This is a genomic window from Methylobacterium sp. Leaf106 (genome assembly GCF_001422895.1).
GTDB classification, from domain to species: Bacteria; Pseudomonadota; Alphaproteobacteria; order Rhizobiales; family Beijerinckiaceae; genus Methylobacterium; species Methylobacterium bullatum.
The window spans coordinates 114,041-339,340 of the sequence record NZ_LMNB01000023.1; the positions used below are offsets into that span (position 1 = coordinate 114,041).

Sequence of the window (225,300 nt, forward strand, 5' to 3'; positions counted from 1 at the left end):
ACGTGGCCGTGAGACGTTCGTTAACAACAGATTAACGAGACGAGCGGCGGCCATGCGGATCGCGATTTCGAAGTTCCACGATGCGGTGCACGCCCTCAAGCGCGGCATCGGTGGTTTGGGTCTGCTCTCCGGCCTGGCGGTCGCGTCCCTCGCCGCCATGCCGAACCTCGCCTCCGCTCAGACCCTGGCCTCGCTCCCCAGCGTGGCGAGCACCATCTCCACCACCGGTGCCGCCCGCCCGATCAGCGCCTGGGTCACCTTCTGCGAGACCTACGCCTCCGAATGCGCGGTGAATGTCTCGGAGCCCGCGACGATCAGCCTGACGCCGGGCGTCTGGAACACCATCGTCTCGGTGAACCGCCGCGTGAACAAGTCTATCCGTGCCGTCACCGACATGGACCAGCTCGGCATGGCCGACCGCTGGGATCTGGCCGAATCCGGTGCCGGCGATTGCGAGGATTTCCAGCTCCTGAAGCGCAAGCTCCTCGCCGAGGCCGGCCTGCCGCGCCGGGCCATGCGGATGACGGTGGTCATCGACGAGAAGGGGGAGGGGCATGCCGTCCTCACCCTGATCACCGACCGGGGCGACCTCATCCTCGACAACAAGACCAACAGCGTGCTGCCCTGGCGCCAGACCGGCTACACGTTCATCAAACGCGAAAGCCAGAATGCCATGGCCTGGGTGTCCCTCGGCCGTGCCGCGTCGCCGGTGACCACCGCCAACCGATAGGAGCGGGATTCGCTGGGACGAGCCGTCCCGGAGGGGGATCGCATCAAAGGCGATACATTAGCGACTTGTTAAGCGCGTGCGGGTGAGGGTTGCCGGGTTCGGGAATCCCTCGCCATGACGAAGCTGAGCCGCTCGCCCGCAGCCTTGCTGCTGGCCTCCATCCTGCCCCTGTGCTGCACGGCCCCCGCCTCGGCCCTGAATTCCGACGTCGGTGCCCTGCACGCCTCCTGGCGCGGATGCCTGCATCGGAATTTCGACTTGCAGGCACTCGTGACGAGCCGGACACTGGCGGTCGAGTCGGCCGTGAAATCCTGCCGTGCCAGCGAAGCGGCTTATCTCGCCGCCCTGTCGACGTCCCCCCTGGTGGATGACGAGGACGTATCCCGGGTCCGTCCGGCCCTGATCCAGCGCGCCAAGGGCTGGCTTCTCCAGAAGGCGAGCGGCACGCGCCCGCTCTGACGCTTCGTCAGGCCGCCCTGGGACCCCGCCTGCCTTCGACCCGCCCGCCCATGACCAGGGCGGCCAGCGCCTCGGCGGTCATGGCCCGGCCGTAGAGATAGCCCTGGCCCTCGCGGCAGCCCATGATGCGCAGCATCGTGTCCTGCTCGATCGTCTCGATTCCCTCCGCGATGACATCCAGGCCGAAGCTCTGAGCCATGCCGAGCACGGCCCGGACGATCTCCGCGTCGTGCCGATCCGTGAGGATGTCCCGCACGAAGCCGCGGTCGATCTTCAAGCGCGTCAGCGGGAAACGCTTGAGCGAACTCAGCGAGGCATAGCCCGTGCCGAAATCGTCGAAGGCGATGGAGACGCCGTGCCGATGGAGCTCGCGCAACGGGTCCAGCAGGAAATCGTCGGTCTGAAGGGCGATCCGCTCCGTCACCTCGATTTCGAGCAGGCTCGGCGGCAAGGCGTGGCGTTCCAGGGCGCCGATCACCTCGCGAGCCAGCCGTCCCGTCCTGAGATGAGCCCCGAACAGGTTCACGGCGACCCGCAAGGGAGGCAGGCCGAGGGCGCGCCAGAGCGCGGATTGCCGGCAGGCATCGTCGACGATCCATCGGCCGATGGAGGCGGCGAGGGGATGGGCTTCGAGGGCGTCGATGAAGGCGGCCGGCAAGAGCAGGCCGCGGGTGGGATGCTGCCACCTCAGCAGGGCCTCGGCACCGATGACCTGTCCCGAATCCAGCTCGACCTGCGGCTGGTAGTGCAGCACCAGTTCGGCACGCTCCACCGCTCGGGTCAGCTCGTCGTGGAGCGTCCGCCGGGCGACCACCGCATTGCGCATGGATTGTTCGAACAGGCGAAAGCAGCGCCGCCCGTCACGCTTGGCCTGGTAGAGGGCCAGATCCGCATCGGCGATCAGCTCGTCCCGGACGGTTCCCGGCCCGCCTATCGCCGCGCCGATGCTGAGACCCACATGGAAGACGTGCCCTGCCACCGGGAACGGGGTCTGGAACGCCTCCAGGATCTGCGCGGCCAGGGCCCCCGCATCGAGCGGGCTGCCCCGCCCCGGCAGGAGCAGCGCGAATTCGTCCCCGCCGAACCGGGCCACCGTGATCTGGGCGGTGACCCAGGACGACAGCCGAACCGCCACGGCCTGGAGCAGCACGTCCCCGACGGCGTGGCCCAGGCTGTCGTTGACCTCCTTGAAGCCGTCGAGATCGAGCAGCATCACCGTGGCGTACCGGTCCGTCGCGAGGCTGGCGTCCAGGCGCTCGTCGAAGAGGGCGCGGTTGGTGAGGCCGGTCAGCTTGTCGTGGTGGGCGAGTTGAACCAGCTTGGCGTCGCGGGCGCGCCACTCGCTGATGTCGCGGATGACGGCGCCCATCCCGATCCCGTCGGGTCCCTGCCAGATCGACATCGAGAACTCGACCGGGAACGTGCGACCGTCGCGGTGCAGCGCTGTCAGTTCGATGGTGCGGCCGGCGAGGTGTGACGCGCCCCCGGAGACGATCCGGCGAAGCCCCGCTTTGTGGGCGGCGCGGAGCGGCTCGGGAATGATGATCTCGGCGGGCCGGCCGACCATCCCGCCCGCGCCATGGCCGAACAAGGCCTCGGCCGAGGGATTGCAGAAAGTGATCGTGCCCGTCCCATCCACCACGAGCAGGGCATATTCGGCGGCCTGAGCGAAGCCGATCGCCGCCGCGTTGGCCAGCTGCGCCCGTCGAATCTCCAGCCGGTCCATGACGAGGCCGGCGAAAGCGGCGAGCTTCGACCGCTCGGCATCGTCGAAACCGTCGCGCGGCTTCGTGTCGAGAACGCAGAGCGAGCCGATGCAATGCCCCTCGGCCGTGATCAGAGGCGCGCCGGCATGGAACCTGACGCCCGGCAGGTCGCGGAAGACGAGCCCCTCGTCGTCCGCGTTCACCACCACGATCCCGGACTGCGTGAGGACGCGCTCGCAGGGCAGGCCGTGTCGCGGCAGCCGGTGAAGATCGACGCCGATCCGGGCCACGAGCCAGGAGACCTCGTCGTCCACGAGGCAAACCCAGGCCATCGGCATGGCGAGGCTCGCCGCCGTCACCGCGACGATGCGTTCGAGGCCGGCATCCGGGACGGCGCCGATCACGTGGCAGGAGCGCAGAGCGGTCAGACGCTCGGCGTCGTCCGTGGGGCCCGTTCGATCGTCGGTTCCGGCGGGTGCCGATGGTGAAGGAATCATGGAATCGGCACCGAACATGAGCGGTTTCGATGGGGATACTCTGTCAAATGCTAACAGACCGTGCCGCAAGGGCTCGCAGGTATCGATGTCGTTGGTGTGTTCGAGATACCGCTTTCATGGGGCGAAGGCAGGACGATCGGCCGTCTTCGGAAGAACAGGTCAACAATCCTGACGGATATTGCGGAACCTCTTGAGAGGCGGTCGACGATACCTCAAACATCAGATCTGGCCATGGTTCCGCCCATGGGCCGACTTGAGGCGACATTGGTCACGTGCGTCGGTTTTTGGACCGATTGACGTCTGGGGCAATGCTGCGCGAGGATCAATCAAATATCCGAAATCCTATTAAAATCTCTTAACCATGTCGAAAAATCACCGCAAACCAAACCTTTGATAGTGGCTTGATGTATATCTATCGTTCCATCAGATTTCGATCCGGCGGAGGTCAATCATGGCGCATTCGATCTACGTGAGGAAGATCGGCGAGGGCTGCGAGAGTTCCTGGAAGACTCTGGCCCATGCCATCCAGACCCGGAGCGAGGCGGTCATGCTCGCTCGGAGACTGGCATCGTCCTATCCGGAGTCGGGTGCGGATCCCTTCAAGCGGGTGTTCTGGTTCCGCGACCGGACCGGGCTGCACGAGATCCGGGCCTCCCCCGAAAGCTAATTCCGGATCGCTCTTCCTGTGCGGTGAGAGCTTGAAACGGGAGGGGGGCGGCGGTATCGCCGGGCGGCCGGTGCATCGAGCCACGGCGTCAGGAGATCGCCGCGCCATGACCGAGATCCGTCCGCGTCGCAGCGTCCTTGCCATGCCCGGCTCCAATCCACGGGTCCTCGAGAAGGCGCGCGGCCTGCCCACCGACGTCGTGATGATCGATCTGGAGGATGGCGTCGCCCCCGAAATGAAGGCGGAGGGACGGGACGCCGTCGCCGCCACGGTGGCTTCCCGGCCCTACGGGCGGCGCGAGGTCGTGGTCCGTATCAATGGCCTCGACACGCCATGGGGGGAGGCCGATCTCGCGCGCATCGCCCCTGCCGGGCCGGACGCGATCGTGATCCCGAAGGTCTCCGGACCCGATGCCCTCGTGGCGGTCGGCTCGCGCCTGCGCCGCCTCGGCGCGCCGGACCATACCCGCGTCTGGGCGATGATCGAGACGCCGCTGGCGATCCTCCACATCGCCGAGATCGCCAGCGCCGCCCGCGACGTGGATACGCGCCTGTCGTGCCTGCTCGTCGGGCCGAACGACCTCGCCAAGTCCAGCCGGGTCCGGCTCGGAATGCCGGGCCGTCCGGCCCTGATGCCGTGGCTGATGAACGTGGTCATGGCAGCCCGAGCTTACGAGGTCGACGTCATCGACGGCATCTACAATGCCTTTCGCGATGAGAGCGGGTTCAGGGCCGAGTGCGAGCAGGGCCGCGACTGCGGCTTCGACGGCAAGATGCTGATCCATCCCGGCCAGATCGCCACCGCCAACGAGCTGTTCGGTCCCTCGGAGGCCGAGATCGAGGAGGCGCGGGCGATCATCGCCGTCTTCGCCGAGCCGGAGAACCGGACGCGCGGGGCCATCGCCTTTCGTGGCCGGATGATCGAGCGGCTCCATGCCGTGGAGGCGTCCCGGATCGTCGCCCTCGCCGACGCCATCGCGGCACGGGCGGCGTGAGCGGCGCACCTCCGACTGTTCCCCCGGCGGTCGACCTGCGAATCCGCGACCCGCGATTGCGGGAATGGGGCTTTCCGCGCTGGGGCTCGGCGGCGGCGGCGGGACTCGACCTCCATGCCTGCCTCGACGAGCCCGTGACCCTGGCGCCGCAGGCTCCCGCAATCCTGATCCCGGCGGGGTTCAGTGTGCTGATCCGGGATCCGGACTGGTGCGGCCTCGTCTTCCCGCGCTCCGGCCTCGGTCACCGCGAAGGGCTGGTGCTGGGCAACGGGACCGGCGTCATCGACGCGGATTACGAGGGGCCGCTCATGATCTCGGCCTGGAACCGCAACGCCGACCCGGCCGCGACGATCGTCATCCGCCCCGGCGAGAGGATCGCGCAACTGGTCTTCACCCGCGTGACGCGGCCGGCCTTCACCATCGTCGACGCCTCTGATCTCGACGAACCCGGCCCGCAATCCGGGCGCGGGCAGGGCGGCTTCGGATCGACGGGCCGGCACTAGCCGCGACACGGCGGGCGCACCGCGCCCGACCATGCTGAGCGATCCGTGTACGCCATAACCCTCTGAAGCCGCCGAAATGTGGACCACGGGGGCGTACCGGGGCAAGACACGACCGTCGGCGGCGTGTCCAACCACCGACTGGCTGTGAACTCAGCCATCGACCAAGGCCAGTGCGTTAGCCGTATAGCGGCCGCCGCTGATCGCGTCCTTCGGCATCGACCGCGCGATCGCAGAAGCGTCTTCGCTGGACAGCGTCACCGCCACTGCGGCCGCGTTCTCTTCGAGGTGCCTGATTTTGCGTGCGCCGGGAATGGGCACGATGAAATCGCCCTGATGCAGAATCCACGCGAGCGCGAGTTGCGCGGGCGTAATGCCCTTCTCGGTGGCCATCGTTTCGAGGACATGGAGCAGCGGCCGGTTCGCGGAAAGATTCGCCGCCTCGAACCGCGGCAGCGTGCGACGAAAATCATCCGCGCCTAGGCTCTCGCGGTCCCGGATGGACCCGGTCAGCAGGCCGCGTCCGAGCGGGCTGTAGGGGACGAAGCCGATGCCGAGTTCCCGGCAGGTCGGCAAGACCTCCGCTTCGGGCTCCCGGCTCCACAGCGAGTATTCACTCTGCACCGCCGCGATGGGATGCACGGCGTGCGCACGCCGAATGGTGGCAGCGCTGGCTTCCGACAATCCGAGCGCCCGCACCTTGCCGGCCCGCACGAGATCCGCCATGGCGCCGACGGTTTCCTCGATGGGCACGGCGGGGTCGACGCGGTGCTGATAGAAGAGATCGATCACGTTGACGCCGAGGCGCTTCAACGAGGCCTCGCAGACGGCGCGGACATGCTCCGGCCGGCTGTCGAGGCCGATCATCCGCTCCGTCCCGCTCCCCTGGTCGCTGATCTTGAAGCCGAACTTGGTGGCGATCACGACGCGCTCGCGCATCCCCTTGATCGCCCGGCCGACGAGTTCCTCGTTTTCGTAAGGACCGTACACCTCCGCCGTGTCGAGGAAGGTGACGCCGAGTTCGATGGCCCGGTGAAGGGTGCGGATCGAATCGGCTTCGGGCTGCCCGCCATAGGCGAAGCTCATTCCCATGCAGCCCAGGCCCAAGGCCGACACGGCCAGATCCGGTCCAAGATGACGATCGTCCATGGCATCGCTCCTTGTTGAACAGGGCCACGAATTAGCGGTTGCCGGATTGATCGATAAGCTGCGACAGTTTCAACGACCTGTTCTACGATGTTCATCAATGAAGCGGGCCGACCTTCCAGCGCTGTCGATTTTCGCTACGGTTGCCAGGCATGGCAGCTTCCGGGGAGCCGCTCGGGCGGAGGGGATATCGGTCTCGGCGATCAGCCACGCGGTTCGCGGGTTGGAAGAGAGCCTCGGCTTTCGGCTGCTGGACCGCACGACCCGCAGCGTCGCTCCGACGGAAGCCGGTCGCCGTCTTCTCGAAGGCTTGGCCCCGGCGCTCGCCTCGATCGCCGACGCCGTGGAAGTCGCGGGTGAAACCGGCCATCAATTGACGGGCACGATCCGGCTGTCGGTGCCACGCTCGGCGGCCGAACTCGTTCTGTTGCCGCTGGTGCTCGCCTTCACACGTCACCATCCCGGCGCGGCGGTGGACATGCTGGTCGAGGACGGGCTGACCGACATCGTTGCCGGAGGCTTCGATGCCGGCGTGCGGTTCGGCGAGAGCCTTGAGCAGGATATGATCGCTGTCCCGATCGGTCCTCGTCAGCGCGCGGCGGTGGTGGGGGCGTCCGCCTATTTCAAAACGCATCCGATCCCGACGACACCGCACGATCTGGCCGATCATGTCGGTATCCGTCGGCGTTTCGCGAGCGGGGCCCTCTACGACTGGGAGTTCGAGAAGAACGGCGCGACGATGGCGGTCGCGATGCAGGGGCCGATCACGTTGAACGATGACGGATTGATCGTCGATGCGGCCTTGGCGGGCGCGGGCCTCGCTTACGCGTTCGAAGGACAGGTGCTGGCCAACATCAAGTCCGGAGCGTTGGTGCGCGTGTTGGAGGACTGGTGCGATCCCTTCTCCGGCTTCTTTCTCTACTATCCCAGCCGCAAGCTGATGCGGCCCGTGATGCGAGCCTTCATCGATTGCATCCGTAATTCACCTCGGTGACGGGCAGTGTGCCGGCCGGCCATCGGTGGCTCTTGCGTACCCATCGCGCGCAATACCGCGCCACGGCGGAGAGTCGACACGGCGGGCCGACGGCGAAGTCAGAGAACTGAGGCCCGCTCCTCAGCCGCAATTTCCGTTTATGAGCCTTGTGTCCGGCCTGCCGGCGATGGACCTTGCATCCATCGCGGTCTGGCCCAATTGCGTCCCGTCTTCCGGATCGTCCGGCAGTCGCCGCGGCTTTCGATGGTCGGGAGAGACCGTGTCCTGATGCCTGCCATGCCCGCATCCGTAGAAACGGCTTCGGCCCTCATCGCCATCGTCTGCGCCTCCGCGCCCGTCCATCTCGTCCTGAATCTCCGAAGCCTCGATTGCGCCATCCGGCTCGTCACCGGGGCGAAGGCCGCCGCGAGCGACGAGCTGTTTCACCCGGCCGATCTCATCATCGTGATGCACGATCCCCATAGCGGGATCGATGGTCCGACCGTGATCCGGGACCTGCGCGGTCACGATGGACATGCCCGCACGGCGGTCCTGTTGCTCGGGGCCTCTTCCGCCCTGCGGCGGTCGGGGATCGAGGCAGGTGCCACCGACGTGATGACCGGTCCCATCGATCCCCTCGATCTGCAGATCCGCGTCTGCAACCTGCTCGAACTCGCCCTGGCGCGTCAGGTTCTCCACCGGCAATCGGTCGCGATGTGCCGCGACGTGGACCGGGCGGGCGCCGAGGCGGCCTCGCGGGAGCGGGAGATCATCCGCCGCCTGATGCTGGCCGCCGAGTTCCGCGACGATCAGGCGGGGGATCACCTCACGCGGGTCGCCGGCTGCGCCATCGCCATCGCCGAAGGGCTCGGCCTGTCGGAGGGGGATGCGAACGACATCGCCCTGGCCTCGACGATGCACGACATCGGCAAGATCAGCATCCCCGACAGCATCCTGATGAAGCCGGGGCCTCTCAGCGACAGTGAGCGCGAGGAGATGAAGCACCACGCGATCCGCGGCTATCGCATGCTCTACGACAGCCCCTCGCATCTGCTGCAGCTCGCCTCCGACATCGCCCTGACCCATCACGAGCGCTGGGATGGCGGCGGCTATCCGCAGGGATTGAGCACGACTCAGATCCCGCTCGCGGGCCGCATCGTCGCCGTCGCCGACGTGTTCGACGCCCTGATCTCCGAGCGGGTCTACAAGAAGGCCTGGACCCCGGAGGCCGCGCGCCGGCATCTCGAAGAGCATGCCGGCACCCATTTCGACCCGGATTGCGTGGCCGCCTTCGTGGCCCGCTGGGACGACATCCTCGGGCTGGTGGAAAGCAACCCGCCGGAATCCGCCACCGTGTGAGCCGCCTGGAGGGTCAGGCGTCGGCGACGCCGGCCTCGTCCTGTGCCTGGAGCACGTCCGGCCGGGGCATGGAGATGATGTTATAGCCGGAATCGACGAAATGGACCTCGCCGGTGACGCCGCCGGACAGGTCCGAGAGCAGATAGACGGCCGACCCGCCGACCTCTTCCAGCGTTACCGTGCGCCGTAGGGGGGCGTGGGCGCGCTGGTGATTGAACATCAGGCGCGCATCGGCGATGCCGGCGCCGGCCAGGGTCCGCATCGGGCCCGCCGAGAGGGCGTTGACGCGGATTCCCTCCGGGCCGAGATCGCCGGCGAGATAGCGCACGGACGCTTCCAGTGCGGCCTTGGCGACGCCCATGACGTTGTAGTTCGGCATGATCCGGGTCGAGCCGCCATAGGTGAGCGTCAGCATCGAACCGCCACGTCGCATGCGCTTGGCCGCCCGCTGCGCGATCTCCGTGAAGGAGAAGCACGAGATCACCATCGTCCGCGAGAAGTTCTCGCGGCTGGTCACGTCGACATAGCGGCCTTTGAGCTGCGCCTTGTCCGAGAAGCCGATGGCGTGGACGACGAAATCGATCCCGTCGGTGAAGCGCTCGTCGAGGGCGGCGAACAGCGCGTCCACGCTGGCGATGTCCTCCACGTCGCAGGGGATGACGATGTCGGAGCCGAGGGAGGCGGCGAGCGGCTTGACGCGCCGCCCGAGGGCGTCCCCCTGATAGGTGAACGCGAGTTCCGCGCCGTGGTCATGCAGGGACTTGGCGATGCCCCAGGCGATGGAATGATCGTTGGCGACCCCAAGAATCAGGCCGCGCTTGCCTGCCATCAAACCCGTCATACGTGTCCCCGCATCCATCACGCCGAAGTGTCAGACAGTTCCGGCCATTGCGAGGACGCTTAGCGCGTGCATCGACGAACTGTCCAATCCGGCATCGAACGGATGAGCGAGCAACCGTTCAGGTGGGGCACGCTCAGAAAGACAAGTGGCGATCAGAAATACCCGCGCGTCTCGTCCAGGGCCGTATCGACGAGCGCCTGTTTGGCCCGGATGCAGGCTGTGGCCACGATACCGAGGCCTGCGAGAGTGCTCAGGGAAATCAGGATCATCACCATCGTGGACTTTCGGCTTCATTCAGGAAACGCGATGTCGAATCCGCGGTTCCGCAAAAAGAAGCCGGCGTCACGCCAGCAAAGCCGAAGTCAATCTTCGAAAGCTTGGCCGTTCAGGCGTCGATATGCTTGAGGACGAGGGTGGAATTGGTTCCGCCGAAGCCGAAGGAATTCGACACGACATGGCCGAGTTGGACGTTGTCGCGGCGCTGCCGGAGGATCGGCATGTCGGCGAAGGCCGGATCGATCTCGTCGATATGCGCGCTCTCGCAGATGAACCCGTTCTGCATCATGAGAAGGGAATAGATCGCCTCGTGTACGCCGGTGGCGCCGAGGGAATGCCCGGTGAGCGACTTGGTGCCCGAGATCGGCGGACAATCGTCGCCGCGGCCGAAAACTTCACGGATCGCCTCGATCTCCTTGAGATCGCCCACCGGCGTCGCGGTGGCGTGGGGGTTGATGTAGTCGATCCGGGCGCCCTTCAGCCCTTCCATCGCCTGCTTCATGCAGCGCACGGCGCCTTCACCGGAGGGGGCGACCATGTCGTGGCCGTCCGAGGTGGCGCCGTAGCCGGCGAGCTCGCCGTAGATCCGCGCGCCGCGCGCCTTGGCATGCTCCAGCTCCTCGAGGACGAGGACGCCGGCGCCGCCCGCGATGACGAACCCGTCGCGGTTGACGTCATAGGCGCGCGAGGCCCGGGCGGGGGTATCGTTGTAGCGCGAGGACATCGCTCCCATCGCGTCGAACAGGACGGAAAGCGTCCAGTCCAGATCCTCGCAGCCGCCGGCGAAGATGATGTCCTGGCGCCCGCTCTGGATCACCTCGCCGGCATTGCCGATGCAGTGGTTGGACGTGGCGCAGGCCGACGAGATCGAATAGTTCACGCCCTTGATCTTGAAGAAGGTCGCCAGCGTCGCCGAAGCCGTCGAGCACATCGCCTTCGGGACGGCGAAGGGGCCGACGCGCTTGGGTCCTTTCTCGCGGGCGAGATTGGCGGATTCGACGATCGCCTTCGTCGAAGGGCCGCCGGACCCCATGATGATCCCGGTGCGGTCGTTCGAGACGTCACCCGCCTCGAGGCCGGCATCGCGGATCGCCTGATCCATGGCGATGTGGTTCCAGGCGGTGCCGCCGCCGTGGAAGCGCATGGCGCGCCGGTCGACGAGGCCCTCGGGGTCGACGCTCGGGCGTCCCTCGACCTGGCTGCGGAAGCCGAGTTCGGCATAGGAGGCCGAGTGGCCGATGCCCGACTTGGCCTCGCGCAGGGAGGCAAGGACTTCCTGGGTGTTGTTGCCGATGGACGAGACGATGCCCATCCCGGTGATCACGACACGCCGCATGGAAACGCTCTTCTCTTTCGCCGAAGCGCCGTCGCACCGACGCGTGTCAGGTAGGATGATGCCGGCGCAATCTCAACCACCGGCGGGCCGGAGGGCTAGCCTTGTGCCTGGAACAGGGCAACCCTCAGATCCTTAGCGTCATAGATCCGGGCGCCGTCCGCTTCCAGCCAGCCATCGGCGATGCCGAGGACGAGCTTGCCCTGGCGCACGCGCTTGATGTCGATGCCGTAGACGACCTTGCGCACGGTCGGCAGCACCTGGTCACTGAACTTCACCTCGCCGACGCCGAGCGCCCGGCCCCGGCCCGGCGCGCCGAGCCAGCCGAGATGAAAGCCCACGAGCTGCCAGAGCGCGTCGAGGCCGAGGCAGCCCGGCATCACCGGATCGTTCTTGAAATGGCAGCCGAAGAACCAGAGGTCCGGCCGCACGTCGAATTCCGCCAGGACGTGGCCCTTGCCGTAGGCGCCGCCCTCGGTCCCGATCGAGGTGATGCGGTCGAACATCAGCATCGGCGGTAGGGGGAGCTGCGCGTTGCCGGCGCCGAACAGTTCGCCACGGCCGCAGGCCAGCAACTCCTCATGGGAGTAGTGGGAGGCGCGGGGAACGGTCTGTTCTGAGCCGGCGGCGGCGGGCGATTCGGAATCGGAAGACATGATCGGTGTGTCGGTCCTTGGTGGAGGGCGCGTTCGAAACGCCGGACATCGCCCACGAACGCCGGAACGGTCGTGGCCATCGCGGGTCCACGACATCGTCCGAACCCGCGAGCGGCGCTTCGTTAACACACCGCCTGAGCGGCACAAAACACCACGTCTCCATATGAGGCGAAGGACGCGCCGCGAAGTTGGTCGCAAGGCTGGTTGTCTGCCTGTTGAATGGAATGACTTTAAACAAGCCGCATGTTCACACTGCGTAGCTACTCAGCACCGGCTTGGGTTGCGACGAGGGGGGAGGTTCGTATAGAGTTGTCTTGTATTTTGTTGGTTCCGTGAGATGTCAGTACCGCCGATGTCCAATCCGCTGCCGCTGCAGGCCATGCTGAACGCACGTGGCGCTTCCCTCGATATCGCTTCGGTCGCGGGGCGCCGGGGATGCCCCCTGTCCGACCTGCGCGACCGTCTGCGCCGCTCCGGCCTCCGTCCGACCCGTCAGCGCCTGTCGCTCGGCTGGCTGCTGTTCGGGCGTGGCGACCGCCACCTGACGGCGGAAATGCTCTACGACGAGGCCATGCGCGCCAAGGTGCCGGTCTCGCTCGCCACGGTCTACAACACCCTGCACCAGTTCACCGAGGCCGGGCTTCTGCGCCAGCTGGCCCTCGACGGGTCCAAGGCCTATTTCGACACCAACCCGAGCGAGCACCACCACTTCTTCCTCGAAGACGAGGGGCAGGTTCTGGACATGCCCGATTGCGGCATCACCGTCGATTCGCTGCCCGATGCCCCCGAGGGCATGGAAATCGCCGGCGTCGAGGTCATCGTCCGCCTGCGTCGCCGGCACGGTGCGCGCCAGTCCTGAGAGAGGCTTCTTTCGCTTCTCACTCCATGAAAAAGGCCCGGCTGAGCCGGGCCTTTTTCGTGAGGCGCTACCGATGCTGCCGGACTCGGAGCGACTCAGGACACTCCCGATCACGGTCGGTTCTCGCTCCGAGCGCGACGGCGCAGCGGGAACTTGTGGGAGACACTCAGTCGATCTTCTCGTTCGGGTAGACGCCCCAGAGCCGGTCCTGGCGGATGTACCCGTCCACGTCGCCGCTCCTCTGAGGGAGCGCGACGATCACCCGGCACCAGCTTCCGGTGCAGCTCTTTACGCTACCGATGACGCCGGGCTGGAGCTTGGCCTCCACGCCCGACCCCTCTTCCGCCCGTGAATGAAGCGGGATCGCGGCGTCGCCGCCCCTGGCCGCCATGACGATGGACGTGCGCCGGCCGGAGAGGAGGGAGTGGAGCACCCAGCCTTCGGTCCCCTCGGAATCGCGGATGCGCCGCCAGGTCTCGAACTCGGCGACGATCTCGATGGGCAGGCCGGCCCGCTGGAACACCCAGAGCGTGCGGTGGTCCTTCGACGGACCCTCGCGCAGGTTGACCCGATCGGTCTTGAGGCTCGCATAGCGTGGCAGGGGCAGGCCCGTGGCCGGGCCGCGATTCGCGTCCGACGCGCCTCCCGCCGCCGGGGCGGCCAGCGCCGGGGAGAGGGGCGCCACGAGGGAGGCGGCCGCCGTCAGGCACGTAAAGAACAGAAGTCCAGGCAGGCGCGTCATCGGTCTTCCCAAAGGTTCACGATCGTCATGGCCACGATCGCCATCGTCAATCCTCGTCTAGCGATCCCTCGCGCGCGATGTTTCGGGCGCGGGGGCACGTTGTGTTCCGTGCCCTCTCTGGTAGAGAAGCCTCAAGAACCGGCAGCCGAGGCGTCGGGGCTATGGGACCTGTCTGGCCGATGCGTGGTTAATGCCGGGTCAAGCCTCGGCATGAACCGTCGCTCCCGGCAGCGGCCGGCCTGGCAGAAACGTTCGCGGAGGGTGCATGTCGTCGTTGAAGCGCAAGCCACTCGTTGTGGTCACGCGTCGCCTCCCCGAGGTGGTCGAGGCGCGCATGCGCGAGTTGTTCGATATCCGCCTCAATCCCGACGACGCCCCGATGGGCAGCGAGGCGCTGGCCGCCGCGTTGCGCGAGGCCGACGTGCTCGTTCCCACCGTCACCGACAGGATCGATTCCGGTCTCCTCGCCCAGGCCGGGCCGAACCTTCGCCTGATCGCGAATTTCGGCAACGGCGTCGACCACATCGACGTGGCGGGGGCCCTGGAGCGAGGCATCACCGTCACCAACACCCCCGGCGTCCTCACCGAGGACACCGCCGACATGACCATGGCCTTGATCCTCGCCGTGGCCCGCCGCGTGGCGGAGGGGGCGCGCATCATCCCGGACGACAATTGGGACGCGGGCTGGTCCCCCACCTGGATGCTCGGCCGCCGCATCACCGGCAAGCGCCTGGGCATCGTCGGCATGGGCCGGATCGGCCAGGCGCTGGCGCGCCGAGCCAAGGCGTTCGGCCTGCAGATCCACTATCACAACCGGCGCAAGGTGCCGGTGCAGATCGAGCGCGAGCTCGACGCGACCTATTGGGAATCCCTCGACCAGATGCTGGCGCGGGTGGACATCGCGTCGGTGAATTGCCCGCACACCCCGGCGACCTATCACCTGCTCTCGGCCCGCCGCCTCAAGCTGCTCAAGCCGGAGGCGATCGTCGTGAACACGGCTCGCGGTGAAGTGATCGACGAGAACGCCCTCGCGCGCCTGATCGAGGCGGGCGAGATTTCGGCGGCCGGCCTCGACGTGTTCGAACAGGAACCGGCCGTGAGCCCCCGCCTCGTCAAGCTCGCCCGGTCCGGCAAGGTCGTTCTCCTGCCGCATATGGGGTCGGCCACCCACGAGAGCCGCACCGATATGGGCGAGAAGGTCATCATCAACATCAAGACCTTCATGGACGGACACCGCCCGCCGGACCGGATCCTGCCGAGCATGCTCTGACGGCCGGCAGCCGGCCCCGGGGGGCTAGATTCCGGCGCCGGGCGCGGGTGCGGTTTGCACGGTGCTTGCAGGGCGGTCGATCTATGTGCACTCGCATACCGAGGCCGTAGGAACGGCGTCATGTTCGATACGTTGACCGGCGCCGATAGGGATCGTCGGTTGTCGCGTATCGGGTAGAGTGGGAGCAAAATGGCCGCGGAGACAAAGTCGACCGAGGCGAGCATCGCAGAGGCCGTCCCGTGTGACGAGTTTCGTCGCTTCGCGGATTTCGTGCCCCTGATGATGTGGCGCTCCGACATCGAAGGGGCGGCGGTCCATCACAACGAGTGCTGGCTCGATTTCACCGGCCGGAGCCGCGAAGACGAACTCGGCCATGGCTGGCGGCGTGGCCTGCACCCGGACGATTTCGACCGTCATGCCGCCCTGGTCCAGGAAGCCTTCGCCTCGCGCAGTCCCTACTCCATCGAGTTTCGCCTGCGCCGTCACGACGGTGCCTACCGCTGGCTCCTGAACAACGCCCGTCCCCTCACCGAGAACGGCACGTTTCAGGGTTATCTCGGCTCGTGCTTCGACATCACGGACCGCAAGCGGGCCGAGGAGCATGCCGAGCATGCCCTCGTGGAGAAGGAGGCCCTTCTCGCCGAGGTTTATCACCGGGTGCGCAACAACCTGCAGGTAATGGTGAGCCTGATCGGTCTCTACGGCCGCGCCGCGCCGCCGCCGTGCCGCGGGAGCTTCGAGGCGCTCGGCCAGCGTGTTCGTGCCATCGCCCTCGTTCAGCAGCATCTGCACGAAGCGCCGCACATCGCCTCCATCGACCTGCGCGATTACCTTCACCGGCTCGCCTCCGGCCTCGGCCAGTTGCGGCGGGCGGGCCGCATCAGCGTGGCGGTGGGCGGCAGCGGCACGAGCCTCGTGGAACCGCGCACCGCCAACGCCCTCGGCATGATCGTGGCCGAAGTCGTGGCCGAATGCCTCGACGCCACCGCCGATTCCGTCTCCTGCACGATCGCGATCACCATCGACGCCCAGGCCGGCGCGCCGGTCCGTCTCACCATCGTGTCGGGCGGCGATCAGCCCGGGGCCCATGCCACGGACGTGCCCAATCTCGGTCCTCGGCTGGTGGCGGCCTATGCCGCTCAGGCCGAAATCGCCGTTCGCGGCACCGGCACGCAGGCCGATCCGATGGAACTGCAGCTGCCCGAAGCCCTGGTGCATCCGTCGGAGTAGCGGACATGGACGCTCGCCGGACGGCGGGCCGCTCCCTATATCGATGGGGCGAGGAAGTGCCGTCGCTTCGCTCGATCGTCGCCGAGAGTTCAGCCTGACACCATGCTTCCACCCATCGCAACGATCATCGACAATTTCGAAATCCTCGACGACGGGCCGGACCAGCTCGAGTACCTGATGGAACTCGGCCGTGCCCTGCCGCCCTTTCCGGACGAATTGCTCACCGAGCAGAACCGGGTCCATGGCTGCGAAAGCCAGGTTTGGGTCGATTCGAATGTCGATCATTCGCAGTCGCCGCCGCGCCTTCACCTGCGCGGGACCAGCGATTCCTTCATCACCAAGGGGCTGATCGCCCTGGTGATGGCCCTGCACGACGGGAAGACGCCGACCGAGATCGCGGATGTCGACGTCTTCCAGGTCTTCAAGCAGATCGGCCTCGGCGCTCACCTGACGTCGAAGCGTTCCAACGGGGTCCGGGCCATGGCCGAGCGCATCCATCGGGACGCGGCGCGGCTCGCGGCCTGAAACAGGGTCCGAGCCTCAGGCCCGCTCGCGCCACTGGCGCAGGCGCGACCGGCTCGGACCCACCGCCTCCCGTTCCAGCCCGTAATGCTCGGCGAGCCGCGCCAAGGCGATGCGGATGACGACCTTGGCCGAGCGTGCCGGCCAGCGGCGCTCCGCCTCGATCGTCTCCAGGCCTTTCACGAAACCGCACAGGTCGATCAGCAATCCGGACAGGTCGCTCCCAACCGCTGACAGGGCCGCGCGGACGCGCTGTCGGGCCGCCAGCATGGCATCCGACCCGGCCGAGGGATCGCGGGGGGCGCCGCCATCGACTTTGACCCCGCTCCAGTCCGACCCCAAGCGCGGCATCAGCGCCCCCATGGTCATGTCGCGGCGCAGCCGCTCGCCCGCCTCGAAACAGGCGGCGTCGATCAAGGGGCTTCCATCGCGATCGCGGCGCCGTGCCATCCAGGCGAGGGGACTTTCCGAGGCGTCGCGGACAGGCCGGGTCGGCTCACCTTTGCCTTCGAGGTCGAGATGCTGGGCGAGGTAGGGCGTGTCCCGGCCGGCCCGGTCTCGCCGAAGCCTCGCCCGCCCGGCGGCGCTGATGGTGAGCCGGGCGCGCCGTCCCGCCGCCTGTTCGGCGAGATCGCAAGAGAGGAGAGCCTGTCCCGCCTGCGCGCCATAGCGTCCGCTGCTCACGGAGATCCCATCACCTCCGCTTCGCACGATGATCTCGCCCTCCGTCAGCGGATCGGGCAGGGCATAGGCTCCCTCTTCGTCGAGGGCCGCGAGGAGCCGGGCCGCATCGCGACCGAGTTCCGCCTGAGCGCGCGCCGGCATGGATCGCCGACCCATGCCGTGGATCGCCGCATTCGGGGTCTTGTTCATGATATGTTCCCTGGCGTAAAGATGCGGCAATCGCCGCGGCACCAGGGATGTTATAAGAAATTAGTCCTAACGCAAGTCTCAATCACGAGGTCGACGACGACGGGGGGACCGGGCGGCGAGAGTTCGCCAGCGCCCGGCCCCGCTTCGCTTACGCGGCTTCGTCGTAGGTCCCGTTGCGGGTCTGGCCGAGGCCGATGGCCTTGGCGAGGTCCGAACGCGCCTTGGCGTAGTTCGGAGCGACCATCGGATAATCCGAGGGGAGGCCCCACTTCGCGCGATATTGTTCCGGACTCATGTCGTACTTCGCGCGCAGGTGGCGCTTGAGCGATTTGAATACGCGCCCGTCTTCGAGACAAATGATGTGATCGGCTGTCACCGACTTCTTCACGGGGACGGCGGGCTGCTGCGGCGCAGAAGCGACCTTGGCCTCGGCCTCACCGCTCGCGACCTGGGTCAGCGAGGTATGGACGCGGGTAATGAGCTGCGCGAGCTCGCCGACCGGCACCGGGTTGTTGCTCACATAGGCCGAGACGATATCGACCGTCAGTTCCACGAAGTCGGCCGAATTCTCAATGTCGCTCATTGTTTAAACAGTTCCTTTAAGCACGATTTAGCACGATGCCGGACGAGGTCTTTTGAGTATGCAGGCGATGGTCCAAGGGACAGTTTGGCAATCCATAGCTGGACTCTCGGCATCGTGGCTTCATCCAGTGGCGCTCTACGATGGTGGGCGACGATAACCGCCATTTCGCCCATTTAATATATTCACATTGATCTCGCAAGACGGGAGTCAGTCATGATGGGTCGCCGAATCAACGGTTCTGAACGATATTTCAATTTAATGTGAGTTCGCATCGACGCAGGCTAAGTCGACGCGCTGTCAACGAGGCCTCTCAAGGATAGAGAACCAGTTGCATCCATGATGCCAAAGCCTGTCGTCGGTCGAGCCGTCCGGCACCGCGCCGAAAAGACTTCCCTCTCGACCTTGCCCATGGCCTCCGGCTGGGACACATGCAGGCATGGAAGGCGACCGGTGAACGGATCGGTCGCCGCTACGCTATTCAGCCGACGGTGGTTGGCAACCTTACAGGTCTATCCATGGACGATCTTTTCCACTTGGAAAGCAAGCCACCCGTCGCCGAGGTGCGCCCGCACACATTCACCGTGCATGGCCGAGCAATTTCCGACAATTATTCTTGGCTGAAGGCCGAGAACTGGCGCGACGTGCTCAAGGATCCCGCTGCCCTCCCGGCCGATATCCGGGCATATCTCGATGCCGAGAACGCCTATACCGAAGCGGCGCTCGGCGATCTGGTTTCTTTACGCAAGACTTTGGTCGCGGAGATGCGCGGGCGCATTCGCGAAGACGATAGCGGTGTGCCCGAGCCGGACGGCGCCTTCGCCTATTATACCCGCCATCGCGAGGGCGGGCAGCATCCCCTCGTCTGCCGCCGTCCGCGCACGGTGGTGGTGATCCCCGGACAGGGGGCCGAGACGGCCGGGACGGGCGGTCCGGAAGAGGGCGAGGAGATTCTTCTCGACGGTGACGAGGAGGGCAAGGGATTGCCCTTCTTCGAACTCGCCGCGGCGGTTCACGCGGACGATCACACCCGCCTCGCCTGGAGCGCCGACTCCAAGGGGTCCGAGCTCCACACCATCCGTGTCCGCGACCTCGGCACCGGGCAGGATCTCCCGGATGGTATAGAGGCGACCACCGGCGAGGTGGTCTGGTCCGCCGACGGGCTGTCGTTCCACTATGTGGCCGTGGACGAGAACCATCGTCCCGCCCGCGTCATGCATCACGTGTTGGGCACAGAGCAGGCCGCCGATACGTTGCTCTACGAAGAGCGAGATTCCGGATTCTTCGTCCATATCGAGACGACGCAATCGCGCGATTACCTTGCCATCACGGCGAGCGACCATGAAACCTCCGAAGTGCATCTCCTCGACCGCAAGTCGCCGGACGCAACCCTGCTATGCGTTCAGCCGCGGGAGCCGCTGCTGATCTACTCCGTGGAGAATTGGGGGAACCACCTTTTCATCCTGACCAATGCGGACGGGGCGGAAGACTTCAAGATCGTCACCACCCGCATCGGCGCGTCGGGCCGCGCCCATTGGAACGACCTCATCCCGCACCGGCGCGGCGTGATGATCCGCCACCAGCACGTCATCGCCCAGCACCTCGTGCGCCTCGAGATCGAGAATGCGCGGCCCCGTATCGTCGTCCGCGACACGCAGGGCAACGAGCACGTGGTGGCCTTCGCCGAGGAGGCTTATTCCCTCGGCCTCCAGCCGGGGCACGAGTTCGAGACGGCGGTGATCCGGTTCACCTACTCGTCGATGACGACGCCGGCCGAGACCTACGATTACGATTGCACGACCCGCGCGCGGCAGTTGCGCAAGCGCCAGACGATCCCGAGCGGGCACGATGCCGCCGCCTATGTGACACGCCGGATCTTCGCCACGGCCCCGGACGGGGAGAGCGTGCCGATCTCGCTCCTCCACCGCCGCGACCACGTCCTCGACGGCTCGGCTCCGCTGCTGCTCTATGGCTACGGGTCCTACGGCACGATGATGCCGGCCGCGTTCCGCACCAACCTGCTGTCGCTGGTGGATCGCGGCTTCGTCTACGCCATCGCCCATGTCCGCGGCGGCACCGAGAAGGGCTGGCACTGGTACATGGACGGCAAGCGGGGCAAGAAGCCCAACACCTTCACCGATTTCGTCGCCTGCGGCCGTGCCCTGGCGGAGGCCGGATACACCACGCCCGGCCGCATCGTCGCCCATGGCGGGTCGGCCGGCGGGATGCTCATGGGGGCGGTGGCCAACCTTGCGCCGGAGCTCTTCGCGGGGATCGTCGCCGACGTGCCCTTCGTCGACGTGCTCAACACCATGCTCGACGGCGACCTGCCCCTGACGCCGCCGGAATGGCCGGAATGGGGAAATCCGGGCGCGAGTGAAGAGGATTTCGAGACCATTCTGTCATACTCGCCCTACGACAACGTCTCGGCCCAGAACTACCCGGCGATCCTCGCGCTCGGCGGCCTCACCGACCCGCGCGTGACCTATTGGGAGCCGGCGAAATGGGTGGCGCGGCTGCGCGCCACGATGACCGGCGGCGGCCCGGTCCTCATGCGGATCAACATGGAAGCCGGCCATGGCGGGGCGGCGGGACGATTCGACCGGCTGGAGGAGGTGGCCTTGATCTATGCCTTCGCCCTGCGGGCAGTGGGCCGGGCCGGAGCCGGCGAGGGGCCGCAATCGTGACGGCCTTCGCCCGCACCGCAACCGCCGCCGCGTGTCTGCTGGCGACCTTAGGCCCGGGCGCGGCGGCGGACAGGGCGGTGTCCCTCGAGGTCCCCCCCGATCTCGCCAAGGATCTGCCGGCGATGCCGCGGATCGCCAACCCCGTCGACGACGCGGAACGGCGGATCAACGCCGCCGTGCAGCGCCTCGACGGAGCGGTGCGGAAAGCCGCCGCCGAGTGTCTGGCGGAGGGAGGCAAACATGCCGATTACGGCCGGCACATCGAGGTGACCATGCGGGGTCCCCGCTTCCTCAGCTACACGATGACGGACAGCGCCTTCTGCGGCGGCGCACATCCCAATACCGGCACCTCGGCGATCGTCTACGACCTCGTCTCCGGTGCTCCCGTCGATTGGACCGCGCTGCTTCCGCCCGCCCTCACCGGCAAGGTGGCGCTCCAGACCGAGATGGATGGAAGCAGGATGGTGTCCCTGTCCTCCAAGCGGCTCTTCGACCTCTACCTCAAGGCTTATCGCCCCAGGACCGGCCAGGCGAAGGCGGATGCCGATGACGACGAGTGCCGCGAGGCGGTCGCCATGCCGAATGGCGACGGGCCTCCGGCCATGACCGTCTGGCCCGATGCGAAGGCGGGCGGCCTCGCGGTGCAGTTCGACCTCGCCCACGTGGTCCAGGCCTGCGCCGACGTGGTGGTCGTTCCGGTGGCGACCCTGACGGCCGAGGGTGCCAATCCGGTGCTCACCGATGCGATCACCGCCGCCCGGGCCGCGCGGCCGGCTCCCTGATCGTCTTGACGCCTCGAAGCCGGTCGTCATCAGGGCTGCGGCGCGGTCGGATCGACGGCCCGGCCTGGAACCTCCAGCACCGGCAGCCCGTCGGCGGCACGGCGCGCGGCATCCTCCAGGCTCGGTGCCAGGGCGCGGATGCGCGCCTGACGAGCGGCTTCCTCGGCGGCCGCCTTCTCCGCTGCCGCTTTCTCGGCCGCGGCTTTCTCCGCCGCGGCCTTGTCGGCCGCCGCCTTGATGGCCGCGGCGCGGGCCCTGTCCATCTCGATCCGTGCGCGACGCCGCTGGCGCTCGATCTGATCCGCCTCGAACAGCTCGATCTTGTCGAGCTCGCGCTGGAGGACCACGGCGGCGAGGCCGTTGGTCAGCGGGCCGGCATCGACGCTGCGCTCGGGTTTGCTGAGCGGGCCGGAATAGGCGAGCTGCACCGCCGGAACCCCGCCCGTCCAGCCCTTCGGCGATCCGCCTCCCGTCAATGTCCCGCGCGCATCGAACCGTCCGGTATTCAGGTCGATGGCGAGGGTGCCGGCCCAGCGCGGTCCACCGAGATCGAAGGCGAGGGGGGCCGCGCGGAGCGACCCGCCGGAGAGGGTCGCGGGCGCCTTCACGGTCCCCTTCACCGCCATCGGCGCGGCCGCGAGTTCCTCGGCGACGAGGGACTGGAGCCGTCCGTCCCGAAGCGGATCGTCCTCTGCGAGGGCTTTCACCAGGGCGCGCTCGATCCCGCCCGGATCGCCGCCGGGCAGCACGAGATCGGTCAGGGCGATATCGCCGCTGCCGCCGAGATTGTTCGCCATGTTCACGACGCTCTGGCCCGAGGCACCGAACCGCAGGGTCGCGCTGGCGCGGCCGGAGATCGGCCCCGGACCGACGAGATCGGCGATGGAAGCGTCGCTCAGGCTCCCTTCCCCGGTGAGCGCCGCCGCTCCGCCCTGCCGGGACAGCGTGACGGTCCCCATGAGACGGCCTCCGGCGAGGCGGCCGCTGAGGTCGCGGATCGAGAGGACGCCGTTGTCGAGACGGGCACCGAAGGCCGCGCCCTCTGCGGTGAAGCGTCGGCCGAGTTCGAGCGCGTCCACCCGCACGTCGAGGTCGATGGGCGGCCGGTCCGCGGTCGGGGCCCCGAACCGGGCGCCGTCCCCGGCCTCTTGCTTCTTACCCTCCGGGGGAATCACCAGGGCCGCGGCGAGCCAGGGCAACGACAGCCGCCCCAGCGCCACGCTGCCGAAGATGTCGCCCGCCGGCGACCGGTTGACGTTGGCGAGGATCGTGGCCCCGGCGATCCGCCCGGCCACATCCGCATGGGCATCCCACCCCGCCCGCGACAACCCCACCAGCAAGTCCGCCGGTAGCGGCGAGGGCAGGGCGGAGGTGCTGCCGGCGAGGAGGAGGAAGGGCGCGATGTCGGGTGTCTTGACCTGGATCTCGCCGGCCTCCGGCGGGGCCTGCCCCGGACCGGGCACGACCGGCTTCACCGTCGAGAGGGTGAGGTCGGCGATGGTGCCTGAGATGTCGAGGCCGAGGGGCGGGACCGCGCCATCGGCTCCGGCCTGTCCGCGTGTCCCGGTGATGCGCAGGGCGGCGGGCTTGCGCAGGGCCACCATGTCCTCGCGTTCGAACCAGCGCCCGGCGAGCGGGGTGGTCAATCCAAGGGAGAGGCTGTCGATGCGGCCGCCCCGCGACAGCAGGTCGAGGTCAAGGCTGCCGCCCGCCGCGGTCCCGTCGGCGCTGGTGCGCAGGGTGTCGGCGTCCCCGGCCTCGCGCTCCAGGGTCACGGCGAGGTCGAGGGCACCGGCCCGGAGGAAGCCGGGGATCATCCGGGCCTCGGCGATCCAGGTCCTGTCGAGGAGGGCGATGAGGGGGGCGGCCACCGGCGCCCACATCCGGCCGGCGATGCGGCCGGACCCGTCAGGGGCGATGCGGCCGGAGAGCTTGGCGTTGGCGCCGGCCACATCCGTGACGTCGAGGCTGCCGACATTGAGGCTCGCCCCGTCCGATTGGATGCTCGCGGCGATGGTCCCATTGCCCGAACGCGCCCCGGCCGGCCCGTAGCGCACGTCCCGCGCCTGGATCGTCAGACCGATATCGTGGTCGTGGAGGCCGGACAGGGCACTGCCGAAGGAGGGCAGGGCCGCGATGTCGACGCCCTGCGCCGAGAGCTGCGCGTCGAAGCGGCCGCGCCCGCCCGCCTCCGCCTGGGTGTAGCGGGCGTTGCCGGTGATCCGCGCCTCGCCGAGGGAGAGCCGCAGGTTGCGCAGCGACAGCGACGGGCTCGCCGTCGAGAGGTCCGCGGATGCCTGGATCGGGCGCCCGTCCATCACCGCGACGGCCGGGCCGCCGAGGCCGAACTTGCGCAGGTACCGTCCGAACCCGTCCGACGCGGCGGCGTCAAGGGAAACGTTGCCCGTGAACCGGAGGGCAGGCTGCGTATCGAGCTCACCGGAGGCGGTGAGGGCGGCCTCGCCCGGTGCCGTCACCGAGAAGCGCCGGAGGGCGAGCCCCCCCGTCCGGTCGAACGTGCCGGAGAGTTGAAGCTTCGTCCAATCGTCGAGACCGAGGGCGACGCTCTCGATGCCGAGATCGAGATCGACCATCATCGGCAACTCGGAATTCGCGCGCGGCATCCCGCGCGCCAGGAGGGCCTGTCCTCCCGTGGAGATCAGGAAGGCGTCGAGGTCCAGGCGGCGCGTCTCCAGGGTCAGTGCCGCCCTCCAGGCCCGCAGGTCGATCCGCCCGGTGCCGGCGAGGCGCATGGCCTGACCGCCGGGATCGATCTCGGCCTTCACGTCGGAGAAGCGCACGATGGGGCCGCGGGCCTTGAACGTCCCGCCCAGCGAGAACGGCAGGTAGGCGCCCGCGACCTGGACCGGCGGCCCCACCACGACCCGTGCCGTGCCTTCCGCCTTCGGGATCATCGCCCGCGGGGCGTCCCCGGTCGCCTCCGGCTCGCCCGCCATCGGGTCGAGGCGGATGCGGGCATCGGCCTCGAAACGCGGATGGGTGTCGCCGCCGCCCGAAATCTTCACCGCGACGCTGCCGTCCTCCGCGGGCTCGCCGGTGGCGACCCGGAAGGCGACCGCGCCGCTCATCCCCTCGATCCGCCAGGGTCCGAGCAGCCGGGGCGCGGAGAGATGCACCGTCTCGGCCCGGACCTGATCGGTGCGGCCGCTCTGCGGCACGAGGGTCGTCAGCACGACCTGCCCGATCGTCAGGTCCTCGATGGCCAAGTCTTGGTCGGCGAGGGTCCGGTAGAGGTCAGCGGGCAGGCGGATCGCGTCGTCGTCGCGGATCGGAAGCTTGATCTCGGCCCGGCCGATCCGCGTCTCGGTGAAGCGGATGTCTCCCGTCAGCAGCGGCGTGAGGCCGATCTCGGCCCCGACGGACTGGAGGTCGAGGGCCGGCTTGTCGGCCTGTCCGCCTATACGGAGCCGATCGACGCTTAATCGCGGCGAGGGCAGAAGCCTGATGCCGATCCGTCCTTCGGTCCGTGCCTCGAGGCCGAGGGATCGTCCGATCGCCCGGTCCACCAGCGTGCGGTAGCTTTCCCAGGCCACGAAGGGCGGGACCGCGAGGGCCGCGACGAGGATCAGGATGACGGCGCCCGCCAGCGCGGTCAGGATGTCTCGCACCGTCTTGGTTTCCGCCTCGATCCGGCCCGGTCTCGGAGCCTGCCATGGGGCGGTCACGTGGTCTCAACCGGACGTCATGCCCGGTTCGTGCCCCCACCCCATGCGGCATAGCACACCGATCCCTGATGCGCGCCAGGGGCGAACCCCGCGGTCAACAGGTGCCGGTCTTCACGCTCGACCGGTCCGATCAGCGGCGCGGGGCGATGCCGGGGCCGATCGGCGCCGGACGGGTGATCTCGTTGCGCTGCATCTGCATGCGGATCTGGTTGTTCTCGAACTGCTGCTGGTGCCGGACGCCGCGAATCTCACTCTGTCTGGAAAGACGGTCGTTGGTCTCGTTCAGCGACCGCGTGCCGGGGGACTGGGCCATGGCCGGAGACAAGGCGAGGCCGCCTGCCAGGGCCGCGAGGGAGAGGACGGACAAGGAACTCGTGCGCATGGTGGAGCCTTCTGTGATGACGGCCGGGATATGGTGAGACGACGCCCGACATGAAGCCGGAGTTCCGTATTCCGGCCGAGGGCGGGGCGGCCCCGTTGTCCCGACCCTCGACGCCGTTCGCGTTTTGGTCCAGGGAGGCAGCATGAAACAGCATCCCGACGCAGCGGCGGCGTCCGTGCCGGCGCCGGCCTCCGGCGTGGCGGCCGAGGCCGCGCAGAGCTCCATCGCCGCCCGCGCCATGGCCTCCCTCAGGCCGCAGGGCTCGCCCTATCTCGAAGGGCTGAACCCCGAGCAGCGCCGCGCCGTCGAGACGACGGAAGGGCCGGTCCTCGTCCTCGCGGGCGCGGGTACCGGCAAGACGCGGGTGCTCACCACGCGAATCGCCCATCTGGTCTCGACCGGTAAGGCGCGGCCTTTCGACATCCTGTCGGTGACCTTCACCAACAAGGCCGCCCGCGAGATGAAGCACCGCATCGGTTCCCTCATCGGCCCGGCCGGCGAGGGGATGCCCTGGCTCGGCACGTTCCATTCCATCGGCACCAAGATCCTGCGCCGGCACGCCGAGATGGTGGGGCTGAAATCCGACTTCACGATCCTGGGGATGGACGACCAGCTTCGCCTGATGAAGCAGGTCATCGTCGACCAGAACATCGACGAGAAGCGCTGGCCCGCCCGCGCCCTGTCCTCGGCCATCGACGGGTGGAAGAACCGCGGGCTCCTGCCCGAGCAGGTACCCCCCGGCGAAGCGAGCGCCTTTGCGTTCGGCAAGGGCGGCTCCCTCTACACCGCCTATCAGGCCCGGCTCCTGACCCTGAACGCCGCCGATTTCGGCGATCTCCTGCTGCTCTGCCTGAAGCTGTGGCGCGAGAACCCGGACGTGCTGGCCAATTACCAGCAGCGCTTCCGCTACATCCTTGTGGACGAGTACCAGGACACCAACGTCGCCCAGTATCTCTGGCTGCGACTTCTGGCGCAGGGCCACCGCAACGTCGCCTGCGTCGGCGACGACGACCAGTCGATCTATGGCTGGCGCGGGGCGGAAGTCGACAACATCCTGCGCTTCGAGCACGATTTCCCCGGCGCCGTGGTGGTCAGGCTGGAGCGCAACTACCGCTCCACCGGCCACATCCTCGCCGCCGCCTCGGGGCTCATCGCCAGGAACGAGGGCCGCCTCGGCAAGACCCTGCGCACCGAGGACGTGGCCGGCGAGAAGGTGACGGTATCGGGCGCCTGGGATTCGGAGGAAGAGGCGCGCCAGCTCGGCGAATCCATCGAGAGCCTGCAGGCCAGGCAGCATCCGCTCTCCGAGATCGCCGTGCTGGTGCGCATCTCGGCCCAGATGCGCGAGATCGAGGACCGGTTCGTCCAGCTCGGCCTGCCGTATCGCGTCATCGGCGGCCCGCGCTTCTACGAGCGCGCCGAGATCCGCGATGCCCTGGCCTATCTGCGCGTCACCATGAACCCGGCCGACGACCTCGCCTTCGAGCGAATCTTCAACACACCGAAGCGCGGCCTGGGCGATGCCACCCTGCAGATCCTGCACGGTTATTCCCGCTCGCAGCGCGTGCCGCTGCTCCAGGCGGCGCGCAGCCTGATCGAGACCGACGAGCTGAAGCCCCGCGCCCGCTCCGGCGTCCGCGCCCTGGTGGAGAGTTTTTCGCGGTGGGCGCGGATGGTCGGCACCCAGCCCCATTCCGAGGTGGCCCAGACCGTTCTGGAGGAATCCGGCTACACCGAGATGTGGCAGAAGGACAAATCCGCCGATGCCGCTGGGCGTCTCGAAAACCTCAAGGAGTTCGTGCGCTCCATGGAGGAATTCCCCGACATGGCGGCCTTCCTCGAACACGTCTCCCTGGTGATGGAGGCGAGCGAGCAGGAGGGGGCGGACCGGGTCTCGCTGATGACGCTGCATGCCGCCAAGGGGCTCGAATTCGACACGGTGTTCCTGCCCGGCTGGGAGGACGGCCTGTTCCCGAACCAGAGGGCGCTCGACGAGAGCGGCCGGGCCGGGCTCGAGGAGGAGCGCCGCCTCGCCCATGTGGGCCTGACCCGCGCGCGCAAGCGCGCCAAGCTGTCCTTTGCCGTCAACCGGCGCATCCACGGCCTGTGGTCCTCCACGGTGCCGAGCCGCTTCATCGACGAGTTGCCCGCCGACGCCGTCGACGTGGTCGACGCCCCCGCGCATTTCTCCGCCGGTGCCTCGCGCTTCGACCGGAACCCGGCGCCGTTCGGCTCGTCCTACGGGACGCCGGGCTGGCAGCGGGCGCAGGCCAACACCGCGGGAAACCAAGGGTTCGGAGGCGGGGGTGGGCAAGGTTTCGGAAGATCGTCCTCGCCCGGCCGGAGCAACGGCGGACCGCGCCAGATCGAAGGCGAGCTCGTGGCGAAGTCGACGGGTGCGCCGTCCGCGTTTTCGGATGGTATGCGAGTCTTCCACACCAAGTTCGGCCCCGGCAATGTGGCGGCCGTCGACGGCAACAAGCTGACGGTTGACTTCGATAAGGCCGGCCGCAAGATGGTTCTCGACAGCTTCATCCAGCCAGGGTGAAGCACCCCGCCGGCCGCATGCGACACGTCGTGCGGACCCGGCCGGTTTCGCCCCTCGTGAAGGGCCGTGGTCGAGATGGATGCTTCGTCGTTCCACCATCTCACCTGTCGAAAACTGAAACTCTCCCTCATCTGCGCGTTTCCGAAGCGAAACTCCGACACACGTCCAGGATTTCGTGCCGTCATGCCCCTGTCGCCACCGGAGCGGCATGGTGTGTGCGTGGGTGATTCGTGGCTTGCCGCACCGGGAGCCCGTCACTCATAGGCCAAGTCGTCCACAGGTCGTGGGTCGACATCTGGAACTAAAAGACCTGCCGTCGAATTCTTTCGTTAACGATTGTCAGAGATAGTGTAACAAATATTATCGAGGGCAGGGCGCGTAGGCAGTTCGAAGATCAGTTGAACCCTAGTTGGCAAGTCCAGTTGGAGTGTTGATCGATGAAAAGACGGCGCACACGACTTGAGCTGGTAGAAGACCGCCCGGTGCGGCTGCACCGCACCCGGTTCGACGACGAGCGTAACTTAGGCCCTATCCAGCCTCTCACCGTCCGACAGGCCGAGTACCTGGATGCCCTCGCCGTCAGCAAGCAGGTCATCGTCCTCGGACCGGCCGGCACCGGCAAGACCTACATCGCCGGAACCCGCGCCGCGGATCAGCTCCGCCAGCGCCGCATCGCCAAGGTCATCATCACCCGTCCCAACGTGCCATCGGGCCGCTCGCTGGGCTTCTTTCCCGGCAGCTTGGAGGAAAAGATCGCGCCCTGGGTCACGCCGCTGACCGAGACCATGAAGGAGCGCATGGGCGACGCCGCCTACGAGATCGCCATGAAGACCGGCGACATCGAGGTGGTCCCTTTCGAGGTGATGCGCGGACGCACCTTCAAGAACTGCCTCGTGATCCTGGATGAGGCGCAGAACACCACCACCGCCGAGATCAAGATGTTCCTGACCCGCATCGGCGACGATTGCCAGGTCATCATCAACGGCGACGTGTCCCAGACCGACCTGCGCGAGACGTCGGGCCTCAGGACCGTGATCCACCTCGTGAAAAGCCGCATGATGCAGGTTCCCATCGTCGAATTCACCCTCGACGACATCGTCCGTTCGGGCATCTGCGCCGAATGGGTTCGGGCTTTCGAGGAAACGAAACTCTGACTTGAGTGTTATCAGCGGCGGGTCGAACCGGACCCGCCGCACGTCTCGGCGTGCGGCAATCATCTCTCCGGCGCGAGCGGGGGAGATTAATCCGAGCGCCGCGCTCGGGTGAAAGAGAACGGAAACGCCCGATGAAAAAATTGATCTTCGCGCTTGCCATGGTCGGAAGCCTCGGCGCTGGCGCCCTCGCGACAAGCGCTTCGGCCGCTCCCGGCGCCCCGATGGGCGTGACGTCCTCCGAGACCGTCACCCCCGTGCGCATGCACCGTGGGGAGCACCGGATGCATCGCCGCATGCACCGTCGTCACCACATGCGCATGCACCGCAACCACATGCGTCACCGGATGATGCATCACCGTCGCATGCACCGCATGTGATCGCAGCAGCGATCCGAACGACGAAAGGGCCCTGAGGGGCCCTTTTTCTTGGCCCATCGAATTTCCTGATTCACCGAATCGGACGATCTCGCCGCTCGCGGCCCGTCCCCCGCTGGGTCTCGCAAGACCCTTCGCTGGCCCTGCGGGCCTCCGGGGAGGGGGCGTTGGCGTGAGGACGGCGGGAGAGTTCGATCCCGGCTCCGTTCCCCGGGGAGTGGGGCGCTAGCGGAACCCGATCCGGGATCCCGCCGATAAAGTTGCGACGCGTCTATTTCGCCAAAGCGAGCCTCAGAGCTTCGGCGTCGCCTTCGCGGTACCATCCTTCACCAAACCGTCCTTGGCCGTGGCTTCCTTGGCGGGAACGGCCTTGGCCGCAGGCGGCTTTCCGGCCTTGGCGGGCTCGGCCGCCACCTTGGCCTTCTGCCCGACGGCGCCGGTCACCGTCGGCACCGTGATCGCATGGGCGGTATGGGTGGCCTTGCCGGATTTCGGCGCCGGCTGGATCGTTTCCGGGGCAGCGGCGGCGGCCGGGATCGTGGCGGCGTCGGCTGCAGGGGTCGGCGAGGCCTTGCCGGTGAGGAGACTGCCCAGAACCTTCGTGTAAGAGGGCGAATCCACATCTGCATCGGCCACCATGATGCGCGCTGGCGTCGCGGGCTTCAGCGGTTCGGGTGCCGCGTTCGTCTTGGCGACGACGCTGCCGGGCTTGGTCTTGTCGGAACCCGCCTTGAGGGCCGCCGCGGCGGCCTTGGTCGGGATCGGAGCCTCGGCGGCGGCCAGCATCACCGGACGTCCCTTGGCATCCACCTCGACCTCGCGCTCGCCGGCAGCCAGGCTCTCGGGCCGGCTCACTTCGCCGAGATGGTGGCGGGCGTATTCCTTGGGGTCGTAGGGCGCCTCCGGCTCGTCCTTCTTCGTCAGGTTGGCGAAGGCCAAGGTCGAGGCGGGAGCCTGGGGACGGAAGACCGGGTTCTGGCCGCCGTCGTCATAGACGACCCTGGTCGCCGGCGTGCCCTTGGCGACGAGTTCGGCGATGTCGTGGTTGTCCTTCGCCCGCTTCTCGGCGACGAGCGTGTCCACCTTCGGCGAACACGAGCCGGCGGCCACGTCCTGGCCGCCGAAGACGTAGCGCGTGCCGCAGACGTTCACGCGCGGCTCCTCGCGCAGGGCCTCGAAATAATCCGAGCCTTCCTTCAGGTTCTTCCAGAACGGCGCGTTCGGGTCGTTGCGATACTTGGCGAAGTTCTGCGCCGTCATCCGGAACGGATAGGACTGGAACTGGAACGCGCGCTGCCCGCCGGCGAAGGAATCGCGTGCCAGGGCGTAGAGCTCACCCATGGACTCGTCGGTCATGGCGAAACAGCCCGAGGACGAGCACGTGCCGTGCACCATGATGTAATTGCCCGTCCGGCCGTTGGCCCGGTCGTAATTGTTTGGGTAGCCGGTATCGAAGGAGAGGTAATAGGACGAGTTCGGGTTCATCTGCCCCGGCGTCACCGTGTAGAATCCCTCGGGGGCCTGCCGGTCGCCCTGCTTGGTCTTGGGGCCGAGCTGGCCCGACCAGCGGCAGATCGGGAAGGTCTTGAGGAGCGCGTACTGGCCGTTCGTGCCGCGCTTCCACACCTCCATCTCCGCTTCCTTCTTGTAGGCGCGGATCAGGATGGGGTCGTTGGCGGACATGCCCTTCTGGGCCATCAGCGCCAGGGTCTTGGCCGGGACGGGCGTGAGGGCGCGCAACGGCACGCCGCCGCCCATCGAGCCATCCTGGCAGGCGGTGAGGGAGAGAGCGAGCGCAACGACACCGGCAGCCGTAGCCAAGCGTAGAGCCAGCGGGCGCAAAGCCATGGGGAACCCCGTCCTCATACATGCGCTCGCGGGATCTCGCCCGTCGAACGCCACTCCCCAACCCAATAGCGTCGTTAAACTTACCCGGTTGTTACCGCAAGAAGACGCAAATGGCCGGCGTGGCGAGATGTGGATTTCGGTGGCTTCCTCAGTGTGGGCAACACCTTGCCGCAATCGGTCGGTCGGCCTCGATGTTCGGGGACGCCGGCTGGACGGCAATCGACTTGATTCCGCTGGTATTTCCGGTCGCAGCGCGGAGCGCGTGGAGACATGCCGCCTGAAGCGGCGAGCTCCAAATGGGCAGAAGAGGCGGGGTTTAACAAAACCCTTCTCGGTTCCTTGAGGCTTGTGCGCCAAAACGACGCATAGGGGCCAGTCTACAGTTTGCGGCCGATATCGAGGAACTTCCCCGCCCGGCGGTCGCGAATCTCGTCGGGGCTCAGGCCGTCGAATTCGGCTAGCGCCTTGGCCACGGCCTTGCCCGTGTTGGTGATCGCCGCGTCGCGGCCGCGATGAGCGCCGCCGGTGGCCTCCGGGATGATGCCGTCGATGATCCCGAGACGCAGGAGATCCTGGGCCGTGATCTTCATGGCGGTGGCCGCATCCGCCGCCCGGCCCTGATCGCGCCAGAGGATCGAGGCCGCACCCTCCGGCGAGATCACGCCGTAGATCGCGTGCTCCAGCATGAGGACGCGGTTGGCGGTGGCGAGCGCGATGGCGCCGCCCGAACCGCCTTCGCCGATGACCACGGCGACGTTGGGCACGCCGAGTCCGAGGCAGGTTTCGGTGGAGCGGGCAATGGCCTCGGCCTGGCCGCGCTCTTCCGCTTCGATGCCGGGAAAGGCACCGGCCGTATCGACGAAGGCGAGGACGGGAAGGCCGAACCGGTCGGCCATCTCCATCAGCCGCACCGCCTTGCGGTAGCCTTCTGGCTTGGCCATTCCGAAATTGTGGCGCAGGCGGCTCTCGGTGGTGGAGCCTTTCTCCTGGCCGAGCACGCAGACGGCGCGGCCCTCGAAGCGGCCGAAGCCGGCGACGATGGCCTGGTCCTCTCCGTAATGGCGGTCACCGGCCAGGGGCGTGAACTCGGTGATCAGGCCGGCGCAGTAGTCGATGAAGTGCGGGCGCTGCGGATGGCGCGCCACCTGCGTCTTCTGCCAGGGCGTCAGGGTGGCGTAGATATCGGAGAGGGCGGACGCCGCCTTGGCTTCCAGGCGGCCGACCTCCTCGCTGATGGAGACTGCGCCGTCGCGGGAGGCCAGGGTCCTAAGCTCCTCCAGCTTGGATTCGAGCTCGGCCACCGGCTTCTCGAAATCGAGATAGGAGCGCGTCACCGACATCGGTCAGAGATCCTTATTCGTCGCCGTCGGCGCGCCGTCGGGCCGTGCCGGGCATGACGGCGGCGGGAGGCGTTCGGGGCGGGCGGGAAAAGCCGCGGTTGGCCCGGCGGTGTTGGCGAAGGAACACCGCCTGTCAACCATCCCGCCCTCCCGAACCGTCTTCGCACTGCGGGAAGATGGTCATCGGTTCGGCCTTGGGTCATGGTGCCGTCATCGTTCGACGTCCACCTTGCTTCACCGGTGAACGGCGTCGAGGGACGTCCGTGAGAGGTCCGCGCCCGTGACAGAGTTTTCCAGCGGCGAGTCCCATGTCCTCGTGCTTCAGGGAGGCGGAGCCCTCGGCTCCTATCAGGCCGGCATCTACGAGACCCTGGCCGCGGAGGCCATCGCGCCCGATTGGGTGGCAGGCATCTCCATCGGCGCCATCAACGCGGCCCTGATCGCCGGCAACCCGCCCGAGCGCCGCGTGGAGCGGCTGAGGGCGTTCTGGGAGCAGGTCTCCTCCGGGGTAATGGGCTCGCCCTGGTTCCCCGGTGAGCAGGCGCGGGCGGCCTTCAACGAGGCCAGCGCCAATTGGATCGCCACCGTGGGCGTGCCCGGTTTCTTCAAGCCGCGCTTTCCTCCGGCCACCTTCTACCCACCCGGCGCGCCGGAAGCGCTGAGCTACTACGACACCGCTCCGCTGAAGGCGACGCTGGAGCGGCTCGTGGATTTCGACCTCATCAACGAGGGCCGGACCCGGCTCAGCATCGGCGCCGTGAACGTGCGCACCGGCAACTTCGTCTATTTCGACAACCGCTGCGACCGGATCACGGCCGAGCACATCATGGCCTCTGGCGCGCTGCCGCCGGGCTTTCCGCCGGTGACCATCGACGGCGAGCAGTATTGGGACGGCGGCATCGTCTCGAACACGCCGTTGCAGTACATCCTCGACGAGGAGCGCACCCGCGACCTCGTGGTCTATCAGGTCGACCTGTTCGCGGCGCGCGGGCCGATGCCGCGCACGCTGATCGAATCGGCGGAGCGCGAGAAGGACATCCGCTTCTCGAGCCGCACCCGGCTCAACACCGACAAGAACCTCGAAGCCCGCCGGGCGAAGGCCGCGTTCCGGCGGCTGGCCGAAAAGCTGCCTCCCGAGCTGATGAGCGACGAGGACGTCAACTACCTGCGCCAGGTCACCCACGCCAACTTCACCACGGTGATGCAGCTGATCTACCGGCGGAAGGCCTATGAGGGGAACTCGAAGGATTACGAGTTCTCCCGCGCCACCATGCTCGAACATTGGGCGGCGGGTGCCGGCGACATGCGCCGCTCTCTGCGCTCCCCCGCCTGGTGCGACCGGGTGCACGACGAAACCGGCGTCGCCGTGTTCGACCTGACGCGGGACGCCCGCGACTGACCCTGCCCTGATTTTCTACACGGGAGCCCCACGCCATGACCCGCGACGAGATCCTGCACGTCCCCTCGATGCCCGCCTTCAGCCCGAGCTATCCGCGCGGGCCGTATCGCTTTCTCAGGCGCGAATACCTCATCATCACCTACGAGACCGATGCGGAGGCCCTGCGCCGGGCGCTGCCGGAGCCCCTGGAGCCGCACCCGGAGAACCTCGTCTATTACGAGTGGATGAAGATGCCGGATTCCTCCGGCTTCGGCGATTACGAGGAGAGCGGCTCGGGCGCCATCGCCACCTATAACGGCGAGGCCTGCAACTTCTCGATCCAGATGTATCTCGACGACGAGCCGCCGATCACCGCCGGCCGCGAGATCTGGGGCTTCCCGAAGAAATGGGGCGTGCCCCGCCTCAAGGTCACGAAGGACACCCTCACCGGCACGCTCCATTACGACGAGGAGCGGGTGGCGATGGGCACCATGACCTACAAGCACAAGAGCCTGGAGAAGGAGCTCGATACGGTGAAGGCCGGTCTCGGCCGCCTCAACGTCAACCTCAAGCTCCTCCCCGACGTCACCGGCGCGCCGAAAGTGGCCCAGCTCGTGGGCTATCGCCTGGAGGACATCACCGTCCACGGCGCCTGGGACGGCGAGGCCCGTCTCGACCTGATCCCGCACGTGAACTGCCGGGTCGCCGACCTGCCGGTGAAGCGCATCGTCGGGGGTCGGCACATGATCGTCGACTTCACCTTGCCCTACGGGCAGGTGCTGCACGACTATCTCGCCTGATCGCTCAGTTGACCCGAGAGGCTTCCATGATCCTGACATCCAAAACCGCCGTCGTCACGGGGTCCACCAGCGGCATCGGCCTCGCCTATGCCCGCGCCTTCGCCAAGGAAGGCGCCAACGTCGTCATCAACGGCTTCGGCAAGCCCGAGGACATCGAGAAGGAGCGCGCCGGGATCGAGGCCGATTTCGGCGTGAAGGCGGCCTATTCCCCGGCCGACCTGACCAAGCCCGGCGAGATCGAGGGATTGATCCGCCTTGGCGAAGAGACGTTCGGCTCCGTCGACGTGCTCGTGAACAATGCCGGCGTCCAGTTCGTCTCGCCGATCGAGGATTTCCCGCCGGAGAAGTGGGAGCAGATCATCGCCCTCAACCTGTCCTCGGCCTTCTACACGATGCGCTACGCCATCCCCGGCATGAAGGCGCGCAAATGGGGCCGGATCATCAACACCGCCTCGGCCCATTCGCTGGTCGCCTCGCCGTTCAAGTCGGCCTACGTCTCGGCCAAGCACGGCATCGCGGGCCTCACCAAGACCGCCGCCCTCGAACTCGCCACCCACGGCATCACCGTGAACTGTATCTCGCCGGGCTACGTCTGGACGCCTCTGGTCGAGGCGCAGATCCCCGACACGATGAAGGCGCGGGGCCTGACCAAGGAGCAGGTCATGAACGACGTGCTGCTGGCGGCCCAGCCCACCAAGCAGTTCGTGACGGTGGAGCAGGTGGCGGCCCTCGCCGTCTTCCTGTGCGGCGACGGCGCCAGCCAGATCACCGGCGCCAACATCCCCATGGATGGCGGCTGGACCGCGCAGTAGCCGACACAGAAAGCCCTGCCTCGCCGGAGGGCGAGGCAGGGCGATCGACAGGCGATGGGCCGTGAAGGCTCAGCGGCGGCCGTGCAGCAGCAGGGCGAGGCCGTAGCCGACGGCTCCCGCGATCACCAGGGCGATGAGGGGGTTTTCCTCGACGCGGCTCTCCACGGCGCGGGCGCCGTCGCGGACATAGGATCCGCCGCGATCGTAGGCCTCGCCGGCGTAATCCGAAACGTTGCCGGCGACATCGCGCAGGGTGTCCTTGGCCTGGCCGTAGACCTCCTGGGCGCGGCCTTCCGCCTCGCGGTAGCGGCCTTCCGCCGAATTGCGCGACGATCCTACGGCATCGCCGATGGCGCTCTGTGCGCGGCCGCCGAGGTCCTTGGCCGCTCCGACGACCCGATCCGTATCAACCATTGGTCTGCTCCTTCAGAATCGACAACGCGTCATCGGCGCTTCCAAGGCGGCGCCCGCATCCGATGGTCACAGAACGTGCGAACCGGCCAAGCGCACCATCGCACGACAACTTTCTTGAGCGAGCGGTTTACGGTGCGTGTCGCTCCCGGGCTTCGATGAGCAGCAGACGCCCCACCTCGGCCACCGCCCTGGGAAGGACCGCCAGGGGATCGCGCCGTTTTCGCGCGGGCGACGCGGATCGCCGCCATGCCGCCCGGACGGGTGGGATGTGGAGGAAAATGACCGGGCAGGGCTCGGCCAGCGCTTGGAAGTAGCTGGCATTGCAAAGGTAGCGGCCGGCATTCCGGGACGGGATCGCCGAAATCCCGTGCCGTTTCAGGCAGACCAAGGTGCGGGCCGCGATGGGGGCTTCGCGCTGCGCCGGTCCCTGACGGTCAAACCGCAGGGTGGTCGGAATCCGCCCCGATGCGTCGGGAAACAGCCGGCTTGCCCGGTTGAGGGCGCGAGCCTCGACGCGAACCCGTTTGGCGCGGCCGGCGACGCCGATCATCAGCACGGCGGCCGGGCTCTCGGCGAGGGCCGGCTTCAACGACTCGGAAAGAGCCGCATAGGCGGTGCGCAGGATCAGCGTGCGCACCGGGACCCCCGCGATGCCATGCCGGCCGAGATGCCCGACCTGCCGGGCGAGCGTCTCGCTCGGGTTGCGCGGCATGCCGGGGAAGGGGCCGAAGCCGGTGACGAGGAGATGCCTCCGCGTCACAGCCCGATCAGGGTCGCGATGGCCTCCGCGCCGGCGGCCGGGGAGGATTCGCCCCGCGCCACTCCGGCTTCCGCCTCCGCCGTCTGCTTGCGCACCTCGGGCGAGCCGACGAGGCGCTGGTGCAGGCGCTCGTGGACGAGGGCCCACATCCACTTCACGTCCTGCGCCCGGCGCTTCTTCGCGATCTCGCCGGTGGCGGTGAGCTTGTTGCGGTGGTCGACCACCTTGTCCCATAGCGCGTCGAGGCGCTTGTTGTTGAGCCCGGAGATCGTGACGACGGGGGGCGTCCAGCTCGAACTCGGTGCGCTGAGGATGTGGAGCGCGGCCCGGTATTCACCGGCCGCCGCATTGGCCCGTCGCTCGCCCTCGCCGTCGTCGGCCTTGTTCACCGCGATCATGTCGGCGAGTTCGAGGATGCCTTTCTTGATGCCTTGCAACTCGTCGCCGGCGCCGGGCAGCATCAGCACCAGGAAGAAGTCGGTGAGGTCGGCCACCGCCGTCTCCGACTGGCCGACGCCCACCGTCTCCACCAGGATGACGTCGAACCCCGCCGCCTCGCAGAGGAGCATGGTCTCGCGGGTCTTGGCAGCCACGCCCCCCAGCGTTCCCGAGGAGGGGGAGGGGCGGATGAAGGCGTTGGGATCGAGCGCCAGCTGCGCCATCCGGGTCTTGTCGCCGAGGATCGACCCGCCGGTGCGGCTGGAAGAGGGGTCCACCGCCAGCACCGCAACCTTGTGCCCGGCGGCGGTGAGGTTGGCGCCGAGATTGTCGATGGTGGTGGATTTGCCGACACCCGGCACCCCGGTGATGCCGACGCGGATCGCGGTGCCGGTCTGCGGCAGCACCGCATCGATGAGGTCGCGCGCCGCCGCCCGGTGATCGGCCCGTTTCGATTCGGCCAGGGTGATCGCCCGCGCCAGAGCCGCACGGTCGCCCGCGAGCAGCCGCTCGCGCAGGGAATCGAGATCGAGGGAAGGAGGAAGAGCCATGAACCCCTTCATGCCGGGCCGGCCCGGTTTCGTCGAGGGGGCGCGTGTCGTCGCACCGGGGTCCCTGGCACGGGAGTACCTGTAGCAACCGGGCCACGGACCGGGCTCTGCCCGCAATTCACATCGCCCCCCGCCACGCCCGCGCCCTGCCATGGTCACGATCGTCGCCGACAGGGTAGGACGAGAGAGCCGGGACCGAGCGCCGGGCCATCACGGGGCCGTCGACACGCCATGATCCGAAACCGCATGCCGGGAGCACCATCGCAGACCCGCCGCTCGCTCATCCGCGGCGCCGCCCTTCTGGGCGTCGCCGGCCTCACGCCGGGCCTCGCCGGCTGCGTCACCGACGGGCTCGTCACCGGGGGCACCGGCCCCGAGCGGCAATCGAACCTCGACGTCAGCCCGATCCTGCTGGTGGCGACCACCCGCAAGCCCGTGGGCAGCCCGCCCAAGAGCCCGTATTTCAGCTCCGAGCGCGGGCGCGGTCTGAGCTTTGCCGAAGTCCGTCTCTCGGCCCCCGATCGCTCGCTCATCGGCAAGGTCTCCTCCGTGGTCAGCGGGGACTGGGCGGTGACGGCGGTGCCGCAGGTCGAGACCGGACCTGGCGCGGCGGCGGCCTTCACCCAGGCCGCCTTCGGGCGAGACGTGCTGATCTACGTCCACGGCTACCGCGAGAGCTTCGCTTCCGCGGCGGTGAGTGCGGCGCGCCTGTCGGACGGCATCCGTTTCCGTGGCGCCTCGGCCCTGTTCACCTGGCCGTCCGCCGCCGCCACCTTCGATTACGGCTACGACCGCGAGAGCGCCCTATGGTCGCGCGATGCGTTCGAGGATCTCCTCAAGGCGCTGGCGGGCTCGCCCTCCGGCGGGCGCATCAACATCGTCGCCCATTCCATGGGGACGCTGCTGACCCTGGAGACCATCCGCATGCTGCGCGCCGAGGCCGGCGAGGCGGCGATGGCACGCATCGGCGCCATCGTCCTCGCCGCGCCCGACATCGACATCGACCTGTTCACCGGGGCGGTGGAGCGGATGGGGCCGGACGTGTCGAAGATCACCGTGATCTCGTCCACCAAGGACCGGGCGCTGGAACTCTCCGGTGCCATCGCGGGCGGCGTCGTGCGTGCGGGCGCAGCCGACCGCGAGCGCCTCGAGGCCCTCGGGGTCCGCGTGGCGGATGCCTCGGATTACGGCGGCGGCCTGATCAACCACGACCTGTTCCTGTCGAATCCTGAGGTCCAGGGCGTGGTCAAGCGCGCCATCGGCCGGGCGGCGGGCGGCGCCTGAACGTTGCACCGCAAGAAGACTCAGCTGGAGGACGTGGCTTGAGGTCTTGGCCTCGGCCCCGTTCGCCCCTACACGGGCGGCTGTCGGGCTGACGATTCCCACGCCGACGCGGCCGCCTCCCGGCGCGCCCAGAATGAGGATTGTGCGATGTTCACACTCGATATCGATGGCGTGGCCATCGCGGTCATCAACGGGACCGAGGAAACCGCTCGCGACCTGTTCACCTGCGACGGCTTCAAGGAAGACATCCAGGCGATGAAGAGCGACGGCAAGGTGCTGTGGAACGGCACCTCCGAGCTCAAGATCCGCCCCGCCACCGAGGACGAGATCGAGATCTTCGAGGATGCCCTCGCCGAGGACGATTCGGAGGAGGACGCCCCGTTCGAGCCCGACATGCGCCACGCCAAGAGCGCCGAAGAGCCCGACGAGGACGAGGATGAAGACGGCGAGGACGACGCCGACATCGTGTTCCTCGTAGATATCGACGAGGATGCCGGCCTCGATTCGTAAGGCCTGATCCCTCAGGACCATCTGCCACCGACCGCCTCGCCCGGACACGGGCGGGGCCTTGTATCGCGATCCCCTCTGCCAGCCGTTGACGGCGGCTCCTGCGAGCTATTCCTGAGCCTCTGGGGCATCCGCCGGGATAGGGCAAGGTCTTGAGAACACGGCATGGGCGCGATGCCTGCCACGAGTCTCGGCACAGAGCGAGGACCGCATGACTTTCCGCTTCGAACACCTTCATCTTCGCAGCCAGGACGCCGTGGCGGCCGCCGGTTTCTACGCGGAGACCTTCGGCGCCCGCGAGATCGCCCGCGAGGGTGCGCCGTCCGTGACGCGCGTCGTCCTCGACCTGTCGGGGCTCACCCTCTTCATCGAGCACGCGCCCGAGGCCGGCCCCGCCGCCAAGCCGCCGAACCGGGGCATCGAGCATATCGGCCTGGCCGTCGACGACCTAGAGAGTACGGTCGCCGATCTGAAGCGCCGCGGTGTCGCTTTCGTCATCGACATCACCGACGTCCGCCCCGGGCTTCGCACCGCGTTTCTCGACGGACCGGACGGAGTCCGGATCGAGCTGTTGCAGCGCGGTTGATCCGGTCAGTTCGCGGCCGGTCGCGCCGCCTTCTGCGGGATCAGGCCTGGCGGCACCGGGGCGTTGCCCGGAGCCTTCGCCGGAGCGGCGGGCGCCGCCTTCTTCGGTGTGATGGAGCCCGTCATGACCGCGTCCCGCATCGGCACCGCCGGCGAATCGATGCCGTAGATGTCGTCGCGGAAATGCGCGCGGCCGTCCGGGGTGGCGTAGCCGGTGAGATAGACGAAGGTGACCGGGATCTGTTTCGGCAGCTTGATATCGAGCCGCTCGTTGGTGGCGATATTGGCCTCGATTTCCATCGGTCCCCAGGTCGAGCCGGGGCCGCTCGGGCCGGGAGTGCCCTCCAGAAGCCAGCCCGCCAGCTCCTTCACCTGGGCCACCCGCACACAGCCATGCGAGTGGAAGCGCACCTCGCGGGCGAACAGCGATTTCGACGGCGTGTCGTGCATGTACACGGCTTGCTTGTTCGGCATGTCGATGCGGACCTGCCCCAGCGAGTTGTCGAGGCCGGAATCCTGGCGCAGCGTGTAGTTCGCGGCCTTCTCGCCGGCCCAGTCGATGGTCGTCGGATCGACCTCGACGCCGCCGGGGCCGAGGATGCGGATCCGCTCGCGGGCGAGATAGCCCGGGTCTTTCCGCATCTTGGGGATGATCTCCTTCTTGATGATGGAGACCGGCAGGGTCCAAGTCGGGTTGAGGTTCACGTCGGTGATGCGCGCCTCGATCCGCGGCGTCGCCTTGTCGGGCTTGCCGACCACGGCCACGTAGCGGCGCACCACGACGCCGTTCTCCACGGCCTCCACGGCGGCCGACGGGATGTTCACCACCACGTACCGGTCGCCATAGGGGAAGTTGGAGCCGATCTGCCGCGCGGCCGAGGCCGAGAGCTGGCGCTGGCGGGTCGCCGCCGGCACGTTGAGGGCGGTCACCGTCTGGCGGCCGACCATGCCGGTCTCGGGCAGTCCGTGGCGCGCCTGGAACGCCTTCACCGCCGAGACGAGGATGGGGTCGAGCACGTCGGAGCTCGGCACGCCGGCCGGCAGGTCGCCGGTGAGCACGAGGTGCTGGCGAAGTGCTGGAATGTTCGGGTCGCGGGCACCCGGCTTGATCGTCAGGTCGGCGGGCAGGGTCCCCCAGCCGCCGGCATCGACGATGGCCTGATAGCGCTCGGCCATGCGGAACGTGTCGAGGAAGGTCGAGGGCGCCAGGGTCGGGACGGGGTCGTCCGAGACCCGCGCCACCACGAGGGGGGGCAGTTCGCGGGATTTCTTCGGCGCCGCCGGTGCCGGCTCCGCGCCTTGCGCCAGCGGGGCCGCATTCGCCGGCGCCGCCTGGTCGGGCTTCGGGGCGGTGTCGGGTCTCGGGCCGGCCTCGGCCTTGGGAGCAGGCTTGGCGGCAGCCGGCGGCGCCTCCGGAAGAGCCGGAGCCGGTTCGGCCCCAGCGCCGGTCAGGCACAGCATCAGCGCCAGCGGCGACAGGCCGGCACTCAGGATCGACGGGAACACGACGCAACGCGACGACACAGGCAGCCCTCGTGAGCAGACAGAGCCGGATCATGCGGGCGGGATGGTTACCAAGTTCCTCCGCCTCCCTGCCGGGCGGCCCTGACAAAACGGGACACCCCGCCCTACCTCCCGGCCAACCCGAACCGCCAAGGAGGCCGTGCCATGATCCATCATCCCGCGATCCGGAAAGGCGGCACGGCCGTCGTGACGGGAGCCGCGAGCGGCATCGGGCTCGCCGCCGCCAGGCGGTTCGCCGCCTCCGGCATGAGGGTCCTCCTCGCCGACCTGCCCGGCGAGGCGCTGGAGACGGCGCGCGCGGAGATCGCGGCGACCGGCGCCGACGTGCTGGCCCGTCCCACCGATGTCGGCCGCCGCGAGGACATGGAGGCTCTGCGCCAGGCGGCGGGCGATGCGCCCGCCCTCGTCATGCTCAATGCCGGGATCGAGGCCGGCGGTCGCCTGTTCTCCGACGACGCGACCTGGCGGCGCATCCTCGACACCAACCTCTGGGGCGTCGTCAACGGTATCCAGGCCTTCGTTCCGGGGATGATCGAAGCGGGCGAGCCCGGCGCGGTCATCGTCACCGGCTCGAAACAGGGGATCACCACGCCGCCGGGCAACACGCCCTACAACGTCTCGAAAGCCGGGGTGAAGGTGGTCGCGGAGGCCCTCGCGCATGACTTGCGCGGGCGGGAGGGCGCGCCGGTCAGCGCCCACCTGCTGATCCCCGGCTTCGTCTTTACCGGCCTGACGAAGGCGCGCGGCGTGGCCGAGAAACCCGAGGGCGCCTGGACACCGGAGGAGACGGTGGAACTCATGATCGAGGCGATGGGCCGGGGCGACTTCTACATCCTCTGCCCCGACAACGAGACCACTCGCGAGCAGGACGAGCGCCGCATCGCCTGGGCGGCGGGGGACGTGATCGAGAACCGGCCCGCGCTCTCACGCTGGCATCCGGACTTTGCCGAGGCGTTCAAGGACTTTCTCGCTTCCCGATGAAGGGCGGTCCCCGGAGCCCGCCGGGGCGATGCGGCCGCCCCGTCACGACAGTTCCTTCAGGGCCAGGATGGAGGGGGCGAAGAAATACTCGCCGCCTTCCATCCGGACGAAGCTCCTGAGGTTGAAATCCGGCCTGTTCGCCTCCACCAGCGAGAACGGAGCCGCGCCCTTGAAGGGACGGTCGACAGAGGCCGATTGGCCGATGATCGGATCGATGCCGCTGGCCGGCTGGGAGAAGTCGTCCGCGTTGCACCAGCTCCGTTGGACGAACTCGAACTGGTCGTCGATCGAGGTGACGTAGCATTTGAACAGTAACCCGCGGGACAGCCGGACCTTGCTGTCTTCGTCGGGGGTGCCGGCGTTGTCGATCGCGCCCGAGACGCCGGACAATGCCTCGGCCTCGGTGACTTCCGGCCCGAAAGAGATGCCCCGGCGCATCATGCGGTGGCTCTGCGTGAACGCTTCGGCTCTGCCGATGGCCTTCTCGTCGGGTTCGAGTTCGTGCCGGACATCGTCGCGCGGATAGGCCTTGCGGATATGAGCGGCCCACGGGCAGACGACGCCCTCTCGATCCTCGCCGAATTCGAAATCATTGGCGCGCGGCGTGTTGTCCCCGACGCTGCGGTCGTCACCTCTCGGCGCGTTGATCATGGCCGCACCGCTCTTCCAGCGCCCCACCATCTGGGCGCCGAGGAGGTCGGGATCGGCCAGGTCCGCTCCAGCCGGGATCGCCGCGGAAGCCGTCTTCACCGAGGCGTTGAATTCCGGAACAAACTGGGCGAGGCGCCGAATGACAAGATAGGCCCCGTGGTTCATGAAAGGGATCGGCGGTTCGGCGACCGGGCCTTTCACCTCGAACCGCGGGGCGTTCGAATTTTGTCCGGGGAAGCCGAACACGAACTCGCCCGGCCACAGGAGATCTTGGCCCAGGGCGGCCTGATTATCCTTGCCGCCCTCGGCCGTCGGATGGAACGGGGTGTCGTGGCCGATCCGGCCCCGGAGGCCCGGTTGAGAGACGCCGTCCGCGTATCCGAAATGTTCGTGACCCACTACCGGCTCCGGTCGCACCTGACCGACCTCCTCATGGAGCAGGCTCCATCCGTTCTCGGCTGGCGGGACCAGCCTCAGGGACATGACGTCGACGACTTCGGCGTGCGAAGCGCCGGTGACGATGAAGACACCGTGGAGATCGGGGTCTGGATTCAGTGCCGTCCACTCGGACGACGGCGGGTCTTGCAGGATCGCCTGGCGACTCGCCATCCCCTCCCTGAAGGCATCCGCTCCGGTCATCGTCGCGGCATCCTCCACATCGAGCCTGTCCAGACCCGCGAAGGTGAAGGCGAGGTTCAGTCCGGGCGTCGGGACGAGCTGTGCGTTGATGAGCTTCTGGGCCGCGATTTTGGCCCGATCGTCTATGCAATCCTGCATGCTCGTGATGTGCAGGGACTTGAGGAATGCCTTGAACGCTGCCGGGTCGGTGATCGTGAAGAACATCAGGTGCTCGTGGCGCTTGGGCAAACCGGCGAGGATGTCGCCCTGGATGGCGTCGAGCGGGAACAACGGCTCGTCTGCGATATCGCGGGCCATGTGGTCGTCCCTCCGGAATGGTCACACGGACCCGTTCACGCGGGTCCCGTTGCGTGTTTGCAGGTTTAAAAAGTGGTTATCTACAGTTGCTGTGGCATAATATTTGAGCCGTATCCGGCATTTAATACAAGCTGATGGACTTTTGGAAATGAATTGATCTCTCGGCATCTGCGAGTCGCCGGGGATAGATCACGCTTCGGGATTCGTCCCGATCGGAAGTCCTGGCAGGATTTGCCACTGAAATGCTGTGTCTTCCGCTAACACGTCTATACTTCGCTCTGGTCGAAATCGAAAGGACGAATTGGTATGATGATAGATCGCGGGGTGACCCAAAGGTGTTACACTTGGAACCGGACCGTCACCGCTTGAGCACGACGGGGGGGCGGTCTGGCGATACGCTGGAGTGAAAGCTGCCGGCGGAAGGAGCGCGGTTTTCGACTGAAAATGTCGTCGCAGGACTGGTTCGTTCCCGTCCATGATTCCCGTGTGCGTAGACTCACTGGGCATCTCGCGCCGTCCCGGGTAATGCTCGGTTCCCGGCTTCGGCCGACCCGGCGGAGGGCGCTTCCGAGCAGGAGGCGGGCGCCAGGCGAGTGATGCAATTACCCGGCAGCCCTGCTGGCGGCGCTCTTGCTTGCAGGGTATGGCATCGCCACGATCGCGGGGCCGGATTGCCGGGGCCGCTGGGCCCAAGATCGGCCCGTTTCAACCGGCGCTGACAAACCCGGGAGTAGCCCTTTGGCCACCATCATCCCCGTCGCCTCCTTCGATTGCGTCGTGTTCGGCGCCACCGGCGATCTGACCACCCGCAAGCTGCTGCCGGCCCTGTATTACCGTTACAAGGACGGGCAGATTCCCGGCACCAGCCGCATCATCGGCGCGTCCCGCTCCGAGATGAGCGTCGAGGCGTTCCGCGAGCGGGCGCGCGACGCGCTCAAGCGCTTCGTCCCGGCCCGCGACCTCGACGAGGACAAGCTTGCCGCCTTCCTCGACCATCTCGACTACGTGGCGGTGGACGGGGCCGGCGACGACGGCTGGGAGGATCTCGCCGCCAAGCTCGCCGAACGGCCGGACCAGGTGCGGCCCTATTATCTCGCCACCTCGCCGGATCTCTACGGCTCGATCTGCCGTAACCTTTCGGCCCACGGGCTCATCGGTGAGAAGTCGCGGGTCGTGCTGGAGAAGCCCATCGGCAAGGATCTGAAATCGGCCCGCGCCATCAACGATGCGGTCGGCGAGGTCTTCCCCGAAGAGCAGATCTTCCGCATCGACCATTACCTCGGCAAGGAGACGGTGCAGAACCTGCTTGCCCTGCGCTTTGCCAACACCATCTTCGAGCGCCTGTGGACGGCGGACGTGATCGACCACGTCCAGATCACGGTGGGCGAGACGGTGGGGGTCGAGGGCCGTGCCGGTTACTACGACACGTCGGGGGCGCTCCGCGACATGGTGCAGAATCACCTGCTCCAGCTTCTCTGCCTGATGGCGATGGAAAGCCCGCTCACCCTCGACGCCAATTCGGTGCGGGACGAGAAGCTGAAGGTGCTGCGCGCCTTGAAGCCTATCACGCCCCACGACGTCCAGGCCGTCACAGTGCGCGGCCAGTATGCGGCGGGCGCCGTGGACGGCAAACCGGTTCAGGGCTACCGCGCCGATCTCGGCGGCGAGACGGAGAGCCGCACGGAGACCTTCGTCGCCCTCAAGCTCGAAGTTCAGTCCTGGCGCTGGGCCGGGGTGCCCTTCTACATCCGCACCGGGAAACGCCTGCCCCAGAAGCTCTCCGAGATCGTGGTGCAGTTCCGCGCCTCTCCCTTCTCGATCTTCCCGGCCGAATCCTTCGGGCGCGAGCCCAACCGCCTCGTCATCCGACTCCAGCCGGAGGAGGGGATCAAGCTCGAAGTGATGACCAAGGACCCGGGACCGGGCGGCATGCGCCTGCGGCCGACCAACCTCGACATCTCCTTCGAGGAGACGTTCAAGCAGCGCTATCCCGATGCCTACGAGCGCTTGCTGATGGACGTGGTGCGCGGCAACGCCACCCTGTTCATGCGCCGCGACGAGGTGGAGGTGGCCTGGGCCTGGGCCGATTCGCTGCTGAAGGCCTGGGCGGACCGGCCCGAGCCGCCCCGCGCCTATCCGGCCGGAAGCTGGGGCCCAACCGCCGCCATCGCCCTGATCGAGCGGGACGGACGGACCTGGCACGAGGAAATGCACTGATCGGCGGGGGGCGTCGTCTCAGGTGCTAAGTTATTTGTAAGACCGGAATAAAAACAACTAATCGGGCGCTCCCTCGACAGGCCGATGCCCGACGCCTAAACCTCGGGAGAGTATCCACCCTCCAACGACAAGACCTACGCCCCCATGGAAAAGCTGGACTCGGCGGTCGGGATCAATCGCCGCTACCTCCACGACGAAGTCGTGGACCGGATGCGGGATCTCATCCAGTCGGGGGAACTCGAGCCACGGGCGCGGGTGAACGAGAGCGAGCTCACCGAGCGGTTCGGCATCTCGCGCACGCCCCTGCGCGAGGCGATCAAGATCCTCGCCACGGAAGGGCTGCTCGAACTGCTGCCCAACCGCGGGGCGCGGGTGGCCAGCCTGTCCCAGGTCGAGATCGAGGAAATGATCGAGGTCATCGCCGGCCTCGAGGCGACCGCGGCCGATCTCGCCTGCCGCACCATCGGCGACGAGGAGGTCGCGGAGATCGAGCGGGCTCACCACGCCATGGTGAAGGCCTGGAAGGACGGCGAGGAGGCCACGTATTTCCGGCTCAATCGCACGATCCACGACGCGATCATGGCTGCGAGCCGCAATTCTGTGCTGGGCAGCATCTACGCCAGCCTGTCGGGCCGCATCCAGCGCTCGCGCTATGCCGTTCACCAGACCGCCGAGCAATGGAGCCGTGCCGTCTCCGAGCACGAACGGATGATCGAACTCCTCCACGCCCGGAACGGTCCTGCGCTGGCGACGCTCATGCGCGACCATATCCGCTCCAAGACCCCGGTCATCGCCGAGAACTTCGGCGCGGGGACCTGAAGGGCCGACCCGACGACGGGACCCGGACTCAGGCCCCCGATTTGGTTCGGGACGTCGACGGGCAGGGCCGTCTCAGGCCGCGCGGATCGTGGCCAGGAAGCGCCCCACTTCCGCGTTGAGATACTCCGATTCCCGGGAGAGTTCGGAGGCGGAGGCCAGCACCTGAGAGGCTGCGGCGCCCGTCTCCTCGGCGGCGCCCGCCACGCCCGCGATGTTGGTCGTCACCTCCCCGGTCCCCTCGGCGGCCTGGTTGATGTTGCGCACGATCTCCTGGGTCGCCGCCCCCTGCTCCTCCACTGCCGCCGCGATCGACGTGGCGACGGAACTGATCTCGCGGATGCGGGCGGTGATCGTTTCGATCGCCGTGACGGCTTGGCCGGTGGAGCCCTGGATCCGGCCGATCTGGCTGCCGATCTCGTCCGTGGCCCGCGCGGTCTGGTTGGCGAGTTCCTTCACCTCGGCCGCCACGACGGCAAAGCCCCGGCCCGCCTCGCCGGCACGGGCCGCCTCGATGGTGGCGTTGAGGGCGAGGAGGTTGGTTTGGCCAGCGATGGTGGCGATCATCGCGACGACGTCGCCGATCTTCGCCGCGGCGTCGCTCAGATCCCTCATCTGCGCGCCCGTCCGCGTCGCATCCTCCACCGCCTGGTGCGCCAGATTGGTGGAGCCGTCCACTTGACGGCCGATCTCCATGACGGACGAACCGAGTTCCTCCGCCGCTGCCGCCACCATGGTGACGTTGGTGCCCGCCTGTTCGGCCGCCGCCGCTACGGCGACGGATTGGTGCGCCGTCTCCGTGGCGGTGCCGGACATGCCCTGGGAGGTCGAACGCAATTGCGTCGCCGCCGCCGAGACCCGGGTCAGGATATCGCCGACCGCATTCTCGAAACCGTCGGCCAAGGCCAGGGCGGCGGACCTGCGCTGGGCTTCCGCCCCGGCACGGGCCAGGGTGGCCTCACTCTCCAGGGCACGGGTACGGACCAGATTGTCCCGGAAGGTGTCCAGGGTCGCGGCCATGGCGCCGATCTCGTCCCGCCGTCCGGTGCCGGAGATGGTGACCTCGGTATCGCCGGAGGCCAGACGGCGCATGGCGGCCGTCACCCGCTCGATGGGACGCGACACCCCGAAGAAGGCGAAGGCCATGGCGGCCAGCGCCATGACGACGGCCGCGACCAGCATGATCTGCGTGGTGAAGACCGCCTGCGCCTGTTCCTCGCGCGCGGCCGCGCTGGCTGCCGCTCCGGCCCGGCCGTTGAATTCGACGAGCCTGCGTCCGGCCGCGGTCGCGGCGAGGTACTCGGCGTTCATCGGACCACGAAAACGCTCGGTGATCGCCGCGCGCTGGGAGGGATCGATCTTGCTCAGGCCATTCCAGCCGTCGAGCATGATCTGCCACTTCGCACCGAACTCATCGAACAGCGCCTGCTCCTCGGGCGAACCGATGAGGGGACGATAGGCGTTCCTGTTCTTCTCGACGCTCTGGATCATCTCGCCGGCATTCTTGACGCTCAGGGCACGCTCGGCCTCGTCCTCCGCCATGAGGTAGCGGAACTGCCAGAGGCGGGTGCGCATCACCAGCGCGTTCAGAGCGTGGGCCGCATCGACCGAGGGCAGCGCATTCGAGGCCAGCAACTCGATCCGGCCACCGATGGCATCGAGCTTCCGCAGAGCAACCACGCCCTGCACCGTGGTAATGATGGCGAGCGCGGTGAACAGGCCGATGAGCGTCGTCTTGATGGAGAGGCGCATGAAACGATCCGGGGAACGAGCGAATTTATGCAAAATCGCCGTAACCATGATGGCTAATTCCTAACGAAAGTTTGGTCTCCGCCCGAAAGCTTGCTGGCGATATCTCACTCTTGTCGGCCGGCCGGTTTCACGCCGCGTCGCTGATCGAGCGCAGATTGGCGACGAGATCGGAGAACCTGTCCCCTTGGACGATGACATGGGCGCGCAGCCGGTCCGACGCCGCGATCTCGTCGCCGGCGACGATGGCGGCGACGATGGCCTCGTGTTCGGCCAGGGATTGCCCCAGCCGGTGACGCGCTCTCAGCTGCATCCGCCGGAACGGGGTCAGGCGCCGGTGGAGAAGCCGCGCCTGCTCGCACAGGAAGTCGTTGCGGCAGGCGCGGTAGATCACCGTGTGGAAGACGTAATTCTCCTGGTAGTAGGTCTCGGGGTCCTCTTCGGCCGCCGCCGCCGCGCAGGCGGCGAGCGCCTGTTTCAAGGCGGTCTCGTCGGCCGCGATCAGCCGGCGGGCGGCGAGCCGGCCGCACGAGGCCTCGATCTCGGCCATCGTCTCGAACATCGCGACGAGCAATTCCGGATCGGGCGCGCTGACGATGGCGCCCCGGCGCGGCTTGATCTCCACGAGGCCGGTCATCGCCAGCTGCAGCAACGCCTCGCGGATCGGCGTGCGCGAGACGCCGAAGCGCTCGGCCAGCTCGGTCTCGTCGAGGCGGGAGCCGATGGCCAGCCGACCATCCACGATCTCCGTCTCGATCGTCTGCCTGAGGCTGAGCGATCGGGTCATGGCGTTCCCGTCCCTATAGGTCATGAAATTCGCTGCGATCCATTATTCAATGTCGTTGACAAAATATACAAGACATAGTTCGTTGGTATATCGAATGCGCGTTGCAGTATAAATGTTGCGCCGCAAAACAGCGAGACCACAAAGGTCCGCCCGGGAGAGACGCCATGACGTTGACACGCCGCGCCCTCGTCGCATCCGGCCTCGCCGCCCCCGCTATCCTGTCGATGGGGCTGAAGGCCAAGGCGGCGACGACCCTGAAAATCTCGCACCAGTTCCCCGGCGGTACCATCGACGAGGGCGACTTCCGCGACCGCATGTGCCGCAAGTTCGCCGCTCTCCTGGCCGAGCGCTCGAAGGGCGCGCTGGAGGTGCAGGTCTATCCTGGCTCGTCGCTGATGAAGACGAACGCCCAGTTCGGCGCCATGCGCAAGGGTGCCCTCGATATGAGCCTCTACCCGTCGCCCTATGCGGGCGGCGAGGTTGCGGAGATGAATATCGGCCTGATGCCGGCGCTCGTGAGTTCCTACGAGCAGGCCGTCGCCTGGAAGAAGGCGCCGGTCGGCCGGAAGATCACCGAGATCCTCGATTCGAAGGGCATCCTCCTCGTCTCCTGGGTCTGGCAATCGGGCGGCGTCGCCAGCCGCGAGCGTCCCCTCTACGCTCCGGCGGACGCCAAGGGCCTCAAGGTCCGTGGCGGCTCGCGCGAGATGGACCTGATGATGAAGCAGGCGGGTGCTGCAACCCTGTCGATCCCGTCGAGCGAATCCTACGCCGCCATGCAGACCGGCGCCTGCGATGCGGTGATCACCTCGTCCACCAGCCTGATCTCGTTCCGCCTGGAAGAATTGTCGAAATCCCTGACGTCCGGCCGCGAGCGCTCCTACTGGTTCATGCTCGAGCCGATCATGATGTCGAAGATCGCCTTCGAGCGTCTGCCCAAGGACCAGCAGGATCTCATCATGGCGATCGGCGCCGAACTCGAACCCTTCGGCCAGGCCGGTGCCAAGGCGGACGACACAAAGGTCGAGGAGATCTTCACCAAGGCCGGAGCCAAGGTCCAGAACCTCGACGAGAAGACGCTGGGCCAGTGGCGCGACATCGCCCGTGAGACCGCCTGGAAGGACTTCGCGGGCAAGTCGGCCAGCTGCGCCGAGCTCCTCAAGCTGGCGGAGCAGGTGTCGTGAGCCACGCCTTCGACGCGGCCTCGGCCGCTTCAGAGACCGCCGCGGCCGCGCCCGAGCCCCGGATCCCCGGGATTCTCGGGCATCTCGACAGGGGGATGAAGGCCATCAACCGGGTGATCATGCTGCTCGGCGGCATCGCCCTGGTCTGCGCCTGCCTCGTGCTCAGCTACAGCGTGGTCGTGCGCTACGCTTTGCACGAGCCCACCGATTGGCAGGACGAGATGGCGGTGTTCCTCATCGTGGGGGCCACCTTCTTCTCCGCCGCCGCCGTGCAGGCCAAGCGCGGCCACGTGGCGATCGAGGCCCTGAGCGGCCTGCTCTCGCCCCGCGTGAACCGGGCCCGCCTGCTGATGGCCGACATCATCAGCATCGTGTTCGTCACCTTCTTCGCCTGGAAGAGCTGGACGCTGCTGCACGAGGCCTGGGTCGACGGGCAGGTCTCGCAATCCTCCTGGGGGCCGCCCCTGTGGATTCCCTACGCGCTCATGGCGATCGGCATGAGCTTCCTCGGCCTGCAATTCCTGCTGCAGATCGTCGAGGCGCTCACCTACGGCCCGCGCGCGGCGGGCTGGGCCAACCCGAAGGTCGGCCTCGGTGCCGATCTCAACAAGACTCCTCTGAAGACGGGCAACCACCCATGAGCGTCGCGGCCATCGGCTTCCTCTATGCGGGCGCGACGCTCAGCGCGATGCTCGCCGGTATCCCCATCGCCTTCGCCCTGGGCTTCGTCGCCCTGGCCTTCATGTTCTTCTTCATGCCCGGCGCCTCCCTCGATACGGTGGCGCAGAACGTCTACGAGGAAATGGCCTCCATAACCCTGCTGTCGATCCCGCTCTTCATCCTGAAGGGCGCGGCCATCGGCCGGTCCAAGGCGGGGCAGGACCTCTACTCGGCCATGCATGCCTGGATGCACAAGATCCCGGGCGGCCTCGGCATCGCCAACGTCTTCGCCTGCGCGCTGTTCGCCGCCATGGCGGGGTCTTCGCCCGCCACCTGCTCGGCCATCGGCTCGGCGGGCATTCCGGAGATGAGGAAGCGCGGCTACTCGCCGGGTTTCGCCGCCGGCATCATCGCGGCGGGCGGAACCCTCGGCATCCTGCTGCCGCCCTCCATCACCATGATCCTCTACGCGGTCGCCGCCGAGCAGTCGCTGGGCCGTCTGTTCCTCGCCGGCATCGGGCCGGGCCTGCTGCTGGTCGGTCTGTTCGCCGCCTGGTCGGTCTATCGCTTCCGCTCGGAATACGCCGCCGCGAAAGACGCCTACGAGCGCCACGGCACCGCCTCGGCGATCCTGGCCGAGGACACCTACAGCATGCGCCAGCGCTTCTCGACGCTGCCGCGCGTGCTGCCCTTCGTGATCTTGCTCACCGGCGTGATGGTGGCACTCTATGGCGGCTACGCTACGCCCTCGGAGACGGCCGGCCTCGGCGGCCTTCTGGCGCTCGGCCTCATCGCGGTCATCTACGGCGTCTGGCGCCCAAAAGACGTGACCCCGATCCTCGCGGCGACCCTGCGGGAATCCACCATGCTGATGCTCATCATCGGCATGTCGCTGCTCTACGCCTACGTGATGAGCTACCTGCACATCTCCCAATCGGCGGCGGCCGCCATCGTGGCGATGCAGCTGTCCAAGTGGGTACTGCTGGTGACGATCCTCGGCCTCGTGATCCTGCTCGGCTTCTTCCTGCCGCCGGTCTCGATCATCCTGATGACGGCGCCGATCATCCTACCACCGTTGAAGGCCGCCGGGTTCGACCTCGTCTGGTTCGGCGTGGTGATGACCATCACCATGGAGATGGGGCTCATCCACCCGCCGGTGGGCCTCAACATCTTCGTCATCAAGAACATCGCCCCCGACATCCCGCTGAAGGACATCATCTGGGGCACGCTGCCCTTCGTGATCCTGATGGCCGTGGCGATCCTGATCCTCTGCCTCGTCCCCGGCATCGCCATGTGGCTGCCGAACTGGCTCCTGCCTTCGACGCGGTGACGGAGACAACCACACGGCCCTCTTCCACACGGCCCCCTTCCCCTGCCCATCCCAGGGGAAGGGGGCCGTGCCGTACGCCAAGAGTTGAGGCGGCGAAACCGGCGTGCCGTCAGAGCCGCTCGGCCACGAAGGCCTCCGCCTCCGGCGAGGTCTCCGTCGATTCGGTGCGCAGCAGGCCGATGACCTCGGCGGCGTCCTTGGCCACGAGGTAGTTCAGCTCCAGCCCCTCGCGGATGAAGCCCTGGTCGCGCATGTGATCCAGGAGGGTCAGCAGCGGCGTCCAGAAATCGGCGATCGAGAGCAGCAGGATCGGCTTCTTGTGCTGGCCGAGCTGCGCCCATGTGAGCTGCTCCACGAGTTCTTCCAGGGTACCGATGCCGCCGGGCAAAGCGACGAAGGCGTCGGACCGCTCGAACATCAGCCGCTTGCGGGTATGCATGTCGCCGACGACGATGGTCTCCTGGATGGCGTCCAGCATCCGCTCGCGCGATTTCAGGAAGTCCGGGATGATGCCGGTGACATGGCCGCCGGCATCGAGCACCGCCTGAGCCACCGTGCCCATCAGCCCCACATTGCCGCCGCCATAGACGAGGCCGAGCCCGGCTTCCGCCAGGGAGCGGCCAAGCGCCGCCGCGGCCTCGGCGAAGACCGGGTCGCCCCCGAAGCCCGAGCCGCAATAGACGCAGACGTTTTTCACCGGGGCCATGCCGAGCCTCCCCCGATGAGGGGCAGGGAGGCGCCATCCAGGGGCCAAACTGCTGATTTCGTGAATGATCCCGCCTTTCGGGGGGAAGCGCGATTTGGTGTTGAGATCATGTCGGCTAGTATGTCGCCATCAATCGACGTTTTGTCGACAGCCAGAGTCGAAACCCGACGATGTTATCTGCCGCAAAGTCGAGGGATTTGAAGAGCGGGGGTGCCATGACGGCGCAGTGGCGGCGAGGCCTGATTCTCGCGGGCGGCGGCCTGCTGGCCGGATTCGCCCTGGTCGTCGTGCTGTTCGGCACCGGCGAGATGTTCAAGCTCGCGCAGGGCGACAAGCAGCCCGTCGCCGCGGCGACGTCGCCTCGGACGAAGGAGACCAGCACGCCCGAATCGCGGGCGGCGGAATCTCCCGCCGCTCCCGGCTCGCCGGTGACGCCTCCGGCGCGCCGCGATGAGGGGGCTTCGACGACGCCGGGAAAGTCGTCGGCGGGGGGAAGAGGCGCCACCGGGCAGACGGGCAACCCGCCCGCCGCGCAGGATCAGGCGCAGGCTCCGACCTTCGACATCATCCGCGTCGAGCCGACGGGCGAGACCGTGATCGCCGGTCGCGGAACCCCCAACACCACCGTCGAGATGCTGCGCGACAACCACCCGATTGCCCGTGCGCTCATCGACCCGTCCGGCCAGTTTGCCATCGTCCCGCCTGCGCTCCCCGCCGGTAGCAGCGAGATCACCCTGAGTTCGATCGGGGCCGACGGCCAGGGTCGGCAGGCGCGGGAGACCGTCATGGTGGTGGTCTCCGCCGACCGTACCACCAAGCCCCTCATCGCCCTGACGTCCCCCGACAAACCCACCGTCGTCCTGTCGCAGCCGGATCGTCCGGTGGATGCGGCCTCGGCCAAGGTGGCCGGCGGCGGTCCGAAGGGCGCCGGTGCGGACAAGTCCGGCGGCACGGCCAGGGCCCCGGGCGATCCAACTCAGGCGAATGGCGCGGTTGCCGCCAAGCCTGAAGCGGCCGGTCCCGACTCGTCCGGCGCGCCGAAGCCGGATGCCGTGCCGGTGAAGGTCGTCAGTGTCGATGCGGAGGAGGGCGGACGCCTCTTCGTCACCGGGCAGGCGCCGGCCGGTGCCACCGTCCGCCTCTACATCAACGACGCCCAGATCGCGCCCGGCAGCGTCGGCGCCGACGGGCGGGTCTCGTTCACGATCGGGCGCGGGGTCGCCCCCGGCGATTACCGGATCCGCATCGATCAGGTGGATCCCGTCTCGGGCAAGGTGAAGAACCGGTCCGAAGTCGCCTTCTCCATGCCGCATGCGGCAAAGCCCGTGGTCGGTCCGGTACAGGACGCGCCGCCGACTCTCGCGGCCAAGCCTTCGCCGAGCGCCGCGCCGGCGGCGAGGCTGCATGCCAAATCCTCGCCGGTTCTTGCCTCGTCCCTCGGTCGCCCGATCCAGGGGGCACCCCAGAATGCCTCGCCGAGCGCGCCGGCCTCTGCCATGACGATGGGCCGGTCGCAGCCGAGCCCGACAACGGACGAAGCCGGCGCGAGAGCGGTGTCGGCCCTGGCGATCCAGCCCTCGTCCGCGCCTCAAAGCGTGTTCGTGCCGGAGATCAACACCGCCCGGATCACCCGCGGCGACAGCCTCTGGGAGATCAGCCGGCGCGTCTACGGCAGGGGGACCCGATACACGGTGATCTTCGACGCCAACCAGCCGCAGATCCGCAACCCCGACCTGATCTATCCCGGCCAGATCTTCGTCGTCCCGTCCGAGAGCGCCTCCACGCTGCCGCAGGACAAGCGACGCAGCTGAGCCGCGACCGCGCATCCTGCATCCCGGCCCTGCACCGCCGGGCGACTGTCTGGAACGGTTCGAGGGACTATATCGGGGGCTGAATTCGACCGCTCCCGGTCCCGCTGCCCGAGTTTGCCTGAATGAGCACCGATCCCACCTCCGCGGCGGGCGGCGGCACGACGCCGCCCGAGCGCCCCGGCCTGTTCGCCACCTATCGGCGCCTGTGGCCCTATCTCTGGCCCCATACCCGGCCGGACCTGCAGCGGCGCGTCTTCCTCGCCTTCGGCCTCCTCCTGGTCGCCAAGTTCGTGACGATGCTGACGCCCTTCACCTTCAAATGGGCGACCGACGCCCTCGTGGCGGCGGTGGGGGACAAGGACGGACTCGGCGCCACGCTCCCCACGGGCCTGTTCGCGGCACCGATGCTGATGATCGGGCTCTACGGCCTGTCGCGGGTGATCATGGCCGTGCTCACCCAGGTGCGCGACGGACTCTTCGCCAAGGTGGCGATGCATGCGGTGCGCCGCCTCGCGCTCCAGACCTTCGAGCACATGCACCGGCTCTCCCTGCGCTTCCACCTGGAGCGCAAGACCGGCGGCCTCACCCGCGTGCTGGAGCGCGGGCGCGGCGGCATCGAGGAACTCTCTCGCCTGATGGTGCTGACGCTGGTCCCCACCATCGTCGAGTTCCTCCTCGTCATCGGCGTCCTCGCCTACGAGTTCGACTGGCTCTATTCGTTCGTCGTCTTCGTCATGGTGGCGGCCTATCTCGCCTTCACATGGAAGGCGACGCAATGGCGGATCGAGATCCGCCGGCGGATGAACAACTCGGATACCGACGCCAACTCCAAGGCCGTCGATTCCCTGCTGAATTTCGAGACGGTGAAGTATTTCGGCGCCGAACGGCGCGAGGCCGAGCGCTACGACGGCTCCATGGCCAAATACGAGAAGGCCTCGACCCAGACCTACGTCTCGCTCGCCGTGCTCAATGCCGGCCAGGCCCTGATCTTCACCATCGGTATGACGGTGGTGATGTGGCTCGCCGCGCGGGACATCATGGCCGGCCGCACGACGCTCGGCGGGTTCGTCCTCGTCAACACGATGCTGGTGCAGCTCTCCATGCCGCTCAACTTCATGGGCATGATCTACCGCGAGATCAAACAGGCGCTCATCGACATCGACGACATGTTCCAGATCCTGCATCGCAACCCCGAGATCGCCGACAGGCCGGGCGCGAAACCCCTCGCCGTGTCGGACGGCGTGGTCCGGTTCGAAGATGTCCGCTTCGCCTACGACCCGGCACGACCGATCCTGCGCGGCGTCAGCTTCGAAGTGCCGGCCGGGCGGACCATCGCCATCGTCGGTCCCTCGGGGGCCGGCAAATCGACCCTGTCGCGGCTTCTGTTCCGGTTCTACGAGCCGCAATCCGGCCGCATCCTCATCGACGGGCAGGACATCGCCGGGGTCGAACAGGGCAGCCTTCGGGCCGCCATCGGCATGGTCCCGCAGGACACCGTCCTGTTCAACGACACGATCGGTTACAACATCCGCTACGGTCAATGGGACGCGAGCGACGGGGAGGTCCGCGAGGCCGCTCGTCTCGCCCAGATCGACCGCTTCGTCTCCTCCCTGCCGGAGGGCTACGATACGCCGGTGGGCGAGCGCGGGCTGAAGCTGTCGGGCGGCGAGAAACAGCGCGTCGCCATTGCGCGCACGATCCTCAAAGGGCCGCCGATCCTGGTCCTCGACGAGGCGACCTCGGCCCTCGATTCCTTCACCGAGCGCGAGATCCAGGACGCGCTCGACAAGGTGAGCCGTGGCCGCACCACCCTCGTCATCGCCCACCGCCTGTCGACGGTGGTCAATGCGGACGAGATCATCGTCCTCGACCGGGGTGTGATCGTCGAGCGCGGCGACCATCAGAGCCTGCTCGATCTCGGCGGTGTCTATGCCTCCCTGTGGAGCCGTCAGCGCGAGGCCGACGAGGCCCGCGAGATTCTCAAGAGGGCGGAGGAGCGGCGGGCCGAGGAGGAAGTGTCACCCTCCGATGTGCAGGCCAATCCTCAACCGATGAGGCCTGTCGTTCCGGAGCCGATGCCCGCCGAATAGGGCATCGGCAATAGGGCATCGGCAAGGGGACATGGCCATGCGCGATCATGGGTGGTCGTATCCACGATGCGATGACTGTTCAGGAGGGGGCGCGGTAAGAAACTCTATTGACCAGTATTTCATGCCGGCGTGTGCCGCTCATTAACTACCTGAGCCGAATGGTCTTGACCGGCATGGTCGCTACGATATTTTACGTGAAATATTACGTAAAAGGCGCGGCAACATGGTGCTTCCCGAAGATATCCGCGACACGCTCAAGAGCGTCGCGGCTCTGGCCGAAGTGGTCGACAGTCTCGGAGAAGACGACAACCTGTTCGACAGAGGCCTGGACTCGTTCGGTTCGGTCCAGCTGATGCTCGCGCTCGAAGAACGCTACAACATCGAGTTCCCCGACAACCTCCTCAACCGGCGCTCCTTCTCCACCATCCGCATCATCGGCGAGACGGTGAGCAAGCTGACCGTTTCGGCAGCCGCATGACCGACATCGCCATCCGCGCCAAGCGGGTCGCTTCTGTCGCTGCCCTCCATGCCGACGACGTCGACCGTCAGGCCCGCTTTCCCGCCGAGGCGGTGACGGCTCTCAAGGCGGAGCGCCTGATCGGGATGCAGATCCCCATGCAGTTCGGCGGCGAAAGCGCGAGCCTGTCGCAGATCGCCGAGGTCTGCTTCACCCTGTCCCAGGCCTGTTCCGCTGCGGCGATGGTCTTCGCCATGCACCAGATCAAGGTCGCGAGCCTCGTCTCGCACGGCCTCGACAGCGAGTGGCATTGCACCCTGATGGAAAGGGTGGCGCGCGATCAGCTCCTCTTCGCCTCGGCCACCACCGAGGGCGGCATCGGCGGCGACCTGCGCAACAGCCTCTGCGCGGTCGAGACGGCGGGCGACGTGTTCCATTTCGCCAAGGACGCCACCGTCATCTCCTATGGTGCCCATGCCGACGTGATCCTCGCCACCGGTCGCCGTCATCCGGAGGCGGCCTCGTCGGATCAGGTCCTCGTGGCCTTGATGAAGGGACAGATGTCCCTGGAGCGCACGAGCACCTGGGATACGCTCGGCATGCGCGGCACCTGCAGCGACGGGTTCAAGCTGGAAGCCCGCGACGTGCCGGTGGCGCAGATCCTGCCCAAGCCCTTCGCCGAGATCGCGGCGCAATCCATGCTCGCCTGGTCGCACCTGCTCTGGAGCAGCGTCTGGTTCGGCATCGCCAGCCATGCCCTCGACAGGGCCAGGGCCTATGTCCAGGGCGAAGCCCGGCGTCGGCCGGGCCAGGTTCCGCCCGGCGCCCTGCGTTTGGCCGAAGCCGCCAACGAACTCCAGGCCATGAAGGCGACGGTGATCGCCGCCCTCAAGCGCTACGAGGCGGCGCAGGGCGACGCCGACGAACTCGGCTCAATCGGGTTCGCCGTCATGCTCAACAACGTCAAGACGACGATCTCCGACAAGGCGGTCGACATCGTCCAGCGCGCGCTGGGGATCGTCGGGCTCTCCGGCTACAAGAACGGCACTCCCTTCAGCCTCGGCCGGCAACTCCGCGACGTGCTGTCGGCGCCGCTGATGATCAACAACGACCGCATCCTCGCCAATACCGCAAACCTCCTGCTCGTGCAGAAGGGCGGGGCGCAGCTTCTGAGCGCATGATGGACCAGCTTCCCGCCCGCGATCCCGTGTCCGGGCCGCGCTCCCTGCTGGACCGGCTCTTCGACCAGGGCCTCCTCATTCGCACCGGCGTCGATGGGCTCTATGGGCGCAGCGGCGAGTTCGAGAGCGTGGTGGAGGCCGTGGACCGGATCGCCACCCGGCTCGGCGCCAGCGACGGGGCCGAATCCCTGCGCTTTCCGCCCGGCATGAGCCGGCCGGCCTTCGAGCGTAGCGGCTATCTCAAGGGGTTTCCGAACCTCGCCGGCACCATCCACTGCTTCTGCGGAAACGACGCCGACCATGCCCGGCTGCTGGCCTGTATCGAGGCCGGCACCGACTGGACCGGCGGCCAGGCCGCCAGCGAGATCGTGCTGACGCCCGCCGCCTGCTACCCGCTCTACCCGGTGGCCGCCGCGCGCGGGGCGCTGCCCGAAGGCGGGCTGCTGTTCGACCTGCAATCCTACTGCTTCCGCCACGAGCCCTCGCTGGAGCCGACGCGGATGCAGATGTTCCGCATGCGCGAATACGTGCGCATGGGCAGTCCCGATCAGGTTCTCGCCTTCCGCGAGCTCTGGCTGGAGCGCGGCACCGCGATGATGCGCGAACTCGGCCTACCGATCGCGGTGGACCCGGCCAACGATCCGTTCTTCGGCCGCGCCGGGCGCATGCTCGCCAACAACCAGCGCGCCCAGGGGCTGAAATTCGAGCTGAACGTGCCGGTCAACAGCGAGGACAAGCCCACCGCCTGCCTCAGTTTCAACTACCACCAGGACCATTTCGGCACGATCTGGGATATCCGGCAGGCCGATGGCGAGGTGGCGCACACCGCCTGCGTCGGGTTCGGGCTGGAGAGGATCACCCTGGCGCTGCTCCGCCATCACGGCCTCGACATCGAGGCGTGGCCGGACGTCGTGCGCGACCGGCTCTGGGGCTAGAAGGTGTCCGCCACCGCCCTCCGCGAAGAGGCTTCGGACCCGTCGCCATCCGCCTCCCATGCCCTTCATGGCTCCGACCGGATCTGGCCGGAGACGAACTGCTACGTCGATCTCTGGATCGAGCTGCTGCACGGCCGGGGGCTCGTGCCGGAAGCCATGCTCGGCTTCACCCTGCGGCAGGATTTCGAAGGCGACCAGTTCACCTTCTTCAAGCCTCCGCCCGGCGACATCGAACGGCTCTACGGATTGTCGATCCAGGAACTCGCGATCTTCGAGAGCCTGGAGGCGCATGTCGGCGTGCAGGTCGCGCGCGGATGCCCGGTCCTCGTGGAAGTGGACGCGATCCACCTGCCCGACACAGTCGGCACTACCTATGGCCGCGAGCATGGCAAGACCACGATCGGGATCCTCGGCCTCGACGCGGGCGAGCGCACGCTCGACTACCTCCACAATGCCGGCCGCTTCCGTCTGCAGGGCGCCGATTACGACGGCATCTTCACCGCCGGAATCCTTTTCCCCTATGCCGAGTTCGTGAAGCCGGTCGGCCCGCCGCTCACGCCGGACGACCTGCCGCGTGCCGCCCTCGACCTGCTGCGCCATCACCGGCGCTTCGCGCCACGGACCAATCCGATCCTCGCTTTCCGGGATGCCCTGGCGGAGCGGGCGGAGGTGCTGGTGCAGAACCCGCTCAGCGTCTTCCACGGCTACGCCTTCAACACGACTCGCCAGGTCGGAGCCAATTTCGAGCTTCTCGGCAGCCATCTCGCCTGGCTCGACAGCCATGGCGTTGCCGACATGGCTTCCGGCTCGGAACTGGCGCAAAAGCTCGCGGCGGAAGCCAAGGCCTTCCAGTTCCAGCTGGCGCGCGCCTTCGGCCGGCGTAACGCCGCGGGTCTCTGCCAACGCCTCGACGGGCTGGCTAGAACCTACGATGCGGTCTTTGCCGCCCTCGACCGCGCGCTGTCCTGAGAGGCATCGCGGTGGCGCGTATCCTCGCCGTCGACGGCGTGCCGGCCCTCAACGTCGAGGGACCTTGGCACCTGGTGGTGACGCCGTCGAACGCCTGCGCGACACCCCGCGACCTGCCGGGCGAGGGATGGATCGCGGCCCGCGTGCCCGGCACGGCGGCGGCCTCCTTGCGCGAGGACGGGCTCTGGTCCGAGGCGGCACCGACGCCGCTCCACGAGTCCGATGTCTGGTATCGGGCCACTCTCTCCGGCACCGGCCGCGAGCGACTGCGCTTCGAGGGGCTGGCGACACTCAGTGAGATCTGGATCGACGGGGTGCTCGCTGGTACCGGCCGCTCGATGTTCCTGGCCCGGGAGGTCGAGGTGGATCTCTCGGGCGAGACCGAGATTGCCCTCTGCTTCCGCTCGCTTTCTGCCGACTTGGCGCGCCCGCACAAGCGTGGCCGCTGGCGACCGCTCCTGGCGGCGCCGGGCTCGCTGCGCCATGTCCGCACCAGCCTGCTCGGCTTCATGCCGGGCTGGTGCCCGTCCATCGACAGCGTCGGCCCCTATCGCGCCGTTACGCGCAAAGTTCTTCGCGGGGGCGACGTGGATATCGCGTCCGTCGATCTGCGCACGGCCCTCGATGGCGGGACGGGACGCCTCACCGTGCGGATCGAACTCGACGGCGTGGCGGAGGGACCGGCGTTCCTGATCTGCGACGGCCGCGAAGTCGCCCTTCGTCAGGTCGCCCCCGGAGGGTTCGAGGGCGAACTCCTGTTGCCGGACATCGCCCCGTGGTGGCCCCACACCCATGGCGAGCCGAGGCTTCACGCGGTTGAAGTTCTTGTCGCGGGCAGGCGCATCGATCTCGGCCGCGTCGGCTTCCGCACCATCGCCCTGACCCGCCCGTTCGAGGAGGGGTTGAGCCTCGCGATCAATGGCGTGCCGGTTTACTGCCGCGGCGCCTGCTGGACGCCGCCCGACCTCGTCGGTCTGCCCACCGACCGCAACACCTGTCGGCCCCTTCTCGAACTGGCGCGGGAGGCCGGCATGAACATGCTGCGCGTGCCGGGCATCACGCTCTATGAAGCTTCGGCTTTCCACGATCTCTGCGACGAACTCGGCATCCTGGTCTGGCAGGATCTGATGCTGGCTAATTTCGATTATCCGACCGACGATCCCGCCTTCCGCGAAATCCTCGTCGAGGAGATCACGCAGTTCCTCGACCGCACGCAGACCTCGCCCTCGCTCTGCGTGCTGTCGGGCGGAAGCGAGGTCTGGCAGCAGGCGGCGATGCTCGGTTTCCCGCGCACGGTCTGGGCCGGCAGCTTCGTCACGGAGGCGCTTCCCGATCTGGTGGCCAAGACCAGGCCCGACCTCGTCGTGGTGCCCAACTCCCCCTCGGGCGGCGATCTACCCTTCTCCACCTCCGCCGGGGTGACGCATTATTACGGCGTCGGCGCCTATCGCCGTCCGTTCGAGGATGCCCGCCGGGCCGAGGTCGGGTTCGCCTCCGAATGCCTCGCCTTCGCCAACGTGCCGGACGCCGCGACCCTCGCCGAATGCGACCTCACCGATCTCGCGTCACCCCGCTGGATGGCGGGAATCCCCCGCGACCGGGGGGCGGATTGGGATTTCGAGGGCGTGCGCGACCATTACGTGGCGACGCTGTTCGGTACCGATCCCGAACGGCTCCGCCGGGAGAATCCCGAGCGCTACCTCGCGCTCGGCCGCGCGGCGAGCGGCGCGTGCATGGAGGCGGTGTTCGCGGAATGGCGCCGGGCGCGCTCGCCCAATGCCGGCGGGCTCGTCTGGTTTTTCCGCGATCTCGCGCCGGGGGCGGGATGGGGCCTCGTCGACTGCCTCGGGCGTCCGAAACCCGCCTGGTACGCCCTCAAGCGCGCGTTCAGGCCTGTGCAGGTCACCCTGTCCGACGAAGGCTTGAACGGACTCCATGTCCATGTCCACAACGAGACGGCGCAGCGGCTCGATGCGACCCTCCGCCTCGCCTTCACCGATGCGGGCGGCCGGGTGGTCGTCGGGGCCGAGCGGGTGATCGAGGTCGGCCCGCGCGGCTCCGCCTCATGGTCCTCGGCGGACCTGCTGGGGCGCTTCTTCGACGCCACCCATGCCTATCGGTTCGGGCCGCCGGCCCATAGCCTCGGCCATGCGAGCCTCACCGAAACGGGCACCGGCGCGGTGATCGCCGAAGCGTTTCACTACCCGCAGGGGCGGGATTCCGAACCGCGTGATCTCGGTCTCGGCGCCGAACTCATCGCCGATGAATCCGGCTGGGCGCTCCGGATCGCCACCGGACTGCATGCCCTCGATGTCCAGATCGAGACCACGCTCGGACGGCCGTTGGACAATGGTTTCTCCCTCGCGCCGGCGGCGAGCCGTCTCGTGCCGCTTCTCGGCACTTCGGAGACAGCGCCCGAGCCGGCGGGACGCATCAGCGCCATCAATGGCATCGAGGTCGTGAGGTTCGGTCCGGATGGCGTTTGAGACAGTCCCTGTCGGGAGCGATGCCGCCGTGTCGCCCCTGCCGCTGAGCCCCGTCGCCTTCGACGGTCTGTTCGGCTGGTTCAGCCCGGGGATCTCGCGCCGGGGTGTCGTCCTGTGCGCCACCCACGGCTACGAGCAGCTTTCGGCGCATCGCCCCTGGCGGGCGCTCGCCGAGGGGATCGCCGCCACCGGCTGCGCCACCCTGAGCTTCGACTATCCCGGAACGGGCGATTCCTCCGACGCGGATGCCGGCAGCGTCGAGGGCCGGGTGCGGGCGATCCGCCGGGCGATCCGCCATCTCCGCGACGAGGCGGGGGTGGAGGAGATCGTCCTCGTCGGCCTGCGCCTCGGTGGAACCCTCGCGGCCCTGGCGGCGGAGGGGGAGCACGTCGACCGGCTCGTCCTGCTGGCGCCCTTCGCGACCGGGCGCGCCTATCTGCGCGAAATGAAGATGCAGTCGCGCACCATCGGGCGCCTGCCGGACGGATCGCCACTGCCGCAGGAGGAGGGCTGCCTCACCGTGGGCGGATTCCATCTCGGTCCCGCTCTCGCCGCCGAACTCTCCGTCATCGACCTCACCAAGGCCGAGCGGGCACCGGCTCCCGACATCCTGCTCGTCGGGGCTGAGGCCGGCGGGCTCGGCCCCCGTTACGCGGCGCTGGGGGCGCGGGTGACGACGCGGCCCTTTCCCGGCCTCGCCGCCCTCGTCGCCAACCCGCTCTATGCCGAGACGCCGTACGAGGTGTTCTCGGCGGTGATCGCTTCCGTCGCCGAAGGGGCGCAGCCCCGTCCCGTCCCGGCCGCCGCGCTCCCGCCGCTCCCAGCCGATCCGATCCGGGGGGACGGCTGGTGGGAGGAGCCCTCGCGGTTCGGCCCGTCTCTGTTCGGCATCCTCTGCCATCCGCGCGACGTGGAAGCGGCGCGGCCGATGGTGCTCTTCGTCAATGCGGGCACCAACGTGCATTCCGGCTGGGGGCGGCAGACGACCACGCTCGCGCGACGTCTCGCCGGCCAGGGCTTTCCGTCCCTGCGCATGGACCTGCGCGGCATCGGCGACAGTCCGAACCGACCGGGCGGTGCGTCTCCCCTCTACAGCCTCGACGCGCTCGACGATGTCCGCGCCGCCCTCGACCGTCTTGAGACCGTTCGATCTGGTCCGATCGTCATCGTGGGCGCCTGCAGCGGGGCCTATCTCGCCTTCCGGGCCGTCTGCCGCGAGGAGAGGCTGAAGGGCGGGGTGCTGGTCAACCCCTATTGCTTCGACTGGAACCCGGCGGACGACGTGGATAGCGTCATCCGCAACGTGTTCCGGAACGCCTCGACCTATGCCGGCCTGCTGAAGCAGGGAGTCGCATGGCGACGCCTCGCGCGCGGCGAGATCCGCGTCGGCGCCATTGCGCGGGCGATCACCCGGGCCGCCATCGGGCGGGTGGGTAAGCGGCTCGCCCTCCTGCTCCGGCCCCGCCCTGCCGGCGGAAGCGTGGCGCAGCGCATCGCCGCCCTGCGCCGGCGCGGTGCCCATCTCGAACTCGTCTACAGCGCGGGCGATCGCGGCCTCGCCGCCCTGCACGAGGCGCTCGGCCGCTCCCCCGCGAGGATGGCCCGCCGCCTCGGCGGCCCGGTGACGATCATCGAGGGGGCGGATCACGACCTCAGCCCGGCCGCGGCGCAGGCGCGGATGACCGAGGTGCTCGAGCGGCTGCTCGCGCGCCTGCGCTGAAGCCCGTATCGCCGCGTCCCTCCGCGACGGGTATGATCGCCGGAGCCAACGGAGCCTCCGCGTGACCTTGCCCGATCCGACGCACTCCCCCGCGATCCGCGACCGCGCCCGCGGCGCTTTCCTCGGCCTCGCGATCGGCGACGCCCTCGGCGCCACCCTGGAATTCAGCCGCCGGGATACGCTTCCGCATCACACCGAGATGACCGGCGGCGGCCCGTTCGATCTTGAGGCCGGTCAATGGACCGACGATACCAGCATGGCTCTGGCGCTTGCCGAGAGCCTGCTTCAGGCCGGACCTTTCGACCCTCACGACCTCGCCACCCGTTTCGTCGCGTGGTGGAAACAGGGCGCCTATTCCTGCACCGACGCCTGTTTCGACATCGGCCTGACGACGCGGGACGCCCTGGCCCGGTTCGTCGAGACCGCCCGAGCCGAGTCCGGCTCCACCGATCCGGACACCGCCGGCAACGGCTCTCTGATGCGGCTCGCCCCCGTCGCCCTCGTCACTCTGCGCGATCCCCGCGAGGCCGAACGGATCGCCGAGGCGCAGAGCCGGACCACCCACGGCGCGCAGGAGGCCGTCGAGGCCTGCACCTATTTCGTCCAGCTCCTCCGTGGTGCGATTCTCGGCGAGGCGGATAGTCTGCGTCCGCGCACCGTCGGCGGCTCTGCCACATCGGCCATCGGGGCGATCGCCCGTGGCTCATGGCGCGGGAAGACACGGGCCGGGATCCGTTCGTCCGGCTACGTGATCCACACGCTGGAGGCGGCCCTCTGGGCGGTCGGCAGCACCGAGACCTTCGAGGACGCGCTGATCCTGGCCGTCAATCTGGGCGAGGACGCCGATACGGTCGGCGCCGTCACCGGCCAGCTCGCGGGCGCCCTCTACGGCGCCTCGGCGATCCCCGAACGCTGGCTCCGGCCCCTGGCCTGGCGCGAGCGGATCGTCGATCTCGCCGACGCCCTGGTGGCGAAAGCCTGATCCCGGGCGCATCGCGCGTTGCCGTCATGATCCGCGTATGAAACACACCCCTGTGGACGCTCGCGCGAGGGCCGACCGGATCGTCCCCGTTTCGAGGGTGTGAATGACCGCAGCGCCAACGGCCTTCTCGACCACGCGGCTCATCGTGATCCTGGCCGTGGCCGGCTTTGCCAGTACCTTCGCCGGGCGCGCCATCGAGCCCCTCGTCGGCGTCCTCGCCCGCGATCTGCGCAGCGATCCGCATACGGTGGCGCTTCTCTCGACGGCCTTCGCGCTGCCCTACGCCCTGATCCAGCCGATTCTCGGGCCGGTGGGGGATTCGCTGGGCAAGGAACGGGTCATCGCCGTCTGTCTCGGCATCCTCACTTTGGCACTCGCCGGATGCGCGCTCTCGGCGGATCTCACGGTGCTGTTCGGGCTGCGCGTGCTCGCGGGCGCGGCGGCGGGCGGCGTCATCCCGCTGGCGCTGGCTCTCATGGGCGACAGGATCCCGCTGGAGCGCCGACAGGTCGCCATCGGCCGGTTCCTCGTCGCCGTCATCCTGGGACAATTGTCCGGCTCGACCTTCGCCGGGTTGATCGAGGCCGATGTCGGCTGGAAGGGCGTCTTCGCCATCACGGCAGCCATCGCGGCACTCGGCTGCGCGGCGGCGATCCTCGGCTTCGAATGGGCGGCCGGCGCGGCACCCAAGCGCTTCGCGTTGGGCGAGGCGGTGGCGCGCTACCGCACCATCGTCGCCATTCCCCGTGCGCGGGTGCTGTTCGCCGCCGTGTTCATCGAGGCGATCGCGGTGTTCGGCATCTTTCCCCATCTCGCGCCGCTCATCGAGGCACGCGGGGAGGGCGGCCCGCGCGAGGCCGGACTGGCGCTGGCGGGCTTCGCCGCCGGTGGTTTGCTCTACTCGGCCTTCGTCGCCCTCCTCCTGCGTTTCCTCGGGATGCGCCGGATGCTGGTCGGCGGAGGCGCCATCTGCGCCGGCGCCCTCCTCGTCATCGGCAGCGCGGGAAGCTGGCAGGTGGATTGCGCGGCCCTCGTGGCGCTGGGCCTCGGCTTCTACATGCTCCACAACACCTTTCAGGTTCAGGTCACCGAAGTGGCGCCCACGGCCCGCGCCTCGGCCGTCTCCCTCCACGCCTTCTCGTTCTTCTGCGGACAGGCTCTGGGCGTGGCGATCCTCGGCGCGGCGCTTCAAGGCCTCGGCCAGTTCACCGCGCTCGCACTCTGCGCCCTCGTGATCCTGGGTGTCGGCACTCTCACCGGGAAGCTGCTCTCGCGGTAGGATCACGCGCCCGTCGTCGGGGGAGGCCGCCTACGTCTCCGGGAGCCCGGCATACCACTCGGCATAGGTCGTGTTCGCGGCCATGCGGCGGTTCTGGTCGGGGGCGCCGTCCGTCCACCAGACGGGGCCGCGTTCGCCCAGACCGTGCTTGGCGGCGTCGACCGCCGCGCGGGCGCGCTTCATGTCGGCCTCGTCGCCCGAGCGCTTGGCCTCCTTCACCCCGCGCCGGGCATCCATCAGCGCCTTGACCAGATGCTCCCGCTTCACTTCGCTCAAGTTCGGATCGGTGCGCCGCCAGAGCCGTCCCTTGACGACGATGTAGCGGCCGTCGGGGGTATCCAGCGCTGGCATCCGGTCTCCGTTCCCTCATCGACGCCCATCGGCACGGCAACGCGCGGGCGGGTGCCGGCGTGCCGCGTCAGCGGTGCAGGATCGGCGTGCAGACGAAGCGTCCGCTGCCCGGCAGGGGGACGATGGCGACGTCGATGCCGTAGAGGAGGCGCAGGGTCTCGGGCGTGACGGCCTCCTCCGGTCTGCCGAGTGCCAGGAGCCGGCCCTCGTGCAGGAGTGCGACCGTGTCGCAAAGGAAGGCGTGATCCGGGTCGTGGGTCGAGAGAACGATGCCCATGCCGCGTTCCTTGAGGCGCCGCACCTGGTCGAGGACGCGGGCCTGATTGCCGAAATCGAGGCTGGCGGTGGGCTCGTCCATGACGAGGAAGCGGGGTTCTCCCGCCAGCGCCCTGGCGATGAGGACGAGCTGGCGCTCGCCTCCGCTGATCTCCGTGTAACGCCGCTCGGACAGATGCCGGATGCCGAGGATGGCGAGCGCCTCGAGGGCGATCGCCTCGTCCGCCCTGCCGGGGGCGGCGAAGGCACCGAGCCGGCTCGCCCGGCCCATCAGCACCACGTCCTGCACGCGGAACGGAAAGAAGGCGGCATGTGCCTGGGGCACGTAGGCGACGCTGCGCGCGAACCGCGCCCGCGACCAGGTCGTCACATCCTGACCGTCGAGGGTGATCCGCCCGGCTTTCGCGGGGAGCAGGCCGAGGAGGGTCTTGAACAGGGTGGTCTTGCCGCCTCCATTCGGACCCAGAAGGCCGAGCACCTCGCCCGCCTTCAAGGTGAAGCCGATGCCCTCGCCGAGGGTCTTGGCGGCGTAGCCGAAGGCGAGGTTCTGGACCTCCAGGCTCAAGCCCAGCCCCCCTTCGCGGTGGCCAGGAGCCAGAGGAAGAACGGTGCGCCGATGAGCGCGGTGAGGATGCCCAGCGGTACCTCTATGGGCGCGACGGTGCGGGCGACGAGATCCACCGCGAGGAGATAGCCCGCCCCCATCAGCAGGGAGGCCGGCAGCAGGCGGCGGAAGTCCGGGCCGACGATCAGCCGCGCCACGTGCGGGATGATGAGGCCGATCCAGCCGATCACGCCGGTGACCGAGACGGCGGCGGCGGTCACCAGCGTCGCTGCGGCGATGAACAAAGGGCGCAGCGAACGTGTCTCCACACCCAGCGCACGGGCCTCCTCCTCGCCGAGACTCATGAGGTTCATCCGCCAGGCGAACAGAACGAGCGGCAGCAGGCCGAGCACCATGGCCGGCAGAATCGCGCCGACATCGCCGAGGCTGACGGAGGCGAGGCTGCCGAGCAGCCAGAAGGTGATGGCGGGCAGCTGGTTGTAGGGGTCGGCCAGCACCTTCAGCAGTGAGATCGCTGAGCCGAGGACGGCCCCGATGGCGACGCCGGCCAGCACCAGGGTGAGCACCGGATCGTGCCGCCGCACCGCGAGGCCCACCGCATAGACCGCGCCCACGGCGAGCATTCCCCCCGCAAAGGCGAGGAGCTGGATCGCGCCGACGGGGAGCGAGAGGAAGATGCCGAGGACGGCACCGAGGCTCGCGCCGGCCGAGACCCCGAGGATGTCGGGCGAGACCAGGGGGTTGCGAAACAGGCCCTGGTAGGTCGAGCCCGACGCGGCGAGGGCCGCGCCGACGACGAGGCTCGCCGCCACGCGCGGCAGGCGCACCTGCAGCACGACGATCTGCGCGGTCGGATCGATGGAGGAGGATAGCCCAAGCAGCTTCGCCCAGAGGATGTGGGCGACGTCGGTCACGGGTACGGAGTACTTGCCCGTTGCCAGGGAGACGAGAACGAGGAGCAGCAGCGCGAGAAGCGGGAGCACGCCCGCCACGGCGAGGCGCAAGGCAGGCCGGGCGGCGAGGGAGGAGGCTGTCACGGGCGTGCGGCCCCTGCATCCTTCAGCAGGGTTTCCAACTGCGCCGCGTCGAGGTCCACATGGTAGAAGCGCCTGTAGAAATCGCGCGTGATGCCCTCCATCGGCTCGGGGAACAGGTCCGGATACAGCCGGGCCGCGAGCCAGCGCAGGCCGATCAGGCGGTTGATCCCCGGTGGGGAGTCGAACCAGCCGAAGGGCAGGCGCGGTGTCTGGTAGACCCGGCCGGCCCGCACGGCCCGCAGCGTGCTCCAGAGCGGATCGGTGGATATGGCCCTGTGGAAGGCGGGATCGAGGGTGACGATGGCGTCGGGATCCCAGGCAAGAACCTGTTCCGGCGAGATCGTGGTGAGTCCCGCTGCGCCCCCGCCCTCGGCGACGTTGCGGGCACCGGCCAAGTCGAGGATCTCGGTATTGATCGAGCCCGAAACCCCCGTCTCCAATCCGCGTGGCCCGCGAGCGTAGTAGACGCGCGGCCGCCGGTCGGCGGGGACCGAGGCGATCCGGCCCTTCACCTCGGCGATCATCGCCTCCGCATGGGTAGCGAGATCGCCGGCGCGCTCCGGGACGCCGATGAGTTCCCCGAGCTTGGCATAGGTCTCGGACGTGCGGTCGATGGCGCCGTCGAGGAGAATGTACGGAATGCCCGTCTGGGCCTGAACCCGGTCGGCGAGGGAGACATAGGTCGGCGCCGTGCTGCCCACGTCGATGATGAGATCCGGCTTCAGGGTCAGCACGGCCTCGACATTGGCGGTGTTGCCCTTGCCCGTCAGCCGGCCGTAGGCGGGCAGGTCACGCGTCTCCGGCGTCAGGAAGCCGGCCTCGTCGGGGGAGGGGGCGCGGACCCAGCCGATCATGGTCTCTGGGGCCAGGGTGTAGAGCAGGACCGAGGCCGGCGGACCGGCGGCGAGGATGCGGCGCGCACGCTCCGGCACCTCCACCGTTCGCCCGGCCGCATCGACGAACGGGCGGGCAAAAGCCGCATCCACGGAGAGGGCGAGGCCCGCCAGAGTTATCGCGACCGCCACGAGCGCCTGCAAAGCACGGGACGGAACGTGGTTCCGGGCGGTGGCCGGTGGGATGAAGCGAAGGATCATGGCCTGGATCGTATCATGGCGACGGGCGCGGCGCTCCGTGGCGCACGCGCCCGGAACCGAGGCCGCCGTACCCTCTCGTTTGTCATCCGCAGGGGGCTGCTATACAGCCCCGGCCTACCGATCCGCCCGGCGGAGGTGGAGGCTTCGGGACCTGCCGACGTGATGGTCGGCCATCCTCCCGGTCCGTCATGGATCTGTCACCGCCGGCGGCGAGAGACGGTTGGTCGAGACGCCTGATCGAGGCGGCCGAGGAGAGAGCCTGATGAAGATCGCGATGATCGGCGCGGGGTATGTCGGCCTGGTCTCCGGTGCGTGCTTCGCCGATTTCGGCCACACGGTCTGTTGCGTCGACAACGATCCGGCCAAGATCGAAGCGCTCGAGCAGGGGCGCATCCCGATCTTCGAACCGGGCCTCAACACGCTGGTGGCCGACAATGTCCGCCAGAACCGCCTGACCTTCACCACCGACCTGACGAGCGCGGTGGCCGCCGCCGACACGGTGTTCATCGCGGTGGGCACGCCGTCCCGGCGGGGCGACGGCTTCGCCGATCTCTCCTACGTCTATGCGGCGGCGCGCGACATCGCCGCCGCGCTCACCGGCTATACGGTGGTGGTAACCAAATCCACCGTTCCCGTCGGCACCGGCGACGAGGTCGAGCGCATCATCCGCGAAGTGCGGCCCGATGCGGATTTCGCCGTGGTGTCGAACCCCGAATTCCTGCGCGAAGGCGCGGCGATCGGCGATTTCAAGCGGCCCGACCGCATCGTCATCGGGGCCGACGACGCCCGCGCGGCCAACGTGATGAACGAGGTCTACCGCCCGCTCTATCTCAACCAGGCGCCGATCCTCGTCACCGGCCGGCGCACGGCCGAACTGACGAAATACGCCGCCAACGCGTTCCTCGCCACCAAGATCACCTTCATCAACGAGATCGCCGATCTCTGCGAGCAGGTCGGCGCCAATGTGCAGGAGGTCGCCCGCGGCATCGGCCTCGACAACCGCATCGGCTCGAAGTTCCTTCATGCCGGGCCGGGCTATGGCGGCTCCTGCTTCCCGAAGGATACCTTGGCGCTGGTGAAGACCGCCCAGGATTGCGGCACGCCGATCCGGCTGGTGGAGGCGGTGGTCGCCGTCAATGACCAGCGCAAGCGGGCCATGGCGCGCAAGATCGTCACCGCCTGCGGCGGCTCGGTGCGGGGCAAGACCATCGCGCTGCTGGGCCTCACCTTCAAGCCGAATACCGACGACATGCGCGACGCGCCGTCCCTCTCCATCGTCGCTGGCCTGCAGGATGCCGGCGCCCGCATCCGCGCGCACGACCCGGAGGGGATGGAGGGCGCGAAGCACCTGATGCCGGACATCGCCTATGCCGACGACCCCTATTCCTGCGCCGAAGGGGCGGACGCCCTCGTCATCGTCACCGAGTGGAACGCCTTCCGCGCCCTCGACTGGGCGTTGCTCGCCGAGAGCATGGCCGTCCGGGTGGTGGTGGACCTGCGCAACGTCTACCGGGGCGAGGACGTGGCTCGCCACGGCTTCCACTATGTCGGCATCGGCGTTCCGACGCCGGAGGCGTGAGCCTCCCGCGGGATCAGAGGATGAAGTCGCTCGCCTGAAGATCGCCGACGATGGTCTTCAGCAGGATCTGGAAATCCGCCCGCCCGTTCCCGTCGACATCGCCTTCGAGGAAGGTGGAGCTTCCGGACACCCGCATATGCAGGTCCCCGGCTCGGGCGAGGGCGGCATTGCCGATGAAGGTGAAGCTCTGGTCGCCCTCGGCACCGGTCACTGCCTGGATCGCGGAGAGGTCGATCCGGTCCTGGCCCGAAGCAAAATCCGTGATCGTGTCGTAGGTCTTGCCGATGGGGCTGTCCGAGATGGCCTGGAAAGCGAAAGTGTCGTTACCGACGCCGCCCGTGAGCGTATCCTTCCCCGCGCCGCCGACGAGAATGTCGCCGCCTCCACCACCTTTCAGCTTGTTCGCCGCATCGTTGCCGAGGAGCACGTTGTCGAGCGTGTTGCCGGTACCGTTGATGGCTGCGCTCCCCGTCAGGGTCAGGTTCTCGATGAATTGCTTGCCGAGGGAGAACGAGATGGAGGCCTCGACGCGGTCTGTGCCCGCCATCGGCCGCTCGAACACGCGGTCCCCGGCATCGTCGACGATGTAGACGTCGTCGCCACCTTTGCCCGTCAGTGAATCCGCCCCGGCATAGCCGTCGAGGAGATCGGCAGCGTTCGATCCGGTGATGGTGTCGTCCCCGGACAGGATCGCGGCGCGAACGCTCGCGGCATCCTGCTCGCGATAGATGAGGGCCTGCTCGGCCGTGATCTCCAGACCCTGGATCTCCAGCAGCGGAGTGTCGCCGAGATGCAGGGAGATGCCGTTCGTCACGCCGGTGACGGGGTAGGGGCCGGCCTCGTAGGAGAAACCGGACCCGACGATGTCGAAGAAGATGTCCTCGCTCAGCGAGGCGCGAAAACCCGTCTCGACCTGATGGGAAGTGCTGACCTGATCGTCATATGAATAGATGGCGCTCGTATGCGTATCCAAGGGCAGCGAGGATTTGATCGTTACCACGCACGCACTCTCCATCACCGTGTTCGCCCGCTCCCCAAGAGGAGCGGGCGGTGTCGATGATGTGATTGCAACCGAAACCTGAGAAAGGCTTAAGGCCGAGCATCCGCCCTGTGGGCGGAGCCGTCGGACGCCGCAGGATGATGCTGCAGTTCATCCCCAACGGTACGCCGTCTCCGAGCCTTGCCCAGAGCCGGCGTGTCTCACGCCGCCGCGTCGATGGCGGTGGAGGCCCGGCGCACCTTGCGGTCCATGCCGTCGAGGAAGGCGTGGGCGTCTTCCTTGCGCTCGAAGACGTGCGGGGCGAGGCCACGATTGTTCAGCGCTTCTTCCATCTTGAGGCGCAGGAAGGCGCTCGTCGCGTAGCGCGTGGTGGTGAGGTAATAGTTCGCCGACAGGTATTGGATCATGCTGGCGTAATCGTCGTACAGGTTCTCGTTGATGCGGAATCCGTCATGGTTGACCACCGAATTGACCCGCTGGCCGGCCTTCTTGCAGGCATCGACCAGAACCTTGCGCAGGTCGTCGATGTCGCTCTTGATGCGGGCGTGCCAGCCTTCGAGGTTGAGGAAGAGGATGTTGCGCTCGGCGTCGTAGCTGACCCGTTCCGGCAGGTTGAGGTTGAGGAGATCCGAGAGCAACTCCATCGGCTCGTCCCGGAACAGTCGGGCATCCATCTGCGCCGGGTGCTTGATGATCGGCGTGAAGCCCATATGGGGCAGGATATCGCGCTCGATATCGATGCCGGGCGCCACCTCAATGAGTTCGAGCCCTTCGTCGGTGAGCTGGAAGACACAACGCTCGGTGACGTAGATCACCGGCTGCGAGCGCTTCTGTGCGTAGGGGCCGCTGAAGGTGATCTGCTCCACCTGCGGCAGGAACTTCTGCGAGCGCCCCTCGGTGACGATCTTGAGCTTGCCGTCCTCGATCGTGGTCTCCAGGCCGCCCACGGTGAAGGTGCCGGCGAAGACCACGCTCCGCGCGTTCTGGCTGATGTTGATGAAGCCGCCGCAACCGTTGAGCTTGCCGCCGAACGCGCTGGTGTTGACGTTGCCGTGCTGGTCGCACTCGGCCATGCCGAGGCAGGTCATGTCGAGGCCGCCGCCATCGTAGAAGTCGAACATCTGGTTCTGGTCGATGACGCAATCGGCATTCGTCGCCGCGCCGAAGCTCGACCCGGACGCGAGCACGCCGCCCACGGCGCCGGCTTCCGTGGTGAGGGTGATGTAGGGCGTCACCTTCTCCTCGTTGGCCACCGCCGAGATGCCCTCGGGGGCGCCGACGCCGAGATTGACCACGCCGTTCGGCGGCAATTCGAAGGCCGCGCGGCGGGCGATGATCTTGCGGGCGTCGAGCTTCATCTTCTTCATGCCGCTCACCGGCACGCGGATCTGGCCGGCGAGCGCCGCATCGTGCTGCACGCCGTAATTCATGCGGTGCATCTCGGGCTCGGCCAGCACCACGCAATCCACCAGGATGCCCGGCACCCGCACGTCCTTGGGCAGCAGGAAGCCGTCATCGACGATGCGCTCCACCTGCGCGATGACGATGCCGCCATTGTTGCGCGCCGCCATGGCCTGGGCCAGGCAGTCGAGGGTGAGCGCCTCCTTCTCGAAGGAGATGTTGCCGGCCGGGTCCGCCGAGGTACCGCGGATGAAGGCGACGTCGATCTTGGTGGCGGTGTAGAACAGCCACTCCTCGCCATCGACCTCCACGAGCTTGACGATCTCGTCCGTCGTCACCTCGTTCACGCGGGCGCCGCCATGGCGCGGATCGACATAGGTGTGCAGGCCCACTTTGGAGAAGAGGCCGGGCTGGCCGGCGGCGCAGGCGCGGTAGAGCTGCGAGATCACGCCCTGGGGCAGGTTGTAGCCGACGATCTTGTTGTCCTGGGCCGCCTTGGCCACCTTCGGCATGCGGCCGAAATTGGCGGCGATGACGCGCTTCAGCAGGCCCTCATGGTGGAGGCGGCCGGTGCCGAGGCCTTTGCTGTCGCCGGCGCCGGCGGTCATGATCAGGGTGAGGCCGCGCGGGGCGCCCGTGTCGACGAAGCGCTTCTCCAGGGCGGCATGAAGCGCCTCCGGGATGCAGCTCTGGACGAACCCCGTGGTGGTGACGACGTCGTCGTGCCGGATGAGGGCGATCGCCTCCTCGGCCGTGATCACCTTATTTTTCTTCATCGACCGGTCTATCCTCGGAGCGCCTCCCCCGTCCCGTCCCTAACACAAGTGATATCTTGCATAGTGTCGGGAGTGCGGAAGTCTTGTTTGGCGCCCATAGCGTAAAGATACGGTCCAGTTTCCGCAAGGGGCCGGTCTAGGGGTAGTAGCGGTGCGAATGTCTTGTTGCACTGCAGCGGATTGGTTGGTTCTCGCCTCCCGATATCCGGCCTTTCCGGCGGTTCGCGAGGATTCTGCGCAATTGTCCGCTCTTGGTTGAGCGGCACGAAGACTTTTGCGGTGCGGGAACGTCGACAATATTCAACATTCTGCGTTCCACCGCTGCCGAGCGCTCCGTGCCGATCTTCATTTCCAGTGTTCCGACCACGCGGCGAGATCCAGCGCGGTGCGCCGTGGATCGATGGTGTTCATGGCGGGCAGACCTCGTGAAAGTCGTCCATCGGTCTTGCATCCTGGAACCAGCGACGCTCGAAAGGACTGAGCGAGGGACGCGTCGGCTTGCCGGTGCGAGCCTGCTCGGACTGTCGTGTCGTCGAACGCGCGGTGACGCGGGCTCGTCCGGGCGGTCCTTTCGCGCGGCCCTCGATCCCATCAACGGAACCTCGAACCACCATGATCGTCCGTTCGCGTCCAAACCTGATGGCGGTGCTGTTCACGCTTCAGGGCTCGATCCTGCCGAGGGTGGCGCTGAAGGTGAGTTTCATCACCGCGGCTGCCATTGCAGTCGTCGCGGTGGAGCGGGCATGGCCTCATCCCTTCCCGATGAGTGCCGGCATAGGCCCCTTCACGCTGGTCGGGCTGGCGCTCTCGATCTTTCTGAGTTTCCGCAACGGGGCCTGCTACGACCGTTGGTGGGAGGCGCGCAAAGCCTGGGGAACGCTGATCCTCGAAGCGCGCTCCTTTGCCCGCCTCCTGGCCGCGCTCCTGCCCGAGGAGCAGCATCGCGCCCTTCGCGCGCGGACGCTGAGGCGCGTCATGGCCTTCGCCCTCGCCCTGCACGCGCAAATGCGCCGAGGCGACGAGGCCGCGGCCGCCATGCCGTGGCTCCCCGAGGCGGAGGCGGCGGATCTGCACGCCCGGCCCAGTCCGGCCGAGGCGGTGCTCGTCCACCAATTGGCCGATCTCGGGCGGGCCCGGAGCGAGGGCGCCGTCTCCGACATCCTGTTCGGCCTCGTGGAGCAGAAGATCGCCGCCCTCGGCCAGGTTCAGATCGTCTGCGAGCGCATCCAGAGCACACCGCTCCCCTTCGCCTACACCCTGCTCCTGTACCGCACGGCCTGGATCTACTGTCTGCTCCTGCCCTTCGGGCTCGCGGGCACCCTGGGCTGGGTGACGCCGCTCGTGACGGCGCTCGTCGCCTATACCTTCTTCGGCCTCGATGCCCTGGGGGACGAGCTGGAGGATCCCTTCGGCACCGAACCCAACGATTTGCCTCTCGATGCCCTCGTCCGCGTGGTGGAGGGGATCGTCCGCGACGCACTCGGTGAGCCCGCGCCGCCGCCCCTCGCGCCGGAGGGTTTCCTCCTGCGCTGAGGCGATGGTCGGGGCGATCCGCTCAGTATTCCCAGAAGATCCGCTGCAGCTCCTTGGTGTCCTGCGTCTTGGTCAGGGCGACGGCGGCGAGGATCTTGGCCTTCTGCGGGTTGAGGTCGTGGGCGACGACCCAATCGTACTTGTCGTCCGGCTGCTCGGCATTGCGCAGGACGAAGCCGTCGCCGACGCGGGACGAACGGATGATCTGCACCCCCTTCGAGCGGATGTCCTTCAGGGTGTCGACGAGGTAGCCGGCCACCGAGCCGTTGCCGGTGCCGGCATGGATGATGGCCTTCGCGCCGCCGGCCACGGCCGAGGTGTAGGGTTCGGGGTGCATGTTGCCCGAGCCGTAGACGATGGCGACGTCCGGCAGGGAGTCGATCGTCTCGATGTCGAACTCGGAGGTCGTGCCGTGGCGCTTCACCGGCGCGCGGAACCAGTAGGTCTTGCCCTCCACCACCATGCCGAGCGGCCCCCACTGGCTGAAAAAGGCGGAGGGCTTGATGTTCACGCGCTTGGTGCTGTCGCGTCCGGCCTGGATCTCGTCGTTCATGGTGAGGAGCACGCCCTTGGCGCGGGAATCCTTCGCGCCGGCGACCACCACGGCGTCGAGGAGATTGAGGGCGCCGTCCGCCGAGATCGCGGTGGAGGGGCGCATGGAAGCGACCATGACGATGGGCTTGTCGGTCTTCACGACGAGGTCGAGGAAATAGGCGGTCTCCTCCACGGTGTCGGTGCCATGGGTGATGACCACCCCATCGACGTCGTCGCGTTTGACCAGGGCCGAGACCTGCTTGGCGAGCTGGATCAACTGGGCGTTGGTGAAGCTCTCCGACGCGATCTGGAAGGCCTGCTCTCCGCGCACCTCGGCGATCTGGGCGATGGCGGGCACGGCGGCGATGAGCTTGTCCACCGGGACCTTGGCCGCCTGGTAGGTGGCGCTGTTGGCGGCATCCGCACCGGCGCCGGCGATGGTGCCGCCGGTGGCCACGATGACGACACGGGGCTTGGCTGCCGCCGCCGGCGCCGTGGCCTCACCCGGTTTGGCCGGAGCCGGGCCTTCGAGCGCCGAACCCGAGACCGGTGCCAGGGGCAGGCCGAGGCCGAAGGCCAGGGCGATGGCCATCGGAAGAGCGCGGGAGCGGGAGGCTGAAGGGGCGAGCTGCATCGTGGTATCCTGTCACGGGCTTGATCCCCGCATTGTGGCCGCTCCCTCCGCCGAGGCACAGGCCAAAAAGGGGGCGGTCACAGGCTGTTCGTGCATCAATCCGCCCCGTTCGTAACAGCGAGGGTGCGCTTGGGCCGGCTGCGTCGCGCGGCTCGCGCGATCGCGTGGCATCCCGTCCATGGCCGCCATCGGGTATGGATGCGGCCTGTGGTCCGGTAAATGCTTGCAATCGGAACGAAATGACGAGACTTTCGGACGTTGGCAGCCCCTCGTCCGGCTCCGCGTCCGATGCCCCGGGCGCGGAGCCGGACGCGAGGAACCGAGGTCGCCGGTCGTGCGTCGTCTCGTCTGGATCTGGGGATCGATCGCGTGGTGTATATGGTCGATGCTCCAGAGCAGCAGGTGAGTTCCACCACGGACCCGCTGCTGCTCGACAATCAGCTCTGCTACGCGCTCTACGCCGCCGCGCATCGGATCACCCGGTCGTACCGGCCCATGCTGGAGCGGATGGGGCTGACCTATCCGCAATATCTGGTTCTCCTCGTCCTGTGGGAGACCGATGGCGTGACGGTGTCGGATATCGGTCGCCGTCTGAGGCTCGATTCCGGCACGCTGACGCCGGTTCTGAAACGGCTCGAGACGGCCGGTTTCCTGATCCGCAACCGACGGCGGAGTGACGAGCGCGAGGTCGAGATCCAACTGACCGAGCATGGCCGTGACCTTCGCGCCGAGGCCCGCCTCGTGCGGGAATCCGTGATGTGCCAGCTCAACATGTCGGAGCCGGAGGTCCAGGCCATGCGTGCCGACCTCAATGCCCTGATCGAGAACCTCAGCGCCGCCGGCTGAACACCGCCTTGCATCGCCGTGCCGAGGGTCATTCCGCCGGTGCCGGCTGAGTTCGCGGTGTCACACGCGTGTCGTAGGAACGCGGATTTTCTACGCTGGAGGCACGGGAAGCCGTTTTAGTTTGCCGGATAAATTTTGCCTTGAGGGCAATCTTCTTTTTCCGGTAGAGCCAACCCGTGTCCGACACGTCCAAGCCAGCCTCGGCTGTTCCACACCTGCGGGCCCGTCCTAGCGGGACAGACAAGGGGCTTCCGATGATCCGGAGTTCGATGGTCTTCGTACCGATCGCTCATGCTGCGAAAGCGCCCGTCTCGTCGCGGATGCGTACAGTGCCCCGTCACGAGCCTCACTGTCGGCCTCGGCCCGTCGAACCCGGACGGCGGCTGGGCGTTCACCTGCCATGAGTTCAATCCAATTGGAGAGTGAGGCGGAGCCTCGACGCCAAGTCGGTGCCTTGCCGTTCCGGCGCCTTCCGGATGGCGGGTTCAAGATCCTCCTCATCACCTCACGCGAGAGCCGCCGGTGGGTGATCCCGAAAGGCTGGCCGATGAAGGGCCGCAAGCCGTTCGAGGCCGCCGCCCGGGAAGCCTATGAGGAGGCCGGTCTCCTGGGCGAGATCGGCAAGAGGCCGCTCGGCTTCTATCTCTACGAGAAACGCCTGAAGAGCCGCGATTTCGTCCTCTGCCAGGTCAAGGTGTTCCCCCTGGAAGTGCGCAAGCAGCTCAAGCACTGGCCGGAGCGGAACGAGCGCGAGGACCGCTGGTTCTCTCCCTCCGACGCGGCGGAAGCCGTCGCCGAATCCGGTCTGGCGGGCATCATACGAGCCGCCTGCAAGAGGGAAACCGGGCTGCTCGTTTCAAACGGATTGCTCAAAGGTGGCGAGAAGTGATTGCCAAGCCGCGTTTGATCCGCTAACTCCCCGCTCGTCCCGACACGTCGCGACGATCGGCTGCTGTAGCTCAGTGGTAGAGCACCTCATTGGTAATGAGGAGGTCGACAGTTCAATCCTGTCCAGCAGCACCATTTTCTCTGATCACATCATTGATTTGTCTGATGGTGTCCCGATGGTCACGGGACGTGTCGGTCGAGTGCTCAGACATGGCTGGGCACCTTCCTTTCCTTCCCATTTTAGATTCACCCGTATCGCCATGAGGCGGATGTGGTGGCGATTGCCTTGACGCTGTCGCGGCCGAGGCGATAGGGCTACGCCCCGTCTCGGCAGCCGGCCTGCGAAACCAAGGCTCGAGCGCGGGGCACACGTGTGCGGCGGTGTCGCCGATTTCTCGGCATGGCGGCGTCCGACACGGGAGCGGCAGCGCGAACGGTCGGGGAAGCGATCCGCGGCGCGGCGCCCCAGATCGATCGAGAGGGTTTCATCGTGAGCTTTGAGCCGGACCACAAGGCATTGGCGATTCCCGGCCCCGACGTTTCCGACGAGCGACCTTCGGCGGACGCGGAGTCCATCATCGCAGCCCTGGAGAAGGCGGCCGTTTCAGCCTCCGAGTCCCCACCGTCGCTCAAGATGGTGGATATGGCCAAGCGTCTCGTCGTCGAGCTGCGGGTAGCCTGTCGGGGGCGACCCGACGCCAGGCCGATGATCCTGCGCGGCCGCGCCGCCCTCAAGAAGGTTGAGGCTGCGTACCGGCCCGACGGGGCGGATGTGACCGAGGATGCGGTCTCCGCCGACGAGCGCCGCGCCGCGAAGGCCGAGGCGGCCCGCCGTCGCGTAGCCGAGCGCGAGGAGGTGTTCGCGCAGAATGCCGACCGCATGCGCAAGATCGTGGGTGCGTTGACGGCCGCCGCGAAGACCGAGGATCCAGGCCGCTTCACGGTCCAGGCCGGCCTGTGTCAGCAGATATGGGACGAGATCGGCCCCGCGGGCCCGGAAGGGCCCGCCCTGCTCAAAGCCTATCGCAAGGCGACGGCGTTGTTCTGGGCCAAGGCCGGTGTGCCCGAGCCCGGCAAGGCCGAAGACGCGTGACGGTCTCCGGCCCCGGCCGGCTTCGAATGTGCCGTGCCCCGGGACGCAGACGAGACGTCCCGGGGCTTCGTGGCTACGTACGGCGGATCAGGGTACCCGCGCCGTGGTCGGTGAAGAGCTCGAGCAACACCGCGTGGCTGACCTTGCCGTCGAGGATGACCACGGCCTCGACACCCTGTTCCAGCGCGTAGATGCAGGTCTCGATCTTCGGGATCATCCCGCCCGTGATGGTGCCGTCGGCGATGAGGCGGCGGCAATCCTCGAGGGTCAGGTCGGTGATCAGCTTCTTGTCCTTGTCGAGCACGCCCGGCACGTCGGTGAGCAGCAACAGGCGTTTGGCCCGCAGCGCCCCGGCGATCGCTCCGGCGAACGTATCGGCATTGACGTTGTAGGTCTGGCCGTCCGCCCCGAACGCGACCGGGGCGAGGACCGGAATCAACTCGGCTTTCAGCACCGCATCGAGGACGCCGCGTTCCACGTGCTCGGGCTCGCCCACGAGGCCGAGATCGATCTCCTGCTCGGTCTGGCTCTCCGGGTCGAGGACGGTACGCGTCGCCTTGCGGGCGCGGACCATGTTGCCGTCCTTGCCGCAGAGACCGATGGCGCGGCCGCCCTCGGCCGAGATCCAGCCGACGATCTGTTTGTTGATCGAGCCGGCGAGCACCATCTCGACCACCTCTACGGTGGCCTCGTCGGTGACGCGCAGGCCGCCCCGGAATTCGGATTCGATCCCGAGTCGGCCGAGCATCCGTCCGATCTGCGGGCCGCCGCCATGGACGACGATGGGCTTCAGGCCGGATTGCTCGAGGAGGACGATGTCCTCGGCGAAATCCTCCGCCGCCGCGCGGTCGCCCATGGCGTGGCCGCCATACTTGATGACGACGATTTCCTGGTCGTAGCGCTGCATGTGTGGGAGCGCCTGGACCAGGACTTCCGCGCGGACATGCACGTTCGGGAGGGCGTCTTTTGCCAGAGATTCTTTCATCGTGAGGCACTGTCCTCGCTACGGCGCCGGATCGGGATGCGCGACGACGCGCTTCTAGCGCAGCGATGTCGCACTGCGAAGCGCCATAGCCGCCAAAGCTCGGAAAAATGGTCCCGTTGTGAAAGGCGGATCGGTGGTGAGAACGGTCGGCACCAAGGGGGAGGGTATAACCATGCGTTAACCATGTCCTGTGATCCTTTGGACGATTGCACAGGACGCTTCCTCCGATGCTCGCCGCGGATCCCACCCTCGCCCGTCCGACCCTCACCGGCCTTCGGAATCTGACTGCCGCCCTCGCCCAGATCGGGAAGGACACCGCCTCTCCCGCAGAAGTCTGGCGCAGACTGACCGACAGCTACGTCGTCGATCTCGATGCCGTCGCCAGCATCCTGCCCCGCGCCGAGCCCGAGCCGACCTGGCTCGTGCCCCGTAACGAGGATCGCCTCGTCACCGGCCGATCGCGGGCCGGCAAGGTGTCGCTTCGCGCGTGAATCCGAAGTCTTCGCGCCGCGCATGAGAGCCATGTCCGGCCCGGATCGAGGCTACCTTACGACAGGTTTGGCATCTGTCATGCTAGACCAAGTCCAATGAAAAACGACGAGGAACGCTCAGGCAACAATCACGCGGCCGCTCGACGCCTGAGCAACACCGCGGACCTTATTCGCCGAACCGAAAAAGGGGTCCGTCATGTCCGAATTGTTAGCCGTCGCCCTCGTTTGCTCCAGCATGATCGCGGTGCAGGATTGCTCCCGCACCACCGCCCTCGACGTCATCGTGTCTCCCGCGCACACGCCGATGGAATGCATGATCCATGGCCAGACCATGGCTGCTTCCACTTGGAGCGATGATGGTGAGAAGCGCTACGTGAGGGTGACCTGCGAGCGCCGCCATGCCGATCTTCGCGGCCTGCGCCGGGCGGGCTACGCCGCAGCTATCGTCCTCGTCCCGCGTCACGCGATCTGAGCGATCCCGCATCGGGGAACGCGACGGACGATCAGGGCCCGCAGGCCTCGCGACTCTCCGAGGCAGGTTTCGCAGACGTGGCCGCCGCGCTTCTGCGATACAAACCTGTTTAGCGCCTCACGCCTCGATCCGGAGCGTCTCGCCCCGTTCGAGGCGGCCCCCATGGAGCACCTCCGCGTAGACCCCGCAATCGGCATGGCCGAGACGCGTGGAGAGCGTCCGGGGGATCGCGAGGTCACGGATGCCGGTCGCCGGATCGACATTCGTCGCCGCACAGCGCTCCGTCCGCTTCGAGATCCGCAGGCGCACGCCTCCCGCCGTGGCGAGAATGCGCCCGACGAGGTCGAGTTCGGCGAAGGGGGGAAGGCCGGTGAGGTGAAGGTTCGCGCGGAAGCGCAACGGATCGACGGGCGCGCCCACCATGTCCTGCGTCGCCGCGACGCTGGCGAGGTTGAGGAGCGAGACGAAGCCGCGTGCTGAATCGGTGAAGCGGAAGCCGTCCGGTGCGGCGAGCAGCCTCGGCGGCCCGCGCAGGGAGTCCGCGAATTCGGCACGGAAGAACGCTTCCACCGCCTCGCGCCCTTCCGGCGTCGAGAGGTCGGCCTCGACCACGAGGCCGTCGCCCTGGCGGATCGTCAGCACCGACGTTTCGTCGTCGTAGCGCGTAATGAGGCGGGCCAGGGCCTCGTTGCGCATCAGCATCAGGAACTTGATCTTGGGCTGATGCTTCGGCGCGGCCGGATCGAAGCCGGACGGCCCGTTCTCGATGGCGAACAGCCGGTCGCCCGGAAAATAGCGTCCCGCTTCCAGCGTCACTTGCTCCAGCTCCTCGGGCGAGAGCCCCTTCACGGGGTAGCGGTGGAGCGCTTCGAGGCGCAGTTCGGGAAGGCTGGTCGGCGTCGCGGTCATGCCGTCAGCCTCGCCCGAAGCCATACTCGCACGCAAGTCCGTGATCGGGTCTTGTGGTGCTCATTTGCAACACTACATCGTGAGCAATCGGCGGCCCTCGCGGCGCCGAGGCTTCCCGGACCATCCGGTCGGGAAGCGACGTCTCGACGGGGCCGCGCCGCTTGGCGGGCGGTGGATCGTCGGCACGGGGGAGAGGACAGACATGAATTTCGAGATCTATACCGAACGCGCCCGCGGCTTCGTCCAGGCCGCGCAATCCCTGGCCCTTCGCGAAGGCCATCCGCAATTGCAGCCCGGCCACTTGCTCAAGGTGCTCCTGGACGATCCAGAGGGGCTCTGCGCCGGTTTGATCGACCGCGCCGGCGGGCAGTCCCGCGTGGCCCTCGCCCAGGTCGAGCAATGGCTGGCCAAGCAGCCCAAGGTCTCCGGCAACTCGGCGCAGCCCCAGGCGACGCGCGAACTCGTGCGCCTGTTTGACACCGCCGAGAAGGCCGCCCAGAAGGCGGGCGATTCCTACGTCACCGTGGAGCGCCTGCTGCTCGCCCTCGCCGTGGAGAAGGACACCGAGTCCGGCCGTGCGCTCGCCGCCGCCGGCGTCACCGCCGCGTCGCTGAACGCCGCCATCAACGCGCTCCGCAAGGGCCGTACGGCCGACAACGCCACGGCCGAGAACGCCTACGACGCCCTGAAGAAATACGCCCGCGACCTCACCGAGGCCGCCCGGGAGGGCAAGCTCGACCCGGTGATCGGCCGTGACGAGGAGATCCGCCGCACCATCCAGGTCCTGTCCCGGCGCACCAAGAACAACCCGGTGCTGATCGGCGAACCCGGCGTCGGCAAGACCGCCATCGTCGAGGGGCTGGCCTTGCGCATCGTCGATGGCGACGTGCCGGAGAGCCTGAAGGACAAGAGTCTGCTGGCCCTCGACATGGGCGCGCTGATCGCCGGCGCAAAGTATCGCGGCGAGTTCGAGGAGCGGCTGAAGGGCGTGCTGTCGGAAGTCACTTCGGCCGCCGGCGGCATCATCCTGTTCATCGACGAGATGCACACGCTCGTAGGGGCCGGCAAGGCGGACGGGGCGATGGACGCTTCCAACCTGCTCAAGCCCGCTCTGGCGCGCGGCGAGCTGCATTGCGTCGGCGCGACCACCATCGACGAATACCGCAAGCACGTGGAGAAGGACGCGGCCCTCGCTCGCCGCTTCCAGCCCGTCTTCGTGTCCGAGCCCACCGTCGAGGACACGGTCTCGATCCTGCGCGGCATCAAGGAGAAGTACGAGCAGCACCACGGCGTCCGTATTCAGGACGCCGCCCTCGTGGCGGCCGCGACCCTGTCGAACCGCTACATCACCGACCGCTTCCTGCCGGACAAGGCCATCGACCTGATGGACGAGGCCGGCTCGCGCCTGCGCATGCAGGTCGATTCGAAGCCGGAGGAGCTCGACAACATCGACCGCGAGGTGGTGCGCCTCAAGATCGAGGGCGAGGCCCTGAAGAAGGAGACCGATTCCGCCTCCCGCGACCGTCTGGTGCGGCTGGAGAAGGAACTGGCCGATCTCGAAGAGCAGTCGGCCGCGATTACCTCCCGCTGGAAGGCCGAGAAGGACAAGTTGGGTGCCGCAGCCGAACTCAAGAAGAAGCTCGACGAGGCGCGCAACGAACTCGCCTCGGCCCAGCGCCAGGGCCAGTACCAGCGCGCGGGCGAACTCGCCTACGGCGTGATCCCTGGGTTGGAGCGGGAGCTCGCCGAGAACGAGGCGGCCGCCGAAACCGCCGTCGCCCGCGACGGTATGGTGGAGGAGGCGGTGACGCCGGCCCATATCGCCGGTGTCGTCTCGCGCTGGACCGGCGTGCCCGTGGACAAGATGCTGGAAGGCGAGCGCGAGAAGCTGCTCGCCATGGAAGCGGCGCTCGGGCAGCGTGTCGTCGGCCAGCGCGAAGCCGTGGAAGCCGTGGCCACCGCCGTGCGGCGTGCCCGTGCCGGCCTGCAGGACCCGAACCGGCCGATCGGCTCGTTCATGTTCCTCGGGCCGACGGGCGTCGGCAAGACCGAGCTGACCAAGGCGCTCGCCGGGTTCCTGTTCGACGACGACACCGCCCTCGTGCGGATCGACATGTCGGAATACATGGAGAAGCACTCCGTGGCCCGGCTCATCGGCGCGCCTCCGGGCTATGTCGGCTACGAGGAGGGCGGAGCGCTCACGGAAGCCGTGCGGCGCCGGCCCTATCAGGTCGTGCTGTTCGACGAGATCGAGAAGGCGCATCCGGACGTGTTCAACGTCCTGCTGCAGGTTCTCGATGACGGGCGACTCACGGACGGGCAGGGGCGGACGGTGGATTTTCGCAATACGCTCCTGATCATGACCTCGAATCTCGGCTCCGAATATCTGGTGGCGCAGACGGAGGGGCAGGAGACGGACGAGGTCCGCGAGGAGGTGATGGGCGTGGTCCGCCATCACTTCAGGCCGGAATTCCTCAACCGGATCGACGAGATCATCCTGTTCCACCGTCTCCGGCGGTCGGAGATGGGGGCGATCGTCGATATCCAGCTCAAGCGGCTGCAGACCCTCCTCGACGAGCGCAAGATCGCCCTCGACGTGGAGCCCAATGCCCGCGACTGGCTCGCCGACAAGGGCTACGACCCGGCCTACGGGGCGCGTCCGCTCAAGCGCGTGATCCAGAAGGCGGTGCAGGATCGGCTGGCCGAGCAGCTGCTCGCGGGCCGCATCCATGACGGCGAGGCGGTGCCGGTCCGGCTCGGTCCGTCCGGCCTGATGATCGGCGACGATCCCGGCCTGCCGGAGCGGCGCCCGGCGAGCGTCACGCTGAACTGAGGCGCGGCCTGTCTCACGGCCCCGGCGGGATCGTCCCGCCGGGGGGCACCGCCGTCTTCAAGCTATTTCGAGAGAACGGAGCGCCCGGCGTGGTATGCGAGGCGTCGATCAGCGACCCGAGCCGCGCAGCGTCATTGTCACCCGCTGTTCGAGCAGGTTCCACCGCGCTGAGAACCCGCTCGCCACGCAGCCCCCATAGGTCTGGCCCACGAAGAAGCCCTGCGCTGCCCGGTTTCGGCAATCGAGCACGGGCGGCAGAGCCAGAACGACGAGGACGGCGCCGGCAATCGCCGCCACGCTGGCCAGGATGCCGAACAGCCACGCCAGTTGCGAGCCGTAGGCCTTCCTCCCACCGTCATCACGGTCGGACCCGGTCCCGTCGGTCAAATCGCGGGACATCGCATCCGCCCGGGGGCGGCGGTCGCGGATGATCTCCACGGGGGATTGGCTCGCCGGCTTCGTCACGCCTCGTGTTCCTCAAGAATTGCCGATGCGATCTAAGCGTGCAGTGTTGAAGGAAGATTGAAGGGGTGGCGTGCCGGTCGCCTTTGCTTGGTGACAAGCCAAAACGCCGGGCTTGAGCCTGCTCCATGTTTGGGCAACATGCACGGCGTCGGCCTGGTGGACCAGGCCGGATCACGGCGGGATTTCAGATGTCGGCACCTAGTCCAGAATCCCGCGATCCGATTCCGTCCAAACCGGGAACCGGCCGCCCCGTTGGCGAAGTCGCCACCGATGGTGCCCTGTCCCGCCTCGGCATCCGCTTCACCGTCTGGGCCGAGCGCTGGTTTCCCGACGCGTTCATCTTCGTAGCCATCGCGGTGGTCATCGTGGCCCTCGGGGCGCTGGCCAATGGCGCTCCCGCGATGACGGTGGCCAAGAGCTTCGGCGACGGATTCTGGAGCCTGATCCCCTTCACCATGCAGATGGCCTTCGTCACCATCGGCGGCTACGTGGTGGCGACGGCGCCGCCGGTTCAGCGGCTGATCGACCGGCTCGCCCTCGTGCCGAAGACCGGCCGGGGTGCGGTCGGCTTCGTGGCGGCGGCGACGATGCTGTCGTCGTTCCTGAGCTGGGGCCTCAGCCTGATCTTCGGCGGCCTTCTCGCCCGCGCGCTCGCCCGCCGTACCGAACTCCGCATGGACTACCGGGCCGCGGGGGCGGCCGCCTATCTCGGCCTCGGCGCCACCTGGGCCATGGGCCTCAGCTCATCGGCCGCGCAGTTGCAGGCCAATCCCAAAAGCCTGCCGCCGAGCCTCCTGCCGATCACCGGCGTGATTCCGTTCAGCGAGACGATCTTCCTCTGGCAGTCGATGCTGATCGCCCTGATCCTCTTCGTGATCTCGATCGTCATCGCCTACGTGTCGGCGCCCCAGCCCGCCACCGCCGTGACGGCCGACGACCTCGGCCTCGACGTCTCGCGCGACAAGCCGGACGAGTCCCGGCCGCAGCAGCCTTCGGAATGGCTGGAGCATTCGCCGATCCTGACCCTGCTTCTCGTCATCATCGCCGGCGGCTGGCTCTACCAGGAATTCGCGCGCCAATCCTGGATCACAGCGATCTCCAACCTCAACACCTACAACCTGCTCTTCCTCACCCTCGGCCTGCTGCTGCATTGGCGGCCGCGGAACTTCCTCGCCTCCGTCGCCAAAGCGGTGCCGGCCACCGCCGGCGTGCTGATCCAGTTCCCCCTCTACGCGGCGATCAGCGCCATGCTGACCAATGCGAAGAACGCGGGTGGTACCTCGGTCTCGGACGTGATCACCCACGCGTTCGTGGCCCTGAACACCACGGGCAGCTTCCCGATCTCCATGGGTGTCTATTCGGCGGTGCTCGGCTTCTTCGTGCCGTCCGGCGGCGGCAAGTGGCTGCTGGAAGCGCCCTACGTCATGCAGGCGGCCAACGAGCTGCAGGTCCATCTCGGCTGGGCGGTGATGATCTACAACGCCGCCGAGGCGTTGCCGAACCTGATCAACCCGTTCTGGATGCTGCCGCTTCTCGGCATCCTCGGCCTCAAGGCCCGCGACATCGTCGGGTTCAGCTTCCTACAGCTCATCATCCACCTGCCGGTGGTGCTGTTCCTGCTCTGGGCGCTGGCCTTCACGCTGACCTACCACCCGCCGGTCATGCCGTAGGGGGCGGCCTCTTTTTTTGGGGGGCTGACCCGACTACGTGACGCGAGCCCGCCGATCGTCCTGATCAGACATTCCGATCCGCCGCATGGGACAAGGTTCGGGCTTTCAGGGGCGCCCCTGCGGCGGACCGCCCATGGCGATCACGCCGGCATCGGCGAGGCCCCGGGCCTCGTCGGCGCCAGAGGCCACGAGCGAGAAGCTGATGGGCCGCAGCGGACCGCTGTCGTGGCCGGTTTCGCCCTCGGACCAGGAACTGACGGATATCGGCGTGAACGCATCCGCCATACCGCTGCTCGTCAGACCCTCGGCGCGGGCGCGCGCATCGACGCGTTGCAGGAAGCCATCGCTCGGTACGCCAAGGCGCACCGGCCGGGTGTCAGGCTCGGCCTGCCAGATCGTACGGATGAGGCAATGCCGGCCGTTCCCGTCCTGGCCCCAGGATGCCACGTAGCGCGGCGACAAAAGCTCCACGGCCTTCTCCCGGTCCGGCGCACGGCTCGGGATGGTGTCGATCGCCTCCCGCGAGGCGGGCCGCGTCGCGAGCCCCTGGAACGGCATGCGGCCGTGGCGGATGTAGCCGAGGCAATCCTCGAAGATGATCCGCATCACCAGCGGCTCGTTCTCCTCGATCGGCGCGGCGCTGGCGGGCAAGGCCGCGAGGCAGGCGGCGAGCAGAATCCAGGGTTTGCGCAAACGATCCTCCCTTCGGATTGGGCCGGGGGAGCGTACACCATCGTTCCTGCAGGCCGAGAGTCAGCGTTCGGAACGCCGTGTCGGGATCAGTGCGACCAGTGCGGCCAGGAGCCAGCCGGCCATCAGGATGACGCCGCCGGCCGGGGCGGCCATGGGAAAGAGCGGAATGCCGTGCATCGCCCGTAAGGACAGATCGCCGGAGAACAGAGCGAGCCCCATCACCAAGGCGGCGGCGGCGACTCGGGTCGTGAGGCGATGAGTCATCCCGGTTGCGGTCAGGGCCACCAGAGCGATGATGGCGGGCGCGTGGAACAGCAGGAATTGCGCCGCCGTCTTCAGGCTGTCGGTGCCAGGAATATGGGCTGCCGCCGCGCTCGCGGCGACGCCCAGCAGGCCGGCGAGAGCGCCGAGTGCGAGAAGGGCGCGGTCGAAGCCGGTCATGCACCGCGCTCGGACAGGAGACGGGCAACGCTGGCGCGCAGTTCGGGCACGCCACGATCGTCGCGGCTCGATGTGAGCAGGATTTCGGGGTAGGCCGCCGGGCGTTTGGCGATGGCCGAGCGGATGCCGGCGATGCGCGCCTCGATCTCTGCCTTCTTCAGGGCATCGCCCTTGGTCAGGACGATCTGGTAGCTCACGGCGGCCTTGTCGAGCCCGTCGAGCACGTCGGTATCGATGCTCTTCAGCCCGTGGCGGGAATCGATCAGCATGAAGACGCGGGCGAGGTTGGCGCGGCCCTTCAGGTAATCGTGGATCAAGTCGGTCCAGGCCTCGACCTTGGTCTTCTCCACGGCGGCGTAGCCATAGCCCGGCATGTCCACCAGGGTCAGGCGCCCGCCGATATCGAAGAAGTTGAGCTGCTGCGTCCGCCCCGGTGTGTGCGACGTCCGCGCCAGGGTGTTGCGGCCGGTCAGTGCGTTGACGAGGCTCGATTTGCCGACGTTCGAGCGGCCGGCGAAGGCGATCTCGACGCCCTTCATCGGCGGCAGGGCGGCGACGGTGGGCGCGGAGGACAGGAAGTCGGCCACGCCCGCGAACAGCAGACGGCCGGATTCGAGGAGGGCCGCGTCGGCTTCGGCTTGGGACATGGATGGGTTCCGGATCGTGGGCGGCGCATCCGCCAGCGTGAGGCGCCGACACGCGGGAAACAGGAAGGTCCTCCCCGTCGCGAAACGGAGAGGACCCGTGATCGAGTCGTCGTTGCGGAGCGGTGTCCAGCCCCGGAGCGGGTCAGCTCTTTGCGACCGCACCCTTGTCGGCGGGCTTCTTCTTGAACATCCCGCCGAGGTTGTCCCACAACTCCACCTTCACGCCGTTGCGGCGCATGATGACGTATTGCTGGATCACCGAAAGGGTGTTGTTCCAGGCCCAGTAGATCACCAGACCGGCCGGGAACGAGCCGAGCATGAAGGTGAACACGATGGGCATGAAGGTGAAGATCTGCGCCTGGACCGGGTCCGGCGGCGCGGGGTTCATCTTCATCTGGATGAACATCGTGATGCCCATCACGATCGGCCAGATGCCGAGATGGATGAAGTCCGGGGCGGCGAAGGGCAGGAGCCCGAACAGGTTCAGGATGTTGGTCGGATCGGGAGCGGCGAGATCCTGGATCCAGCCGAAGAACGGCGCGTGCCGCATCTCGATGGTGATGAACAGGACCTTGTAGAGCGCGAAGAAGACCGGGATCTGGATCAGCACCGGCCAGCAGCCGGCGACGGGGTTGATCTTCTCCTTCTTGTACAGCTCCATCATCGCCTGTTGCTGCTTCATCTTGTCGTCGCCGTAGCGCTCGCGGATCGAGGCCATCTCCGGCTGCACGGCCTTCATCTTGGCCATGGACTGGTACGACTTGTTGGCGATCGGCAGGAACAGCAGCTTGAGGCAGAAGGTCACCACCAGGATCGACACGCCGAAATTGCCGAACAGATGGAAGAAGAAGTCCAGCGCGCGGAACATCGGCTTGGTGATGAAGTGGAACCAGCCCCAGTCGATCATCAGATCGAACTGCTTGATGCCGAGATCCTTCTGGTAGTTGTTGATCGTGTTGACTTCCTTGGCGCCGGCGAAGAGCTGCTGGGTCGCCGTCACGGTGGTGCCCGGCGCGACGTTGCGGCCGTCGCCGCGCACGCTGGCCTGATAGACCTTGGTGGCGCCGTCGGTGCGCTCGGTGAAACTGCCGGTATAGGGCGTGGCCTGATCGGGGATGGTGGCCGCCGCCCAGTACTTGTCGGTGATGCCGACGAAGCCGCCGGTCACGTTCGCCCAGGCCTTGCCCTTGGTGCTGGCATTGCCGAGCACCGGCTCCTTGGCGACGTGATCGTAGGTGTATTCCTGCAGGCCGTCGGCGCCGACCACGCCGATCATGCCCTCGTGCAGCACGTAATAGCCCTGCGTCGTCGGCTTGCCCCAGCGCGAGACCAGCCCGTAGGGATACAAGGTGACGGCGTTCGCGCCCTTGTTCTCGACTTCGTCGCGGATCGTGAACATGAACTTGTCGTCCACCGCGATGACGCGGCGGAACACGAGGCCGGCGCCGTTGTCGTAGGTCAGCGTCAGGGGCTTGGTCGGCGTCAGCACGGTCTCGTCGGCGGTCCACACCGTGTCACCGGTGGGGAGGGGGCCGGTATTCTGCCCGACCCAGCCGAACTCGGCGTAATAGGGATTGGCGCTGCCGGTGGGCGAGAGCAGCACGATGCGCGGGCTCTTGTCGTCCACGGTCTCGTGGTAGCCCTTGAGCGAGACGTCGTCGACGCGGCCGCCCTTGAGGGCGATCGAACCGGCGAGCGCCGGGGTATCGATGGTCACGCGCGGCGAGCGGGCGAGCGCCGCCTCACGGCTTTCCGCCGGCGTCTGCGCATTCGGCAGGGTGCCCGGCACGGGGGCCGAAGGGCCGCCTTCCGCCGGGCTCGCCGACGGCGCGCCGTTGGGATTGGCCGCCTGCTGCGCCGCCTTGCTCTGGAGCGCGGCCTGACGCTGCTCCTCCACGCGCGGGGCGGCGATGAAATAGTTCCAACCGAGCAGCACCGCCAGCGACAAGGCGATCGCGACGATCATGTTCGTCTTGTCATTACCCATCGAGAGATCCGTCGCGTGTGTTCGGAGGAGGGGAGGGAAGGCAAGCGTCGCCCGAGGCAGGGGGCATCGTCCCCGCCTCGTTTCGCGCGGGCGAGCGCGCCGACGTCAGGGCGAGTGATGCTGTTTTGGAGGATGCGATTCCATCGGAGCCCGAGCCGGGCTTGCCCGCATCGGGCTTTCCGGACCTGCGCCGGCCCCGCGAGGAGGGTGCCGATTCGCGACCCTTGGTCCCGCCGGGCTTGATCACCGCGCCGACGGAGCGGCGCAGGTCGGCGATCAGCGTCTCGAACGGGGCGTGGAGCGCCGGACGTCTCGCGATGAGAACGATGTCCGCAGAGGTATCGGGAAGATCCGCCGAGGCACGGGCCACGGCATCGCGCAGCCGGCGGCGAATCCGGTTGCGCTCGGTGGCATGACCGACGCGCTTCGTGATCGTGAAGCCGATTCGCAGCCCCCCGATCGGAGCGGCATCGGCGAGTTGCGTCCCGGACGCCGCATCGCGCAGCCGCCCCTGGGCGCTCATGAGCTCAGTATGGAACCGTCGCCCCCCCGCAGCAGCGAGGAAGTCCGGTCGCCGCTTGAGCCGTCCGATCGTCGACACTGCCGGTTCGATCCTGCGGCCTAGGGGCGAGGTCATGGTCTGAGCGGGGCTGGCCTCGGCGTTCCGTGCCGCCGAAGGCACGGATGCCTTAGGCCGAGAGCTTCTTGCGGCCGTGCGAACGACGGGCTGCGATGACCTTGCGGCCGCCGGCCGTGGCCATACGGGCGCGGAAACCGTGGCGGCGCTTACGCACGAGCTTGCTGGGCTGATAAGTTCTCTTCATGGCGCGATCTCCGATGGCCGAGGATCGATCCGGCTGGCTGCAGGAGCCCCACCGACATCTTCACTCGCCCTGAAATGTGTCTGCAAGCGCGAAGAGCGCCCACGTGGGGCGCGGCGACGCGATGGCGCGGCTTATGACGGAGAGGGGGGGCGAAGTCAATTCTGGCGCGGGCATTTCCCATCGCGCCCGCCGCCGTCCGAGCGGGGTCGGCGTTAGCCGTGCATTAACCTTTTCGGCTTATGAAGGAATCATCTCCGGTTTTCCGGATGTGGGGCAGGTTTCGATCTGCCGTTGTTTTGATGCCTCTGTCGACTTCACCAAAGCCGCCCCTCCCGGGCGGCTTTTTTTTCGTCCTCGCTCATGCGCATGCCCGGCGCCGTGCGACTCCGCTCGTTTGGCACGATGTCCGCTTGTTAACGTTAACCCCCGGTCAACGGCGCGGGGCGGCGCGTTCGGCGCTAGTGTTGCGCCTCTGGTCGCGAACGCACTGATCGTGTCCCAGGTCGGGACACAACGGTCCGAGAGCGGCACAGGAGGCAGGATGAACGAGTTCAACGTCACCTTTCGCGACGAGCGCGACTGGGTCAGCTTCGGTGACACCTACGTGAACTCGGAGGCCTTCCGGGTTCTGTTCCGCGAGGGCATGACCATGGTCGAGGAGGCGGCGGCCTATCTCGATGGAGATGGGCGCGAGGAATCCCGCCTCCTGTCGCGCGACAGTACCCTGTCCTATGCCAGCGAGAGCATGCGTCTGACCACGCGGCTGATGCAGATCGCCTCCTGGCTGCTGGTGCAGCGCGCCGTGTCGGAGGGTGAGATCACCCCCGCCCAAGCGCTTCAGGAGAAGACCCGCGTCCGCCTCGCGACGCCGGAGGCCTTCCGCGCCGAGACGTTCGGCGCGCTCCCGGCCCGTCTTCAGGACCTCACCATCCGCTCGCGCCGACTCCATGCCCGCATCCTGCATCTCGACGGGCTCATCTCCGACGACCACCCGACCCCGATCGTCCGCGAGAGCCCCGTCGCCGCCCAGCAGGGCCTGCTGCGCAGCGCCTTCGGCGTGGCGCATTGAGACCTGCGCTTTAAGATGTGGCGCGTCGAGGCCCGGCGTGGCCTCGATGCCTGGAAACGCGAAAGGGCGGCGCCTCGTCGGCGCCGCCCTTTCGCGTTTCGAAAACCCTCCGACGCCACCAGCCGGTCGCGTCGGTCAGTCCGCAGAGATCACTTCTTGCCGAAGGAGAGGGCGCCGAAACGCGAATTGAACCGCGAGACGCGACCGCCGCGGTCGAGCATCTTCTGCTCACCACCGGTCCAGGCCGGGTGCGTGTTCGGATCGATGTCGAGGTTGAGGGTGTCGCCCTCCTTGCCGTAGGTCGACCGGGTCATGTAGTCGGACCCATCGGTCATCACGACCTTGATGAAATGGTAGTCGGGATGCTCGGTACCCTTGGCCTTGTCGGCCGCACTCTTTGCCATGACGAAATCCTTGAATAGCCACGCCGACCGGCCCGCCTGGCGGCCCGCGGCCTTAGATCACGCGCAATCGGATGAAGGCGGGCCTATACCCCACGTGCTTCCTCCGAACAAGCGTCCGGGCGCGGGAGATCGCCCGGGCGCGTATTTTCTTGAGACGATGACGAGGCAAGATGGCTCGCGGGCGTAACAAAATTTCCGGCGGCGATGGCCGCGGCAAGGCACCCCTCGGGTCGCTGAAGCCGCTGATTCCGTTCGCACTGGTCTATCGCGGCCGCATCCTGGCGGCGTTCCTGTCGCTGCTGGCGGCTTCCGGCGCGACTCTGGTCGTGCCCATCGCGCTCCGGCGGGTGATCGATCACGGCTTCTCGCCGGAGGGCCACAGCGTCATCGACGCCTATTTCATGGCGCTGATCGGCGTGGTGTCGGTCCTCGCCCTGTCGAGCGCGGCGCGGTACTACACCGTGGTGACCCTGGGCGAGCGCGTGGTCGCGGACCTGCGCAGCGCGGTCTTCGCCCGCCTCACCATCCTCGATCCGGCCTTCTTCGACCGCTCGCAATCGGGCGAGATCGTCTCGCGGCTCACCGCCGATGCGACGCAGGTGAAGGCGGTCTTCGGAGTCTCGATCTCCATTCTCCTGCGCAACGCCTTCCTGTTCGTCGGCGCGGTGGCGATGATGGTCATCACCAGCCCGAAGCTGTCGATCCTGGTGCTGGTGGCGATTCCCCTCATCGTGTTCCCGCTCATCCTGTCCGGGCGCGGCGTGCGGCGGCGTTCCCGCGCGGCGCAGGACCGGCTGGCCGATGCCTCGGCCTATGCGGCCGAAGCCATCGGGGCGATTCGCACCATGCAGGCCTTCGGCATGGGACGCGCCACGGCGGAGCATTTCGGGCAGGCCTCCGAGAATGCGTATTCCGCCGCGCGCAATTCGGTGCAGGCCCGCGCCCTCCTCACCGGGGTGGCGATCTTCCTGATCTCGGCCAGCGTCGTCGGGGTGATGTGGTACGGCGCGCAAGGGGTGCTGGCCGGCACGATGACGGCGGGCCAGCTCTCGCAATTCGTGCTCTACGCGGTGTTCGGCGCCAGCGCGCTGGGCCAGCTTTCCGAGGTCTACGGCGAGCTCGCCCAGGCGGCCGGCGCCGCCGAGCGCCTCGGCGAGATCCTGGCCGCCGAGCCGGCGATCCAGGCGCCTGCCGATCCGTTGCCGCTGCCGGTGCCGCCGCGCGGCGAGGTGGCGTTCGAGCAGGTGCGCCTCACCTATCCGACCCGGCCCGAGCACCCTTCGCTGGACGGGATCAGCTTCCAGGTGGCGCATGGCGAGCGCGTCGCTCTCGTCGGCCCCTCGGGCGCCGGCAAGACCACGGTGCTGCAGGCGCTGCTGCGCTTCTACGATCCGCAATCGGGGGTGGTCCGCGTCGACGGGGTCGACATCACCGCCGTCGATCCGGATTCGCTGCGCGAGCGCATGTCCCTGGTCCCGCAGGACCCCACCGTGTTCTCCGGCTCGGTGATGGACAACATCCGCTACGGCCGGCCCCTCGCCAGCGAGGCCGAGATCCATCGCGCCGCCGAACTCGCCCATGCGGACGGGTTCATCCGCGCCCTGCCGCAGGGCTACCACACCCAGGTCGGCGAGCGCGGCGTCACCTTGTCCGGCGGTCAGCGCCAGCGCGTCGCCATCGCCCGCGCCATCCTCAAGGACGCGCCGATCCTGCTCCTCGACGAGGCGACCTCGGCGCTGGACGCCGAGAGCGAGCGCGCGGTGCAGACCGCGTTGGATACCCTCATGCGCGGGCGCACCACCCTGGTCATCGCCCATCGGCTGGCCACCATTCGGGCCGCCGACCGCATCCTCGTCCTCGATGGCGGCAGGATTGTCGAGACCGGAACGCATGAGAGCCTGCTTGCGCAGGGAGCGCTCTACGCTCAGCTCGCCGCGCTCCAGTTCACCGACGCGCTGGACGAAACCGCCCGCGGCAAGGAGCCGAGGCCGAAGCGCCTGGCGCTCCCGGCCGAATAGGCAAAGGCGGGGGAGGGGGCCTGTGACCCGAAAGGCCCTCTTCCACAGGCAATTGCGCCGGACGTGGTAATGGTAATGGACCGTGAACCGCGACTCGGGATGGGTTGAGTCATGGCGCGCATCCTCAAAGATCCCGGTTTCGTCCACCTCCACGTCCACTCGTCCTTCTCGCTCCTAGAAGGGGCACTGAAGGTCGCCGACATCGTCAAGGCGGCGGCCGCCGACCGGCAGCCGGCCCTGGCGCTAACCGACACCAACAACCTGTTCGGGGCGCTGGAATTCTCCGAGAAGGCCGCCGGAACGGGCATTCAGCCCATCGCCGGCATGCAGCTCTCCGTGGCCTTCGAGGCGCCGGACCCGATGGCGCGGCTGTCGCAGATCGTCACCTCCAACGTCGTGGTGCTGGCCCAGAGCGAGGCCGGCTACGGCAACCTCCTGCGTCTCGCGAGCCGCGCCTATTTCGACGGCCCCCTGGGGGATGCGCCCCGGCTCACCGTGGAAGCCCTGGCGGAGAATGCGGGCGGCCTCATCGCGCTCACCGGCGGCACCGCCGGCCCCCTCGACACAGCCCTGCGCGGCGGACGCGTCGAACTCGCCGCCGCCCGCCTCGAGCAGCTGAAGGGAGCGTTCGGCGAGGACCGGCTCTACGTGGAGATCCTGCGCCACGGACTCGACGACGAGCGCATGGTCGAGCGCGAATTGCTGAGGCTCGCCGATTCCAGCGGCCTCTCGATCGTGGCCACCAACGAGCCGTTCTTCGCCAAGCCCGACGATTACGACGCCCACGACGCGCTGCTCGCCATCGCCGAGGGACGCCTCGTCTCGGACGAACGCCGCCGCAAGCTCACCCCGCGCCACGGCTTCAAGACCCGGGCCGAGATGGCCAAGCTGTTCCACGACCTGCCGGATGCCCTGTCCGCCACCGTGGAGATCGCCATGCGCTGCGCCTATCGCGTGCGCACTCGCAAGCCGATCCTGCCCAATTTCGGCGTCGTCGCCGCCCTCGATGCGCTCCCGGTGGAGACGGTCTCGCCGGATGTCGCGGCGGAGATCGCCCTCGACGAGCCGTCCGAGCTCCGCCGTCAGGCCGAGGCCGGCCTCGAACTGCGTCTGGCCCAGCACGGCCCCTGCGAGGGCATGACCGAACAGGTCTATCGCGATCGTCTCGCCTTCGAGCTCGACGTCATCGTGAAGATGAAGTTCCCCGGCTACTTCCTCATCGTGTCGGACTTCATCAAATGGGCCAAGGACCACGACATCCCGGTGGGGCCGGGCCGTGGTTCGGGTGCCGGCTCGCTAGTGGCCTACGCGCTCCTCATCACCGATCTCGATCCGCTGCGGTTCGGCCTGCTGTTCGAGCGCTTCCTCAACCCCGAACGCGTCTCGATGCCGGATTTCGACATCGACTTCTGCGTCGACGGCCGTGAGCGCGTGATCCAGTACGTGCAGGAACGCTACGGCCACGAGCAGGTCGCGCAGATCATCACCTTCGGTACGCTGCAGGCGCGCGGTGTGCTGCGCGACGTCGGCCGCGTGCTGGAGATGCCCTACGGGCAGGTCGACAAGCTGACGAAGCTGGTGCCGCAGAACCCGGCCAACCCCGTCACCCTGGTCCAGGCCATCGAGGGGGAGCCGAAGCTCCAGGCGGCGATGGAGGAGGAGCCCGTCGTCGCGCGCCTCATGCAGATCGCCAAGAAGCTCGAGGGCCTGCACCGCCACGCCTCGACCCACGCGGCGGGCGTGGTCATCGGCGACCGGCCGTTGGAACAGCTCGTACCGCTCTACCGCGACCCGAAGACCGGGATGCGGGTGACCCAGTTCAACATGAAATGGGTCGAGGCGGCGGGCCTCGTGAAGTTCGACTTCCTCGGCCTCAAGACCCTGACCATGCTGCGCTGCTGCACCGACCTCCTGGCGCAGCGCGGCATCATCGTCGATCTCGCCTCGCTGCCGCTGGACGATCCCAAGACCTACGCGCCGATGAAGCGCGGCGAGACGGTGGGCGTGTTCCAGGTGGAATCCGCCGGCATGCGCAAGGCGCTGGTCGAGATGCAGGCCGACCGGTTCGAGGACATCATCGCCCTCGTGGCGCTCTACCGCCCCGGCCCCATGGCCAACATCCCGGTCTATTGCGAGCGCAAGCTCGGCCGCGATGCCGGCAACGAGGCGAGCTGGTACCCGCACGAGAAGCTGGAGCCGATCCTCAAGGAGACCTTCGGCATCATCGTCTACCAGGAGCAGGTGATGGAGGTGGCCAAGCTTCTGGCCGGCTACTCGCTCGGCGACGCCGACATGCTCCGCCGCGCCATGGGCAAGAAGATCAAGGCCGAGATGGACGCCCAGCGCGACCGTTTCGTGAAGGGCTCCGTCGCGGGCGGGCTCACAGAGGCGAAGGCCAACGAGATCTTCGACTTGCTCGCCAAGTTCGCCGATTACGGCTTCAACAAGTCACACGCCGCCGCCTACGCCCTGCTGACCTACCAGACCGCCTATCTCAAGGCGAACTACCCGGTGGAGTTCCTGGCCGCCGCGATGCAGCTCGACATCGACGTCACCGACAAGCTCGCCGAGTTCCGCCAGGACGCCCAGCGCCTCGGCATCCCGGTGGACCCGCCCTCGATCAACACATCGGGCGTCAATTTCGAGGTCCATGACGGGCGGATCGGCTATGCGCTCGCCGCGATCAAGGGCGTGGGCCGGGCCGCCGTCGAGGCCGTGGTGGAGGCGCGCGGCGACACGCCGTTCAAGGATCTCGCCTGCCTCGCACGCCGGCTCAACCCGCGCCTCATCAACAAGCGTACCCTGGAGAACCTCGTGGCGGCCGGCGCCATGGATTGCATCGAGATCGACAGGGCGCGGGCCTGCGCCGCCGTCGAGCCGATGATGAAGCTGGCGCAAGGGGCGGCGGAGGCGGCCAATACGGGCATCGTTGACATGTTCGGCGGCATCGCGTCGGCCGACGTGACCCTGCGCGTGCCCGCCTACGAGCCCTGGCCCATGGCCGAGAAGCTGAAGAAGGAATACGAGGCCATCGGCTTCTTCCTCTCCGGCCATCCCCTCGACGAATATGCCGGCCTGCTGGAGAAACTCCGCGTCCAGAGCTGGGCCGAGTTCTGCCGCTCGGTCCGCGCCGGCACGTCCAGCGTCGGCAAGGTCGCCGCCTCCGTCCTCGACCGGTCTGAGCGCCGCACCAAGTCCGGCAACAAGCTCGGCATCGTCACCCTCTCGGACCAGACCGGGCATTTCGAGGCGATCATCTTCCAGGAGGGCCTCGGCCAGTACCGCGAGATCCTGGAGCCGGGCCGTCCCCTCGTGCTGCAGATCCAGGCCAATCTCGAAGGCGAGGACGTGCGCGCGCGCATCGTCACCGCCGAGCCCCTCGACGAGGCGGTGGCCCGGTACCAGAAGGGCATGCGCGTCTATCTCCGCGACGAGCGCCCCATCGTCAGCGTCCAGCAGCGCCTGCAGGTGCGCGGCGAGGGCGAGGTCTCGCTGATCCTCCTCCTCGACGGTGGTGACCGGGAGGTCGAGGTCAAGCTCCCCGGCCGCTATCAGGCGACGCCGCAGATCGCGGGTGCCCTCCGCGCTGTGCCCGGTGTGGTGCAGGTCGAAGTGAACTGACGGGTTCAGCCTCCCGAGGGGAGGGGCCCGTCGAACGTCTCGCGCGCCGTCTCCACCGTCGCGAGGTTCTGCTCGGCCCAGATCCACACGCCGCAGAAGGCGGCGCCGAGGCTCTGGCCGAGTTCCGTCAGCCGGTACTCGACCTTGGGCGGCACCACCGGATGCACGGTGCGGATCACCAACCCGTCCCGCTCCATGTGGCGCAGCGTCTGGGTCAGCATCTTCTGGCTGATCGTGCCGATCGCTCGGCTCAGTTCGGTGAAGCGAAGCTCGCCCTTTTCCTCCAGGATTTCGAGGATCAGCATCGTCCATTTGTCGGCGACGCGGCCGATGAGGTCGTGGACCAGAGCCTCGACGCGCGGATCCGCATCGGCGGGTGGGTGCGGAGCCGGCATCTCACGCTCTCCTTTTGGTGAGTACAAATCTTTTTGGTGCCTTCTACCCATCGGAGAGTAGGCGCGGCATCTGTTTGGGACAATCAGGAGGGATGTCCCATGAAGACGAGCGGCAACACCATTCTCATCACCGGCGGCGCATCGGGGATCGGCCGAGAACTGGCGGAGCGGTTCCAGGCCCGGGGCAACACGGTAATCATCGCCGGCCGCCGCCGCGATCGGCTCGATGCGGTCACGGAGGCCAATCCCGGCATGGTCGGCTATGTCCTCGATGTGGAGGACAAGGCCGGGATCGACGCCTTCGCGGCGACGGTGATCGCCGAGCATCCCGACCTGAATGTCCTGATCAACAATGCCGGGATCATGCAGTTCGAGGATCTCACCCGGTCCCGCGATCTCGCGGATGCCGAGGCGATGGTGACCACCAACCTGCTGGGGCCGATCCGCCTCACCAACGCGCTGATCGATCACCTCGCGGCCCGGCCGGACGCGGCGGTCATCAACGTCTCATCGGGCCTCGCCTTCGTGCCGCTGGTCTCGACACCGACCTATTCTGCGACGAAGGCAGCGATCCATTCCTATACGATCAGCCTGCGGGACGCCCTGAAGGGCAGGGTCGAGGTCATCGAACTCGTGCCACCCGCCGTGCAGACGGAACTCACACCCGGCCAGTCGACGCGGGAGGGTTACCTGCCCCTCGGCGACTTTATGGACGAGGTGATGACGCTCTTCGCGACGCAGCCGACTCCGCCGGAAATCCTGGTGGAACGCGTGGGATTCCTGCGCTTCGCGGACAGCGAGAAGCGGTTCGACCAAGCCTTGGCTGCCGTGAACGACTTCGCCGACAAGGCGCGCGCGGAGCAGCACTGACGCTCCGTAGCGGCCATGCGCGCCGGCGTGCCGGTCGGACAGACGCGGCGGGAAACATCTGTCGCGTAACCGCGTCTTAATTAGACCTTCAGCATGGTCGAGATCAGGCTGGACCCGGTGCTTGCCCGACAAGTCCCGGCATGACGCGAACTGGCGTCGCGGTTCGGTGGCACGCTTCGATGACGAGAACTCTCTTGCGCCTGTCGGTCTTCGTCATCCTCGCGATCCTGGTCTTCGTGACGCTGTCGCCGATCGGGCTCCGGCCGGTCGTCGCCTCGGCGAATGTCGAGCGGATGAGCGCCTACGCCCTGTTCGGCTTCCTGTTGATCCTGGCCTATCCCAAGCGCTGGTATCTCGGGCTCGTGACCGGAATGGCGGTGGCCGGCATCCTCGAATTCGGCCAGGAATTGTCGCCGACCCGCCATGCCCGGATGTCCGATTTCCTGGTCAAGGCGGTCGCCGCGGCGTTCGGCAGCCTCGTCGCTTACCTCGCCCTGGCCGCCTATGCCCGGTTCGAGCGGCCTTCGGCCTCGCGCTGACACAAGTGCCTGACGTGGATATCTCCGACGATCCCGGTTTTTACGCGCTCCTGACCGGGAGTTTCCACCGTGCCGTCGGCCGGCCGCTGGTGCCGGAGCCGGGGCGCGATGCGGCCTGGCTCGATGCCGACGCCCCCTTCGCGGTTCTCGCCCATGACGGAGGGGAGGACCCGCGTTTCATCTATGCGAACCTGACCGCCCTGCGCGTCTTCGGCTACGAGAAGACCGAGCTCATCGGCCTGCCCTCCCGCTTCTCGGCCGAGGCCCCGGAGCGGGCCGAGCGGCAGCGCCTCCTCGACGCGGTCACCCGCCACGGGTTCGTCGACAACTATGCCGGCATCCGCATCCGCAAGGACGGAACCCGCTTCCCGATCCGAGACGCCATCGTCTGGCAGCTCGTGGACGAGGCCGGCCTGTTCCACGGTCAGGCCGCGACCTTTTCCGTCTGAGCGGGGTCGCCGCTGTCGACGCGGGAAGGCGTGACGATTTTCCTCTTCCACCCCACGACCTCATCCTGAGGCGCCGCGTAGCGGCCTCGAAGGAGGGATCCAGAACCCGCTGTGCGAACTGGACGTCTCCTTGGAGGACTTCGCTGTGCGTCGGCACTTCAGGATGAGGTGGCGGGTGGGATCGCGATCGCATCGCTATCCTCGCCGAGTGTCATTAGGGCGGCATTGCCGCCTGCCGCTGCGGTGTTGGTGCTGACGCTGCGCTCCCGGAGCAGCCATTCGAGGGAGTAATCCTCGACTCCCTTCTCCAATCCGTCCGGCGACACGGCGAGGACCGGGATGATGGCGCCCGGCAGGGCGGCGGCTCTCCGCGCCGCCGTGAGGGTCGCCTCCGCTCCGCCCTCCACCAGGATCGCCGCGCAGCCCATGGCGTCCGGCCCATCGGCGATGTCGATCGTACCCCGGACCGCACGGGGCAGGAGGTCGAGCATGGGTCGCAGGCCGGCGGGCGGGACGAGGCGGATCGTGTTGCCGGTGGCGAGGCATGCCGCGATCTGTGCGAACAGCCCGGTCTCGCTGGCCGGCAGGCACAGGACCGTGCCGCGCGGATGCAGGCTGTAGCGGTTGCTCTCGCCCACCGGGCCGGGCAGGGCGATGTCGAGCCCGAGGAGGCTCCGTTCGGCATAGGCGTCGCAGCGCGCCGCCTCCCTCTCCCTGCCCGCCGCGGACAGGGCGTCGCGCAGGGACGCCAGCGCCTCGGGCATCGCGGCGGGGCGCCGGACGAGGCCGGTCTCCACGGGCGCCGAGGACAGGAGGCGGCGGAGGTAGAGCGGGCCGCCGGCCTTCGGCCCGGTCCCCGACAGGCCCTCGCCGCCGAAGGGCTGCACGCCGACCACGGCCCCGATGAGGTTGCGGTTGACGTAGAGGTTGCCGGCCCGGACCCGGTCCAGGAGGCGCGCGACGGTGGCGCCGATCCGGCTGTGCACGCCGAAGGTCAGGCCGTAGCCGGTCTCGTCGATGGCGGCGGCGAGCCCGTCGAGATCGTCGCGCCGGTAGCGCAGGATGTGGAGGATCGGCCCGAAGACCTCGCCGGGGAGGTCGTCCAGCCTGTCGATGGCGATGAGGCTCGGCGGGACGAAATGGCCCGCCGCGCAGGAGGCGGGCAGCGGGAGCCGGTCTACGGCATGGCCGCGCTCCCGCATCCGCGCCACATGCGCCTCGATCCTTTGTTGCGCTGCCTCGCTAATGACCGGCCCGATATCGGTGGCGAGTTGGTCGGGATTGCCGATGGTGAGCTCGGCCATCGCCCCCTTCAGCATCGTGAGGATGCGCTCGGCGATCTCGTCCTGCAGGCAGAGCACGCGGAGCGCCGAGCAGCGCTGGCCGGCCGAATCGAAGGCCGACACCAGCACATCGGCCACCACCTGCTCCGGCGGGGCGGAGGAATCCACCACGAGGGCGTTCTGGCCGCCGGTTTCCGCGACGAACGGGATCGGTCGCCCCAGAGGGCCGAGGCGTCCGGCCAATTCGGTCTGTATCCCTTTGGCGACGTCGGTCGATCCGGTGAACAGGACACCGTCGATGCGCGGATCGGCCACGATGCGGGCGCCGACCCGCCCCTCTCCCAGCAGCAGGCCGAGCACGCCCTCCGGAATTCCGGCCTCGATCAGGATCTCCACCGCGAGCCCCGCCACCAGGGGCGTTTCGCCGGCGGGCTTGGCGAGGACCGCGTTGCCCGCCGCGAGGGCCGCCGCGACCTGCCCGATGAAGATGGCGAGGGGGAAGTTCCACGGGCTGATACAGGCGACCACGCCCAGGGGGACATGGGTCGCGGCTTTGAAGCCCGCCGCCTGCGCCCCGTAATAGCGCAGGAAATCCACCGCCTCGCGGATCTCGGCTGCGGCGTTGGCGAGGGACTTGCCCGCCTCCCGCACCAGCAGCCCGAGGAACGCGTCGCGCCGTGTCTCGATCAGGCCGGCCGCATCGGCCAGGATCTCGGCCCGCCGGGACGGCGCCGTCGCGGCCCAGCCAAGAGCCGCCGAGGCGGCCCGTGCGATGGCGGCATCGACGCATCCGTCATCCGCCTCCACCACGTATCCGACGACATCGTCTCGGTCCGCCGGGTTGAGCACGGCCCGCCTCGCGCCTTCTGTCCCCTCCGACGGAACGGGTCGGCAGAGGAAGGGCGTCGCCGCGCCGCGCGGCAGGGCCTCGCCGAGGGACGCGAGCACGTCCTCGTCGGTGAGATCGAGACCGCGCGAATTGGGCCGGCTCCCGGCGAAAAGGTCGCGCGGCAGGGGGATTCCCGGATGCCCCGAGCCGGGTGGCGAGACCCGGCGCGCCCGCTCCACCGGGTCGGCGACGAGGTCGTCCACCGCGACGGCGGGGTCGGCGATGCGGTTGACGAAGGAGGAATTCGCGCCGTTCTCGAGCAAGCGCCGGACGAGATAGGCGAGCAGGGTCTCGTGCGTGCCCACCGGGGCGTAGATCCGGCACGGACGGTTCAGGATCGATCCGCCGACCACCTCCTCGTAGAGCGTCTCGCCCATGCCGTGCAGGCACTGGAACTCGTAGTCGCCCGGCCGGAAGTCCGGCCCCGCCATGGCGACGATGTCGGCCAGCGTGCGGGCGTTGTGGGTGGCGAATTGCGGGAACACCGCGTCACCGGCCATCAGCAGCCTGCGCGCGCAGGCGAGATACGACACGTCGGTATGCACCTTCCGGGTGAAGACCGGGAAGCCGTCGAGGCCGTCGACCTGGGCGCGCTTGATCTCCGAATCCCAATACGCGCCTTTGACCAGGCGCACCATGAGGCGGTGCCCGCTCCGTCGCGCGAGGTCGACGACGTGATCCACCACCGGGAGCGCACGCTTCTGGTAGGCCTGGACGACGAAGCCGAGCCCGTCCCAGCCGGCCAGACGCTCGTCCATCGCCATGGCTTCGAGGAGGTCGAGGGAGAGATCGAGGCGGTCGGCCTCCTCGGCGTCGATGTTGAAGCCGATGTCGTGACGGCTCGCCGCGAGGGCGAGGTCCGCCAATCGCGGCAGCAACTCGGCCATCACCCGCCCGCGCTGAGCTCGCTCATAGCGTGGATGCAGGGCCGAGAGCTTGACGGATATGCCCGGCCCGGCGAGTGGTCCGCGCCCACCCGATGCCGCGCCGATCGCCGCGATGGCGCCGGCATAATCCTCGGCGTACCGGGCGGCATCCCCGGCATTCATCGCCGCCTCGCCGAGCATGTCGTAGGAGTAGGTAAAGCCCATGGCCTCCCTGCGTCGGCCGTTGCGCAACGCCTCGGCGATGCTGCGGCCGGTGACGAACTGGCCGCCGAGCATGCGCATGGCGAGATCGACGCCTTTTCGGATGGCGGGTTCGCCCGCGCGCCGCACCACCCGTGTCAGTGCCGCCGCGAGGCCGGGCTCGTCCGGCGCGCCCACGACCCGTCCCGTCAGGACCAAGCCCCATGTGGCCGCGCCGGCAAAGAGGGAGGTGGCATGGCCGAGATGCGACCACCAATCGCCGCGCCCGATCTTGTCGCGGATCAACGCGTCCCGGCTCGCCGCATCCGGAATGCGCAAAAGCGCTTCGGCGAGACACATCAGGGCGACCCCCTCCGCGCTCGACAGGCTGAACTCGCGCATCAGCTGCTCGACGGGGGCACGCGAGCCCTTGGCGCGAAGGGTGGTGACGAGGTGTCTCGCCAGATTCATCGCGGCCGCGTTTCCGTCCGGGTTCCGGCGCGCGGCGGCCATCAGGGGGGCGAGGCACTCGGATTCGGAAAGACGATGGGCGGCCCGGATGGCGGCCCGGAGCGTGCCACTCGGTGCCGAAGGCCCCGCGAGGTCGGCGAAGGGCGCCCTTGGACCAGGCGGGATCGGCGCTGCGGAGGGGAGGGAGGGACCATTGCTCACGGGTCGAGGCCCTCCCGCCGCTGCGCCCCGTGCGGCCGCCGGTTCCGGGCGGCGATCTTGCGGGGATGGATGCTTCGGACGTCGCCGCCGCATCGGCCCCGTTGCACCCGGTGGAATCGGGACTATCCCGCGCCTGCAAGCAAAAGCGATGCTCGGCGGGGCGGTTCCGTCAACGCGCCGCGAGGCGGGGTTCCTTCTCCTGCCGGTGGCCAGCTTCCAGGCGCTCGGCGACGAGGCGCTGCAGCCGCCAGAGATGGTCGTCGAGAATGCCGGCCTCGGCGCAGGCCTGCGCCGTGCGAAAGAGGTATTCCGCGCTCGGGCCGAGATGCCCCGCGCCGGTGGCGATCCGGTCGGCGATCTCTTCCTCGGTGAGGCGGCCGGTGTAGCGGTCGCTGGCGCGGTTGACGACGAAGGTCAGGGCGGTGACCGGGCCGGTGCCCGTCTCCACCGTGACCCAGCGTCCCTCATAGCCGCCGCCGCGCATCTCGCGGCGCCACACCGGCATCAGGGTCGCGGCCGGGTCGATGCCCTCCAGTCTGAAAGCGGTTCCCCGGCAGATGCCGCCCCGGTCGAGGGCGAGGACGAGTCCCGGCCGCTCGCGGCTCCCGCGAAAGCGCCGCTGCAACAGGCAGAAGCGCCGGTGATAGCCCCGCACCGTGCCGGTGCGCCGCTCGGCCACGGCGAATTCCGGCTGCCAGATCAGCGAGCCGTAGCCGAACACCCAGAGCCCGTTCCCCTGCCTCGGCCTGCCACGGAGCATCCGGTCGAGGCCGGGCGCGAGATCGCGATCGGTGAGGAGATGCAGGGCGCTCGCATCGTCGGCGACGGGAATCGGATGGGCGCGGGCGATGAGATCGAGGGTGAGCGAGAGCGGACGATGCGGCATGGACCGTATCGGAGCATCACCGGTCGGTCCGGGCAAGCCGTTCGAACGATCGACGTCCTCAACCCTTCGCGTTCCCCAGCGCCTCCAGCTCCTTGAACGGCTCCGTCTTGTGGCCCTCGCAGACCTCCTCGGCATCTTCGAGGATGCTGAGCTTGCCGGCCTCCTCGCGGATGACGGCCTTGGCCTTCTCGCCCTTGAGGAAGCGGCGGCCCATCATCCGGGCGGACACGCAATAGAGGGTGCGGCCGTCATCCTCGAACGGTCCGGCGATGCGGCTGTGCTCGAACCGGACCGGGATCACCGAGATCGAGCCGAAACCGCTCTGGCGCAGGGCCAGGGCGGCCACCCGCTCGCGCATGGTGAAGCTCGCGCCGGGCGCGGGCGCCGGATCGGGCCGCCCGCACCCGGTGAGCGCGATGGCGACGAGGCCAAGCCATGCGCCGCCAGCGCGGCGGGAGATTGCACGGTCCGTGCGGGCGCGCGGTAAGACGGTCATGGTCGTCGGGTCTCGAACCAGGGGAGCACGAGGCATAGCGTCGAACACGCCCTGCGGGAATGCTGATGCCGATGCAATCCACGCCCTCGAGTGGACGGACCGGCCCGTTTCCAACGCACGGTCCGCGCTCTAAGGAGGGGGCATGCAATGGACCGACGACGGCGTGGTGCTGGGGCTGCGCAGGCAAGGCGAGACCGGCGTCGTCCTCGAAGTGATGACCCTGGACCACGGCCGCCATCTCGGCCTCGTCCATGGCGGGCGCTCGCGGCGGATGCAGCCGGTGCTGCAGACCGGCAATCACGTCCGGCTGACATGGCGGGCGCGCCTCGACGAGAGCCTGGGGGCCTTCGCGGTGGAGCCCCTCGAATCCGCCGCCGCGCGGCTCATGGGCTCCGGCCTCGCCCTTTACGGCGTGACCCACATGGCCGCGCTCCTGCGCCTCCTGCCCGAGCGCGATCCCCATCCCGCCGTCTACGAGGCGGCCCGCATCCTCGTCGCCCATCTCGACGACCGGGTGATCGCGCCGCTCCTGATGGTGCGGTTCGAACTCGCGATCCTGTCCGAGCTCGGCTTCGGACTCGACCTCAGCGCCTGCGCCGCCACGGGGGGCAACGACGCGCTGATCTACGTCTCGCCGAGGACCGGGCGGGCCGTCAGCGCCTCGGCCGGGGAGCCCTTCCGGGACAGGTTGCTGGCGCTGCCGGGCTTCCTTCTCGACCGGGAGGGCGGCCGGACCGGCTTCATGCCGCCCGACGAGCGGGATGTAGCCAATGGGTTTACCTTGACGGGGTATTTCCTCGACCAGCACGTCTGGGGGCCGCGCGCCATCGCGCCTCCGGCGGAGCGGGCGCGATTCGTTGCGTTGGGGACGCAGAGCGCCTAAGTCACGTTCGCGTTATGTTCTGATTTGGGCCATGTCCGGCCCGGGAGTTCGTCATGGGCCAGCCCTTCGATCCGCCATCGGGATCCGACGGCATCGAGAGCGTCGAGCTGAAGTCGGCGCTGGAAGAGCGCTACCTCGCCTATGCGCTCTCCACCATCATGAACCGGGCGCTGCCGGACGCCCGCGACGGGCTCAAGCCCGTCCATCGCCGCATCCTCTACGGCATGCGGCTGCTCCGGCTCGACCCGAACACCGCCTTCAAGAAATGCGCGAAGATCGTCGGCGACGTGATGGGCGATTTCCATCCCCACGGCGACCAGGCGATCTACGACGCGCTGGTGCGTCTCAGCCAGGACTTCGCGCAGCGCTATCCGCTGGTGGATGGCCAGGGCAATTTCGGCAACATCGACGGCGATGGCCCCGCCGCATACCGCTACACCGAGGCGCGGCTGACGGAGGTCGCCCGCCTCCTGCTCGACGGGATCGACGAAGACACGGTCGATTTCCGGCCCTCCTACAATGGCGAGAAGGACGAGCCCATCGTCCTGCCGGCGGCCTTCCCGAACCTGCTCGCCAACGGCTCCCAGGGCATCGCGGTGGGCATGGCCACCTCGATCCCGCCGCACAACGCGGCCGAACTCTGCGACGCGGCGCTCTACCTCATCGGCCATCGCGAGGCGACCTCGGCCCAGCTCCTCACCTTCGTGAAGGGGCCGGATTTCCCAACCGGCGGCATTCTCATCGACAGTGCCGAGTCGATCGCCGAGGCCTACCGCACCGGGCGCGGCGGTTTTCGTGTGCGGGCGCGCTGGGCGAAGGAGGATACGGGGCGCGGCACCTGGAACATCGTCGTCACCGAGATCCCCTACGGCATTCCCAAGGCCCGGCTCATCGAGAAGCTGGCCGAGCTGCTGCAGGAGAAGAAGCTGCCGCTGCTGGCCGATGTGCGTGACGAATCGGCCGAGGACGTCCGTGTCGTGCTGGAGCCGCGCTCGCGCAGCGTCGACCCGGTGATCCTGATGGAATCGGTGTTCCGGCTCACCGAGCTCGAAGCCCGCATCCCCCTCAACATGAACGTCCTGGTGGGCGGTCTCGTCCCGCGCGTGATCGGGCTGGCCGAGGCCCTGCGCGAATGGCTCGACCATCGCCGCGTCGTGCTCCAGCGCCGCTCGCGCCACCGCCTCGCGCAGATCGAGCGCCGCCTCGAAATCCTCGGCGGTCTCCTCATCGTCTATCTCGATCTCGACGAGGTGATCCGCATCATCCGCGAGGAGGACGAACCGAAACCGTCCCTGATGAAGCGGTTCGAACTCACCGAACTCCAGGCCAACGCCATCCTCGACACCCGCCTGCGCTCGTTGCGCAAGCTGGAGGAGATGGAACTCAAGCGCGAACTCGATACGCTGACCAAGGAGAAGGACGGGCTCGAAGAGCTCCTCAGCTCCGAGAAGATGCAATGGTCGGACATCACCAAGCAGATCCGCGCCGTGAAGAAGGCCTTCGGGCCCGAGACCAAGCTCGGTGCCCGCCGCACCACCCTGGAGAACCCGCCCGATACCGCCGGGATCGACTTCACTTCCGCCATGGTGGAGCGCGAGCCGATCACCGTCATCGTCTCGGCCAAGGGCTGGATCCGCGCCCTCAAAGGGCATGTCGCCGATCTGTCGGGCGTCGCCTTCAAGGGCGACGACGCCCTCAAGATCTCGTTCCTCAGCGAGACCACGGCCAAGATCCTGGTGCTCGCCTCCAATGGCAAGGTGTTCACCCTTGAAGCGGCGAAGCTTCCGGGCGGGCGCGGCTTCGGTGATCCGATCCGATTGATGGTGGATTTCGACGACGGCGCCGAGATCGTCGCCGCCCTGCCGTATCAGCCGGGCGGCAAGCTCCTGATCGCAGGCTCGGATGGGCGCGGCTTCCTCGCCCCCGCCGACGCGCTGGTGGCCAATACCCGCAAGGGCAAGGGCATCATGGGGCTCGACGAGCCGGCCCAGGCCATGCTGCTCGTGCCTGCCGGCGGCGGCGATCATGTCGCCGTCTGCAGCGCAGACCGGTTGCTACTGGTCTTCCCGCTCTCGGAAATGCCGGAACTGTCGCGCGGCAAGGGCGTGCGCCTGCAGCGCTGCCGCCAGAGCACGCTCACCGACGCCCACGTCTTCACCCTGGCCGAGGGCCTGCCCTGGCGCGACAGCGCCGGTCAGGAGCGGCTCGCCAACGCGGCACTGCTGGAGAAGTGGATGGGCCACCGGGCCGAGGCCGGCACGCTGATGACCCGGAGCTTCCCGAAATTCGAGCGGTTCGGGAAGTAGATGCTGAACATACCATCGCGGCTTGATCCGCGCTGGTGCTGCGACGATGTTTATCGGGTAGTCGCGTGATGAAGGAGTAATCGGATGGCCGACGCCGTAAGCCCGCTGACGCCCGATCTCGAAGAGCAGCTCGGCGGCATTCGGCGAGCGCGCGAAGCGAGTGAGAAATTCGTTGCCGAGCAGAAGAAACTCACGGCTGAAGCATTGAAGCTGGATCGCGACCGCATGTTCGCGCCCTGGCAGATCGCGTTGTCCGGCATGGCTGCCGGAGCAGCGTTCTTTGGCGCTGGCGCTGCCTTCGTGAAGATCCTCGGTCCCTAGCGGACAGACAAGATATCCGACAGCGCTCTCGCTCAGCGGCGGCGGAACTGGCCGCGGATCGGCGGGCGCGGACCGGAGGAGCGCTCGTCCTTGTGACGGAACACGAGGCGGCCCTTCTCGAGATCGTACGGTGACATCTCGACGGTGACACGGTCGCCGGCCAGAGTCTTGATGCGGTTCTTCTTCATCTTGCCGGCCGTGTAGGCCACGATCTCGTGGCCCTGGTCGAGCTGCACGCGATAGCGTGCGTCCGGCAGGATCTCGATCACGAGACCGTCGAACTGCATCAACTCTTCTTTCGCCATCCACACTCTCCAGCCGGAACGCCAGAACGGGGCATTCCGGGACACCAAAAACATAGCCGTTCGGCAAAACGCTGCGGGCGGCGGGTCCGATCCCATCGGATGCGCAACACCGGCGAGCGTCGGCACGACATAATGTTCGCGCGTCCCGTAAGCAAGCTTTTACCGCCTGGAACGCTATCGCGTCGACAGAAAATCACATGCTGTCCTGGTCCCTCGACAGTGTCGCGGGGGACTCAACTGCCCGATTCGGCAGGCTCGTGCCGGACGACGACAAGGAGACCTCATCGCCGTCCGCCCGCGCGACTGCGCGGTGGCGGGTGTTCGCCGAACGCGCCGAGGACGACCATAGGTCGTGATCGGCGCCGCTTGGTATCGAGCCGCATCCGTGGCGAGTACGGCTTTCCCGAGCCGGCGGCGATACGCCGGCCCCTTGCATCAGGGCGTCACGGCGTTGCCGGCGTAGTCGATGCGGCCGTCCGGCGTCTTCCTCCAGACCTGCAGCACGTAGCCGGGTGCCTTGGACTGGCCGTTGGCATCGAACGCGATCTCGCCGATGGCGGTCTTGAGCGGCGCACCGCCGTGCAGGACATCCGCCACCTTGCGGCCCTCGCTCGACTTCGCCTGCTCCACGGCCTGTCTGAGGATCTCCACCGCCGCATAGCCCTGCGCCGCCACCATGTCGGCCTCCGGCGTCCTCGGCCTGGCCGCCACGCCCTTGGATTCGGGCAGCTTTCGCGGCTCCGGCAGAAGGGTCATCACCGTCCCCTCGGCGCCCAGGCCGGCCCCCGTGGCGAAGTCCTTGTCGAGGAGCCCGTCGCTGCCGACGAGGGGTATGGCGAGACCCGCCTCGCGCAGGGAGCGGATCAGCTGGCCGGCTTCCGGCGCGAGGCCGCCGAAATAGACGACCTCGACCTGCGCGCGTTTCAGGCGCGCGACGAGGGACGACAGGTCCCTGTCGCCGCGGTTGAGGCTCTCGAAAGCCGTCTCGGCCTGCCCGTTCGCCTTGAGGATGCGGGCGACGTCGTCCACCAATCCGCGCCCGAACGTGCTCTTGTCGTGAACGAAGCCGATCCGCCGCCCGCGGAAACGTGCGAGGAGATAGGTGGCCGCGATCGGCCCCTGCTCGGCGTCACTGCCGCCGATACGGAAGACGTTCCAGGCCCCGCGCGTGGTCAGGGCAGGCCAGGCGATGCCGGGCGTCACCGCGATGATTCCCGCGTCCTCGTAGATCGGCAGGACCGACGCCGCCACGGTGGCGTTGAACGGCCCGACGACGAGGGGGACCCGATCGGCGATGAACTTGCGCGCGACCGCGAGCCCCTGCTTGCCGTCGCCGGCATCGTCGGCCACCACGAGGGCGAGCTTGAGCCCTTTTGGGCCGGCTGCGCGGTTGAGATCCGCCACTGCCTGTTCGGCTCCCGCCCGGAGCCCCTGTCCGAAGGCGGCATCCGGCCCGGTGAGAGGGAGCGAGAGGCCGATCCGGACCGGTGCCTGGGCCGGACTCTGTGCGGCGGCGCCGGATGCGACGAAGGCCAGCGCGGCGAAGAACGGTGCGGCGGCCGCGGGTAAGATGCGTCTCATGGTGCGAGGTCCGGATGGTCGGCACGAGGCCGATCCAGCCTCTTTAGCGCAGCCTGGCGCAATTGGCGCGGCCCGATCGAGATGGTCCGTCCTTCCACGGGGCGATCCAGTGGGCGATGCCTGTGTGCCGGTCGGCACGCTTCGGGGACCGGGGATGGCACTGGCTTCGCTTGCGCATTGCACCGAGGGTGCCGGAGCCTATCTCCCCGAGGCGGCGTTGCGTGAGTGCCGTCATGCCCTGGACGCGCAGCGCGCGGAGTGTCCCATGCTCTCCACCGAAACAGACATCCTCCACGCGGCCGAGGCGTGGCGCCGTAGCGGGCGGGGCGTGGCGCTCGCCACCGTGGTCGAGACCTGGGGCTCCGCGCCTCGCCCGGTGGGCAGCCACCTCGTCGTCGACGAGGGTGGCAACTTCCTCGGTTCGGTCTCGGGCGGCTGCGTCGAGGGGGCGGTCATCACGGAAGCGCTGGACGCCATCGCCGACGGACGACCCCGGGTGATCGAGTTCGGCGTCGCCGATGAGACCGCCTGGCGGGTCGGTCTCTCCTGCGGCGGGCGCATCCGCGTCTTCGTCGAACGCATCGACTGAAGCGGCGCCATGAAGCTCGATTCCCTCCATGCCCTCAACGTCGAGCGTGCCGCGCGCCGCGCCGCGATGCTCGTCACCGACCTCGACGACGGCAGCCAGCGCGTGGTCCGCGAGGCAGAGATCCCGGCCGACCCCCTGGCCGACATCCTGGCGCGACGCCTCGCCTCCGGAAAGAGCGGCCTCGTCGAGGTGGAGGGGCGGCAGTTCTTCCTCACCGTGCAGGTGCCCGCCGTACGGCTCGTGCTGATCGGGGCGGTGCATATCAGCCAGGCGCTCTGCCCGATGGCGACGGCGGTCGACCTGTCCGTGAGCGTCATCGACCCGCGGACCGCCTTCGCCACGCCCGAGCGCTTTCCGGAGGTTCCCCTCCTGCCCCTCTGGCCCGACGAGGCCCTGGCCGGTCCCGTGCCGCCCCTCGACCGCTATTGCGCCGTCGCGGCCCTGACCCACGATCCGAAGATCGACGATCCCGCGCTGATCGCGGCCCTGAGGGCCGAATGTTTCTATGTGGGCGCCCTCGGCTCGCGGAAGACCCATGCCGCACGGGTCGAACGCCTGTCGCAGGCCGGGCTCTCGCCCGAGCAGATCGCGCGGATCGAGGCGCCGATCGGCCTCGACATCGGCGCCGTGAGCCCGGCCGAGATCGCGGTCTCCATCTTGGCGCAGATCGTGTCCGCCCTGCGCGGCGGCGGTCCGCGTGCCGTCAGAGGCGGAGGCCCCGCGTGAAGTTCGGTTCGGTCGCGATCACGCGGGCCGCGGGGCTCATCGCCGCCCATACCCTGCGGGCCGATGACGTGATCGTCCGCAAGGGGCGGCCGATCCAGGGCGACGACGCGCGTCGTCTCGCCGAGGCCGGCCTCGACAGCGTGGTGGCGGTGACCCTGGAGACGGGCGATGTCGGCGAGGACGAGGCCGCCGCCCGTCTCGCCGCTCGGGTGGCGGGGTCGGGTCTTTCCACCGGCCCCGCCTTCACCGGGCGCTGCAACCTCCAGGCGGAGGTGGCGGGCATTCTGATGATCGACCGTCCTGTCGTCGACGCGGTGAACGCGGTGGACGAGGCCATCACGCTCGCGACCCTGCCGCCGTTCCGACCGGTGAGTCCGGGCGAGATGGTGGCGACGGTGAAGATCATTCCCTATGCGGTGTCCGGCTCCGCCCTCGACCGCGCCTGCGGGATCGCGACGCCGGCGCCCCTCACGGTCATGCCCTATCGCCGCTTCCGGGTGGGTGTCGTCTCCACCCTGCTGCCGGGGCTCAAGGAGGCCACCGTCGCCAAGACCCTCCGCAACCTGGAACGCCGGCTCGGGCCGACCGGGGCGGGGATCGCCTCCGACCTTCGGGTCTCGCACGAGGCCGGTGCGGTGGCGACCGCCATCCGCGAGGCCATCGACCGCGACGGATGCGATCTCGTCGTGGTGTTCGGCGCCTCGGCCATCGCCGACCGGCGCGACGTCATCCCCGCCGGCATCGAGGCGGCGGGCGGGGAGGTGGAGCATTTCGGCATGCCCGTCGATCCCGGCAACCTGCTCCTCGTCGGCCGTCGCGGCGAGGTTCCGGTGATCGGCGCTCCGGGCTGCGCGCGCTCGCCCGCCGAGAATGGGTTCGACTGGGTTCTCCATCGCCTGCTCGCCGGCCTCGTGGTGAGCCGCGCCGACATCGTCGGGCTCGGCGTCGGTGGCCTGCTCATGGAGATCGTGTCCCGGCCCCAGCCGAGATCGGGGCGACAGGGTCCGTCGGAAGAAAGCACGCCGGAGGATGCCTGACGCCGTCGGCATCGTCCTCCTCGCCGCCGGACGGGGAACGCGCTTCGGTTCGGCCGCGAAGATGCTCGCACTCCTCGATGGCCGGCCGCTCGTCCGCCACGCGGCCGAGATTGCGATCGCGGCGAATCTCGGTCCCGTGGCGGTGATTCTCGGCTCGCATGGCGCTGCGGTCCGGCAGGCGCTGGCGGGCCTCGACCTGCGGATCGTCGACAACCCGGCCCATGCAGAAGGTCTGTCCACCTCCCTGCGATGCGGGCTCGACGCCTTGCCGGAGACCGCCCGCATCATCGTGATGCTCGGGGACATGCCGCGTATCCGACCCAGCCACCTCGCGTCCCTGGTCGAGGCCTTCCTGGCCGCCGACCCGGCGCCGGCCGCCATCGTCCCGGTCCATCGCGGATCGCGCGGAAACCCGGTTCTCCTCAATCGCGCGCTCCTCGCGTCCGATCTGGCGTCGCTCACCGGGGATCAGGGCGCCGGCCGGATCCTGGCAGCGCGGACGGATGTCGTGGAACTGGAGATGGATGCGGCCGTCGCCCTCGATATCGATACGCAGGCCGCCCTGATCGCTGCCGCCCGCGCCTGATCAGGAGGCCTTGTGATCAGGAGGCCTTGTGATCAGGAGGCCTTGCCCGGCCGCTTCGCCTCGTTCCGGCACCGGTCGGAGCAGTAGCGGACCTCGTCCCAGACCCGTTCCCATTTCTTGCGCCAAGCGAAGGGCTTGCCGCAGGTGGCGCAGACCTTGGTGGGCAGATCCGCCTTCTTGCGCATGCGCGGCATGGGAGGCTTGTCCTACCGCCCGAGTTGCCCGGCATCCGCCACGGCGACCGGGCTCCAGCGGGTGATCTGGATGAAGCCGTCGCGAGCGGCGACGACGATGTGGCGGCGGTAGCGGTGGACGATCGTTCCCGGCGAGTGGCGGTGCGGCTCGCGCCAGCCTTCCGCCGCCGCGACGAAGACACGGTTGTCGCCCAACTGTACGATGGTCTCGATGGTGCCGAAGGCCCGCATGCGCCGCAGAATCGCCTCCACGTCCGTGCGGAAATCGAGGGTCCTGTCCGCATCCGTCACGCGGGGCCAGTAGGAGCCTTCGCCCTGGGGCTGGGCCGCCCGCCAGCGAGTCGGCAGGTCGCGCGCGATCGGTCCCGAGGCCAGCCGCCGGGCTGCGATCTGGCATTTGGCGAGCAGGGTCTCGTGGGTCTCCTGCGGCGCCATGGCGAACGTCTCCTGCGCGAGGATGTCACCCGTGTCGAACCCCTCCTCGGCCAGCACGTGCGCGGTCACGCCCCAGTCGGCGCGTGCGTCGGTGATCGCCTTGAACAGGGGGTAGGGGCCGCGCCCGACCGGCAGGGGCGAGGGATGGAAGTTCAGGGCGTAGCCGGCCCGGTTGCGCCAGCCCCGGATGAGCCAGGGGTAACCGGCCACCACGAGAGCCCAGTCCGTCCCGTGGATCTGCGCCAGGGCGTCGAGATCCGCGAGCTTGATCCGCGAGAGCTGCATCGGGATGCGGTGACGGCGGCTCTGGGCCACGACCGCCTCGTTGTGGTCGTAGAGCCCATCGCAGGGCCGGGTGAACAGCTTGATCGGCGTCCATCCGGCATCCACCAGCGCTTCGAACACGCCGCCGAGGAAATCGATGCCGGCGAAGGCAAACTTCATGAAGAACCCCGGGAGCGGATGCGCGGCGTGCGACTCTACGGATGGTGCCCTGCGGGCTCCACGGTCGCGCCGTCCGCCTTACCTAACCGATCCGGCACGGAATGGGAGCGGTCATGAATCGGGTTGTGATCTACGGCGGAACCGGCGGTATCGGCATGGCCACGGCGCGGGCCCTGCGCAAGCGCGGGATCCCGCTGCATCTCGCGGCGCGCGATGCCGGGCGGCTCGAGGAAGTCGCCGCCGACCTCGGTGAGACCACCTTCACCGCAGGCGACGTCACGGACCCCGCCCATTTCGCGATCGTCACGCAGGAGGCGGGCGACACCCTGGCCGGGCTCGTCTACGCGGTCGGCACCATCAACCTGAAGCCGCTGGCGAAGCTGACCGCCGACGACGTGGTGATGGATTTCAAGCTCAACGCGCTTGGCGCTCTCCTGGCCCTCCAGGCCGCGGCGCCGGCGCTCAAGGCGAGGGCGGGCGAGGCGGGGGCGGGCGTCGTCCTGTTCTCCACCGTGGCGGTGGCGCAGGGATTTGCTGCCCACGCCTCCGTCGCCATGGCAAAGGGCGCCGTGGAAGGACTCGCACTGTCCCTCGCCGCCGAGCTCAGCCCTCATATTCGGATCAACGTGGTCGCGCCCTCGCTGACGCGCACGCCGCTCGCCGCTGCCATCACCGGCAACGAGACGCTGGCGTCGGGAATCGCGTCCATGCACGCACTCCAGCGGCTCGGCACACCCGAGGATATAGGCGCGCTGGCCGCCTTCCTCGTCTCGGCGGAAGCCGGCTGGATCACCGGGCAGGTCATCGGCGCGGATGGCGGCCGCTCGACGCTGCGGACGAAGGGGTGACGTCGCTGCGCACCCTCCGCTTCGTCCTCGGCGACCAGCTTCACCGACGCGTCTCCTCCCTCACCGATCTCGACCCGCAATCCGACGTCGTGCTCATGGTCGAGGTGCGGGAGGAGGCCACCTATGTCCGCCACCACAAGCAGAAGATCGCCTACCTGTTCGCCGCCATGCGCCATTTCGCGGCCGATCTGGAGGCCGAAGGTGTCACTGTCGACTACGTGCGCCTCGACGCGCCGGGCAATACCGGCTCGTTCACCGGCGAACTCCGGCGAGCGGTCGAGCGGCACGAGCCCGACAAGATTGTCGTCACCGAGCCCGGCGAGTGGCGCGTCTGGGAGATGATGCAGGGGTGGCGCGATGACCTGCCGGCGCCCGTGGACATACGCGACGACAACCGCTTTCTCTACCCGCGCGCGGATTTCGCGCGCTGGGCCGAGGGGCGGCACGCCTTGCGGATGGAGACGTTCTATCGCGGCATGAGGAAGCGTACCGGCCTGCTGATGAAGGACGGCGAGCCGGTGGGCGGCCAGTGGAACTTCGATCACGACAACCGCAAGAAGCTGCCGCGCGGGCACCGCTCCCCGGAACGCCCCGGCTTCGTGCCCGACGCGATCACGTCGGAAGTCATCGCTCTGGTATCAGACCGTTTCGCCGACCATTTCGGCGATCTCGACGCATTCCGCTGGCCGGTGACCCGCGCCGACGCCCTCACCGCCCTGAAGCATTTCCTGGACGAGTGCCTGCCGCATTTCGGCGATTACCAGGATGCGATGAAGACGGGCGCCCCCTTCCTCTACCATGCTCTTCTCTCACCGGCGCTCAATGCGGGCCTGCTCACGGCGGAGGAGGTCTGCCGGGCGGCTGCCCGCGCCTATGACGAAGGGGCGGCGCCGCTCAACTGCGTCGAGGGCTTCATCCGCCAGATCCTCGGATGGCGCGAATACGTCCGGGGACTCTACTGGGCCAGGATGCCGGCCTATGCCGAGACCAACGCTCTCGCCGCCAAGCGCGACCTGCCGTGGTTCTACTGGTCGGGCGAGACGCGCATGAACTGCCTCGCGCAATGCGTCGCCGATACGCGGGCCCATGCCTATGCCCATCACATCCAGCGGCTGATGGTGACGGGCAATTTCGCTCTGCTGGCCGGGCTCGAACCGGCTCAGGTGGAGGAATGGTATCTCGTCGTCTATGCCGACGCCTACGAATGGGTGGAGTTGCCCAACGTCCACGGTATGGTCCTGTGGGCGGATGGCGGCGTCATGGGCTCGAAACCGTATGCGGCCTCGGGCGCATACATCAACCGCATGTCGGATTATTGCCGGGGCTGCACCTACGACGTCGCTGCCAAGTCCGGCGAGAGTGCCTGCCCGTTCAACTACCTTTACTGGAACTTCCTCATCGAGAATGCGGATCGTCTGGCGGGGAACCCGAGGATGGCCATGCCCTATCGTACCCTCGACGGATTGGGCGAGCGGCGAAGGGAGGAGATCACGACGGACACGGCCCGCTTCCTGGCCGGCGCGGAGATGCGTTCCGCCCCGTCCTGAATCTCACCAGGGCTGCCAGACACTGAGGGTGACGTAGGGGCTTCCCCCGCCACCGGTTTCGGTCTGGTAGCCAAGCGAGGCGCGGAAGCTCACGTCGCCGATGCGAAAGTCGGTGACGTGGACGCCGATCCCGAGCTTGGAATAGCCGGTCCCGTCCGCGTAGAGCGCAGCCTCCGGGCCGAGATAGGCACCGAGCACGTCGTAACCCCAGGCAAGGCGGCCCCAGGCGCTCTGGCGCGTCGAGCCGAGGATCGCGGTGGCGGTGAGGAGGGATTCCGCTGTCGGCCGCGCCCAGACTTCCCCGTGCAGTCTGATGCCGTAGCGGTCGGGCAGCACCATTGTGCCGAGGATACTCTGCTCCACCTCGATGCTTCCCTCAGGCCCTGCGAAAGCGGCGACGACGCCCCAATCGTGGAACCATTGGTATCCGGCGAGCACTGCTCCGAGCGCCGTCAGGCGCGTCTGACTCGTGGCGATGCCCCGTATCGAGGGACCACGCTCGACCCTCGCTCCCGCTCCCCCGCTTGCGAGGATGGCGAAACCGTCCCGATCGCGCCCGTCGAACGTGATCTTCGTGCCCACCGTGATGAAGGAGGATGCTCCGGCATCGAGGCTGCCGAAGATCAATGCCGAGATCGAGCCTCCTTCCGATTGAGCCGGGTTCGAGACGAGGCCACAGCAGAGTGTGGCACAGCACATGAGTATCGGCCGGGCCGAAGTCAGTGACCGTTTCGTCGACCTGGCCGATCGTCCCACGTCCCTTCTCGCTCCGTCTCACCGCAGGGCAAGTGTACGGCATCCTATGAGAAGTTGCGCTGATTCACCAATAATCGACTGTGGGTCGTACGCGTAGACCGCCCAAGCCTATCCTTGAGAAGGCGCCGTTTCCATTTTGTTCTATTTGATAAAACTTCAGGATGTATTCATCCGATCTGAAGTTGTGCGGTGTCAGTGGTCGATCTACCGGTGTGTTCGGACCGTGTCGGGACGGGAGGACCCGCGATGCCGCATGGAGGTGAAAGCTGATTCGGTTGGCGTCGGGCGGGGACTAGGATAGAGCCCGCGACAGGACCGTCGCCAAAGGCCGAGTTTTCTTGTCACCAGCTGCTCGAACGTCCGAAGTTCTCACGGTGCTCGCGGCACAGGAGACGGATCGCTTGACCATCGGCGACATCGTCGCGGTGCTGAAGGACCGTGCCTTCGCCCTGCTCATCGTCATCCTCGGCCTGCCGAATTGCCTGCCGATGCCGCCGCCGATCCCCCTGGTCTGCGGCCTGCTACTGTTGCTCGTGGCCGTTCAGATCACGGCGGGGATGTCGGCGCCTTGGCTGCCCCGCGTTCTCCTGAGCCGCTCCATTGCCCGGAGCGACGTGGAGCGTGCCGCCAAGCGCGCGGTGCCGCTGCTTCGGCGGCTGGAGCGCTGGTCGCGTCCGCGCATGAGCCTGTTCGAGACCGGCCTCGGCATGCGGACGGTGGGGCTGATCCTCCTCACCCTGTCGCTCGCCCTCGTGGTGGCGGCGCCCCTGGTCGGGCAGATCCCCCTCGGTCTGGCGATCTGCCTCGTCGGCCTCGGCCTCGTCGAGCGGGATGGGCTGCTCGTCGTCATGGGGCTCGGCGTCGGTGCCGTCGGCGTGCTCCTGAACGCCGGCTTCGTCTACGCCATCGTCTCGGGCCTCATGAGCCTCTTCAGCGTGTAGTTTCAGCCTTCGAGGTGGCGCGGCTTGAACAGGCGCCAGACGAGGCCGCCCCTCGGTCCGAACAGGAGCGAGAGGAGGTAGAGGCTTCCCGCCGCCAGGACGATCGCAGGCCCCGTGGGCAGGTCGGCGCGGTACGAGGCGGTCAGTCCGGCAAAGCTCGACACCATCGCCACCACCATCGCCGTGGGGATCAGGCCCGACAGGTCGGCGGCCCAGAACCGCGCGGTGATCGCCGGCAGCAGCATCAGCCCCACCGCGAGCAGCGTCCCGAGGGCCTGGAAGCCGCCCACGAGGTTCATCACCACGAGGCCGAGGAAGGCGTAATGCACCGGCCCGCCGGCACGGCTGACCGTGCGCAGGAACAGCGGGTCGACACATTCCATGACGAGGGGGCGGTAGAGCGCGGCAAGGGCGAATAGCGTCACCGTGGCGATCCCGCCGAGGAGCATGAGCGCCGGATCGTCGAGGGCCAGAACCGTGCCGAACAGGATGTGCAGGAGATCGATCTGCGAGCCGCGCAAGGAGACGAGCAGCACGCCGGCGGCGAGAGAGATCAGGTAGAAGGCGGCGAGACTCGCATCCTCCTTGATCGAGGTCGTGCGGGTGACGATGCCGGCGAGCAGCGCCACGAACAGGCCGGCGGCGAGCCCACCGATGGTCATCGCCGGCAGCGATAGGCCGGCGACGAGGAAACCGACCGCGGCGCCCGGCAGGATCGCATGGCTCATGGCGTCGCTCATCAGGCTCATGCGCCGCAGCATGAGGAAGACCCCCACCGGCGGGGCCGAGAGCGAGAGGGCGAAGCAGCCGGCCAGCGCCCGGCGCATGAAGCCGAACTCGATGAAGGGGCCGAACAGGAGATCGATCACGCGGCGTGTCCGTCGTCGTGACGATGATCGTGCGCGTGACCATGGGGATGGTCGTGATCGTGGCGATGCAGGTCCCCGCCATCGGCAGGGGGCGGTGCATGATGATGGCCCTCGCCCCGCCCGCAGATGGCGGCATCCTCGTCCCAGGCTTCGGACAAGGCCTGGGCGCGTGCGAGATTCTCCCGGGTCAGCACCGTCTCCGTGGCGCCCCAGGCCACCGGCTCGCGGGCCAGCAGGAGCGTGGTCGGAAAATGCGCCTTGACCTGATGCAGGTCGTGAAGCGCGGCGACGATGGTGCGGCCCTCCGCATGCCATCCGCGGATCAGGCCGATCAGATCGGCGGTGGTGCGTCCGTCGATCCCGGTGAACGGTTCGTCGAGGAGGATGATGCGGGCGTCCTGGACGATCAGCCGCGCGAACAGGGCGCGCTGGAACTGACCTCCGGACAGGGTGCCGATCAGCCGATCCTCGAAGCCGAGGAGGCCCACGGCGGAGAGGGCGCTGACCAGCGTCCGGCGGTCGGGGAGGGCGCTGCGCCAGAAGCCGAGGCGGCGCCATCGTCCCATCGCCACGAGGTCGAGGACGCTCAGGGGAAAGCTGCGGTCGATCTCGCCGGCCTGGGGCAGGTAGGCGATGGAATCGGTTCCGCCGGGCCGGTCGATCCGGCCGTCGAGGCAGCGGATCTCTCCGATAATCCCCTTGAGCAGAGTCGATTTGCCGGCGCCGTTGGGGCCGACCAGGGCCATCAGGGCTCCGGCGGGGATGGTACCGTCGAGATGGTGCACGGCGGGATGGCGGTCGTAGCCGAGCGTCAATCCGCGCAAGGCGATGGCGCCGGGCTGAACGGGGGCGTCCCCCATGAGGGCGTGTGTCATCGTTATCCCATGGCCCAGAGGATCGCCCCCCAGACCAGCCCGGACAGGATCGCGGCGATGATCAGCCGCGAGGCGGCGCCGGCCTGGAACAGGGAGCGACGGGGGGGCGGTTTGATCTGGGGAGGACGCGTCACAGCGGTTCGGGTACCAGGAAGGGGCGGAATTGTCCGAACGGGAGCGGCGAACTATCTCTGGTACTGATACACTGTAACATCGCATCAGTTCAACGTGCCGGACCACATCGACCGGCGATCAGGGGAGGATGGCGTGCACGACCATAGTGCCGTCCACGATCACGGCGCCTGCTGTGGCAATGCCACGGATGCGCTGGCGCGAGCGGAGCGTCTCTGCGCCGAGCGTGACCTGCAGTTCACGCGGCTGCGGCGGGACGTCCTCGAAGCGGTGGCGTCCGAGGCGAAGCCGCTCGGCGCCTACGACATCGCGGAGCGGCTGAGCGGTCAAGGTCGCCGGGTCGCCGCCGTCTCGGTCTACCGCGCCCTCGACTTTCTTACCGAGAACGGTCTCGTCCATCGCATCGCCAGCCGCAACGCCTTCGTCTCCTGCGGGCACCAGCACGGCGACGGGGCCGGCCTCGTCTTCCTGATCTGCCGGACATGCGGCAGCATCGACGAGACGACCTCACCGGAGGTGGACGACCAGCTCGACAGGGCCTTGGCGAAAGCCGGGTTCAAGCCGTCGAGCCGGATCCTCGAAGTGGAGGGCGAATGCGGCGCCTGCCTCGGCCACGAACCGAACCCCTGAGCGACACGGTGCGCGAGGTTCAGCGCGCGTTGCGATAGGCCCGCCGTGAGGCGATGGTCTGGATCATGATCTGGATGTCGAGCCAGACCGACCAATTGTCGATGTAGTGCAGGTCGTGGTTCACACGCCGCTCCATGTCGAGATCGGTCAGGGTCTCGCCGCGTAGGCCGTTCACCTGTGCCCAGCCGGTGATGCCGGGCATCACGTTGTGGCGGCGGGCATAGAGTGCGATCCGCCGTTCGAAGCTGCGGTCGTGAGCAAGGGCATGGGGGCGCGGACCGACCAGGGACATCTCCCCCATCAGGACATTGATGAGCTGGGGTAATTCATCGAGGTTCGTCCGGCGAAGGATGGCGCCGATCCGGGTGATCCGTGAATCGTTGCGGGTCGCCTGTCGGAAGACGGCGTTCTGCTCGGTCTTCATGCTGCGGAACTTGAACACGCCGAAGGCCTGCTGGTTGAAGCCGTACCGGCGCTGGCGGAAGAAGACCGGCCCGGGGCTGTCGAGCTTGATCAGCAGGGCGATGGACGCCAGGAGCGGCGCGAGCAGCACCAGCGCGATGGCGGACAGGACGACATCGAGGCCGCGCTTCAGGGCGATCTCGCTGAAGGTGAGCGGCCGGCGGCCGATATTGATGCCCGACAGCCGTCCCACCCGCGCGAGCTTGAGATCGGGAAATCGGTCCATGACCGAGCCGGGACGAAGATGGAGCGCGGCCGGGACGCGCAGGAACGCGTCGACGCAGCGCTCGATATCCGCCGCATCCGTCCAGGGGACCAGGATGAAGACGTCGTCCGGCCGCAGGAACCGCACCACCGACACCGCGAGGTCGAGGTCTTCCGACATCTGTGCCTGCCGCACCGACGCGTCCTCCCGCGGGTCCACACGACGCAGATAGCTGGTCCCGATGACCCGGAGATTCAGGGCCTGCGCGTCGTTGTTGGCGTGGAAGCTGGCAATGTCCTCTTCGAAACCGACGAGGTGGATCCGACTGATCGATGGCGAGGCGGGGCTCGTCGTCCGCCGGACGAGGCCCAGAATGACGAGACGGGACAGGTACAGGGCCGGCAAGCCCGCGAGGAAGAAGCCGATCGCCACCGCGCGCGAGAAGTCGTTCGTGGTCTTGGTGGCGAAGCCGACGACGAGCACGATTCCCCAAGCGGCGAGCCAGAGACTCGCCATGCGGCGGCGGTGAACGCCGCGGGTCAGCTGCGTCTCGATATTGTACTCCTCCCGGACGAGGTTGGTCAGGAGGACGAAGACGGCCACGAGGCCCGCCAGCTGGAAACTCCCGGTCATGCCCGTGGCGATCTGCTGGTCGAAGGCGAACTCGTAATAAATCGCCTCCACGAGGTAGGCGGTGACGATGATCGCAGCGAGGTCGGAGACGGCCAGAGCCGTGGACAGCCCGAAGCGGATCGCTCCGCGCCACCGCCGCGGAAGGACGGCCGCCCACGCGTCGCGTCGCGTGTCGCGCGCGGCTGGCAAGGTCTGGTAGATTTCGGGAAGACGTTGCTGGAACATCTGGGACGCTGTGTGCCGGGGTGAGACTTAGTTTGTGCCATAATGGGACATTGTCCCATCCGGCCATCGTCATGTCTGCCCAGGGCGCAAACCTCGGACCCGCCGGTGCCGCCCAAATCTCTCCTTCATGCTGTCCGAAAGCTTGACTGGCCGTTATGGCGAAGGGCCTGGGGCCGTTCCGTGGTCTACTGGGGGAGCTTTCATGCCGCGCGTGACGCTTTCAGGAACACATCACCGGTACAACGCCGTCGCGGCGGTAGAAGACGGCGGCACATGGCGGATGTTCCTGCCATTTCCGGACGGATCGATCCGTGACGCGGCGTTCGTCGGCCCGGACCGCCTCGTCTGCCTGTCCGCCGATGGGGAGATCTGCCTCATCGACTGGCGGCTCGACAGGGAGATCGCTCGGCAACCAGCCGGGACGGATCGCCCCCGCCACATCTTCGTGCCGGCCGATTCCGGATGGATCGTCCTGTACGACGGCAAGCGGCCCCTCGACGAGGAGCGCTACCTCCATTCCCTTCAGGTTCGGCGCGCGACGGACCTCACTGTCGTCGCGGACGGAAACGGTCTGCAATGGACGGCCGGCCAAACCGTAGGCCTATTGGCGGGCGGCGGTGAATTTGTCCCCGACCCTGGCGAGCCGACCGCCCTCACGATCCAGGATGACGTGTTTCGGGATCCGGGCGGCCAGCTGGCGTTCGTCGGCTTCGAATGCGGTGCGCCGGGATCGCGGTATGGGCTGTACCGACTGGATCCCTCCACGGGAACGGTGCGCTGCGAACTGCTGCCGGATGCGGCGAAACCGTGGTGGTTCAGCCCGAGCGGTCGCTACGCCGTGACGCCCTTGTCCGCTTTGCCGGCGGTCCATGACGGCTCCGCCGCGTCACCGCCGCATCGGGATGCGGTCGCGGATGGAAGGCGCCGAGTGAGCCAGGCCCTCGAACTCTGGACGACCACGCCTCTCGGCCTGGCACGGACCATCGTGGCGCGCATGACGCCCGAGCCCCCCTTGGCGATCCGAAACGTGGTGTGGGAGCCGGCCGAGACGGCGTTCTGGGTCCAGTACGGCCATTTCTGGGATAAGCGGGCGGAGTTTCAGCGCGTCGGCCTGGACGGCTCGCTCTCGCCCGTTTTCCATTTCGAACGCTTTCACGGAACCAAGGTCCTGGCCGATATCGCCGACGTGACGCATGCCGAGCATGTGGAGATCCAGGCCTCGCCGGATGCCGTTCGCATCCAGCGCGCCTGGTGTGCGAGCGACCTTCCGGTCCGGTCGATCTCGCAGGGCGAAGACGGCTTCCGGGCTTCGGTCTGGTCGGGCCCGAAAGAGGCGGCGGTCCGGCGCTTCCTGGCCCGGTCGAGCCGCCGCCATGTGGTGATCGTCGAGGCGTTGTCACAGGCGGCCGTCGCCGAGGGCCTGCGTCGTCTCACCCACGACATCCGCGAGCGACTGGCCGACCTGCTGCAGACCGATGTCCTGGAACTGTCCTTCGTGGTCGGCGGCCGGACGATGACGGAATCGGCCTTCTTCGCACGCGTTTCACGCGACAGTATCGCGGTCGCTCCGATGCTACGGGAACTCCTGACGACCTATCTGGAAGTGCATCCGAGCGCCGTCGAAGCCAAGGGCTTGTATCGTCAGATCTGGGGACCGAAGGAGAGCCACGGTGCGCTCGCCGCTGCCATGCAGGCCCTGCTGCGCCTCGACCCGGACGCGCACGACGTGTTTCGCGGCTATCTCGCCAGGCGTGACGGCGAGCACGAGACCTACACCACCGACGTGATGATGAAGACATACATCGCCGAAACCGGCTGGCGCGACCGAGCCATGATCGGCTTCGGCATATACTTCGCGTTGATCCGGCACCGGGACGGTCTCATCAACCTGAACGGCGGTTTCCTGGAGGAGTACGGCCTCCTCGACGCCGTCGAACCGATGATGAGCCCCGAGGAGTTCGCTGAGGCAATGCTGGATGAACTCGACAGGTTCGTGGAGATCCCGGATATCGACTCCCGCTTTGGATGGAACGACCTGTATCTCGGGCTCATCGGCGGCCTCCCCGACACGGCGTTCGGCCGGCGGGTGGTCGCTGCGCTCGCAGCGCGGCGCGGCGACGTCATCGTGGCCGTTCGAGACTGAGCGAGGCAGAGGGCGGCCGCCCTCGAAGCGTGGTGGCATCCCCATCGGACGGTGAGGGGTGAGGATGCCGCCGGATAGCGAGGTCGATCAGGCCACCGCTTCGGGATGCCGCTCCGCCGACGGGACTTCCTGTGTCTTGCTCAAGGTCTGGATCGGCTCGAACCCCTCGAATTGCGGATGGCCGAGGTAGAGAGGTTTCGTCGTCGGTGCGCGGCTATGTGCCTTGCGGAACTGCTCCGACCGGGTCCAGGCCTCGAACGCCGCTTTGGAGGCCCAGACAGTGTGCGAGGCATACAGCACATGATCCTCGTAGCTCGGGCCGCGAAGCAACTGAAACTCGACGAAGCCCTCCATCTCGCCGAGTTGGCTGTCCCGCCCGAGCCAGACCTGCTCGAATTCTGTCGTTGCGTCCGGAACAACTTTGAATCGATTCATGGCGATGAACATGAAGCACCTTCGTACAAAAGGCCGGGAGCGGGGGCGGCCGGCGATCCGCGCTGCATTTTAAACCGCAATATCCCGATTGGAAAATGATGGGAAAAGCCGCACAATCCCTTATTAAAATAGCGCTATTTCTGTCACAAGGGTTCTGGATACAAGAATGTTTCCCTCACGTCGTTGTGGAGCCGGTATCCGGCCTTCCTCGGTTTGCGACGGCAAGTTCGTGGTGACTCTTGCCATCCTTGCCCGGTTTGTGGTCAAGCTGGTTTCGCGTTCCTCGGACCCAGGGGATCGCTCCCGGTTCCTTGGTGGTTTCTGGAAATTCCTTCTCCCTCCGGTGGAGGGCCGTGGAGACTACGGGTTCACTTTCTTTTAACTTCCGACCGTACCGAATGCGGCGTATTAAAGTTGCCGCATCGGTTGCGGAGACCAGCAAAACCGGCCGAGACCGTATTAAGCACTGAAACGAGTGATGATGCCCAAGCAAACTACCGATGTCGACCGCCTGGTTGGGTTGCGGATCACGGCCCTGCGCAAGGCTCGTGGCCTTAGTCAGACTGCCCTCGGGACCGCCGTCGGTGTGACCTTCCAGCAGGTCCAGAAATACGAGAAGGGGCAGAATCGCGTTGGTGCTGGCCGGCTCCGAGAGATTTCCCGTCTCTTGGAAGTGCCTGTCTCGGCGTTCTTCGAGGAGGACGACGCGGGAGGAACACAATCTGAGGTGTTCGGCTTCTTGAGCGCACACGGCGCGATCGAACTGCTCCAGGCCTACGCCCTGATCGAGGACGACCAACTCCGGCGGGACGTTTTGGCGATCGTGCGAACTGCGGCAAAGATGGGAAAGCGCTCAGAGACTCCTGCGGCCGTTTGATCGAATTTCAGTCATCCGATAAGATGGAAGAAACTGCCTGACACACGGCCGCATCGGTGGCCTGCCATGCCTAACGGAACTCCTTCAGCGTCGGTCACCACCGCGAGGGCGACATCCTCGGCGGGAGGCGGCGTCAGTTCGCTGGCATAATGGAACTCGTGGCCGACGAGGCGCGATCCGCCCTGCCCGAGGGGGCCATCGCCGATGAGCGTCGCGATGCGGTAGCCGAGATGCAGGCGGCGCACCTTGTAGGAGGTCGCAACCGGGAGCAGGCCCGCCATCGCATGCGTGACGCCCGCCGCGTCTTCCAGCCCGAGACCGAGAGCCATGTAGCCGCCGCACTCGCCATGGACGGGATTGTGTTCGGCAAAGCTCCGGAGGCCGTTCAGGAACCGGCCCGCCGCTGCGAGTTTCCCGGCATGAAGCTCGGGATATCCGCCCGGTAGCCAGCAGGCGTCGCAGTCCTCCGGGGGCGGCTCGTCGGCGAGGGGTGAGAAGGCGACCAGTTCGGCGCCCGCCGCGCGCCAGCCCGCTTCCATATGTGGATAGAGGAACGAGAAGGCCTCATCCGAAGCGATGGCGATGCGCTGCCCCGGGGGAGGAGGCAGGGCGGTATCCGACACGTCCGGCAGGCGTCCCGATGCGGCCGCGAGGATGGCGTCGAGGTCGAGACCGGCCTCCGCCAGATCGGCGAGGCGGTCGAGCCGCGCGGTGAGATCGCCCGTCTCGCGAGCCTGGACCAGACCGAGATGACGCTCGGGCAGGGAGAGGGTCGCGTCGCGCATGAGCACTCCCAGAACCGGGATGCCGACCCGCGCGAGACCGGCTTCGACCAGACGCCGATGGCGGGCGCTGGCGACCTTGTTCAGGATCACCCCGGCGATGCGGATACGAGGATCGTAGCGGGCGCAGCCGAGTGCCACGGCGGCGGCCGATTGGGCGGCACCCGAGACGTCCACGACGAGGAGCACGGGCCAGCCGTAGCGGGCGGCGATGTCGGCATTGGCGCCGGTCCGGCCCTCGCTGGCGACGATGCCGTCGAACAGGCCCATGGAGCCCTCGGCGATGACGATATCAGCGCCATGGCCCGCCATCGCCGCCACCGAATCGAGCATGGCATCCGGCATGGCGAAGCTGTCGAGATTGACGCTGGGATAGCCCGTGGCGGCCTGGTGGAAGGCCGGGTCGATATAGTCCGGCCCGCATTTGGCACCACGCACGGCAAGGCCGCGCCGGGCGAGCGCCCGCATCAGCGCCAGCGTCACGGTGGTCTTGCCGGAACTCGACCGTGGAGCGGCGACGAGAAGGCCGGGCGGATGCGATCGGTCCGTCATCGTCATGACTCGATTCCGGGGGCCGGCTGCCCCGTGGGGCGGAAGCGGCGGTCATAATCGGTGGAGTAGAGCGCGCTTTCGCGGAACTCGCTGGCCGCGAGGGCCGGGCCGACGAGGATCAGCGCCGTCCTCTCCAGACCGGCGGCGCGCACATCCTCCGCGATGGTGGCGAGGGTGCCTGAGATGACGCGCTCGTCCGGCCAGGTGGCGCGGAACACCACGGCGGCGGCGCAATCCGCTCCATAGAAAGGTACAAGCTCGGTCACCACGGTCTCGATCACGTGGATGGAGAGGTGCAGGGCCAGGGTCGCGCCGGTGGCGGCGAAGGCTTGGAGCGTTTCGCGTTCCGGCATTGCACTGGCCCGGCCCGAGGTCCGGGTGAGGACCACGGACTGGGCTAGGCCCGGCACGGTGAGTTCGCGCCGGAGCAGGGCGGCGGCGGCGGCGAAGGAGGGCACGCCCGGGGTCACCGTGTAGGGAATGCCGAGCCCGTCGAGGCGGCGGGTCTGCTCGGCCAGCGCGCTCCAGATCGAGAGGTCGCCGGAATGCAGCCGCGCCACGTCCTGCCCGGCCTCGTGCGCGGCGACGATCTCGGCCACGATCACGTCGAGGTCGAGGGGAGCGGTGTCGACGATGCGGGCGTCGGACGGGCACCAGGACAGGATCTCCGGCGCCACCAGCGAGCCGGCGTAGAGGCAGACGGGGCAGCGCGCGATGAGATCGCGCCCGCGGATCGTGATGAGGTCGGCCGCACCGGGGCCGGCGCCGATGAAATGTACGGTCATCCCGCCTGAGTGGCGAAATACGCGGGAAGCGCAAGGGCGCATGTCACCGCTGGTGACGCGATACGCGGCAGAATGAGGGTTCCGCCATCGCCGGCCATGGCCAGCGCGGCGGCTTCCGCCACCGATCCGACCCCCCGGCTCGCTTCGATCCGGCCCGAGCGGGTCGTTACGCGCGCGTCGACGGCGATCATCTCGGCGGGGGACATTCCGATGGGCACGAGGCCGAACGCGGCGGCGGCTTCGACGATGGACGGCTCATTCGCGCGGTCCTCGGCGGTGGCGATCGCGCCGAGCCGCTCCGGCTCATGGCCGTTTTCGGCAAGCGCGCGGTGGATCAAAGCGACGATCTCGTCGGGCATGGCCCCATGCCGGAAGCCGATGCCGGCGACGATGAGACGGGTTATCCACGTATCTCGAGGGGCCAGATCATCGTCAGACAAGTCGCAGGCCCCTCCTCCCCTTTGTGGGGAGGAGCCGGAGGTGGGGGTGGTGTCGGATAAGGTGCGCCCTGTTCGGAGCCACCCCCACCCCTGACCCCTCTCCACAAGGGGGAGGGGAAGCGCGTCGGGCACCGCCAAGCCGCCCGTCACCGCTTCGTCCAGACCCATTGCGTCACCGGCATTGCGGCGCGCCAGCCGTGGAGATGGCCGACCGGGTCGGCATGGGCCACCGACAGTCGCTTCAGCTGCCCGCCGAGACGGGCGAAGGCGCCAAGCAGAACCGCCTCGCCCTCCAGGGTGACGACGTTGGCGACCAGCCGGCCCCCCGGCTCAAGGGCGTCGAGGGCACGGTCGAGCACGCCAGGCCGCGCAACTCCGCCGCCGATGAAGATCGCGTCCGGACGCTCGAGGCCTTCCAGGGCGGCGGGCGCCTCGCCCTCCACGACGCGCAGATCCGGTACACCGAGGCGGGCGGCGTTGCGGGCGATCCGCGAAGCACGGGCCGGGTTCGCCTCGATGGCCAACGAGCGCAGGCTGGGATGGCGCAGCATCCATTCGATGGAGATCGAGCCGGCTCCGGCGCCGATGTCCCAGAGGCGCTGGCCGGCGCGGGGGCGCAGGGCGGCGAGGGTCACGGCGCGAATATCGGCCTTGGTGAGCTGGCCGTCATTCTCGAACCAGGTATCGTCGAGGCCAGGGCTCAGGCTGACGACGCGAGCATCTGCATCGGCGACGACCTCCACCGCCAGGGTGTTGAGCGGATCGATCCCGGTGAGGGAGAACGCATCGGCCCTTGCTTCGAGCCGGCGCTCGCGCGGGCCACCCATGGCCTCGAGGACGACGAGGCGAGAGGCACCGAAACCGCGTTCCGTGAGCAGGGCGGCGACGGCCTCCGGCGTCGTCTCGTCCCAGGTCAGGGTGAAGAGCCGGGCGCCGGGCTGGAGGTGGGGTACGATCCGCTCCAGCGCCCGCCCGTGCAGGGTGAGGCAGGTGGTCTCGGCGAGCGGCCAGCCGAGCCGTGTCGCCGCTAGGCTGAATGCCGAGAGGTGGGGGAACACGCACATCTCGGCCGCCGGCAGCAGCCGCGCGATCTCGGCGCCGATTCCGTAATGGAACGGGTCGCCGGTGGCGAGGATGCTGGTCGGGCGTCCGCGCCGGGCGAGGAGGCCGGGATAAGCGTCGGAGATCGGGCGCGGCCAGACCCGCGTCTCGGCCCTCAACGGTCCTCCGAGGGCGAAATGGCGGGCTCCGCCATAGACCACCTCCGCCCCGTCGAGGGCGGCTGTGGCGGCGGGGCTCAGGCCCGCGCGCCCGTCCTCTCCGATCCCAACGATGGTAAGCCAGGGGGCGGTGCTCGACACGGGGGCGGCGCTCATGGACAAGGTTGCCGGATAGGGAGAGGGCGACGATGCGAGTTCTGATCCTCGGCGGCACCACCGAGGCGAGCGCTCTTGCGAAGGGGCTCGATCCGCGGATCGACGCCACCTTGTCGCTGGCCGGCCGCACCAGCGCACCGAAGCGCGAGCCGGTACGCACCCGAATCGGTGGCTTCGGCGGAGCTGAGGGCCTCGCCGCCTGGATCGCCGAGAATCGGATCGACGTGGTGATCGACGCCACGCACCCGTTCGCGGCACGGATCGGCCGCAACGCGGCGCTTGCCTGCGAGCGGACCGGTGTGGCGCTCCTCGCCATCCGCCGCCCGGCCTGGGAGCGGAGGCAGGGAGATCGCTGGACCGAGGTCGAGACCATGTCGGAGGCCGTCCTCGCCCTCGGCGAGACGCCCCGGCGGGTGTTCCTGACGATTGGCCGCCTCGAAGTCGGCGCCTTCGCGACTGCCCCGCAGCACGATTACATCGTCCGCGCCATCGAGCCGATCGGCGACGCCCTGCCGGTGCCACGCCTCACCGAGATCGCCGCACGCGGTCCCTTCGGTGAGGCCGCCGAGATGACGTTCCTCGCCGAGCGGCGGATCGACATTCTGGTCACCAAGAATTCCGGCGGCCCCGCCACCTACGGCAAGATCGCCGCAGCCCGCGCGCTCGGTCTGCCGGTGGTGATCGTGCGCCCGCCCGATAAGCCGGATGTCGACAGCGTGCCGGATGCCGAGGGCGCGTTGGCGTGGCTGCGCGCACGTGAGGGCTAAACCGGGATGCGCGCGCATTCCCCTCCCCCCTTTGCGGGGGAGGGTGGCCCGCGAAGCGGGTCGGGAGAGGGGAGCGCCATCTCCGGAGAGGTCGCCCCCTCTCCCGCCTGCTCCGCAGGCACCCTCCCCCGCAGGGGGGGGAGGGTTCGAAACGATCCGACCGTCCACCCTCACGCCGGCACGCTGCGCGGGGTGTAGACGAAGGGTGTCGCGTCACCGCGCGGGATCAGCCGGGTGGCGGATGCACCGATGATGACCATCGTGGCCATGTCCGCCTTGGTCTCACGCGCCTGCGCCAGGGTGAGGATCCGGATCGCCTCGTCCGGGCGGGAGACCGCGCGGGCGAAGATGACCGGCGTCTCCGGTGCGCGGTGTTCGGCGGCGAGACCGAGCGCGGCCCCGAGCTGCCAGGGTCGGGCCGACGAGATCGGGTTGTAGAGCGAGATCACCAAATCGGCCCGCAGCACCGCCTCCAGCCGGGCGGTGATGACCTCCCAGGGCTTGAGATTGTCCGAGAGGGACATCGCGCAGAAATCGCCGCCGAGCGGCGCGCCGAGGCGGGCGGCGGCCGCCAGCATCGCCGTGATGCCGGGCTCGACCGTGATGGAGAGGTGACGCCATTCCGGATCGCCGGTCTCCACGGCCTCGAAGATCGCCGCCGCCATGGCGAAGACCCCCGGATCGCCGCCGGACACCACCGCGACCCGGCGGCCGGAAGCGGCGAGCCGGAGCGCATGGCCGGCGCGGTCGATCTCGACGCGGTTGTCGGTGGCGTGTTTCGTCAGCCCCGGACGATCGGGCACGCGGGCGACGTAGGGGATGTAGCCGATGAGGTCCTGCGCCTGCGCCAGGGCCTCGCTCGCCGCCTGGGTGAGGAGACGCGGATCGCCCGGCCCGAGGCCAACGACCGTGACGGAGCCGGTCACGGGCGGCGCCCCTCGCCGGGCACCAGGACCATCGAGAAGTAGGGGGCGTCGTCGTCCGGCTTCTCGGCCAGCGCGATCACCTTCTCGCCGGCCATGGTGCCGCGTTCCACATAGACCGCGCGGTCGAGGAGGCCGGTCTCGGCCAGGGCGCGGCGCACCTTCGGCAGGTGGCGGCCGAGCTTCATGATGACGGCGGCGTCTGTGATGCGCAGGCGCTCCACCAGGGCGTCATGGCCCAGCGTCGCCGGCAGGATCGTCAGCACGTCGTCGCCCCAGGTGATCGGGGTTCCGGCCCTGGTCCAGCAGCCCGACATGCCGGTCACGCCGGGCACCACCTCTACCGGGAAACGGTCCTTCAGGCGGCGCCACAGATGCATGAACGAGCCGTAGAAGAACGGATCGCCCTCCGACAGGATCGCCACGTCCCGCCCGGCCCCGAGATGGTCGGCGATCCGCGTCGCCGCATCGTCGTAGAAGGACGCGAGGGCGGAGACGTACTCGCCATGCTCGGGGGGAAGCTCGGTGGTGTAGGGATAGACCAGCGGCATCTCGCGGGCCGGGTCGCGCATCACCGCGTCGGCGATGGTGCGGGAATTGCCGCGCCGGCCCTTCTTGCAGAAATGCACCAGAACCGGAGCCTCGGCCAGGAGCTTCATGGCGCGAACGGTGAGATAATCCGGGTCGCCCGGCCCCATGCCGACGCCGTAGAGCGTGCCAGTGGTGACCTGTCGCGGGATCTCGGTGACGTCCGCCGGCTCGGCGGGGGGAAGCCGCTCGCTCGAATCCATCATTCGATCTCGTTGGCGAGGGCGTTGATTGCGGAGGCGGTCATGGCGCTGCCGCCTCGCCGGCCGTGGACGACGATGAAGGGCACCCGACCGTCGCGGGCAAGGGCCTCCTTCGATTCGGCGGCCCCCACGAAACCGACGGGGATCCCGATGACCGCTGCCGGCGGGGCGACGCCTTCATCGAGCAGTTCGAGCAGCCGGAACAGGGCGGTCGGGGCGTTGCCGACGGCGACGATGCTGCCGGGAAGATGCTCGCGCCAGAGTTCCATGGCGGCGGCCGTGCGGGTCGTGTTCATCTCGGCGGCGAGGCCGGGCACGCGCGGGTCGGTGAGGGTGCAGATCACCCGGTTGTCGGCGGGAAGACGCGAGCGGGTGACACCGTCGGCGACCATGCGCACATCGCACAGGATCGGTGCCCCGGCCTTGAGCGCGGCCTCGCCGCTGGTGGCGAAATCCTCGGAGGCTTCCACGTCCTTGGGCAGGTCGGTCATGCCGCAGGCATGGATCATCCGCACGACGACGCGTTCGGCGGTGCCGGAAAAGCGGGCGAGGTCGGCCTCGGCGCGGATCATGGCGAAGGAGCGGGCGTAGATCGCCTGTCCGTCGCGCAGATAGTCGAGGCGCGAACTCATGGGGATGTCCTGAAAGCGTGGGCGAGGGGTTCGGGATAGGCCGGATCGGCCCTCCTTACGCGCTCCAGCGCCGCGTCGAAAGTGAGGAGGGCCGCCGGCAACGCATCGGGCCGGCCGTCGAGGACGATGCCGTAGAGGCCGTCTTTTCCGACCAGGGTTAGCGAGGCGGCGGCGGGATGGGCGCAGCCCTTGGCGCAGCCCGACACATGGGCCGACAGCCCTCGCGCCGAAAAGGCCTCGAAGGCGTCGGCCAGTCGCGCCGCGTCGACAAGCGTCGTCGTCGAGCCGGAAGCGCAGGCTGGCGCTCCCGGACAGGCGGCAACCGCCCGCCTCGGATCGTCCGGCTCCGTCAAGAAGCCTGCCGCCGCGAGGATGGGTCGCACCGCCTCCGCCGCCGCCGCGTTGGGGGCAACAAGCAGAAACCCCCTCGTCGGCGAGAGCCGCAGTGGTGCCATCCCGAGATTTTCGGTCGCCTCGGCGAGGGAATCCAGGGCGTCCGCCGTGCAGCGGCCGAAGGGTGCGTCGACCAGGATGGCGATGGGCGACGCTTCGCTTGGGGGGGATGCGTGCTGCCCGCGAGCGGTGGGAAGACGTGAGTTCAGGGCAAGTAGGCCAGGACGCGGGAGCGATGCGACGGTCGGGGCCGTTGCAGGGCGCAGGCCGAGACCGAGCGCCAGGCCGCCTCTGTCTGCGGAGGATAGATCCCGCATCCGGCGTTGCCCGCTCTCCGCGAGCCGGCGCAGGGCGGCGTCGAGGACAGAATGCACGTCGTCGGCCGGGACATCCCACCAGCCCGCGTCGCCTGCGAGTTGCAACGCCAAGCCCTCCGCCGTGGCGACGAGGTGGCAATCGGGCTGAGCGGCGCCGAGGCAGGTGCCGTGCTCTGCCGCCTCGACGGCGACCAGTGCCTTGGGGGGCAGGCCCGGGATCGCCAGCCCGATCGCCTCGATCGCCCCGGCCAGGGTCGGAATGTCGATGGGCGTCGCTTCGAGGCCGGCGAGCGGCGCGGTCAGGGTGAGCCGCTGCGGCCCGCCGTCGCCACGCACGTCGTTGAGCGCAACTGCGCCGAGAGCCTCCGCGAGGCCGCAGCGGGTTGCCTCGGTGACGCCCCGGATCTGCAAATTGGCTCGCGCCGTCACGTCGATATGGCCGTTGCCGAAGCGGCGCGCGCCTTCCGCCACCGCGCGCGCCTGCGCCGGCGTAAGGATGCCCAGTGGTGGATGCACGCGGGCAAGCAGCCCGTCTCCCGTCGGCATCGGCCGGGCGAGGCTCGGGCACCAGCCCCGGCGCGCGGGCTCCGGCGAGACGCGGCGCGGCGCGCTCATTCGGCCGCCTCCGGCATCAGCTCGTCGGCGGCCATGGCGTTGCGGCGGGTGGTCCAGAGACCGCGCCGGCGCGCTTCGTCGAACCGTTCGAGGATAGCGCGGGCGGCATCGGGATTGGCCGCGCGCAGGGCATCGAACGTATCGAGATCGGCGATCATCGCGCCGTAGAGTAGGTCGAGATCGGCGTCGGAGATGGCGTCCGTGGCGGCGGCGAGGACGAACACCGCGTCGATCCCCTGTGCCAGTTCTTGGGCGCCGCGATAGCCGTGGCGCAACTGCGCCGCGATCCAGCGCGGGCTCGCGAGCTTGGCGCGGATGAGGCGCGCCGCATCCTCGCGGGCGGTACGCGCCTTGGGCTTTTCCGGATCGGCTACGTTGAGGCTGTAGAGCGCGGGAGCCCTCCCGCCGAGCGCGGCGGCGGCGGAGAACCCGCCCATGGCATCGACCGCGGCGTCGCCGTCGAGGAGGTCCCGTTCGGCCACGTCGAAGGCGTGGACATAGGCGTCGGCCTGCGCGACGCGGGCGGCAAAGCCGGCATCGGCCATGTCCTCGGTCCCGCCATAGGCGTGCGAGGTGGCGTCGAGATAGGCTCGGCCGAGATCGTCGCGGCTCTGCCATTGTCCGTCGAGGGCGAGTTCGCCGGCACCGGCGCCGTAGCGGCCTGGTGCTGCGCCGTAGACACGGGCGGGGGCCTCGCCCCGGCGGCGCGCGGCGGCGAGCGGGTTCTCGTCGTCTTCCTCTTCGCGCTCGGCGACGGCAGATGCCGCGCGGGCGAGGAGAGAGAGGGTCTCGGGAAAGGTATCGCGGAACGCGCCCGAGACACGCAGGGTCACGTCGATGCGCGGCCGGTCGAGAAGGGCGAGCGGCAACACCTCGAAACCGGTGACGCGGGTGGAGGCGTGGTCCCAGGTCGGGCGCACGCCCATGAGTGCCAGGGCATGCGCCACGTCCTCGCCGCCGGTGCGGAGGGTCGGCGAGGCCCAGAGATCCATGACGATGCGGGCCGGGTAGTCGCCCTCGTCCTGCAGGTAGCGCCGGACCACCGCATCGGCGGCTTTCGCGCCGAGCAGCGTGGCGGCCCGCGTCGGCAGGCTGCGTGGATCCAGCGTGGTGAGGTTGCGCCCCGTGGGCATCACGTCGGTCCGACCGCGCGAGGGCGAGCCGGCGGGGCCGGGGGGAACGAAGCGTCCGTCGAGGGCCGCCAGCAGCCCCTCGCGCTCGGCGGACGCGCAGGCTTTCACAGGGGCCGGCGCGTCGTCCGGTGCCGATCCGAACACGTGGAGTCCGTCGCGGGTGGTCACCTCGCCGAGGTCGCACAGATGCGCGTCGAGGGCGGTGAGCGCGTCGGCCATGGGCGTGTCGGCGTCGATCCCGGCGCCGGACAGAAGACCGGCATCGGCCGCATCGTCGAGGATCGCGCGGGCGATGATCTCGGCCCGCCGCGGATCGAGCACGCTGGCCGAGGAGTATTCCTCCACGAGTTCGCGCAGCCGCGCGGCCTCGGGGGTCAGGCCGGCGCATTCGGTCTGGGGCGTCAGGTGGCCGAGCGCGATGCCACCGAGCCGACGCTTCACGGGGGCCGCCTCGCCGGGATCGTCGACGATGAAGGGGTAGATCACGGGCAGATGCCCGATCGCCCGCGCCGGCCAGCAGGCCGGCGACAGGGCCACCGCCTTGCCGGGCAACCATTCGGTGGTGCCGTGGGTGCCGAGGTGGACCAGGGCGTCGAACCCCTCCCGCAATCCGAGATGGAAGGCGAGGTAGGCATGGGTCGGCGGCTCGTCGGGGTCGTGATAGCCGGCCTTGCGGTCGGCCGCCCGGCCACGGTCGGGCTGAAGAAAGACGGCGAGACGTCCTCTCATCCAACCAATGACCTCATCCTGAGGTGCCGCATCAGCGGCCTCGAAGGAGGCTTCCAGATCTCTCTGAGGCAACTGGAAGCCTCCTTCGAGGCCGGCGCTGCGCTCCGGCACCTCAGGATGAGGTCGTGGGGGGGGAGCAATAGTGGCCACGACCATCGGGAAGCGGAACGCCCCATCGACACAGACCGGGTCGGCCTCCGGCTCGCCCCAGCGTCGATCGAGCGTGTCCCGCTCGTCCGGTGACAGTGTGAAGAGCCAGTCGCGATAGGCCGCGAGCGGCACCGCGAAGGTCGGAGCCTCCTTCGTCAGCGCGTGCATCAGAGCGTCCGGCTCCGGCAGGTGGCCCACCGCATAGCCGGCCCGCCGCAGCGTCTCCGTAATGATTCCCGCGCTCGCCGGCGTGTCGAGCCCGACGGCGAAGCCGGCCCGGCCGCCACGGGCAGGGTAGTCGGACAGGACCAGGGCGAGGCGACGCGTTGCGCGCGGCCGGTGTTTCAGCGCCACCCAGGCCGATGCGCGGTCGGCCAAGGCGGCGATGCCAGCCGGGAAGGGCATGGCCCGGCGCTCGCTGAACCCGTCGAGTTCCGGCCCGTCCTCCTTGAACGAGATCGGGAAACCGGAGAGCCGGCCGTCGAATTCGGGAAGCGCCACCTGCATGGCGAGGTCGGCGGCGTTCATGCCCCGCGCCGAAGCCTCCCAGGCCTCCCGTGAGGCCCCGATCGTGTAGGCTTGAAGGATGGGCGCGTCGGCGCCATCGAGGACGAAGCCGTCATCCTCCCGCGCCGAGAAGGCCGTTGCCGCGATGACGATGTCCGGGCTTCGTGCGGCCAGAGCTTCCCGCACGGCATCGAGGGCGAGCGCGTCCTTGAGGCTTGCGACCGCGAGGGTGGCGGCACCGATGCCGCGCTCACCGAGGGCTGCGATGAGGTCGGCCACGGGCCGGGTGTCGCCGCCGAGCACCGCCGACCGATAGACCAGGATGAGGGCGAGGGGGCGGTTCTTCCCGGCTGCGGCGAGGGCGGTCTCGTGTGCGACCGGTCCGCAACCCGGGCACCAGGCGAAGCCGCGCGGCAGGGCGACAGGCGGCAGCGCGTCGACCGCGTGCCCGATCTCCAGGGAGAGGCGCCGGATCATCCGGCGCAGGTTGTCGGACCCGCCCGCGCGGCAATAGCCCTCGAGTGTCTCCACCAGTTCGGGAGCCACCGTCGAGAAGGCGGTGAGGCGGGGATCGGGCTTGTCGCAGCCCGGAATGACGGCGAGCTTCACGCCGTTCGCGCGAGCCGCGGCGGCGGCGCGCTCGACGCCGTAGCGCCAGTAATCGAGGCCACCGAGGCAGCGGATGACCACGACTTTCGACCGCGCGATGACGTTGTCCACGAAGAGATCGACGGACATCGGATGGCGCAGCCGCGCCAGCTTGGCGAGGCGGAGCGTCGGGACGTCGCTCGCCGACGAGTCCCGTGCCGCCGCCTCCCGCTCGGCCGCATGCGCGCCGGCCATGCCGGAGAGATCCGAATCCGTGAAGGACAGGAACACGATGTCGCCGGGCGCCTGGCCCAGATCGATGGCGGCTTCGCCTTCGTCGAGGGAGACCGTGTCGATTCGGATCAGATGCATGGGCGGCGCGCCGTCATGGCTGTGCCCTGGAGGACGTCCGCTCGGTCATGGCGCTTCGGCGGCCGCGCCGGCGCCACAGCGCGCGAAGGAGAAGCACGCCGATCAGCACCAGCGGCAGCCAGGGCAGGCCGGCGACGACGAAGCGCAAGGCCGATCCGGCGCTCGCGCCGAAGGTCTGGCCCGCCTGATCCCAGGCTTCCTCCACGGGGGCGAGGGGCCCGGCGCGCGCCTCGTCGGAGCGCAGGGCGACGGAGACGAGCTCCGTGTCGACGCGTTGGCTCAGGCCGCGCTGCTTGGCATCGGCTTCCTCGATCTGCGACTGAACCTGCGCCAATTCCTGCGCGATGCGGATCAGATCCTCCACGCGCGGGTCGGGCCGTGCGGCGATCGCATCGAGCCGGGCGCGATAGGCGGTGAGCTGGGCCAAGCGCCGGCCCCCATCCTCAATGGCGTCCGTCAGGTCGTCGGCACGCGTCGACTGGCTCCGGAGCACGACGTCGCCCGTCGCCTCGCCGGGCAGGGGCGACGTGACGAAGGCCATGAAGGGAGCGACGGATTCATGCGGCAGTCGGACCTGGACCTGCGCCTGCGGACGGCCCGCAGGCCTCCGGCCATCGTCGATGGATGCAGCGACGAGGACGCATTTCAGGGCCGCCTCGTTCAGGCAGCGGTCGCGGGCCGCCTCGAAATGCGCGTTCACCCGCTGGGGCGGCAATCCGATGGTCAGCTCGTGGGTATAGGCGAGCTTCGCATCGCCCGTCTGGGCGAGAGGGCGAGCCACCGGAGAAAGGCGTGCCATCGCCCGGCTGTCCGAGGCCTGAAACTCCGGTTTGGGCGGACGTGAATCCGAGCACCCACCGATCGCCGCGAGAGCCGCCAGGCCGGACGCGACCACGAGGCCGCGGCACCCGCGCGCCGGGATCCGTCGGGCGGTCAACGCGCTCACCCCGCCAGGGCGGCTGCCACCGCCCCCTGGTCGAAACCCTTCAGCCCGATGACCACGAGCCGGCCGTCGCGGTTCTCGCTCGCCCGCCAGGGGCGGTCGTAATGATGGGCGATGCGGGCGCCGACGCCCTGGACCACGAGGCGCATCGGCTTGCCGGTGACCTCGGCGAAGCCCTTGATCCGCAGGACGCCGCTGGTCTCAGCGGCGCGGGCGACGCGGGCGGCCAGATCCTCGGCGCTCGCCGTGGCAGGCACGGCAATGGCCACGGAGTCGAAATCGTCGTGATCGTGATCCTCGCCCTCGCCGTGATGGGAGGGGCGGGCGTCGAGATCGTCCTCGGCGGCGGCGCCGAGACCGAGGATCACGCGCGGATCGAGGCGGCCATGCTCGGACTCGACCATCTTCACCGCGCGCGGCAGCTGGCGCTCCACCTCGGCGCGGACCTTGGCCTTTCCGGCCTCGTCGAGGAGGTCGGCCTTGTTCATGACCACGAGATCGGCGCAGAGGAGCTGGTCCTCGAACACCTCTTCCAGCGGGTTGTCGTGATCGACGCTGGCATCGTCGGCGCGCTGGGCGGCGAGGGCCGCCGGATCGTCGGCGAAGAAGCCGGCCGCCACGGCCGGTCCGTCGATCACCGCGATCACCCCGTCCACGGTCACCCGCGAGCGGATCGCCGGCCAGTGGAAGGCCTGGACCAGGGGCTTTGGCAGAGCGAGGCCGGACGTCTCGATGAGGATGTGCTCGGGCGGGTCGGCCCGGTCGAGCAGCTTGTTCAGGGCCGGCACGAAATCGTCCGCCACGGTGCAGCAGATGCAGCCATTGGCCAGTTCCACGATGTCCTCGTCCTGGCAACCCTCGATGCCGCAGGCGGCCAGGAACGATCCGTCGAAACCGATATCGCCGAACTCGTTGACGATGATGGCGAGCCGACGACCGCCGGCATTCTCCACGAGGTGACGCACCAGGGTCGTCTTGCCGGCTCCGAGGAAGCCGGTGACGATGGTGCAGGGGATCTTCTCGACGATGCTCATTCGGCGGCGTCCGAAATTCTGTCCGCGCGCGGCGGAGGAAACGGGGGAATGCGGGCGACGACGCCTTTGCGGAACGCTTCCGGCCGTGCCTTCCAGGGCACGATGCCGTCGGGCGTCTCCGCGTACAGGCCGATGCCCGCGAGGATGGTTCTGGCCGATTCGACCGGGTCGAGATCGCCGTAGACGTAGGTCCAGCGGCCTTCGGACGCCACGGCGACCGTGCAGGGTCGCTTGCAGACCGAGAGGCAATCCACGCTCTCGACGGCGATGCCCTCGATCGCTGCTTCCGTCACCACTTCGCGCAGTGCCGAGACGAGGCGGGCCCCGGCGCGGGGCTCGGACGTGTCGCCGGCCGTGCGACAGGTGGCGCAGACGTAGAGTACGACCGCGCTGCCGGCCGGGATGTCCTCGTCAGGCATGCGACGTCGCCGGGTTCTTGCGCCCGACGCTGTTCCAGGCCCAGCCGAAGGCGAGGCCGATCACCGCCCAGAACACGAAGGCGATGCCCAGCGACCGAGCGGCGAATTGGGCCGCGTAGCCCGGGGGCAGGGCGGAGGCGGCGTGACTCGTCTCCGGAGCGCCTGCCAGATGCGGTGCGACGAGGAGCACGATCCCTCCGGCGATGGCGATGGGGGAGCGGCGGATCGCGATGAGGTAGAGCCCCATGGCGGTGGCGGCCGCAGTCATGATCCACCAGAACTGGCGTTCGGCGAGCGGAGCTGCCTCCATGCCGGGCAATTCCGGCGGCAGGCCGAGGGCCGGGGCGAGAGCCACGGCGAGGAACCCCGCGACGGCGAAGCGCAGGCCGGTTTCCGGGCTCGGCTCCCGCCCGCAGGCGATGAGAGCCGCGCCCAGCAACAGGGCATAGCCGACGCCGCCGACGAGGGTGGCGAGGGCGGTGAAGACCATACGGGGCAGGCCGGGCCCGGGCTGCCAGGCCGGTGCGACCTCGCCGCCTTCGACACCGTCCGTCTTGCCGCCATGGTCGTGGCCCGAATGGACGGGCACGATGAGGGAGGCCGGCGAGGCGCCGCGCGGCATCCACTGCGCGGCCGGCGCAGTGGCTTCGCCGCTCTCGTAACGCTCGGCCGCGATGATCAGTGGCGAGGTGAGGGCGAACTGCAAGCCCGTGGCGACGACAGCCGCCAGGAAGCCGGCGACCAGGGCCGCCGACACGAGTCGGATCATCATGGAATCAGGTCCTGACTGAGCGCGTGGCGGTCAGTGGCAGGGGAAATTCTGGGCGTGCCGGAAATCGTGGGCCGCGTTGTGCAGCGCCATCGCCGGGGCGAAGCCGGCCATGAAGACGAGCCCGAGGCCGAGGAAGGCGGCCATGAGCACCGCGCCGAGACGCTCGTTGCTGCGGGTGCCGGTGAGGACGAGGGTGTTGGTGGTCATCGTGTCAGGTCTCCGGCCGCCCCGCCGGCGGCGTTCGAGGATCGAGCGGGAGGACGATTAGGTCCCCTTCGGAAGGCAGGTCTCCTGGCTCGCGGGTCATCCGGTCCTGCCGCCTTCCCGGATCGCTCCGGTGGCCGATGGCAGGCCCGTCTCCGCTCACAGTTGCGGGGGCAGCTGCGGTTTCAGGCGCGAGCCCTCACCGCATTCCCTTTTCACCCCGTCGCCGGGGCACCGTCCGAACCTCGCTTCTACGCGCTCGCGCGACCGCTGACAACGCGCCGCCAAAGCGTTTTACCGGCTTTGACGGGGCAGGGCGGTTTCGCGCTAAAGGGAGCCATGCGGCAGCCTTCCCCAAGAATGACACTGGTCCTCGGCGGCGCGCGCTCGGGCAAGAGCCTGCACGCCGAGCGCCTGATCGAAGCCTGCCCCGCGCCGTGGCTCTATCTCGCCACCGCGCAGGCCTGGGACGACGAGATGCGCGAGCGCGTCGCCCTTCACCGGTCGCGCCGCTCGCCCGATTGGATCACGCGGGACGTGCCGATCGACCTGGCCGAGGCCGTCGCTGCGGCGACCGGGCCGGTGCTGGTCGATTGCCTGACCCTGTGGCTCACCAACCTGATCCTGTCCGAGGCCGATACCGAGGCGGCGAGCGCCGCGCTGATCGAGGCCTGCGGCAGTGCGCCTGGCCCGGTGGTGCTGGTGGGCAACGAGGTCGGGCTCGGTATCGTGCCGGACAACGCGCTGGCCCGCCGCTTCCGCGACGCGGCCGGGCGCCTGCACCAGCGCCTCGCCGCACGGGCCGACCATGTGGTGTTCATGGTGGCGGGACTGCCGATGATCGTGAAACCCCAACCCGGAGCAGCCGCATGAGCGAGTCAGACACGAACGATCCGGAGGCCGAACGGCATCGCGAGAAGATGGAGAAGCGCAAGGCCGTCCAGGACGCCGAGGTCGCGGCCAAGACGATCGAGAAGGGCCTTCTCATCGTCAATACCGGCCCCGGCAAGGGCAAGACCACGGCCGGGCTCGGCCTCCTCCTGCGCGCCTTGGGCCATGGCTGGCGGGTCGGCGTGGTCCAGTTCATCAAGGGCGCCTGGGACACCGGCGAGAAGCACGCGCTGAAGGCTTTCGGCGACCAGATCGAATGGCATACGCTCGGCGAGGGCTTCACCTGGGAGACCCAGGACAAAGCCCGCGACATCGCGGCGGCCGAGCATGCCTGGGCCAAGGCCGAGGAATTGATGGCCGACCCGACCATCCGCCTCGTCCTCCTCGACGAGCTCAACATCGCCTTGCGCTACGATTACCTGCCCATCGACGCCGTGGTGGCGGCCTTCCGGGCGCGCCGGCCCGATCTCCACGTCATCGTCACCGGGCGCAACGCCAAGCCGGCCCTCATCGAGGCCGCCGACCTCGTCACCGAGATGGGCAGCGTGAAGCACCATTTCGCCGCCGGGGTGAAGGCGCAGGAGGGGATCGAGTTCTGACTACTGGGCGCGGTCAGGCCCCAGCGCCGACCGGCTGGTTCTCGTGGAGGACGAGCTTCAGCGTGGCGACGAAATCCTCCAGGGCGGTGCGATCGAGGTCGCGCTGCAAGGCCCCGTGGGCGACGGCGTTGCGCAGGTTCGCGATGGGACGAAGACGATCCGCCTCGTCCGGCGTCACGATGCCTTCGCCCGCGAGCTGCTCGATCAGCCGTGCGGGCGATTGAGAGTGTGACAGGCGGTTCGGAATCAAGGCCCGCCCGATGGCTTCGAAGGTCGACCAGCCTAGCAGCAGAGCCGCTTCCATCTGGCCGGCCGCGATGAGGGCCTCGACCTTCGTAATCGTGCGGTCGATGATGTCTGGCGTCACGCCGTCGATGGCGGGCACGCCGCCGCCGGAGCGGGCGTAGTAGATCCGAAGCTCCCAATCGGTGACACCGAGGAACCGGTCAGCGACCCTTTCCCGGCTTCCGGATCGCGTGCCATCCCGTACGATTTCGATCGCCAGATTCTTTGGTTTGCCAAGCGCGATGGCGTCTGGAATGTAGTCGCCCATGAAGGAGGGCAGAAGCTGGCGTGAAGGGTGAGTATAGACCTCGTAGCCGGCATCCGTAAGTGCCGGGATGATGAGGTCGAGGACCGGCCGTTCTGATTCCATGCCGCTCATGCCAGTTCCTCGAAGGGATCGTCCGAAAGCCTTACGTATAGGATCGGCTTCTGTGCCGACAGAGCCGCCGCCAGGACTGGGCTCGGCTGCGTGAAAGAAAAAACCCGCTGCGGTTCGAACTTCTGGATGACTACCCGTTCGATCTGGGAATCATCCATGTAGATATGCTGGTTGAGGGTATCGAGAACCAGTTTGACGATATTGTCCACGTCGCCCTGCACGGGGCCGACCGGGAAGTAGAACAGCGTCACGGCGAGTTTGCCCTCGCAGGCGAAGTGGTTCTCGGGCAAAGAGCCGTCGCTTGCTGCCCGGACCTTCTGCTTCCACTGCGATTTGGAACTCGGTCGGGCCGATTGGAACGAGACCGGTGTGCCGCTGACGAGGAACTCGATGGGAAAGATGAGCTCCACGAGAGATCACCTGGCGTCGCGGGCTTCGGTCCCGCAACTTATGCACGGCTTCGTCAACGTGTATAGTATGATTGTAAATCGCCCTTGGGTTGTGTCTCGTCGCTGCTTCCGGCGCTGCCTCGTTCCTCTCACGATTCTTCTGTCCGGTGCCGGTGCGGCATCCGCCCAATCCGTCACGTCCTGGCCGGACACCTATCTCGGCCGGGTCGAGGCGCTGGCGGTGATGGAGGGGCTGAATGCGCGGCTCCTGGCGGGCCGCAGCGCCACCGCGACGCTCGAAGGCTGGTGCTCCGAGCACGGCATGGCGACGGACCCGCGGCTCACGGCGACCCTCCTGCGCGATGTGGACAAGCCCGCCTCGGAAGAGACGCGCCGCCGCCTTGCCGCCGGACCCGACACCGTCCTGAAATACCGCCGCGTCCGGCTCGCCTGCGGCGACCACGTCCTGTCGGAGGCCGACAATTGGTATGTGCCGGAGCGGCTGACCCCGGAGATGAACCGCCTGCTCGAGACCACGGACACGCCGTTCGGCAGGGCGGTCCAGGCGTTGGGCACCACCCGCCAGACCATCGGGGCGGACCGTCTCTGGCAGCCCTTGCCGCCCGGTTGGGATCAGGCGGTCCCGCCGGATTCCGCCTGCGCGCCGCTCGCGATTCCGGACCGGCTGTTCAGCCATCGCGCCGTGCTGTTCACGGCCGAGCGGGTGCCGTTCTCGGAAGTGGTCGAGACCTACGCCTCCGCCATCCTCGATTTCCGCCGGGCCGTGCGGCCTGCCGATCCCGCCTGCGGCGCCGGCCCGCCGTCGCGGCCCTGACGCGGCCGTGCTAGGGCTCGCCGACGCCCCTCGGCACACCGGACGAGACCCGATCGCATGACCGCCCGCGCCTTCATGATCCAGGGCACCGGCTCGGATGTCGGCAAGTCGCTGATCGTGGCCGGCCTGTGCCGCGCCTTCACGCGGCGAGGCCTCGCCGTGCGGCCGTTCAAGCCGCAGAACATGTCCAACAACGCCGCCGTTACCGCCGATGGCGGCGAGATCGGTCGGGCTCAGGCGCTGCAGGCGCGGGCCTGCGGGGTGTCGCCCTCCATCCACATGAACCCGGTCCTGCTGAAGCCCCAGAGCGAGACCGGCTCCCAGGTGGTGGTGCAGGGACGGATGGTCGGCACCGCGAAGGCCCGAGACTATCAGGCCTGGAAGCCGCGCCTGCTGGCTTCCGTGCTGGAGAGTTTTTCACACTTGAAGGCTCAGGCCGATCTCGTGATCGTGGAGGGCGCCGGTTCGGCCTCCGAGGTGAATCTGCGGCGCGGCGACATCGCCAATATGGGTTTCGCGCGGGCCGCCGACACGCCGGTGATCCTGCTCGGCGATATCGACCGGGGCGGCGTCATCGCCAGTCTCGTCGGCACCAAGGCTGTGATCGACGCGGCGGATGCGGCCATGATCGCCGGATTTCTCGTCAACCGCTTTCGCGGCGATCCCAGCCTGTTCGCCGACGGCATGGACATCGTCGCCGCGGCGACCGGCTGGCCCGCCCTTGGGCTCGTGCCGCATTTCCCCGAGGCCGCGCGCCTGCCCGCCGAGGACATGCTCGGTCTCGCGGGTTCCGCGGCCACCGCCCGCACGCGGGTTCGCGTCGCGGTGCCGGTCCTGCCGCGCATCGCCAATTTCGACGACCTCGACCCGCTGCGGGCGGAGCCGGAGGTGGAGGTGGTGCTGGTCAGGCCCGGCGAGGCGATTCCGGGCGACGTCGCCCTGGTCCTACTGCCGGGCTCGAAGACCACGATCGACGATCTCGACGCCCTGCGCCGCGAGGGCTGGGACGTGGATATCCGCGCCCATATCCGGCGCGGTGGTCATGTGCTCGGGCTCTGCGGCGGCTACCAGATGATGGGCCGGACGTTGAGCGACCCGCACGGGATCGAGGGCGAGCCGCGCAGCGTTGCCGGGCTCGGCCTGCTCGACGTCGATACGGTGATGACGCCGCTGAAGCGGCTCGAAGCGGTGAGCGGCCGGACGCTGGCCGACGATCTGCCGTTCAACGGCTACGAGATGCATGTGGGCGACACGGCCGGTCCGGACACGGTGACGCCGCTGCTGCGCTTCGCCGACGGGCGGGCGGACGGCGCCGTCTCTGCCGACGGGCGGGTCAGCGGCACCTATGTCCACGGCCTCTTCTCCGACGACCGGCAGCGGGCCGCCTGGCTCGCGCGCCTCGGTGCGGCGTCTGACGGCCATTCCTACGAAAGCGGGGTCGAGCGCGTCCTTGACGAATTGGCGCGACACATCGAGGCCCATGTCGATTGCGACCGCCTGCTGGCGCTGGCGCGTTAGCGGTTTTGCGGCGTAGGCTCGCCCCGTAAGACCCCCGTTCGAGGGGCGAGCCTCGAGGAAACCGACGATGACGCCGCCCCCGCAGGTCGATGCGCGCCTCGCGCACGATACGGTCAGAACCGTCACGCTGCGGCTGATGCCGCTCCTTGGGCTGATGTACCTGATCGCCTATATCGACCGGCAGAACATCTCCTATGCCAAGCTCCAGATGGTCGGCGACCTATCCTTGAGTGAGACCGCCTATGGGCTCGGGGCGTCGCTGTTCTTCCTTGGCTATTTCCTGTTCGAGGTTCCCGCGAACGTCATCCTAGAGCGGGTCGGCGCGCGGCGCTGGTTTGCCCGGATCATGCTGACCTGGGGCGTGATCACGATCCTGCTCGGCTTCACCCAGAACACGGCGATGTTCTACATCCTGCGCTTCCTCCTCGGTGTGGCGGAGGCGGGGTTCTTCCCCGGCGTGCTGTTCGCGCTCACCCTGTGGTTTCCGCAATCGCACCGGGCCCGTATGATCGGCTGGTTCATGATCGCGAGCGCGCTCGCCAACGCGGTCGGCGCGGCCATCGGCGGCGCCCTCCTCGATCTCGACGGTCTCCTCGGCCTCAAGGGATGGCAATGGGTCTTCGTGGCGACGGGTATTCCGGCCCTGATCCTCGCCGTGGTGGTCCTGCGTATCCTGCCCGACGGGCCGGAACAGGCGCCGTGGCTGTCTCGCGAGGGGCGCGACTGGTTGGCCCGCACCCTTGCCTTCGAGCGCGAAACCGGGGGACAGGTGGAGCACGGAAACCCCTTTGCCGCGCTCCTCGACCGACGGGTCTGGATGCTGGCCTCGGTCTACATCGCCTTCCCCCTGGCGGCCTATGGCTTGAGCTACTGGCTACCCACCGTGGTCCGGAGCTTCGAGGTGTCGAACACCGTGAACGGCTTCATCAACATCATCCCCTGGCTGATCACGGCCGTCGCCCTGTGGTGGGTGCCGCGCCGGGCGGCCCGCTCGGGCGACCAGGTCTGGCACGTGGTGGTGCCGGGCCTCGTCGCAGCGCTCGCATTGGTGCTCAGCGTGGTGCTGCCGGGGGCGGTGCTGAAATTCGCCTGCCTCTGCGTGGCGGCGGCGGGGGTGTTCTCGGCCCAGCCTGTGTTCTGGTCCCTGCCCGCCACTTTCCTGAAGGGGGCGAGCGCCGCCGCCGGCATCGCCGCCATCAACTCGGTCGGCAATCTCGGCGGCTTCATCTCCCAGAATGCCGTGCCCTTCATCCGCGACCGCACCGGCAGCGACCTCGTCCCCATGTTCTTCCTGGCCGCCTGCCTCGCATGCGGCTCGAGCCTGATGTTCCTGGTGCTGTCCGCCCTGCGCCGGGACGCGGCGCGCCGGGGCGACGTCATCGCGCCGCGTCCGGCCTGACCCCTCAGGGCAGTGTGTATTCGAGCGGCCCGCCATCCTTGACGCTGTCGAACATGACGAGGATGCGCTTGTCGCCCAGCACCGCGACACCTTCCGCCTTGGCGCCCTTTTCCGCCCCGGTGAGACGTCCGATCGGCTCGAGCTTGGCGTTGACGGACGCGCCGGCTGCGAACAGGCTGTAGGGCACGTCGGTTTGTCCTTGAGCCGGCCCGGTGAGGACGAGGAGCCGCCCGTCGGGCAGTATGGCGAGATCGCGGATCCCGGCCCCGCGGCCGACGGAGAGCGGGATCACCTGCGGGGCCGCCTTGAGCGGCTCGTGCCCCTGCGCGAACAGAGCTCCCACATCCGCCTCGACGACGAAGGTCTTGCCGTCATGGGACGGCGCGCGCAGCCCGGCGAACAGCCGCGTCCCGTCGACGGCGACCCCCTCGATGTTGAGGCCGTTGGGCGTCGCGTCGCCGTCATCGGTCTGGAGATCCTGCGTGTAGTAGGCGCTGACCGTCTCCGCCAGTCCGAGCGCATCACCCAGGCGGTAGGTGGTCTCCACCGCATCCGGTCCCGCCGGTTCGCCGTTCGCGTCGACCCGGATGCGCGCCAGCACGAAGGTGGAGAGCTTGAACTTCGCCTTGCCGCGCGAGCAACCGTGCGAGCCGACCACGTAAAAGTAGGGAGCCGCATAGGCCACGCCTTCGCCGTCGAGATCGTCGAACTTGCCCTCTCCGCCGGAGCATCCGTTCTTCGAGGGCGGGGTTCCCAGCGTGTTCGGGCTCGGTCCCCCGCCGACCAGGTCGATATCGGCGCCCGGCGTGATCGTATGCCCCTCGATGGTGATGAACTGCGCGCCGGTATTCTCGTCGTTGACCACGAGGCAGCGGCGCTTGCCGTCCTTCTGCGGCATGCAGGCGATGCCGCTGATGTCTTTGGCGGGTTTGCCGTTTTTGCCGTTCAGACCGGACGTCATCGTGTAGGGCGGGTCCACCGGAACGAGGTCTCGCATGACGCCTCCCGCCGCGAGAGCCGGCGCGGCGGCTCCGTGGAAAAGCAGGATCGCCAGAAGACCAGTCCGTATCATTGCCCGCCCGCCCATAGGAATGTGAGTGATCTCAATTATATCAAAACAACCTTGAGTATAGATGCGCTGAGGACGATACATCCGAAAAGTATCGCGCAGGCGATGCGGTACAAGGCCAGCGCCCGTTCCACATCGCGCGGACCCGCCTCCGCCCGGCCATTGCCCATCCAGGCATCGTCCACGATATCGGCGCCGTACATGCGCGGCCCCGCCAGCCTCAGACCAAGCGCGCCCGCCATCGCCGCCTCGGGCCAGCCGGCATTGGGCGAGCGGTGACGGCCCGCATCGCGCCGGACGGCGTGGAACGCCCCCGCCGCCGAAGCTCCGGGATGGAGGAGGCACGCCGCTACGATCAACCCCGCCGAGAGCCGCGAGGCCGGGAGGTTCACGAGATCGTCGAGGCGGGCCGAGGCCCAGCCATAGGCCTCGTGTCGGGGCGTGCGGTGGCCGATCATGCTGTCGGCGGTGTTGATCGCCTTGTAGAGCGCCCCTCCCGGTAGGCCGCCGATCCCGATCCAGAATGCCGGGGCCACGATGCCGTCGGAGAAGTTCTCCGACAGGCTCTCGATGGCGGCGCGGCAGATGCCGGCTTCGTCGAGGCTCTCCGGGTTGCGCCCGACGATCATCGAGACCTCGCGCCGCCCGCCCGCCAGCCCTTCGGTGCGTAGGCCCCTGGCGACGCGGGCCACATGGTCGTGGAGGCTGCGTTGTGCCGGCAGACTCGCGCAGGCGAGGCCGAGGAGCAGCATGGCCGGGATTTGACCCGCAGCGGCGGCGAGCGCCGTTCCGGCGATGGACACCGCCGCGACCGTTCCCAGGAGGATGAGGAGACCGAGGATCCCCGCCGCGCGCCGCCGTCTCCCGCTGCCCGTATTGAGCGTCCGGTCGAGCCGGCCGATCAGGCGGCCGATCCAGGTGACAGGATGGCCCAGCGCCTTGTAGAGCCGGTCCGGATAGCCCGCCGCCGCCTCGATGGCGAGGGCGAGACCCAGCACCACGAGCGTGTCCGGCGGATGGGCGAGGGCGGTCCAGGTCATCTGTTCGGGAATGGGGTTCGGTGCGGCAGGGTGATGGAAGAGCAATGAGCGGGACGGAGGAGGCGAGCGGGCGTGGCGGGCCCATCGCCCATGGGGGCGATCTCGATGCCGCCCAGGCGCTGTTCCCGCATGCCGAGCGGCCCTGGATCGACCTCTCCACCGGGATCAATCCGGTCCCGTATCCCTGTCCGCCGTTGGAGGCCAGCGCGTTCCGGCGACTTCCCTCCCGCGCCGACCTGAACGCCCTGTGCGCCGCCGCCGCCCATGCCTACGGCGTCGCCGATCCGGCCCGAGTCGCGGCGGCGCCCGGCACGCAGATTCTCATCGAGACGCTGCCGCGCCTCAGGCCGCATTCGCGCGTGGCCGTCATCGGTCCCACCTATGGCGAGCACGAGGCGGCGTGGCTCCGGGGCGGACATGCCGTGACGTGGGTGCCCGATCCGGCCCAGGCCGAGGGGGCGGACGTCGTCGTCGTCGTCAACCCGAACAATCCCGATGGCCGGACCTGGGAAGCGGGCCGTCTCCTCGATCTGGCGGGACGGATCGCCGGGCGCGGAGGCTGGCTCGTCGTCGACGAGGCCTTCATCGACCTCGAAGCGGTGGAGTCCCTCGCACCGCGAGCGAGCTCCGGCCTGGTGGTGCTACGCTCCTTCGGCAAGACCTATGGCCTTGCCGGCATCCGTCTCGGCTTCGCCCTTGCCGAGCCGGCGCTCGCCCTGCGGATCGGCGCGGCGCTCGGACCCTGGGCGGTGCCGGGACCGGCGCTCGCCATCGGCCGGGCGGCGCTGTCCGATGGCGCCTGGCTGCGGGAGGCGGCCATCGATCGTCACGCCGACGCGCTGCGCCTCGACCGGCTGCTCGCCTGCCGGGGAGGGCGCATCGTCGGCGGCACGTGCCTGTTCCGCACGGCTGCGTTCGACGACGCGCCAAGTCTTTTCCGGCGCCTCGGCGAGGCCGGGATCTATGTCCGCCGGTTCGAGGCCAACCCGCACTGGCTGCGCTTCGGCCTGCCGGCCGACAAGGGCGAATGGTGCCGCCTGTCCCGCGTCCTCAAACCCGCCTGATCAAGCGGGCTTCGTCCGCGACCGGTCGAAGATCGCCACGAGGAGCCCCCCGCCCGAGAGCAGGGCGCCCACTGCGCAGACGCCCGGCCACCCCGCCATCAGGAACGCCTGCGAGCCGGCGAAGGCCCCCAGCGCCCCGAATACGAACATCACCGTGAACAGCACAGTGTTGACCCGGCCCCTCGCTCCGGGAACGAGGGCGTAGGCTCGGGTCTGATTGGCGATGAGCGCGCCGTTGAGGCCGATATCGATGAGCAGAACGCCGACGGCCACCGCCACCAGCGAGACCTCCCCCCCGAGCCAGAGGACGAGGAATGACGCGAGGACGAGAGCGGCGCCGGTGACGACCACCGGTCGGGCGCCCTTCCGGTCGGTATAGCGTCCGGAGAGCGGGGCGACGAAGGCGCCGCAGACCCCGATCACGCCGAACAGGCCGGCGCCGGCGGCGGTGAGATCGAAGGGCGGGGCCTCGACCAGGAGGGCCAGGGTGGCCCAGAACGCATTGAAGCTCGCGAAAAGAAGGCCCTGCGAGAGGCTGGCATTGCGCAGGATGGGCTGCGTCTTCACGAGATGCAGGATCGACAGCATCAGCGCGCGGTAGCGCAGCGGTTTGGTCTGCTTCGTCTTCGGTAGCGTCGCGGCCGCCACGGCGGCGATGACCAGGGCCACGACAGCGGCGGCGAAGAACACCGCGCGCCAACCGAAATGCGCGCCCACGAAGCCGCTCACCGTCCGGGCGAGGAGGATGCCGGTGAGCAGGCCCGTCATCACTTGGCCCACCATCCGGCCGCGGCTCTCGTCCGGCGCGAGCTCGGCCGCGAAGGGGACCGCCTGCTGAGCGGCCGAGGACAAAAAACCGATGAGGAGACAGGCGACCGTCAGGAAGGCGAGGGTCGGCGCGAGGGCGGCACCCAGAAGCGCCACGCTCAGGCCCAGCAATTGCGCCACGATGAGGGTCCGCCTCGGCCAGGCATCCCCGAGGGGCACGAGGCCGAGAATGCCGAGCCCGTAGCCCACGAGGCACGCGGTGGGAACGAGGAGGGCGGCACGCTCACCGAACTCGCTCACCAGAACCGCGAGGAGGGGCTGGTTGTAGTAGATGTTGGCGACGGCGCCCCCGGCGATCAGGGTCAGGCCGAAGCGCGCCCTGGCGGTGAAGCCGTGGCCGGAACCGGTGCCGGGCTGCATGCTCAGGCTCGCACCGGAGCGGCGCCGTCCGCCGTGCCAAGCCGATGGAAAAGCGATGAATTGTTCGTCATCCGGTGGGGCGGGTCCGTGAGCGACGGGATGGGTGTGCCTCCGGTTAGGGGCGCCAGCGCGCGGGGGCAACCCGTGGGCGCGCGAAATGGTCCCACGTCAGAGAGCGGGCCGCGACGGGCCACACCTTCCATCGGATGCGTCGATCCCCATATACGAATCGTTACCGGATAAAGACGTGGCGCGCCTCTGTGGCGAAGTCCCGCTTGGCAGGAGCCAAGTCGTTCTGTCACACTCCCGACCGTCGAGACGAGTCGGTCTTCAAGTCCAGGGGACAACACCGCGTATCGACAACGGAGTTTGGAATGCCGAATTACCGAGTCAGCTTCGCCAAGCAAATTCTCGGCGTGCCGTTCACGATCGGATGTGTCGAGATTTCACGGGCGCGTGATCCTCGCCGGGCTCAACGCGCGGCGGAACTTCGTTTCGCGCGCCAACATGGCGTCGAGGATTGGCGCGAGCGGGCCGATCGTGTTGCCATTGAGGCCGCTCAAGCCTGACACGACAGGTGGTCCGACCCGAAAGTGAGTACAGGACTTCGGGAAGACGGTTCTTGGGTCGTCGCTTCGTTTCCCCAACCCGCAGCGGCTGCGGCATGGTTCCGCGGTCAAAGCCCTGGCCCTCGGTCAGTCTGCGACATAGACTGGAGCTTGCACGTGTGTTCGGCGGGTTCGGCATCTCGCGGAACTTGCGACAGGGGCAAGGAGCAGGCGGCGAGCCATGGCGGCGATCTCGTTTTTCGGCGACCTGCTTCAGACCATCAGCGACCGTGGTCGCGATCTCATCGGAATCGGCCGCGGCGACCTCGCCTCCAAGGCCAATGCGCAAGAGCTCATCAAACTCTGCGAGGATCTGATCTCCCGGCGCGGCGAGGCGTCGGGCGTTGCGCTCGCCCGCCTGATCCTCGAACGCTACGCCAGCCTCGCGCGTGCCGAACGGCTCGTCTTCCTGCAGGGTATCGCCACCGTCTTCGGCGCCGATCACGAGGCGGTGGACGATGCCATCGCCGCCTATCGTCGAGACCCGACGCGCGCCGCCCTCGGCGTGCTCCACGAGGCGGCCGAGCCGCGCAGCCAGGAACTCATCCGCCGGCTCAACCTCGCCCGCAACGGCACCCTCGCCCTGGTGCGGATGCGGGAGGACCTGTTCGTCCTGCGAAAGGACCTGCGCGGGAACGAGGCCGATCCCGACCTCGTCGATGCCGTCGACAGCCTCGACAGCGATTTCGAGCACCTGTTCGCCTCGTGGTTCAACCGGGGGTTCCTGGTGCTGCGCCACATCGACTGGACCACCCCCGCCCATATTCTCGAGAAGATCATCCGCTACGAGGCGGTGCATGAGATCGCTGGCTGGGACGAGCTGCGCCGACGCATCGAACCCACTGACCGGCGCTGCTTCGCCTTCTTCCATCCCGCCTTGCAGGACGAGCCGCTGATCTTCGTGGAAGTGGCGCTCACGGACGGCATCGCGCCGGCCATCGCGCCGATCCTCGCGCATGGGCGCGAGCCCCTGCCCACCCGGGCCGCCACCACCGCGATCTTCTACTCGATCTCGAACTGTCAGAAGGGGCTTGCCGGCGTCACCTTCGGCAATTTCCTGATCAAGCAGGTGGTGGAGGATCTCGCCCGCGAGATCCCGAGCCTCAAGACCTTCGTGACCCTGTCGCCGGTGCCCGGCTTCTCCGCCTGGCTCGATCGTGAGCGCCGCTCCGATTCGCCGCAGGGCCTGACCCGGGACGACGTCGAGGCTCTGCGGGCCATCGACGAGCCGGGCTGGCACGCCGACAAGGGCAAGTCCGATGCGGTGAAGAAGGTGATGATCCCCGCCGCCGCCGCCTATTTCTTGCGGGCCAAGAACGAGCGAGGCAAGCCCCTCGACCCCGTGGCGCGGTTCCATCTCGGCAACGGAGCCCGCCTGGAGCGGCTCAACTTCCTCGGTGACGTCTCGCCCAAGGGGCTCGGCCAGTCGCGCGGGCTGATGGTCAATTACCTCTACGATCTCTCGGCCATCGAGAAGAACCACGAGACCTATGCCAATCTCGGCACCGTGGCGGCATCGAGCAGCGTGAGCCGCGAACTCAGGACCAACCTGCCGCCGATTCGCGCCGTGGCGTTGGCCGAGGCTTGATTTCGAGGCGTCGTCCGGCCACGGCTGTCCGTTCGATAACGGCTGGACGACGTCATGCGTAACCATCTCTTCGATCTCATCCGGGCGAGCCTGCCCGCCGATCCCGCCTCGCGGACTTTCATCGAGACCGGCGACGGCGCACGGATCACCTATGCGAACATGCTCGACCGCTCGGCTGCCTATGCCTCCGCCCTCAAGGCGCTCGGGGTGAAGACCGGTGACCGCGTCGCCGTCCAGGTCGAGAAGAGCGCCGAGGTGGTGTTTCTCTATCTCGGCGCCGTTCGCGCCGGCGCCGTCTTCCTGCCGCTCAACACCGCCTATACGGCCCCCGAGATCGCGTATTTCCTCTCGGATGCCGAGCCGGCCCTGTTCGTCTGCGACCCCGCCCGTGTCGCCGCTCTCGAACCGGTCGCCGTTGAGGCGAAGGTGCCCGCCCTGCGTACCCTCGACGGGGCGGGGCGCGGTAGCATGGCCGAGGCGGCTGACGCGGCCGGCACCGCTTTCACGGATGTGGAACGCGGCCCCGACGATCTCGCGGCGATCCTCTACACCTCGGGCACCACCGGGCGCTCCAAGGGCGCCATGCTCAGCCACGACAATCTCGCCTCCAACGCCGTGACCTTGGTGAAGGCCTGGGGCTTCACCGCCGACGACGTGCTGATCCATGCCCTGCCGGTGTTCCACACCCACGGCCTGTTCGTGGCCACCAACATCGTGCTGCTCGCCGGGGCCACGGCGATCTTCCTGCCGAAATTCGACCCGAAGCAGGTGCTCGCCCTGATGGGCCGGGCGACCTCGATGATGGGGGTTCCGACTTTCTACACGCGCCTCCTCAAGGAGCCGGGCCTGACCCCCGAAGCGGCGGCGACGATCCGCCTGTTCGTCTCCGGCTCGGCCCCGCTCCTCGCCGAGACGCACCGGGACTGGCAGGCCCGCACCGGCCACGCCATCCTCGAACGCTACGGCATGACCGAGACCAACATGAACACCTCGAACCCCTATGACGGCGAGCGCATCGCCGGCACGGTGGGCCTGCCCCTGCCGGGCGTCTCGCTCAGGGTGGTCGATCCCGAGACGGGACGGGCCTTGCCCGCCGATACGGTGGGGATGATCGAGGTGAAGGGGCCGAACGTGTTCCAGGGCTATTGGCGCATGCCCGAGAAGACGGCCTCCGAATTCAAGACGGACGGGTTCTTCATCACCGGCGATCTCGGCAAGGTCGACGAGCGCGGCTACGTCCACATCGTCGGGCGCGGCAAGGATCTCATCATCACCGGCGGCTACAACGTCTATCCGAAGGAGGTCGAGAACGAGATCGATGCGCTTCCAGGCGTCGTCGAATCCGCCGTGATCGGCCTCTCCCATGCGGATTTCGGCGAGGGCGTCACGGCCATCGTCGTCGCTCGTCCGGACGCGCCGGGGGAGCAGGAGATCCTCCGTATCCTCGAAGGGCGTCTCGCCCGGTTCAAATGCCCCAAGCGCGTCCTCTTCGCCGACGAATTGCCGCGCAATGCCATGGGCAAAGTGCAGAAGAACCTGCTGCGCGAGGCGCATGCTGATCTCTATCGCCGCTGAAGGGTAAGACGGCGGAACGCTTTGGCGGGCCGGCGGTTCTCGTCATCGAACGGCCAAGCTCGCGCCGTCTCCGTACCGGTTGCCGTCATGCCCTCGTCTCAGCCTCACCGTCCCGAGCCCACGGGGCCGGGCTCCACCCATTCCGTGGTCTGGACTCTGGCGATGGGGGCGGCGCTCGTAGCCCTGTCGCTGGGGCCGCGGTCGCGCCGCGCCAGACGTCAGGCTGAACCACCTCAGCCGCGACGCGACGAAGGCGCCCGCTCGCATAGTGGGCGCAGCGCCGAATGGGTCGCGGCAACACAGGTCCATCGCGGCCGTGCCGCAGACAGCCCGACCGAGATCACTCGCGCCGGTTGGAAGGACATCGCCGTCCGCGTCTACCTGGAATTCAACAAGGACCGCGTGCTCGCGGTGGCCGCCGGCGTGACGTTCTTCACCCTGCTGTCGCTGTTCCCCGCCATCGCCGCCCTGGTCTCCTGCTACGGTCTCGTTGCCGATGTCGGCGCCATCAACGAGCACCTCTCCAGCATGCAGGGCGTGCTGCCCTCCAGCGCCATCGACATCATCGGCGAGCAGGTGAAGCGGATCGCCGCCAAGGACAACGGCACGCTGGGCCTGACGTTCTTCTCCAGCCTCGTCCTGTCGCTCTGGAGTGCGAACGCCGCCATGAAAGCGATGTTCGATGCTCTGAACGTGGTCTACGAGGAAGACGAGAAGCGCTCCTTCGTGATGTTGAACCTGCGCTCCCTGACCTTCACCGTTGGGGCGCTCCTCTTCACCATCCTCGCGCTCACCAGTATCGTCGTACTGCCGGTGATCTTCAACTTCTTCGGGTTCGGGCAGGGGGCGAGGCTGATCGCCCTGCTGCGCTGGCCCTTCCTCCTTGTCGTCCTCCTCGGCGGCCTCTCGCTGCTCTACCGCTATGGCCCGAGCCGCGAGCGACCGCGCTGGCGCTGGGTCGGCACGGGTGGCGCTGTGGCGGGCATCCTCTGGCTCGCCGCCTCGATCCTGTTCTCGTGGTATGTCGGCAGCTTCGGCAATTACAACGAGACCTACGGTTCGCTCGGCGCCGCCATCGGCTTCATGACCTGGATTTGGATCTCGACGACGATCGTGCTCCTCGGTGCCGAGATCAATGCCGAGATGGAGCATCAGACGGCTCGGGACACGACGACGGGACCGGAGAAGCCCATGGGCGACCGTGAGGCACGGATGGCGGACACGATCGGCGCGGCCGCGTGACAGGGTGCGGTACGGCCTCGGGAGTCCTATTTCTCCAGCATATCCCAAAGAACCGGAGGCCATCATGAGCGAGACCCAGGCAGGCACCGTCCAGCGCAGCGAGGACGAGTGGCGCGAGATCCTGACGCCGGACCAGTACCGTGTCCTGCGCGAGCACGGCACGGAGCGGGCGGGCACGAGCTGCCTCAATGCCGAGAAGCGCCCCGGCACGTTCCACTGCGCCGGCTGCGATGCCCCGTTATTCGAGAACACCACGAAATTTGAATCCGGCACCGGTTGGCCGAGCTTCTTCGATCCCATCGACGGCGCGGTGGAGACGACGACCGACCGGAGCCACTGGATGGTGAGGACCGAAGTGCACTGCGCCCACTGCAAAGGTCATCTCGGCCACGTCTTCGATGATGGCCCGGCGCCGACGGGGCTGCGCTATTGCATGAACGGCATTTCACTGCGGTTCGAGCCGAATGCGTGAGCTCATTGGTATAAAAGGATAAAAATCGGGGCCGGGCTTACGAGGCCGGCCTTGATTTAGTCCCATTTTTTCTTAGTCGAATGAAAGTGGTCTTCCCATTTGTGTGCCGTCGGCGGTGCGAGGCGGGAAAACGATCGAATTCGGACGGTTCGTGCCGGCTGGTTTCCACAGGCCGGGCATTCCGTCGCTGCCGAAACAGGGTATGGCTTCGAACGGCGCCGACATTGCGCCCATGGCGCGGCGCTCCGGAGGAGGGCCTGCCATGATGAGCCGATCCGGGGGGAGAGAATACATGAGTGTCGTTCGTCGGTTTCTGGTCGCACCTGCGCTCGTCCGCCTGATCCGCAAGGAGCGCGGCGGTTCGAAGATCACCGAGGGCTATTTCGCTCCCCAGGCCGGTCGCACGTCCTATGTCCGCGTCGATGGCCAGAACTGCCATCTCGTTCTCGTCACGACGGCGCCGGACGGAACGTCGAGCGAGGAGCGGACCGACGTTCCCCGCGCCCATGGCGATGCCCTTCTGGATGTCTGCTCAGGCAAGGCGATCTACGACCGCGCCGTGCTCGCGCTCGGCAACGGCCGCGAGGCGCTCGTCGATCGCTACGCGACACCGGGAGCCCTCGACTTGCTCAGCGTCGTGTTCGACGACACCGCCCAGGCCGCCGCTTTCGTACCCCCAGCCTGGTTCGGCGAGGACGTCTCCGAGAATTCCGCCTATGACCGCCATACCGTGGCGATCCAGGGTGTGCCTCAGACCGGCGAGGTTCCCCTGAACAACGCCGCCCTCGAAGCGATCCTCGATCTGCTCGAGCCGCGCTTCGGTTTCGGCCGCTTCAATGCCCCACCGCCGAAGGCCGGCGAGGACGAGGCGACCCTTCGGGCGAACCGCCGTGCAGCCGCTCTGGCTGCCAAGGCCGCTGCTCCCGCGGCCCTCCCGGTGGAAGAGCCCGCGCCCCAACCCGTCCTTGAGGAACGGAGCGAGCAGCGTCGGGAAGAGCCCGCCGCCGCGGAGGAGACCGCCACGGACACTCCGATCCGCACCGATGCCCGCATCGACGACGTTATCGAGAGCCTGTCTCAGGCTCTGGGTGCCTCTCAGCCGTCCCGCGCTCCTGCACGCGACGACGATCCGGCCGCCGAATTCGAGCGCTGGACCGTACGTCCCCGCCGTACTCCGCAGACCTGAACCCTTGGGACCGGAGGTGGGGCATGCCCATCTCCGGGCTCTTCGCGAGGACCCGGCGGCACCGGGCATATTCGGACAAGTCGATCGCCAACGATTGTATGCAATAGCGCGGCAGAAGCCCGTCGAGTTACAGAAGCAGCCCATCCTCACGGTTTCGGCGGGAAACAAAGATAATCTCTCATAGCCGCGTTGAGGCGAGGGATTAAACTCGCTAGCGTCTCGGCAAGACAGACGAGCGTGCGCCCAACGAGGCGCCTGTGAGGGAACATGGTTCAGACCACCGTCCATGCCGGAGGCAGCGCGCCGGCAGCACCGACACCTCACGAACCTTGGTACAAGGTCCTCTACATCCAGGTGCTGATAGCCATCGCACTTGGCATCCTGCTCGGATATCTGCACCCCGAATGGGGCAAGTCCGTGAAGTGGTTGGGCGACGCCTTCATCGCACTGATCAAGATGATGATCGCGCCGATCATCTTCTGTACCATCGTTCACGGCATCGCCTCCATCGGCGACTTGAAAAAGGTCGGCCGCGTTGGCTTGAAGGCACTGGTCTATTTCGAGGTTGTCTCCACCATTGCGCTTCTCATCGGTATCCTCGTCGGTGAAGTGGTGAAGCCGGGAGCCGGTTTCAATGCCGATGTGACTAAGCTCGACGGTAAATCGGTCGAGAAATACGCCAAGATCGCCGCCGACGATTCCGTCACCGGCCACATCATGGCTCTGATCCCGAAAAGCTTCTTCGACGCTTTCGCCACAGGCGACCTGCTTCAGGTTCTTCTCATCTCGATCCTCACCGGCGTCGTGGTGACAGGCATGGGCAAGCGCGGCGAGGCCATCACGCACGCCATCGACACGGCGGGCCAAGTCTTCTTCCGCATCATCGGCCTCGTAGTGAAGCTCGCGCCCATCGGTGCCTTCGGCGCCATGGCCTTCACCATCGGTCAGTATGGCATCGGCAAGGTGATCGATCTCGCCTGGCTGGTTGGCACCTTCTACGTCACGGCCTTCCTGTTCGTGGTCCTGGTCCTTGGCGGCATCGCACGGGTGGCCGGCTTCTCGATCTTCAAGTTCCTGGCCTACATCAAGGACGAACTTCTCATCGTGCTCGGCACCTCGTCCTCCGAGACGGTGCTGCCGCACATGATGACGAAGATGCGCCGCCTCGGCGCCTCGGATTCCGTCGTGGGCCTGGTGATTCCCACGGGCTACTCGTTCAACCTCGACGGCACCAACATCTACATGACCCTGGCGACGCTGTTCCTGGCCCAGGCCGTGGGCGCTGACCTGTCCTTCGCCCAGTACGCCACCATCATCCTGGTCGCGATGCTGACCTCGAAGGGGGCCTCCGGTGTCACGGGTGCCGGCTTCATCACCCTCGCGGCCACGCTCAGCGCCATCCCCAACAATCCGGTGCCGGTGGCCGCCATGACCCTGATCCTGGGTGTCGATAAGTTCATGTCGGAGTGCCGGGCCATCACCAACCTCATCGGCAACGGCGTCGCCACGGTGGTGGTCAGCCGCTGGGAGGGTGAACTCGACCAGGAGAAGCTGAACCAGGTCATGGCGCATCCCTTCTCCATCGGCACCGACATCTCGGATCATGCGCCCAACATGGACCAGGAGTCCGCTCCCCGTCCGGCCGTCGCCGCACAGTAGCTCCGCATCGTGGATCCTGCGCGCCTGCGCATTGGGATAGACCTCGGCGGCACCAAGATCGCCGGCATCGCCCTCGATGCCGGCGGAGCCGTGCGCGCCGAGGCGAGGATCCCGACCCCGCGAAACGATTACGACGCCACCCTCGGCGCGATCGTGGCGCTGGTCCGGCGCCTGGAGCGGGACGCCGGAGGCGTCGGCAGCGTCGGTATCGGCATGCCGGGGGCCATCACCCCCGGCAGCGGCCTCGTGAAGAACGCCAACTCGGTCTGGCTGAACGGCAGGACTTTCGTCATCGATATCGAGGCACGGCTCGGCCGACCGGTCCGCGCCGAGAACGATGCCAATTGCCTTGCGGTCTCCGAGGCGGTGGATGGCGCGGGTGCCGGGGCACGGGTCGTCTGGGCGATCATCCTCGGGACCGGCGTCGGCTCCGGCATCGCCATCGACGGGGTGGCCCTATCGGGTGCCAACCGCATTGCCGGTGAATGGGGCCACAACCCGCTTCCCGCGCCGCGCGACGACGAACGGCCCGGCCCGTCCTGCTATTGCGGGCGGCACGGCTGTATCGAGACTTGGCTTTCTGGCCCCGGCCTCGCCGCCGATCATGCCCGCCGTGTCGGTGCTCCGGCAGCGACCGGTGAGGCGGTGATCGCCGCTGCGCGCGCCGGTGATGCCATCGCATCCGAGAGCATCACCCGCTATCGGGAGCGTCTCGCCCGCAGCATCGCCGGCGTCATCAACATCCTCGACCCCGACATGGTGGTCCTCGGCGGAGGCTTGTCGACGGTGCCGGAACTGACCGCCGATCTCGACGCGCTTCTTCTTCCGCACGTCTTCTCGGATGAGTGCGGAACACCGATCCGGGTGAGCCACCACGGCGACGCATCCGGCGTGCGGGGTGCAGCCTGGTTATGGGGCATCCCCGCCTGAGCCTCTCCCCATCGCGCCCCGCAGCCGGTATGGACGGGGACAATCACACAACGACGTGAGCGTATTCCCATGACGAGTCTGGCTTCCCTCGATCCCGCCGCCCGCGACGCGCTTCACGCGAAGACCCGCGAGGCCTACGAGGCTTTCAAAAGTCGCGGCCTCAAGCTCGACATGACCCGTGGCAAGCCGGCGCCGGAGCAGCTCGACCTGTCCAGCGCGATGATGTCGTTGCCCGGCAATGGCGATCATTTCGCCGAGGCGGGTGACGATGCGCGCAATTACGGCGGCCTCCAGGGTCTGCCGGAAGCGCGCGCCCTGTTCGCGCCGATGGTGCAGGCGCCGCCGGCCCAGATCGTCATCGGCGACAATTCGAGCCTCGCGCTCATGCACGATTGCATCGCCTGGGCCCTGCTGAAGGGCGTGCCCGGCTCGGTGAAGCCCTGGTCGAAGGAGGAGGAGCCGGTCTTCCTCTGTCCCGTTCCCGGCTACGACCGCCACTTCGCCATCTGCGAGGCCCTGGGCATCCGCATGCTGCCCGTCCCCATGACCGGCCAGGGGCCGGACATGGACGTGGTCGAGAAACTGGCCGCCGATCCGGCCGTGAAGGGCATGTGGTGCGTGCCGAAATACGCCAATCCGAGCGGCGAGACCTATTCCGACGAGACCGTCCGGCGCCTCGCTTCCATGGAGACCGGCGCCCCCGACTTCCGCCTGTTCTGGGACAACGCGTACACCGTCCACCACCTCACCGCGACGCGCCACCCCCTCGCCGACATCCTCGCCCTTTGCGAAGAGGCTGGCCATCCCGACCGGCCCTTCATCTTCGCCTCGACCTCCAAGGTGACCCTGGCGGGAGCGGGCATCGCCATGTTCGCTTCCTCCCCGGAGAACGTACGCTGGTTCCTCGGCCGCTCTTTCTTCCGCACCATCGGGCCGGACAAGCTCAACCAGCTGCGCCACGTCCGCTTCCTGAAGGACATGGCCGGCATCGAGGCGCATATGGAGAAGCAGCGCGCGCTCATCGCGCCGAAATTCCAGGCTGTCCTCGATGCTCTGGAGGCCCGCCTCGGCGGAACCGGCGCGGCGACCTGGACGACGCCCGAAGGTGGCTACTTCATCACCGTCGATACGGTGGACGGTGCGGCGCAGCGGACCGTGGCTTTGGCCAAGGAGGCCGGCATCGCCCTGACGCCCGCCGGCGCGACCTCTCCTTACGGACGCGACCCGCATGACCGCACCCTGCGTCTTGCGCCGACCTTCCCCTCGCTCTCGGACGTGAAGGCGGCGGCAGAGGGAATCGCCCTCTGCATCCTCCTCGCCGGACTCGAGACCGAGAAGGCGGCCTGACGCAGGCCGCCACTCATGGCGCATCCCTCCGCCCAGCCCGGGCAGGGAGAGCTGCCCGGGACGCGCATCGAAGCATCTGCCTAAGGCGGGGACTTTACCGGGGCCGCCCCATCCCGCTCATTCGTCGCAGATACGACAGGCCGCGATCCTCCACCATATATTGGCGGACGGTCTGAACGTTCGTGAGATCGGGTGGTGAAGGGGGCTCTCCCGGCCTGCGACAGGGCGGGAGACGTCACCGCCCCGAGGCGGCGGTGACAAGGAAGCCGAGCCCTATGGCCTCAGCGGAAGCCGCCGACCCTGCGGTCGCGCTTGCGCTCGGCGGCAGGTTGATACGCGATCTCGGCGTGGTGGGTGCAATAGGGCAGGCCGGTGATCGAGCGGTCGCCGCAATAGTGGAACTCCGGCGATGTCGGATCGCCCAACGGCCAGCGGCACATGGATTCGCGCAGATCCATGATGGTCACGCGCTTGGACACGGCCAGCGGCATGCTCGGGGCGGCGACCACCGCATTCGTCTCGGGAAACAGCAGGCTGGGCGCGGCGACGGGCTCGGCCGCGGTCGCCAGTTCCACGACGTTGTCGGCTTCGGCTTCGCGGATTGCCGGCTTCTTGCGGCCGTTGCCGGGCGAATCCGCCGCTTTCACGCGGCCCGACAGACCCAGCCGGTGGACCTTGCCGATGACGGCGTTGCGGGTGACGCCACCGAGCTGCGCGGCGATCTGGCTCGCGCTCAGTCCCTCGTCCCAGAGGCGCCGCAGTACCTCGACACGCTCGTCCGTCCAGCCAGCACCGGTATCCGTCATCGCCCCCTCCGACATCCGCTCGATTCCCCCGACCGACACGGGACGATCCCTGCGACACCTCGCATGGCCACTCCGTCCGTTGCCATACGGATGGTGGTCGCGCAGGGCACCCTTACGACGACGACCGGAACCGTACAGGACGCCTCGACACGGATGCAAGAGCACCCGGAAGGAGGGGGGGACTTTCCACCGGCAAACCGTCGGGGGCGTCCCGCGCGCACTCCGAAAGAGCCGGCCGGGACGCGGCTCCGCCGTGACGGCGAAGGCGTAATCCCTCGTCCACCCCCGGCCGCGCCGCCCACTGGCCAAGCTTCCCCTTGACCTGCGGCCGGATCGGGCGAGAAGCGCGTATTTCACCACGAGCCGAGTAGCGAGAGGCAGGTCATGGCCGCGACCGATCCGACCGAGGGACGCCGCCCCGGCGAGGTGCCGCCGCGCCTCGAGACGCGCGGGCTCAGCGTCGAGTTCGGGCGCAAACACGCCCTCGACGACGTGTCCCTCGCGGTCCGGGCTGGAGAAGTCATCGCGCTTCTCGGTGATTCCGGTTGCGGCAAGAGCACCCTGTTGCGAGCGGTGGCGGGCCTCGAACAGCCGAGCGGCGGGCTGGTCCTGCTCGATGGTCAAGCGATGAGCGCCCGGGTGCCGCCGGAGGAGCGCGGCGTCGGCCTGATGTTCCAGGATTACGCCCTGTTCCCCCATCTCACCGTCCTGCAGAACGTCCGCTTCGGTCTTCACCGGCTGCGCGCCAATGAAGCCGATGCCGTCGCGAAGGCGCGGCTGGAGCAGGTCGGCCTCGCCGACCGGGCCGCGAGCTATCCCGGCTCGCTCTCGGGCGGGGAGAGCCAGCGCGTGGCACTCGCCCGTGCCCTGGCGCCGGGGCCGCGCGTGCTGCTTCTCGACGAGCCGTTTTCGAATCTCGACCGGCGCAACCGCGACAGGGTCCGGGCCGACACGCTCTCGGTCCTGCGCGTCGCCGGCGCCACCGCGCTCCTGGTGACACACGATCCGGAGGAGGCCTTGCTGGTGAGCGACCGCATCGTCCTGATGCGGGGCGGGCGCATCGTCCAGATCGGCACCGGCGCGGATCTCTATCGCCGCCCCGTCTCGTGGTTCGCCGCGAATTTCTTCGGCGATCTCATCGCTTTCCCCACGCGCTGCATCGACGGCGCTGCGGTGACGCCCTTCGGCGCGTTTCCGGCGCCGGGGATCGAGGACGGTGCGCCGGTCACCGCCTGCGTCAGGCCCGAGGCGATCGGGCTGGGGCACGCAGAATCCGGTCATCCGGCGCGGGTGATCCAGCGGCGTTTCCTCGGGCCCGTCGTGGAGTTGACCCTGGCGGCGGATGGATTTCCCGAACCGTTCCGACTCACGGTCTCCCAAGAGACATCGGCGGGGGAGGGCGATCGTGTGGGCCTGACCGTTGCGAAGGGAGCGGGGCTGGTTTTTGCCGCCGGACTGGATTAACCGAGCCTTGCTGTTCGTGCCCGGTAATATCCAGAAGTATAGTTTTTAACGATGATAAACTGAGGACATAAGTCTTGCTTTTCTCTCGAAGATGCGGCCCAGAACCGGTCATTGAGAGAAGAGGGATGGACGTCATGGTCGGTTGGGTCTCGAAATGTCTGATCGGCGGTGCGACCGCCTTCGCCTGGATCGCCGGAGCGACCGCCGCCGAAGTCAACATCTACACCACCCGTGAGCCTGGCCTGATCAAGCCCCTGCTCGATGCCTACACCGCCAAGAGCGGCGTCACCGTCAACACCGTCTTCGTCGAGAAGGGCCTTGCCGAGCGTGTGGCCTCAGAGGGCGAGCGGTCCAAGGCCGACGTGCTGATGACCGTCGATATCGGCAATCTCATCGAGCTCGTGGATCGCGGCCTCGCCCAGCCGGTCCGCACGGAGACCCTGGAAGCCGCCGTTCCGGCGCCCCTGCGCGATGCCGGCGGCCTCTGGTACGCCCTCTCCATGCGCGCCCGCGTCGCCTATGCCGACAAGGACCTCGCGGAGAAGGCCCTGACCTACGAGGATCTCGCCGACCCGAAATGGAAGGGCAAGCTCTGCCTGCGCTCGGGCCAGCACCCCTACAACACCGCGCTCATCGCCCATTACATCGTCAAGCACGGGCCGGATAAGGCGAAGGAATGGCTGACCGGCGTGAAGGCCAACCTCGCGCGCAAGCCGTCCGGCGGCGACCGTGACGTAGCCCGCGACATCCTGGCCGGAACCTGCGCCGTCGGTCTCGGCAACTCCTACTATGTCGGGCTGATGCGTTCGGGCAAGGGTGGCCCGGACCAGCAGAAATGGGGCGACGGGATCAAGGTCGTGCTGCCGGTCTTCACCAGCGGCGGCACTCATGTGAACGTCTCCGGTGCGGTTGTCGCCAAGAGTGCGCCGAACCGCGACGAGGCGGTCAAGCTTCTCGAATACCTCGTCTCCGACGAAGGCCAGGGCCTCTATGCGAAGGCCAATTTCGAGTATCCGGTGAAGGCGGGTGCGCCGATCGACCCCCAGCTCACGGCGCTCGGCCCATTGACCATCGATACCGTGCCGCTCGCCGAGATCGCCCGTAACCGCAAGGCGGCGAGCCTGCTGGTGGATACGGTGGGCTTCGACAACTGAAGCCCCGGTCGATGTCGGCCGCCGTCGAACTGGCCCGATCGCAGCCCGCGATCGGCTCCGAGGCCGCTCCGAGTGCGGCGCCGCGCTTGCGCATCGCCCCCATGGCCTGGGCGGCGGGAGCCCTCGCGCTCGCCGCCCTGATCCTCAGCCCGGTGGCGTCCCTGGCGCTCACCGCGGCGGGAGGGTCGAGCGAGGTCTGGCCGCATCTCCTGGCGCATGTCCTGCCTCAGGCGACGATCACCACGGCACTGCTCCTGGGCGGCGTCGGCCTCCTCGTCGTCATGCTCGGGGTCGGCTCGGCCTGGCTCGTCTCCGCCTACGACTTCAGGGGGCGCCGCCTTTTGGAAATCGGGCTGCTGCTGCCCCTGGCGGTGCCGACCTACATCGTCGCCTTCGCCTATCTCGACCTGCTCCATCCCATCGGCCCGGTCCAGAGCACCCTGCGCGAGCTTCTCGGCGCGGCACGGCCGAAGGATCTGCTGCTGCCGGAGTTCCGGTCCCTGCCGGGCTGCATCCTGCTCCTCGGCTTCGTGCTCTACCCTTACGTCTATCTGCCGACGCGGGCGCTTTTCGTGATGCAGGCGGGCACTCTCATCGAGGCGGCGCGCATCCTCGGGCGTTCGCCGACGGCGGTCTTCGTCCACGTCGCCCTGCCGTTGGCGCGCCCCGCCATCGCCCTCGGCACCAGTCTCGCCCTGATGGAGACGCTCAACGATATCGGCGCCGCCGAATTCCTGGGCGTGCGGACACTGACGGTGCAGGTCTACGCCACCTGGATCAACCGGTCCGACCTGCCCGGCGCGGCGCAGATCGCCCTGGTCATGCTGGCGATGGTGCTCCTGCTGCTGGCGGCCGAGCGCTGGGGCCGGCGCGGGCGCGGCTATGCCGGCACGGCCCAGCGCCAGCGCGGCATGGCCCGCCATCGCCTGTCCGGTGCTTCCGCCGCGGCCGCCTTGTGCCTCGGCCTCTTTCCCATCGCCATCGGCTTCCTGATCCCGGCGGCCTATCTCGTCCATTCCGCCATCGCCCGCGTCACCCGGCTCGGATTTCCCCGAGGCGTCATCGCCGAGGCGGGAAACACTCTGCTCTATGCCGGCCTCGCTACCCTGCTCGCGGCAGCCTGCGGGTTCCTCGTCGCCGCCGGCCCCCGCCTGGTCGCGCGGCGCTTCGGGCAGGGGCTGATCCGCATCGCCGCCCTCGGCTACGCGCTCCCCGGGGCGATCCTGGCGATCGGGCTGCTCGGCCCGCTGGCGCTCGCCGATGCCTCCCTGTCCCGCATCACGACGGCGCTGTTCGGCGTCGCTCCGGCGCTCATCGGCGTCGGTGCGGGTGGCGCTCTCGTCATCGCCTATCTCGTGCGCTTCCTCGCGGTCGGTGTCGGCGCCTGCGAAGCAGGCCTGGCGAAGGTGCCAAGCTCTCTCGGGGAAGCCGGGCGCATGCTCGGCCGGGGCCCCGTCGGCACGCTGATGCGCGTGCACCTGCCGATGACATGGCCGGCCGTGCTCAGCGGCGCGCTCCTCGTCTTCGTCGACTGCGTCAAGGAACTGCCGGCGACCTTGCTCCTGCGCCCGCTCAACGTGGAGACCCTGGCGACACACCTCTACGGGGAGGCGGTGCGGGGCACCTACGAGGACGGCGCGGTCGCCGCCCTGCTCATCGTGGTCGTCGGCCTGATCCCAGTGGCGTTGCTCATGCGCCTGGGCTCGGCGGAGAACGCCCCGAGGGGCGGATAACGTCCCGGACCGCATCCCGTCGGAGGAGGGCGAGGACCGTCTCCGGTGGCGAGCTGCCGACCGCCCTCTGATGTCGGCTTAGCGAGAAGGCGACAGAGGCCCTTGACGGGCGCGTGGGCCTCGCCCTAGAAGGCCCTCGGTCCGGGTGCGTAGCTCAGCGGGAGAGCATTCGCTTCACACGCGAAGGGTCACAGGTTCGATCCCTGTCGCGCCCACCATTCCCTCAAGCCGCAGCGATAGCCGGCACGAGGGCATCCACCGCCCCCACCAACTCATCGAAATGCTGGATCACCCGCGTGGGGCCGAGTTGCTCCACCGGCAGGTCGGTATAGCCGAACGGCACCGCGATGACCGGGATCCCCGCCGCCTTGGCCGCGTCGATATCCGCGCGTGAATCTCCCACCATGACGGCGCGCGAGACATCGCCCTTGGCCTGCTCGACGGTCAGAGTGATATGGGCCGGGTTCGGCTTGTAGACCGGGAAGGTGTCGCGGCCGCAGATGGCGGCGAAGCGTCCGGCGACGCCGAGCTCCTGCAGAAGCTGCTTGGCATGGGCCTCGACCTTGTTGGTGCAGACCGCCAGCAGGAAGCCACGTGCGCTCAGCGCATCGAGCGCCGCCTCGACACCGGGGAACAGGTAGGAATGCTCGCTGAGATGCCGACCGTAATGGTCGAGGAAATCGATGAAGAGCGTCTGCAGGCGGGCGTCGTCGATGGGTTCGCCTGCGGCCTCGAAGCCGCGCTGGATCAGTGCTTTCGCCCCGGCGCCGATCATGTCGCGGGCCCGGTCGAGGGGGAGAGTCGGCAGTCCCTCGCGGGCGAGGATCGCGTTGAGGGTCCCGACGAGATCGCCCGCGGTCTCGGCGAGGGTTCCGTCGAGGTCGAACACGACGATGGGCGGCAGACTTGGCATGGTGACTCTCAAGGTTGGTGGAGTGGCGACGGGTGATCTCGGGCTGGATGATGGCGTGACGGTGGGCGGGCGCACGGACGCCGCAGGCCGAGAAAAATCCGATGCACACGCAAAGGCTTAACGCACAGGTCGGGCTGCTTTCCGTGCCACGATGCTGTAGAATCCGGCCATGATGCGATCAAGGCCGCCGCGAGCGGGTCACGGTTGCGCCGCAAGGCCGCTATAGGGAAGCTGCCGCGAGATTCCCCCTGCAAGATTCATCTGTCTGCATCAGGACATGAAGGCGACCATGCGTTCGACACTGCCGACCGACCGTGCGTTCATATCCGCCGTTCCCGCCGCCTCCACCCGTTCGCGGCGAGCCATGGGATGCCGGGCCGGGATCGCGCTGGCCCTTCTCGCCTTTATGGCCGCCTCCGCCTCCGCCGCCTCGTTCGAGTTCGTCCCCGCGCCGCAGATCGACCTCAACCGGGTCTACCGCGTCGACAAGGTCACGGGCGAGGTCACGTCCTGCCAGTACGGGCTGCGCGAAGGCGCTGTAGGCAGTGTCGGCCTCACCGTCTGCTACGGCTCCGGCGAGGGCGCCAGCGCCCAGGCCCCGTCCGAATACGGCCTCGTCGCCTCCCGCCACACCCGCGAGGCCGGGGTATTCCGCGTGAACTACCGCACCGGCGAGATGAGCATCTGCTACGTCCAGCTTCAGAAGGAAGCAGTGGTCTGCACGGCTCAGGCGAACCCGGCCGCCAGCGGTCCCGAGGAAGCCGTGGCCACGGGACAGGCGCCCGGCCGCGCCGGGCCGAGTGCCACGCCGCCCCAGAACACCCGCCCCTGACGGCGATCGGCGCGCATGTTCGGCGACAGCCGCGTTGGACGGCGTTGCCAGCCGTGCTAGGGCCACCGGACTTTCAGCGGCCCAGCCCGTAGCCCGAGAGCCCGCCCATGCATCTCGCCCCCTCCCTCCAGATGAACGGGGCTTCCTCGTGAGCGGTCCCGACCTGCGTCGCGCCGCCGCCGCCCGCGCCCTCGATCTCGTCGAGGACGGAATGCGGCTCGGCATCGGAACGGGTAGCACCGCTAACGTGTTCGTGGAGTTGCTCGGCGCGCGGGTGCGTGACGGGCTCAAGGTCACGGGCGTCCCGACTTCGGAGGCGACGCGCATCGCCGCCGAGCGCGTCGGCATCCCCCTGGCGACGCTCGAAGACCTGCCCGAACTCGACCTCACCATCGACGGTGCCGACGAGATCGATGCACGGATGCGCTTGGTGAAAGGCGGCGGCGGTGCGCTCCTGCGCGAGAAGATCGTGGCTTTCGCCAGCCGCCGCATGGTGGTGATCGCCGATGCGGCGAAATCGGTGACGACCCTCGGCGCGTTTCCGCTGCCGGTGGAGGTCAATCCGTTCGGCCTCGGCGCCACCCGCATCGCCGTGGCCCAGGCCATCGAGAGCGCCGGTTGCGCGGGCGACCTCGTCCTGCGTGCCGGTCCCGGCGGCACGCCCTTCGTGACCGATGGCGGCCATCTCATCCTCGACGCCCATCTGAAGGCCATCGCCGATCCCGAACGCCTGTCCGCCGCGCTCTGGGCGGTGCCCGGCGTGGTCGAGCACGGTCTGTTCCTCGGCCTCGCCACCGGCGCTGTCCTGGCGGAGGCCCGTGACGGGCAGGCGCACGTCACCTGTCTCGGCGCGGTCTGACGCGCCTCCACCCTCCTTCGATATCCTGATCGACACGCCTTTCCGGAGCGTTCGCCATGTCCCGCCGCCTCTCTTCCGTCCTGACCGGCTCCATTCTCGCCGCACTGCTCGCCGCCTCGGTTCCGACGATCGTGCACGCCCAGGCGCAGAAGCCTACCGCGCCGGCCAAGCCCGGCGCCAAGCCCGCCGCGCCGTCGACGCCCGCCGCCCAGCAGCCGACCTACACGCCGAACCACCTGGCGCTGGCGCGTGAGGTCACCCTCAGCTCCGGTATCGCCCGATCGTTCGATTCGATTCTTCCGGCCTTCGGCCAGCAGATCAAGCAGGCGGCCATCACCCGTCCGGACTTGACCAAGGACCTCGATGAGGTTCTCACCTCTCTGGCGCCGGAGATGGAACTGCAGAAGCAGATGATGATCGAGACGGCCGCCAAGATCTACGCGAGCCGCCTGTCCGAGGCCGAGCTCACCGAGATCGTCGCCTTCTTCCATTCGGCGGCGGGCAAGCGCTACGTCGAGACCCAGCCGCAGGTGCTCGACGAGATCGTCCAGGCCATGCAGAACTGGACCCAGGGCGTGTCCGAATACATGATGGTCCGCGTGCGTGCCGAGATGGGTAAGCGCGGCCACGAACTCCAGTAATCGCCCGGTCCGCCCGTCTCCGATGCTCGCTCTCCCACCTCGATCGGAGACGGTCGCGCTTCTGCGCACCGCTGGTGCCGTCACGCTCGCCATCCTTCCGGTGGCGATGGCGCTCGCCAACCGGTCGAGCCCGACCGTCGTCGGCCTCGCCGCGTTGTTCTTCCTCGTCGCGGGGCTGATCGAGGATGCGCGCGCTACGACGCGGTTCGTGGCGAGGCCCCTCGCCACGCCGATCGGTCTTGCCGCCCTCGGCTTCGTCGTCTGGTCGCTGGCCAGCATCACCTGGAGCCCGGCGCAGGATCTGTCCTGGCGCAACATCCAGGAATTCCTGCCGACAATCGCGGGGGCCTATCTCCTCGCCCGCCTCGCGCCCGGGAACATGCCGGCCTTCACGCCCCGGCTCGCCGCCTGGTCCATCGCGCTCGCCGGCCTGTACATCGTCGTGGCCCTGGCCGCCCACCTTCCTCTCCATCGGGCGATGGGCTCGCGGGTGGCGCTGTTCGTCTTCAACCGTCCCGCCCTGACGATCCTGCCCGTGATGGGGCCCCTGGCCTATCTCCTCCACCGGCGCGGGCAGGGAATCGCGGCACTCCTCGTGCTCGTGATCGGTACCGGGGCGATCCTGCGATCGATCAGCGGCGCCGCCGCCCTGGGGCTCGCAGCCGGCGCCGTCACGGCCCTCATCGCCGTCCTGACCCCGCGGCGGGTCGGGCTCGCCATTGTGGGGGCCGTGCTGGGCCTCGCCCTCGTCCTTGCACCGGTGGAGGGGGATATCCTCCAGAAAGTGATGCCCGATGCGGTCCACGAACGGCTCGTGCAGAGCAGTTCACGGGCACGGGTGGCCATCGCCCGCAGCTTCGGCGCGGCCGTGGCCCTCGATCCCTGGAGGGGTGCGGGTTTCGGGACCTCCGCGCGGTTCATCGAGACGCCTGTCGCCGCACGGATCGAGCCGGGACTGCGGCCGATGCTGGCGGTGGGCCACCCGCACAACATCTTCCTGCAGATATGGGCCGAACTCGGCATCGTCGGCGCCGGCCTTGCCAGCGCGATCCTGATGATGATGCTGGCGCTCATCGCCCGCATGCCCCGCGGCGAAGGCGTGGTGGCGCTCGGCCTCGTGGGCTCCTGCACGGCGGTGGCCTTCGTGGAGCACGGCGCCTGGCAGGGCTGGTGGATCGCGGCCCTCGGCGCCGCCGTCGCCTGGGCACGCGAGGCCGGGATGGAACCCTACCGCTGCGACCGCTCGGACCGATCTCAGGCCGCTTCGGCTTCCACCCGGTTGCGGCCGGAGGATTTGGCACGGTAGAGGGCGAGATCGGCACGTTTGAGCATATCCGCCGGGCCCTTGTCGTCGACATGGCGGCACGCCACCCCGATGGAGACGGTGACGTGGATCTCCCGCGTCTCCTGGTCGATCAGGAACGGGACGGCTTCGATGCGCTCGCGGATACGCTCGGCGATGACATGGGCGGCCTCCGGTTCCGCGTCAGGCAGGATGATGACGACCTCTTCGCCGCCATAGCGGGCGACGATGTCGACGACGCGGGTATGAAGGCGGATACGGTCGGCGAAGGCGCGGAGCACCTCGTCTCCCGCCTCGTGACCGTAGGTGTCGTTGATGGACTTGAATCGATCGATATCGAGCATCAGCATCGATACGGCACGGTGGCGCAAGGCGGCGTCGTCGAACAGCACCGCGAGATGGCTGTCGAGGTAGCGTCTATTGTGGAGCCCTGTGAGCCCGTCGGTGACGGCCATCTCCATCGAGGCCTGGACGGCGCCGCGCAGGGTGTCCGAGAAACGGCTGCGCCGCACCTGGGTGCGCACGCGGGCCACGAGTTCGTTCCGGTCCACCGGGCGCATGAGATAGTCGTGCACGCCGAATTCGAGGCCGCGGATCACCCGTGCCTTGTCGTTCTCCTCCGCGATCATCATCACCGGCATGGTGCGGGTACGGTCGAGGGACAGGACCTGGCTGCAGAGGCGCAGGCCGTCGAACCCCTGGAGGTCGAGGCTGACGAGAGTCAGTTCGAAATCCCCCTCGGTGGCGAGGACCATCGCGTCGTGCGGGTCCGCCACGACCGTGACCCGATGGTGCTGGTTCAAGGCCGCCGAAAGCCGCTCCGCCGAGTTCTTCCGGTCCTCAACCAGGAGGATCGACGCGTTCTGGCCGTCCCCGGCGGCGGCGAGGGCCAGGGGATCGCCGATGCCGAACTCCCGCGAGGCAAGCGCCCTGTCGCGAAGCTCATCGGTGACCGCCTTCAGCCGGACGAGGTTGCGCACCCGCGCGAACAGGGCGGTGTCGTCGATCGGTTTCGTCAGGAAGTCGTCGGCCCCCGCGTCGAGGCCGCGCAGCCGGTCCGACGGCTGATCGAGGGCCGTCACCATCACGACGGGGAGATGGGCGGTGGTCGGGTTGCGCTTGAGGCGCCGGCACACCTCGAAACCGTCCATGCCGGGCATCATCACGTCGAGCAGAACGAGGTCGCACAGGCCCTTCTCGCAGATCGAGATGGCATCCGGCCCGTTCATGGCCGCCAGAACGTCGAAATACTCGAGGGACAGCTTCGTCTCGAGCAGCTTCACGTTCGGAAAGAGATCATCGACGATCAAGATGCGGGCCGACATCGTTCCTCGCGGATTCTAACGGGTTCGACGGGGCGACCCTGTGGACGGTGGCCCTCATCAACGGGCTCCGTCGCCGAGGTAGAGGCGGACGGTGGCGAGAAACTTCGCCACGGAGATCGGTTTCGAGAGATAGGCCTCGCAGCCGCCTTCACGGATGCGCTCCTCGTCGCCCTTCATGGCGAAGGCCGTGATGGCGATGACGGGGATATGCTTGAGGTCGTCGTCTTCCTTCAGCCATTTGGTGACTTCGAGGCCGGAGACCTCGGGAAGCTGGATGTCCATCAGGATCAAGTCGGGCCTATGGGCGCGGGCGAGTTCGATCGCCTCGATCCCGTTGGCCGTCTTGAGCGTCGCATAGCCGTGCCCCTCCAACAAATCGTTGAAGAGCTTCATGTTGAGTTCGTTGTCCTCGACGATGAGCACGGTCTTCGGCATGGCTCATTGTTCCCGGCAGGCTGGCGGCGCATTCTGGAAGGACCGACGTCCCGCTCGATGAGAACCTAAGGGATACATGTTGACGAAACGCAAATCCGACCGTCCCGAAGAATCCGCCGAGCACCTCGCCATCTCGGTGCTCGGATGGCTCGCGGAGGACGGCGACAGGCTGCTGCCCTTCATGGCCTCCTCCGGTCTGACGCCCGACACGTTACGGGAAAGCGCCACCGATCCGGCCTTCCTCTCGGCGGTCCTCGACCATCTCATGGGCGACGAGGCGGTTCTGATCGCCTGCGCCACGGCCCTCGACGTGAAGCCCGAACAAATCGCCGCGGCGTGGCGCCGTCTCGGGCCGGCCGATCCTGATGCCGAGTTCGGGTGAGGTCGAAGCTCGGCAACGTAAGGGTGTCTTCCGCGCCCTGCGAGCCGCCCCCGGCGACCGCCCTTCACGGGCTTTGAAAGGCGCCGGGTCTCACGGCTTGCACTCGGCCTCCGTTTTTGCGTCGACCTTGTGGAGGTCGAGACGGCTGAGGTCGCCGGCGATGGTGAAGTCGCCGTAATTGAGACTGAGCCCGCCGCTGACGCCGTTCTCGTAGAGGAGGAAGGTGAGGGTGTAGACCGGGGTGCGCTCACCCTGTCCGGGGGTGAAGTAGCTCAGGGTCACCGGCCAGCGCCGCATCGCCGCCATTTCCCCGTCCCGCAGGGGCTTGTCCCTGTCGGCGCCGCCATTCTTGGCAGGCTCTTCGGCGGTGATCGGTTTGCCGATCACCGCGAGCGTGTCGAAGATCTTGCGGCCGTCGTCCGACCCGTCGAACACCTTGGCCGACATCGTCGTCTCGCCGGCCTGTGCCGCCTCGATCATGCGGCGCATGTGGAGAGTCGGGAACAGCACGAAGCCGTTCTCGGTGTACTGGTCGCGCTTGGGCTCCTTCAGCTTCACCTTCAGGGCGTCCGCGCCGCTCTCTGCCGTGCCATCCACCGAGGTCGATGCGCTGCCGTTGAGCACCGTGTTGGTCTTGAAGCGGAAACTGTGCCCGTCGCCGCCCTCGAAGGTGGTGTTGCGCAGATCGGAGAGGCGCTTGCCGGTCTCGCCGCTATCGAGTTCCGTCACCTGCCGGGTCTGCATCGTGTAGCCCTTGCAGGCATCTCCGCTGAAATCGAGGACGATGCGTCCCCGTGCGCTCTCGACCGCCCGCGCCCCCCGGCTTTCGGCCAGAGACAGGTCGTAGACCGCGCGGTGGCCGGCCAATCGCATCGGCGCCGCCTCGGCGATGGCCGTAGAGGCGGCGATGGCGCCGAAGGCGATGGCGAGGGTGGAGCTTGGCAACCGCATGAGGTCTCCCGATGGACGCGCCGGTCGAAGCGAGAGGCGTGCCGATGCGCCGTCACAGATAGGGGGGCGATGCCGAAGCGGCAACGGCGGCGGTTTGCGTCGCCTCCTCGATGCCGGGAGCGTCTCGGAACCGCCCGTGCCGGATGAAGCGTATCGAAGCGGTGATCGCGGCGCGGTTCAGGATCACCAGGTCGTGGGTGGTGTGGAGGGTGAGGTGATCGCTCATGCCGGTGACCCGTGTCCGCGCCACGCTCACGCGCCCGTCATTGGGGCGGGGCAGGATCAGGAAGGATTCGATGAGCCAGACCGACCGGTCCGCCGCGATGACCCCCAGGGGAAAATCGACTTCGCCGAGGAGCGTGGTGAGGTCCTCCGAGCGGTGGGTGGTGAGTTGTGCGCCCGCCGGTCCGAAGAACAGCCGGTATGGCCTCATCCGATGCAGAAAGTCAGCCACTTCGCTGCCGCCGTTCGGCGGTCCCAGCATCACCACGCGGCCGAGATTGGCCGGGCGGTACCGGGTGATGATCCCCCGCGCCACGAGCCCGCCCATCGAATGGGTGACGAAATGCAGGCGGCGGAGGCCGGACGCGAACGCCGTCACCTGGGGCGCCGCGCCCTCGACGATCGTCTGGATCGTGGCCTTTCGCCCGGGGTAATCGAGATTGAGAGTGCGGTATCCCTCGGCGCGAAAGGCGCGCTCCATCCTCCCGAGGGAGGCCGAGCGCCGCGCGATGCCGTGAAGCAGTACGATACCCTCGGCACCGTCCGCCTTCCTCGCGTCCGCGCTCCTGCCGTTGAGGTCGACTGGCGAAGCCGTCATCGGGTTGCTCCCCGCAGCACTGCGCCCGACACTCGCCGGGGCGGCGGTCGAGGTAGTGCCGGCGGTCGCCATGACGCAAGCGGGGAAACGCACGATGCCGGCCACACTCGCGTGAGCGACCGAACCGACGACCGTCGGCTGCTGGCCGGCCATCTCGCCCTCTTCGTCGCGCTCTATGCCGGATACGGGGCACTCTCGCCGTTCCTGCCGCTGTTCCTCGAACGGCGTGGGCTGCCCGCGCACGAGATTGCCTGGCTCCTCGCCCTCGCTATCCTGGCGCGGATGGTGACCGGGCCGCTCGCCGGGTGGATCGCCGACCGGTGGGGCATCGTCCGCCCGGTCCTGGCCGGTGCGGCCGCGCTCGCGGGACTTGCCGCTTTCGGGCACCTCGCGGTGACGGGATTCGCGAACCTGCTCGCCGTCGGCCTTGCCTATGCCGTCCTCACCGCCCCCCTGGCGCCGTTCAGCGACGCCCTCGCCCTGGCCGCCTCGCAAAACGGTCGGCGCTTCGTCTACGGCTGGGTGAGGGGCGTTGGCTCGGCCGCCTTCATCCTCGCGACGAGCGTGGTCGGCTGGCTGGTGCCTGGGCTCGGGATCGAGGCCGCGATCCTGATCGGGGGCGGTCTCTTTGTCGCCGCCGGTCTCGCTGCGAATGGACTTGGGACGGGCAGACCGCCGGAGGTGGCGGCCAGACCAAGGCCGCGGCGGGGCGTCTCGGAGGTGCTGGCGAACCGGCGCTTCCGTCGCGTCGTGCTGGCGGCCTCCCTGGTCATGGGCGCGCATGCCATGCACGATGCCTTCGCGATGATCCTGTGGAGCCGGAATTCCATCCCGGCCGGGATCGCTGGCCTGCTCTGGTCGGAGGCGGTGGCGGCGGAGATCCTCGTCTTCCTCCTTGCCGGGCCGTGGCTCCTGAGGCGGCTGGATCCGGGCCGGGCGATCGGGCTGGCAGCCGTCGCCGGGGCATTGCGATGGGGGATCAGTGCCGAGACCGTGGCACTCCCAGCGCTCGTTGCGATCCAGTGCTTGCACGGGCTCACCTTCGCGCTCCTACATCTTGCGTGCCTGAAGGAGATCGGCCGCTGCGTGCCGCCGGACCTCACCGCCACCGCGCTGACGCTCTACGGTCCCCTCGGCCTCGGCCTGTCATCAGCTTTGTTCACGCTTGCGTCCGGTCCGCTCTTCGCCGCTTACGGAGCGTCGGGCTTCTGGGGCATGAGCGGGGTCAGTCTCGTGGCCCTTCCGGTGGCGATCGGTCTGGGGCGCGGCGAGCGTTCGCGATCCGGCGAGAGAGTACGTACATAGAGCATGGTTCCCGTGCAGAAGAGCCCATGCCCAGCGTCGCCGATATCCTGATCCCGCTCGCGCTCGACAACGCCTACAGCTACGCCGTGCCCGCCGGGCTGGTCCTGTCGCCGGGCGATGTCGTGCAGGTTCCGCTCGGGCCGCGTGAGACGGTGGGGGTGGTCTGGCAGGTGGCGGAGAGCCCCGGCGGCTCGAACCTGCGGCAGGTGACGGCGCGGGTCGAGGCGCCGCCCCTGTCCGACCCGTTGCGCGAGCTCGTGGACTGGCTCGCCCGCTACACCCTGGCGCCGAAGGGCTCGGCTCTGGCCATGGCCCTGCGCCTGCCCGACGAGGCGGCGCGCGGCGAGACCTCGCGGATCGGCGTGCGCGGTTCGGGCAAGCCGCCCGCCCGGCCGACGCCGGCGCGGATGAAGGTCCTGGCGGTCACCGCCGATGGGACGATGCGCGGCAAGAGCGCGCTCGCCAAGGAGGCGGGCGTCTCGCTCAGCGTGGTCGATGGCCTCATCGATGACGGCGCCCTGGAGGCCGTGGCCCTGGCGCCGGAGCCGGTGGCGCTCCCGCCTGACCCGGACCACGAGCGCGTCCCCCTGTCGGAGGCGCAAGACCAGGCAGCCCGTGAACTCATCGGCCTCGCCTTTCCCGCGTCGGAGGATGCGAAGGCGCCCACAATCCTCCTCGAAGGCGTCACCGGCTCCGGGAAGACCGAGGTCTATTTCGAAGCCGTGGCCGAAGCCGTCCGGCACGGGCATCAGGCACTCATCCTGATGCCGGAGATCGCGCTCACGGCGCAGTTCCTCGACCGGTTCGCCGAGCGCTTCGGTGTCCGCCCGGCGACCTGGCATTCCGGCATCGGCTCGAAACGCCGCGAGCGCCTGCGCGCCGGTGTGGCGGCGGGCGAGGTCGCGGTCGTGGTCGGTGCCCGCTCGGCCCTGTTCCTGCCGTTCAGCGATCTCGGCCTCGTCGTGGTCGATGAGGAGCACGAGGCTGCCTACAAGCAGGAGGACGGGGTCCATTACCACGCCCGCGACATGGCGGTGGTGCGCGGCCGTCTCGAGAACTGCCCGGTGGTCCTCGCCTCGGCGACCCCCTCCATCGAGACCAAGGTCAATGCCGAGAAGGGGCGCTACGCCCATATCGTCCTGCCCGAGCGGTTCGGCGGGCGGCGGCTGCCGGACATCCATGCCATCGACATGCGCCTCGACAAGCCGGAGAAGGGCCGCTTCCTCGCCCCGCCCCTGGTCAACGCCGTGCGCGCCACCATCGAGGCCGGCGATCAGGCTCTGCTGTTCCTCAATCGCCGTGGCTATGCACCGCTCACCCTGTGCCGGGCCTGCGGCCACCGCTACCAGTGCCGCAACTGCTCGACTTGGCTGGTGGAGCATCGCTTCCGCCGGGCGCTGGTCTGCCACCAATGCGGCTATGCCGAGCGCCGGCCCGACGCCTGCACCGAATGCGGCACGTTCGACAACCTGACCCCCTGCGGTCCGGGGGTGGAGCGCATCGCCGAGGAGGTGGCCGAGCTGTTTCCCGACAAGCGCGTGATCGTCCTCTCCTCCGACTTTCCCGGCGGGGCCGAGCGCCTGCGCGCAGAGTTGCAGAGCGTGGCGGATGGGGAATGCGACATCGTCATCGGTACTCAGCTCGTCGCCAAGGGCCACAACTTCCCGCATCTGACCCTGGTCGGCGTGCTCGACGCTGATATCGGCCTGACCTCCGGCGATCCGCGTGCGGCCGAGCGGACCTTCCAGCTGCTCCAGCAGGTGACGGGCCGTGCCGGGCGTGGCGACAAGCCGGGCCGCGCCCTGGTCCAGACCTACCAGCCGGATCATCCGGTGATCGCGGCTCTGCTTTCGGGCGATGCCACCCGGTTCTACGAGGAGGAGATCGCCTCGCGCGAGGCCGCCGGCCTGCCGCCGTTCGGGCGGCTCGCCGCCCTCATCGTGTCGGCAAACGAGCGCGAGGTGGCGGAAGCGCATGGACAGGCCCTGGCGCGGGCCGCCGAACCGCCGGAGGGCATCATGGTGCTTGGGCCGGCCGAGGCCCCTCTCGCTCTGATCCGAGGACGCTACCGGTTCCGGCTGCTGGTGAAGACCGAGCGGGCCGTCGATCTCCAGGCCTACCTGCGCGACTGGCTCGGGCGCGGGCCGAAGGTTCGCGGCAACGTGAAGGTCGCCATCGACGTGGACCCCCAGAGTTTCCTATAAGTCTGGTCCGACGTTCGCATGGTGCGTTCGACCCGACCAGGAGTGCTGCACGTGCTGACCTACACCAAGACACCGGACTCGAACGTGGCCGAAATCGTCGTCGACGGCCAGATCACCGATCAGGACATGAACACCGTCATCACCGCCATGCAGGCCGATCTCGACAAGGGCGGCAAGCTCAAGCTGCTGGAGGACGTGCGCGAGTTCAAGGGCATGGAGCCGGCGGCCTTCTTTAAGGACGTCCGCTTCGGCCTCGCCATGATGAAGGGCGTCAGTCACGTCGCCCTGGTCACGGACGCGTCCTGGCTGCGCATGGTCGCCGACACGTTCGGCAAGGTCTCGCCAGCCAAGATCAAAACCTTCGACCGCGCCCATATCGACGAGGCGCGGAGCTGGCTCGCTGCCGCCTGAGGAAGCCTATTCGGCCTGGGCGGTGCGCGTGGTCTGACGCCGCGCCGTCCAGCGCCCCGAGCAGAGCGGGGAAACCTTCCAGGTGCCGCTGCCCGAACGGGCCTTGAGCCGGCCGGAGGCCGCGCCGCTTGCGCTGCCATTCGAGACATTGAGCCCCACCGTTCCATCGGTGCCCACGCGACCTGTCATCGTAGCCCGGTCCGCCGAGGAGATGAGCCGGACCTGCCCGTCCTGGACGGAGACCGAGTAGCTGTAACGGCTGTCGCAGATACCGCTTTCGGTCACGAGCTCGACGGACCATGCGCCATTGAAATTGCCGCCCTCGCGGCTGACGGCCGGTTGAAGATGAGCGGATGAGAGTCCGGCTCCGAGCGCCAGCACAGCCACGAGTTTCGACATGTTTCCCCCTGAGTTGAGACAATTCGCAGATTCCCATGGGCAGCCTTTCGGCGCTCTTGATAGGAACCATGCGTTTTGTGAGTTGATGGATTGTATAGATCTTTGATGCTCAGGGCAAATTTATGGCATCGGCCAAGGTAAGCTTCGCCGTTATGGTAGGCAGATGGTGGCGAATGCTAAGGCGAAATGGCGAATGGGGGCGTACAAATCAGGCGCGATATGAATTGGCGTGCAAGCTATAGCCGAGCCAGTATCGCTTCGATGTTGGCAATGCTTCGGTGTCGAGCGATGGCACCTCCGATCAACGCTCGTTTCAACGATCGAAATAGGCCTGCAACGCGTCGCGGTCCTGCGTGATCGGCAGCGTGAGGAGGGCCAGCACGCGGGCCTTGTCCGGCGACAGGTCGTCGGCGAAGACGGCGCCCTCCGCCTTCAGGGTGCTCCCGCCGCCAGGGAAGCCGTAGACCGGCAGGGCGCGGCCGTTCTCTAGTTTGGTGGCGATGATGATGACGACACCTTGGGCGATGGCGCTCCTGATCGCGGCGAGGAGCGCGGCATTGACGTTGCCCATGCCGAGGGCAGCCACCACGATCCCTTCCGCGCCGCTCTCCACGGCCTGGCGGATCTGGCTGCCATCGGCACCGGCATACATCGCCACGATGGCGATTCTGGCGAGCCGATCGGGCAGCGGCAGGGTCTGCCGTCGCATGGGCGACCGGCGGATCACCACGCGATCCTCGTCGATGGTGCCGAGATAGCCGGTCTCGCCCGAATGGAAGGTTTCCACGTTGTGAGTGTGGGTCTTCCTCACGTCACGCGCCGCATTGATCGCGTGGTTGAGCGTCACCGTCACGCCAAGGGATGCGGCGGCGGGCGTGAGGATCTGGCGTACCGCATTGAGGAGGTTGCGGGCGCCGTCACTGTCGCGGTCGGAGGCGTTGCGCTGCGCGCCGATGACCACGACCGGCTTGTCGCTGCGCAGCGTCAGATCGAGGAAATAGGCGGTGGTGTCGAGGGTGTCGGTCCCGTGCAGCACCACGACTCCGGCGATCTCGGGATCGGCGAGCAATCCCTCGACGGTCCGTGTCAGCGAGGGCCACAGGTCCGGGCCCATCTCCGCGCTCGGGATGTTGGAGAACTCCGTCACGGTGATCCGCGCGAGCTTTTCCAGGCCCGGCGCGGCGGCGACGAGGTCGGCTCCGGACAAAGCCGGCACCGGTGCATGGGTCACCGGGTCGGTCTTCATCGCGATGGTGCCGCCTGTGGCGACGATGGCGACGGTGGGGAGAACGAGGTCCGTCACCGTTCGCCTCAATCGTTCAGAGGCCGCGCCTCTTCGGGCAGCATGATCGGGATACCGTCACGAATCGGGTAGGCGAGCTTGGCCGAACGGCTCACCAGTTCCTGGCGGACGGAATCGTATTCCAGCGTCTGCTTGGTCAGTGGGCAGACCAGGAGTTCGAGGAGCTTGGGGTCGACGCGCGTGGCTTCCACGCCGGTCGGGATTTCGTCGGTCATCGTCATTGTCCTCGGGTCGCGGCTTCACTGCAGGGTCGGCTCGGACCCCGATCCGCGCACCAACTCCATCTCGGTCACCGCAATCAAGACTTCAGCGCGGGTCTTGAGGTCGGCCGCCTCCAGCATCGCCTGTTTTTCGCGCGAGCCGAACGGGCTCATCATGCAGAGCGCGTTGACGAGGGCCTCGTTGGGCGCCTCGTCTATGCCCGCCCAGTCGACCTTGAGGTCGTTCACCTCGACGAAGTCCTTCAGTGCCTTGAGGACGCCTTCGCGGTCTACCGCGTCTTCGCCCGCTCGCGGTTCGAAGTCGCTGAGGAAATCGTCGTAGGAGACTTGGCAGCGACGGTAACGGGTGGTGGTCGCGAGTTCGCCTTCGACGCGGAACCTTGCAATGCCAGTAAGCGAGATGAGGTAGCGCCCGTCGCCGGTCTCGGCGAATTGGGTGATCCGGCCGAGGCAACCGACGCGAAAGAGCTTGGGCGTCATTGGCGACGATCCGCTTTCCACGTCGGGCTGGATCATGCCGATGACGCGATCGGTCCTCAGGGCATCGTCCACCATGGCGAGGTAGCGCGGCTCGAAGATGTTCAGCGGCATCTGTCCACGGGGCAGGAGCAGCGCGCCGGGCAGGGGGAAGACCGGGATGACGCCGGGGCAGTCGCCCGGTCCCTTGTAGCCCGCATGGGTGCTCATCGCGTCTCTCCGCCCCGGCGTTGATGCGTCATGCGAAGACCAGCGTCGACAGTCGCCGCCGGCCCCGGATCGAAGCCTTGTCCATGAGGCCCCAGGCCTCGAAGAACGTCAGGAGCTGCTTGCGGGCCGCCCCGTCGTTCCAGGTCTTGTCCTGCCGCTCGATCTCGATCAGCTCGTCCACCGCCTCGTCGCGCTTCCCGAGACCGTTGAGGCCGAGAGCGAAATCGAACCGGGCCTGGAAATCGGCGGGATCGGCGGCGATGCGCTTCTGGAACACGCCGAGATCACCGAGGGAGGCTGCCTGTTCGGCGAGCTCCACCGCTGCGCGGATGCTCGCCAGAGCCGGGTCACCGGCCTTCTCTGGCGGCGCCATGTCGAGAATCTGGCGCGCGTTGGCGACCTCGCCGGAATCGAGTTGGATCTTCGCGAGGGCAGCCAGGGCCACGAGGTTCTCCGGCTCCTGCCCGAGGACGGCGGCATAGAGTTCGGACGCCCCTGCTATGTCGCCTTCGCCGAGGGCCGCTTCGGCCTCGGCCATCATCGCCTCCACCGGCGTCGGGCCGGCGGGACCTGCGAGCCTGGCGATGAATTCCTTGATCTCGCTTTCCGGCAGCGCCCCGACGAACCCGTCCACGGGACGTCCCTTGTCGATGGCGATGACGGCCGGGATCGATTGCAGCCCGAGCTGCTGGCTGATCTGCGACCAGATCGCCGGATTCTCGTCGATATTCACCTTGGCGAGGATGACGGCGCCCTTGGCGGCGGTCACGGCCTTCTCCAGCAAAGGAGTCAGCTGCTTGCAGGGGCCGCACCATGTCGCCCAGAAATCCACCAGAACCGGCTGCTGCAGGGAGGCAGTGATGACCTCGTCGCGAAACGTCGCGGTGGTGACGTCCTTGATGAGGTTCGCGGGACCGCCGGCGGGGCTCGTCCCGGCGGTGGAAACGTCGTTCAGCATGCCATCCTCAACTCTCGCACTCGGATCGACGGAACGGATGCCGCCGGTGGCCGATCAGATTCGTCCAAGCCCTAGATGGGCGCCCCGGATCAACTGGACCAGAGCGGTACTCGGGCTATTCACACCATCCCGGCCTCTAAGCGCTTCGGCCGTCTCGCAGCACCACCGCCTCAGGGTTTCGGCGCGCCGGGGGGCGTTTTCGCGTCCGTGACGAAACGGGCCTCATAGCGTCCCTTGGCCGAGGTCGCCTCGCAGGTGATCGCGGTCTTGCCTTCCTGCGGGTTGCTGAAGCTGCACGACCCGACAGCCGCTAGCGGTCCGCGAACCACGCCCTCGTCGGTCTTCTCGCCGGGAACGACGAGATTGATCGGCTGCAGAGCGTCGGTTTCCTCCGTCCGCTCCTGCTGTGCCCCACTGCCGCTGAAGCTCAGGGAGCGGCCGTCCCAGGCGGAGAAGTCGAAACTCGTCCGGTTGCGGGACACGGTGTTCATCATCGTGTCCTTGCAGTTCTGGGTCACGTCCAATCCCGCCACGATCAGCTTCTCGCATGTGCCCTCGAGCTTGATCGCAGTCTGGGCGCCCGCAGGACTTGCCAAGGCGACAAGGACGGCGAGGGCGGGCAGGATGAGGGCGGATGGTGTTTTCATGGCGCTGATGTATGTCCGTCGTCGGATCTGTCGAGGGCAATGTCGCGAAGGTCGCGGCCTCATGTTCCGAAGCGTAACGCCCTGTCGTTGGGAGCGTCGAGATCGAGCTCTGGACCTTTCGGCACGATCCCCGTCGGATTCAGGCTCGGATGACTCCCGTAATAGTGCTGCTTGATGTGGATGAGGTTCACCGTGCCGGCGATGCCGGGCAGGGTGTAGAGGTCGCGCAGGTAGTGCGAGAGGTTCGGATAGTCAGCGATCCGGCGCAGGTTGCACTTGAAGTGCCCGACATAGACCGGATCGAACCGCACCAGAGTGGTGAACAGGCGGATGTCGGCCTCGGTCAGCGTCGCGCCGCACAGGTATCGGGCCTTGCCCAGCCGCTCGTCGAGGGAATCGAGTTCGGCGAACAGGGCGTCGAAGGCGTCTTCGTAGGCGTCCTGCGTCGTCGCGAAGCCGGCCTTGTAGACCCCGTTGTTGACGGCATCGTAGACGCGGGCGTTCACCGCATCGATCTCGCCGCGCAGGGCTTCCGGATAGAGGTCGGGTCCGGTGCCGCCGAACGCGTCGTTCAACATGCGGATGATCTCGGACGATTCGTTCGAGACGATAGTGCGGCGCTGCTTGTCCCAGAGGACGGGGACGGTGACGCGACCGGTGAAGTCCGGCACTGCCTTCAGATAGACCTCGTAGAGTCGGTTCGCGCCGTTCACCGTGTCGGGTGTGGCGCCCGGTGAATCGCTAAAGACCCAGCCTTCCGATCCCATATGCGGATCGACCACCGAGACCGTGATCGCCTCCTCCAGCCCCTTCAGCGCGCGCACGATGAGGGCGCGGTGCGCCCAGGGGCAGGAAAGCGAGACGTAGAGGTGATAGCGGCCGGCCTCCCCGCGAAATCCGCCCTCGCCGGACGGGCCAGGCTCGCCGTCGGCGGTGACCCAGTTGCGGAACTTGGCATCTGTTCGCTTGAACCGGCCGCCGGTGTCCTTCGTGTCGTACCAGGTATCCTGCCAGGTGCCGTCGACCAGCAATCCCATCCGTCGTCTCCCACCAGACCCGCCGATAGCGAGATGAGCCATGTGCGGCTTGTCGGAAAGAGCAAAATAGCGGGAACAGGTCTGCATCCGCACGGTTTGCCGGCGATGAGTACCTTGCCCGACGCGCCCACGGCCGATCCGCTGATCCTTACCCTGGAGATGGACCCGGAGCCTTTCTTGCATTTCGACGGGTTGAGACGGCGGCATTTCCCGAAGAAGCTCAACGTCATCCCGGCCCATGCCACACTGTTCCACCACCTGCCGGGCCTGGATGAGGAGGGGATCGCCGCGACCCTTTCCGAACTCACGGCGGAGCGCGAACCGGCGGAGGTCGCCGTCACCGAACTTCACTTCATGGGCCGCGGCGTCGCCTTCGCCCTCGCCTCCGACGCCCTGTCCCGGCTTCGGGACGAGATCGCCCGGCGTTACGCGGATGTTCTGACCGCACAGGACCGGCAGGGATGGCGGCCCCACGTCACCGTCCAGAACAAGGTCGCGCCGGACGTCGCCCGCACCCTGCATCATACGCTGGAGCGTGATTTCGAACCGTTCAGCTTCACCTCGCCGGGGCTGATCCTCTGGCGCTACCTTGGCGGGCCGTGGCAACAGCGGGGACGCTTCGCCTTCGGGCGGCATCGATGATCGAGGGACGACGAACCGATGACGAAGACAGCAGCATGAAGGCGCCGCTCCCGACCTATCTCCAGCATCCGCTGTTCAGCCACGCCACGGCCCTGTGGCTCCGCCTGCGCCTCAACGAGGTCGGCCCCCTCGTGGCGCTGCTGGGCGTGAGCTTCCTCGGCTACGCCTTCTTCTTCCTCGCCGACGAGGTCGGGGAGGGCTCCACCGAAGCGCTCGACCGCAAGATCCTGCTTGCCCTGCGCAACCCCGCCGACCTGTCGGACCCGATCGGGCCCCGCTGGCTCGAGGAGACGATGCGCGACATCACGGGACTCGGCAGCGTCTTCACCATCACCTTCGTGACCCTGAGCGCGGTCGCCTATCTGGCGCTCACCCGGCGGCACCGCATCGCCGCCTTCGTGCTGGGCGCCATCGGCGGGGGATTGCTCGTCTCGACGGTGCTGAAGATGTTCTACCATCGGCCGCGGCCGGATCTCGTCCCCCACGGCATGGACGTGTTCACCGCGAGCTTCCCCAGCGGCCACGCGATGATGTCGGCCATCGCCTACCTTACCCTGGCGACATTGCTGGCCCGTGTGGACCAGAACCGTGCGGTGAAGGTCCTGATCCTCCTTCTCGGTGTCGGGATGACGCTCATCGTTGGGGTGAGCCGGATCTATCTCGGTGTGCACTGGCCGAGCGACGTGCTCGCCGGCTGGTGTATCGGCGCGGCCTGGGCCTCCCTGTGCTGGTTCATGGCGCTGATCCTTCAGCGAAGAGGCGAAGTCGAGTCCCCCGATCCTCCGCCGGGCTGACCTTGCCCGAAGGTTTTGTTGGCAGAGTGAGTCCGGCGGGCGGCGCGAGGGGAACGCTCTTCACGCGATCCCATCGTGAACCGCCCCTTGCCGCATTGCGGCCCATCGCTGCCCTGACCTATGGTCCCGCCGATGAAGCTCACCGTGCCCGAACCCGACCTGCCGTATCGGCCCTGCGTCGGCATCATGCTGATCGCTCCCCGGGGGAGCGTCTTCATTGGCCGTCGCCGTCAGGAGGCGGGGCCGGAGCATGTGCAAGGCGACCGCGCCTGGCAGATGCCGCAGGGTGGGATCGATGAGGGCGAGGATCCTCTCGCGGCGGCCCTGCGGGAACTGCACGAGGAAACCAACGTCTCGGCCGGTTCGGTCGTACTCCTCGGGGAGACACCCGGCTGGCTCGCCTACGATCTGCCGCCCGCCGTACTGAAACAGGCCTGGAAGGGCCGGTATCGCGGACAGACGCAGAAGTGGTTCGCTTTCGGTCTCGTCGGGGACGAGACTGAGATCGACGTGCTTTCACCCGGCGGCGGCTTGCACAAATCCGAGTTCGATGCCTGGCGTTGGGAAGAGATGGACGGGTTGGCCGACCTCATCGTGCCGTTCAAGCGGCCCGTCTACGAGGCCGTGGTCGCCCAGTTCGCAGTCCTTGCCGGGTGGAGCGAGCAGGCGCAGAGGGCTGCCCCATCGCGATGATGCGATTGTGGTGGATCCCCATTTCCCTGATTCTGTCGTGGTTCGTCTACACGCTGACGCCGCTCTGGATGCTCTATGATCTGGCCTCGGCGGTGCAGGCACGGGACGTCGGGTATGTCGAACGGCACGTCAACTTCCGCATCCTGCGCCAATCCATGATCCGTCAGATCTCGGCCGCCGCCTCTCAGCCGAGGGGCGAGGCCGGTGCCGAGGTCGAGCTCTCGCGGGATCGACAGAGGCTGATCGAAGCCGCGGCGGCCCTGGCCGAACCTCTGACCGAATCCCTTGTGACGGCACAGTCGGTCATCGATCTCCTCGATGACGGTATTCCGCAATCCCTCGATATCGGCCTCCGCGGCGGCGATGCCGAGCATAGGAGCGACGTTCCCGCCGGATTGAGGATCGACACGATTTCTCGGCTGATCCCGTACTACCTCTCCTCGGAGATGCGGGGATTCCGCACCCTCGTCATCGCCGTGCCTCCCGAAGCGTCGCGGTCGCAGCGGTTCCGCCTGCGCCTGCGCCTGCGGGGGTGGTCTTGGCGGCTGGTTGAGATCGAACTACCGAGCGACCTGCGTAACCGCATCGCCAGCAAGGTGGCCCGCGTCCGCAATCATCCGGACCAGGATGCGGTACCGCCGCCCACCCCGCCCTGAGCAGCTTTACACCCGACGACCTGCGACACTCCGAAGATTTGAGCGGGGGATGACATCGGGCTCGCGATGCGCGGGAGCCCCTCCAAACCGTGGGGACCGCGCGCTGAAGGTCGCGTGGTCCGACCCTCAATGCACCGTGTCGGGGAGCCGCCGGTTGGTGAAGCGGGCATTGCCGAGGCCGGTGCCGATGGTGAGGACGCCCCATCGCGCGACGCCCGTCATGTCCGACATGGCCGAGAGGCCCTGCACCACGGCATCGTTGTGCATCAGCACCATGGTGTCGTGATCCCCGATGGTGGGAATGGCTTCCACCAGTCGTTCGGCAAGGTTGAAACGACTGCTCTCCCAATCGCCGGGCAGGTTCTGGCCACCGCGTTCGATGGTCCCGTCGGAGGCGATGACGCCGGGGCACCCGACCCCAATGAAGGGCGCGAGTTTCAGGCGCGAGCGCTCCGCCCGCGAGATCAGGTCGTTCAGCATCGCGATCAGGCGTTCGACCGCCTCGTCGCGGCTCGGGGCCGGATCCTCGTCGCGGTGGCGCCAGAGCTCCGAACGCCAGATCTCTGCGCGCGACAGGTCGGCGGCTTTCTTCAGGTTGGTCGTAACGACTCCCGCCCGGATGTTGCTGCCCCCGATATCGACGGCAAGCAGACTGTCGTACCCGGAAAAGATCCAGGACGGCGCCAAGTGGACGGCCCCGATCAGACCTGCCTCGTCCGGGTGGTGACGGATTGGTTCGAGGTTCAGGTTGAGACCGCCGGCACGGAGGATCACGCTGGCGCGGTCGATGGCGAGCCGTCCGGCAAGGCTGTCGCTGAAACCGCCCCCGACGACGATGCTCTGCGTATCGCGCCACCCTTTCTGGCGCAGGAAGCGCCGTACGACGGTGGCGAGCTCCTGCGCGAATTCCTCGATCGCGCCGAAGACCACGCCGGCCGCGAGCGGGGCACCGTCGATCAACAGGTCGTCGAGGCGCCGCTTGCTGAAATCGTGGCTCGGCTTCGTGCCGAGCGGGTCGGGACCGAGCTTGCGCAGCTTTTCGCGCCAATCCTCCACGAGATCGCGGAAGGCCTTCTTCGATACGCGATCACCGATGAAGCCCTCGCCGTTCTTCAACTCGATGTTGTAATCGTCGAGGGTGACCGAGGGCAGGTCGTTCGACGCGTGGGAGAGGCTCGATCCGCGCGTTCCCGTATCCGTGCCCATGCTCGATCGATCCTTTCAGAGTGAGGGAAATGCCGACCGTCGAGATCCGGCCGCACTGGCCCGCCGCGTGGAGTTCGGCATGGCCAGCGATGCAAGCGTTCTCGCCCCGCGAGTGTTCCGTCCGAGACGCGTTCCAGCTTTTGCGAGCGTGGTCACTTCGCCTTGGCGGGGGCGGCCTCGGCGGGGGGAGCCTTCGGCTGGCGGGCTTCCATGAGATCCTCCGCCTTCTCTTCGTCGGTATCGCCGCTCTGCTCGATCGCCTTCTCGGGGTTGGTGGCCAGCGCCTTGATGATCGCGACGAGGCGATCGCATTCGCCCTCGTACTTGTACGTTTCCAGGATGATCGCCGCGTCACGCAGGGTGCGCAGGTCGCGCACCGCCTGCTTGTTGGCGGTTTCGCGAAGCTCGGATTTGCCGGCGATGGCTTCCTCGAGCTTCGCCCCCTTCACGTCGCACGCGGCCTTGGCGTTTCCTGTCGTGTAGGCGCTGAGCGTCGTGGCGCAGAGGACGAGAGCGGTGGCGAGCAGGGTGCGCATGGGGGATGGGGCTCCAGGAGGAATGGGGCGCGGTTGCGCTCAGGCGTAGTGGGGAAGACGGCGCAGGAGGCCGTTGGCGAGGGCGATGAGCTGGCTCGGGCGATAGGGCTTCGGCACGAAGATTGATTCCGCCACCGCATCCGCCTGCGAGAGGCTTCCGCGTCCTCCCGACGTATAAATGACCGGGAGGTTCGGACGCAGGCGCCGCGCCCGGCGGGCAAGGGAGAGGCCATTGGTGTTGCGGGCCAAATCGATATCGGTGAAGAGCAGGTCGACGCGTTCCCGCGCCAGGATGTCTTCGGCCTCCTCGGCGTCCGCGGCGCTGAGGACGCGGTAGCCTTCGTCCATGAGGGCTTCGACGGCCAGTTCGCAAACCATGGCTTCATCCTCCACCACCAGAACGGTTTCGGATCCGCGGACGGAGCCGAAGTTCGGCAACGCGAAGGCAGCGTAAGCGACAGGGATCATGACGCAACTCCAACTCACCCGGGGCGGGACGAGAAGCCCGACGCCGGATCGTCACACCAACGGGAGTGGCGGCCGCGATGTTCGGTCCCGTTCACTCGAATTGCGCGGACTTGGTAAGCAATGCCTTAACCCTACCGAACCGGCCTCGGTCGTCCCGGGACGGAACGGGGCGGCGGGAGCGCGCGCGCTGCCATGAGCCGGAGCCTGTCATGAGCCGGACCTGGCATCTCGGCTTCGGCCTCGTCCTCACGGCGCTGGCCGGCTACGTGGACGCCCTCGGGTTCATCCGGCTGGGCGGCCTCTACACCTCGTTCATGAGCGGCAACACGACCCAGTTCGCCGTGGCGATAGGGCATGACACGCCCCTCCTGGCGATCCTGCCGGCCTTTCTCATCTTCGCCTTCTTCGTGGGAAGCCTGTGTGGGGGCGGGCTCTCGGCCCTGACCCCGGCCCGGTGGAGCACTCCGGTGCTTCTCGGCTTCGAGACCGTCCTAGTATCCGGCGCCTATCTCACCGCGGTGGAGGACCCGAGCCCAGGCCACGCCTCGCTGCTTCTTGCCCTCGCCATGGGCGCGCAGAACGCCGCTCTCGCCCATGTCCAGGGGTTCCGGGCCGGCACCACCTTCGTCACGGGGGCGCTGTTCAGCACCGGGCAGAAGCTCGCTTCGGCGCTCGCGGGGCGCGGACCCCGTTTCGGCTGGGTCGGTGACGGCCTTGTCTGGCTCTCGCTGCTATGCGGTTCCCTGCTCGGGGCGGTCGCCTATGGCCGCCTGGCGTTGTATGCCCTCGCCATTCCCGCCGGCATCGCCGGTTGTCTCACCCTGGTCGCGACGGTCATGACGGTGCTGAAATCGGCGCCGGATTCCGCATCCGCGTCCTGAGAGGTTCTTAGCCGATGAGCGCCAGCGCTCCCTCACTCTTCGATCACGTCGTTCCGTTGGAGGCTGGCGCCCATGTCTCCGGGGCCGTCTGGCTGAAGGACGTCCTGGCCCTGGCGCTGGGCGACGGGGCCGTGATGCTGGTCGGCCCCCACGAGACGCGGCGCGTGGCGGCTCACCCGGATGCCGGCATCCTGGTGGCCTCGGGTGACGGACGGCGGATCGTGACGGGCGGCGACGACGGACGCATCGTGGCCGTCGCGGCCGATGGCGACATGACGGAGGTGGCCGCCGCCAAGGGCGGGGCCTGGATCGACGCCCTGGCGCTCCATTCCGATGGCGCCATCGCCTATGCCGCCGGCCGCAACGTCGTCGCCCGCGATGCCAAGGGCCGGGAGAAGGTCTTCGCCGCGCCCACCACGGCGCGGGGGCTCGCTTTCGCGCCCAAGGGCTACCGCCTCGCCGTGGCGCATTACAACGGCGCCACCCTCTGGTACCCGAATCTCGAGACCGCTCCCGATTTCGTGGAATGGAAGGGCTCGCATCTCGACGTGACCTGGTCGCCGGACGGCCGCTTCGTCGTGACGACGATGCAGGAGAACTCGCTCCACGGCTGGCGTCTCCAGCCCGACCGGGGCCACATGCGGATGTCGGGCTATCCCGGCAAGGTCCGCTCGGTGAGCTGGTCGGGGGACGGCAACTGGCTCGCCACCAGCGGCGCGGAGGCGGCCATCATCTGGCCGTTCGATTCGAAGGAAGGCCCCACCGGCAAGGCGCCGCGCGAATGCGGCATCCGCCCGGCCCGCGTCACGCGGGTGGCGTTCCACCCCAAGGCCCTGGTCCTCGCCATCGGCTACGAGGACGGCTGCATCCTGCTCGTGCGCTTCGCCGATGCCTCGGAACTGCTGGTCCGGCCCGCCACCAAGGGCGGAGCGGTCTCCGCCCTGGCCTGGGACGGGCGCGGCGGCCGGCTCGCCTTCGGCTGCGCCGGTGGCATGGCCGGCATCCTGACGCTGCCGGGTTGAGGCGGCCATGGCGCTCCTCGGCTTCGGACGCCGGCGCGACCCGGCCGACGATACCGCGCGTCGCCGGGTCGAAGAGTGGGTCCGCGACCTCGTCGAGCCCGGGACCGTGGTGAAGGTCAACGAGATCCTGTGCCCGGACCCTTCCTGTCCCGGCCTGGAGACGATCGTCCTCGTCATGAGGCCGGGGCGGAAGACGCAGGCCGCGAAGGTGGCCAAACCCCTGGCCGAGGTGACGCGGGCGGAGGTGGAAGCCGCCTTGGCGGACCTCCCCTGACCGTTCGGGAACCGCCACGGAGCGGCCCCTTCGTGCGCCATCCGACCGTTCGGGAACCGCCACGGAGCGGCCCTTTCGTGCGCCATCCGACCGTTCGGAACCGCCACGGAGCGGCCCTTCCGTGCGCCTCCCGACCGTTCGGGAATCGCCACGGAACCGCCACGGAACCGCCCTTTCGTGCGCCATCCGACCGTTCGGGAACCGCCACGGAGCGGCCCCTTCGTGCGCCATCCGGCCGTTCGGGAACCGCCACGCGGCTCGGCCTTTTGTCTGACGACGTCATGAGGGATGAATCGTGCTGCGTGTGATCCGGACCCTTGGCCTCGCCCTCGGCATCCTCGGCGGCATCGTCGCCGCCCAGGGGCCCGAATTCGCGCAGCAATACGCGCAGCGGCTCGGGGGCACCCTCGACGAGTTGCGACGCTCCATCGCCGCCCTCGACGCGGACGCCGCCGCGAGCGGGACCAACCGGCAGGGGGCCGTCGAGCGCCTGCGCGGGAACGGCGACGCCCTGGTGGCTCGTCGCGGGGAAGCGGCCCGCGCCGATATCGAGCGCCTGCAGCGTCTCGACGCGCAGAAGCAGGCCCTCACCGAGGCGGGCGGCCCCATGGGCCGTTTCGCCGCGCTGCTGCGCGACCCCGACATGGCGCTGGCCCGCGCCACCTACCAGGATTACGTGCCCGCGGTCCCGGCGAACGCCGACGGGATCATCGCCGGATTCCTCGGCTTCCTGGCGACCTGGGCGGGTTGGCGGGTGCTGACGGATGTCGGTCGGCGGCTGGTTCCGAGGCGGCGGCAACCGAAGGCCGCGTGAAGGCAGGCGGCGGAGGACGCACGGGTGTTGCACGACATCTACAGCGCGCACCGCCTCCCTGCACTACGACTCGAGCGGTAGCGCACGGGCGGACTCGTGGCGCCGTCGAACGGCTGCAATCGCACCATGGCCCGCGCGCCCACCTCTCGACCGTCCATCGATCCGGCCCTCGACGCGGCGGCCCTGCTCCGGCGCGTGGGGTTCTTCGGCCTGTTCGTCCTGCTTCCCGTGGCGGCCCAGGTGGCCCGGCGCGCCACCGTGATCCTGGCGCCCATCGCCATCGCGCTCATCGTCATCGCCAGCGCCATCGACGGCAAGCAACGGCCGCTCCGGGTGACGGCGACCCGGATGCTGACGTCCACGGCCTTCCTGGCGGGGGGGCTGGTCATCCTCTGGTCGGCCCTGTCCCTGGTCTGGACGCCGTTCCTCGGACCGGCGACGGAGCGCCTTCTGAATCTCACGGCCACCATCCTGATGACCCTGGCCGCCTATCTCGCGCTGCCGGACCGGATGCGCTCGGCCAACCTCTACCTGCTGCCGCTGGGCGTCATCGCCGCGTCCATCGTCTCCATCGTGTTCGGGCTGTTCGGCGACACGCTCCTGCGCACCATGCCCGAGGACCAGAGTTCGGTGGATCGCGGGCTGACGGTCCTCGCCCTGCTGGTCTGGCCCTCCGTGGCGTGGCTGCGCTCGCGCGGGCGTGACCTGGAGGCCCTCGGCACCGCCATCCTCGTGGCCCTGGCCCTCTCGATCTCGCCGAACATCACCCAGATCCTGGCGCTCGCCGTCGGCGCGGTGGCGTTCGCCCTCACGACCTATCGCCCCCTCGTCGGCGTGCGCGCTGTTGCCCTCGTCTGCGGCGGCCTGCTGGTGAGCGCGCCGTTCCTGCCCTTCCTCGCCCGGCCCATCGGCATCGTCGCTTTGGGGCCGACGGCGCCCAATGTCCTCACCATCAAGGCGTGGCAGAAAGTGGTGACCACCGAGCCGGTCCGCCTCGTGACCGGACACGGGTTCGAGACCGCCTCGCGCGGCCGGTTCGTGAACCTGCTGCCCGGCAACGCCCCCACCACGATGCTGTTCGAACTCTGGTACGAACTCGGGATCGTGGGCGCCTTCGCCGCGGCCTTCGCCCTCCACGCGGCGATCCGCCATAGCGGCCGCTCGGCCACCGCCACCGCCCCCGGCGCGATCGCACCCGGAGCGATGGCGGTCTTCGCCAGCGCCTTCACCATCGCCTGTATCGGCGTCGGCCTCACGGTGATCTGGTGGGTGACGACGCTGACCGTCACGGTGCTCGTCTTCATCGCCGTGGAGCGCGGGCAGTTCCGCACCCGTCGCCCGAAGGCCAGCCTGCTCAGACCTCGCGCCGTGAGTCCGCGTCCCGCCAACGACGATTGACGGAACCGGGCGGGCTCATCCGGACCTCACTCGTCCGCCGCCGCCTCGATGGCGGCCATGTCGTCGTCGGACAGGCCCATATGGTGGCCGATCTCGTGGACGAGGACATGGGTGACGAGATGGCCGAGGGTCTCCTCGTGCTCGGCCCAATAATCGAGCAGCGGCCTGCGGTAGAGCCAGACCCGGTTGTGCCACTGCCCGGTCGCCACCTCGCCACCCTGCGCCAGGCCGACGCCCCGGAACAGGCCGAGCAGGTCGAACTCGCTCTCGCACTCCATCTCGCGGAGCGTGGCGTCGTCGGGAAAATCCTCCACGTGGATCGTCACGCCCTCGCACAGGGCGAGGAACTCCGGCGGCAGGCGGGCGAGGGCATCGCGTGCCAGGATCTCCACGTCGTCGAGGGACGGCGCCTGGAGATCGGCCCAATTCCGGGCGGGAGCGTTCATCGGAGGACCGGGAGGACCCGCTCGCCCAGGAACGCGGCGAGATCGTTGGTGATGTGGTCGATATGCGGCTCCTTCACCGCCTCCTGCTCGAAGGCCTCGCGGAACGGATCGATGGTGCGGGGCACGACGAGGACCGTCGCCATTCCGAACTCGTGGGGCACGACGAGATTGCGGGCGATGTCCTCGAACAGGGCCGACCGGCGTGGATCGACATCGTGCCGAACGAGGAAGCGCTCGTAGGTGGAGCGCTCGGGTTTCGGGACGAAGTCGGCGGCGGCGATGTCGAACACGTCCTCGAAATGGTCGAGGATGCCGAGCTTGGCGGCCACGTTCTCGGCATGGCGCCGGGAGCCGTTGGTGAGGATCAGCTTGCGGCCGGGCAACTGCTCGATGGCGTCGCCCAGGGCCGCGTCGAGGCGGATCGTGGAATGGTCGATGTCGTGGGCGAAATCGAGGAAATGATAGGGGTCGACATTCTCCTCCACCATCAGCGCCTTCAGGGTGGTGCCGTAGCGGTGGTAGAAATGCTTCTGCAGCGCCCGTGCCGAGATCCCGTCCAGGCCGTAGAGCTGCATGACGTACAGGGTGATCCGCTCGTCGACCTGCGGCCAGACGAGGGCGTCGCTGGGATAGAGCGTGTTGTCGAGATCGAACACCCAGGTGTCGACGCTCGAGAAGCCACGGGAGCCCGCGCTGGAGAGATGGCTTTCGCCGGGAAGGAACAAGGTGGCTGAACGGGGTTCGAGGCGGCGGGAACGGTGCAGGACCGGATGCGATGGACAACGGTTACGATGAAATTGCGCCCTGCGAAAGGAAGCTCGGCCATTCGCTCGGGGCAATCGCTCGAAGCGCCCGCCTCGGTTGTCGCGCTGGCCTCGGTCGTCGGCGCCCGCCTGCGCGGGCTCAGGCTTTCGCTTCGCCGCGCGGCTCACACGGCCGCGAGCGATCGGCCCTGGCCAATTCCATCCCTCCGGATGACAAAGCCGCCGTTTCGCGTTTCCGTGCCGCATCGGCCGAATGACGGTGGTGGTTCGAAGGAAAGAGTAGGACTATCGCAACGTTGATCAGCGTAATGTACATCGCGAACGTCCATGACGCAGCGTCGATCGACGCCATCGGCAGGACGGATAACGTCGGCTTGCTTTCCTGGATGGTGCGACGTGCAAGATCGGGCACACGACCGAGGCGACGGGGAACGGAAGGATGCCATCGAGGCGGATTCCACGTACCCCGGCGATTGTGATCCGGAGCCACATCTCGACGCCGTGTGCCGCACCGCGTCGGCCCTGTTCCGCGTTCCCATCGTCCTCGTCCCCCTCGTCGATACCGAATTTCCCGCGCTGAAGGCGGGATCGGGTGCCGCGGGGGCGATGCCGGGTTGGTCCGATGCGTTCGCGGGGCAGGCCATCGCCGGCGAATCCGACGGGCCGGTGGTGATCCGCGATCTCCTCGCCGACCCTAGATTTGCCGACCATCCCCTGGTGACGGGTGGGCTCCGGGCCCGGTTCTACGCGGGCGTGCCCCTCACGCTCCGATCCGGGCACAGGACCGGCACGATGTGCCTGATCGACACCGTCCCGCGTCCGGACTTCACCGACGAACACCTGGTCCAGCTCGAGGATCTCGCCCTCATCGTCACTGGGCACCTTCGCCTTCACCTAGCCAATGCCGAGCGCGAGGCGGAGCTGCGAGAGCGCCTGCGCGTCACAACCATCCTCACCCGCCGCGAAGCCCATCTCGAAGCGGCCCTGGCATCTCAGCGCATGGCCGAGGAGATCGCGGGTTTCGGACATTGGCGCATCGACGTGGCCGAAGCCTGCGTCGAATGGTCGGCGGGGATGGCGCGGATCCATGGCCGCGCGCCCGCCGATCTCGCGCGCATCCCCCTCGACGACCATCTGGCCTTCTACCATCCCCAGGACCGGGAGCGCGTCCGCTGGCATCTCGACGACACCGTGGCCGGGTCGGGGGCATTCGCGCGCGACACTTACGAGCATCGGTCGCGGATCGTCCGACCCGGTGGGGAATGCCGGGTGGTCGCCGAGCGTGGAATCGTCGAGCGTGACCCGGACGGGAGCATCCGGGCCATCTCCGGGATCTGCCTCGACGTCACCGAACTGGCCCGATCGGACCAGCACCTGCGCGAGACGACGGATCTCCTGCGCGTCACCCTGGAGAGCATCGACGAAGGCCTCGTCATGGTCGATGCGGACGACCGGGTCAGGGTCCATAACGAGCGCCTGAACCTGCTTCTCGACCTGCCCCGGGACATGCTCCACGACGGAGCCCCCTTCGACGACCTCCGCCGCCACATCGCCGAACGGGACGGTTCGCTGCCGGCGACCCTGGACAGGCGGGTCCGTGACGGGAACCGCGATCACGGCGAAGCCGGCGCCAGCGGCGAGCACCTGCAACGGGATGGGACCCTCCTCGAACTCTGCGGGGTGTCGCTGGCCGACGGCAGCACCGTCTATACCTTCGCCGACATCACCGCCCGGCACAGGGCCGAACGCTCGCTTCGCGAGAGCGAGGCGTCCTACCGCCTGCTCGCCGACTTCCTGCCCCAGATGGTCTGGATCACGAACGACCGCGGCGACACCACTTACTGCAACCGCCATTTCGGGCGCTATTTCGAGCGGCCGCTCTTCTCCCTCAAGGAGCGGGTCGAGGCCTGTCACCCGGACGATCGCAGCCGCATCCGCGGCGATGTCGGCGACCGCCACAAGGCATGGCAGGACTACGATTTCGAGGTTCGCATCCGCCGCGCCGATGGCGTCTACCGCTGGCACAAGGTCAGCAAGCGCCCGATCCGCCTCCTCGACGGCCAGCCCGGATGGCTCGCGACGGCCTTGGATATCGACGACATCATCACCGCCAGGATCGCGCTGGAACGCACCGGCGACCTGCTGCGCCTCGCCCAGGACGCGGCGGAGGCGGGGGTCTGGGAATGGGACGTGGCCTCGGGCTGGATCTGGCAGTCCCAGGAAAGCGCACGGATGCAGGGATTGCCCCTCGATGGGGCGGATCCGGCCGCCGGCCTCGTGATGACCATGACGGAGTGGGAGCAAAACCTTCCGGCCGAGGACCTGGTTCGGGTCCGGGCGGAGGCGAGCCGGGCCATCGCGACACGCACCAACCACAAGGTGGAATTTCGCGTCCTGCACCCGTCGACCGGCGAATGCCGCTGGTTCCAGGGATTCGGCCAGGCCGTCCTCGACCCGGAGACGGGCGAGGTCTGCCGCTTCGTCGGCATGAATCTCCACATCACGGCCAGCAAGGAGGTGGAGGAGGCGTTCAGGGCGAGCGACGCGCGCCTGCGCCTGAGCGAGGAACGGCTGGCCCTGGCCCTCGACAGCGGCAGGGACGGCCTATGGGACGCCGACCTCCAAACCGGCGAGGTCTGGTTCTCCGACCGGGCTCAGAGCATGCTCGGCTACGCGCCCGGCGAGTTCGGCCGGTCCTTCGCCTATGTCGGGTCCCTGATCCATCCGGACGACATCGACGGTTGCCGGCTGGCGGCCGTCGCGCATTTCCACGGCCAGCAGCCGGCCTTCGAGATCGAGCTCCGGGTCCGCACGAAGGCGGGGGGCTACATCTGGCTCCTCGCCCGCGGCAAGGTCGTGACCCGCGCCCCGGACGGCACACCGATCCGCTTCGTCGGAACCCATATCGACATCACGGCCCGCAAGGAGGCAGACCAGCGGATCGCCCATCTCGCCTGCCACGACGCCCTCACCGGGCTGCCCAACCGGTCGATGTTCCACGAGCGCCTGGATCAGGCCCTCGGCTCGGTGCGGAACGGCGGTCGCCCGATGGCGGTGCTCTGTCTCGATCTCGACCGGTTCAAGGCGATTAACGACACGTTCGGACATCTGGCGGGCGACATCCTGTTGAAGCTCGTCGCCGAACGCCTGCGCGAGGTCTTGCGGCCGTGCGATGTCGTCTCCCGCCTCGGCGGCGACGAGTTCGGCATCATTCTGGTCAATCTCGGGGGGAAGGACGAGGCGGTCGAGGTCGCCCGCAGGGTGATCGACGCCATCGCGCTGCCGGTGAAGCTCAACGGCCACCTGGCCAATATCGGGATCAGCATCGGCATCGCCCATGCCCCCTCGGACGGACTCGAGGCCGATCCCCTCCTGAGGCATGCCGACCTCGCGCTCTACCGGGCGAAGGCCGCCGGGCGGAACACCGCCCGCGTCTACGAAGCCAGCATGGACGCGGCGATCGAGGAGCGCATCCAGCTCGAATTCGAGCTGCGCGAGGCCATCCTGGGCCGCGACCTGACCCTGCACTACCAGCCGGTGGTCGACCTCGCGACGGACAGCGTGAGCGGCGTCGAAGCGCTGATGCGCTGGCCCCATCCCACCCGCGGGATGATCCCACCCTCGACCTTCGTGGAGATCGCCGAGGAAACCGGCCTGATCGTCGAACTCGGGAACTGGGCCCTGCGCGAAGCCTGCCGCGAGGCCGCGTCCTGGACGCATTCCGCCCGGATCGCGGTCAACGTCTCGGCGATGCAGTTTCGCGAGCCGGGCCTCGAGGAATGCGTGATCATGGCCCTGTCGGCGTCGGGCCTCGCGGCGGACAGGCTGGAGCTCGAAATCACCGAGAGCGTCCTCATCCAGGATACCGAGGCGGTGATCGCCTGCCTGCACCGCCTGCGCTACCTCGGCGTCCGTATCGCCCTCGACGATTTCGGGACCGGCTACTCCTCCCTGAGCTACCTGCGGCAGTTCCCGTTCGACAAGATCAAGATCGACCGCTCCTTCATCCGTGAGATCGCCGACCCGGACACCGCCGCCATCGTGCGCGCCATCGTGGGGCTCGGCGAGAGACGCGGAACGACGATCACGGCGGAGGGCGTCGAGACACGGGCGCAGCTCGATCTCGTGCGGGCGGAGGGATGCAACGAGGTCCAGGGCTTCTTCTTCAGCAAGCCCGTTCCCGCACGGGACTTGTCCGGCGTCGTCGCCAGGCTGTCGCGCGCCGAGAGGGCGGCCTGACGCGACGGGACGGCGCGGATTCAGCCGCCGAGGCTGTCGAGATAGCCGGGAGCGAGGCGCAGGCCGAGGGGCAGGTTCGAGACCGGGGGCGGGGTCCGGATGCATTCCTCGAGGAATCCCATCGTGTTCCCGATGATGGCCTCGGAGAAGGGCTTGGCGATGACGGCCACCGCGCCGGCGAAGTCGTCGTGGAAGCGGCTCGCATTCGCGGTCAGGAAGACCAGCATCATCGCGGGCTCGTCCGCCAGATCCTTCGCCACGTCGAGGCCGGAGGAGCCGCCTTTCAGCTGCAGGTCGATGAGGACGATGTCGGGCCGGGTCCGCCGGGCCACCGCGACGGCGTCCCTCGCGGACACGGCCGTGCCGACCACCTCGTGCCCGGCCTCTTCGAGCAGGATCTCAAGCTGCATCACGATCAAGGCTTCGTCTTCGACGACGACGATCCGGAGAGGTTCGGTCACATCGACTCCCTGTGGCCCGTCCCGCCGCGGGGCAGGCGGATTTCGATCCGCGTCCCGGGATTGGCCGGGTGCCAGGCGATATCGGCATTCAGCTGGCGCACCAGACTCTCGATCAGGCGCTTGCCGAAGGTGCGGCCGCCGCCGACGTCCACCGGCATGCCGATCCCGTCATCGGCGATGGTGATGCGGATCTCCTCGCCCTCGGGCTTCACCGAGACCAAGAGCCGGCCACCCGCGTCACGGGGGAAGGCGTGCTTGAGGGCGTTGGTCAGCAGCTCGTTCATCACGAGGGCGACCGGGGGCGCCTGTTCGACGGCCACCTCGACGGAGACGAGGTCGACGTCGAGCTCGATCTCCTGCCGCCCTGAGCCGCGCACCAGATCGACGGCGAGTTCCTGAGCGAAGGCGGCGACATCGAAACGCTGGACGTCGTTCGACTGGTAGAGGCGCTTGTGCACGGTCCCAAGAGCCTCGACGCGGGCCAGCATGGACTTGAGCGAGGCCTTCGCATCCGGGTCGGTGATGGTCCGCGTCTGCAGGGTGAGCAGCGAGGCGATCATCTGGAGGTTGTTCTTCACCCGGTGGTCCACCTCGTGGACCAGCATGGTCTTGGCCGCCAGCGCCTCGGTGAGTTCCCGCGTGCGCTTTTCCACCTCGCGCTCGAAATGGATCTTCTCGTTGCGCGTCTGCATGAGCGCATCGATCCGGTCCGTCACGTCGAGCTGCGACGCGAAGAAATACACGGTCTCGCCCTCGTCGCTGCTCACGGGGCTGACATAGAGGGCGTTCCAGAACTGGCTGCCGTCCTTGCGATAATTGAGGATGTCGACGGCGACATCGCGCTTGGCCGCGATCGCGTCGCGGATCTGGCGCACCGCGTCGGGACTGGTCTCCTCGCCCTGGAGGAGGCGACAGTTCCGGCCCATGACCTCGGCGCGGCTGTAGCCGGTCATCCTGAGGAACGCGTCGTTGACGAAGACGATGGGATTGTCCGCCTGCCGCGGATCGGTGATCAGCATCGCCATGCGCGTCGCGCGGATGGCCGCCGCGAAAGGATCGCCCCTTCCGTGCTCGGCCCCCAATCGGTCGGTGAGGTGCCAGGCGTCGTCCGCTTCCATCATGCCTTCCCGTGTTGCCCGGCGCGGATCGCGGCCAGGGCGAAAGTCTTCGGCACCGACGAAGGCACCACACCGTCGCGAGGATCCGTATTGCTTCGCCATGACGGTGAGCCATGGCGTGCGAGTGATAGGCGGCGATGTCGTTGTGAGTTGATATCAACGACATAGGGAGGCTCATCCATTCGACAAGCTTTGGTGTGCCGCCGTGTTCCAGTCGTTCGAGACCGTTTTACGGAACGTGTGTCGGAGCACGCCCGTAGAACCGTTGCTGATCCATCACGTATCAGGCCGATCGGTGCGGCTTCGGCCGGCGATGATTGCCGGTCATTGCCCGGAACGGTAGAATGGCCAAGCTCGTTATCGCTCGGCTTGACGCTCCATCCCCCGGTGGCGATGCAGGTCGAACGCCAGGATCACGCCGCCATGTCGACATCTCGCCGGTTCGGATGGGTCAAGGGCGCGGCCGCGCTCGCCGTGGCCGCACAGCTGGCCGCCTGCGGCTCCATCCCCCGCGTGGCCTACACCGCGGACCAGGCCTCGGCGGCGGTTCCGGCCGGCATGGATCTCAGCGTGCGCGCCTATGCCGACGCGTCCGAGAGCACCTTCACGGAAATGGTCGCACGGCCGGAACGCTCGAAGCGCGCCTTCGCCTATCTCGCCCTGTCGGGCGGCGGCGGTGACGGAGCCTACGGCGCCGGCATCCTCAACGGCTGGTCGGAATCCGGCAAGCGGCCCGAATTCGCCCTCGTCTCCGGCGTCAGCACCGGCGCCCTGATCGCGCCCTTCGCCTTCCTCGGGTCGGCCTACGATTCGACCCTCACCGACATCTACACCAGCGGCGTCGCCTCGACCCTGGTGCAATCGCCGAGCGTGACCAACATCGTGTTCGGATCGGGCCTGTTCGGGGACGGACGTCTCCGCGACCTCGTGCGCCGCTACGTCACGTCCGATCTTCTCGCCGCCATCGCCGAGCAGCACGCCAAGGGGCGCCGCCTCCTCGTGGTGACGACGAACCTCGATTCCCAGCGCGCGGTCATCTGGAACATGGGCGCCATCGCTACCAATGGCGGGCCCAACGCCGTCGCGCTGTTCACGGATGTGCTCACGGCCTCCGCCAGCATCCCGGCGGTGTTCCCGCCCCAACTCCTCGACGTGCAGGCGGAGGGCAGGGCGTTCCAGGAGATGCATGTGGACGGGTCGGTGGTGACGCCGGTCTTCACCCTCCCGCAATCGTTCCTGCTGCGGGACGGCCGCCTGCGCACGGCGGGCAAGGCCGATATCTACGTCATCATCAACGGGCGGCTGGAGCCGGAATTCGACGTGGCGCAGAACAACACCCTGTCCATCGTCGAGCGCTCGTTCACCACCGCGAGCCGGGCGCGCAGCCGCGCGACGCTGGCCGCCACCTACGCCTTCACCCGCGGCAACGGCATGGGCTTCAACCTGACCTATATCGACGAGTCCGCGCCCAACACCACGACGGCGAAAGGCTTCGACACCGCCTACATGCGCCAGCTCTACGAGAGCGGGCGCGAGACCGGCCGGGCCGGAACCTTCTGGCGCAAGAGCGTGCCCACGGCTCCCCTGGTGAAGGCGATCGCCACCGGGGTCGCGCGGAACTGAGAGGCCGGCACCATCCCCCGGTAGGGTGGTGCCCTGCGCCACCCGCCCTCGCGCTCGTTGCTGCACTGCGATAGGAGGAGGGGCATCCTCCCGTGTGGCCATCGGCCCGCATCTCCCCTGCGTTTGGCCGCTGATTCATGATCCAGATCGAAGACCTCACTTTCAGTGCCTGGGGCCGGCGCTTCTTCGACCGCGCGAGCGTGGCCGTCCCGCCCGGATCGAAGGTCGGGCTCGTCGGCCGCAACGGTGTCGGCAAGTCGACCCTGTTCAAGATCATCCTCGGCGAGTTCCAGCCCGATAGCGGCGAGATCCTCCTGCCGAAGAATGCCCGCGTCGCCTCCGTCGATCAGGAGCACCCGGCGACCCCCGTCACCCTCATCGACACCATCCTGGCGGCGGATATCGAGCGCGAGGCGCTGAACCTCGAACTCGAGACCGCCGAGCCCGAGCGCATGGGCGAGATCTACGGCCGGCTGATCGAGATCGACGCCGACCGGGCTCCCGCGCGGGCGGGCGAAATTCTCGCCGGCCTCGGCTTCTCGGTGGAGGACCTGACCCGGCCGATGTCGGAATTCTCCGGCGGCTGGCGCATGCGCGTGGCTTTGGCCGCCGCGCTCTTCGCCGAGCCGGACATGCTGCTCCTCGACGAGCCCACCAACTACCTCGATCTGGAGGGTGCTCTGTGGCTGGAGGCGCGGCTGAAGCGCTATCCGCATTCGGCGCTGATCATCAGCCACGACCGCGAGCTTCTGAACAACTCGGTGGACGCGATCCTTCACGTCGCCAACGGCAAGCTCGAACTCTATACCGGCGGCTACGACGATTTCGAGAAGCGCCGGGCCGAGAAGGCGCGGCTGCAGGCCTCGACCAAGATGAAGCAGGACGCCGAGCGCGCCCATCTGCAGAGCTTCGTCGACCGGTTCAAGGCATCGGCCTCCAAGGCGGCGCAGGCCCAGTCACGCATGAAGCGCCTCGCCAAGATGGAGCCCATCTCCACCACCATCGAGGAGCATGTGGCCCCGTTCCACCTGCCTTCGCCCAAGCGCCCGCTGGCGCCGCCGCTGATGCATCTCACCGATGCCACCATCGGCTATGGCAATGACGAGCCGGTGCTGCGCGACCTCAACCTGACCCTCGACGTCGATGACCGGATCGGCCTTCTCGGCGTGAACGGCGCCGGCAAGTCGACCTTCGCCAAGATGGCGGCCGGCGCCCTGAAGGTGCGGGACGGGCGCATGGTGCGCGAGGGCCGGGTGCAGGTCGGCTGGTTCCACCAGCACCAGATCGAAGCCCTCGACCCGAAGGACACGCCCCTCGACATCATCCGCCGCGAGCGGCCGGACGACAGCGAATCCGGGCGTCGCGCCAAGCTCGCCAGCTTCGGCCTCGCCTTCGACAAGCAGGAGACCACGGTCGACGCCCTCTCGGGCGGCGAACGCGCCCGGCTCCTGCTCAACCTCGTGGCGATGCAGGCGCCCCACCTGCTCATCCTCGACGAGCCGACGAACCATCTCGATATCGACAGCCGCCGGGCCTTGCTCGACGCGCTGAACGATTACGGCGGCGCCGTCATCCTCATCACCCACGACCGTTCGCTGATGGAACTGGTGGCCGACCGTCTCTGGCTCGCCGCCGACCGCACGGTGAAGCCCTTCGCCGGCGACATGGACGATTACGCCCGCTTCGTCCTCGACCGGTCGAAGACCGGCAAGACCGCGCCGGGGCAGGGCCGGGAGAAGAAGAACAAGCGTAAGGCGGCGTGAGGATAGATTCTGTCGCGTGCCGGCTTTTGACTACATCCTGCGCTGTGCCGACAGTAGCTACGATGTCGGATCGGCGCGCGGCGAATCCCTCGACAAGCGACTTGGTGAGCATCACGCTGGCACGTTTCCCGGCTAGACTAGCAGCCGCCGGCCCGTTGCTCTGGTCTATGCCGCTCAATTCGAATGGATCACCGATGCCATTGCGTTCGAGCGCAGGCTGAAAGGATGGAGCAGGGCGAAGAAGGAAGCCCTCATCGCCAGTGATTGGGATGCCTTGCAGAGATTGGCGAAACGTCCGCGCAATGAAGGGACTGCCGACCCGCCGACCTCATCCTGAGGTGCTTTCGCATCGCGAAAGCCTCGAAGGAGCCTTCCAGTCTGCCTTGCGATGACTGGAGGGCTCCTTCGAGGCCGCTCGCGCGGCACCTCAGGATGAGGTTCGTGGTAGGGCGTGAGGAGCGATTCTGGGGGAAACTCCTCCGGGATCGTCCCTCACCCCCAGCTGCCGCCCCGCCACAATGAAGACGGGGGCGTTGCTTCCCACTCAATGCGTGCGGGAAGAGTGATTGTTCGTCGAGCTTACTTCCGCAGGATCTTCGTCACGAGGCGGCCGATCGGGTTGCTCGAATCGTAGTTGCGGTCGTCGCGGACGACGGGGCGGTTGTCGTTACCGAGAAGCTTGGTGACGAGGCGTCCGATGAGGCTCATGGCTGTATCCCTTCAAACCGGTTATGCGCCGCATTACGGCGCAGCTTGACGGTCAACACGCCGGACGTCCTCCCGTTCCGGATGAACCCCCACATGACGCCCGCCCATCCCGGCATCGCCCTTGCTCCTCTCGGGCTGAGAGAGGGGACACGATGACCGAGCGATTGCTCCATGCCGGCGCGAGCCTGGCGCTGCTCCTCGCCGTCGCGATTTTGTTCTCGACCAATCGCCGGGCGATCCGGCCCCGGACCGTCGTCTCGGCCCTCGCCCTGCAGATCGCCATCGGGGCAATCGTGCTGTTCGTGCCCGTGGGGCGGCAGGCCCTCGATGCGGCGGCGACGCTGGTCCAGACGGTCCTGGCCTATGGCGACCGTGGGGTCCTGTTCCTGTTCGGCGGCCTCGTCGAGCCGCGCATGTTCGAGCTCTTCGGCGGCAGCGGCTTCATCCTGGCCCTGCGGGTGCTGCCGCAGATCCTCTACGTCTCGGCGCTGATCGCGATCCTGTATCATCTGAAGGTGATGCAGACGCTGGCCCGCCTCATCGGGGCGGGGCTTCAGCGGGTGCTCGGCACCTCGCCCATCGAGACCTTCTCGGCGGTCATCACCATCGTCATCGGCCAGAGCGAGATCGCGGTGGCCCTGCGGCCGTTCCTGATCCTGCTGACCGGGGCCGAATTGTTCGCTGTGATGTCGAGCGGGGCCGCGTCCACCGCCGGGTCGATCCTGGCCGGCTACGCCGCGTTGGGCGTGCCGATGGAATATCTGCTGGCCGCCGGCGTCATGGCGATTCCCGGCGGGCTTCTCTACGCCAAGATCCTGATGCCCTCGACGGAGCCGACGCGGGTGACGACGATGCGGGTGGAATTCGCCGAGACGCGGGCGGTGAACCTCATCGAGGCGGCGGCCGACGGCACGCAGAAAGGCCTCGTCATCGCGGTGTCGGTGGGCGCCATGCTGATCGCCTTCACCGGGCTCATCGCCCTTCTCAACGGCATCGCCGGATGGGGCGGCGGACTCGTCGGTTATCCGTCCCTCAGCATCGAGGGCGTGCTCGGGCTCGCCTTCGCGCCGCTGGCCTGGCTCATGGGCGTGCCCTGGAGCGAGGCCGGTCTGGTCGGCGGCGCCATCGGGCAGAAGATCGCCTTCAACGAGTTCCTGGCCTATGCGCAGCTCTCGCCGGTGCTCAAGGCCGGCACGCTCGATGCCCGGACGACGGCCATCCTGTGCTTCGCCCTGTGCGGCTTCGCCAATCTGGCCTCCATCGCGATCCAGCTCGCGAGTCTGGCGAGCCTCGTCCCCGAGAGGAGGTCCGAGATCGCACGCTATGGAATGCGCGCGATCCTGGCTGGTACCTTGTCGAACCTGACGAGTGCGACCATCGCCGGCCTGTTCATCGGCTGACGGCGGACCCTCACGCGGCGGCGCGCTTGGCCTTGGACGGCTTGGCCGCCGCCGGGGCGGCCTTGGCCGGAGCCGTCACCGGGAGTTCGATGTCGACCCCGAGGGTCGACATGTCCTGGCCCCGCTCCAGGCGGATCTGGACCTTGTCCCGCTCCACCGTGACGTGTTTGGCGATGACGGCGAGAATCTCCTCCCGCAGGAGCATCACCAGGTCGGAGCCGCCGGCCCCGGCCCGTTCATGGGCCAGGATCAGCTGGAGACGGTCGCGGGCCGTGGGGGCCGAGGCGCGTTTGCTGAAGAGGTTGCGCAGGCTCATGCCGCCCTCCGGGTGAACAGCTTGTTGAGGAGAGACTTCTTGTCGGACGGCACGGTCATCGGAACCGTATCGCCCTTCAGGCGGCGGACGGCGTCGATATAGGCCCGGGCCGGGGCGCTGAGCGGGTTGTTCATCGTCACCGGGCAGCCGACATTGGAGGCGCGCAGCACTTCCAGGCTCTCGGGGATGATGGCGAGCAGCGGGATCGAGAGGATCTCGAGCACGTCGTCGACCTTGAGCATGTCGCCGCGGTCGGCGCGGGCGGGGTCGTAGCGGGTGAGGATGAGGTGTTTCTCCATCACCTCGCCGCGCTCCGCCTTCAGGGTCTTGGAATCCAGCAGACCGATGATCCGGTCGGAATCGCGCACCGAGGAGACTTCCGGGTTCGTGACGACGACGGCGAGGTCGGCGTGGCGCATGGCCAGGGTGGCTCCGCGCTCGATGCCGGCCGGGGAATCGCAGATCACCCAGTCGAACTTCTCGCGCAGCTCTTCCATCACCTTGGCGACGCCCTCGTCGGTGAGGGCGTCCTTGTCGCGGGTCTGCGAGGCGGGCAGCAGCGACAGGTTCTCGAGCCGCTTGTCGCGGATCAGCGCCTGGTTGAGCTTGGCATCGCCGTTGACCACGTTGATGAGGTCGTAGACCACGCGCCGCTCGGCGCCCATCACGAGGTCGAGGTTGCGCAGGCCGACGTCGAAATCGACGACGGCGACGCTCTGTCCGGCCTGCGCGAGTGCCGCGCCGAGAGCCGCTGTGGTGGTCGTCTTGCCGACGCCGCCCTTGCCAGATGTAACGACCAGAACCTTGGCCATGCGTGTTTCTCCTTAATCCAAGGTTGCCATTTTGATGGAGCCGCTATCGAGCCAGATCTGCACGGGTTTCCCGCGCAGGGTCGTGCCCATGTCCTCGGCCGTGCGGACGAGGCGATCGATCCCGAGCAGTTCGGGCTCGAACTTGCGGCAGTAGATGCGGGCGCGGGGGTTGCGGGCGGCACCGGCGATGGCCCGGCCGCGAAGCGCCCCGTAGACGTGGATCGAGCCGCCGGCGAGGATCTCGGCGCCGGAGGCCACCGAACCCATGACGGTGACGTCACCGGTGGGATGCGTGATCGACTGGCCGGACCGGACCGAGCCCTCGATCATGAGAGACGTGGTTTCCGGCTCGGCATCCTTCGGAATCTCGATGCCGAGGGTGGGCCGTCCGTTCACGAGGAGCGGGGGCAGGGCGAGACCGTCGAGCATCGGCGTTCCCGCCAGGGTCGCCGCCGCGCCCTCGATGCCGAGGATGCGGATGCGGCGGGCACCGAGATCGGCCAGGACCTTGCCGAGCACGTCCGGGTCCGACCCGAGCGCCGCGATGTCGAGGATGAGGGGACGGCCGTCGAACAGCGTCGGCGACCGCTTCAGCGAGGCGTCCAGATCGGCGAACCAATCGGGAAGCGGAGCTTCCGGAGCCAGGACGAGTGCCTTGAAGGCACGGCCTCGTAGCGTCACGGATCGGCGGGATGGAGGGGCGTGTGTCACGGGCTCTCGCGATTCCTTACCGAACCATTGACGGTCCTTATGGTTACCGCTTGGTTAACGAGCCGGCTTTCCGTGATCCTGTGACCCTATAATCCTGCGATCCCAGGTTCATATGTCGGCGCTACTCCAGCGCGGCGACCTTGATCGCATCGCCTTCCAGGCGGATCTGCGCCGGTTGGCCCCGGCGGTCCGGCCCGAGATCGTCGGCCGTCCGGTAGAGACCGTCGATGGCGAGCAGTTCCGGCTCGAACTTGCGACAGGTGATGCGGGCATCGGGATTGCCGGAGGCGCCCGCGATGGCCCGCCCCCGCAGCGCTCCATAGATATGGATGGAGCCGCCGGCGATCACTTCCGCCCCGGAAGCCACCGATCCCATGATGGTGATGTCGCCTTCGAGATGCAGGATGGTCTGGCCCGACCGGACCGGCTGGTCGAGGATCAGCGAGCGGGCGGCGCGCGGCGGCTCCACCTGCGTCGGCGCGGGCGCGTCCGGCGTGGCGACCTCGTCCACCGGCCGTCCGCCGGCCGGGGCGGGGGGCAGCCCCTCGCCGAGGCTGCCGGATTTGGCTCCCTCGATTCCCATCACGGTGACGTCGCGGGCCTTGAGCTCGGAGACCAGGGCGGTGAGGTCCGCGCGGTCGAGCCCGAGGCCGGACACGTCGAGGATCACCGGGCGCCCCACGAAGAAGGCGGGGGAGCGCCGGGACAGCGCGTCGAGGTCTTCGAGCCAGTCATGCACCGGTGCCGAGGGGGCCAGCACCAGGGCCATGAAGGAGCGGCCACGGAAACGGATCGGGGGACGGGAATTCGGCTGGGTCACGCGGTGGCGTTTCTGTTGTTCCGGAATCGACAAGGGACGTGTTGAGCCGACCATATCGGCAGATCGCCCGGAACGCTCCCCTCCCGGCATCGTCGCCCACGCCTGTTTCTCTCATGATTCCGGCCAGCCGCCGTTTCCCCTTGCCATGCGTCCGGATCGAACATAAAGATATCTTTATGTCTCAAGAGAGCGTCAAGGCGACGGTCGTCCTTCCTTTCTCCGATGCCCTCGGTGTGCTGCGCGCCACGGCGGAAGAGACGCGCCTGCGCATCCTCGCTTTGCTGATGCAGGGGGAATTGTCGGTCTCCGATCTCACCGACATCCTCGGCCAGTCGCAGCCGCGCATCTCTCGCCATCTCAAGCTTCTCGTCGAGGCCGGGCTGGTGGAACGGCATCGCGAGGGGGCCTGGGCGTTCTTTCGGCTGATCGAGGCGAGGACGGGTCTGGTGGAGCCCCTGGTCGGCGGTCTCGACCGGTCGAGCCCGCCTTTGTCCGAGGATCGGGCCCGGTTGGAGGGCGTGCGGGCTCAACGCGCGGATGCCGCGCAGAGCTTCTTCGCCCGCCTCGCCCCGAAATGGGACCAGCTTCGATCGCTCCACGTGCCGGAGGCGATTGTAGAGGCGGCGGTGATCGACGCCCTCGGATCGCGCCCGGTGCGGAGCCTGATCGATCTCGGCACCGGCACCGGGCGGATGCTCGGGCTCCTCGCTCCCAGGGCCTCCCGCGCCACGGGACTGGATTCGAGCCACGCCATGCTCTCCGTCGCCCGCGCCAATCTGGAGCGGGCCGGGCTGTCCGGCGTGGACCTGCGCCAGGGCGACATCCATGCCCCGCCCTTCGGCCGGGGCAGCTTCGACCTCGTGGTGGTGCATCAGGTGCTGCATTATCTCGACGACCCCGCCCGTGCGCTCCGCGAGGCGGCACGGCTCGTGGCGCCCGGAGGCCGGCTTCTCGTGGTGGATTTCGCGCCGCACGATCTCGAATTCCTGCGCGAGGAGCAGGCCCATCGCCGCCTCGGCTTCGCCGCCGAGCAGGTGACGGGCTGGCTCGCCGATGCCGGGCTCGGCATGGTGGCGACACGGCATCTCGCCCCGGCCGACGAGAGCGGGCACCAGCTCACCGTGACCCTCTGGCTCGCCGCCTCGGCGGCCGAGCCGACCCTCGCTTCCGAGGCGGAGCGCGCGGTGGCCTGACCGGCCGCCACGGAATTCCGTCTCGACGACATACGTCTGAACCGAACGATCTTGAGGACGACCCGATGCCCACCGCTTCCCATCACCGCGCCAGCCGCGACGGCTACCGTCCGATCCAGGTCTCCATCGAGTTCTTCCCGCCGAAGACCGACGAGATGGAGAAGGTCCTGTGGTCGTCGATCGAGCGGCTCGCTCCGCTCCAGCCGAAATTCGTCTCGGTGACCTATGGGGCCGGCGGCTCCACCCGCGAGCGCACCCACAACACCGTGGCGCGGATGATCAAGGAGACGAGCCTCAAGCCCGCCGCCCATCTCACCTGCGTGGACGCCACCCGGGAAGAGATCGACGAGGTCGTGCAATCCTATTGGGATGCTGGGGTACGCCACATCGTGGCCCTGCGCGGTGACCCGCAGGACGGCGTCGGCACCGCCTATCGGCCGCATCCGGGCGGCTATGCCAGGACCAGCGATCTCGTGGCCGGCATCAAGCGGATCGGCGACTTCAAGGTCTCGGTCTCGGCCTATCCCGAGAAGCACCCCGAGGCCGCCACGCTGGACGCCGATATCGACGCCCTGAAGGCCAAGGTCGATGCGGGCGCCGACCAGGCGATCACGCAGTTCTTCTTCGAGAACGACGTCTATCTCCGCTACGTCGACAAGGTCCGCGCGGCCGGGATCGAGATCCCGATCATCCCCGGCATCCTGCCGGTGCAGAACTTCAAGCAATCCGCCAATTTCGCCCGCCGCACCGGCGCCTCGGTGCCGTACTGGCTGGCCGCGCGGTTCGAGGGGCTGGACAACGACGTCGATACCCGCCGCCTGATCGCGGCGGCGGTCGCGGCCGAGCAGGTGCTCGATCTGGTGGACGAAGGCGTCAACGACTTCCATTTCTACTCGATGAACCGCTCCGACCTCGTCTATGCCATCTGCCATCTCCTCGGCCTGCGCGCGCAGGCGCCGAAGGTGGCGGCGGCGAAGGCGGCCTGAAACAAGCACGCGCGCTCCAACCCTCGGACCTCATCCTGAGGTGCCCGCGCATGCGGGCCTCGAAGGAGGGGTCCAGATCGCGCAACGAGACCTGGAGGCCTCCTTCGAGGCCTTCGCTACGCTCCGGCACCTCAGGATGAGGTGGATTGGTGGGACTTCGCGTCTCCAAGGATACGACATGACAGACCTCCGCCCCGTTGACGGAAAAGAGATCGAAACCGCCCTGCGCCAGCGGGCAGCGGAGAAAATCCTCGTCCTCGATGGGGCGATGGGCACCGTGATCCAGCGCCTCGGCTACGGCGAGGCGGATTTTCGCGGGGGGCGCTTCCTCGATCACAGCCACGACCAGAAGGGCAACAACGACCTCCTGATCCTGACGCAGCCCGACGCGATCCGGCAGATCCACCTCGACTACTTCCTGGCCGGGGCCGACGTCTGCGAAACCAACACCTTCTCGGGCACCACCATCGCCCAGGCCGATTACGGCATGGAATCGATCGTCCACGAGCTGAACGCGGAAGGCGCGCGGCTCGCCCGCGAGGCCGCCGCTTTGGCCGAGAAGCAGGATGGGCGCCGCCGCTTCGTCGCCGGCGCCATCGGCCCGACGAACCGTACCCTGTCGATCTCGCCGGACGTGAACAATCCGGGCTACCGGGCGGTGACCTTCGATCAGGTGAAGACCGCCTACATGGAGCAGGTGCGCGGCCTGATCGATGGCGGCGCCGAGCTGATCCTGATCGAGACCATCTTCGACACGCTCAACGCAAAGGCGGCGGTGGCGGCGGCCTGGGCGGTGTTCGAGGAGACCGGCACCACCCTGCCGATCATGATCTCGGGCACCATCACAGATCTCTCAGGCCGTACCCTCTCGGGCCAGACCCCGGAAGCGTTCTGGAACGCGCTGCGCCATGCCAGCCCGCTCACCATCGGGTTGAACTGCGCGCTCGGCGCCAAGGAGATGCGCGCTCACATCTCCGAACTCTCGCGCATCGCCGACACCCTGGTCTGCGCCTATCCGAATGCGGGTCTTCCCAACGAGTTCGGCCTCTATGACGAGAGCCCCGAAGCCATGGGCCGGCTGGTGGGCGAGTTCGCCACCTCCGGCCTCGTCAACATGGTCGGCGGCTGCTGCGGCACCACGCCGGACCATATCCGCGCCATCGCGCAGGCCGTGGAGGGCGTGAAGCCCCGCGCGATCCCGGAGGTGCCCCGCCTGATGCGCCTGTCGGGCCTCGAGCCCTTCACGCTGACGAAGGAGATCCCCTTCGTGAATGTGGGCGAGCGCACCAACGTCACGGGCTCGGCGAAATTCCGCAAGCTCGTCACCGCCGGCGACTACGCGGCCGCTCTCGACGTAGCGCGCGATCAGGTGGCGGCGGGCGCCAGCATCATCGACATCAACATGGACGAGGGCCTGCTCGATTCCGAGAAGGCGATGGTCGAGTTCCTCAACCTCGTCGCCGCCGAGCCGGACATCGCCCGCGTGCCGGTGATGATCGATTCCTCGAAATTCCACGTCATCGAGGCCGGGCTCAAATGCGTCCAGGGCAAGGCCATCGTGAACTCGATCTCCATGAAGGAGGGCGTCGAGAAGTTCATCGCCGATGCCAAGGTCTGCCGCTCCTACGGCGCCGCCGTGGTGGTGATGGCCTTCGACGAGCAAGGCCAGGCCGACTCTTACGAGCGCAAGGTCGAGATCTGCACCAAGGCCTACAAGGTTCTGACCGAGGAGGTCGGCTTCCCGCCGGAAGACATCATCTTCGATCCGAACGTGTTTGCCGTCGCCACCGGCATCGAGGAGCATAACGGCTACGGCGTCGCCTTCATCGAGGCGACCAAGACCATCCGCGAGACCCTGCCCCATGCCCATATCTCGGGCGGCATCTCGAACCTGAGCTTCGCCTTCCGGGGCAACGAGCCGGTGCGCGAGGCGATGCATGCGGTGTTCCTGTACCATGCGATCCAGGTCGGCATGGATATGGGCATCGTGAATGCCGGCCAGCTCGCGATCTACGCCGAGCTTCCGGCCGAGTTGCGCGAGCTGTGCGAGGACGTCGTCCTCAACCGGCGCGAGGATTCCACCGACCGGCTGCTCGATGCGGCCGCGCGCTTCAAGTCGGGCGGCGGCGTGCAGGCCAAGACGGCCGATCTGTCCTGGCGCGAGGCTCCGGTGGAGAAGCGCATCGAGCACGCCCTGGTCAACGGCATCACCGAGTACATCCTCGTCGACACCGAGGAGGCGCGCCTCGGCGTCGAACGTCCGCTCCACGTCATCGAGGGCCCCCTGATGGCCGGCATGAACGTGGTCGGCGACCTGTTCGGCTCGGGCAAGATGTTCCTGCCGCAGGTGGTGAAGTCCGCCCGCGTGATGAAGCAGGCGGTGGCCTATCTCGAACCCTTCATGGAGGCGGAAAAACTCGCCAATGGCGGCGACGGCAAGCGCCAGGCCGCCGGCAAGATCCTGATGGCGACGGTGAAGGGCGATGTCCACGACATCGGCAAGAACATCGTCGGCGTCGTGCTCGCCTGCAACAATTACGAGATCATCGACCTCGGCGTGATGGTGCCGGCGGCCAAGATCCTCGACGTGGCCAAGCGCGAGAATGTCGACATCGTCGGCCTGTCGGGCCTCATCACGCCCTCGCTGGACGAGATGGTTCACGTCGCGGCCGAAATGGAGCGCGAGGGTTTTGACGTGCCGCTCCTCATCGGTGGCGCCACGACCAGCCGTGTCCACACCGCCGTGAAGATCCACCCGTCCTACAACCGTGGCCAGACCGTCTACGTGACGGATGCCAGCCGCGCCGTGGGTGTGGTCTCCAGCCTTCTATCCAAGGAGACGCGGGACACCACCATCGCCAACATCCGGGCCGAGTACCGCAAGGTCTCGGATGCCCATGCCCGCTCGGAACTCGACAAGCAGCGCCTGCCGCTGGCCAAAGCCCGCGCCAACCCGTTCAAGATCGACTGGTCGGGTTACCGTCCGACGAAGCCGAGCTTCACCGGCGTGCGGGTCTATTCCTCTTACGAGGTCGCCGACCTCGTGCCGTATATCGACTGGACGCCGTTCCTGCAGACCTACGAGTTCAAGGGCCGCTACCCGGCGATCTTCGAGGACCCGAACCAGGGTCCCGCCGCCAAGGCCCTGTTCGACGACGCACAGGAGATGCTGAAGCAGATCGTCGATGAGCGCTGGTTCAACCCGAAGGCGATCATCGGCTTCTGGCCGGCAAATTCGGTGGGCGACGACATCGCGCTCTATACCGGCGAGAGCCGCTCCGAAAAACTCGCGACCTTCCACGGCCTGCGCCAGCAGCTGTCGAAGCGCGACGGGCGCGCCAATACCTGCCTGTCCGACTTCGTGGCACCGACGGAGACGGGCATCGGCGATTACGTCGGCGGCTTCGTGGTCACGGCGGGGCTGGAGGAGGTGCGGATCGCGGAGCGGTTCGAGCGGGCCAACGACGATTACCGCTCGATCCTGGTCAAGGCGCTCGCCGACCGCATCGCCGAGGCGCTGGCCGAGCGCATGCACGAGCGGGTGCGCAAGGAGTTCTGGGGCTATGCCCCCGACGAGACCTTCGCCCCCGACGATCTCGTGCGCGAGGACTATGCCGGCATCCGCCCGGCGCCGGGCTATCCCTCCCAGCCCGACCACACCGAGAAGGTCACCCTGTTCGACCTGCTCAAGGCCGAGTCGCGCATCGGCGTGAAGCTCACCGAGAGCTATGCCATGTGGCCGGGCTCGTCGGTCTCGGGCCTCTACATCGCCCACCCGGACGCGCATTACTTCGGCGTCGCCAAGGTCGAGCGCGATCAGGTCGAGGATTACGCCCTGCGCAAGGGCATGGACCTTCGGGAGGTGGAGCGCTGGCTCGGGCCGATCCTCAACTACGACCCGGCCCGCTATCTTGCGGTGGCGGCGGAGTAAGAGTGCCTCATGTAACTCTCGATCACGGTCGGCTCTCGCTGCGAGCTCGACAGCGCAGCGGGAGTTTCGTGAGAGACACGAAGGCATGCGATTCGGTGGAATGGAGCGCGGGTGTGTCCTGGCGAGGCTTGACCGTCGGACCGCCCGCGCTTCAATGCGATCCCTTGATCGATGGCTTGATCGATGGCTTGAGCGGAGCGCGACCACGTTGAACCGGACCACCGGAATCCTGGCCGTCGCGGTCACTCTCGCTCTCGGAGTCTCGGGCTGCACCGGTTTCTCCTACCTGTCGAAGAACTACGCCAGCGTGGGCGTTCAGGTGGTGACCATCGGCTGCAAGGACCCGTATTCCGTCTACGACCAGCGCCGCGTGAACAAGATGCTCGTCGTCTCCGACGGAGTGCGGGAAATCACGGGCTGCGGCATCGACGAGCGTTACGACGGGCAGGGCGGCCCGGCGGAGACCCGTGCCAAGCGGTTGCGCGAGGCGGCGCGGGCCTTCCTCGACGAGACGGCCCGCGAGAATTGCAAGATCACCGGGGAAGCGATCTTCTCCGACCTGCAGACCGAGTTCTCCTACATCTGCAAGCCGACGCCGGAAGAGCGCGGCCTCAAGGTGCCCCGCCTCCCCGGTCGCGGTTGAACCAGTCAGTCCCCATTCGCTGAGGACGGACGCGGAAAAGTCCGCTCCGCCGCATCGCCCGAGGCCGCGAGCAGGGCACGGGCGAGGTCGCGCGCCTCCCGCCGGTCGAGGGCGAGAATGGCGGTGAAGGGCGTCCCGGACAGGTCCGCGAGGCCGAGTTCGAGCCGCACACCGTCCGGCAATGCGGCGACGGCGAGACTCCAGTCCCGTTCCTGCTGCCCGTTCATGTGCCCCACTCCCGTTCGGCTCGCGGCATCGGCCCGAGGATGGGCGGCGATCCATCGGACCACGCCGATGTCGCGATGCCGGAAACCGCGCATGGAATGACCGATTGTGGCGCGCAGGGCCAGAGGGGAAGCGCCGCCCGCGAAACTCTCTCGGACGCGGGCGATTGACGGGCGGCGGCGGAACGGTGTTTCTCCGCCCGCGAAACGGCCGGATCGCCGGCCCGGCAGCCAATGCCCAGGAACAAGGAAACGCCCACATGTCCGAGATCTGGTTCCGCACCGGAGAGGCCACCGTCCTCGCCGCCGATGGCCAGTACACCGACGCGATGCCGGAGGTGCTGATCGGCTCCACCCGCGGTCCGGTGGGCCAGGCCTTCGCCGGCATGATGGGGCAGGTCCAGGGCCACACCCGCATGTTCGTGGTGCGCGACCTGAACCAGCTCGTGCGCCCCTCCACGATGATGACCACCAAGGCGACGATCCACACGGCGGAATACGTCAACCTCCTCGGTGGTGTGGTTCAGGCCGCCACGGGCGACGCCATCGTCGATTGCGTGATCGAGGGCATCCTGCCGAAGGACGGGCTCGACGAGCTGTGCATGATCATCATGATCTGGCTCGATCCGCGCTGCGCCGAGGACGCCAATCTCGACCAGAAGGACCTCTACCGCACCAATTACGAGGCGACGAAGCTCGCCGTCGCCCGCGCCATCAAGGGCGAGCCGACCATCGACGAGCTCATCGCCAACCGCAAGACGGTGAAGCACTACGCGCTCGAGGACATCGTCGAGTACTGAAAGTCCGGAGAACCCGCGGGCGGAGGGATGCGCGGGCGTTCCTCCACCCGCCGACCATCCCCATCCGGAAAAAGCGGCCGTCAGGGCGGGGATCGCCGCCCTCAGGCCGATACGGGTGCCATGGCCCGTGGCTGCATCCCGGCCGTTCCGGCGCCGCCACGGGGCCGCGCGCCCGACACCTCGCGTAAGGAGTCCACCGTCTCGTCGGAGCTCGCGGCGACGAGATCGCGCCGCCGTTCCGCCGTCGGGATCGGCATGCGCACCATGATGATGGTGCCGAGGCCCTCCTCCGAACGGATGCGCAGCGAACCGCCATGCAGCTCCGCCATGGAGCGGGCGATGGCGAGACCCAGCCCGGACCCTTTATGCGTGCGCGTGAGATTCGTCTCCACCTGCTGGAAGGGCGAGCCGAGGCGGCGCAGCGCCGCCTTCGGGATGCCGATCCCATTGTCCTCGATGAAGATGTTGACGAGATCGCCGGAGGGACGCGCCTTGACGACGATGCGCCCGTCTCCCCCGGGGGTGAATTTCACCGCGTTCTGGATGAGGTTCAGGAGGATCTGGTGCAGGGCGCGGCCGTCGGCCAGCAGGGTCAGATCGGTGGCGACGTCGACGCCGATGGTCAGCGACTTCGCCTTGGCCGCCTCGGCCACCAGCTTCAGCGCATTCTGGACCGCGCTGTCGAGGGAGACTTCCTGCAGGGCCAAGCGGACGCGGTGCGATTCGATGCGCGACATGTTGAGGATGTCGTCGATGACCGAGAGCAGGTAGTCGCCGCTGGAGCGGATGTCGCGGCAATACTCGGTGTAGCGCGGGGAGCCGAGCGTCCCGTAGACCCCGCTCTCCATCAACTCCGCGAAGCCCATGATGGCGTTGAGCGGCGTGCGCAACTCGTGGCTCATGGTGGCGAGGAATTCGGACTTCGTTTGGTTGGCGGTCTCGGCCTGGGCCTTCTGGTCGAGGTAGCGCTCGGCGAGGTCCGCGAGCTGCTGCGTCTGGAGTTCCAGGGTCCGGCGCGAGCGCTTGAGATCCTTGACCGTCTCGATCAGTTCGCGCTCCGAGGCGACGAGCTGCTCCTGCTGGCGCTTGAGGTTGGTGATGTCGGTGCCGACCGAGACGTACCCGCCGTCCTTGGTCCGCCGCTCGCTGATCTGGAGCCAGCGACCGTCGGTGAGCTCCGCCTCGAAGGTGCGGGCCGTGGCCGACGAGGCCTCGATCTCGCGCAATTCGCGGCGCACCGGCGGCAGGACGCCCCGGCCCATGATCTCGTGGTAGCGCTTGCCCGGAATCGCGTCGTCCGGGCTCAGGGCATGGAGGTGGCGGAACTTCGAATTGCACAGGACGAGGCGGTTGCTCGTGTCCCACAGGACGAAGGCTTCGGAGATCGCCTCCACCGCGTCGCGCAGGCGCATGTCGGCGGTGGCGTTGGATTCGGCGAGCTGGCGCTGCTCGGTGACGTCGAGGGCGATGCCGACGAGGTGACGGCCGCCATCGACCTGATCGGGGACGATCTCGGCGCGGGTGCGCAGCCAGATCCAGCCGCCATTGGCGCTGCGCATGCGGAACTCGTGATCGACGGTGGATTGGCTCGCGGCCAGCTGTCGGGCCAGGGCGTAGAGGTCGCCGTCATCGGGATGGACCAGGGCGTTCACGTCCCCGAAGGACAGGAACTCCCGCTCCCGGCGGTAGCCGAGCAGGGCGTACATCGAATCCGACCAGTAGATCCGGCCGCGCGGGATATCCCAGTCCCACAATCCGCAGCGACCGCGGCCGAGCGCCGTGTCCAGCCGCTGCTTGATCTGCTCGCAGAGCCTGTCCACCGCGTAGGCGCGCTGGGTCTGGAGCGCGTAGGCGATCCCGATCCCGATGATGACGAGGGCGGCGGCGCCGTAGAGAACCACCTGATGCCGCATCCGCATGGTCCAGGCGTCGAGGACCGGCGCGATGGGCTGGATCACGGCGATCTGGCCGCGGCCCTTGGGAAGCGTCCGCAAGGCCGCGAAGGCCTGCTCGCCGTTGGCGAGGGTGAGGGCCATCACGCCGGCGCGCTCGCCCAGCGTGCTGAGCGCCTGCATCTCGCCGAGGCGGTCCGTGAGGGTCCCGCTCAGATCCGTCAGTGCCGGATGGGCGCCGAGGATGGTCTCGGATGCCGAGGTCACGAGGATCTGACGTCCGGCCGGCATCAGGGACGCGGGAACGAGCGTCTCCAGGCGCGACCGGATCGCGGGGGAGGTCGCCTCCACATCCGCCAGGGCGCCGGTGACGAGACGCGTGAACGTCTCGATGTCGGTGACCGTATCGCGCAGGATCTCGCTGCGCTCGCCGCGCAGCTGAAGCGCCGCGCCCGCCGCGAGGCAGACGAGAAACGTGGCCAGAAAGGCGGGCACCGCATAGCGGAGCCAGATCTCGGCACGGACGAACCGGGTATGGGCCGCAGTCTGAGGGCGGTGAATACCAAGAATCGTATCCGCACGTGCGGAGAGGGAAGCGGAATCCGCCTCCAGCATGACAAGCCCCCGCAGCTGTGGATGAGTCGTTCCTCGGCGTGGAGTGAGTCACGCTTCGAATCGTATCCAATTCAGCATTTCCACAGGCAACTTGTCCACGAAATTCTTGGGCGAGCGCTTGACTCTCGGCTCGGTGTGACAATCGGATTCGAAGAATCGATAGTTCGAATTTGACCTTATTTTAGAAAGCGTTAACCATTCTCGAGTGTCCGGCCGAGGATATCGGCCACGTCACGCGAAAGCCCCCCGGCGGAGGCGAATTCGCCAAGCGTGACCGTAGCTTGAGTCCGCCGTCCGGATTCCAACATTTTCCACGAACCGAACGCGGTGAGGAGCCGCGCGGCGAGCTGTGGATTCGTCCCGTCGATGGTCCGGATCGCGTCCGCCATCAATCTGAAGCCCGCTCCGTCGGGTCGGGCGAACTGGGTCGGGTTCGCCATGGCGAAGGTCCCGAGAAGCGCGCGTACCCGGTTCGGGTTGGTGATGGCGAAAGCCGGATGGCCCTGAAGCGCCGCGACGCGGGCGATGGTGCCATCCTCCGGGATCATCGCCTGAAGGGCGAACCATTTGTCGAGGACCAGCGGCTCGTCGGCATAACGGACGCCGAAGGCATGGAGGGCCGCCTCCCTCGCTTCGCCGGGGATCGCGGCCAGGGTCGAGAGGGCCGCCAGCCGGTCGGTCATGGTGGCGGCCTCGGCGAATTGAGTGGCGGCGAGTTCGCCGCCTCGGGCCTCGTCCGCCGCGGCGATGAGGTCGAGGGCGGCGTTGCGCAGGGCCCTGCGCCCGGCCGAGGCCGCATCGGGGCTGAAGGCCGCGCCCGTCGCGTCGGTCATGGCGGCGTGGAGGGAGTCCAGTCGTCGTCCGAGACCCTGCCCGATCTGGCGCCGCAGGGTCCGCCGGGCGCGGTGAATCGCATCGGGATCGACGTCGCCGCCGATTTCGTTGGCGACGTCGCCCTCGCTCGGCAGGCCGAGGACAAGGGCGGCGAAAGCCGGATCGCTCAGGGCTTCGGCATCGAGGAAGGTGGCGAGAGCCTCGACGAAGGCCCGTGCGTCCGGTCCCGCATCCTCCGCCGGCGGGGCATCGGCCCTCGTCCGTTCGACGATCAGGCGCATGGCGACGCTCTGGGCCGCCTGCCAGCGGTTGAACGCGTCGGTGTCGCGGGCGAGCAGTCTCAGGCGGTCGGCATCGCTCGATGCCATCTCGATCCGGACCGGGGCGGAGAAGCCCCGCAACAGGGAGGGCACCGGCCTCTCGTCGACCCCTGAGAACACGATCTCGTCGCAGGCGCGGTCGAGGACGAACACACCCTCGCTCACGCGCTCGCAGGAGGCGGCGATGGGGCCACCCTCGCCGACGAGGCCGAGGGCGATGGGGATGACGAGGGGCGGGCTGTCCTCGGCGCCGGCCAAAAGCTGGCGGAAGCGCAGGCGATAGGTCCGCGCCGCGGCGTCGTAATCCCCCTCGACGCTCACCACCGGCGTTCCGGGCCGCTCGTACCACCGCGCGAAAT

Annotated in this window: 209 protein-coding genes, 2 tRNA genes and 1 riboswitch (1 of these 212 running past the window's edge); of the genes, 113 read left to right on the forward strand and 98 right to left on the reverse strand. The window is 68.1% G+C overall.

Annotated features, from left to right (window positions below; genetic code table 11):
* Positions 1–52: 52 nt before the first annotated feature.
* Complete coding sequence (locus ASF34_RS12325; protein ID WP_056139818.1) at positions 53–730, forward strand: transglutaminase-like cysteine peptidase; 678 nt, start codon at positions 53–55, stop codon at positions 728–730.
* Positions 731–844: 114 nt separating this feature from the next.
* Positions 845–1,189, forward strand: a complete 345-nt coding sequence (locus tag ASF34_RS12330; RefSeq protein WP_056161391.1) for a hypothetical protein — start codon at positions 845–847, stop codon at positions 1,187–1,189.
* Between the two features lie 7 nt (positions 1,190–1,196).
* Here ASF34_RS12330 and ASF34_RS12335 read toward each other — a convergent pair whose 3' ends face one another.
* Positions 1,197–3,392 carry a putative bifunctional diguanylate cyclase/phosphodiesterase gene (locus ASF34_RS12335; RefSeq protein ID WP_244478980.1) on the reverse strand — a complete coding sequence of 732 codons (2,196 nt, stop codon included), beginning with the start codon at positions 3,390–3,392 and terminating at the stop codon, positions 1,197–1,199.
* A 451-nt stretch (positions 3,393–3,843) separates the two neighbouring features.
* Here ASF34_RS12335 and ASF34_RS12340 point away from each other — a divergent pair, with 451 nt between their 5' ends.
* The 3 genes from ASF34_RS12340 to dut all read left to right on the forward strand — a co-directional run bounded on the left by ASF34_RS12340 (position 3,844) and on the right by dut (position 5,556).
* A complete protein-coding gene (locus tag ASF34_RS12340; RefSeq protein ID WP_018045391.1) occupies positions 3,844–4,059 on the forward strand; it encodes a hypothetical protein in 216 nt (71 codons plus the stop codon).
* 106 nt (positions 4,060–4,165) lie between these two features.
* Positions 4,166–5,053, forward strand: coding sequence for an HpcH/HpaI aldolase/citrate lyase family protein (locus ASF34_RS12345; protein ID WP_018045390.1), 888 nt, complete (start codon positions 4,166–4,168; stop codon positions 5,051–5,053).
* Positions 5,050–5,556: a dUTP diphosphatase gene (dut, locus tag ASF34_RS12350; RefSeq protein WP_056161394.1), complete on the forward strand. Its 507-nt coding sequence runs from the start codon at positions 5,050–5,052 to the stop codon at positions 5,554–5,556. Before ASF34_RS12345 ends, dut begins: the two co-directional genes overlap by 4 nt.
* A gap of 150 nt (positions 5,557–5,706) precedes the next feature.
* On the opposite strand, the gene ASF34_RS12355 is transcribed toward dut, so the two are convergent.
* On the reverse strand, positions 5,707–6,702 hold the full coding sequence (locus ASF34_RS12355) for an aldo/keto reductase (protein WP_056161397.1): 996 nt from the start codon (positions 6,700–6,702) through the stop codon (positions 5,707–5,709).
* Between the two features lie 97 nt (positions 6,703–6,799).
* Between ASF34_RS12355 and ASF34_RS12360 the strand changes: the two genes are divergently transcribed.
* The gene (locus ASF34_RS12360) at positions 6,800–7,693 is read left to right on the forward strand and encodes a LysR family transcriptional regulator (protein WP_056161398.1); all 894 of its coding nucleotides are present in this window, start codon (positions 6,800–6,802) and stop codon (positions 7,691–7,693) included.
* Between the two features lie 276 nt (positions 7,694–7,969).
* Positions 7,970–9,031 (forward strand): HD-GYP domain-containing protein, encoded by a 1,062-nt coding sequence (locus tag ASF34_RS12365; protein WP_018045386.1) that lies wholly within the window; start codon positions 7,970–7,972, stop codon positions 9,029–9,031.
* Between the two features lie 13 nt (positions 9,032–9,044).
* Here the strand turns inward: ASF34_RS12365 and fabI are convergent, their stop codons facing one another.
* The 3 genes from fabI to fabA all read right to left on the reverse strand — a co-directional run bounded on the left by fabI (position 9,045) and on the right by fabA (position 12,137).
* On the reverse strand, positions 9,045–9,872 hold the full coding sequence (fabI, locus tag ASF34_RS12370; RefSeq protein WP_056161400.1) for an enoyl-ACP reductase FabI: 828 nt from the start codon (positions 9,870–9,872) through the stop codon (positions 9,045–9,047).
* A 385-nt stretch (positions 9,873–10,257) separates the two neighbouring features.
* Positions 10,258–11,484, reverse strand: a complete 1,227-nt coding sequence (gene fabB, locus ASF34_RS12375; RefSeq protein WP_018045383.1) for a beta-ketoacyl-ACP synthase I — start codon at positions 11,482–11,484, stop codon at positions 10,258–10,260.
* Positions 11,485–11,579: 95 nt separating this feature from the next.
* Positions 11,580–12,137, reverse strand: coding sequence for a 3-hydroxyacyl-[acyl-carrier-protein] dehydratase FabA (gene fabA / locus ASF34_RS12380; RefSeq protein WP_018045382.1), 558 nt, complete (start codon positions 12,135–12,137; stop codon positions 11,580–11,582).
* 352 nt (positions 12,138–12,489) lie between these two features.
* On the opposite strand from fabA, the gene irr reads away from it, so the two are divergent.
* Complete coding sequence (gene irr, locus ASF34_RS12385; protein WP_018045381.1) at positions 12,490–12,996, forward strand: Fur family transcriptional regulator Irr; 507 nt, start codon at positions 12,490–12,492, stop codon at positions 12,994–12,996.
* A 166-nt stretch (positions 12,997–13,162) separates the two neighbouring features.
* On the opposite strand, the gene ASF34_RS12390 is transcribed toward irr, so the two are convergent.
* Complete coding sequence (locus ASF34_RS12390) at positions 13,163–13,738, reverse strand: SH3 domain-containing protein (RefSeq protein WP_018045380.1); 576 nt, start codon at positions 13,736–13,738, stop codon at positions 13,163–13,165.
* Between the two features lie 265 nt (positions 13,739–14,003).
* Here ASF34_RS12390 and ASF34_RS12395 point away from each other — a divergent pair, with 265 nt between their 5' ends.
* The 3 genes from ASF34_RS12395 (at position 14,004) to ASF34_RS12405 (ending at position 16,763) form a co-directional block, all read left to right on the forward strand.
* Positions 14,004–15,008, forward strand: a complete 1,005-nt coding sequence (locus ASF34_RS12395; protein ID WP_056161401.1) for a 2-hydroxyacid dehydrogenase — start codon at positions 14,004–14,006, stop codon at positions 15,006–15,008.
* 189 nt (positions 15,009–15,197) lie between these two features.
* The gene (locus ASF34_RS12400) at positions 15,198–16,238 is read left to right on the forward strand and encodes a sensor histidine kinase (protein WP_056161403.1); all 1,041 of its coding nucleotides are present in this window, start codon (positions 15,198–15,200) and stop codon (positions 16,236–16,238) included.
* A 102-nt stretch (positions 16,239–16,340) separates the two neighbouring features.
* Positions 16,341–16,763 carry a SufE family protein gene (locus tag ASF34_RS12405; RefSeq protein ID WP_018045377.1) on the forward strand — a complete coding sequence of 141 codons (423 nt, stop codon included), beginning with the start codon at positions 16,341–16,343 and terminating at the stop codon, positions 16,761–16,763.
* 15 nt (positions 16,764–16,778) lie between these two features.
* Here the strand turns inward: ASF34_RS12405 and ASF34_RS12410 are convergent, their stop codons facing one another.
* The gene (locus ASF34_RS12410; RefSeq protein ID WP_443136536.1) at positions 16,779–17,633 is read right to left on the reverse strand and encodes a DUF6456 domain-containing protein; all 855 of its coding nucleotides are present in this window, start codon (positions 17,631–17,633) and stop codon (positions 16,779–16,781) included.
* A 148-nt stretch (positions 17,634–17,781) separates the two neighbouring features.
* A complete protein-coding gene (locus tag ASF34_RS12415) occupies positions 17,782–18,216 on the reverse strand; it encodes a MucR family transcriptional regulator (RefSeq protein ID WP_018045375.1) in 435 nt (144 codons plus the stop codon).
* A 515-nt stretch (positions 18,217–18,731) separates the two neighbouring features.
* On the opposite strand from ASF34_RS12415, the gene ASF34_RS12420 reads away from it, so the two are divergent.
* Both ASF34_RS12420 and ASF34_RS12425 read left to right on the forward strand, forming a co-directional pair.
* Positions 18,732–20,900: a S9 family peptidase gene (locus ASF34_RS12420; protein ID WP_056161405.1), complete on the forward strand. Its 2,169-nt coding sequence runs from the start codon at positions 18,732–18,734 to the stop codon at positions 20,898–20,900.
* Between the two features lie 77 nt (positions 20,901–20,977).
* Positions 20,978–21,682: a DUF4163 domain-containing protein gene (locus tag ASF34_RS12425; RefSeq protein ID WP_244478981.1), complete on the forward strand. Its 705-nt coding sequence runs from the start codon at positions 20,978–20,980 to the stop codon at positions 21,680–21,682.
* Positions 21,683–21,711: 29 nt separating this feature from the next.
* Here the strand turns inward: ASF34_RS12425 and ASF34_RS12430 are convergent, their stop codons facing one another.
* Entirely contained in the window at positions 21,712–25,368 is a 3,657-nt protein-coding gene (locus tag ASF34_RS12430; RefSeq protein ID WP_156465714.1) for an AsmA family protein, read from the reverse strand.
* A gap of 130 nt (positions 25,369–25,498) precedes the next feature.
* Positions 25,499–25,750, reverse strand: coding sequence for a hypothetical protein (locus tag ASF34_RS12435; RefSeq protein ID WP_056161408.1), 252 nt, complete (start codon positions 25,748–25,750; stop codon positions 25,499–25,501).
* Between the two features lie 142 nt (positions 25,751–25,892).
* Between ASF34_RS12435 and ASF34_RS12440 the strand changes: the two genes are divergently transcribed.
* The 3 genes from ASF34_RS12440 (at position 25,893) to ASF34_RS12450 (ending at position 29,829) form a co-directional block, all read left to right on the forward strand.
* Positions 25,893–28,298 carry an ATP-dependent helicase gene (locus ASF34_RS12440; protein ID WP_056161410.1) on the forward strand — a complete coding sequence of 802 codons (2,406 nt, stop codon included), beginning with the start codon at positions 25,893–25,895 and terminating at the stop codon, positions 28,296–28,298.
* A 437-nt stretch (positions 28,299–28,735) separates the two neighbouring features.
* Positions 28,736–29,452: a PhoH family protein gene (locus ASF34_RS12445; protein WP_026176203.1), complete on the forward strand. Its 717-nt coding sequence runs from the start codon at positions 28,736–28,738 to the stop codon at positions 29,450–29,452.
* Between the two features lie 131 nt (positions 29,453–29,583).
* Positions 29,584–29,829: a hypothetical protein gene (locus ASF34_RS12450; protein WP_018045368.1), complete on the forward strand. Its 246-nt coding sequence runs from the start codon at positions 29,584–29,586 to the stop codon at positions 29,827–29,829.
* Between the two features lie 288 nt (positions 29,830–30,117).
* Here the strand turns inward: ASF34_RS12450 and ASF34_RS12455 are convergent, their stop codons facing one another.
* Positions 30,118–31,659 carry a L,D-transpeptidase family protein gene (locus tag ASF34_RS12455; RefSeq protein WP_443136540.1) on the reverse strand — a complete coding sequence of 514 codons (1,542 nt, stop codon included), beginning with the start codon at positions 31,657–31,659 and terminating at the stop codon, positions 30,118–30,120.
* A gap of 392 nt (positions 31,660–32,051) precedes the next feature.
* The gene (locus ASF34_RS12460) at positions 32,052–33,014 is read right to left on the reverse strand and encodes an acetyl-CoA carboxylase carboxyltransferase subunit alpha (protein WP_056161414.1); all 963 of its coding nucleotides are present in this window, start codon (positions 33,012–33,014) and stop codon (positions 32,052–32,054) included.
* A 280-nt stretch (positions 33,015–33,294) separates the two neighbouring features.
* On the opposite strand from ASF34_RS12460, the gene ASF34_RS12465 reads away from it, so the two are divergent.
* The 3 genes from ASF34_RS12465 to ASF34_RS12475 are packed head-to-tail and all read left to right on the forward strand — an operon-like array spanning position 33,295 to position 36,004.
* Positions 33,295–34,413, forward strand: a complete 1,119-nt coding sequence (locus ASF34_RS12465) for a patatin-like phospholipase family protein (RefSeq protein WP_056161416.1) — start codon at positions 33,295–33,297, stop codon at positions 34,411–34,413.
* Positions 34,414–34,448: 35 nt separating this feature from the next.
* Positions 34,449–35,192 (forward strand): acetoacetate decarboxylase, encoded by a 744-nt coding sequence (locus tag ASF34_RS12470; RefSeq protein ID WP_056139874.1) that lies wholly within the window; start codon positions 34,449–34,451, stop codon positions 35,190–35,192.
* A 26-nt stretch (positions 35,193–35,218) separates the two neighbouring features.
* The gene (locus ASF34_RS12475) at positions 35,219–36,004 is read left to right on the forward strand and encodes a 3-hydroxybutyrate dehydrogenase (protein ID WP_056139878.1); all 786 of its coding nucleotides are present in this window, start codon (positions 35,219–35,221) and stop codon (positions 36,002–36,004) included.
* 69 nt (positions 36,005–36,073) lie between these two features.
* On the opposite strand, the gene ASF34_RS12480 is transcribed toward ASF34_RS12475, so the two are convergent.
* From ASF34_RS12480 to meaB, 3 genes are all read right to left on the reverse strand, one after another.
* Entirely contained in the window at positions 36,074–36,418 is a 345-nt protein-coding gene (locus ASF34_RS12480; RefSeq protein WP_018045362.1) for a CsbD family protein, read from the reverse strand.
* Between the two features lie 127 nt (positions 36,419–36,545).
* Positions 36,546–37,178: a pyroglutamyl-peptidase I family protein gene (locus tag ASF34_RS12485; RefSeq protein ID WP_056161418.1), complete on the reverse strand. Its 633-nt coding sequence runs from the start codon at positions 37,176–37,178 to the stop codon at positions 36,546–36,548.
* On the reverse strand, positions 37,175–38,179 hold the full coding sequence (meaB, locus tag ASF34_RS12490; RefSeq protein ID WP_018045360.1) for a methylmalonyl Co-A mutase-associated GTPase MeaB: 1,005 nt from the start codon (positions 38,177–38,179) through the stop codon (positions 37,175–37,177). The genes ASF34_RS12485 and meaB overlap by 4 nt, the downstream gene beginning before the upstream one ends.
* Before the next feature lie 234 nt (positions 38,180–38,413).
* Between meaB and ASF34_RS12495 the strand changes: the two genes are divergently transcribed.
* The 3 genes from ASF34_RS12495 (at position 38,414) to ASF34_RS12505 (ending at position 40,544) form a co-directional block, all read left to right on the forward strand.
* On the forward strand, positions 38,414–39,451 hold the full coding sequence (locus tag ASF34_RS12495; RefSeq protein ID WP_026176202.1) for an alpha/beta hydrolase: 1,038 nt from the start codon (positions 38,414–38,416) through the stop codon (positions 39,449–39,451).
* A 147-nt stretch (positions 39,452–39,598) separates the two neighbouring features.
* Positions 39,599–39,961 carry a hypothetical protein gene (locus ASF34_RS12500; RefSeq protein WP_018045358.1) on the forward strand — a complete coding sequence of 121 codons (363 nt, stop codon included), beginning with the start codon at positions 39,599–39,601 and terminating at the stop codon, positions 39,959–39,961.
* A 208-nt stretch (positions 39,962–40,169) separates the two neighbouring features.
* Positions 40,170–40,544: a VOC family protein gene (locus ASF34_RS12505; protein ID WP_018045357.1), complete on the forward strand. Its 375-nt coding sequence runs from the start codon at positions 40,170–40,172 to the stop codon at positions 40,542–40,544.
* A 5-nt stretch (positions 40,545–40,549) separates the two neighbouring features.
* Here ASF34_RS12505 and ASF34_RS12510 read toward each other — a convergent pair whose 3' ends face one another.
* Positions 40,550–42,067: a L,D-transpeptidase family protein gene (locus tag ASF34_RS12510; protein ID WP_056161420.1), complete on the reverse strand. Its 1,518-nt coding sequence runs from the start codon at positions 42,065–42,067 to the stop codon at positions 40,550–40,552.
* Between the two features lie 144 nt (positions 42,068–42,211).
* Here ASF34_RS12510 and ASF34_RS12515 point away from each other — a divergent pair, with 144 nt between their 5' ends.
* Positions 42,212–43,048, forward strand: coding sequence for an SDR family NAD(P)-dependent oxidoreductase (locus ASF34_RS12515; RefSeq protein ID WP_056161422.1), 837 nt, complete (start codon positions 42,212–42,214; stop codon positions 43,046–43,048).
* A 42-nt stretch (positions 43,049–43,090) separates the two neighbouring features.
* Here ASF34_RS12515 and ASF34_RS12520 read toward each other — a convergent pair whose 3' ends face one another.
* Positions 43,091–44,635: a Dyp-type peroxidase gene (locus ASF34_RS12520; RefSeq protein ID WP_056161425.1), complete on the reverse strand. Its 1,545-nt coding sequence runs from the start codon at positions 44,633–44,635 to the stop codon at positions 43,091–43,093.
* Between the two features lie 738 nt (positions 44,636–45,373).
* Here ASF34_RS12520 and zwf point away from each other — a divergent pair.
* Positions 45,374–46,852, forward strand: coding sequence for a glucose-6-phosphate dehydrogenase (zwf, locus tag ASF34_RS12525; RefSeq protein WP_056161427.1), 1,479 nt, complete (start codon positions 45,374–45,376; stop codon positions 46,850–46,852).
* Positions 46,853–46,996: 144 nt separating this feature from the next.
* Positions 46,997–47,671, forward strand: a complete 675-nt coding sequence (locus ASF34_RS12530) for a GntR family transcriptional regulator (RefSeq protein WP_018045352.1) — start codon at positions 46,997–46,999, stop codon at positions 47,669–47,671.
* 72 nt (positions 47,672–47,743) lie between these two features.
* Here the strand turns inward: ASF34_RS12530 and ASF34_RS12535 are convergent, their stop codons facing one another.
* On the reverse strand, positions 47,744–49,420 hold the full coding sequence (locus tag ASF34_RS12535) for a methyl-accepting chemotaxis protein (protein WP_056161429.1): 1,677 nt from the start codon (positions 49,418–49,420) through the stop codon (positions 47,744–47,746).
* 127 nt (positions 49,421–49,547) lie between these two features.
* Entirely contained in the window at positions 49,548–50,204 is a 657-nt protein-coding gene (locus ASF34_RS12540; protein ID WP_056162036.1) for a GntR family transcriptional regulator, read from the reverse strand.
* Between the two features lie 164 nt (positions 50,205–50,368).
* On the opposite strand from ASF34_RS12540, the gene dctP reads away from it, so the two are divergent.
* From dctP to ASF34_RS12555, 3 genes are read left to right on the forward strand one after another with little or no spacing between them, the layout of a single operon-like run.
* Positions 50,369–51,388, forward strand: coding sequence for a TRAP transporter substrate-binding protein DctP (gene dctP, locus ASF34_RS12545; protein WP_056161430.1), 1,020 nt, complete (start codon positions 50,369–50,371; stop codon positions 51,386–51,388).
* Complete coding sequence (locus tag ASF34_RS12550; protein ID WP_018045348.1) at positions 51,385–52,029, forward strand: TRAP transporter small permease; 645 nt, start codon at positions 51,385–51,387, stop codon at positions 52,027–52,029. The genes dctP and ASF34_RS12550 overlap by 4 nt, the downstream gene beginning before the upstream one ends.
* On the forward strand, positions 52,026–53,378 hold the full coding sequence (locus tag ASF34_RS12555; RefSeq protein ID WP_018045347.1) for a TRAP transporter large permease: 1,353 nt from the start codon (positions 52,026–52,028) through the stop codon (positions 53,376–53,378). Before ASF34_RS12550 ends, ASF34_RS12555 begins: the two co-directional genes overlap by 4 nt.
* Before the next feature lie 109 nt (positions 53,379–53,487).
* Here ASF34_RS12555 and ASF34_RS12560 read toward each other — a convergent pair whose 3' ends face one another.
* Complete coding sequence (locus tag ASF34_RS12560) at positions 53,488–54,084, reverse strand: TIGR00730 family Rossman fold protein (RefSeq protein ID WP_056161432.1); 597 nt, start codon at positions 54,082–54,084, stop codon at positions 53,488–53,490.
* 215 nt (positions 54,085–54,299) lie between these two features.
* On the opposite strand from ASF34_RS12560, the gene ASF34_RS12565 reads away from it, so the two are divergent.
* The 10 genes from ASF34_RS12565 (at position 54,300) to ASF34_RS12610 (ending at position 67,994) form a co-directional block, all read left to right on the forward strand.
* Positions 54,300–55,895, forward strand: a complete 1,596-nt coding sequence (locus tag ASF34_RS12565; RefSeq protein WP_056161433.1) for a LysM peptidoglycan-binding domain-containing protein — start codon at positions 54,300–54,302, stop codon at positions 55,893–55,895.
* A gap of 122 nt (positions 55,896–56,017) precedes the next feature.
* The gene (locus tag ASF34_RS12570; protein ID WP_056161436.1) at positions 56,018–57,985 is read left to right on the forward strand and encodes an ABCB family ABC transporter ATP-binding protein/permease; all 1,968 of its coding nucleotides are present in this window, start codon (positions 56,018–56,020) and stop codon (positions 57,983–57,985) included.
* A gap of 223 nt (positions 57,986–58,208) precedes the next feature.
* Entirely contained in the window at positions 58,209–58,463 is a 255-nt protein-coding gene (locus ASF34_RS12575) for an acyl carrier protein (RefSeq protein ID WP_056161438.1), read from the forward strand.
* The gene (locus ASF34_RS12580) at positions 58,460–59,623 is read left to right on the forward strand and encodes an acyl-CoA dehydrogenase family protein (protein ID WP_056161440.1); all 1,164 of its coding nucleotides are present in this window, start codon (positions 58,460–58,462) and stop codon (positions 59,621–59,623) included. Before ASF34_RS12575 ends, ASF34_RS12580 begins: the two co-directional genes overlap by 4 nt.
* Positions 59,623–60,558 (forward strand): amino acid--[acyl-carrier-protein] ligase, encoded by a 936-nt coding sequence (locus ASF34_RS12585; RefSeq protein WP_056161444.1) that lies wholly within the window; start codon positions 59,623–59,625, stop codon positions 60,556–60,558. Before ASF34_RS12580 ends, ASF34_RS12585 begins: the two co-directional genes overlap by 1 nt.
* Positions 60,559–60,561: 3 nt before the next feature.
* Positions 60,562–61,527 carry a DUF1839 family protein gene (locus ASF34_RS12590; protein ID WP_056161446.1) on the forward strand — a complete coding sequence of 322 codons (966 nt, stop codon included), beginning with the start codon at positions 60,562–60,564 and terminating at the stop codon, positions 61,525–61,527.
* A gap of 11 nt (positions 61,528–61,538) precedes the next feature.
* Positions 61,539–64,013 (forward strand): glycoside hydrolase family 2 protein, encoded by a 2,475-nt coding sequence (locus ASF34_RS12595; RefSeq protein ID WP_056161447.1) that lies wholly within the window; start codon positions 61,539–61,541, stop codon positions 64,011–64,013.
* Positions 64,003–65,733: an alpha/beta fold hydrolase gene (locus ASF34_RS12600; RefSeq protein WP_056161449.1), complete on the forward strand. Its 1,731-nt coding sequence runs from the start codon at positions 64,003–64,005 to the stop codon at positions 65,731–65,733. Before ASF34_RS12595 ends, ASF34_RS12600 begins: the two co-directional genes overlap by 11 nt.
* A gap of 61 nt (positions 65,734–65,794) precedes the next feature.
* Positions 65,795–66,715, forward strand: coding sequence for an ADP-ribosylglycohydrolase family protein (locus ASF34_RS12605; RefSeq protein WP_056161451.1), 921 nt, complete (start codon positions 65,795–65,797; stop codon positions 66,713–66,715).
* A 103-nt stretch (positions 66,716–66,818) separates the two neighbouring features.
* Positions 66,819–67,994, forward strand: coding sequence for an MFS transporter (locus ASF34_RS12610; protein WP_056161453.1), 1,176 nt, complete (start codon positions 66,819–66,821; stop codon positions 67,992–67,994).
* A 30-nt stretch (positions 67,995–68,024) separates the two neighbouring features.
* Here ASF34_RS12610 and ASF34_RS12615 read toward each other — a convergent pair whose 3' ends face one another.
* The 4 genes from ASF34_RS12615 to ASF34_RS12630 form a co-directional block, all read right to left on the reverse strand.
* A complete protein-coding gene (locus ASF34_RS12615; RefSeq protein WP_056161455.1) occupies positions 68,025–68,345 on the reverse strand; it encodes a hypothetical protein in 321 nt (106 codons plus the stop codon).
* Between the two features lie 67 nt (positions 68,346–68,412).
* Positions 68,413–69,186 (reverse strand): ABC transporter ATP-binding protein, encoded by a 774-nt coding sequence (locus ASF34_RS12620; protein ID WP_056161456.1) that lies wholly within the window; start codon positions 69,184–69,186, stop codon positions 68,413–68,415.
* Positions 69,183–70,223: a FecCD family ABC transporter permease gene (locus ASF34_RS12625; protein WP_056161459.1), complete on the reverse strand. Its 1,041-nt coding sequence runs from the start codon at positions 70,221–70,223 to the stop codon at positions 69,183–69,185. The genes ASF34_RS12620 and ASF34_RS12625 overlap by 4 nt, the downstream gene beginning before the upstream one ends.
* Positions 70,220–71,317 carry an iron ABC transporter substrate-binding protein gene (locus tag ASF34_RS12630; protein ID WP_056161461.1) on the reverse strand — a complete coding sequence of 366 codons (1,098 nt, stop codon included), beginning with the start codon at positions 71,315–71,317 and terminating at the stop codon, positions 70,220–70,222. The genes ASF34_RS12625 and ASF34_RS12630 overlap by 4 nt, the downstream gene beginning before the upstream one ends.
* Positions 71,318–71,579: 262 nt before the next feature.
* Here ASF34_RS12630 and ASF34_RS12635 point away from each other — a divergent pair, with 262 nt between their 5' ends.
* Positions 71,580–72,896: a UDP-glucose dehydrogenase family protein gene (locus ASF34_RS12635; RefSeq protein WP_056161462.1), complete on the forward strand. Its 1,317-nt coding sequence runs from the start codon at positions 71,580–71,582 to the stop codon at positions 72,894–72,896.
* Positions 72,897–72,909: 13 nt separating this feature from the next.
* Here the strand turns inward: ASF34_RS12635 and ASF34_RS12640 are convergent, their stop codons facing one another.
* Together ASF34_RS12640 and ASF34_RS12645 are read right to left on the reverse strand one after the other, a co-directional pair.
* Entirely contained in the window at positions 72,910–73,896 is a 987-nt protein-coding gene (locus tag ASF34_RS12640) for a M10 family metallopeptidase C-terminal domain-containing protein (protein WP_244478983.1), read from the reverse strand.
* Positions 73,897–74,096: 200 nt separating this feature from the next.
* Positions 74,097–76,073 carry an acyl CoA:acetate/3-ketoacid CoA transferase gene (locus tag ASF34_RS12645; RefSeq protein ID WP_056161468.1) on the reverse strand — a complete coding sequence of 659 codons (1,977 nt, stop codon included), beginning with the start codon at positions 76,071–76,073 and terminating at the stop codon, positions 74,097–74,099.
* Positions 76,074–76,685: 612 nt separating this feature from the next.
* Between ASF34_RS12645 and ASF34_RS12650 the strand changes: the two genes are divergently transcribed.
* On the forward strand, positions 76,686–77,606 hold the full coding sequence (locus tag ASF34_RS12650) for a bestrophin family protein (RefSeq protein ID WP_056161469.1): 921 nt from the start codon (positions 76,686–76,688) through the stop codon (positions 77,604–77,606).
* A gap of 22 nt (positions 77,607–77,628) precedes the next feature.
* Here the strand turns inward: ASF34_RS12650 and ASF34_RS12655 are convergent, their stop codons facing one another.
* A complete protein-coding gene (locus ASF34_RS12655) occupies positions 77,629–78,774 on the reverse strand; it encodes a type II asparaginase (protein WP_147831858.1) in 1,146 nt (381 codons plus the stop codon).
* A gap of 378 nt (positions 78,775–79,152) precedes the next feature.
* On the opposite strand from ASF34_RS12655, the gene ASF34_RS12660 reads away from it, so the two are divergent.
* The 4 genes from ASF34_RS12660 to ASF34_RS12675 all read left to right on the forward strand — a co-directional run bounded on the left by ASF34_RS12660 (position 79,153) and on the right by ASF34_RS12675 (position 81,601).
* The gene (locus tag ASF34_RS12660) at positions 79,153–79,620 is read left to right on the forward strand and encodes a MarR family winged helix-turn-helix transcriptional regulator (protein WP_018045326.1); all 468 of its coding nucleotides are present in this window, start codon (positions 79,153–79,155) and stop codon (positions 79,618–79,620) included.
* Positions 79,621–80,020: 400 nt separating this feature from the next.
* Complete coding sequence (locus tag ASF34_RS12665) at positions 80,021–80,509, forward strand: NUDIX hydrolase (protein ID WP_043764370.1); 489 nt, start codon at positions 80,021–80,023, stop codon at positions 80,507–80,509.
* Positions 80,510–80,568: 59 nt separating this feature from the next.
* Positions 80,569–80,643 (forward strand) — tRNA-Thr (locus tag ASF34_RS12670).
* Between the two features lie 265 nt (positions 80,644–80,908).
* Positions 80,909–81,601: a hypothetical protein gene (locus tag ASF34_RS12675; protein WP_244478984.1), complete on the forward strand. Its 693-nt coding sequence runs from the start codon at positions 80,909–80,911 to the stop codon at positions 81,599–81,601.
* Between the two features lie 73 nt (positions 81,602–81,674).
* Here ASF34_RS12675 and argB read toward each other — a convergent pair whose 3' ends face one another.
* Positions 81,675–82,586 (reverse strand): acetylglutamate kinase, encoded by a 912-nt coding sequence (gene argB, locus ASF34_RS12680; RefSeq protein ID WP_018045323.1) that lies wholly within the window; start codon positions 82,584–82,586, stop codon positions 81,675–81,677.
* A 227-nt stretch (positions 82,587–82,813) separates the two neighbouring features.
* Here argB and ASF34_RS12685 point away from each other — a divergent pair, with 227 nt between their 5' ends.
* Complete coding sequence (locus tag ASF34_RS12685) at positions 82,814–83,077, forward strand: hypothetical protein (RefSeq protein WP_018045322.1); 264 nt, start codon at positions 82,814–82,816, stop codon at positions 83,075–83,077.
* 196 nt (positions 83,078–83,273) lie between these two features.
* A complete protein-coding gene (locus ASF34_RS12690; protein WP_018045321.1) occupies positions 83,274–83,549 on the forward strand; it encodes a hypothetical protein in 276 nt (91 codons plus the stop codon).
* Between the two features lie 117 nt (positions 83,550–83,666).
* On the opposite strand, the gene ASF34_RS12695 is transcribed toward ASF34_RS12690, so the two are convergent.
* Positions 83,667–84,458: an MOSC domain-containing protein gene (locus ASF34_RS12695; protein WP_056162038.1), complete on the reverse strand. Its 792-nt coding sequence runs from the start codon at positions 84,456–84,458 to the stop codon at positions 83,667–83,669.
* 202 nt (positions 84,459–84,660) lie between these two features.
* On the opposite strand from ASF34_RS12695, the gene clpB reads away from it, so the two are divergent.
* Positions 84,661–87,291, forward strand: a complete 2,631-nt coding sequence (clpB, locus tag ASF34_RS12700) for an ATP-dependent chaperone ClpB (protein ID WP_056161471.1) — start codon at positions 84,661–84,663, stop codon at positions 87,289–87,291.
* Between the two features lie 108 nt (positions 87,292–87,399).
* Here clpB and ASF34_RS12705 read toward each other — a convergent pair whose 3' ends face one another.
* Entirely contained in the window at positions 87,400–87,756 is a 357-nt protein-coding gene (locus ASF34_RS12705; protein ID WP_056161473.1) for a hypothetical protein, read from the reverse strand.
* Positions 87,757–87,944: 188 nt separating this feature from the next.
* Here ASF34_RS12705 and ASF34_RS12710 point away from each other — a divergent pair, with 188 nt between their 5' ends.
* The gene (locus tag ASF34_RS12710; protein ID WP_056161475.1) at positions 87,945–89,426 is read left to right on the forward strand and encodes a short-chain fatty acid transporter; all 1,482 of its coding nucleotides are present in this window, start codon (positions 87,945–87,947) and stop codon (positions 89,424–89,426) included.
* Positions 89,427–89,531: 105 nt separating this feature from the next.
* On the opposite strand, the gene ASF34_RS12715 is transcribed toward ASF34_RS12710, so the two are convergent.
* The 6 genes from ASF34_RS12715 to rpmH form a co-directional block, all read right to left on the reverse strand.
* Positions 89,532–90,119 carry a hypothetical protein gene (locus tag ASF34_RS12715; RefSeq protein ID WP_018045316.1) on the reverse strand — a complete coding sequence of 196 codons (588 nt, stop codon included), beginning with the start codon at positions 90,117–90,119 and terminating at the stop codon, positions 89,532–89,534.
* Positions 90,120–90,179: 60 nt separating this feature from the next.
* Positions 90,180–90,560, reverse strand: coding sequence for a DUF423 domain-containing protein (locus ASF34_RS12720; RefSeq protein ID WP_018045315.1), 381 nt, complete (start codon positions 90,558–90,560; stop codon positions 90,180–90,182).
* Positions 90,557–91,207 carry a ribosome biogenesis GTP-binding protein YihA/YsxC gene (yihA, locus tag ASF34_RS12725; RefSeq protein WP_018045314.1) on the reverse strand — a complete coding sequence of 217 codons (651 nt, stop codon included), beginning with the start codon at positions 91,205–91,207 and terminating at the stop codon, positions 90,557–90,559. Before yihA ends, ASF34_RS12720 begins: the two co-directional genes overlap by 4 nt.
* Before the next feature lie 142 nt (positions 91,208–91,349).
* Positions 91,350–93,194 (reverse strand): membrane protein insertase YidC, encoded by a 1,845-nt coding sequence (gene yidC, locus ASF34_RS12730; protein ID WP_018045313.1) that lies wholly within the window; start codon positions 93,192–93,194, stop codon positions 91,350–91,352.
* Positions 93,187–93,795: a ribonuclease P protein component gene (rnpA, locus tag ASF34_RS12735; RefSeq protein ID WP_156465715.1), complete on the reverse strand. Its 609-nt coding sequence runs from the start codon at positions 93,793–93,795 to the stop codon at positions 93,187–93,189. Before rnpA ends, yidC begins: the two co-directional genes overlap by 8 nt.
* 88 nt (positions 93,796–93,883) lie before the next feature.
* Positions 93,884–94,018, reverse strand: a complete 135-nt coding sequence (gene rpmH, locus ASF34_RS12740; RefSeq protein ID WP_018045311.1) for a 50S ribosomal protein L34 — start codon at positions 94,016–94,018, stop codon at positions 93,884–93,886.
* Between the two features lie 541 nt (positions 94,019–94,559).
* Here rpmH and rcdA point away from each other — a divergent pair.
* Positions 94,560–95,087 carry a protease adaptor protein RcdA gene (gene rcdA / locus ASF34_RS12745; RefSeq protein ID WP_018045310.1) on the forward strand — a complete coding sequence of 176 codons (528 nt, stop codon included), beginning with the start codon at positions 94,560–94,562 and terminating at the stop codon, positions 95,085–95,087.
* A 149-nt stretch (positions 95,088–95,236) separates the two neighbouring features.
* Here the strand turns inward: rcdA and rpmE are convergent, their stop codons facing one another.
* A complete protein-coding gene (rpmE, locus tag ASF34_RS12750) occupies positions 95,237–95,491 on the reverse strand; it encodes a 50S ribosomal protein L31 (protein ID WP_018045309.1) in 255 nt (84 codons plus the stop codon).
* A gap of 170 nt (positions 95,492–95,661) precedes the next feature.
* Between rpmE and ASF34_RS12755 the strand changes: the two genes are divergently transcribed.
* Together ASF34_RS12755 and dnaE are read left to right on the forward strand one after the other, a co-directional pair.
* Positions 95,662–97,509 (forward strand): ABC transporter transmembrane domain-containing protein, encoded by a 1,848-nt coding sequence (locus ASF34_RS12755; RefSeq protein WP_056161479.1) that lies wholly within the window; start codon positions 95,662–95,664, stop codon positions 97,507–97,509.
* 111 nt (positions 97,510–97,620) lie between these two features.
* Entirely contained in the window at positions 97,621–101,130 is a 3,510-nt protein-coding gene (gene dnaE, locus ASF34_RS12760; protein WP_056161481.1) for a DNA polymerase III subunit alpha, read from the forward strand.
* A gap of 5 nt (positions 101,131–101,135) precedes the next feature.
* On the opposite strand, the gene ASF34_RS12765 is transcribed toward dnaE, so the two are convergent.
* A complete protein-coding gene (locus tag ASF34_RS12765; RefSeq protein WP_056140018.1) occupies positions 101,136–101,525 on the reverse strand; it encodes a winged helix-turn-helix transcriptional regulator in 390 nt (129 codons plus the stop codon).
* Positions 101,526–101,624: 99 nt separating this feature from the next.
* Between ASF34_RS12765 and ASF34_RS12770 the strand changes: the two genes are divergently transcribed.
* From ASF34_RS12770 to ASF34_RS12780, 3 genes are all read left to right on the forward strand, one after another.
* Positions 101,625–102,395, forward strand: coding sequence for an SDR family oxidoreductase (locus tag ASF34_RS12770; RefSeq protein WP_056161483.1), 771 nt, complete (start codon positions 101,625–101,627; stop codon positions 102,393–102,395).
* Positions 102,396–102,574: 179 nt separating this feature from the next.
* Positions 102,575–102,934 carry a hypothetical protein gene (locus tag ASF34_RS12775; protein WP_026176196.1) on the forward strand — a complete coding sequence of 120 codons (360 nt, stop codon included), beginning with the start codon at positions 102,575–102,577 and terminating at the stop codon, positions 102,932–102,934.
* Between the two features lie 14 nt (positions 102,935–102,948).
* The gene (locus ASF34_RS12780) at positions 102,949–103,383 is read left to right on the forward strand and encodes an MEKHLA domain-containing protein (protein ID WP_056161485.1); all 435 of its coding nucleotides are present in this window, start codon (positions 102,949–102,951) and stop codon (positions 103,381–103,383) included.
* A gap of 158 nt (positions 103,384–103,541) precedes the next feature.
* Here ASF34_RS12780 and putA read toward each other — a convergent pair whose 3' ends face one another.
* From putA to ASF34_RS12795, 3 genes are all read right to left on the reverse strand, one after another.
* Entirely contained in the window at positions 103,542–107,387 is a 3,846-nt protein-coding gene (gene putA / locus ASF34_RS12785; protein WP_200913271.1) for a bifunctional proline dehydrogenase/L-glutamate gamma-semialdehyde dehydrogenase PutA, read from the reverse strand.
* A 76-nt stretch (positions 107,388–107,463) separates the two neighbouring features.
* Positions 107,464–108,180 carry a gamma-glutamylcyclotransferase gene (locus ASF34_RS12790; RefSeq protein ID WP_056161489.1) on the reverse strand — a complete coding sequence of 239 codons (717 nt, stop codon included), beginning with the start codon at positions 108,178–108,180 and terminating at the stop codon, positions 107,464–107,466.
* Between the two features lie 58 nt (positions 108,181–108,238).
* Positions 108,239–108,676, reverse strand: coding sequence for a hypothetical protein (locus ASF34_RS12795; protein WP_018045300.1), 438 nt, complete (start codon positions 108,674–108,676; stop codon positions 108,239–108,241).
* Between the two features lie 142 nt (positions 108,677–108,818).
* Between ASF34_RS12795 and recO the strand changes: the two genes are divergently transcribed.
* The 3 genes from recO (at position 108,819) to ASF34_RS12810 (ending at position 112,186) form a co-directional block, all read left to right on the forward strand.
* Entirely contained in the window at positions 108,819–109,559 is a 741-nt protein-coding gene (gene recO, locus ASF34_RS12800; RefSeq protein WP_056161491.1) for a DNA repair protein RecO, read from the forward strand.
* A gap of 53 nt (positions 109,560–109,612) precedes the next feature.
* Positions 109,613–111,865 carry a DNA topoisomerase IV subunit A gene (parC, locus tag ASF34_RS12805; protein WP_056161493.1) on the forward strand — a complete coding sequence of 751 codons (2,253 nt, stop codon included), beginning with the start codon at positions 109,613–109,615 and terminating at the stop codon, positions 111,863–111,865.
* 84 nt (positions 111,866–111,949) lie between these two features.
* On the forward strand, positions 111,950–112,186 hold the full coding sequence (locus ASF34_RS12810) for a hypothetical protein (protein WP_018045297.1): 237 nt from the start codon (positions 111,950–111,952) through the stop codon (positions 112,184–112,186).
* A gap of 32 nt (positions 112,187–112,218) precedes the next feature.
* On the opposite strand, the gene infA is transcribed toward ASF34_RS12810, so the two are convergent.
* Complete coding sequence (gene infA / locus ASF34_RS12815; protein ID WP_018045296.1) at positions 112,219–112,491, reverse strand: translation initiation factor IF-1; 273 nt, start codon at positions 112,489–112,491, stop codon at positions 112,219–112,221.
* 435 nt (positions 112,492–112,926) lie between these two features.
* Positions 112,927–114,072, reverse strand: a complete 1,146-nt coding sequence (locus tag ASF34_RS12820) for a branched-chain amino acid ABC transporter substrate-binding protein (protein ID WP_056161495.1) — start codon at positions 114,070–114,072, stop codon at positions 112,927–112,929.
* 265 nt (positions 114,073–114,337) lie between these two features.
* On the opposite strand from ASF34_RS12820, the gene ASF34_RS12825 reads away from it, so the two are divergent.
* Genes ASF34_RS12825 through ASF34_RS12840 form a run of 4 tightly spaced genes read left to right on the forward strand, consistent with a single transcriptional unit; the run spans position 114,338 to position 117,010 of the window.
* On the forward strand, positions 114,338–114,661 hold the full coding sequence (locus ASF34_RS12825) for an XdhC family protein (RefSeq protein WP_018045293.1): 324 nt from the start codon (positions 114,338–114,340) through the stop codon (positions 114,659–114,661).
* Positions 114,662–114,670: 9 nt separating this feature from the next.
* Positions 114,671–115,387, forward strand: coding sequence for an XdhC family protein (locus tag ASF34_RS12830; RefSeq protein WP_056161498.1), 717 nt, complete (start codon positions 114,671–114,673; stop codon positions 115,385–115,387).
* Complete coding sequence (locus ASF34_RS12835) at positions 115,384–116,424, forward strand: molybdopterin-binding protein (RefSeq protein WP_056161500.1); 1,041 nt, start codon at positions 115,384–115,386, stop codon at positions 116,422–116,424. The genes ASF34_RS12830 and ASF34_RS12835 overlap by 4 nt, the downstream gene beginning before the upstream one ends.
* Complete coding sequence (locus tag ASF34_RS12840) at positions 116,417–117,010, forward strand: nucleotidyltransferase family protein (protein ID WP_056161502.1); 594 nt, start codon at positions 116,417–116,419, stop codon at positions 117,008–117,010. The genes ASF34_RS12835 and ASF34_RS12840 overlap by 8 nt, the downstream gene beginning before the upstream one ends.
* Before the next feature lie 32 nt (positions 117,011–117,042).
* On the opposite strand, the gene ASF34_RS22320 is transcribed toward ASF34_RS12840, so the two are convergent.
* The gene (locus ASF34_RS22320; protein ID WP_187273466.1) at positions 117,043–117,204 is read right to left on the reverse strand and encodes a DUF2256 domain-containing protein; all 162 of its coding nucleotides are present in this window, start codon (positions 117,202–117,204) and stop codon (positions 117,043–117,045) included.
* A gap of 12 nt (positions 117,205–117,216) precedes the next feature.
* Positions 117,217–118,083 (reverse strand): formyltransferase family protein, encoded by an 867-nt coding sequence (locus tag ASF34_RS12845; protein ID WP_056161504.1) that lies wholly within the window; start codon positions 118,081–118,083, stop codon positions 117,217–117,219.
* Positions 118,084–118,196: 113 nt separating this feature from the next.
* Here ASF34_RS12845 and ASF34_RS12850 point away from each other — a divergent pair, with 113 nt between their 5' ends.
* Both ASF34_RS12850 and ASF34_RS12855 read left to right on the forward strand, forming a co-directional pair.
* Positions 118,197–118,931, forward strand: a complete 735-nt coding sequence (locus ASF34_RS12850) for an SDR family NAD(P)-dependent oxidoreductase (protein WP_056162040.1) — start codon at positions 118,197–118,199, stop codon at positions 118,929–118,931.
* Positions 118,928–120,478: a cryptochrome/photolyase family protein gene (locus ASF34_RS12855; protein ID WP_018045286.1), complete on the forward strand. Its 1,551-nt coding sequence runs from the start codon at positions 118,928–118,930 to the stop codon at positions 120,476–120,478. Before ASF34_RS12850 ends, ASF34_RS12855 begins: the two co-directional genes overlap by 4 nt.
* 3 nt (positions 120,479–120,481) lie before the next feature.
* Here ASF34_RS12855 and bcsS read toward each other — a convergent pair whose 3' ends face one another.
* Positions 120,482–121,177 (reverse strand): cellulose biosynthesis protein BcsS, encoded by a 696-nt coding sequence (gene bcsS, locus ASF34_RS12860; RefSeq protein ID WP_081612691.1) that lies wholly within the window; start codon positions 121,175–121,177, stop codon positions 120,482–120,484.
* 395 nt (positions 121,178–121,572) lie between these two features.
* On the opposite strand from bcsS, the gene ASF34_RS12865 reads away from it, so the two are divergent.
* Positions 121,573–122,175, forward strand: a complete 603-nt coding sequence (locus ASF34_RS12865; RefSeq protein WP_274533755.1) for an exopolysaccharide biosynthesis protein — start codon at positions 121,573–121,575, stop codon at positions 122,173–122,175.
* A 2-nt stretch (positions 122,176–122,177) separates the two neighbouring features.
* On the opposite strand, the gene ASF34_RS12870 is transcribed toward ASF34_RS12865, so the two are convergent.
* Genes ASF34_RS12870 through ASF34_RS23640 form a run of 3 tightly spaced genes read right to left on the reverse strand, consistent with a single transcriptional unit; the run spans position 122,178 to position 124,053 of the window.
* Positions 122,178–123,002 (reverse strand): metal ABC transporter permease, encoded by an 825-nt coding sequence (locus ASF34_RS12870; protein WP_200913297.1) that lies wholly within the window; start codon positions 123,000–123,002, stop codon positions 122,178–122,180.
* Positions 123,003–123,040: 38 nt separating this feature from the next.
* Entirely contained in the window at positions 123,041–123,904 is an 864-nt protein-coding gene (locus ASF34_RS12875) for a metal ABC transporter ATP-binding protein (protein ID WP_056162042.1), read from the reverse strand.
* A 17-nt stretch (positions 123,905–123,921) separates the two neighbouring features.
* Entirely contained in the window at positions 123,922–124,053 is a 132-nt protein-coding gene (locus ASF34_RS23640) for a hypothetical protein (RefSeq protein ID WP_018045281.1), read from the reverse strand.
* 133 nt (positions 124,054–124,186) lie between these two features.
* On the opposite strand from ASF34_RS23640, the gene ASF34_RS12880 reads away from it, so the two are divergent.
* Positions 124,187–124,681, forward strand: a complete 495-nt coding sequence (locus ASF34_RS12880; RefSeq protein WP_147831916.1) for a Fur family transcriptional regulator — start codon at positions 124,187–124,189, stop codon at positions 124,679–124,681.
* Positions 124,682–124,700: 19 nt separating this feature from the next.
* Here ASF34_RS12880 and ASF34_RS12885 read toward each other — a convergent pair whose 3' ends face one another.
* Complete coding sequence (locus ASF34_RS12885) at positions 124,701–126,206, reverse strand: exopolysaccharide biosynthesis polyprenyl glycosylphosphotransferase (protein WP_056161508.1); 1,506 nt, start codon at positions 126,204–126,206, stop codon at positions 124,701–124,703.
* 202 nt (positions 126,207–126,408) lie between these two features.
* On the opposite strand from ASF34_RS12885, the gene ASF34_RS12890 reads away from it, so the two are divergent.
* Positions 126,409–128,349, forward strand: a complete 1,941-nt coding sequence (locus ASF34_RS12890) for a hypothetical protein (RefSeq protein ID WP_244478986.1) — start codon at positions 126,409–126,411, stop codon at positions 128,347–128,349.
* Positions 128,350–128,436: 87 nt separating this feature from the next.
* Here ASF34_RS12890 and ASF34_RS12895 read toward each other — a convergent pair whose 3' ends face one another.
* The gene (locus ASF34_RS12895) at positions 128,437–128,796 is read right to left on the reverse strand and encodes an antibiotic biosynthesis monooxygenase family protein (RefSeq protein WP_018045277.1); all 360 of its coding nucleotides are present in this window, start codon (positions 128,794–128,796) and stop codon (positions 128,437–128,439) included.
* A gap of 466 nt (positions 128,797–129,262) precedes the next feature.
* Here ASF34_RS12895 and ASF34_RS12900 point away from each other — a divergent pair, with 466 nt between their 5' ends.
* Complete coding sequence (locus ASF34_RS12900) at positions 129,263–129,661, forward strand: helix-turn-helix domain-containing protein (RefSeq protein WP_018045276.1); 399 nt, start codon at positions 129,263–129,265, stop codon at positions 129,659–129,661.
* Positions 129,662–129,672: 11 nt separating this feature from the next.
* Here ASF34_RS12900 and ASF34_RS12905 read toward each other — a convergent pair whose 3' ends face one another.
* From ASF34_RS12905 to ASF34_RS12920, 4 genes are all read right to left on the reverse strand, one after another.
* A complete protein-coding gene (locus ASF34_RS12905; RefSeq protein WP_056161512.1) occupies positions 129,673–131,001 on the reverse strand; it encodes a cobyrinate a,c-diamide synthase in 1,329 nt (442 codons plus the stop codon).
* Positions 130,998–131,780 (reverse strand): precorrin-4 C(11)-methyltransferase, encoded by a 783-nt coding sequence (cobM, locus tag ASF34_RS12910; protein WP_056161515.1) that lies wholly within the window; start codon positions 131,778–131,780, stop codon positions 130,998–131,000. The genes ASF34_RS12905 and cobM overlap by 4 nt, the downstream gene beginning before the upstream one ends.
* Positions 131,777–132,184 carry a cobalamin biosynthesis protein gene (locus ASF34_RS23485; RefSeq protein WP_056162043.1) on the reverse strand — a complete coding sequence of 136 codons (408 nt, stop codon included), beginning with the start codon at positions 132,182–132,184 and terminating at the stop codon, positions 131,777–131,779. Before ASF34_RS23485 ends, cobM begins: the two co-directional genes overlap by 4 nt.
* Positions 132,185–132,366: 182 nt before the next feature.
* On the reverse strand, positions 132,367–133,596 hold the full coding sequence (locus ASF34_RS12920) for a bifunctional cobalt-precorrin-7 (C(5))-methyltransferase/cobalt-precorrin-6B (C(15))-methyltransferase (RefSeq protein ID WP_056162045.1): 1,230 nt from the start codon (positions 133,594–133,596) through the stop codon (positions 132,367–132,369).
* A 32-nt stretch (positions 133,597–133,628) separates the two neighbouring features.
* Here ASF34_RS12920 and ASF34_RS12925 point away from each other — a divergent pair, with 32 nt between their 5' ends.
* Positions 133,629–134,363 (forward strand): cobalt-precorrin-6A reductase, encoded by a 735-nt coding sequence (locus tag ASF34_RS12925; protein ID WP_200913274.1) that lies wholly within the window; start codon positions 133,629–133,631, stop codon positions 134,361–134,363.
* A gap of 170 nt (positions 134,364–134,533) precedes the next feature.
* On the opposite strand, the gene cobJ is transcribed toward ASF34_RS12925, so the two are convergent.
* The 10 genes from cobJ to ASF34_RS12975 all read right to left on the reverse strand — a co-directional run bounded on the left by cobJ (position 134,534) and on the right by ASF34_RS12975 (position 144,888).
* Positions 134,534–135,289: a precorrin-3B C(17)-methyltransferase gene (gene cobJ / locus ASF34_RS12930; protein WP_056161519.1), complete on the reverse strand. Its 756-nt coding sequence runs from the start codon at positions 135,287–135,289 to the stop codon at positions 134,534–134,536.
* Positions 135,286–136,077 carry a precorrin-2 C(20)-methyltransferase gene (locus tag ASF34_RS12935; RefSeq protein ID WP_056161521.1) on the reverse strand — a complete coding sequence of 264 codons (792 nt, stop codon included), beginning with the start codon at positions 136,075–136,077 and terminating at the stop codon, positions 135,286–135,288. The genes cobJ and ASF34_RS12935 overlap by 4 nt, the downstream gene beginning before the upstream one ends.
* Positions 136,077–136,709 carry a precorrin-8X methylmutase gene (locus tag ASF34_RS12940; RefSeq protein WP_056161523.1) on the reverse strand — a complete coding sequence of 211 codons (633 nt, stop codon included), beginning with the start codon at positions 136,707–136,709 and terminating at the stop codon, positions 136,077–136,079. Before ASF34_RS12940 ends, ASF34_RS12935 begins: the two co-directional genes overlap by 1 nt.
* Positions 136,706–138,034 (reverse strand): precorrin-3B synthase, encoded by a 1,329-nt coding sequence (cobG, locus tag ASF34_RS12945; protein WP_056161525.1) that lies wholly within the window; start codon positions 138,032–138,034, stop codon positions 136,706–136,708. Before cobG ends, ASF34_RS12940 begins: the two co-directional genes overlap by 4 nt.
* A complete protein-coding gene (gene cobN, locus ASF34_RS12950; RefSeq protein ID WP_056161527.1) occupies positions 138,031–141,513 on the reverse strand; it encodes a cobaltochelatase subunit CobN in 3,483 nt (1,160 codons plus the stop codon). Before cobN ends, cobG begins: the two co-directional genes overlap by 4 nt.
* 13 nt (positions 141,514–141,526) lie before the next feature.
* Positions 141,527–142,312, reverse strand: coding sequence for a DUF4349 domain-containing protein (locus ASF34_RS12955; protein WP_244478988.1), 786 nt, complete (start codon positions 142,310–142,312; stop codon positions 141,527–141,529).
* A 143-nt stretch (positions 142,313–142,455) separates the two neighbouring features.
* On the reverse strand, positions 142,456–143,490 hold the full coding sequence (gene cobW / locus ASF34_RS12960; RefSeq protein ID WP_018045264.1) for a cobalamin biosynthesis protein CobW: 1,035 nt from the start codon (positions 143,488–143,490) through the stop codon (positions 142,456–142,458).
* Positions 143,487–143,909: a DUF1636 domain-containing protein gene (locus ASF34_RS12965; protein ID WP_056161530.1), complete on the reverse strand. Its 423-nt coding sequence runs from the start codon at positions 143,907–143,909 to the stop codon at positions 143,487–143,489. The genes cobW and ASF34_RS12965 overlap by 4 nt, the downstream gene beginning before the upstream one ends.
* Positions 143,902–144,681: a CbtA family protein gene (locus tag ASF34_RS12970; RefSeq protein WP_056161531.1), complete on the reverse strand. Its 780-nt coding sequence runs from the start codon at positions 144,679–144,681 to the stop codon at positions 143,902–143,904. Before ASF34_RS12970 ends, ASF34_RS12965 begins: the two co-directional genes overlap by 8 nt.
* Before the next feature lie 30 nt (positions 144,682–144,711).
* Complete coding sequence (locus ASF34_RS12975) at positions 144,712–144,888, reverse strand: CbtB domain-containing protein (protein WP_018045261.1); 177 nt, start codon at positions 144,886–144,888, stop codon at positions 144,712–144,714.
* A gap of 57 nt (positions 144,889–144,945) precedes the next feature.
* Positions 144,946–145,139: riboswitch (cobalamin riboswitch) on the reverse strand.
* Between the two features lie 106 nt (positions 145,140–145,245).
* On the opposite strand from ASF34_RS12975, the gene cobU reads away from it, so the two are divergent.
* On the forward strand, positions 145,246–145,758 hold the full coding sequence (cobU, locus tag ASF34_RS12980) for a bifunctional adenosylcobinamide kinase/adenosylcobinamide-phosphate guanylyltransferase (RefSeq protein ID WP_018045260.1): 513 nt from the start codon (positions 145,246–145,248) through the stop codon (positions 145,756–145,758).
* Positions 145,755–146,375, forward strand: a complete 621-nt coding sequence (gene cobO, locus ASF34_RS12985) for a cob(I)yrinic acid a,c-diamide adenosyltransferase (RefSeq protein WP_056161532.1) — start codon at positions 145,755–145,757, stop codon at positions 146,373–146,375. Before cobU ends, cobO begins: the two co-directional genes overlap by 4 nt.
* 13 nt (positions 146,376–146,388) lie before the next feature.
* Here cobO and ASF34_RS12990 read toward each other — a convergent pair whose 3' ends face one another.
* Together ASF34_RS12990 and ASF34_RS12995 are read right to left on the reverse strand one after the other, a co-directional pair.
* Positions 146,389–147,039, reverse strand: a complete 651-nt coding sequence (locus ASF34_RS12990) for a hypothetical protein (protein ID WP_056161534.1) — start codon at positions 147,037–147,039, stop codon at positions 146,389–146,391.
* Positions 147,036–147,449, reverse strand: a complete 414-nt coding sequence (locus tag ASF34_RS12995; protein ID WP_056161536.1) for a RusA family crossover junction endodeoxyribonuclease — start codon at positions 147,447–147,449, stop codon at positions 147,036–147,038. The genes ASF34_RS12990 and ASF34_RS12995 overlap by 4 nt, the downstream gene beginning before the upstream one ends.
* A gap of 91 nt (positions 147,450–147,540) precedes the next feature.
* Here ASF34_RS12995 and ASF34_RS13000 point away from each other — a divergent pair, with 91 nt between their 5' ends.
* The 3 genes from ASF34_RS13000 (at position 147,541) to ASF34_RS13010 (ending at position 151,180) form a co-directional block, all read left to right on the forward strand.
* Entirely contained in the window at positions 147,541–148,263 is a 723-nt protein-coding gene (locus tag ASF34_RS13000) for a hypothetical protein (protein ID WP_244478989.1), read from the forward strand.
* Positions 148,264–148,320: 57 nt separating this feature from the next.
* Positions 148,321–149,781: a cobyric acid synthase gene (locus tag ASF34_RS13005; RefSeq protein ID WP_200913276.1), complete on the forward strand. Its 1,461-nt coding sequence runs from the start codon at positions 148,321–148,323 to the stop codon at positions 149,779–149,781.
* 67 nt (positions 149,782–149,848) lie between these two features.
* The gene (locus ASF34_RS13010; protein WP_056161537.1) at positions 149,849–151,180 is read left to right on the forward strand and encodes an MFS transporter; all 1,332 of its coding nucleotides are present in this window, start codon (positions 149,849–149,851) and stop codon (positions 151,178–151,180) included.
* 4 nt (positions 151,181–151,184) lie between these two features.
* Here the strand turns inward: ASF34_RS13010 and ASF34_RS13015 are convergent, their stop codons facing one another.
* Positions 151,185–152,177, reverse strand: a complete 993-nt coding sequence (locus ASF34_RS13015; RefSeq protein WP_018045253.1) for a DUF3616 domain-containing protein — start codon at positions 152,175–152,177, stop codon at positions 151,185–151,187.
* 110 nt (positions 152,178–152,287) lie between these two features.
* The gene (cbiB, locus tag ASF34_RS13020) at positions 152,288–153,289 is read right to left on the reverse strand and encodes an adenosylcobinamide-phosphate synthase CbiB (protein WP_056161541.1); all 1,002 of its coding nucleotides are present in this window, start codon (positions 153,287–153,289) and stop codon (positions 152,288–152,290) included.
* Between the two features lie 44 nt (positions 153,290–153,333).
* Here cbiB and cobD point away from each other — a divergent pair, with 44 nt between their 5' ends.
* Complete coding sequence (cobD, locus tag ASF34_RS13025; protein ID WP_056161542.1) at positions 153,334–154,353, forward strand: threonine-phosphate decarboxylase CobD; 1,020 nt, start codon at positions 153,334–153,336, stop codon at positions 154,351–154,353.
* On the opposite strand, the gene ASF34_RS13030 is transcribed toward cobD, so the two are convergent.
* Entirely contained in the window at positions 154,354–155,541 is a 1,188-nt protein-coding gene (locus ASF34_RS13030) for an MFS transporter (RefSeq protein ID WP_056140130.1), read from the reverse strand. It abuts the gene before it with no gap.
* Positions 155,542–155,915: 374 nt separating this feature from the next.
* Here ASF34_RS13030 and ASF34_RS22325 point away from each other — a divergent pair, with 374 nt between their 5' ends.
* From ASF34_RS22325 to ASF34_RS13070, 9 genes are all read left to right on the forward strand, one after another.
* Positions 155,916–156,110 (forward strand): hypothetical protein, encoded by a 195-nt coding sequence (locus ASF34_RS22325; RefSeq protein WP_082472996.1) that lies wholly within the window; start codon positions 155,916–155,918, stop codon positions 156,108–156,110.
* A gap of 220 nt (positions 156,111–156,330) precedes the next feature.
* Entirely contained in the window at positions 156,331–157,737 is a 1,407-nt protein-coding gene (locus tag ASF34_RS13035) for a malonyl-CoA decarboxylase (protein ID WP_056161545.1), read from the forward strand.
* A gap of 54 nt (positions 157,738–157,791) precedes the next feature.
* On the forward strand, positions 157,792–159,312 hold the full coding sequence (locus ASF34_RS13040) for a malonate--CoA ligase (protein ID WP_056161547.1): 1,521 nt from the start codon (positions 157,792–157,794) through the stop codon (positions 159,310–159,312).
* A gap of 162 nt (positions 159,313–159,474) precedes the next feature.
* Positions 159,475–160,554 carry a YihY/virulence factor BrkB family protein gene (locus ASF34_RS13045; protein ID WP_018045246.1) on the forward strand — a complete coding sequence of 360 codons (1,080 nt, stop codon included), beginning with the start codon at positions 159,475–159,477 and terminating at the stop codon, positions 160,552–160,554.
* A gap of 64 nt (positions 160,555–160,618) precedes the next feature.
* Positions 160,619–161,026 (forward strand): peptide-methionine (R)-S-oxide reductase MsrB, encoded by a 408-nt coding sequence (gene msrB / locus ASF34_RS13050; RefSeq protein WP_018045245.1) that lies wholly within the window; start codon positions 160,619–160,621, stop codon positions 161,024–161,026.
* A gap of 292 nt (positions 161,027–161,318) precedes the next feature.
* Positions 161,319–162,212: a hypothetical protein gene (locus tag ASF34_RS13055; protein WP_018045244.1), complete on the forward strand. Its 894-nt coding sequence runs from the start codon at positions 161,319–161,321 to the stop codon at positions 162,210–162,212.
* Positions 162,213–162,479: 267 nt separating this feature from the next.
* Complete coding sequence (locus ASF34_RS13060) at positions 162,480–163,871, forward strand: dicarboxylate/amino acid:cation symporter (protein ID WP_018045243.1); 1,392 nt, start codon at positions 162,480–162,482, stop codon at positions 163,869–163,871.
* A 9-nt stretch (positions 163,872–163,880) separates the two neighbouring features.
* The gene (locus ASF34_RS13065) at positions 163,881–164,801 is read left to right on the forward strand and encodes an ROK family protein (protein ID WP_018045242.1); all 921 of its coding nucleotides are present in this window, start codon (positions 163,881–163,883) and stop codon (positions 164,799–164,801) included.
* Between the two features lie 69 nt (positions 164,802–164,870).
* Entirely contained in the window at positions 164,871–166,148 is a 1,278-nt protein-coding gene (locus ASF34_RS13070) for an aminotransferase (protein WP_056161549.1), read from the forward strand.
* 281 nt (positions 166,149–166,429) lie between these two features.
* Here the strand turns inward: ASF34_RS13070 and ASF34_RS13075 are convergent, their stop codons facing one another.
* On the reverse strand, positions 166,430–166,954 hold the full coding sequence (locus ASF34_RS13075) for a GcrA family cell cycle regulator (protein WP_056162053.1): 525 nt from the start codon (positions 166,952–166,954) through the stop codon (positions 166,430–166,432).
* A 384-nt stretch (positions 166,955–167,338) separates the two neighbouring features.
* On the opposite strand from ASF34_RS13075, the gene ASF34_RS13080 reads away from it, so the two are divergent.
* From ASF34_RS13080 to ASF34_RS13095, 4 genes are all read left to right on the forward strand, one after another.
* Entirely contained in the window at positions 167,339–168,418 is a 1,080-nt protein-coding gene (locus ASF34_RS13080) for an ABC transporter ATP-binding protein (RefSeq protein ID WP_200913278.1), read from the forward strand.
* A gap of 125 nt (positions 168,419–168,543) precedes the next feature.
* Positions 168,544–169,572, forward strand: coding sequence for an extracellular solute-binding protein (locus ASF34_RS13085; protein ID WP_056161551.1), 1,029 nt, complete (start codon positions 168,544–168,546; stop codon positions 169,570–169,572).
* Between the two features lie 11 nt (positions 169,573–169,583).
* A complete protein-coding gene (locus ASF34_RS13090; RefSeq protein WP_443136537.1) occupies positions 169,584–171,305 on the forward strand; it encodes an ABC transporter permease in 1,722 nt (573 codons plus the stop codon).
* A 143-nt stretch (positions 171,306–171,448) separates the two neighbouring features.
* A tRNA-Val gene (locus tag ASF34_RS13095) sits at positions 171,449–171,523 on the forward strand.
* Positions 171,524–171,528: 5 nt separating this feature from the next.
* Here ASF34_RS13095 and gph read toward each other — a convergent pair.
* A complete protein-coding gene (gene gph, locus ASF34_RS13100; RefSeq protein WP_056161553.1) occupies positions 171,529–172,218 on the reverse strand; it encodes a phosphoglycolate phosphatase in 690 nt (229 codons plus the stop codon).
* A 364-nt stretch (positions 172,219–172,582) separates the two neighbouring features.
* Here gph and ASF34_RS13105 point away from each other — a divergent pair, with 364 nt between their 5' ends.
* The 4 genes from ASF34_RS13105 to ASF34_RS13120 all read left to right on the forward strand — a co-directional run bounded on the left by ASF34_RS13105 (position 172,583) and on the right by ASF34_RS13120 (position 175,856).
* Positions 172,583–173,050, forward strand: a complete 468-nt coding sequence (locus tag ASF34_RS13105) for a hypothetical protein (RefSeq protein WP_018045234.1) — start codon at positions 172,583–172,585, stop codon at positions 173,048–173,050.
* A gap of 148 nt (positions 173,051–173,198) precedes the next feature.
* Positions 173,199–173,909: a ribose-5-phosphate isomerase RpiA gene (gene rpiA, locus ASF34_RS13110; protein ID WP_018045233.1), complete on the forward strand. Its 711-nt coding sequence runs from the start codon at positions 173,199–173,201 to the stop codon at positions 173,907–173,909.
* A 56-nt stretch (positions 173,910–173,965) separates the two neighbouring features.
* Complete coding sequence (locus ASF34_RS13115) at positions 173,966–174,550, forward strand: DUF2059 domain-containing protein (RefSeq protein WP_056140161.1); 585 nt, start codon at positions 173,966–173,968, stop codon at positions 174,548–174,550.
* 22 nt (positions 174,551–174,572) lie between these two features.
* Positions 174,573–175,856 carry an O-antigen ligase family protein gene (locus ASF34_RS13120; RefSeq protein ID WP_056161555.1) on the forward strand — a complete coding sequence of 428 codons (1,284 nt, stop codon included), beginning with the start codon at positions 174,573–174,575 and terminating at the stop codon, positions 175,854–175,856.
* On the opposite strand, the gene ASF34_RS13125 is transcribed toward ASF34_RS13120, so the two are convergent.
* Positions 175,805–177,178, reverse strand: a complete 1,374-nt coding sequence (locus tag ASF34_RS13125) for a PleD family two-component system response regulator (RefSeq protein ID WP_018045230.1) — start codon at positions 177,176–177,178, stop codon at positions 175,805–175,807. The two genes, ASF34_RS13120 and ASF34_RS13125, sit on opposite strands and share 52 nt — an antisense overlap.
* 57 nt (positions 177,179–177,235) lie before the next feature.
* Positions 177,236–177,613: a response regulator gene (locus ASF34_RS13130; protein ID WP_018045229.1), complete on the reverse strand. Its 378-nt coding sequence runs from the start codon at positions 177,611–177,613 to the stop codon at positions 177,236–177,238.
* A 76-nt stretch (positions 177,614–177,689) separates the two neighbouring features.
* Here ASF34_RS13130 and ASF34_RS13135 point away from each other — a divergent pair, with 76 nt between their 5' ends.
* Complete coding sequence (locus tag ASF34_RS13135) at positions 177,690–177,995, forward strand: DUF3572 domain-containing protein (protein ID WP_018045228.1); 306 nt, start codon at positions 177,690–177,692, stop codon at positions 177,993–177,995.
* A gap of 90 nt (positions 177,996–178,085) precedes the next feature.
* On the opposite strand, the gene ASF34_RS13140 is transcribed toward ASF34_RS13135, so the two are convergent.
* Together ASF34_RS13140 and ASF34_RS13145 are read right to left on the reverse strand one after the other, a co-directional pair.
* Entirely contained in the window at positions 178,086–178,946 is an 861-nt protein-coding gene (locus ASF34_RS13140; RefSeq protein ID WP_156465717.1) for a cell envelope integrity EipB family protein, read from the reverse strand.
* Positions 178,947–178,998: 52 nt separating this feature from the next.
* On the reverse strand, positions 178,999–179,766 hold the full coding sequence (locus tag ASF34_RS13145) for an alpha/beta fold hydrolase (protein WP_244478990.1): 768 nt from the start codon (positions 179,764–179,766) through the stop codon (positions 178,999–179,001).
* A 111-nt stretch (positions 179,767–179,877) separates the two neighbouring features.
* Here ASF34_RS13145 and ASF34_RS13150 point away from each other — a divergent pair, with 111 nt between their 5' ends.
* Genes ASF34_RS13150 through ASF34_RS13160 form a run of 3 tightly spaced genes read left to right on the forward strand, consistent with a single transcriptional unit; the run spans position 179,878 to position 183,686 of the window.
* Positions 179,878–181,071 carry an MFS transporter gene (locus ASF34_RS13150; RefSeq protein ID WP_056161559.1) on the forward strand — a complete coding sequence of 398 codons (1,194 nt, stop codon included), beginning with the start codon at positions 179,878–179,880 and terminating at the stop codon, positions 181,069–181,071.
* A 26-nt stretch (positions 181,072–181,097) separates the two neighbouring features.
* On the forward strand, positions 181,098–183,275 hold the full coding sequence (locus ASF34_RS13155) for a primosomal protein N' (protein ID WP_056161561.1): 2,178 nt from the start codon (positions 181,098–181,100) through the stop codon (positions 183,273–183,275).
* Between the two features lie 51 nt (positions 183,276–183,326).
* Positions 183,327–183,686 (forward strand): STAS/SEC14 domain-containing protein, encoded by a 360-nt coding sequence (locus tag ASF34_RS13160; RefSeq protein WP_056162061.1) that lies wholly within the window; start codon positions 183,327–183,329, stop codon positions 183,684–183,686.
* A 6-nt stretch (positions 183,687–183,692) separates the two neighbouring features.
* On the opposite strand, the gene ASF34_RS13165 is transcribed toward ASF34_RS13160, so the two are convergent.
* The 7 genes from ASF34_RS13165 to ASF34_RS13195 all read right to left on the reverse strand — a co-directional run bounded on the left by ASF34_RS13165 (position 183,693) and on the right by ASF34_RS13195 (position 188,938).
* Positions 183,693–184,085: a hypothetical protein gene (locus ASF34_RS13165; RefSeq protein WP_056161563.1), complete on the reverse strand. Its 393-nt coding sequence runs from the start codon at positions 184,083–184,085 to the stop codon at positions 183,693–183,695.
* A gap of 313 nt (positions 184,086–184,398) precedes the next feature.
* Positions 184,399–185,388, reverse strand: coding sequence for an asparaginase (locus tag ASF34_RS13170; RefSeq protein WP_056161564.1), 990 nt, complete (start codon positions 185,386–185,388; stop codon positions 184,399–184,401).
* Between the two features lie 8 nt (positions 185,389–185,396).
* Positions 185,397–185,603, reverse strand: a complete 207-nt coding sequence (locus ASF34_RS13175; RefSeq protein ID WP_056140807.1) for a Trm112 family protein — start codon at positions 185,601–185,603, stop codon at positions 185,397–185,399.
* Between the two features lie 24 nt (positions 185,604–185,627).
* On the reverse strand, positions 185,628–186,296 hold the full coding sequence (locus tag ASF34_RS13180; protein WP_018045219.1) for an LON peptidase substrate-binding domain-containing protein: 669 nt from the start codon (positions 186,294–186,296) through the stop codon (positions 185,628–185,630).
* Between the two features lie 28 nt (positions 186,297–186,324).
* Positions 186,325–187,254: a thioredoxin family protein gene (locus ASF34_RS13185; protein ID WP_056161566.1), complete on the reverse strand. Its 930-nt coding sequence runs from the start codon at positions 187,252–187,254 to the stop codon at positions 186,325–186,327.
* A 170-nt stretch (positions 187,255–187,424) separates the two neighbouring features.
* On the reverse strand, positions 187,425–187,901 hold the full coding sequence (locus ASF34_RS13190; protein WP_018045217.1) for a hypothetical protein: 477 nt from the start codon (positions 187,899–187,901) through the stop codon (positions 187,425–187,427).
* 59 nt (positions 187,902–187,960) lie between these two features.
* A complete protein-coding gene (locus ASF34_RS13195) occupies positions 187,961–188,938 on the reverse strand; it encodes a glutathione S-transferase family protein (protein ID WP_056161568.1) in 978 nt (325 codons plus the stop codon).
* Between the two features lie 105 nt (positions 188,939–189,043).
* Between ASF34_RS13195 and ASF34_RS13200 the strand changes: the two genes are divergently transcribed.
* From ASF34_RS13200 to ASF34_RS13215, 4 genes are all read left to right on the forward strand, one after another.
* On the forward strand, positions 189,044–189,580 hold the full coding sequence (locus tag ASF34_RS13200) for a 2'-5' RNA ligase family protein (RefSeq protein ID WP_056161570.1): 537 nt from the start codon (positions 189,044–189,046) through the stop codon (positions 189,578–189,580).
* Positions 189,581–189,615: 35 nt separating this feature from the next.
* Positions 189,616–190,374, forward strand: coding sequence for a phosphatase PAP2 family protein (locus tag ASF34_RS13205; protein ID WP_018045214.1), 759 nt, complete (start codon positions 189,616–189,618; stop codon positions 190,372–190,374).
* A 120-nt stretch (positions 190,375–190,494) separates the two neighbouring features.
* On the forward strand, positions 190,495–191,067 hold the full coding sequence (locus ASF34_RS13210) for an RNA pyrophosphohydrolase (RefSeq protein ID WP_056140195.1): 573 nt from the start codon (positions 190,495–190,497) through the stop codon (positions 191,065–191,067).
* Positions 191,067–191,723, forward strand: coding sequence for a DUF2939 domain-containing protein (locus tag ASF34_RS13215; protein WP_043764871.1), 657 nt, complete (start codon positions 191,067–191,069; stop codon positions 191,721–191,723). Before ASF34_RS13210 ends, ASF34_RS13215 begins: the two co-directional genes overlap by 1 nt.
* 126 nt (positions 191,724–191,849) lie before the next feature.
* Here ASF34_RS13215 and ASF34_RS13220 read toward each other — a convergent pair whose 3' ends face one another.
* The 3 genes from ASF34_RS13220 to ASF34_RS13230 all read right to left on the reverse strand — a co-directional run bounded on the left by ASF34_RS13220 (position 191,850) and on the right by ASF34_RS13230 (position 193,933).
* Positions 191,850–192,929, reverse strand: coding sequence for an ROK family protein (locus ASF34_RS13220; RefSeq protein WP_056161572.1), 1,080 nt, complete (start codon positions 192,927–192,929; stop codon positions 191,850–191,852).
* A 152-nt stretch (positions 192,930–193,081) separates the two neighbouring features.
* A complete protein-coding gene (locus tag ASF34_RS13225) occupies positions 193,082–193,465 on the reverse strand; it encodes a hypothetical protein (protein WP_018045210.1) in 384 nt (127 codons plus the stop codon).
* Between the two features lie 39 nt (positions 193,466–193,504).
* Positions 193,505–193,933, reverse strand: coding sequence for a response regulator (locus tag ASF34_RS13230; RefSeq protein WP_056161574.1), 429 nt, complete (start codon positions 193,931–193,933; stop codon positions 193,505–193,507).
* 209 nt (positions 193,934–194,142) lie between these two features.
* Between ASF34_RS13230 and ASF34_RS13235 the strand changes: the two genes are divergently transcribed.
* The 5 genes from ASF34_RS13235 (at position 194,143) to ASF34_RS13255 (ending at position 198,322) form a co-directional block, all read left to right on the forward strand.
* A complete protein-coding gene (locus ASF34_RS13235) occupies positions 194,143–194,814 on the forward strand; it encodes a YoaK family protein (RefSeq protein WP_056161576.1) in 672 nt (223 codons plus the stop codon).
* A 14-nt stretch (positions 194,815–194,828) separates the two neighbouring features.
* Complete coding sequence (locus ASF34_RS13240) at positions 194,829–195,836, forward strand: WD40 repeat domain-containing protein (RefSeq protein ID WP_056161578.1); 1,008 nt, start codon at positions 194,829–194,831, stop codon at positions 195,834–195,836.
* Between the two features lie 7 nt (positions 195,837–195,843).
* Complete coding sequence (locus ASF34_RS13245; RefSeq protein WP_018045206.1) at positions 195,844–196,110, forward strand: hypothetical protein; 267 nt, start codon at positions 195,844–195,846, stop codon at positions 196,108–196,110.
* A gap of 295 nt (positions 196,111–196,405) precedes the next feature.
* Positions 196,406–196,924, forward strand: coding sequence for a DUF2937 family protein (locus ASF34_RS13250; RefSeq protein WP_056161580.1), 519 nt, complete (start codon positions 196,406–196,408; stop codon positions 196,922–196,924).
* A 126-nt stretch (positions 196,925–197,050) separates the two neighbouring features.
* The gene (locus ASF34_RS13255; RefSeq protein ID WP_056161581.1) at positions 197,051–198,322 is read left to right on the forward strand and encodes a hypothetical protein; all 1,272 of its coding nucleotides are present in this window, start codon (positions 197,051–197,053) and stop codon (positions 198,320–198,322) included.
* 26 nt (positions 198,323–198,348) lie between these two features.
* Here ASF34_RS13255 and ASF34_RS13260 read toward each other — a convergent pair whose 3' ends face one another.
* Both ASF34_RS13260 and ASF34_RS13265 read right to left on the reverse strand, forming a co-directional pair.
* The gene (locus tag ASF34_RS13260; protein WP_018045203.1) at positions 198,349–198,768 is read right to left on the reverse strand and encodes a metallopeptidase family protein; all 420 of its coding nucleotides are present in this window, start codon (positions 198,766–198,768) and stop codon (positions 198,349–198,351) included.
* The gene (locus tag ASF34_RS13265) at positions 198,765–199,493 is read right to left on the reverse strand and encodes a pyrimidine 5'-nucleotidase (protein WP_056161584.1); all 729 of its coding nucleotides are present in this window, start codon (positions 199,491–199,493) and stop codon (positions 198,765–198,767) included. Before ASF34_RS13265 ends, ASF34_RS13260 begins: the two co-directional genes overlap by 4 nt.
* A gap of 540 nt (positions 199,494–200,033) precedes the next feature.
* Between ASF34_RS13265 and ASF34_RS13270 the strand changes: the two genes are divergently transcribed.
* Positions 200,034–203,771, forward strand: a complete 3,738-nt coding sequence (locus ASF34_RS13270) for an EAL domain-containing protein (protein WP_162240041.1) — start codon at positions 200,034–200,036, stop codon at positions 203,769–203,771.
* A gap of 20 nt (positions 203,772–203,791) precedes the next feature.
* Here ASF34_RS13270 and ASF34_RS13275 read toward each other — a convergent pair whose 3' ends face one another.
* Both ASF34_RS13275 and ASF34_RS13280 read right to left on the reverse strand, forming a co-directional pair.
* Positions 203,792–204,232: a response regulator gene (locus tag ASF34_RS13275; RefSeq protein WP_056161588.1), complete on the reverse strand. Its 441-nt coding sequence runs from the start codon at positions 204,230–204,232 to the stop codon at positions 203,792–203,794.
* On the reverse strand, positions 204,229–205,353 hold the full coding sequence (locus ASF34_RS13280) for a histidine kinase dimerization/phosphoacceptor domain -containing protein (protein ID WP_056161590.1): 1,125 nt from the start codon (positions 205,351–205,353) through the stop codon (positions 204,229–204,231). The genes ASF34_RS13275 and ASF34_RS13280 overlap by 4 nt, the downstream gene beginning before the upstream one ends.
* Positions 205,354–205,773: 420 nt before the next feature.
* On the opposite strand from ASF34_RS13280, the gene ASF34_RS13285 reads away from it, so the two are divergent.
* Together ASF34_RS13285 and ASF34_RS13290 are read left to right on the forward strand one after the other, a co-directional pair.
* On the forward strand, positions 205,774–206,973 hold the full coding sequence (locus tag ASF34_RS13285) for a patatin-like phospholipase family protein (protein WP_026176177.1): 1,200 nt from the start codon (positions 205,774–205,776) through the stop codon (positions 206,971–206,973).
* Positions 206,974–207,110: 137 nt separating this feature from the next.
* Entirely contained in the window at positions 207,111–208,736 is a 1,626-nt protein-coding gene (locus tag ASF34_RS13290) for an ABC-F family ATP-binding cassette domain-containing protein (RefSeq protein WP_018045198.1), read from the forward strand.
* A 579-nt stretch (positions 208,737–209,315) separates the two neighbouring features.
* Here ASF34_RS13290 and ASF34_RS13295 read toward each other — a convergent pair.
* Positions 209,316–209,444: a hypothetical protein gene (locus ASF34_RS13295; protein ID WP_018045197.1), complete on the reverse strand. Its 129-nt coding sequence runs from the start codon at positions 209,442–209,444 to the stop codon at positions 209,316–209,318.
* Between the two features lie 152 nt (positions 209,445–209,596).
* On the opposite strand from ASF34_RS13295, the gene ASF34_RS13300 reads away from it, so the two are divergent.
* Entirely contained in the window at positions 209,597–210,844 is a 1,248-nt protein-coding gene (locus ASF34_RS13300; RefSeq protein WP_056161592.1) for a NupC/NupG family nucleoside CNT transporter, read from the forward strand.
* 10 nt (positions 210,845–210,854) lie between these two features.
* Here ASF34_RS13300 and minE read toward each other — a convergent pair whose 3' ends face one another.
* From minE to minC (ASF34_RS13320), 4 genes are all read right to left on the reverse strand, one after another.
* On the reverse strand, positions 210,855–211,160 hold the full coding sequence (gene minE / locus ASF34_RS13305; RefSeq protein WP_018045195.1) for a cell division topological specificity factor MinE: 306 nt from the start codon (positions 211,158–211,160) through the stop codon (positions 210,855–210,857).
* Positions 211,157–211,972: a septum site-determining protein MinD gene (minD, locus tag ASF34_RS13310; RefSeq protein WP_018045194.1), complete on the reverse strand. Its 816-nt coding sequence runs from the start codon at positions 211,970–211,972 to the stop codon at positions 211,157–211,159. The genes minE and minD overlap by 4 nt, the downstream gene beginning before the upstream one ends.
* A 12-nt stretch (positions 211,973–211,984) precedes the next feature.
* Positions 211,985–212,683 (reverse strand): septum site-determining protein MinC, encoded by a 699-nt coding sequence (minC, locus tag ASF34_RS13315; protein WP_056161594.1) that lies wholly within the window; start codon positions 212,681–212,683, stop codon positions 211,985–211,987.
* A 121-nt stretch (positions 212,684–212,804) separates the two neighbouring features.
* Positions 212,805–213,503 (reverse strand): septum site-determining protein MinC, encoded by a 699-nt coding sequence (minC, locus tag ASF34_RS13320; RefSeq protein ID WP_274533756.1) that lies wholly within the window; start codon positions 213,501–213,503, stop codon positions 212,805–212,807.
* Between the two features lie 176 nt (positions 213,504–213,679).
* Here minC (ASF34_RS13320) and ASF34_RS13325 point away from each other — a divergent pair, with 176 nt between their 5' ends.
* The 4 genes from ASF34_RS13325 to ASF34_RS13340 all read left to right on the forward strand — a co-directional run bounded on the left by ASF34_RS13325 (position 213,680) and on the right by ASF34_RS13340 (position 220,256).
* Entirely contained in the window at positions 213,680–214,696 is a 1,017-nt protein-coding gene (locus tag ASF34_RS13325) for an ArsR/SmtB family transcription factor (RefSeq protein WP_056161596.1), read from the forward strand.
* Between the two features lie 65 nt (positions 214,697–214,761).
* Positions 214,762–215,682: a methylenetetrahydrofolate reductase [NAD(P)H] gene (metF, locus tag ASF34_RS13330; RefSeq protein WP_056140226.1), complete on the forward strand. Its 921-nt coding sequence runs from the start codon at positions 214,762–214,764 to the stop codon at positions 215,680–215,682.
* Positions 215,683–215,860: 178 nt separating this feature from the next.
* A complete protein-coding gene (gene metH, locus ASF34_RS13335; protein WP_056161598.1) occupies positions 215,861–219,613 on the forward strand; it encodes a methionine synthase in 3,753 nt (1,250 codons plus the stop codon).
* 208 nt (positions 219,614–219,821) lie between these two features.
* Positions 219,822–220,256, forward strand: a complete 435-nt coding sequence (locus tag ASF34_RS13340) for a hypothetical protein (RefSeq protein WP_018045188.1) — start codon at positions 219,822–219,824, stop codon at positions 220,254–220,256.
* A gap of 5 nt (positions 220,257–220,261) precedes the next feature.
* Here ASF34_RS13340 and ASF34_RS13345 read toward each other — a convergent pair whose 3' ends face one another.
* Positions 220,262–220,483: a hypothetical protein gene (locus tag ASF34_RS13345; RefSeq protein WP_018045187.1), complete on the reverse strand. Its 222-nt coding sequence runs from the start codon at positions 220,481–220,483 to the stop codon at positions 220,262–220,264.
* Positions 220,484–220,740: 257 nt separating this feature from the next.
* Here ASF34_RS13345 and fae point away from each other — a divergent pair, with 257 nt between their 5' ends.
* Positions 220,741–221,280: a formaldehyde-activating enzyme gene (gene fae, locus ASF34_RS13350; RefSeq protein WP_056161600.1), complete on the forward strand. Its 540-nt coding sequence runs from the start codon at positions 220,741–220,743 to the stop codon at positions 221,278–221,280.
* A 101-nt stretch (positions 221,281–221,381) separates the two neighbouring features.
* Here the strand turns inward: fae and ASF34_RS13355 are convergent, their stop codons facing one another.
* Both ASF34_RS13355 and pepN read right to left on the reverse strand, forming a co-directional pair.
* A complete protein-coding gene (locus tag ASF34_RS13355; RefSeq protein WP_056161601.1) occupies positions 221,382–223,787 on the reverse strand; it encodes a PAS domain-containing sensor histidine kinase in 2,406 nt (801 codons plus the stop codon).
* Positions 223,788–223,978: 191 nt separating this feature from the next.
* Positions 223,979–225,300, reverse strand: the 3' portion of a protein-coding gene (pepN, locus tag ASF34_RS13360; protein WP_056161603.1) for an aminopeptidase N. It continues 1,321 nt past the right edge of the window; only the last 1,322 of its 2,643 coding nucleotides appear in the window; its start codon lies off the right edge, out of view; its stop codon occupies positions 223,979–223,981.

What these genes read in the sequence shown, in the direction of transcription:
- ASF34_RS12665 (WP_043764370.1), top strand. Translation starts at nt 80,021, where the DNA reads ATGAGTTCAATCCAATTGGAGAGTGAGGCGGAGCCTCGACGCCAAGTC.
- ASF34_RS13215 (WP_043764871.1), top strand. Translation starts at nt 191,067, where the DNA reads ATGCGATTGTGGTGGATCCCCATTTCCCTGATTCTGTCGTGGTTCGTC.
- ASF34_RS12710 (WP_056161475.1), top strand. Translation starts at nt 87,945, where the DNA reads ATGTCGGCACCTAGTCCAGAATCCCGCGATCCGATTCCGTCCAAACCG.
- ASF34_RS12955 (WP_244478988.1), bottom strand. Translation starts at nt 142,312, where the DNA reads ATGGCACGCCTTTCTCCGGTGGCTCGCCCTCTCGCCCAGACGGGCGAT.
- rpmE (WP_018045309.1), bottom strand. Translation starts at nt 95,491, where the DNA reads ATGGCAAAGAGTGCGGCCGACAAGGCCAAGGGTACCGAGCATCCCGAC.
- irr (WP_018045381.1), top strand. Translation starts at nt 12,490, where the DNA reads ATGTCCAATCCGCTGCCGCTGCAGGCCATGCTGAACGCACGTGGCGCT.
- ASF34_RS12645 (WP_056161468.1), bottom strand. Translation starts at nt 76,073, where the DNA reads ATGAAGAAAAATAAGGTGATCACGGCCGAGGAGGCGATCGCCCTCATC.
- ASF34_RS12970 (WP_056161531.1), bottom strand. Translation starts at nt 144,681, where the DNA reads ATGATGATCCGACTCGTGTCGGCGGCCCTGGTCGCCGGCTTCCTGGCG.
- ASF34_RS13055 (WP_018045244.1), top strand. Translation starts at nt 161,319, where the DNA reads ATGAGTGTCGTTCGTCGGTTTCTGGTCGCACCTGCGCTCGTCCGCCTG.
- ASF34_RS13030 (WP_056140130.1), bottom strand. Translation starts at nt 155,541, where the DNA reads ATGCAGCCCGGCACCGGTTCCGGCCACGGCTTCACCGCCAGGGCGCGC.
- ASF34_RS12940 (WP_056161523.1), bottom strand. Translation starts at nt 136,709, where the DNA reads ATGAGTTCGCGCCTCGACTATCTGCGCGACGGACAGGCGATCTACGCC.
- ASF34_RS13285 (WP_026176177.1), top strand. Translation starts at nt 205,774, where the DNA reads ATGTCGACATCTCGCCGGTTCGGATGGGTCAAGGGCGCGGCCGCGCTC.
- meaB (WP_018045360.1), bottom strand. Translation starts at nt 38,179, where the DNA reads ATGAAGGGGTTCATGGCTCTTCCTCCTTCCCTCGATCTCGATTCCCTG.
- ASF34_RS12355 (WP_056161397.1), bottom strand. Translation starts at nt 6,702, where the DNA reads ATGGACGATCGTCATCTTGGACCGGATCTGGCCGTGTCGGCCTTGGGC.
- ASF34_RS12435 (WP_056161408.1), bottom strand. Translation starts at nt 25,750, where the DNA reads ATGCGCACGAGTTCCTTGTCCGTCCTCTCCCTCGCGGCCCTGGCAGGC.
- ASF34_RS12765 (WP_056140018.1), bottom strand. Translation starts at nt 101,525, where the DNA reads ATGCCGGCTCCGCACCCACCCGCCGATGCGGATCCGCGCGTCGAGGCT.
- rpmH (WP_018045311.1), bottom strand. Translation starts at nt 94,018, where the DNA reads ATGAAGAGAACTTATCAGCCCAGCAAGCTCGTGCGTAAGCGCCGCCAC.
- ASF34_RS12420 (WP_056161405.1), top strand. Translation starts at nt 18,732, where the DNA reads ATGGACGATCTTTTCCACTTGGAAAGCAAGCCACCCGTCGCCGAGGTG.
- ASF34_RS12650 (WP_056161469.1), top strand. Translation starts at nt 76,686, where the DNA reads ATGATCGTCCGTTCGCGTCCAAACCTGATGGCGGTGCTGTTCACGCTT.
- fabA (WP_018045382.1), bottom strand. Translation starts at nt 12,137, where the DNA reads ATGTCTTCCGATTCCGAATCGCCCGCCGCCGCCGGCTCAGAACAGACC.
- parC (WP_056161493.1), top strand. Translation starts at nt 109,613, where the DNA reads ATGGGCCAGCCCTTCGATCCGCCATCGGGATCCGACGGCATCGAGAGC.
- yidC (WP_018045313.1), bottom strand. Translation starts at nt 93,194, where the DNA reads ATGGGTAATGACAAGACGAACATGATCGTCGCGATCGCCTTGTCGCTG.
- ASF34_RS12615 (WP_056161455.1), bottom strand. Translation starts at nt 68,345, where the DNA reads ATGCCAGCGCTGGATACCCCCGACGGCCGCTACATCGTCGTCAAGGGA.
- ASF34_RS12445 (WP_026176203.1), top strand. Translation starts at nt 28,736, where the DNA reads ATGAAAAGACGGCGCACACGACTTGAGCTGGTAGAAGACCGCCCGGTG.
- ASF34_RS12470 (WP_056139874.1), top strand. Translation starts at nt 34,449, where the DNA reads ATGACCCGCGACGAGATCCTGCACGTCCCCTCGATGCCCGCCTTCAGC.
- ASF34_RS13165 (WP_056161563.1), bottom strand. Translation starts at nt 184,085, where the DNA reads ATGTCGAAACTCGTGGCTGTGCTGGCGCTCGGAGCCGGACTCTCATCC.
- ASF34_RS12330 (WP_056161391.1), top strand. Translation starts at nt 845, where the DNA reads ATGACGAAGCTGAGCCGCTCGCCCGCAGCCTTGCTGCTGGCCTCCATC.
- ASF34_RS13225 (WP_018045210.1), bottom strand. Translation starts at nt 193,465, where the DNA reads ATGCGCACCCTGCTCGCCACCGCTCTCGTCCTCTGCGCCACGACGCTC.
- ASF34_RS12850 (WP_056162040.1), top strand. Translation starts at nt 118,197, where the DNA reads ATGAATCGGGTTGTGATCTACGGCGGAACCGGCGGTATCGGCATGGCC.
- clpB (WP_056161471.1), top strand. Translation starts at nt 84,661, where the DNA reads ATGAATTTCGAGATCTATACCGAACGCGCCCGCGGCTTCGTCCAGGCC.
- ASF34_RS13085 (WP_056161551.1), top strand. Translation starts at nt 168,544, where the DNA reads ATGGACGTCATGGTCGGTTGGGTCTCGAAATGTCTGATCGGCGGTGCG.
- ASF34_RS12480 (WP_018045362.1), bottom strand. Translation starts at nt 36,418, where the DNA reads ATGGTTGATACGGATCGGGTCGTCGGAGCGGCCAAGGACCTCGGCGGC.
- ASF34_RS12515 (WP_056161422.1), top strand. Translation starts at nt 42,212, where the DNA reads ATGATCCATCATCCCGCGATCCGGAAAGGCGGCACGGCCGTCGTGACG.
- ASF34_RS12820 (WP_056161495.1), bottom strand. Translation starts at nt 114,072, where the DNA reads ATGAGACGCATCTTACCCGCGGCCGCCGCACCGTTCTTCGCCGCGCTG.
- ASF34_RS13210 (WP_056140195.1), top strand. Translation starts at nt 190,495, where the DNA reads ATGGTCCCGCCGATGAAGCTCACCGTGCCCGAACCCGACCTGCCGTAT.
- ASF34_RS12410 (WP_443136536.1), bottom strand. Translation starts at nt 17,633, where the DNA reads ATGAACAAGACCCCGAATGCGGCGATCCACGGCATGGGTCGGCGATCC.
- ASF34_RS12610 (WP_056161453.1), top strand. Translation starts at nt 66,819, where the DNA reads ATGACCGCAGCGCCAACGGCCTTCTCGACCACGCGGCTCATCGTGATC.
- msrB (WP_018045245.1), top strand. Translation starts at nt 160,619, where the DNA reads ATGAGCGAGACCCAGGCAGGCACCGTCCAGCGCAGCGAGGACGAGTGG.
- ASF34_RS12325 (WP_056139818.1), top strand. Translation starts at nt 53, where the DNA reads ATGCGGATCGCGATTTCGAAGTTCCACGATGCGGTGCACGCCCTCAAG.
- ASF34_RS12695 (WP_056162038.1), bottom strand. Translation starts at nt 84,458, where the DNA reads ATGACCGCGACGCCGACCAGCCTTCCCGAACTGCGCCTCGAAGCGCTC.
- ASF34_RS12795 (WP_018045300.1), bottom strand. Translation starts at nt 108,676, where the DNA reads ATGACCGTCTTACCGCGCGCCCGCACGGACCGTGCAATCTCCCGCCGC.
- ASF34_RS12585 (WP_056161444.1), top strand. Translation starts at nt 59,623, where the DNA reads ATGGACCAGCTTCCCGCCCGCGATCCCGTGTCCGGGCCGCGCTCCCTG.
- ASF34_RS13140 (WP_156465717.1), bottom strand. Translation starts at nt 178,946, where the DNA reads ATGCGGTTGCCAAGCTCCACCCTCGCCATCGCCTTCGGCGCCATCGCC.
- ASF34_RS12390 (WP_018045380.1), bottom strand. Translation starts at nt 13,738, where the DNA reads ATGACGCGCCTGCCTGGACTTCTGTTCTTTACGTGCCTGACGGCGGCC.
- ASF34_RS12340 (WP_018045391.1), top strand. Translation starts at nt 3,844, where the DNA reads ATGGCGCATTCGATCTACGTGAGGAAGATCGGCGAGGGCTGCGAGAGT.
- ASF34_RS12770 (WP_056161483.1), top strand. Translation starts at nt 101,625, where the DNA reads ATGAAGACGAGCGGCAACACCATTCTCATCACCGGCGGCGCATCGGGG.
- infA (WP_018045296.1), bottom strand. Translation starts at nt 112,491, where the DNA reads ATGGCGAAAGAAGAGTTGATGCAGTTCGACGGTCTCGTGATCGAGATC.
- fabB (WP_018045383.1), bottom strand. Translation starts at nt 11,484, where the DNA reads ATGCGGCGTGTCGTGATCACCGGGATGGGCATCGTCTCGTCCATCGGC.
- ASF34_RS12845 (WP_056161504.1), bottom strand. Translation starts at nt 118,083, where the DNA reads ATGAAGTTTGCCTTCGCCGGCATCGATTTCCTCGGCGGCGTGTTCGAA.
- ASF34_RS13185 (WP_056161566.1), bottom strand. Translation starts at nt 187,254, where the DNA reads ATGCTGAACGACGTTTCCACCGCCGGGACGAGCCCCGCCGGCGGTCCC.
- ASF34_RS13230 (WP_056161574.1), bottom strand. Translation starts at nt 193,933, where the DNA reads ATGATCCCTGTCGCTTACGCTGCCTTCGCGTTGCCGAACTTCGGCTCC.
- dnaE (WP_056161481.1), top strand. Translation starts at nt 97,621, where the DNA reads ATGGCGCGCATCCTCAAAGATCCCGGTTTCGTCCACCTCCACGTCCAC.
- ASF34_RS12775 (WP_026176196.1), top strand. Translation starts at nt 102,575, where the DNA reads ATGACGAGAACTCTCTTGCGCCTGTCGGTCTTCGTCATCCTCGCGATC.
- ASF34_RS13240 (WP_056161578.1), top strand. Translation starts at nt 194,829, where the DNA reads ATGAGCGCCAGCGCTCCCTCACTCTTCGATCACGTCGTTCCGTTGGAG.
- ASF34_RS12475 (WP_056139878.1), top strand. Translation starts at nt 35,219, where the DNA reads ATGATCCTGACATCCAAAACCGCCGTCGTCACGGGGTCCACCAGCGGC.
- ASF34_RS12975 (WP_018045261.1), bottom strand. Translation starts at nt 144,888, where the DNA reads ATGACCACCAACACCCTCGTCCTCACCGGCACCCGCAGCAACGAGCGT.
- fae (WP_056161600.1), top strand. Translation starts at nt 220,741, where the DNA reads ATGTCCGAGATCTGGTTCCGCACCGGAGAGGCCACCGTCCTCGCCGCC.
- ASF34_RS13040 (WP_056161547.1), top strand. Translation starts at nt 157,792, where the DNA reads ATGCGTAACCATCTCTTCGATCTCATCCGGGCGAGCCTGCCCGCCGAT.
- ASF34_RS12900 (WP_018045276.1), top strand. Translation starts at nt 129,263, where the DNA reads ATGATGCCCAAGCAAACTACCGATGTCGACCGCCTGGTTGGGTTGCGG.
- ASF34_RS13070 (WP_056161549.1), top strand. Translation starts at nt 164,871, where the DNA reads ATGACGAGTCTGGCTTCCCTCGATCCCGCCGCCCGCGACGCGCTTCAC.
- ASF34_RS13325 (WP_056161596.1), top strand. Translation starts at nt 213,680, where the DNA reads ATGTCTCAAGAGAGCGTCAAGGCGACGGTCGTCCTTCCTTTCTCCGAT.
- ASF34_RS12555 (WP_018045347.1), top strand. Translation starts at nt 52,026, where the DNA reads ATGAGCGTCGCGGCCATCGGCTTCCTCTATGCGGGCGCGACGCTCAGC.
- metF (WP_056140226.1), top strand. Translation starts at nt 214,762, where the DNA reads ATGCCCACCGCTTCCCATCACCGCGCCAGCCGCGACGGCTACCGTCCG.
- metH (WP_056161598.1), top strand. Translation starts at nt 215,861, where the DNA reads ATGACAGACCTCCGCCCCGTTGACGGAAAAGAGATCGAAACCGCCCTG.
- ASF34_RS13200 (WP_056161570.1), top strand. Translation starts at nt 189,044, where the DNA reads ATGAGTACCTTGCCCGACGCGCCCACGGCCGATCCGCTGATCCTTACC.
- ASF34_RS12720 (WP_018045315.1), bottom strand. Translation starts at nt 90,560, where the DNA reads ATGACCGGCTTCGACCGCGCCCTTCTCGCACTCGGCGCTCTCGCCGGC.
- ASF34_RS12575 (WP_056161438.1), top strand. Translation starts at nt 58,209, where the DNA reads ATGGTGCTTCCCGAAGATATCCGCGACACGCTCAAGAGCGTCGCGGCT.
- ASF34_RS13235 (WP_056161576.1), top strand. Translation starts at nt 194,143, where the DNA reads ATGAGCCGGACCTGGCATCTCGGCTTCGGCCTCGTCCTCACGGCGCTG.
- ASF34_RS12790 (WP_056161489.1), bottom strand. Translation starts at nt 108,180, where the DNA reads ATGCCGCATCGTCCGCTCTCGCTCACCCTCGATCTCATCGCCCGCGCC.
- minD (WP_018045194.1), bottom strand. Translation starts at nt 211,972, where the DNA reads ATGGCCAAGGTTCTGGTCGTTACATCTGGCAAGGGCGGCGTCGGCAAG.
- ASF34_RS13245 (WP_018045206.1), top strand. Translation starts at nt 195,844, where the DNA reads ATGGCGCTCCTCGGCTTCGGACGCCGGCGCGACCCGGCCGACGATACC.
- ASF34_RS12395 (WP_056161401.1), top strand. Translation starts at nt 14,004, where the DNA reads ATGTCGTCGTTGAAGCGCAAGCCACTCGTTGTGGTCACGCGTCGCCTC.
- cobM (WP_056161515.1), bottom strand. Translation starts at nt 131,780, where the DNA reads ATGACCGTACATTTCATCGGCGCCGGCCCCGGTGCGGCCGACCTCATC.
- ASF34_RS13060 (WP_018045243.1), top strand. Translation starts at nt 162,480, where the DNA reads ATGGTTCAGACCACCGTCCATGCCGGAGGCAGCGCGCCGGCAGCACCG.
- ASF34_RS13010 (WP_056161537.1), top strand. Translation starts at nt 149,849, where the DNA reads ATGACGCCGCCCCCGCAGGTCGATGCGCGCCTCGCGCACGATACGGTC.
- ASF34_RS12905 (WP_056161512.1), bottom strand. Translation starts at nt 131,001, where the DNA reads ATGACGATGACGGACCGATCGCATCCGCCCGGCCTTCTCGTCGCCGCT.
- ASF34_RS13280 (WP_056161590.1), bottom strand. Translation starts at nt 205,353, where the DNA reads ATGATGGAAGCGGACGACGCCTGGCACCTCACCGACCGATTGGGGGCC.
- cobG (WP_056161525.1), bottom strand. Translation starts at nt 138,034, where the DNA reads ATGAGCGCGCCGCGCCGCGTCTCGCCGGAGCCCGCGCGCCGGGGCTGG.
- ASF34_RS12660 (WP_018045326.1), top strand. Translation starts at nt 79,153, where the DNA reads ATGGTCGATGCTCCAGAGCAGCAGGTGAGTTCCACCACGGACCCGCTG.
- ASF34_RS12635 (WP_056161462.1), top strand. Translation starts at nt 71,580, where the DNA reads ATGAAGATCGCGATGATCGGCGCGGGGTATGTCGGCCTGGTCTCCGGT.
- cobU (WP_018045260.1), top strand. Translation starts at nt 145,246, where the DNA reads ATGACACTGGTCCTCGGCGGCGCGCGCTCGGGCAAGAGCCTGCACGCC.
- ASF34_RS13355 (WP_056161601.1), bottom strand. Translation starts at nt 223,787, where the DNA reads ATGCTGGAGGCGGATTCCGCTTCCCTCTCCGCACGTGCGGATACGATT.
- ASF34_RS12990 (WP_056161534.1), bottom strand. Translation starts at nt 147,039, where the DNA reads ATGAGCGGCATGGAATCAGAACGGCCGGTCCTCGACCTCATCATCCCG.
- ASF34_RS13155 (WP_056161561.1), top strand. Translation starts at nt 181,098, where the DNA reads ATGCCCAGCGTCGCCGATATCCTGATCCCGCTCGCGCTCGACAACGCC.
- ASF34_RS13080 (WP_200913278.1), top strand. Translation starts at nt 167,339, where the DNA reads ATGGCCGCGACCGATCCGACCGAGGGACGCCGCCCCGGCGAGGTGCCG.
- ASF34_RS12540 (WP_056162036.1), bottom strand. Translation starts at nt 50,204, where the DNA reads ATGACCCGATCGCTCAGCCTCAGGCAGACGATCGAGACGGAGATCGTG.
- fabI (WP_056161400.1), bottom strand. Translation starts at nt 9,872, where the DNA reads ATGACGGGTTTGATGGCAGGCAAGCGCGGCCTGATTCTTGGGGTCGCC.
- ASF34_RS13255 (WP_056161581.1), top strand. Translation starts at nt 197,051, where the DNA reads ATGGCCCGCGCGCCCACCTCTCGACCGTCCATCGATCCGGCCCTCGAC.
- ASF34_RS12890 (WP_244478986.1), top strand. Translation starts at nt 126,409, where the DNA reads ATGCCGCGCGTGACGCTTTCAGGAACACATCACCGGTACAACGCCGTC.
- ASF34_RS12875 (WP_056162042.1), bottom strand. Translation starts at nt 123,904, where the DNA reads ATGGGGGACGCCCCCGTTCAGCCCGGCGCCATCGCCTTGCGCGGATTG.
- rcdA (WP_018045310.1), top strand. Translation starts at nt 94,560, where the DNA reads ATGAACGAGTTCAACGTCACCTTTCGCGACGAGCGCGACTGGGTCAGC.
- ASF34_RS13290 (WP_018045198.1), top strand. Translation starts at nt 207,111, where the DNA reads ATGATCCAGATCGAAGACCTCACTTTCAGTGCCTGGGGCCGGCGCTTC.
- ASF34_RS12580 (WP_056161440.1), top strand. Translation starts at nt 58,460, where the DNA reads ATGACCGACATCGCCATCCGCGCCAAGCGGGTCGCTTCTGTCGCTGCC.
- ASF34_RS12460 (WP_056161414.1), bottom strand. Translation starts at nt 33,014, where the DNA reads ATGTCGGTGACGCGCTCCTATCTCGATTTCGAGAAGCCGGTGGCCGAG.
- cobW (WP_018045264.1), bottom strand. Translation starts at nt 143,490, where the DNA reads ATGAGCATCGTCGAGAAGATCCCCTGCACCATCGTCACCGGCTTCCTC.
- putA (WP_200913271.1), bottom strand. Translation starts at nt 107,387, where the DNA reads ATGCGGCGGCGACGTCCGAAGCATCCATCCCCGCAAGATCGCCGCCCG.
- ASF34_RS12870 (WP_200913297.1), bottom strand. Translation starts at nt 123,002, where the DNA reads ATGCGCCGGGCGCTGGCCGGCTGCTTCGCCCTCTCGCTCTCGGCCCCG.
- ASF34_RS12935 (WP_056161521.1), bottom strand. Translation starts at nt 136,077, where the DNA reads ATGGATTCGAGCGAGCGGCTTCCCCCCGCCGAGCCGGCGGACGTCACC.
- minE (WP_018045195.1), bottom strand. Translation starts at nt 211,160, where the DNA reads ATGAGCCTGCGCAACCTCTTCAGCAAACGCGCCTCGGCCCCCACGGCC.
- ASF34_RS12500 (WP_018045358.1), top strand. Translation starts at nt 39,599, where the DNA reads ATGTTCACACTCGATATCGATGGCGTGGCCATCGCGGTCATCAACGGG.
- ASF34_RS12450 (WP_018045368.1), top strand. Translation starts at nt 29,584, where the DNA reads ATGAAAAAATTGATCTTCGCGCTTGCCATGGTCGGAAGCCTCGGCGCT.
- ASF34_RS12505 (WP_018045357.1), top strand. Translation starts at nt 40,170, where the DNA reads ATGACTTTCCGCTTCGAACACCTTCATCTTCGCAGCCAGGACGCCGTG.
- ASF34_RS13205 (WP_018045214.1), top strand. Translation starts at nt 189,616, where the DNA reads ATGAAGGCGCCGCTCCCGACCTATCTCCAGCATCCGCTGTTCAGCCAC.
- ASF34_RS12560 (WP_056161432.1), bottom strand. Translation starts at nt 54,084, where the DNA reads ATGGCCCCGGTGAAAAACGTCTGCGTCTATTGCGGCTCGGGCTTCGGG.
- ASF34_RS13135 (WP_018045228.1), top strand. Translation starts at nt 177,690, where the DNA reads ATGTTGACGAAACGCAAATCCGACCGTCCCGAAGAATCCGCCGAGCAC.
- ASF34_RS12965 (WP_056161530.1), bottom strand. Translation starts at nt 143,909, where the DNA reads ATGCCTGACGAGGACATCCCGGCCGGCAGCGCGGTCGTACTCTACGTC.
- ASF34_RS12495 (WP_026176202.1), top strand. Translation starts at nt 38,414, where the DNA reads ATGCCGGGAGCACCATCGCAGACCCGCCGCTCGCTCATCCGCGGCGCC.
- ASF34_RS12440 (WP_056161410.1), top strand. Translation starts at nt 25,893, where the DNA reads ATGAAACAGCATCCCGACGCAGCGGCGGCGTCCGTGCCGGCGCCGGCC.
- bcsS (WP_081612691.1), bottom strand. Translation starts at nt 121,177, where the DNA reads ATGTGCTGTGCCACACTCTGCTGTGGCCTCGTCTCGAACCCGGCTCAA.
- recO (WP_056161491.1), top strand. Translation starts at nt 108,819, where the DNA reads ATGCAATGGACCGACGACGGCGTGGTGCTGGGGCTGCGCAGGCAAGGC.
- ASF34_RS13190 (WP_018045217.1), bottom strand. Translation starts at nt 187,901, where the DNA reads ATGAAAACACCATCCGCCCTCATCCTGCCCGCCCTCGCCGTCCTTGTC.
- ASF34_RS12655 (WP_147831858.1), bottom strand. Translation starts at nt 78,774, where the DNA reads ATGCAGCTCGCCCCTTCAGCCTCCCGCTCCCGCGCTCTTCCGATGGCC.
- ASF34_RS12685 (WP_018045322.1), top strand. Translation starts at nt 82,814, where the DNA reads ATGCTCGCCGCGGATCCCACCCTCGCCCGTCCGACCCTCACCGGCCTT.
- ASF34_RS12600 (WP_056161449.1), top strand. Translation starts at nt 64,003, where the DNA reads ATGGCGTTTGAGACAGTCCCTGTCGGGAGCGATGCCGCCGTGTCGCCC.
- ASF34_RS12335 (WP_244478980.1), bottom strand. Translation starts at nt 3,392, where the DNA reads ATGATTCCTTCACCATCGGCACCCGCCGGAACCGACGATCGAACGGGC.
- ASF34_RS13220 (WP_056161572.1), bottom strand. Translation starts at nt 192,929, where the DNA reads ATGGGCACGGATACGGGAACGCGCGGATCGAGCCTCTCCCACGCGTCG.
- ASF34_RS12630 (WP_056161461.1), bottom strand. Translation starts at nt 71,317, where the DNA reads ATGATCCTTCGCTTCATCCCACCGGCCACCGCCCGGAACCACGTTCCG.
- ASF34_RS12535 (WP_056161429.1), bottom strand. Translation starts at nt 49,420, where the DNA reads ATGCGCCTCTCCATCAAGACGACGCTCATCGGCCTGTTCACCGCGCTC.
- ASF34_RS13145 (WP_244478990.1), bottom strand. Translation starts at nt 179,766, where the DNA reads ATGACGGCTTCGCCAGTCGACCTCAACGGCAGGAGCGCGGACGCGAGG.
- ASF34_RS22325 (WP_082472996.1), top strand. Translation starts at nt 155,916, where the DNA reads ATGCCGAATTACCGAGTCAGCTTCGCCAAGCAAATTCTCGGCGTGCCG.
- ASF34_RS12885 (WP_056161508.1), bottom strand. Translation starts at nt 126,206, where the DNA reads ATGTTCCAGCAACGTCTTCCCGAAATCTACCAGACCTTGCCAGCCGCG.
- ASF34_RS22320 (WP_187273466.1), bottom strand. Translation starts at nt 117,204, where the DNA reads ATGCCGCGCATGCGCAAGAAGGCGGATCTGCCCACCAAGGTCTGCGCC.
- ASF34_RS12360 (WP_056161398.1), top strand. Translation starts at nt 6,800, where the DNA reads ATGAAGCGGGCCGACCTTCCAGCGCTGTCGATTTTCGCTACGGTTGCC.
- ASF34_RS12570 (WP_056161436.1), top strand. Translation starts at nt 56,018, where the DNA reads ATGAGCACCGATCCCACCTCCGCGGCGGGCGGCGGCACGACGCCGCCC.
- ASF34_RS12810 (WP_018045297.1), top strand. Translation starts at nt 111,950, where the DNA reads ATGGCCGACGCCGTAAGCCCGCTGACGCCCGATCTCGAAGAGCAGCTC.
- cobD (WP_056161542.1), top strand. Translation starts at nt 153,334, where the DNA reads ATGAGCGGGACGGAGGAGGCGAGCGGGCGTGGCGGGCCCATCGCCCAT.
- ASF34_RS13005 (WP_200913276.1), top strand. Translation starts at nt 148,321, where the DNA reads ATGACCGCCCGCGCCTTCATGATCCAGGGCACCGGCTCGGATGTCGGC.
- ASF34_RS12825 (WP_018045293.1), top strand. Translation starts at nt 114,338, where the DNA reads ATGCTCTCCACCGAAACAGACATCCTCCACGCGGCCGAGGCGTGGCGC.
- argB (WP_018045323.1), bottom strand. Translation starts at nt 82,586, where the DNA reads ATGAAAGAATCTCTGGCAAAAGACGCCCTCCCGAACGTGCATGTCCGC.
- ASF34_RS13105 (WP_018045234.1), top strand. Translation starts at nt 172,583, where the DNA reads ATGGGATGCCGGGCCGGGATCGCGCTGGCCCTTCTCGCCTTTATGGCC.
- ASF34_RS12895 (WP_018045277.1), bottom strand. Translation starts at nt 128,796, where the DNA reads ATGTTCATCGCCATGAATCGATTCAAAGTTGTTCCGGACGCAACGACA.
- ASF34_RS13125 (WP_018045230.1), bottom strand. Translation starts at nt 177,178, where the DNA reads ATGTCGGCCCGCATCTTGATCGTCGATGATCTCTTTCCGAACGTGAAG.
- ASF34_RS13295 (WP_018045197.1), bottom strand. Translation starts at nt 209,444, where the DNA reads ATGAGCCTCATCGGACGCCTCGTCACCAAGCTTCTCGGTAACGACAAC.
- cobN (WP_056161527.1), bottom strand. Translation starts at nt 141,513, where the DNA reads ATGCATCTGATCCGAATCGACACGGTCTCCCTCGACGAAGGCGAAGCC.
- dctP (WP_056161430.1), top strand. Translation starts at nt 50,369, where the DNA reads ATGACGTTGACACGCCGCGCCCTCGTCGCATCCGGCCTCGCCGCCCCC.
- ASF34_RS13090 (WP_443136537.1), top strand. Translation starts at nt 169,584, where the DNA reads ATGTCGGCCGCCGTCGAACTGGCCCGATCGCAGCCCGCGATCGGCTCC.
- ASF34_RS13115 (WP_056140161.1), top strand. Translation starts at nt 173,966, where the DNA reads ATGTCCCGCCGCCTCTCTTCCGTCCTGACCGGCTCCATTCTCGCCGCA.
- ASF34_RS13045 (WP_018045246.1), top strand. Translation starts at nt 159,475, where the DNA reads ATGGGGGCGGCGCTCGTAGCCCTGTCGCTGGGGCCGCGGTCGCGCCGC.
- ASF34_RS13120 (WP_056161555.1), top strand. Translation starts at nt 174,573, where the DNA reads ATGCTCGCTCTCCCACCTCGATCGGAGACGGTCGCGCTTCTGCGCACC.
- ASF34_RS12840 (WP_056161502.1), top strand. Translation starts at nt 116,417, where the DNA reads ATGCCTGACGCCGTCGGCATCGTCCTCCTCGCCGCCGGACGGGGAACG.
- yihA (WP_018045314.1), bottom strand. Translation starts at nt 91,207, where the DNA reads ATGTCCCAAGCCGAAGCCGACGCGGCCCTCCTCGAATCCGGCCGTCTG.
- ASF34_RS12565 (WP_056161433.1), top strand. Translation starts at nt 54,300, where the DNA reads ATGACGGCGCAGTGGCGGCGAGGCCTGATTCTCGCGGGCGGCGGCCTG.
- ASF34_RS12925 (WP_200913274.1), top strand. Translation starts at nt 133,629, where the DNA reads ATGCGAGTTCTGATCCTCGGCGGCACCACCGAGGCGAGCGCTCTTGCG.
- ASF34_RS13345 (WP_018045187.1), bottom strand. Translation starts at nt 220,483, where the DNA reads ATGAACGGGCAGCAGGAACGGGACTGGAGTCTCGCCGTCGCCGCATTG.
- ASF34_RS12365 (WP_018045386.1), top strand. Translation starts at nt 7,970, where the DNA reads ATGCCCGCATCCGTAGAAACGGCTTCGGCCCTCATCGCCATCGTCTGC.
- gph (WP_056161553.1), bottom strand. Translation starts at nt 172,218, where the DNA reads ATGCCAAGTCTGCCGCCCATCGTCGTGTTCGACCTCGACGGAACCCTC.
- ASF34_RS12345 (WP_018045390.1), top strand. Translation starts at nt 4,166, where the DNA reads ATGACCGAGATCCGTCCGCGTCGCAGCGTCCTTGCCATGCCCGGCTCC.
- cobO (WP_056161532.1), top strand. Translation starts at nt 145,755, where the DNA reads ATGAGCGAGTCAGACACGAACGATCCGGAGGCCGAACGGCATCGCGAG.
- ASF34_RS12675 (WP_244478984.1), top strand. Translation starts at nt 80,909, where the DNA reads ATGGCGGCGTCCGACACGGGAGCGGCAGCGCGAACGGTCGGGGAAGCG.
- ASF34_RS12830 (WP_056161498.1), top strand. Translation starts at nt 114,671, where the DNA reads ATGAAGCTCGATTCCCTCCATGCCCTCAACGTCGAGCGTGCCGCGCGC.
- ASF34_RS12405 (WP_018045377.1), top strand. Translation starts at nt 16,341, where the DNA reads ATGCTTCCACCCATCGCAACGATCATCGACAATTTCGAAATCCTCGAC.
- ASF34_RS13015 (WP_018045253.1), bottom strand. Translation starts at nt 152,177, where the DNA reads ATGCGAGACCTCGTTCCGGTGGACCCGCCCTACACGATGACGTCCGGT.
- ASF34_RS12415 (WP_018045375.1), bottom strand. Translation starts at nt 18,216, where the DNA reads ATGAGCGACATTGAGAATTCGGCCGACTTCGTGGAACTGACGGTCGAT.
- ASF34_RS13075 (WP_056162053.1), bottom strand. Translation starts at nt 166,954, where the DNA reads ATGACGGATACCGGTGCTGGCTGGACGGACGAGCGTGTCGAGGTACTG.
- ASF34_RS12690 (WP_018045321.1), top strand. Translation starts at nt 83,274, where the DNA reads ATGTCCGAATTGTTAGCCGTCGCCCTCGTTTGCTCCAGCATGATCGCG.
- ASF34_RS12920 (WP_056162045.1), bottom strand. Translation starts at nt 133,596, where the DNA reads ATGAGCGCCGCCCCCGTGTCGAGCACCGCCCCCTGGCTTACCATCGTT.
- ASF34_RS13130 (WP_018045229.1), bottom strand. Translation starts at nt 177,613, where the DNA reads ATGCCGAAGACCGTGCTCATCGTCGAGGACAACGAACTCAACATGAAG.
- ASF34_RS13195 (WP_056161568.1), bottom strand. Translation starts at nt 188,938, where the DNA reads ATGGGATTGCTGGTCGACGGCACCTGGCAGGATACCTGGTACGACACG.
- ASF34_RS13300 (WP_056161592.1), top strand. Translation starts at nt 209,597, where the DNA reads ATGACCGAGCGATTGCTCCATGCCGGCGCGAGCCTGGCGCTGCTCCTC.
- ASF34_RS12520 (WP_056161425.1), bottom strand. Translation starts at nt 44,635, where the DNA reads ATGGCCCGCGATATCGCAGACGAGCCGTTGTTCCCGCTCGACGCCATC.
- ASF34_RS13260 (WP_018045203.1), bottom strand. Translation starts at nt 198,768, where the DNA reads ATGAACGCTCCCGCCCGGAATTGGGCCGATCTCCAGGCGCCGTCCCTC.
- cbiB (WP_056161541.1), bottom strand. Translation starts at nt 153,289, where the DNA reads ATGACCTGGACCGCCCTCGCCCATCCGCCGGACACGCTCGTGGTGCTG.
- ASF34_RS13035 (WP_056161545.1), top strand. Translation starts at nt 156,331, where the DNA reads ATGGCGGCGATCTCGTTTTTCGGCGACCTGCTTCAGACCATCAGCGAC.
- ASF34_RS13180 (WP_018045219.1), bottom strand. Translation starts at nt 186,296, where the DNA reads ATGAGCACCCATGCGGGCTACAAGGGACCGGGCGACTGCCCCGGCGTC.
- ASF34_RS12530 (WP_018045352.1), top strand. Translation starts at nt 46,997, where the DNA reads ATGGAAAAGCTGGACTCGGCGGTCGGGATCAATCGCCGCTACCTCCAC.
- ASF34_RS13175 (WP_056140807.1), bottom strand. Translation starts at nt 185,603, where the DNA reads ATGACCGACGAAATCCCGACCGGCGTGGAAGCCACGCGCGTCGACCCC.
- ASF34_RS12400 (WP_056161403.1), top strand. Translation starts at nt 15,198, where the DNA reads ATGGCCGCGGAGACAAAGTCGACCGAGGCGAGCATCGCAGAGGCCGTC.
- ASF34_RS12755 (WP_056161479.1), top strand. Translation starts at nt 95,662, where the DNA reads ATGGCTCGCGGGCGTAACAAAATTTCCGGCGGCGATGGCCGCGGCAAG.